A 230686-nucleotide genomic window follows, 5' to 3' on the forward strand; every position below is an offset into this window, starting at 1 on the left:
CAGTGGCGACCCGACCTTCAGTGCTGGTGTGAAGACCCTGGCCAGCATGACTGTGCCCGTCGCCGACCTGGTGCAGGGCTATCAGTTCCCCGTCGGCCATCTGCCGAACCATTGCCGGCGGTATTTGCGGCTGAACTATACGGTCGGCACGCCGGGCGCCTCGCCGGGCGGCGCGATTACGGCGGGTATCGTCTGGGGCGTTCAGACCAACCGTTGACGGTTTGGACGCTTCCGGGGCCGCCGGAGGGGGAAGCGATCCTCCGCCCCCTCCGGCACCCGAGCACCGCTTTCCATCCGTAAATCTCATCACCCTGGGAGGGCCTGATGGCCGTATCCGATATTGCGCTTTGCGGCGCCGCCCTTATCCGTTTGGGCGCGGAACCGATCACCGCTTTCGAGGAAGGCACCGCCGAAGCGGATATCGCCGGCGCGCTCTATCCCATCGTACGGGACGGGTTGCTCAGCGCCTATCCGTGGAGCTTCGCCACCGCGCAACGCGCTTTGGCCCAGTTGTCCGGCGTGCCGGTCGCCGACTTCGCCTTCGCCTATCCATTGCCGCCGGATTTCCTGCGCGCGCTTTCCCTGGGCCACGGGGCGCGGGGACAAACCGTGCCCGCCGGGCGCGGCGCGGAATACCGGATCCATGAGCGGCGCATTCACACGAATGTGGAAATGCCGGTGCTGACCTATGTTTTCCGCCCGGCCGAAAGCGGGTTCCCGCCTTATTTCGACAAGGCGCTGACCGACAAGCTGTCGGCTGAATTCTGCCTGCCGATCACCGAGAACACCGCCCGCGCCGACCTGCTGCAGAAACTGGCCGGGCAAAGCTTCCAACAAGCCAAGACCGCCGACGCCCAGGGACAATCGCCGGGGCGGATCGAGGACTTCGCCCTGATCGACGCGCGGGGTTGATCATGGTGGCGCGCACACATGTCACACAGTTCAGCTTCGACAAGGGCATCATCGACGAGGACCTGCTGGGCCGCCGCGACATCAAGGCCTATCCGGGCGGTCTGCGGCAGGCGAAGAATATGATCGGCGTCATCGGTGGACCGATATCGCGCCGGGGCGGGCTGGCCTTTGTCGCTGAGCTACCCTCGTCGGCGGGGGACGGCGCGCGGCTGGCGGCCTTTCACTTCCGGCTGGAGCAAATCTATCTGCTGGCCTTCCTGGACGAAACAGCGCGGATCTATAAGGACGACGCGCTGCAGGCGGAACTGGCCATGCCCTATGGCGGGGCGCAGCTGGCGGCACTGGATTTCGACCAGTCGCTCGACACCATGCTGCTGACACATGAGGAGGTCGAGCCCAAGCAGTTGCAGCGCCAGGGATCCCACAGCGACTGGGCGCTCAACCCCATCGCCTTCCGGAACCTGCCGACGCATCCGTTTAGCGGCCCGACCGCGGGCCAGGCCACGCCGAGCGGTACGACCGGCGCGGTGACGGTGACGAGCACGGCCGAGGATTTCACCGTCGCGGCGGTGGGCGATGTGGTGCGCCTCAATGGCGGGCGCATCACGATCACAAGCATTACAGGCGATACCGAGGTTGCTGGGACAACGCAGGAGGATTTGGACGATACGAAGGTCGCGGAGGCCGGGGCCTGGAGTGTCGAGCAACAGGCCTGGTCCGACGCAAAGGGTTATCCCCGGTCTGTCCATCTGGACGGCAACCGGTCCTTCTGGGGCGGGTCCAAGGACTTGCTGCAAAGGGTCTGGGGGTCGGCCTCCGGCGGGGTGGACCTGTTCGACTTTTTCGAAACCAAGGACCGCCTGGACGATGAATTCGTCGAGGACGATCTGGTAGGCAGTCAGGTGAACGCGGTGTCCCATATCCATGCGCTGGGCGATCAGTTCTTTTTCACCTCCGGCGGGGTCTTCGTGAACCGGGTGACAGATGACAGTCCGGTGACGGTCGAAAACTTTCACCCGCGCAAGCATTTCCCGACCCCCATCGCGCCCGTCAAACCGGTGGCCAGCGATGGCGCTGTGGTCTGCGTCACCGCCGACGGGGCGGGCCGCGCCGTGGGTTGCGCGGAAGTCGTCTTCGACGTCGGCAGCGATGGCTATATCGCGAGCGACCTGAATATCCTGTCGGCCAGCGTGATGCGGGAACCGGTGGATATGGCGGCCCGTGCGTCTGACGGTGTGCGGGGCGCGCATCACCGCTTCGTGGTGAACACGGATGGCACGGTCGCGGTGCATCATTCCCTGCGTCGGCAGGAGGTCAGCGGCTGGACCCTATGGGAAAGCGCCGGTCTATCGGCGGATGACGCGGTGCTGAAAGTCGCCGTCGTCGGGAATACGCCGTATTTCCTGGTCCGCCGGACGATCGACGGGGCGACGCGTTACTTCATCGAAAAACACGCGCTGGACCGCATGTTCGACAGTTCGGTGAAGGCACGTTTCCAGGAACCGAGCGATACGCTGGACGGATTGGACCATCTGGAAGGGTTGCAGGTGCAGGTCTTCGCCGATGGCGCTTTGCGCGACCCGGCCGTCGTCACCGATGGCACGGTCGCGGTGACCGATGGCGGCGCGGCCTTCCCGGCCATGGAGGTCGAGGCCGGCATGCCTTTCGATTGGGTCGTCGAACCATTGCCGGTGGAAGCCCAGATCGCGGAGGGCACCCTGGTCGGTCAGAAACACCGCCTGATCGCGGTCACCCTGGAACTGAAAGACGCCTATCCCTTCGAGGTGAACGGGCGACCGGTCAATTTCCGCCGCTTCGGGGAATTCCGGCTGGACGAGGCGCCGAAGCCGTTCAGCGGGCGTAAGCGTCGGCGTTTCCTGGGGTGGAACCGCGGGCAAGGGGCGAGTTTCACCGCGTCGGGAACCTTGCCTGCGACCTTCCTGTCGGCGGTCGCGGAAGTCGGCCAATAAGTTTGGGAAAAAGGAGAGTGTGATGGGATCGGGTGCTGGAAAGGTGATTTTGCCCTTGATGTCGCTGGCCGCCGCGCCGATGACCGGCGGCGCAAGTTTGGCGGGGCTGGGCGGTATAAGCGGTGTGGGGACGGCGGCGGGGCTCGCAAATGCGGGGATCGGCCTGCTGAGGGACCGCAGCCGGGCCCGGTCCGAGGAGGCTGCGACGGCGGCCGAGATTCAATCGACCCGCACCGACAAATTGCTGGGCGAATTAGGCTTGGCCGAACAACGGATTGAGGCGGAAAAGCGCCGCGCCCGGGACTTGGCCGCGATCGCCAATAGCGGCCGGTCGGGGGCAAGCGCCAAGGCCGGGCTGGCCGGCGCCGCGGACCGGGACAATCAGGCGGTCTTCGCTTCGCTCGCCGGGCGTCAGGTGGCGTTGGACAGCCGCGCCCGCAGCCGCATCGCGGCTTTGCGCCGACGGTCCCGTAGCGGCGCGACGGATCGGGCCTTCGGCCTGCTCGACGATGTCCGGGACATCGGCGGAATACTGAACGGCGCGTCTTCCTAATACACACTCCCTTTACAAAACGAACGGGAAATCTCATGGCCAGCGAGCATATCAAAATCGGCGATGTCACGCCCAGGGTGCAATATGCCGGCGACGGCGTTCAGACCCAGTTCGGGTTTTCATTCCCGATTTTCGAAAATGATGATCTGGAAGTTTATCTGGGGGTATCCGAGACGCCGGAAATGACCGGGTATTCGACAGAAGGGGCAGGGGACAGCGCTGGCGGACTGGTGACCTTCGACACCCCGCCCGGCACCGGCGTCACGGTGACGCTGTTACGCAATGTCGCGATCAAGCGCACCACTGACTTCTCGGAATCCGGCGATTTCCGGGCCTCGGTCATCAACAACGAGCTGGACCGACTGACCGCCGTGGCGCAGCAATTGTCGACCTTGATCGGCCGTTCGGTCCGCCTCGCTGAAACCGACGCGGCGGGCGCGGTTCAACTGCCGCCCGCCAATCTGCGGGCCTCGAAACTGGCGGCTTTCGATGCATCGGGCGATCTGGTCGCGGCGTCGCCGGTGGCGAATGTGTCGTTGATTTCCACCTTCATGGAAGGCGTCGTGCTCGCCGCCAATGCGGATGCCGGGCGTTCGCTGCTGAATGCCCAGGCGCAAAGCGATGTGTTGGACGATATCGCCGCGCTGACCCCGGCGGAAGGCGACGCGCTGACTTTCGACGGCACGCACTGGACCGCGGCCCGCACGGTGAAACGATCTGAAATCCGCCGCCTGGCCCTCGACGTTGCCGCGCTGAAAGGCGACCGGGAAAACATGGTGGACGGCATCGCCGATCCCTTCGCCGACGAAACCGACCTGGACAACGCGGCCTCCACCAACGAGGCCCACGACGTGGCCGGCGCCTTCTTTGCAGGGTCGCTGACCTATTCGGCGGACGAGACTGGATCAGGCACGATCTTGGCCAGTGAGGAGACGGCAAAGGCAAACCTGTTTGACGACGACACCGGGACCCTATGGACATCGCTGACCTATGCGCAAGGCACGGACTTCGTTGGGTATGACTTCGGTGACGGCAACGATATCGAAATCCGCCGTGTGCGGCTGTTTCAGAAGACCGCCAACTACCTTGAAGCCGTTAAAGTTCAGTACTCCGACAATGGGGCCGATTGGACCGATGCGCTGACCGCGACGGGACTAGGCGCCAACTCCTTCGACGATATTGACGTGCCCGCGACCGAGCCGCACCGCTACTGGCGGCTTCTGTCCAACGCGGCGGTGACGGGCGGGGCCAACTGGGCGGTGCATGACGTGGAAATGCTCAGCGCCATATCGGGCGACATGACCCTGGTGTCGGTTGCCTTTACCGCCGATGCCCAACCCGACACCGCGTTGCTTCACATCCAGGCGGTCGGGAACGACGCCTTCACCCTCAACACCGACCTGATCGGCAAGGTCAGCCGCGACAATGGCGCGACCTGGACCACGGCGGTCTTGGCCGCGGCGGGTGTGCTGGGGGACGGGACGACGATTTACGAGGCAACCGGCATCGACATTTCCGGCCAGCCGTCCGGCACGGATATGCGCTACCGCATCGAAACCGACCACGCCAAGGATATCGAGATCCACGGCGTGGTTCTGAAATGGGGCTGAGAAGATGAGCGCGACACGGATAAGGGAAAACCGCCCGAAAACCGACTTGGAAAAGGTCTATGAGAAACGCCGCCGTGCCTATAAGGGCGCAGTTCAGGCGGTCAAGGGCGTTGCCATGGATGAAACCGCCAATATCGGCTTCGTGTTGGATGCCGTCGTCGGTCAACTGGCCGCCGCGATCGCGGCCGGCGACATAACAGCGACCCCCGAAATGACCGATCTGATAACCCGGTTCCTGGCGGTCAAGACCGCTTTCCCGAAACCGTGAGTTCCTCACCGATTAAAGAAGGATTGGACGATGCCTGAAGACTTGAAATTCAACGGCTGGCTGGCCGAGCGGGATAACGCCCATATGCTTTCCGCCCCGCCGGTGCGGCACCAAGCCGTCACGCTAGGCGGCGGCGATGTAAGCTTTGATGCGGCCGACCCGCCGCGCGTTCTGTTCATCGGCGGGACCGGCGATGTGACGGTGGAAGACATGAACGGCGATGCGGAAACCTATACGGTCGCCGCGGCGCCGTACGAGTTGGCCGGCTTCTTCACCAAGATCGTCGCCGCCACGACCGACGCAACCAAAATCATCGCGCGGTGGTAGTGAGATGACGATATATGGTCCGAGTATGAGCTTGATGCGTCGGCGTCCCTTTGTGGGCGCCGGTGGTGGCGGGGGCAACCTTACTGAAAACATCACAGTGTTGGCGGCAGCGGACAGCACCTTCGCCGGTGTCGGTGCGGGGGATGGGACGGGTATCAACCCGGAAATGACAGGCGCTCGCCCATTCAGCCCTCCCGTTCAGATGGGAAATCGCCTGCTGGCGCGTGGCATTGCGGCCCAAGCTGAAACGGTGTGCCAAGAGAATGGTAACGGCGCTGTGACTACGTGGAACGAATACCGCAGCGATATCGTATCGACCGGTGGATTCGCTTCATCCAGCCGCAACCCGACCATCGGCGGTTTTGTCCCGCGCATGACATCCAGTTCGCAGAGCATCACTTTTACGCCAGGGACAAACGTCGATACTTTGAGGTTTGGCAATATCCGGGCATCGGCTTTCGGAAAGTTGGGCGTGAAGGTCGATGGCGGTGTGGCCATTGAGTATGACCAGAATGCGGGTTCTAACGGTTACGAGATTGAGGTTATCGACGGCCTTTCTCTCGGCGCTCACGACTTTGAGTTTACACAAATATCGGGGAGCGCTCACGGTCCTGGGTTTATCCATGCTTACAACAGTACGGTTCCAGCCTTCCAGATTTTTAATGCTGGAGTCAGAAACACGACTATTCAGTACTGGCTAGGAACGACATACCCGTCGTCAACCTTAGCGGCGCTAGACGTATTGACCCCGCACGTCGTCATCCTGAAGCACTTCATAAACAACACCCGAAGCGGTGGTGCTGGGACAAGCTATGAGGATATGAAAACCCACTACAAAACTATTTTCGAAAAGTGTGGGACCATCGGCGCTCGTGTTTTGTTAGTCATCCCACATGACATCTCGGGCTACGGAGCCGGATGGGACTCGGCAACCGCTGTAACATTCTTCGAAGACTTGTTGGCTAACGAAATCCCCACGTACACAGGCATCCCTGCTGCCGCGATTGTTAATGTTCCGCAACTGCTTTTTGAGGCGGGGCTTTCTGGAACTACTGAGCCTGCGACTTACACGGTGCTAGACACCAACGGATACATGCATGACGGCTTACACGCCAAAAGGGCCGTGCAAGCCGTAGAAGGTGCTGGCATGGGCGATGCGCTGATCACGATGTTTGGTCTCACTGCTGCAACTGCGGTTCCGACTTACTCCGTCACTGATCTTACATTCTCAGTCGCAGCCGCTACCGCAGCGGGCGCTACCCCCCAAGGTAATGGCGACCAAGACACAGGCACATTCTCCGCTGATGCTGACTTCGCGACGATTGACGGCGGAACAGATGCAGATCACTGGCAAATCGTTGACGGGTACAAGCTGTCTCCTTCGGCTGCGGGTGATGCGGCGAACCTTTCCGGCGGGTCCGGCGGGACCTACACACTGACAGTTACCTACGTGAAAGATTGCGTTCCGCAGCGAGTTACTGTCACGATCAACACATAAGAGTTGCGTGTATTGATGATAATGAATAATACTTTTCATACATATGGAAAACGACACAAACAAACTTACGATACACGTATTGCTAAAGTTGCTTGGCGGCTTGTTGGCAGTGTTTGTCGTTTTATCACCACTTCTTTTGTTGGACAGCTGAACTGGCCAAATGGCGAGGGCGGAATATGGCGTAACCCGCGCCATAGAAACTGCTTAACGTGCGCTCAATGCCGGCGCAGTGGCCTTTATGATCGCCGATACTCCGTAGTGGTCGCGGCGCTGGTATGGAGACTGTAACCCATGCCGCAACCATCCCAACACGTCTTGATCGATCTTGACGCCCGCGCCAGTGCGGCGGCGGCGCATTTGAAGATTGTGGAAACGGCGGGACAGATCGACACGTTGCGGGCCATGGCGGAAAAACATGACAAAGCCGATGAAGAACGCACCATCCGTCTGGAACGCGAAATCGAGCAAGTCGGCAAAAAGATCGACAGCCTTTCCGAAAATGTAAGCGGTGCGGTAGGCCGAGTGCACGCGCGGATCGATGCCTTGGTAAGGGCCGCGTTAACCGGGGCGATGGCGACCGCGATCGCCCTGGCCGGCGCCATCCTTTACGAATTGTGGACGCTGGCCCAAGCGGGCGGTTGAGACGGATATTACAAAATCTGTCCGTCACGGTTCGTCTGCTGATCGTAGCCGCCTCAGGAGCGAGGGGAGGCGGATGTTGGGGGATTGCCGGCTTGGCACCACGATAGGGAAAAGACGGTGGATCGTGGATTGCTCAAGATCGACTTGGCGCGCGACGAGGGCATGAAGCTTTCGCCCTATACCGATACGGTCGGCAAGGTGACGATCGGCGTTGGCCGGAACCTCGATGATGTGGGGATTTCGGAAACCGAAGCCCTGGTCATGCTGGACGCGGATATCGACCGCGCCATGGAAGACCTGCGCCGCAATGTGCCGTCGGTATTCGACCGCCCGGAACCGGTTCAGCGGGCCTTGGTGACTTTGTGTTTCAACATGGGGTGGCCGCGCCTGTCGGGATTCAGGCGGATGGGGGCGCATCTTGAATTGAACGAATACGGCCCTGCGGCCGATGAAGCCCTGAACAACAAATGGGCGCGGCAGGTGGGCAATCGTGCCCGACGCCTCGCCGGCTTGATACGGGAAGGTTGAGCAATGATTTTACCGGTTATCGCCGGATTGATTTCCGCGGCCCCGGCCTTGATCGGCCTTTTTGACAATGGGGATGACAGCACGGTTTCGAAGGTCGCCAAACTGGCGTCCGGCATTGCGCGGGGCGTGACCGGAACGGACGATGACGGCAACGCCCTGGCCGCGCTGCAGGCAGACCCGGAACTGTTGTTGGAATACCAGCGCCAGACGGCGCAGCGGGCGATATCGCTGTATCAGGAAGAAACCAAGCGCCTGCTGGCGGTGAACGAAACCATCCGCGCCGAAGCGGCCAGCGCGGACCCCTATGTCCGCCGCATGCGGCCCACCATGGGCTATGCACTGATTTTCAGTTGGACCATGACCATGGCGGCGGTGGTTTATGTGATCGTCACCGATCCGGCGGCGGCCTCGACCGTTATCATCGCCTTGGCCGACCTGTCGATCATGTGGTCGGTCGCGCTCTCGGTATTGGGCCTCTACGTCTATAAACGCAGCGAGGATAAGAAACCGACCACGGACGCTGAGAATGGCTTGAGCGTGCTGGGGCGCATGGCCGGGAAACTCATGGCCCGGTGACGCGGACGGGGCTGTCGTTGCCGCCGTCCGGATCACCAAGGTTGCCCGGATCACCAAGGTTGCCCGGATCGCCAAGGTTGCCCGGATCGCCTTGCTTGCCCGGATCGCCAGGGTTGCCCGTGTCTTCCCGTCACGCCGGAAGGGCGAGGACCGCTTCGACTTCGAACAACATGTCTTCCAATGCCAGGCGGTGAACCGGCACCAGGGTTTGGGCCGGCAGGTGATCGCCGAATGCGGCCATCAGAGTCCGCGTCATCGTGGCCAGTTTACTTTCGTCGTACCCGACCGGGTAGGTGGTCAGCTTGATGACGTCGCCCGGCGCGCCGCCCGCGGCCTCGATCACCGCGAGCAGGTTTCGATAGGCTTGTTTCACCTGGGCCTCGAAGCCTTCGGGCAGGCTTCCGTCCAACAATTCCCCGCCTTGGCCTGAGATAAAGACCAGCGTGGCCTGGCTGTCGACTTTCACGGCATGGCTATAGCCGTTTGGCGCGGGATCATAGAGGGCCGGCGGGTTGATAATGGCGGTATCCATGGATGTCGTCCTTTGTGTTTCAGGGGGTGGACCCGCGCGCGGACCGGTGCGCACAGCGCCCGGATACACGCGGTTTCCCATGAGTGACGTTTCGGCGGCGCTTCGTGTGACACGGTTCGGCGGGAAAAACGGTGCCGGGCCTGCAGGGGGAGAGGGGGCGAGTAGAGGCGGGCCGGAAGAAAAACGGCGCCGGCCCAAGCAATTGCGCCGCTGTTAAGGAGAAAGTAATACTCGTCGGCGATGTTGCATGGATCGGCGGCATGGGGGCATGGGGATGCTGGACCGGACAAAAAATACGGTGGGGTTTCCCGCATGCGGTTCCTTTGCGCGTTCTTTCTGTACTCATTGATTGCCTTTGCGACGATGACGGCGGCCTTTGGCGCTGAGTGCCGGACGCCGAAGGTATTGATGTCCTTGCCGGACAGAGCCGATGACCCGTTTTGGGGCCCCTATGCTCGGTTCGCGGAAGCGGTGGCGGAAAGCTTGAATGTGGAGCTTACCGTCGACTATTCGATCGCCAACGACCGATCCAATTATAGGGATCGTTTGCAGGCTGCTCTCTCCGGTCGGTCCAAGCCCGACTATGTCGCGGTCTTCCCCTATTTCGGGGCTGTCGAGACCTTGATGGAGGAATCCGCAGCGCATGGTGTTTCCATCATCACCTTGAATTCGGATCTTGGGGCCGGGGACCGGAAAGCGGTCGGCTATCCCCGGGAGCGATACAAGAACTGGATATTGCAAAGCCTGGCCGATGACGAAAACGCCGGGTTTAAATTGGCACAGGTGGTGGCAAGGGCCGGGCGTGAGCGTTTCAAACTGGCGGAAAGAGATACGGTGTCGATCACTGCCCTGGGCGGAAATCAGTTGGCCGGCGCCAGCTTGTACCGGCGCGACGGGCTTGAACGTTTTGTGCGCATGTCCGGCGGAGCGGCGGCGATAAACCAGTTCGTCTTCACGGATTGGAGCTATGAACGCGGCAAAGAAGTGGCGGTGGGACTGATCCGTCGCTACCCCAATACGCAAGGCGTATGGGCCGCAAACCTGCCCCTGGGGCTCGCGGTTGCCGATGCCTTAAATGCGCTGGCACCCAATCATCGGTTACCCGCCATCGGAATGGTCAGCGGGCCGTTTGACGACAGGGCCTTGGACGGTATCGACGAGGGGAAGTTCGCCGCTGTCGTCGGCGGGCATTTCCTGGAAGGCGGGATTGTCCTGGCCCTTTTGCTGGACCATTTCAACGGTTTGGATTTCGTCGACGATATGGGCACTGCGCTGCGTGTGCCGTTCAAGACCGCGGACCGAAAGAATGTAGCCGAACTGCGGGCCGTGATGGGCGACCGGAACTGGCTTGGCATGCCCTTCCGGCATTTATCGAAATGCTACAACGGCGGGCTCGATTATTACGACTTCAACCTGGACACCATTTTCCGTCACTAGGACGCGGCCTGGAAGCCCTTCGCAGCGGGTTTGCCGATGACAATCACCGCAAGCTTATGTATGAATTAGTTAATTAAAAAGTGCGCATGGATTCCGGACGGTTGGAATGCATGTCGTATGGCCGGTCCGCCAAGCTTGGAGAAGTAAATCGTTTTTGACATCCGCCGTATAGCGATCCGCCCTTCCGCGGCCGTTCTTGTAACGGCGCTGTGTGCCGTGGGGGTGGGCGCGTCCGCTGCGCAAGCCTGTAAATCTCCATCGGTCGTGATGTCTCTTCCCTCGACCCTGAAGTCACCTTTCTGGGGGCCGTATGCGGAAATAGCCGAACGCGCCGCGCGCGAGATGGACATCCGCCTTCGAATAACCAGGTCCACCGTCAGTGACCGGTCGGGTTACATGTCGCAAGTGCGGGAAGTCTTGACCGGAAACGCTCCCACAGCGGAAGAACCGCCGGACTATCTACTCGTCTTTCCCTATTTGGGTGCCGTTCCCGAGGTGATGGATCTGACCGAGCGTTTGGGCGTGCGCGTAGTGACCTTGAATTCGGCGCTGGGAAGGGATGACCAGGAAATCGTCGGCCGGCCCAGGGGGCGATACAAGCATTGGATTTTGCAGAGTTCGGCTGATGACGAAAAGGCGAGCTATGACTTAGCCGCGGCGCTTGACCGGGCGGCGCGCGCACGGTTCGCCTTGGACGACGGCGTCGTCGTCAGAATGAACGCGATCGGCGGGGATCAAATTGCAGGGTCAAGCCTGAGGCGGCGCGAGGGTCTGGAACGGTTCATCCGGGCCGCGGCCGGCCGTGTTGCGTTGAACCAGTTCGTATTTACGGATTGGGGGTACAATCGCGGTCGGGAAGTCAACGAAGGCATGATTCTCCGCCATGCGCGGACCCACGCGGTTTGGACGGCCAACCTACCTTTGGGGCGGGCGGCGGCGGATGGATGGGATGCGTGGGCCGATACGTCCGCTGAGGCATCCGCCGATACGTCCGCCAGTACGTCCGCTAATACATCCGCCAATACATCCGCCAATACATCCTCTGGGGCTGGATCGCGGCCGGTTGTCGGCTTATTTAGTGGCGCCTTTGACAGGGATGCCCAGGAAGGCTTGGAAAAGGGGCGGTTTTCCGCCGTCGCGGCCGGGCATTTTATCGAAGGCGGAATTTTGTTGGCGCTGCTGCTGGATCATTTCAACGGGTTCGACTTTGCCGACGAAATAGGAACCGAACTCAAGATTCCCTTCCTCGTGGCGGGGCCGGAGGATCTTGAGGAAATCCAAAGGTTCATGAATCAATGGTCGGGTTCTGACAGCAAGTACAGCGGGTTTTCCAAGTGTCTTACGCGCGACCGGGAAAAGGATCGTTTAGACATAGGGAAGACCCTGGGCCAATAGGGCGGTTCCGCATGCCGCCCGCGACCGGGATGGGGTTGGTGGGGCCTTTGACGACAGCGACTTGGATGGCGCCGAGGATGGCAGATTTGCTTCCGTCGTCGGTGGGCATGCCCTTCCGGTATTTACCGAAATGCTACAACGGCGCGCTCGATTACTACGACTTCAGCCGGGACAGCGTGTTTCCCCGTAAAAACGACCCCTTGGAACAATTTGTCACCCTGCCGATTTGGTGTTCGGGTTTCTCGGCATTGGGTGCTAGAGTACCGCTTTGGGGGGATGGTTTGTTCGTTGGCATAGATATGAGCCCGGCCCGTTTCCTGTGTTTCGGGGGCTGTCTGCGTGGCTTCAGTATGCAGGTCGCCCTTCTATCACGGATCTTCATTGCGTTTGGTGTGCTCGCCGCGTTCGGTGCAATCGACGCCGGGGCGTTCGCGGGTGGCTGTACCTCGCCGACGGTTGTGATGATCGTGCCGGACCATGAGGAGAATACCTTCTGGGGCCCCTATACGCGATTTACCCGGGCCGCCGCCGCCGACCTCGGTATCGATCTTCGGCTGGTTTTCGCTGAGCCGAATGACCGTTTCGATTATCTTGAACGCTTTATCGAGGTTCAGGCCGCATATCCGCCGGCCGACTATGTCGCCGTCTTCGCCTATTTCGCCGGCCTGCCACAGGTATTGGAACTGGCGCAACGGACAGGGAACAAGGTCGTCACCTTCAATTCCGGCATATCGGACACCGACCGGGTGATCGTCGGAACCCCTCGGACTCGCTTTTCGAACTGGATACTGCACAGCCAGGCGGCGGATCTGGAGGCCGGCCGTCTGCAGGCCAGCGCGATCGTCGGCCGGGCCCGGAAGATGTTCGGGTTGAGCAAGACCGAAACCGTCCGGGTTACGGCCTTGGGCGGCAATCTGACGACCGGCGCAAGCCTTGAGCGGCGCGACGGGTTAGCGGCTTTCTTCAGTGCCGGCGACCTTCCGGAGACGGTGAACCAATTCGTTTTCGCCAATTGGGATTATGAAAGAGGCTTCTATACCGCCAAGGGGCTGTTCCAGCGTTATCCGGAAACCCACGCGGTCTGGACGGCATCCTTCGATTTGGGACGCGCGGCGATCGATGCCTGGCGGGCGGTCCGGCCCGGAAAACCCCTGCCCATCGTCGGCACGATCAGTGGCGGCTGGGACGCCAGGGCCTTCGAAATGATGGAGCGGAAAGAACTGGATGTGGTTTTGGGCGGGCATTTCTCCGAAGGGGCCTGGCTGATGGCGCTGATCCAGGATTATGACAGCGGCCTGGATTTCATCGACGAGGTCGGCACCGAGCTGTATTTCCCGCTGGAACTGGCGGGGCCGGGCAATTTTGAGCGGATTCGGGAGACCTTCCGGGTCCGGGATTGGGACCGGATCGACTTCAAGCGGCTATCGAAATGTCACCGCCCGTTGCTGGAGCGCTACGATTTCAGCCTGCGAAACTTGCTGCGTTGAGAAGGCGTCGCGGAAAGACACCCGAAAGCCAGACGTATTGCGCTGTCCGCACGCAAGCCGTCCTGACGAGAGGCGCTCAGAGACAGTAGAGCCGCGCTCTATTCCCGGTTTGACCACCGTGTCGGGGCATAGCGCAGTCAGATCGCGCGCCTGTCTAGGGATCGGCAGGATGCCTTTCCGGCATTTGTCGGAATGCCACAACGCGGCGGTGGATCATCACGACTTCGGTCCGGACATCATTTCTCCGCACCAGGGCATGGCCTTTCAGATCTTTACGGCAAGGTGGACCATGGTTTGCCCATGACAATCCCGGGCAGTTTAATTATATACCCCTCGCTAATATAAAGTGCATGATTTCCCGGCAGTCGGCATTTGATCTTTGCGGCCGGTTGGCCACGTTTGGAGGAATGGATCTTTTTCGATATCCGCCCTATCGCTGCCGTTCTTGTGACGGCCTTGTGCGCCGTGGGTCCGGCACCCGCTGCCGCCGTGCCGGCGTGTGAATCCCCATCGGTCGTCATGTCCTTTCCCACGACCTTAAAATCACCTTTTTGGGGCCCCTATGCGGAAATCGCGGAAAGGGCCGCGCGCGACCTGAACATCCACCTTAAAATATCCGCTTCCACCGGCAATAATCGGTCGGATTTCATGGCGCGTTTGAGGGATGACCTTACCGGTAAAACTCTACCGGGGAATGAACCGCCGGACTATCTGCTCGTCTTCCCATATTTTGGTGTCGTTCCTGAGGTGATGGAGTTGTCAGAGCGTCTAGGCGTTCGCGTGGTGACCTTGAATTCGGCAGTGGGAAGCCATGACCGGGAAACCGTCGGCCAGCCCAGAGGGCGGTACAAGAACTGGATTTTGCAGAGTTTCGCGGATGACGAACAGGCGGGCTATGAATTGGCCGCGGCGCTTGAGCGGGCGGCGCGTCAGCGTTTCGGCCTGGGCGACAGCGGCGTCGTCAAAATGAACGCGGTTGGTGGGAATCACGTTGCAGGGTCCAGCCTTTTGCGGCGCGACGGTCTGGAACGTTTTATCCTGTCCACCGGCGACCATGTCGCGTTGAATCAATTCGTCTTCACGGATTGGACATACAAACGGGGCCGGGAAGTCAACAAAGGCATGCTTCGCCGTTACGCGCGCACACACGCCATTTGGACCGTCAGTCCGAATTTGGGGAGGGCTGCCGCGGATGAAATAGATGCGTCAGCCCGCACCGGGCCGCGCCCGGTTGTCGGCTTGTTTGATGGCGCCTTTAGCAAAAGCGCCCTGGAAGGGTTGGAAAACGGTCGGTATTCAGCCGTCGCAGGCGGACATTTCATCGAGGGCGGAATCCTGTTGACGCTGGTGTTGGATCATTTCAACGGGTTTGATTTCGCCGACGACATTGGAACCGAACTGAAAACTCCCTTCCTTGTTGCGGGACCGGAGAATCGTGAGGAAATCCAGAAGTTTATGAATCGTTGGGTGGGGGACGGAAACAAATACCGCCGATTTTCCAAGTGTTTTAATCGCGACCTGAAAAAATACCATTTCGACAGGCGGATGATGCTGGACCAATAGGGGCGTCCAGCATAGCGGCGGCTTGCAAAGCAGGGATAGCCAAAAACGCGGCAAACCGTTCTTGCCAAGCCCGGGATGAGTGAGTAGAACCGCGCTCTATTCGCGGTTCAACCGCCGTGTCGGGGCATAGCGCAGTCTGGTAGCGCGTCCGTCTGGGGGACGGGAGGTCGTAGGTTCAAATCCTGCTGCCCCGACCATAATTCCCCAAAAAGCAAAAGTTTACGGCGAAGCTCAATCCGCTCGCGCCTCGCGCGGGACGACCCTGTCCGCGGGGAGGATCACGGTCGCGGTCAGGCCGCCATGCGCGTTGTTGGTGATTTCGAACCGTGCGTCATGCGCGTTGGCCAGGGTCGTCACAATGGCAAGGCCGAGGCCCGAACCCTCGAAATTTCGTTCGCCGGCCTGATCGCCGCGCTGGAACGGTTCCATAAGGCGGGGCAGATCTTCTTCCGGAATGCCGGGTCCGCTATCAGTGACGGAAAGGCTGAGTTCGCCATCCCCGGTGTCCTTGATCAAGATGCCGACGCGTGACCCGGCGGGACTGAACCGAATGGCGTTGTTGGCCAGATTGACCAGGATCTGGGTCAGGCGGTGATCGTCGCCGCGGATCGCCTTTGCGGTCTGCATTTCGCGGGTAACCGTCACGCGCCTGTCGCGTGCGCCGCTTTCGATGATCAGAAGCACACGGTCGAGCAGCCGGGCAGGGTCGACCGTTTCGTCGTGCAATGACAGGCTTCCGTGTTCGATCCGGGAGATGTCCATCATATCGTCGATCAGACGCATCAAGTGCTGGGCGCTGCCGCGGATCGCATCTGCATAGGCGCCGTATCGGGCCGGTTGGACCGGGCCGTAAATGCCCTGCGCCATGGCGTCGCTATAGCCGATGATGGCGTTCATCGGCGTGCGCAATTCGTGGCTGGCGTTTGCCAGGAACAGGGATTTCGTTTGGTTCGCAAGGTCGGCCTCAACCAAGGCGTTGTGCAATTCGGCCTCGGCCCGTTCCTTTGTGTCGGCCATATCGTTGAACTGGGTTCCCAGATCTCGGAACTCGGCAGGGGTCAGAAGCGACGGATTGTTCCGAACACGGACGCCTTTTTCGCCAGCCGCCATCTTGCGCGCCGCCAGGGCTGTCTCCCGAACCGGCGCAATCATCGACAATGACAGCCACCAACCCGTTGCGACCGCCAGAAACAGACCGGCCGCCAGGACCAGGACGGCCGATTGGCTTGCCTCTTCCGCCGCCTCATGCAGTTCGGATATCGGCTGTGGGATCATCACACCCCAACCGGTACCGGCGACCGCGGTAAAGCCCGCGACCATATCGGCCTTCACGGCGGGTGAGTAGAACAGCGATATGCCGGTTTCCCCGCCCATCATTCGCCGGACCGGGTCGACCTTGGACAGGTTCTTCCGTTCCGCGATCCAGGCCGGGCGGGGATGGAACAGAACGGATCCCGTGTGGTCGACGATCGCGGCGTGGCCCTTTACCCCGAAATTGATGGCCGCGCCGAGGGAGCGGATATAGTCGGTCCGGACCTCGCTGATCGCCAATTTGTCGCCGATGCGGCAGGTCAGGTAGATGACCGGGGCGTTATCGATGCCCGTCGTAACGCCGCTGAACACGGTTTCCGTCCGCTCGGCAATTGGGGCAATTGCGTCCAAGTCCAAATCGGTTGCGATGTTGGGGCAGGGATGCGTCGCGGCATACAGGTTCAGCGGCGCCTTCCCACCGCTCAGATCGATGACGCAGATAAACGAAATGGCCAGATTGTCCATGATGGCGTCGGCGCCGGGGATAGGGTCGCCTTTAAGGCTGGAATGGACCAGCAGGACAAAATCGCTGGAAAGGTCCTGGTGATAGCGCTGAAGGGCGGCGCTGACATTGTTGGCCAGAAGAAGATGCCTGTCCTTGACGTCGTCGAGTTGCCGTTGGTACGCGGTTTGTTCAGACCAAACCCAGAACAGGACCAGCGGCACCACGGCCGCAAAGGTCAACACCCCGACAAGCAGTAGGCGCAAGGGGGCGCGCCGACCGGGCGAATTTGGTTTTCGTGTTGGCGTGCTCTTCTGCAGCGGGGCCTCGCCTTCCCTCATCAATACATTCGCTAGGACGTCCCCCCCATCCTGCGCGGAAGTGTAGCGGTGTTCGCCTAATGCGGGAAGGTGCTAAGCAATCAGCGTTCGGATCGCCTGGATTCTCCGGAACGAAGAGTAAGGCTCAGCTTTGTAGAGCCTCGAGCAGCCAATGGTGAAGCGCGCCGATGGAATGTTCAGACCTGACACCACCTTTCGGGTCGATGATGAGCGGTCCCGGGCGGTAACCGCGGCTGGCAAGCCCACGCTGTACGGATTCAACCAGATGAATGTCCTCTTCGACCGTCGTGGAACGGTCCTGAAGCGCCAACCGGCGGATTGTCTCCGAGTCCACGCCGCCTTCGGTGTACCAGCCGCGCCAGACTGTCACCGATCCGCAGCCATTGGTCCGCCAATGGTAGGTGTTCAGGATATTGCCGGGATAAACCTGGAATGAGAAAAGCGGCCACAGGAACCAGGACCGGTAATCCGTCGCATGCGGGTTGCTGTCCGGGTCGACCGGATAGGTCATGGTGTCCAAACCGGAGGATTCGGTTGTATGGCACAAAACGTAGCCGTCCTGTTTGGCGATGTCATAGGTCTCCGGCTTGATTACGCCGGTGGAAAAGGTCGGATGGTTCAGGCTGCAATGGTAACATTCGGAGTAGTTTTCGACCGACACTTTCCAATTGCAGGCTTCCGGCACCGCCACCCATTCCAATGGTTCCAGCATGTCGATGTTAGGCACGTAGTCGCGTAGAGCCGCCCGCACGCCTGGATACCAGTCATCCATCGGCAAGGCGTCGTCGTCCAGATTGACGAAAATGAAACCGTTGAAGTTCTCCGTCCGCACCTCGGTGAGGCAGATTGCCGAGGGATCCAGGCCGTCGACCGCCTCCATGTTGGGGGCCGATTTCAATTTGCCGGTCAGGTCATAGGACCAGGCGTGATAAGGGCAGACGAGGAGACGTTTCCGACCGGACCCGGACACCATTTGATGCGCCCGATGCTGGCAGACATTGTAGAAGGCCCGGATGACGCCGTCGCGGCCGTGAATCGCGAACAGGCTCTCGCCGGCGATCTCGAAAGTGAAATAGTCGCCTGGCCGCTTGACCTCCGCCGCATGACCGGCGAACTGCCAGGTGCGCGACAAAAGGGTGGTACGCTCCTGTTCGAAAATCGACGGGTCCGTGTAAAACGAAGCGGGCAGGGCGTGCGGCGTTGCGTTCATTCCCGGGGCTTCCCTGGCTAAGGCTGATAGATGCCAAGTCGGTGCCGACGCTCGTGAAAGCGGTCGATATTGTCAATGACCTCCGCCGGCGCATCGGCGATCACGAAGGCCATCAGCGTTTCCAAGAGCGCGATAAGCGCGACGGAAGACGGAAAGAATTGTGGTGTGTCGGAGCCGATGACGAAACCATGGTCGGCGCTTGTAATCACGGGTGAGGCAGGGCTGTCCGATATCCCGATCAGTGTTGCGCCTTGTTCTTTGGCCAAAACGGCGGCCTCGACCACTTCCGTTCGATAAGGCTTGCAGGTAATCGCGATCAGAACGTCCTGTTCGTTTGCCCGGCTTAGATCGTCCGAGGCGACTCCGCCCGACCGCGGGATCGCCCAGATGTTATAGGACGCCATATCCGCAAGATAGGCGAAGTTCCGGGCGTTGCTATTGTTCACGCCGACCCCCAGAACGAAGGTGTTGCGCGACGCCACGATGTCGTCGGCAGCAGCCTTCATCTTTTCGGCGTTGGTCCCGGCGAATGTCGCTTCGATGTTGCGGATCGCACTTTCCACCATATCGGCATAGAGCCCGCCCAACTGTCCGCTTTGGCCCAAGGATTGAAGCCATCGGGCGCGGTCGGGAAAGTTTAGGTTGCCGCGCCGGATTTCCTCACGGAACGGTTCGCGGAAGTCGTCATAGCCGTCAAAACCGATAGTGCGGGCCATCCGAACCAGCGTGTTCGGTTTGACCGCGGCGGCGCTCGCCATTTCCCGGATCGAACAGACACCCACATCGTTTGGGTTTTCCAAGACGTAGGTCGCCGCCTTGCGGGTCTCGGGCGTCAATTGCCCAAGCTCCGCGGCCAGGGCTTCCAAGACGCCATTCGAAGAGAGGTGTGAAACGTTCGTATCATTCATGATTGACGATGGTACAAATGTTTGATTACCGTGTCGACAGATTTCGACATCATCCGGAAATTCTGAAAAAGGGTTTCATCATGGCTGCAGCTCTACCCGGTCAGGCACGCGTGGTTATCGTCGGCGGCGGCATCATGGGCTGCGGCCTGGCTTACCATTTGGCCCACGAAGGCTGGACCGACACGGTGCTGCTTGAGAAAGCGGAATTGACAAGCGGGTCGACCTGGCACGCGGCGGGACAGATCACCCAATCGACCAGTTCCTTCGGGATAGGCAAATGCGTCGGCTACAATATCGATCTCTATTCCGGTGCGCTGGAAAAGGAGACGGGCCAGTCCGTCACTTGGCACGGCTGCGGGTCTTTCCGACTTGCTTACACCGAGGACGAGATGGACTGGCTGCGCCACACTTTGAGTGTGACGCGCACGCTGGGCTTCAATGCGGAACTGGTCGGGCCCGACCGGATCGCGGAACTGCATCCCTTTTACAATCTGGAAGGCGTGCTCGGGGCTCTGCATACACCCGATGACGGCCATGCGGACCCGACCGGGATCGCGCAGGCGCTGGCGACCGGGGCGCGGCAGTTGGGCGCCAAGATCGTCAGGCGCTGCCGGGCGACGGACATACGCCAGGAACCGAATGGCGAATGGGTGGTCGAAACCGAACTCGGCGTCATCCGCTGCGAGCATGTGGTGAATGCAGGCGGAACCTATGCAAGGCAGATCGGCGAATGGAACGGGTTGATCCTGCCCATGACCTCGATGACCCACCATTACTTCGTGACCGACACGGTGCCGGAGTTTCAGGCGCTGGAAACCGAACTGCCCGTGGTGCGCGACGATCGGCTGGTGTCAGGCTATATCCGGATGGAGCAGAAATCCGGTTTGATCGGGATCTACGAAAAGGAAAACCCCAACACGGTTTGGGAAGACCATTGCCCGTGGGAGGCGGAGAACGAACTGTTTGACGCCGACTACGATCGCGTCATGCCCTGGCTTGAAAACGCGTTCGACCGAATGCCGGTTCTGGCGGAGCTGGGCATCAAACGCGTCGTGCATGGCGCGATCAGCCATCCGCCCGATGGCAATCCGATGATCGGTCCGGCACCGGGGGTGCGAAACTATTGGTGTTGCTGCGGCACCCAGATCGGCATCGGCTGGGGCCCGGGACTGACCCGGGAATTGGCCCGATGGATGGTGCACGGCGCGGCCGATATCTCGATGCGGGAATTCGATCCACGCCGGTTCGGGCCTTATGCCAGCAAGGATTGGCAGGTCGAAAAGGCCAAGGAAGATTACTGTTTACGCCATGAGATTCCCTTTCCGCATTTCAACCGTTTGGCCGGTCGGCCGATCAAGCCGTCGCCCTTGTTCGAACGTTTGAAGGGAAAAGGGGCCGTTTATGAGGAAGTCTTTGGTCACGAGCGACCGCGCTGGTTTGCCAAGGGCGATGTGGAACAGCGCGACTATTATTCCTTCCGACGAACCGTTGTACATGATGTGGTCGGGGCAGAGGTGCGCGCGGTGCGGGAACGCGCCGGCATCATGGATATCTCCGCCTTTACGAAGGTCGAGGTTACGGGCCCCGATGCTGAGGCCTTCCTGGAACCGCTGGTCGCCAACCGCCTGCCGCGCAAATTAGGCGGCATTGCGCTGACCCATATGCTGAACCGGCGTGGACGGATCGAGCTGGAAGCGACCGTTGTGCGCTTGGGCGAAGATAGGTTCTATCTGGTTTGCGCGGCTTTCTTCGAACAACGATTGATGGACCATCTCCAAACCCATGCCGGGGACAGCGCCGTCACGATCAAATGTCTGTCGGAGGATTGGTCTGCGCTTACGATCAACGGGCCACGGTCCCGCGATATTTTGGCCGCCTGTACCCCCTCCCGCTTGGACAACGCGCATTTCCGCTGGATGTCCGCGCAGCAAATCGAAATCGCCGGCCAGCAGGTCTGGGCCATGCGCCTTTCCTATGCGGGTGAATTGGGCTGGGAACTGCATATGCCGCGCGGCTCGGCCCTTGCGGTTTACGACGCGCTTTGGGCGGCGGGCGAAGCTTGTGGACTGGCCGATTACGGCAGCTTCGCGATGAACGCGATGCGGATGGAAAAAGCGTTCAAGGGGGCGGGAGAACTGACCAACGAGGTCACGCTTCCGGAAGCCGACGTTATGCGCTTCGTGAAACTGGACAAGGAATTCCTGGGCAAGGCGGAAACGCAGGCCTCATCTGCCGGGGATCTGCCATGGATCTGCGCCTATCTTTCTTTCGACTCTGATGGCGAGGTTGACGGCCATGGCGGGGAGGCGGTTTTGCACGACGGCAAGGTTGTTGGTTCCACATCCTCCGTCGCTTATGGGCATTCTGTCGGCAAGGTCCTGTCCTTCGCCTATCTGAAGCCGGACGCGGCCGCGCCGGGCACGAAGCTGGAGGTCGTTGTCCATGGAGAAGCGCGCCCGGCCGTGGTGTTGGACGGGCCGGCCTACGATCCGGAAAGCTTGCGGCCACGGACTGACGCGGTCGAGGCCGCGGCGGAATGAGGGCGGCTGCCCTGCATCTCGGCGCGGAAACGGACACCCGCTTCGTGCTGAATGTCTGCGACCTGTCTGGTTCCGTCACGCCGAGGCTGGCTGAAGACGGACCGGTCAGGCAAGATGGTGTGATCGCGGTGCCGGACGGCGTCGGATTAGGAATAACCGTGGACCGGGCCCGCCTTGGCGAGCCCGCTCTTACGCTGAACTAGCGGCAAATTTGGCGTCGAGGAGAATGAAGATGAACAAGGTGCTGACTCAGGCCGAGTGGATCGAACGCGCGAAGGCGGTGTTGCCTGCAGGCGGGTTTGGCAATTTCGACGCCAGCTATTTCGTCCGGGAAGGCAAGGGCAGCCGCGTCTGGGACGAGGACGGCAAGGAATATGTCGATCTGTTGATCGGGTCCGGCCCGATGATGTTGGGGCACGGCCATCCGGAAGTGGTCGAGGCGGTGTTGGAACAAGTGCCCAAGGGCATGACCTTTTTCGCCAACAACCATTCCGGCGTGGAGCTGGCGGAGGAAATCTGCCGCGCCGTCGCCTGTGCGGAAAAGGTCCGCTACGTCTCCACCGGCAGCGAGGCGGATATGTACGCCATGCGGCTCGCCCGCGCCTTTACCGGCCGCGACAAGATTTTGAAATTCGAAGGCGGTTATCACGGCATGGGACCGGAAGCGCAGATGAGTCTTGCGCCCACGCGGCTCGTCAACTTCCCGCAGGCCGTGCCCGACAGTGCCGGTATCCCCGAAGGCGTGCGGGCAGACATGCTGATCGCGCCCTATAACGACCCGGATTATCTGGAAAGCCTCTGCGCCGAACATGGCAAGGACATCGCCGCCATCATCATCGAACCGCTGCAGCGCATCGTGCCGGCCCAGCCGGGCTTCCTGCAGGCGGTGCGGGACATCTGCGACAAGCATGGCATCGTCCTGATCTTCGACGAAGTCGTGACCGGCTTCCGCTTCGGCTATGGCGGGGCGCAGGAACGCTACGGCGTGACACCGGACCTGGCCACGCTCGGCAAAGTCATCGGCGGCGGTTTCGCGCTGGCGGCCATCGCGGGCAAGGCCGATATCATGGCCTGTTTTGAAAAGGGCAGCGATAAATGGCTGATGCAGGTCGGCACGCTGTCGGGTAATCCGGTCGCGGCCGTTGCAGGCCTGAAGACGATGGAAATCCTGCGTCGCGAAGGGGCCTACGAAAAGATCTCCGACAACGGCAAACGCCTGATGGCGATGGCGTCCAAAGCGCTTGATGCGCGCGGGGTGCCGCATGTGGTCGCCGGCGCGCCGGAGATGTTCGAGGTGATCTTCACCGACCGGGACATCACGAACTATCGCGACGTGGTCGCGGCGGACGCCAAGAAGCTCGCCGCCTATAACACCGTGCTGCGTGATAAGGGCCTCTTCAAGTCAGACGGGAAGACTTACATCTCCCTCGCGCTGACTGAAGAGGATATGGACATCGCCAAGGCGGCCTATGAAGCTGCGGCGGAAGCCGTCGCGAACTAGGCGGCGTGAGGGGATTATTTTGCATTTCAGATTGACTATTCTGAGCAATTGGTCCCCGATCTAATGCGGGGTGCAATCTTATGTAGGTTTCCGCACCGCGGCGCCAACACTCTATCGCGGCCAGTATTGCTTCTCACTGGCAATCCGTGAGTTGGCAAACTACTTCCCTACGGGCGCTTGCTGCGCCTTCGATAGTTCTTCGATCCGAGTTATAAGATCCGCGTAATCCAGGTTGCACGTATCGTTGGGCGAAGCCATCAATGCCAAGCATGTCATATTGCAGTACGTGCTCCAGCTCATGGGCCCAAAGGCCTACGTTTCGTTCGGCATCTTGTCTGTTCTTGAAGACGATCACATTGCCAAGGACAATTGCTTGACGTTTTGATTTGAAAGCAAGTTTTTGAACGTCAAGCATTCCAGATGCGCCAATCGCGTATTTAGCTATTCGCATGATTCCACGGGGAAAAAATGGAGCCAGCTTATCTTTAATGTACTTCGGGATATCATAAGTACCTGACCTTTGCGCGGATTTTAGGCTTTCTTCGATCGCCACTTGAAGAGGTTTTGCTTGGAGTTTCTCAGTCTCTCGTAGCGCCTCGCAACTTGCTTTCTTTGCGAGTCTCTTGATAGGGCAACTTGGATCAATTCCACCGCAACTTGGCTGATGGCAATCTCTGTGCTTTCCTACACCAGCACCGAATTCTGAGAACTTTACATGGAAACCCTGAATCCAACCTTTCCCTTTATAGCATGTAAAAATTTCCCTGCCGCGTTTGTCGAATGTGTTCCAAGATTTGCCTTCTCCTTTTGGAGTGGCACAGTTCCTTTTTTTTGCTAGGCAGTACCTCTTATTGTCAATATATGGGTAGCAATAGCCCTCCTCACAATCCGCGCCTACAGAGCACATCGAACCGTTTGCTAGCCTCCAGCCTTGGCCGTAGGCACAAGTCCAAGTAGTCCCTTCAACAGTAGCTCTGTCGCCCCACTTAGCGCCCGACGATCCAGGAAGTGCGCAGTTCAAATTTCTGTTCAAGCAGTAGTTTGAACCATCAGGATTTGGGTAACAGTAGTCACTGGAGCATTCGGATGAGTTTTGACATTTTGCTCCATCCGCCAGCCCAGTTTTGACCCAGCCCTGCCCGGTTCTGCACTCCCATTTCAATCCATTGACGTGTGTATTTGTACCCCATCTTACGCCACGCAACCCAGGCATCGCACAGTTCAAGTCTCTATTGAGGCAGAATCTTCGACCGTCCGGATAAGGGTAACAATAATTGCTGTTGCAATCTGAGCCTTCCGTACACTGCTCTCCATCTGCCGTTGCTGCGTTCGCCTGTGGTGTCAGATTGAGGAAGACAGTCTGAAAAAAGACAAACAAAAGCAAAATTGAACCAACGGAGCCAATGAGGCAGTAGGTGCGCATTTGAGCGTCCTCAGTGTAGTTATCGGAAACGAATTTTTCATTTATGTAATACTATAAAAAATAGAAAAAATAAATACTAATATAACGGTGGGGTGCGGCATCGTTCTAATAGGAATTGTTACAATGATATCGTGGAATGCTAAGGGCGGCAGTACTCCTCCACACATATTCCGGTGACAGTTTCCTAAACTCGCATCTACTAGCGACCCTCGACTTACCTTCTCAGTCGGCGGACGCGCGTTTCTTCGCTACCACGCCGATGACGAAGAGGACGTGGAAGTCCTGTTTGGCGCAGCCGGGGACGGGGGGCATGGCCGCGCCGGGGTCGACGCGGAAGGCGTTGGGCGGGGCTTTGGCCGGTGTGCAGCTTTCCGGGGTGGAACCCGGCAGGGGCGTGTAACGGGCGGACCGGCAGCCGAGATGGGTGACGTCGTGCAGCGTGCCGCCGCGGTTGAGGTCCCAGCGTGACGCGCCGTTTTCATCCTTGGGGTGGATGGTGAGCACCTTCGGTTTGAAGCGTCCGCCGGTGACGAGGTACCTGCCCGGCGCCAAGGGGAAGGACGGCGCCTCCATAATCAGGCCGTTCTCCTCAAGCCACCAATTCGTGGGGTCGAAGGTCCAGCCGCCGGGGCCGACCCCACCATGGTCCATCAGCGTTTCGTATTCGGAGAAACGCACGCCGCGCGGGCCAGGGTCCACGGTCCAGAGGCCCCAGGCCTCAGCACCTTTCCCCTCGGAAGCGCCAGGTTCCCTCGGGGCTGCGATGTATTGCATCGGCGTTGACGAATTCCGGTTCATCTCCGTCTGCCGCCAGAGCCGGGGCTGGGAGCGCCGCCGACAGCAGGAACAGGGCGCCCAGGCCCGCCTTCAGGAATGCACGCTTTTTCATGATATGCCGCTCCTCCGCCTTTCCAGGCATATACGCAGCATACCATTTTTTAATCCACTAGGCGGCAGTGCGGCGCCGTCGCGAGAGCAGACCAAGCGAAGCAAGCCCAACTGCCAGCAATGGAAGGGCGGGGGGTATGGGCACTGTGCTTACCGTTTCATTACCTTCGTCACCGGTGGGCGGCGGCAATGTCGCGAAGCTGGGTTCCTGGCCATCCGGGAAGTCCTGCAAGAAGGGCTGCGGGAAGAAGGAGAATCTTGCCGCGATGCCATCGAACGACCCGTTCTCTCCCGTGGCGGAAAAACCACCGTCAACTGGGTTGTAGGTGCCGGTCAAATACAACAGTAGAAGGTTCGAACTCGTTGGGGTTATCGCGCCGTCATTCGCGATTTTGAGGATTTCAGCTAAATTCGTGCTTGTGGTTATCGGTGGATTCGAACTGCCGCTAACATAGCTGCGTTCCATTTCCAAGATGAGGAGCGCTTCATCGACTCCATCGGTGTCGTTTATGAGGCTGAGGTTAGCGGAAAAGCCGTCCTTGAAGTCGACGTCGAAGAAGGAGCCCGGTGACGGTACCGTCTGGCCATCATTGATTGACACTGCGTTCGTACCGGCGGCAAAGTTGCCGAAGTCCTTGTCCCCCAAGGTGAATCCCGCGATCGCATCCGTGTAATTGCTTTTTGTGCTGGAAGAGGAAGCGGCGGGGACGTCCAGATTGATTTTAATCGAACCAAGCCCAATCGGATCGTCTGAGAAGTCCAAGCCGAAGGCCTCACCACGGGGATTGTTGCCGGCGTTTTCGTCGATTTCAAAAATGAAGTCGATTGTCAGGATGGAAGCGCTATTGGCGGTCCCAGCTGTTAGCCCAAGTGCAAGGACGGCACCGGAAATCAGCGCACTAAAGATCTTCATTACAAACTCTCCTTTGTTCAATTTGTGCAAGTTTTGGGAGCGCGGCCTATGCGCCTGAGCCAGGCGCATGAGACGGCGGCCCGCCAGGGTATTTACGCTCACAAACCCCTGGTGTTCCTCTTCGCATGGAGGCTGCCCGGGGCCGATCTCTTGGTCTTCGACTACTCCGCTGCATGCTCGAAAGCACAGGTATCAATGGATCGATTTGCTTCTCTCAGCTTCAGTCCCGTATCCGTCGCAAAGGCGGAATCCAGCGCGGATCGAATTTCAAGATTTTGGCGGTAAAGCTGTCGCACCCGGCCGGTTCCTATGCAGAAATATCTGCTGGGTGTTGTTGTCGTAATGGACGCCGTCGCGGGCGCCCCGGTCAGACAGGTCACCTCGCCGATCAAGGCGCCTTTTGGACAGACGCCAACGCGCTTTCCTTTGAAACTGGCTTCCGCTTCGCCTTTCGCCAGATAGACCAATTCCGTGACGGGTTGGTCTTCGATAATGAGCTTGTCGCCGGCGGGGGCGTCGACCCAGCATCCGCTGTCGAGGAACTTGCGCGCGGCCGATTTACTCAAGGCCGGAAATTTGTTTTGAAGGAAATCGGCCTCCTCCGTGGTCAGCTTCACTTTGGCGGCAATCCAACGCAGGCGGGAAATGCCGACCACGCTCAGGGCGATCCAAAAGGTCTGGATCAGGGCCGAGGACAAGTTGAAATCCGCCATCAGGCTGAACAGCACGCACGAGGCGGCCGCAAGATTGAGAGCTGAATACCGATAGGTCTGTCCGGCAACGAGGCCGAGTTGAAGCGCGGCATAGGCGGATACGTAGAGCACGACACCGAGAAGCCCGATGGCGGCGTAAAGGGTGTCGTCATAGAAATGAAGTTCCACGCGCGCCAGACCTTTTTCGGATATCGTTTTTCATCCGCCGCAAGTTTCGAGAATGCCGTGTTCGACCGACGGCAAGGTGATTGCACACTGGGCCTCTTCAAGTCTTTAGCGACGGGAAGTCCGAAGGCTTGAGGCGAGAGGCCTACCCAAAGGGGTCAACTTGTCTTTATCGCTTTGCGCTGCCTGATCCTGGTCATGAAGCCGAAGACACCAAGCGCCGTCGCCAGCAGGGGCAGGGCCGCCGGAAGGGGAACAGCGCTGATTTCAGTAACAGTCAGGGTCAGAGCATTGGGAGACCCTAGGCCGCCGCCTACAGATTCCGACGTATCTACAATTAGCTCGAGGAACGGAGTATTAAAGAAACTGAAGATGGCCGCGACAAAATCGTTCGTGCCTGGTCCTGAGCCGCGAACGCTTAACCCTAAACCGCCAAAAGCAAAAATGCCGCCATTTGGATCATCTAAAAATTCGAAACCAAGCCCGCCGGAAGGTGTGAAGTCTGCGCCTTCACTTGTCAGCAGGTTGATGTTTTCACTGGCGATTGCGGTCGCTGGAATGTCTGTGGAGAAATCCCCGCTGACATCGAAATCGAACTCCACGAGCCCGAGAAGGCCGCCGTCGAAACTACCGGCAATATTGTAAGTGGCAGCTTTGGCATTCACGGAAAGGGCAACAAGGATCACCAAGGCCCCAAATATCGGTTTCAACATTTTCTTTTCTCCGAATTGGACAGGATTGATTGGGTGGTTCGTTCGGCTTGGGACGCCGGCGGTCAGGTCCGGGTTGCGGCGCCCGCTCTCCGCCGCGAGAGCAATCCCAGCGCCGCGAGCCCGGCCAGGAGGAGCGGCAGGCCGGCGGGCAGGGGAACGGTGCTCACCGTGACGTCCGGCGTTTCAGGTCTTTCCTCGATCAGGCCGTCCGGCACGTCCTGGCCGTCTTCGAGCTCGAGCACGCCGTCATAGCGGATGATCAAGGAGGTCACGCCGAAAAATGCGAGTAGCTCCGTCGGCTGTACCCCCGATACCTGCGTGGCGGAAAGGGAGACCATGCTGCTGATCTCATCATGGAAATCGGTGCTCAGAAATTCCTCCAGCGGGCCGGTAACCACGCCGCCGTTGGAAGTGGGGACGTGGCCGATGAGGTCGCTCGTCGCATCGAAGGAAAAGGAATAGTTGAAGGAGATCGGGTGGATAGTGGCCGTGCCGCCCTGACCGGTGGCCACGCCCGAGGCGAGAACCGAGGGGCCGAGATCGGTCTCGAACCCGTCGGGAAAGGTGCTGCCGAACAGTGCGGGCGAGAAGTCCTGCGAGATCAGGTAAGAAAAGTTGTAGGCTGTCGGGATAGAGACCGGCGGCACTAAGGTGATGTTCTTCGGGGCATCGACCCGAAGGCCGACATACTGAATGACCTCGACGGAGACTCTCTCGAGCGAAAAGTCTTGGCCGCTGATCGTCGGCGGGATGGCGTTGTATGTGAAGGTGTTCACGCCGCTCGGGGCAATGTCGAAGACCACGGTATCGAAACGCGTGACGTCCACGTTGGCCGCCTCAGCCGCCGAATTGCCGAATATGGCGGCCGCGCCGGCCAGCGCGGCTATACCAAGTCCATGTAATTTTCGAGATCCGTTTGGCCGTCCCGTCGGTCCGACCTGTCCATTGTTGTCGCCAGTCACACAACCCCCTTTGCCGGCACGGTTTTTCGTGCGCGTGAAGAAGGCATTCATGAACAACAAATGTTGTAGAAATGTTTGAAATACCGCGTGTTAATTCAACCGCTGTTGACATGTCCCGGTGGAGACACGGCCGGAGGAAGACGGTATCTCCACGCATGCCTAGACAGGGTCTTTCTACTTATTTAGCTTTTTTGCATTGGTCCCTTGCGGGGCCTGGTGGCCGCGTCGGTCTCGGAAGAGCCGCCTACGGCAAGTCCGCGCCGTGAGGGGGGAGTAGGGACACGATGAAGACGATCAGGCATGTTCGGTTTTCCCCGGATTTCCGCTGGGCACGCTCGACCGACGGCGAGGAGATCGCCTTCACGCGGTCGGAAGCCAAGGCCCTGACCTGCATCTCCGCTCAGCCCGGGGCCGTCGTTACCCGCAGCCAGATCCTGGATGCCCTCTCGGAACCGGGATCGGAGAAGAACGACCGTACCGTCGATTTCCTGATCAACCGCATCCGGCGGAAGTTGGGGGACGATGCCAGGAACCCGCAGTATATCGGCAGCCGCTACGGCGAAGGATATGTCTGGCTTTCGGATTTGCGGCACCTGGCCACGGACGAGACGCCGACATTCTACGTGGTCGGGCCCATACGGGGATTTTTCCCGACCGAAGAGGTCAGAACAACCATCCTTGAACTTGCGGACCATTTGACGGCGGCGCTGCAGGATCACTGCCGTGGGGATCAACACGTCGTTTTGGATCCCGACTACTACGATGCGGGCTATGCCGGGGCCGCGCGGCCTCGTTACCTGTTCGAAATCACGACCGTGTCGAACAGAAGCAATATGGGATGCGTCCTGACCGTGAAGTCCACTGCTGCCGGTACCTTGATTGCGGCCGAAAGGATCGACCTGACGCATGGCGCTCGACTGGAAGAGCGGCATTTCAAAGAAATCGACCGTCTCGCACCGATCCTTCTGGCGAAGGTATGGAAGTCCGAGGCGACGCGAGGCGAAGACGTCCCGCTGCCGGTTGCGATGAACGATGTTTTCAACACCGAAGACGAAAAGGACAAGACTTGGCGCGATGCGGACAATCGGTTGCGGGAGCTTTTGAAAGACAATCCGCAAGATGACGAAACCAAGCTGATGTACGCGAACCATCTGCACAGCAAATACGTCGTGCTGGGGCCTGAGCTTTTTGCCAAGGGGGAGCAGAATTGCGAGGAGGATGAGCGAGAGATCGAACGTCTTGTCCTGGAAACGCTGCCTTTCGCGCAGACGCGGCCCGATTATTCGATCATGGCGGCGAAACTGCTGTATTTCCTAAATTCCGGCTATGGAAGCATGGCAACGGAACTGGCCGAATCTGCGCATGACGGCAGCACGAAGGTTGCCGCGTCACTCGCGGTGGTGGGGCAATTGCGCAGTTTCAACGGCCGGTTCGATGAAGCGCAGGAGTGTCTGGAGCAGGCGCGGAATCTGGCGAAAAAGGGGTCCGACTTCCACATCTATGTTCTGGTACTGCAATGTCAGATGTTGTTGGCGGCCAACAACAGGAACGCCCTGAAGAAAACCCAACGAGAGCTCTACCGTTCACGCCCAGCGACGATCGTTTTCTTCGAACCGATTCTGACCGATCCGGCGAAACCGTCAATTCGGGCGCAGGCTGTAATCATGATGTTGTCCACCAAACGCGCGCGAGGACTTCTGCAGTACCTTTTCTATATAAGCGGCCGGTTGTTCGAGAAGGTCGAACACCGCGAAAACATGATGCGTGCGCCGCTCATCCTGTTGCGGAGACGGTTTGGTGACGCTGTGCTGACAGAGGAGATGCGCGCCGCTCTGCCGGGACTGACCGGTTGACAATTCGTTCGCCCATCGGGCGAAGGCGACCGCCGGCAAATGGCTGATGCAGGTGGGCACGCTGTCGGGCACCTCCGTCGCCGCCGTCGCGCCAGAGATGTTCGAGGTGATCTTCACCGACCGGGACATCACGAACTATCGCGACGTGGTGGCGGCGGATGCAAAGAAACTCGCCGCCTAAAACGAGGTGTTGCGCGACAGGGGCCTCTTCAAGTCCGACGGCAAGACCTACATCGCCCTCGCGCTGACTGAAGAGCCATGAAGATAGCGAATGCAGGCTGTGAAGAGTTAAAAGCGCGCTTTTCGTTGCCTGCAAGTCGAACGCATGGTTTTAGTGCAGGCGCTTCTTTTGGAAACACTTGGTGAGTTTGTGATGAGTTACATGCGACACGATAGCGAAAGGCCCTTTGGTCTTCCGATCAGGAAACTGACAGCCACTGTCTGTTTTATGATTGTTGCGGTCGCATTGTTCGGCTGCAAACAAGGCCAGGACGTGAGAATACACTCGGAAAAGAAGTTCTCACTTCCGCAAAACGCACCGGATTTGGCCGGAACGTATCTGAGACTCGATACACAGGGCGAGTATGTTCTGAAGCACCAAGGATTCAATGTTTTCGAGTTTATCGGCCCGACACAAAAACTGGATGCAAACGACTTGGCAGAGCTTCGCGAGACGCTAGGCGTTGAAGGCTATAAGTCGTTTGAGGAGGGGGTCAAGAAAGCTCAGAAGAGTGGACCGAGCGAAGAGTTGGAGCTGAGCGCCCAGGAAGTCGACAAAATCGTGGAATGGATCAACGGCGGAACGATCTCCAGCAGAGATAGATTGCTTTTTTCGGCCGCGAAACTCGATCAAGATTTCATTGTGTTTCACGCGCTCAAGGAATTGGAACAAAGAATACAGTTCATCGATCTATTCTCTACAAACGTGAAGGTCAGTGATGTACTGCTCGGTCACTATGCCGGGGGAAATGAACTGGTGCTCTTTGATATTGTTCCTTGTTTGAAAGAAGACTTTCGAAACGAATATGGCAAGCGCCTCAAATTCAATTCTTCCAAAGCTATTACCAAAGGAACATGGCAGGATTTGAAGCAGTTCTTGTTGAGTTGCGCCTCAAAAATCAAGCTTGATCCTGCCGTCCAGGTTTTGAAAATCCAATAGCCGCGGCATACCGTGGCCGGCGCAGGGGCCGTTAGCCGAACAGCCCCCAAAGCCGCCTCCAAACCGCCCCGGAACCACCCTCGGGCCACCCCCGAGTCCTAAGGTTTGAAATCCGTTTCGTAGAGGGCGGCGGCGCCGTTATTGCCCCCTAAATCCTGACCCAGGGCGACGGCCGCGCCGATGCGGCCCAGTTCATCGGAACATTTCGCGCTGGAACCGTTGCCGCCGATCAGCGTCGTGATGCGGTCTGTCTGCCGGGTGATGATCGGCCGGTCGGTTTCCGTATAGGTCGTGACGCAGCTTCCGCAGGTCACGCCCGCATCCCTCAGGCCGGGCATGATGCCGCGCAAGCCATCGGCCAGGCCGGCGGCGACATCGGGGTTTCCACCGGACCGGAACCACTCTTTGATGTCGTCGATGCTGTCCAGCACCACATCTTCCGGCTCTCCACCGATTTTCAGATAGGTTTTGCCGTCGGGATAGGCGACCGGCGGCAGGATATAGGAGTCCAACGATCTGTCGGGCGCGTCGTAGATCAGGGTCGGCATGTTTTTCAACCGTTCCGACTCCGCCGCGTCGACTTCCAGCAAGGCGATGGTCCGTGCGTAAACCTTCAGCGGGATCGGCTGGGCAAGCAATCCTTCCGCCTTGGAAAAACCACCGCAGGCGACGATGACATTCGCTGCTTCCACCTTAGACCCATCCGCGCAATGGACGCGCGCGGTATCGCCTAATTCCTCGACCCGGGCGGCTTCAACGGGGAAAAGCGTCGCGCCCAGGCTTTCCGCTGCCGCGATCTGCGCGCGGACATGGGCGCGCGGGTTCACGTAGCCGGCGTTCTTTGCCTCAAAGACAGCATGGACACCTTCGGGAAAGGCGAAAATGGGAAAGCGCTGCTGTAGGGCTGCTTCATCCAGGTAATCGTACGCGATGCCGTGGGCGTCGCAGACCGCGCTGGAGTCCAGCATGAAGGTGCTGACCGGATTGTTCGGGTCGGCGGGACCCGCGATCAAGGACCCAACTTCATGGAAGAAGCGCGTCTTGCCCTGTTCCTCGATTTCCGCATAGCGGGCGACGGATTCCATGGAAAGGCGCGACCAGTCCCGCTGGCCGTCGGCCCGGCGGGTGATCCGCGCCTGATCGTAATGGCTGGCGAAAACACCGGTATGGCTGGCGGTATCCTTCGGCTCCGGCGGGCCGATCAGCGCGACCGAAGCGCCGGATAATGCCAAATGCCGGGCAGCGGCACTGCCCATCATACCCGCGCCGATAACGGCGACGTCGAATTGTGATGTCATGGTGGGGATCTCTCGAAAAAAAAACTGAGGGTCGGGTCGGGGTTGAGTTTGCCGTACCGCCGACCGGTCCCACAAGCATCGGGCGTGAATAGCGGCCATTCCGATTTGAAACCCCGGAATGGCCGCTTGTTATCAGCCCGCTTTTTTCTTCGCTTTTGCCGGTTTCGCCTTCACATACGGCCGCAGGTATTGGCCGGTATGGCTGCGGTCGACGGCGGCCACGTCTTCGGGCGTGCCCTGGGCCACGACTTCGCCACCCTTGTCGCCGCCTTCCGGGCCGATATCGATCACCCAGTCGGCGCATTTGATGACTTCAAGATTGTGTTCGATGACCAGCACCGTGTTGCCGGTATCGACCAGTGCCTGAAGCACTTCCAGCAAGTTGCGCACATCCTCGAAATGCAGACCCGTGGTCGGCTCGTCCAGGATATACAGTGTCTTGCCCGTCGCCTTGCGGCTGAGTTCCTTGGCCAGTTTCACGCGCTGGGCCTCACCGCCCGAAAGCGTCGTCGCCTGCTGACCCACCTTGATATAACCAAGGCCGACCCGTTGCAGTGTCACCATCTTGTCTCGGATGATCGGCACCGCCTTGAAGAACTCCGCCCCCTCATCGACCGTCATGTCCAGAACATCGGAAATCGACTTGTCCCGGAACTGGATTTCCAGGGTTTCGCGGTTATAGCGCTTGCCCTTGCATTGGTCGCAGGTGACGTAGACGTCGGGCAGGAAGTGCATCTCGATCTTGATGACGCCGTCGCCCTGGCAGGCCTCGCACCTTCCGCCCTTGACGTTGAAGCTGAACCGGCCCGGCTGATAGCCGCGCGCCTTCGCTTCGGGCAGACCCGCGAACCACTCCCGGATCGGTGTAAAGGCGCCGGTATAGGTCGCCGGGTTGGACCGTGGCGTGCGGCCGATCGGCGATTGGTCGATATCGATGACCTTGTCGATATAGCGGGTTCCGTCGATCCGCCGATACGGCTGCGGCGAGGTGCGGGCCTTCATCAGGTCGCGCGCCAGGGCCGCATAGAGGGTTTCGATCACGAAGGTGGATTTGCCGGACCCTGAAACACCGGTCACGCAGGTCAGCGTGCCCAGCGGGACTTCCGCGGAAATGTTTTTCAGGTTGTTGCCGGTCGCGCCCGTCACTTCCAGGATCTGCCGCGGATGGCCGGGCCGGCGCGTCTTGGGTACCGAAATCTCCCGCCGTCCGGTGAGATAGGCGGCTGTGATGCTCTCCTCGCACTGCATCACTTCCTCGGGCAGGCCGGCGGCGACCAGATGGCCGCCATGGATGCCGGCGCGCGGCCCCATATCGACCAGATAGTCGGCGGCGCGGATAGCTTCCTCGTCATGTTCGACGACGATCACCGTGTTGCCCAGGTCGCGCAGGCGCTTCAGCGTCGCCAGCAGGCGGTCGTTGTCGCGCTGATGCAGGCCGATGGAGGGTTCGTCCAGAACATAGAGAACCCCGGTCAAGCCGGACCCGATTTGCGAGGCGAGGCGGATACGCTGGCTTTCCCCGCCCGACAAGGTGCCGGAATTACGGCTGAGCGACAGGTATTGCAAGCCGACATTGTTCAGGAAGCCCAGCCGCTCGTTGATTTCTTTCAGGATGCGATAGGCGATTTCCTTTTGCACCGGCGTCAGATGTTCTTCCAACCCGGTGAACCATTCGGCCGCATGCAGAATGGAAAGCCTGGATGCTTCCCCGATATGCTTGTCCCCGACCTTCACGGCCAGGGCTTCCTTCTTCAGGCGATAGCCGCCGCATTCGGCGCAGTCCGAGAAGGATTGGTATTTGGACAGTTCCTCACGGACCCAGGAACTGTCGGTTTCCTTCAACCGGCGTTCCATGTTGGGGATGACCCCTTCGAAACCCTTGGTCGTCGAATAGGACCGCATGCCGTCGTCATAGCGGAATTTGATCTTCTCTTCCGTGCCGTGAAGGATCGCATCCTGCACGTCCTCCGGCAGTTTTTCGAAGGCATCGGTCATGCTGACGCCAAAATGCTCGCAGATCGAGGTCAGCGTCTGGGTGTAATAGGGCGAGGAGGAATTCGACCAGGGTGCGATCGCCCCCTTGGCGAGCGACAGGGACCGGTCGGGCACCGTCATCTCCGCGTCGAAGGTCATTTCCGTGCCGATCCCGTCGCAGGCCGGGCAGGCCCCGAAGGGATTGTTGAAGGAAAACAGGCGTGGTTCGATTTCCTCAATCGTGAATCCGGAAACCGGACAAGCGAACTTGGCGGAAAAGATCGTCTGTTCGCCATTTTCCGCGTTTTCCGCGAAAAGCAGGCCATCGGCCAGTTCCAGGGCGGTTTCAATGGAATCCGCCAGCCGTGATTCCAGGCCCTCGCGAACGACGACGCGGTCGACCACCACTTCGATATTGTGCTTCAGCTTCTTGTCGAGGGCTGGGACTTCCTCGATCTCGTACATTTTCCCGTCGACCTTCACGCGCTGGAAACCGCGTTTCTGAAGGTCGGCAAATTCCTTGCGGTATTCGCCCTTGCGCCCGCGCACCATGGGGGCCAGCAGGAACAGGCGCGTGCCTTCCGGCATGGCAACGATCCGGTCGACCATCTGGCTGACGGTCTGACTTTCGATCGGAAGCCCCGTCGCGGGCGAATAGGGCACGCCGATCCGCGCCCAAAGCAGACGCATATAATCATAGATTTCCGTCACCGTGCCGACGGTGGAACGCGGGTTCTTGGACGTGGTCTTCTGTTCGATGGAGATCGCGGGCGACAGACCTTCGATCAGGTCGACATCCGGTTTCTGCATCATTTCAAGGAACTGGCGCGCATAGGCGGAGAGCGACTCCACATAGCGGCGCTGGCCGTCCGCATAAATCGTGTCGAAGGCAAGGGACGATTTACCCGACCCGCTGAGACCGGTGATTACCACCAGTTGGTCGCGGGGAAGGTCAACGTCTACGTTCTTCAGGTTATGTTCGCGCGCGCCGCGCACACGGATTGTCGGCGTCATTCGGCTCCACCCAAGGGGTTTAGAGGGAAATTACATATGGCGTGTGGGTACGCCGGGGGTGCGTACTATATAGTCCTACGCCCGTGCATACGAGGGTGGATTTAAGATTTTTTGGTCAGGGCCCCTTTCAAAGGGCTAATGTGGCGCGCTTAAGGGGCGTGTGATGCTTGCAAAGCCCTAATATTCAACGATAACGATGGGGTGCGGATATTCCGTCCCTGGACCGATCCGCCCTGTATGAGATGATGAGCTGTTACTTTTATTCAAGGGCCCATTCCAATAATGGCTAAGGCGAACCGCGCACCGCGAGAAGACCATTGGGTGTTCCCAACCTCGGATGCCTTGACGCTGTTTGAAAGGTCGGTTTTGCCGATCTGGATATTCGACGTCGATCGTCATGCGATGTGGTGGGCGAATGATGCAGCCTTGAAATTTTGGAACGCGGAGTCGCTGGACGCCTTGCTGGCGCGCGACTATTCCGCCGACAGCGCAACCGTCCGAAAGCGTTTGCGTGCAGTCGTCGATACGGCGCAAGCCGGCGATAGCGTGGAAGATACCTGGACCCTCTATCCCAAAGGGGTGCCGACCCCGGTCCGCGGACGGATGACGCCGGTCCGTATCGATACCGACAATCGCAAGGGGATCATGTTCGAGGTTCACAAGATCGATAATCAGGTCTTGGAAGTGTCGGACCGCCGACTTGTCGAGGCAACTCGCTATACCACGGTGATGATCAGCTATTTCGGTTTGGACGGAGAGCTTCTCTCGATGAATCCGGCGGCCATATATGCTTATGGTAATCAGCAAAGCCAAATCGCGGGTGGTAAGGTCGAGGAGAAAAATCATTTTCTGACCCGGTTCAAGGACCGTGATCTTGGCCGCGCCCTGTTCGACCGGGCGAAAATGGGCGGCGAACCATCAGGCGAATACGAAGTCCGACTGACGCCCGACGGAATTTGGCACCGGATCGATCTGCATTTGGGCCGTGACCCGATAAACGGGGATGCTTGTATCATCGTTGTGGAAGAGGACGTCTCTTCCTTGAAAAAAGCGATGCTGGATCTGGAGAAACTCAACCGCACGCTTGAAGACAGGGTTGCCGAGCGGACGCGGGAATTGCAACAGGCGCAGCGCAAGGCAGAGGACGCCAACCGGGCGAAGTCCGACTTCCTGGCGCGGATGAGCCACGATTTGCGGACGCCGCTGAACGCCATCCTCGGTTTCTCACAAGTGCTATCCTCGAATGAGACGCAGGAACTGGCGGCGCTGAAGTTCCGGTCCTATGGCGGGGATATCAACACCTCGGCTCAACGTTTGCTGGAACTGGTGGACGACCTACTCGATCTGTCACGGATCGAGGCCGGGCAGTTCCCGGTCAATCCAGAGCCTTTGAACCTGGTCACCATGCTGGATGAGACGCTGCATATGTTTCGTCCGAGTTTTCCGGCGATATCGATTTCCATGGATCACAAGGATGTATCGGACCCGACTGTCGTATCCGACCGGCACGGTATCTCCCTCATCACGACCAACCTGATCTCCAATGCCTTCAAGTACACATCGGGCAAGGGTACGGTATCGATCACGATATCGGATGACCCGGATTCGGATGCCCGCATCGTTACCGTCGCGGATACGGGTGAAGGTATCGGCGCGGATGACTTGGAAAATATCTTCGAGCCTTACCAGCGCGGCAGCGCGACAACCTCGCAGAAAACAAAGGGAACGGGCCTCGGCCTCAGCATCTGCAGCCGCTTGGCGGATTTGCTGAAAATCGACCTGAAGATCGACTCCGATCTGGGCAAGGGAACGACCGCGACGCTGATCATCCCGAAAAAGCTGGAGCAGCCTGAAGAGGCATAGCGCGTCGGGCGCGATAGTCACCCGTACCGTTCTTCCTTCCATGGGTCGCCGCGATGGTGGTAGCCGCGGTTTTCCCAATAGCCACCGGGATCACCCTCGGTGAACCAGATCTGCTTCACCCATTTGGCGCTTTTCCAGAAATACAGATGCGGCACGACAAGGCGTACCGGACCGCCATGCTCCCGGGTGAGGGGCCGGCCTTCCCAATCGGTGGCGAGAAGCACGTCGGGCTGTTTCAGGTCGGTGAGGGTCAGCGCCGTTCCGAACCCGTCATGCCCCTTGAAGATTGCGTGGGTCGCTTGCGGTGCCGGTCGGGCGCGGTCCAGAAGCGCGGTCATCAGGATGCCGCGCCAGCGATTGTCGAACCGGGACCAGCCTGTGACGCAATGGATGTCACAAAGTTTGTCCACAGGACCGATGTTGTTGAATTCCTGCCAGTCCAGTTTCCCGGGGGCGGCGCATAGCCCACCCCAGGTGATCGACCAGCTATTACGATCGATCAGCGGGCGGCTGCCCAGGTCGAGCACCGGGAAGGAGGTTACGCGTTCCTGTCCCGGCGGCAGGCGTTTGCGCCGGGCCGGGTCGGCCTGCCCGGTCAAGCGTTTCCCCTCAGCCACCGCCTGTTGTTTCACCGCGACAAGGCGCGGTTTGACGGGTATCGGGTCGAAACCGGGGGACCGTTCGACGGGGTGGCGGAACCGGTCATAGAGGTTCATGTTCTAGCCTAGTCTTCCATGAAAACGGGGCGGATTTCCGGGAACGGTACTCCAGTCCGGTGCAGCCCGCCAAACAAGCCCGCGTGAGCGGTTTGGCGACGGGCGCCGGGGCCATGAAAGGGGCTTTCGCGGCCCGGCGCATGGGGCTATAAGCGATTCAAAGATAGAGTGGCGGGTGCATCCAAACCGGCCGCAACAACAGGGGGCTTGAACGGTCGATTATCCGGAAAACCGGAAGGGAGCGTTCGGCAAGTCTAGGAGCCGGGAGTAACTCGTTTCTTGATTACTATTGAGAACGTATCGAAGTCGTTCGGTGGCGTGCAGGCCGTTTCCGGATGCAGTTTCACCATTGAAGAAGGTTCGATCACCGGTTTGATCGGCCCGAACGGGGCCGGCAAGACGACTCTGTTCAACATGATCGCCGGGGCCTTGGCGCCGACATCCGGAAAGATCCTGTTCCAGGGCGAGGACATCACCGGGCTGTCGTCGGACAAGCTGTTCCATAAGGGTATCGTGCGGACGTTCCAGATTCCGCATGAATTCGACAAGATGACCTCGCTGGAAAACCTGATGGTCGTTCCGCCGGGACAGATGGGGGAGAGCATCTTCAACACCTGGTTTCGCCCCGGTGCGGTCCGGGCGGAAGAGGCCGAGGTCCTGCGCAAGGCGGAAGAAGTTCTGGAATTCCTGCAACTGACCCATATCCGGGACGAGTTGGCCGGCAATCTCAGCGGTGGCCAGAAAAAACTACTGGAACTGGGCCGGACCATGATGACGGATGCCAAGGTCGTGCTGCTGGACGAACCCGGCGCCGGTGTGAACCGCACCCTGTTGAAGAAGCTGGCGGATTCGATCCGTCAGTTGAATGTGGAGAAGGGTTACACCTTCGCGGTCATCGAACACGACATGGACCTGATTTCCTCGCTTTGCCACCCGGTGGTCTGCATGGCGCAGGGCAGCGTCCTGACCCAAGGAAAATTCGAGGATGTTCGCTCCGACGAACGTGTGCTGGAGGCCTATTTGGGAAGTTCCGCGCATGAAGCGGCGGAGTAGGCAGGCGTGATTTCGGTTCCGGCGAAACGGCATTCGGCATGCCGATGCCGGAAGGTGGCCGAAAAGGGGTTTGTGATGAAGGGTGTTGCATGAGCGAGGTTTTGCTGCATCTCCAAGGCGTTACCGGCGGCTATGGGGAAGCGGATATTCTGCACGATGTGTCGATGGAGGTCGCGCCCGGCGAAGTGGTTGTGATCGTCGGCCCGAATGGGGCGGGCAAGTCGACGGCGATGAAATCCGTCTTCGGTCTGCTGAACGTGCGCGGCGGAAAGATCATTTTCGATGGCCAGGATCTGACCGGCCTGCGTCCCGACGAAGTGGTGCAGCGCGGCGTTTCCTATGTGCCGCAGACGGAAAACGTCTTTCCCAGTCTTTCCGTTCACGAAAACCTGGAAATGGGCGCTTATCTGCGCAACGACGATATTTCCGATGCGCTGGAACGGGTCTATGGCCTGTTCCCGCCGCTTCGTGAAAAGCGCCGACAGGCGGCGGGCACGCTTTCGGGCGGGCAGCGTCAGATGGTGGCCATGGGCCGCGCGCTGATGCTGGACCCTAAACTGCTGTTGCTCGATGAACCGACCGCGGGGCTCAGCCCTCTCTATATGGATCAGATCTTTTCCATCGTCCGGGAAATCAACGCCCTGGGCGTTGCCATTCTTATGGTCGAACAGAATGCGAAACAGGCGCTTGGCATCGCGCACCGGGCCTATGTGCTGGTCGACGGCACCAACCGGCATGACGGGACGGGCCAGGAATTGCTCGACGATCCGGAAGTGGCGGAAATGTTCCTGGGCGGCGGCAAGCCGGCCGCGGGTGACGGATCGGGGGCCGCGGAATAATGCTGGAATTCGTCAATTTCTATTTCATCCCCGGTCTGGTCCTGGGCTGTATCTATGCCCTGGGCGCGATCGGCGTCACCTTGACCTTCGGCATCCTGCGCTTTGCGAACTTCGCTCATGGCGAGGTGATGATGGTGGGTGCCTTCCTGACCTGGACTTTCATGGATTTCATGACCGGTGCCGGTCTTGCGCTGCACCCGCTGGTCGCGGCCATTCCGGCTGTCGTGATCGCGATCGGGGTTTCGGTCTTCGTTGATCGTTATTTCTATCGACCGTTCCGGAAAAGCTCGCCGATCATCGTCGTGATCGCAAGTTTTGGGATGATGCTGGTACTGCGCAGTCTGGTGCAGGTCATCTGGGGCCCGAACCAGATCACCTTTGTGAAGGGTATCGCGAAACCGAACGGGGCGATCCGCGAGGCGACCTCGGATATGGGCATGATGATCCTGGTGCCGGACAAGCACCTGCTGATCATGGTCGGCACGATCGTCATCATGCTGGCCTTCAATTACATCCTGACCAGCACGCGGATGGGCAAGGCGATGCGGGCAGTTTCGGACAATCCGGACCTGGCGCGCACGTCCGGCATCAATGTGGAATCGGTAATCCGCAATATTTGGGTGATCGGCGGTTTCTGCGCGGTCGCCGCAGGCGTCTTCCTGGCCATGGATACGCAGTTCATCGAATCCACCATGGGCTTCCGGATTTTGCTGCCGATTTTCGCGGCGGCGATCCTGGGCGGCATCGGTCGACCTTTTGGCGCGGTCGCGGGCGGATTGATCATCGGACTGGCGGAAGAGCTGGTGGCCTATCCCTGGATCGGGGACGCGCCGCTGATCAGCCCCGGCTACAAGAGCGGCATCGCTTTCATGATCATGGTCGTGATGCTCATCGTCCGGCCCAGCGGTCTGTTCCGCGGCAAAGTGTTTTAGGGGGAGGGTCGAGATATGGATCAAATGCTCGGATATTTCCTCTACGCGATGTCGTTGCTCACCATGGGCGGCATCTATGCCATCCTGGCGTTGGGGCTGAACGCGCAATGGGGGTTCGCGGGCCTGTTCAACGCGGGTATCGCGGGTTTCGCGGCCCTGGGCGCCTATACCTATGCGTTGCTGACCACGGCTGACAGCCCGTTTCACTATGGCGGTCTGGGCCTGCCGCTGGTGATCGGCGAAATGGTTGCCATGGTGGTCTCGGGCATGGTCGCCGCGGTGATCGGGGCGATCTGTATCCGACTACGCGCGGACTATCTGGCTATCGCGACCATCGGCATCGCCGAAATCATCAAGCTGGTGATCAAGAATGAGACCGATATCACCAATGGGCCGCGCGGCATAAACAAGATCCCGCGTACGTGGGAACACTTGACGGAGGAGCGGTTTTATTCCTCCTGGCCGATGTCGATGTTCAATACGCCCGAGGGCTGGGTCAGCTTCTTCGACAGTTTACCGGCCTGGTGGTGGCAGCCGTTCTTCGCGGCCACGGTCCTGGTGATCATGTTCATCTTCTACTTCCTGTTGGAACGCGCGCGCCTGTCGCCCTGGGGCCGGATGATGGCCGCCATTCGCGATAATGAGGTTTCCGCACGCGCGGCGGGCAAGGACGTGACCGGCCGCCGGATCGAGGCGTTCATTCTGGGCGCGGTCATCATGGGCATGGGCGGCGCCTTGCTGGCGCAGCATCTGCGGTTGATCGAGCCGACGAACACCTTCGACCCGGCCAAGATGACTTTTCTGGTCTGGGTCATGTTGATCGCCGGCGGTTCTGGCAACAACCGGGGGGCGATCCTGGGTGGTTTCCTGGTTTGGGTGCTGTGGTCCGGATCGGAACTGATGATCAAGGGCAGCATCGACGTCATCGCGAGTATTTTCTCTGATTGGGATCCGGCTATTCTGCAAACCAGGGCCGGTTTCCTTCGGATGCTTTTAATTGGGCTGCTCTTGCAACTAGTATTGCAGAAGTACCCAGGTGGGATCCTGCCGGAAAAACGACCCGCCGTTTCGGGCAGGAACGCAAAGCGAGCGGGGAATAGGGAATGAGAGTCATGAAACGTATACTGTTTGGAAGCCTTGCCGCCGCCATGTTGGTGGCCGGTAGCGCCCAGGCGCAGGTGAAGGTCGGTAACGCAATGGCCGTTACCGGTCCGATCCCCGATCTGGTGGCGCCGATGGTTGCGGCCGTCGATCTCGCCGCGAAGCATATCAACGAACAGGGCGGTGTCCTGGGCGAGAGCTATGAAGTTGTCCGCGCGGATAGCGCCTGCGACCCGTCTGCGGCCGTTGACGCCGTGACCAAGCTGATCAACGTCGATCAGGTTCTGGGCATCCTTGGCCCGGTCTGCTCCGGTGCCACGATCGCCCAAGCCGAATCGGTCTCGATCCCGGCCGGTGTCGTCACCTTGTCGGTCTCGGCTTCCTCACCGGCCATCACCTCGATGGAATCCGGCACGGATCTGGTCTTCCGGGCGGCGGCTTCCGATGCCTATCAGGGTGTCGCGCTCGCCGATTTGACGCTGGCCAGCGGCATCAAGGAAATTGCCGTTTCCTATGCGAACGACGATTACAACGCCGCGATCGCTCAGGTCTTCGCCAAGGTCTATGAGGAAAAGGGCGGCAAGGTCGTCGCCATGGAAGCGCATGAGCCGAACAAGGCCTCCTACCGGTCCGAAGTACAGACCTTGTCCAAAGGAACCAACGCATTGGCGCTGTTCGCCTATTATGGTTCCAGCGGCATCACCATCATGCGGAACGCGCTTGAAACCGGTGCTTTCGACACCTTCATCGGTGCCGATGGCATGCTGGCCCAGGAAGTCATCGACCAGATCGGTGCGGAAAACCTGGGTAATGCAACCTTCACCACCTCCGCTTCCGACGATACGACGGATGCATACAAGGCTTGGCAGGCCCTGGCCGAAGCAGCCGGTGTGCCGGCAGCCGATCCGTTCGTGCCGAACTCGTATGATGCGACCTTCATGATGGCCATGGCGATCGAAAAGGCCGGCTCCGCGGACCGCAGCAAGATTGCCGCGGCATTGCGCGAAGTCGCCAACGCGCCGGGTGAGGTCATCCTGCCGGGCGAATGGGCAAAGGCGAAGAAGCTCATCGGTGAAGGCAAGGATGTGAACTATGTCGGTGGCGCGGGTCCGCAGGATTTCGACGCTAACGGCGATGTCCAGGGGTCCTTCTCCAAGAACACGGTCGTTGGCGGTAAGTGGTCCGCGACCCTGATCAAGTAAGCTTTTCCGGAATTTCCGGTTGGTTTGGGAAACGCAGGGCTTCGGCCCTGCGTTTTTCTTTATCTTATCCACAGCTTTTCGAATTCTGGGGGCGACTCCGCCTTTGTTCGCGCCCGCCGGGTCCCTTATAGTCGCGAGGCGGCGCCAAGCGCGTCGAACCAGTTGAAACGAAGCAACGGTGCTGCCTTTTCGTGCAGTGCCGGGAATTAGGTTGGAGAGGGTCATGGCCGGCAGCGTCAATAAAGTCATCTTGGTCGGAAATCTCGGGCGCGACCCGGAAGTGCGCACCATGCAGAACGGCGGCAAGGTCGTGAATCTGTCGCTCGCCACCTCGGAAACCTGGAAGGACCGGGACGGCAATCGTCAGGAAAGAACCGAATGGCACCGTGTCGTTATCTTCAACGAACGGCTGGGTGAAGTGGCTGAGCGTTACCTGAAGAAGGGTTCGACGATCTATATCGAAGGTAGCCTGCAGACCCGCAAATGGACGGACCAATCGGGCCAGGAAAAATATTCGACTGAAGTTGTGCTGCAGCGCTTCCGCGGTGAACTCACCATGCTCGGCGGCCGCAATGACGGTGGCGGCGGTGGCGGCGGATATGGCGGCAGCCAAGGCGGCGGGTACGACGACGGCGGTTATGGCGGCGGTTCCGGCGGCGGTCAAGGTGGCGGCCAGGGCGGCGGTTCCGGTCCCGATTATTCCCAGGACCTGGATGACGAAATTCCGTTCTAGGGGTTACTGAAACGATCACGTTTTAAACGAGGGGCTGATGCTCCTCGTTTTTTTTGCACCTTACCCTAACGCAATGAAACCAAGCGGGGCAGTCGGGGTACCTTCGTTCGTATTGTACCGGGCTGTGATGTTGTCGGCATGACCAAAAAACTAAACATTAGAATACAATAAAATGAGGTTTACTTATTTACGAAAGGCGTGCTTTCCTCACCCTTGACGTTGGTGGTCACGCGGTACGTTCACGATTCAGGATGCCCGTCATTGCACCGTACCCACGATTGAGAAGGGTCAGAACATCCAATCGATAAAATGACTTCGGAAATTTTGAGTGGGGAATCATGTCCATAGAGAAATCCAATTCCTTGACTGGCCATGAGCGGAAGATGCGGCCGGACCAGATCATCGTCACCAAGACCGATTTGTCGGGCAAGATACGATACGGCAATCGGACGTTTTTCGAATTTTCCGACTATTCCGGTGATGAGTGCATCGGCAAACAACACAACTTAATCCGGCATCCCGATATGCCTCGGACCGTGTTCGACTTGCTGTGGAAGACCATCGCCGCAGGCAACGAGATCTTCGCCTATGTGAACAATAGGTCCAAGAATGGCGATAATTATTGGGTTCTCGCCCATGTCACGCCCAGCCGTGACAGCGCAGGCAGTATCATTGGTTATCACAGCAACCGGCGTGCCCCGAACCGCGACGCACTCAACGAGCATATAATTCCGCTGTATCAGCGCTTGCTGAAGGCCGAGCAGGCGGCTTCGTCGCCCAAGGCCGCCTTGGCGGATGGCGCGGCGATTGTTGATTCCATCCTTCGCGAACGGTCGATGAGTTTCAACCAGTTCATGTTTTTCTTGGGAGTCTGAGCAATGATCGGGTTCAACATCGCCTCCAATCAAGACATATCCAAAGCATTGCCGATTATGCGTGAAATCGCCGGTGGGAACTTCGACCTGCGTCTTATGGACATTACGGGGACGGGGGAAACCGCTGAATTGCTGCACCTGGTCAACGACCTGATCGACCGTTGCGACGCCTATGTTCGGGAATCTTCCGCGTGCATGGAACATGTCAATGACAGCAAGTACTGGCGCAAGATCATAGAAACCAGCATGCAGGGCGATTTTTTGACGGCGTCCAAGAAGGTCAATACTGCATTGTCGTCTATGGAAGGCCGGGTCGAACAGTTTTCAGGTGTTATTCGTGATTTTCGCGGAAGCATTGCGTCGGTGGTCGATACAGTGGCTTCCGCTTCGACTGAATTATCTGCTTCCTCCGAGTCGATGCAGCAGATTTCGGCCACAACAAACGAAAAGGCTGAGATGGTCTCCACAACCGCGGAGAAATCTTCGACCAATGTTGAAACCGTTGCCGCTGCGTCCGAGGAATTGTCCTCTTCCATTCGGGAAATCAGCGATCAGGTTTCTACAGCCACCCAAGCGGCCGGCCAGGCTGCCAGCCTAGCGGTCGAGGCGGCTTCAACCGTGGAAACCTTGGAGCGCGCGACACAGGATATCGCCTCGGCCTTGGAATTGATCACGGATATTGCCAATCAAACCAATCTTTTGGCGTTGAATGCAACGATTGAAGCGGCGCGGGCGGGGGAGGCCGGAAAAGGCTTCGCGGTGGTTGCCAACGAGGTGAAAGCCTTGGCGACGCAAACCGCGTCGGCGACAAACCAGATTTCGGAATACATCGCCGGTATTCAGAATGCCACAGGGGAGACCGTGACCCGTATTCGGGATATCGGCAGCCAGGTCGAGCGTGTGACCGAAGGCAATGCCGGTGTATCCGCCGCGGTTGAGGAGCAGGCCGCCGCAACCCGGGAGATTGCACGGAATATTGACCAAGTTTCCCAAGGCACAGCGGAAATGTCCTCGAGTATCGCCACGGTAAGCGATGCGGCCAAACAGACAGGTGAGTCAGCTACGGAAGTTCATGCGGCGGCATCCGAATTATCGGAACAATCGGAAAAACTGCGTCGGGTTGTCGACGAATTCCTTCAGCGTGTCGAGGCCATCGTATAGGGCGTCGGTGCAGCGCCACCCTTCAAATCGGCTTTAGGGAAAATCGCCGGCGCGTTACTGTTTTTCCTATAATCCAATATATTGAGTTGTCGGCCCTTGGGTTTCGTTTTTCCCAAGTGGTGACGCCTTTAAATTTGTTGAACGATCAACAAAGATTATGGTAGAGGTGAGAAAAGCAGAACGATAGACCTATTCGGAAATTCGGAGGCGACGCTGACATGACCACCAATACCCAAACCCCGGAAGCCTTGACGCCGGACCAGGTGATCAATCTGGACGCCTATCCCTTGCATCAGCCGGAAAGCGAATCCTTCGCGCGTATCGCCGCGCAGGCAAAGGCGGAACTGGACACGAAGCAATATGTCGTTCTGCCGAACTTCATCCGTCCCGAAGCGCGGCGGCAGGCGGTGGCACAGATCGGAACGGTGCTGCCGGCGGCCAATCACAACGCGTCGACCCGGAACTGTTACCTTCAGCGTCGGAAAGACCCGACCCTGCCGGACGACCATCCCCGAAACATCCTGTTTCCGGCCAGCACCTGGATGCTGGCTGCCGACCGGCTGCCCGCCGACAACCCGCTGAAGACTATGTATTACTGGGACAATATGATCGACTTCGTCGGGCGCATCGTGGGGACGGAGCAGCTCTATGCCAATGATGATCCGATGCAGCCGGTCAATGCGGTCTGCTACAAGGATGGGGATCAATCGGCCTGGCATTTCGACTCGGTCAATGCCTTCACCATGACCCTGATGCTCCAGGCGCCGGAATCCGGCGGGCGTTTTGAAATCATTCCCAATACGCGCCGCGATGACGATGAATGCATCGACCGGGTGCGCCAGGCGGTACAGGGTGACAGTGCCGACTGTGTGGAAGTGGCGCGGGAAGAGGGGGCTCTGTGCATTTTCCGGGGCTGCAATTCCCTGCACCGCGTATCGCCCGTGGCGGGCGACCGGATGCGTATCATGGGTGTCTTCGTCTATGAAAAGGAACCCGGTGTGATCGGTGATCCGGAAGTCAACGAAACGGTCTATGGCCGGGCGACCGCGGCGGCGGAGTAATCAGACCGTCGATGTCCGGACTTTCTATCGAAACAGCTTATCGCGGCAGGAAATCGTCGATGAAACGCTGGCAAAGTTCGGTCGCCTGTTTCTGCGACAGGACCTTGTCGTGAATCGACAGGCCCAGCCATAAACCGTCCATCAAGGCGATCAAACCCAGGGCAGCGTTGCGGGCGTCTATGGTGGCGCCGGCTTCCTCGGCCGCGGCCGCGAAATAGCTTTCCACCCGTTTGGCATAGTCGGTGTAAAGCTCCCGGTTGGCTTTCTTCACAAGCGGATTAAAGCGGACCTCGTGCCAGAAGCTGAGGAAGGCGCCCCGGTTCCGCTTGGTGAAGACTTTGTCGGAAAATAGAACCGCCGGTATCGCCCGCAACTGCGCGCTTTTCGACCGCGGGTCGATCTTAGCGGTTTCCTTGGCGACCTGGTCGGTCAGGCTGTCGAAAAGGTGCTTGAAGGCTTCCGCGACAAGCGCTTCCTTGCTGGCGAAGTAATGGCCGGTCAGGCCGCGTGACGCGCCGGCGGCATCGCAGATCGTTTTAAGCGTCGTGCCCGCGACGCCGAACTCCGCCATCGACGTAATGGTTCCTTCCATCAAGCCGATACGGCGGAATTCATTGATCTCCGCGTGGGTCTTCGGCCGCTGGACAACGGTGCGTTGCGATTTTTCTGCCATCGGCTGCGCGGTGGCCCCTAAGGAAAGGGCCCATCCGCCTTTCGGTTGTTTCTAAAGGCGGATGGGCGGATTCTACATATCCCGTCAATAGAACCGGCAGTTGCCGGCCCTTCTTACGCGTCCTTGAACCACCAACGTTCGAAGAACATGCGCCCGTCGACATCGTAGTTCGCGGACAGAGTGCCATGGCCGATTTTGTCGGAAATGCCGAAAACGTCATTGGCGAAGAAGGGAAGCAGCACGCCGCCGTCGTCGCGGACGATCCGCTGCATTTCCGCATACAGTTCGGTCCGTTTTGCATTGTCCAATTCCGACCGGGCTTCCACCAGCAGCTTGTTGAAGCGCTCATGGTCCCAATAGGTGTCGTTCCAGGACGCACCCTTGGCATAGGCCTGCGTCAGGATGCTGTCCGGTGTGGGATAGCCCGGCCAATAGCAGGCGGTGAACGGCTTCTGCATCCAGACATTCGACCAATAGCCGTCTTTCGGCTCCTGTTTCACCGTGACCGTGATGCCGGCTTTTTTCGCCTGCTCGCTAATCAAGACCGCGGTGTCGACGGCGCCCGCGAAGGCCGCGTCGGACGCGCTGAGGGTGATGTCGAGGGAGGAAAGGCCGGCTTTTTTCAGATAATGCTTCGCCATGTCCGGGTCATATTCCCGTTGCTCCAACTCCGCGTTGAAGAATGGATAGGCGGCGCTGATCGGCTGGTCGTTCCCGATGGAGCCATGGCCGTGCAGGATGGTGCGTAGCAAATGGTCGCGGTCCACCGCGTGTTTGATTGCCATGCGCACATTGTTGTCGTCGAACGGCGCGGTATCGGTGCGCATCGGGAAGGTATACTGGGTCTTGCCCGCTACTTCCTCCACCACAATACCCTTCATGCCGGCCATGCGTCCGGCCGTTTTGAAGTCCAACCGGTCGACACCGTCGACTTCGCCGCTGATCAGCGCGTTTTGGCGGGCTGCGGAATCCGGGATGGTTATCAATTCGGCGCTGGCGAAATGGCCGCGATCGTCCTGCCAATGGTTTGGGTGTTTTTCGTAACTCGCCCGGACCCCTGGTTCGAAGTTTTTCAGGATGTAAGCTCCGGCGCCGATGCCGCTTTGCCAATCCAGGCTGCCGTCACTGTTGGCCTGATAGATCGGGAAGTTGAAGCTGCTGAGTTTATAGGGGAAGTCCGCATCCCCTCCCGACAGGGTAACGATTACATCCATGCCGTCGGCCCGGATCTCTGTGATCGGATCAACCATGGTTTTTGCCGAAGACTCGGATTTTTCGCCGCGATGATGATTGATCGAGGCGATGACGTCGTCGGTGGTCAAGGATTTACCGTTGTGAAATTCGACGCCCTTGCGGATCTTGAAAATCCATTTTTTTGCGTCGGCGGAGGCTTCCCAGCCTTCGGCCAGTTTCGGGATCAGTTTCCCGTTGCCGTCCATTTCCGTCAGCGTGTTGGTGATCGCGTAATGGGTGGCGGATAGAAAACCGGTCAGGACCTTGCCCGGGTCCAACGTGTCGGACGTGCTGCCGTGGCCGATGCCGAAACGCATATGGCCGCCTTTCGGAACGGCGGCTTTTGTCGCACGGGGCAGGGATGTGGCGGCCATGCCTGCGATCCCCGCGGCGCTTATCGCGGTCGCCTGTTTCAGAAAGCCGCGCCGACCGAGTCCCCGGTCCAGCGATGGCCCCGCGTTGAATTTTGTATCCTTCATCGTTTCGTCTCCCTGGGGTTTCCCGTCCCCGTATTGTCCAAAAGCCAAGCTCCGTAATGTTGAACGAATAACAAAACTTTGTTGAACAGCCAACAATTTTTATGAAAAGCATATGGGCCGGTCTTTTTGGAACGCGGGGATTTCTTCATTGGTGCAAAGGTGGGAATTGAACTAGCCTTATCCCATCATGTTGGAAATACGCCCCATAACGACCGCCATCGGCGCGGAGATCTTCAACGCTGACCTGTCGCGCGATGATCATATCGAGGCCATACGGCAGGCTTTCATCGACCATTCCGTGATCGCCATCCGCGACCTGAACCTAACACCTGATGATCAAATCGCCTTTGCGCGGCGGTGGGGCGCCATCAATGTGAACCGTTTTTTCAAACCGGTGGACGGTTATCCGGAAATCGCGACGGTGTTGAAAGAGCCGGATCAGAAAGCCGCGATCGGCGAGGGGTGGCATACGGATCATTCCTATGATGTGGAACCGGCTGCCTGTTCCATGCTCTACGCCATCGAAACGCCCGCTGTCGGCGGGGACACGGCCTTCGCATCCATGAATGCGGCCTATCTGGGTTTGTCGGAAGAGTTTCGCCGGATGCTCGGCCAATTGAAGGCCTGGCATTCTTCCCGCCATGTCTTTGGCAAGAACGCGGACCGTTCGTACCGGGCCGACACGGACCGGGTCGGGAACGCGGAAGCGGCGACACAGGACGCTTGTCATCCCTTCGTGATCACGCATCCCTGGTCAGGCAAGCCGTGCCTGTATGTGAACAGTGTCTTCACGACCCATATCGACGGTTGGACGGCTGAGGAATCGGAACCTCTGCTGCAACAGATCTATACGCATTGCGTGAAACCGGAATACACCTGCCGGATCCGTTGGCGTCCCGGCACGCTGGGCATGTGGGACAACCGCGCCACCTGGCACAAGGCGATAAACGACTATCACGGCTATCGTCGCCTGATGCACCGGATCACGGTTGAAGGTACGGCGCTTTGCTAATCCCGGGCAGCAGCCACCTGCGCCCGACCGGCCTCCCGTTTGGCGTGGTCCGTGTTTTGATCCTTGCGGTGGTCGATTAATGGGCCGTCATAGGTGAAGGGGCAGGTGTGGATGACCGTCAGGTCGTCGGACAATAACGCGATATTATAGCTGGGCGCTTCATGGGTCATCGGCGCATCGTCCGCGGGGCCCAGGTCGAGCGCCACCTGGTGGTTGGTGCCGTAGAGGGTCGAAAAGGGAATGCCCCGCCAGCAGCCGGAAATCGGCCGGTGCACATGGCCGAAAAAATAGTGGCGGATATCGGCGCGGGTTTCCGCCAGCAGGGCGGCGACCTCCCGCCACTGCACCAGGCGAATCATATCCATCATGCGGATATGGATCTCGAAGGGCGGGTGATGGGCGAACAGATAGACCGGCTGGTCCTCAGCCGCCGCCGCGTCCAGTTCCGCCTTCAGCCACGACTGCCGGTCCGCGTCGTACCAACCCGCATGGGTTCCTTCCTGAACCGTATCCAGCATCAGGAACCGGCCTGCCTCGGTCTCAACCCGATATTGCACGAAACCGTTCGAATCCGTGCTGGCGCCGGGGAAGGCCGCCAGGAAGGCGGGACGCTCATCATGGTTGCCGATCAGCGGATACGCGGGAAAAGGCAGCCGGGCCAGTTCGCGTTTCAGGATCGTGTAGGCCGCGGCATCGCCCCAATGGGTCAGGTCGCCGGTCAGAACAAGGCAATCCGCGTCGCTGTGATGGGCGGCGATATGGGAAATCGCGGCCGTCAGCCGGGCTTCCGGATCCAGTCCGTATAGCGTCTTTCCGGGCGGCATCAGATGGGGATCGGTCAGGTGAATCAGCTTGGTCATGCGGGTATTCTCGAAAGGGGGGCGAAAACCTAGTCTAGTACCGCCCCGATGGAAGGAAAAACACCGTATTTCGTTGTTACACCGGGGAGCATCATGCTAGATATAGGGTTCTCGGGTGTCAGAATTATGACCGTGCCGGATTTCTTCCGGTTCCGTCCTGCCCCCCGGTTACGACCCTTCCGGACGAGGCCCTCCCAGGCGCCGACCCGGCAGGATTCTTTCATGGTCTAGACTGCAGGTTCCGCTTTGTCCGATCCAGTTTCTCCGCCGCCGCCCGGTAGCCCGGGTTTCGAGGTCAATCCCATCTCCATCGAAGAGGAGATGAAGACCTCCTATCTCGCTTATGCGATGAGCGTGATCGTCAGCCGTGCGCTTCCCGATGTGCGCGACGGCCTGAAACCGGTGCATCGCCGTATTCTCTACGCGATGAAGGAAAACGGCTACGATTCGTCCAAGCCGTACCGTAAATCGGCGCGTATCGTCGGGGACGTCATGGGTAAGTATCACCCGCATGGCGATTCCGCGATCTACGACGCGATGGTCCGCATGGCGCAGGACTTCTCCATGCGCCTGCCCCTGATCGACGGTCAGGGCAATTTCGGGTCCATGGACGGCGACCCGGCGGCCGCGATGCGGTATACCGAAGCGCGGCTGTCCAAAGCGGCCGAAACGCTGCTGGACGATATCGACAAGGAAACCGTCGATTTCCAGAACAACTATGACGATTCCTCCAGCGAGCCAGTGGTTCTGCCGGCGCGCTATCCGAATCTGCTGGTCAATGGCGGCGGCGGTATCGCCGTGGGCATGGCGACCAACATTCCGCCCCACAACCTGAATGAAGTCGTCAATGCCTGCATTGCCTTCATCGATGATCCGGGCGTCAGTATTGAACAATTGATGGAAATCGTGCCGGGGCCCGATTTCCCGACAGGCGGCATCATCCTGGGCCGGTCCGGCATCCGCTCCGCCCATCAGACGGGCCGCGGCTCGGTGATCATGCGGGCGCGGACCCATATGGAGGAAATCCGCGGGCGCGAGGCTATCGTCGCGACCGAAATTCCCTATCAGGTCAACAAGTCGCGCATGCTGGAACGCATCGCCGAAGTGGTGCGCGAAAAGCAGGTCGAAGGGATCGCCGATCTGCGCGACGAATCCGACCGCGACGGCGTGCGCGTGGTGATCGAGCTGAAGCGCGACGCGGTCTATGACGTCGTCCTGGCGCAGCTTTACAGATACACCCCGATGCAGACCAGTTTCGGCGTCAACATGCTGGCCCTGAACGGCGGCCGGCCGGAGATGTTGAACCTGAAGGACATCGTCGCGGCCTTCGTCGACTTCCGAGAGGAAGTGGTGACGCGCCGAACGGCCTTCGAATTGCGCAAGGCGCGGGAACGCGCCCATGTCTTGGCCGGCTTGCTGGTGGCGATCAGCAATTTGGACCCGGTGATCGAATTGATCCGGGCCGCGCCGGACCCCGCGACCGCGCGGCAGGAATTGATGTCCCGCGACTGGGAAGCCGGCGACGTCGCCCCCTTCATCGCCTTGATCGACGATCCTGGGCATGAGGTGATCGACGGCAAATACCGCCTTTCCGAAGCCCAGGCGCGCGCCATCCTGGAATTGCGCCTGCAGCGCCTGACCGGCATGGAACGGGACAAGCTGGCGAACGAGACGGCGGAACTGGCCGATAAGATCCGTGATTTCCTGGAAATCCTGCAATCCCGGCCGCGCCGCCTTCAGGTCATGCGCGACGAGTTGATCGAAGTGCGCGATCAGTTCGGCACGCCGCGCCGCACCTCGCTGGAAGAGAACGAGTTCGAGCACGATATCGAAGACCTGATCCAGCGCGAGGACATGGTCGTCACTGTCACGCAGGGTGGGTATATCAAACGCGTGCCGCTCTCGACCTATCGGGCACAGCGCCGGGGCGGCAAGGGCCGGTCGGGTATGTCGATGAAGGATGACGATGCGGTCGTGAACGTCTTCGTCACCTCGACGCATACGCCGGTGCTCTTCTTCTCCTCCTTCGGCATGGTGTACCAGATGAAGGTCTATCGTCTGCCGCTGGGAAGTCCCACGGCGCGGGGCAAGGCGCTGGTCAATCTGCTGCCGCTTTCCGAAGGGGAGTATATCAGCACGATCATGCCGCTGCCGGAGGATGAGGAAAGCTGGGGCGAATTGTTCGCCGTCTTCGCGACAGCGACCGGCAATGTCCGCCGTAACCGGCTCAGCGATTTCACCAATATCAAGGCGAACGGCAAGATTGCCATGAAGCTGGACGAGGGCGACCGCTTGATCGGCGTGCGCACCTGTTCGGAAGACGAGGATGTCTTCCTCTCCACCGCGCAGGGCGTTTGCATTCGTTTCCCGGTGCCGGACGTCCGCGTCTTCTCGGGCCGGACGTCCACGGGCGTGCGCGGCATCCGCTTGGCAGAGGGCGATGACGTGGTCTCGCTATCGCTGATGAACCACAGCAAGGCGACTTCGGACGAGCGCGAAGACTATCTTCGCGCCGCCGCCGCCAAGCGCCGCTTGGAAACCGCGGATTACGCGGATGACCAGGAACGCCGCGCGAAAGACGAGGAAACGGCCAGCCTGTTGGAACAGGAACCCTATGCCGAGATGCATGAGGCTGAGGAATTGATCATCACCGTGTCCGACGCGGGCTATGGCCAGCTTTCCTCCTGCTTTGACTACCGCATCACCGGGCGTGGCGGGAAAGGTATCGGCAATATGAATCTGGGCCGCGGGGACGACAGCCGAATTGTCGCCTCCTTCCGCCTTGTGCCGGAATTGGACGAGTTGGTCCTGGTCAGCTCCGCCGGTCAGATCATCCGTGCCCATGCCAACGAAATCACCCCGAAACGCCGCGGCAGTATGGGCGTACGCATTTTCGATGTCGGCGCCGAGCAAAAGGTCGTCTCCGTCGCCCGACTGCGTGATGCCGAGGGGAGTGACGAGGAAGAAGGTGAGGAAGGCGAAGACGGCGAGAACGGGGTCGTTGTGAACGATGCCGATGCGCCGGCTTCACCCGAGACACCGGATGCCGGCGATGAAGGCGCGGAAGAAAGCGGCGAGGCCAACGAAGACTAAATCGCCCGCTCATGAAGGGTTGAAATGAAAGAAGCCGCTCTTGGGAGCGGCTTCTTTCGTTTCGGCAGGCCGTGGCCGTCGGTCACTCAATCGCCAAAACATGCTTTCAGCAAATCTGGTGAAAACCGGGTCGCACCCTCACTGTTGAGGTGATCCACGTCGCGAAAGAATCCACGGTTACGAACGGCGGCTCTGGCATCCCAATAATGTGCGCCGACCCGTGCTGCTTGGTTTTTGAAAAAGGCGATTTCCTCTTCATGTCCCGCGGACGAAGTAGCGGATGCCATGGCGGCGGCATAGTCTTCGGAAACGGGATAGCTTACGAGACATAGACGGGCGCCTTTTTCGACGAGCCAGTCGATCAGGGCCGCGTATTCCCTTCGTGCCGTTTCCACGTGTTCCGTCTCTCTGATTGTATGCCATGTCCGCCTGATTTGCGCATCGAGCAAGCGCTTCCGGGGCGGCACGGCTGAAAGATCGCCTGACGACAATAGCGACCCGAAATCCGTGACGGTGACTTTCGATTCCAAGTGACCGCCGTTTCGCAAAAATGTCTCCCAATATGCAAATGCACGGGAGCGGTGACGGACTGAGCGGATGTGAAGATTGGGAACGTCGTTGTCGATCTTGTGTCGACTATTGACGCGGTATGGAGCGAACAAATGCGGATCGGCTTGGAGAATGATCCGGCCCGGGGCGTGGTCAGAGAAGTAAGACATCGCCTTCACAGCCATGTCGTGAATATTTTCGGAAGGATAGGCGAGATTGATAAAACCATCCGACGCATTGAATCCCCGCGCGGCGTGACTATCGCCGAACGCTGCGTCCGATACCTGCGACGTATTCAATAACCTCGAATGTGCGCCCAGCGTGTCTTGTGGCAGGACTTGGTCGCGGATGAGCCATTCGGTCGCCCCCACAAACCCGAAAAAGACAACTATGCAACTGGCGAAAAATGCCAATACAGCGGCGTTCATTCTCGGCCCGTGCCGGGGGTTAAAATTGGAAATAGATGAATGCATTGCTGCCACTCACATAGACTTTGAAAAGACACACGGCGGAAAGCGATCCCAAAACCCCGGCGAATGCCATGGATGAGCGCGTGCTGACCGTTGCTGTCTTCAGTCGTTCAGTGATTTGGAGTGCATTAGGCATGAACCATACCAAGGCCACCGAAACGGCCAGGAGTGCGATCCCCAAATCGGCTGTTTCATAAATTGCCAACTCCCAAATTCCGGGAGCCGTCTGTGCTGTCATCGCGCGTACGATCGCCCCGGCTTGGGCGAAGTTTTCCGCTCGGAAAAACACCCAGGCGAAGACGACGCCTATAAAGGTCAGGATGGTGCTGATCAGGACGGGGACGCGCAGGCGGCTGTGACGGAACCAGAGGTGGGCGACGGTCAGGTAAAAGCCGTGCAATGCTCCCCAGAACACGAACTGCCACCCGGCGCCGTGCCACAATCCGCCCAGCAACATCACTATCCAAAGGTTCGCATAGCGCCTTACCGGTCCGGAACGATTTCCCCCGAGCGGAAAGTACAAATAATCCCTCAGGAAAGTGGAGAGCGTCATGTTCCAGCGCTTCCAGAAATCGATGATGTTCGTAGCCTTGTACGGGGACCAGAAGTTGACCGGCAGAGTAAGGCCGAAGACGAGCCCTAGGCCCAGCGCCATGTCGGAATAGCCTGAAAAATCAAAGTAAATTTGGAAGGTGTAACAGAGCATGCCGAGCCACGCTTCGATCATGCTTGTCTCGACAGCCATGGACTGCGCCAGAAAAAGTCTGTCGGCGTAGACCGCCAAATTGTCTGCCAGCAGAACCTTTTTCGCCAACCCGATCGAAAACAAGATGACACCGGCAGCGATATCTTCCGGCCGGAACCGAGCGAACCTGTTTCCGCCCAGCTGCGGTATGAGTTCGCTGTGGTGAACAATCGGCCCGGCGATCAATTGGGGAAAGAAGCTTATCAGGAAGACGTAGTTCAGCAGGGATCCGCTTCTCGTTTTCCCTTGGTATATGTCAACCAGATAGGCGATCTGCTGGAATGTGAAGAAAGAAATACCCAGCGGCAGTAGAATTGCGGGAAGGCCGGCATGGACGCCCGAAACCGCGAAAATCATATCGGCCAGAAATCCGGCGTATTTGAACCAGCCCAGCAAAGCCAAATTGAGGGCGATTGCAAACGCAGTGACGATTTTGCTGCGCGTCTGCGAAATCATACGCCCAAAGGCAAATGTGACGCCGATCGTGGCGCCCAGCAAAACGACGTATGGCGGATAGGTCCATCCGTAGAAAACGAATGACGCGATCACGAGATATGCAACAACGGATCGAGGCCCAAAGATCCGGGCGATCAGAGCCGCCCCGAATACGACAATGGGCAAAAACCCGACAAGGAACGAAAGTGAGGAAAAAAGCACTACGGTTGGCCCGTGTCCCTTTGCAGCTTCTCGTCTGCAGGGAAGCCGGCAAAGTGGCGCCAAATCTTCACAACCGGCGTGACGTATAGACCGAATAGCGAACGGTATTCCGGCAGTTCATCGTCTCCAATACCGAACTGCACGCGTTCGGTGTCCTTCGGGCAATACAATGTCCCAAAAAGACTGTCCCAAACGGAAAAGATGTGACCGAAGTTTTTATCGTAGTGCTGCTGAGACTTGCTGTGATGAACTTGATGCTGTGCCGGAGAAATGAACACACGATTCCAGAAGTCGCCGTAGGAAAGCCACAAATGGCTATGGCGTAAGTTGTAGCCGGCGATACGCCAAACCCAGATACCGATTAGCGAGCCGAAGACATAGATCGGCATCACGTCTTGCCCCAAAAACAGCACCCAAACGCCAATGCCGGCCCCCATGATGATGGACGTGCACACGGTCCCGAACAGCGCATCCAACGGATGGCGTCGAAGCGCTGTAATCGGTGTCAGCACTTCGGCTGAGTGATGCACCTTGTGCACTTCCCAAAGGACCGGAACCTTGTGCTTCAGGTAATGGGCATAGGTCGCGCTGAAATCCCAAAGTAAAACGATATAAACCGTATAGAGGATGCGCAAAGCCAGGGAGGAGTCGGTACCGGCTGTCTGCAGGCCAAGCACGGCGGCGAATTCCAGAATAGTATTCGAAATGATCGCCGGACTTAGAAACGTTGAGACGGCAATCGCGAAAAGCACTATCTGGTTGATGGCAAAAACAGCGTAGTCCAGTTTTGCGGAGTCATGCATAAAGATCCGCCGCGGGAAAAGAAGCTGCATGGTTCTACGCAAGTCGACTTCTGATGAACCGGTTTTCTGCCGGCGCCGGTGACAAACAACGAAAAACGCGATGCAAAACGCGATGAATAGCGGGAAAATACTCAAGAAGTGGCCCGGGTCGACAAAAACACGAAGCGTGACCGCCCAAATTGTTGCCAGTTGATCTGTTAACGAAAAATTGGACAGCATGACGGTACCAACGCTCAGTTTCGACGCTAGCAAAGGTACCGCGCCTGAATGCCGATAGCTTGTGCGAATGCCGCGCAATTTATTAGAACTCACGCTAACGTCGACCTGGCGCCCCTCAGTACGGTCTGAAACTTGGGGGGGCCGGTTTCCGAACGGGCCAAGACGCACAGGCCTATGGCCTGAGGTCGCCGGATAACGAGCCATCGCGGGTTAAGACTTCGCCCCCTGAGAGATATCGCCGTCTTGGATATTCCTTAGGCCCACGGCGCTTCCGCAAAGGGGCTGGCGGGGCCCTTGCCGATAAACGAGACAAATCCGCCCGAAATGGGCTTCTGTGACAAGTCAATCGTTTGATTTTTGGGGCCTCAAACGATCAGCAGTCGTGACCGGTCATTCAAAAGCGCGGTCTACCAATTTCGGGCCGTAGGGTGTAGATAGGCGCGGTTGTCGGCGGAATGGGCCGGTAACCGGGTGTTCGGTCTTAGGCCGGGGCCGTGTTTCCGTTGGTCGGTCGGCCCCGCAAGAATGGCCGCTACCGGCCTTGGCCAAGAACCTCAGAATGGTTTGAGGGGAGGACTATATGAGCACCGAACGGGTCGCCATCTATCCGGGGACATTCGACCCCATCACCAATGGTCATATGGACATCATCACGCGCGCCGCTCGGCATATGTGCGACCGACTGATCGTTTCCGTCGCGGTCAATGCGGGGAAGGGGCCGTTGTTCTCCCTCGAAGAGCGCACCCAGATGGTGCAGGCGGAGATCGACTCGCTGGCCAATGGCGGGGTCGCCACCAAAATCGAAGTGCGGAACTTCGATAGCTTGCTGATCCATTATGCGCAGGAAGTCGGCGCCACGATGATCGTGCGCGGTCTGCGCGCCATATCCGATTTCGAGTACGAGTTTCAGATGGTCGGCATGAATGCACGCCTGAACAAGAACATCGAAACCGTGTTCCTGATGTCCTCCGAACGGAACCAGTTCATCTCGAGCCGTTTGGTGAAGGAAATCGCCTCGCTTGGCGGCGATGTCAGCGAATTCGTTTCGCCCCGCATCGTGGAGCGTTTGAAAGAACGCCTCGTTTGAACAACGCCCCGTCTGATCAACGGTTTGATCAACGCCCTGGCCGTGCGGGTCGTTTTCTCGTGATGTATGTCACCGTTCGGTGATTATCTTTCTCCGATTTTTCGGAGGGGCGCGGCGTATTGATGACTTGCCAGTATAAATTAGCTAAAATTGTCACCATTCAGTGAAAAAAATCGCGTTGTTAATAAATGATTCAGAACATCGCGGTAGTGTCATCGAAACGACGGCGATTTGCCGAATTTGATACAGACGTTTTTCTTTTGGAGTGATTTTTAGCTGTGCGTCGAATTTTGGCGCGAAGGTTTTAAAATGTGGTGAGCACCGCATTGCGCAGTTTCGAGTGGTATTGGTAGCAGTTATTTGTACCGATGTTAGGGCGGGGCGTTCGGGAGACCGAATGCCCCGTCAATTTTTTCAACTCGCATTTTGCGGGGCGCCGGGCGCGTTTCAGATAAGTTCGTGATCGCGGTCGTCGGTTTCCCCAAAGCGGGAGAGGGCGGGTTTCTTCAGCCCTTCATACAATTTGTCGAGCCCCGCATTGATTTCCTTGTTGTTGCGTTCGAACAGGCTGTTGCCCTGCGCGTCGCCGTCGACCAGAAGGGGCCCGAATTTCTCGACCTCGATCACCCACATGGCTTGGGCTATGCCCAATTCGTCGAGCCAATGGACATCGTGGACGCGTTTGATGCCGCGGCCCAACAGGGCGCCGGTGCCGTATCCCACGGTCGTCAGATAGACCGCCCCGGCGGGGACGAACAGGCGCTTATAATCCGCTTCCGACATGCCGCCCTTGCCGATAATGACTTTGGCGCCGGACAGCGCGAACCAACGTTCCATCCATTTCGCGAAGCGGAAGCTGGCCGTTGCGGTTACCGCGCCGATAGAATAGCCGCCATCCGGCTTCACCGATGCGGCGGGTGAGCAGTGAAAGTTCACATTGCCGACCTGGGCGGGATCGATCGGCAGGGCGTGTCCTTCGTCGATCACCCGGCGATAGACGCCTTCGCGCCCGGTATAGATCAGCCCGTCGATATAGACGACGTCGCCCAGTTGCAGTTTGTCCAAGTCTTCCTGCCGGACGGGGGATTTCAGCCTGACTTCGCGTAAGGTGCTCATGGTTTGTTTTCCTTATTCAGCGGCGGCTTGCGCGGTTGTGCCCCAATCAACCGTGTCACGCCGGATATAGGGCGTGAACCACTGCGGGTCGGTCCGGTATTCGACCTGTCCGTCCGCATGGATCCGCGCGGTTGCCCGGCGGGAGGACAGGCAGAAACAATGCACACTGACCGGCATGCCGCCGGTATGGGTGTAACCGACCTCCACATGGCAATCGACCACCATGCTTTTGCCGACGAAGCCCATCGCGCCCATGCCGATGGAGTTGCCCAATTCCTGCAGTTCCAATTCCAGCTTTGCGATTTCCGGGTCCGGGTTGCGGTCGCCGACGGTGCGCAGACAGGCGGCCTGCTTGCCCAGCACCATGCAGGTATCTTTAGATCCGCCGACGCCGATACCGACAATCGCCGGCTGACAGGCAAGGCCGCGCTTGCCGAAAGAGATCAGCGTATCCAGGACGAAACGCTTGATGCCGTCGATCCCGTCGCCCGGGAATAGCATGCGATAGTCAGTGCCGAACAACCCGCCCTTGTGCACGGTTGTGATGTCGACCCAGTCGGCGTCGGGCTCGAAGCTCCAATCGATTTCAGGCGCGTTGATGCCGACATTGTTGTTATTGTCCGTCCGCCACAGTGGGTGAACCCGGTTGGGGCGCAAAGGCACGCTGGTCGTGGCCCGCGCCGTCGCTTGCCGCAGCGCTCGTTCCAGGGCGATGAAGCCGCCGTCGATCTTGGCCTCGTTCCCGATCTTCACGTAATAGCGCGGCAGGCCAGTATCCGCGCACATCGGACGGCGGTCTTCCTTCGCGGCTTCCCAGTTCTCCAGCATAGCCTTCAAAACGAAGGAGGATAGGTCGCCTTCCTCCGCCTGCGCCATCGCTTTAATGCCGTTCAAATAGTCGTCGGGAATTTCGATCCCCGCCTTTGTCATCAAGGTATGGGCGGTTTCCTCCAGCAGGTCGTTTTCGATCATGTCTTTTTTTAATCCTTCCCGAACGCCTCATGGGATGGTTGATCCATCGCCGGTTTTTTCATCCGTCAGCTACGCAGGGTGAGGCCTTTCCCGTCAAGGGATGTATTCCGGGCACATGTTCCGACGACGGGCCATCCCTTACTATATCCGCAACAGTTTCGGTTGGATCGGTGCATGCGGCAATCCCCACCGACGCAACCGGGCCCAGCCTTGGGGCGTTTTTGTTATATATATTGATTTTAAACCATTATGCCGTCGAGGTACTGACATGTCCGATGCCCAAGGTGTTGAAAATGACCGAAAGCCGCTTGAAAATGTCGAATCCCATGCAGTCGGCTTGGCGGCGCTGACCATCTGCGAAGCGCTGATGATGTCGCTGGTCGAGAAGGGCGTGTTCTCCGACGATGAGCGCTTGGCTTTGCTGGAAGACTGTTCGGAAGCGCTACGACATACCGCTCAGGATGCGGAGTCCATCGGCTTGCACAAATCGGCGGCGAAGATTGTCGAATTCGTGGCAGCGAATTCCAATTCGACGAAAGCGGCGCAAAAAATTGGATAGCCGCTGCCATACGTGTTCGGTACGGTTTGTCACTTGGGGTTTTTGTTTCTTGTAAAAACGAATGGGGAGGCGGTGGGATTGCACCGTGCTTGTGCTTCAGATGCAGGACGGCGAGATTCAAGACGAAATATTAGAAATGACACATGCCCTTAAGCGAAAACTGTCCGTATTTCTGTCAATGAGCGATAGCGAAGAGCGCTTTATCGACCGCCTTGATGCGCGGACCGAAAGTTTCGGCAAGAATGACCAGATCGTTTCCGAGGGCGACGCATACTCAAAGATCTATGTGATCAAGAAAGGGTGGACCTACCACTCGCGGACGCTGGACGACGGGCGCCGGCAGATCACCCGCATCGATTTGCCCGGCGATATCTGTTGTTTCTTTGCGCCGATCCTAAAATATTCCGCCAACAATATCGTTGCCCTGACCGACTGCGAGATGACCGTCCTCGAATTGGAACAACTGGCAGAGATCTATACGGAACAACCGGGCTTAGGGGCGGCGTTGTCTTGGTGCTGTGCCCAGGACGAGTCGGTGTTGTCTGAACGGCTCGTCAGCGTCGGCCGGCGTTCTGCCGTGGAACGGCTTGCACATTTCTTCGTGGAGATCCGCAGGCGCATGGAACTGGTCGATCTGGCCGAGGGAAACCGTTTCCTGTTGCCCGTCACAAGGGAACAATTGGCCGATGCGATGGGTATCACAACGGTCCATTTATTCAGGTCGATGCGGCGCCTGGAGAAAGACCAGATCATAGCCTGGGGGACAGATGGCGTGGCCATCAACGACATGATGGAGCTTCACAGAATTGCAAAATTCACGGAACCCTATCTGCATTACACAGAAATTCCCTCAAGGACCGACCGGTTCCTCAAGAAGCTTTCGCAGATCCCCCAATATGCTTCGGGGCAGCAATAGGCCGGGCGGAGGATCAAGAGCCGAAAGATCAATGATTTTTGGGAATGGGCAGTCCCTTGTTGCGTATGCCGACTGGCATTTAATGTAGAAAATAGGTGCAGTGCGGCCGAAAATAATCAATTACAGGCTAAAACTTTACCTTACATGCGTATTATAGCCACTTCATGCTGTGTCGGCCTCTGCTTGGTGATGACAAAATTTTCCGTCCGAGCCGCCCGATCCATACATAGGTAATAGAGGCGGGTACTTTCCCTGTGCGACGTTGCGGTTTTATGAACCCAACGGATGCCACCACGAATGTCAGACAAAGAAACGGACGAGGCCGGGGCGGAAACGCTCTCGGAGGGCGCCGACATACGCCATGTCGTCCTTGTCTTCACCGATACCGACTGGACCAGCGTCAGGCGCGCAGCGTCGCAGCACCTAAGAAGTCTTGCCGAAAACTGGCTGGTCTGTTTCGTCGCGGAGGGCGCTGCCGGTGAGCCCGACCAGCAGAGCGCCCGGCTGCATGACACAGCCATGCTTGCACAACGCGTCGGTGCCAAGGCCATGGTCGGGTCGCTTGACGCGCTGGCGGCTTTTATCACGAACCTTCGTACGCCGCCGGAGAGCTTTCTGGTCGTTCACAAGAACGGCCCTATCGGGGAATGTCGGCGTTGGTGGTTCGAGCGGCGTCTGCGAAAGCATATAGGTAAATCAAGAATTCAGGCGGTCGGCGTCATGGCTGCGTCGGCGGAAACCTATCGGCCGCCGGTCAAAGTCGTTGGTCGGATCGGTTCCGAAGCGGGCAAGGCTGGGTGCGCAGCGGCATTCATGGCCGTGACCTCGGCCCTTGCCGGCTGGTTGCTGGCCGGCATGCCGGCGGAACTGACCGCGGTCGTGCTCCTATATGGCGCTGTCATTGCCGCGTTGGTGCTGGGCCGTTCAGCGGGGTTCACAGCCCTGGGCGTCGGTGCACTCGGTCTCGCTGCGGTTCTCTACGTTCCTTTCTTACCGCCGGTTGCCGATTTAACGTCATCACCGATCCTTGCCTTTTTCTATGTATTTGCCGGCGCCCCGGCAGTACTGATCGCCAGCCGTTCACTCCGCCGGAACAGGCTTGCACGGGAACGCCAAGCCTTGGGTGAAACGATTATCCGGATCGCTCGGCATATCAATGGCACAGTAAGCCTTGAGGGGCTGTCGCGCCACTTGGCCGATGAACTCGGCGGACCGTTGGGCGCTACGGTCCACCTTTTGCCTTGTGAACCCGATGCGGAGGATCTGGACGTGCTGCTCGCGGCGACGATCGGCCGTGATGTGATCCCCGAAGATGTCTTGGCATTGCGAATTGCGATGAACGTGAACCAGCCGACCGGGCTTGGAACCAGCGTTGCGAACGAAACTATCTTCCACTTTCATCCGGTCTCCGCCGCCGGCAAGGTGCGGGCGGTCATTGTGCTTTCGGACACAAATGAAGACCGGCTCGATGACCCTAAATTGCAGGTGCTGTTGGAAACCGTGGCTGACCTGTGCGGAATTGCCCTGGAACGTATTGTTTCGGTTGAGGCGGCAGAGTCGGCGGACGTGGCAGCAAGGCGCGATGCGGAACATCCATCTGGCCAGGTTCCGGAATCTGCATTGCTGTTCCTGGCCGGGGATATCAAAAACAAACTGACCGATGCCGGCGCAGACATCGCGCGCCTTCGCCTGATATTGGCGAATACGGGATCACAGGGGGCCGTTGAATTGGCGTCCAAGGTTCAAGGGTTGATATCGCATTTGGAAACGGCGGCGGCCAATGTCATTCATTTGTCCCGCCTGGAAAACACCGATCCGGTTATTGAGAAAGACAGCGTCGACCTTGTCGCCGTGATCAACAGCACCGTGGCTTCGATGACGGATGTGTTGTCCGGGTTCACGCTGGTTCGGCGCTATGTGGATCAGGAACCAGCCGTGGCGGGTGACGCATCGATGATTGAACTCGTCCTGCGCAATCTGCTGGGGAATGCGGCCCGGTATTCGATGGATGGGTCTTCGATCACGATTTCCATTGAGGAAGTTGGGCATGACTTGTTCCTCGGCATTCACGACGAGGGCGTGGGCATCCTTGAAAAGGACTTGGAACGCATCTTCGAGTGTTTTTACAAAAGCGTTGGGGCGCGGTCGGATGGGTATAGCGCGGGGCTTGGGCTTGCCATCTGCAAAAAAATCGCAGGCCTTCATGCAGGCAGGATTTGGGCGGAAAGCCCCGGCCCCGGAAAGGGCACCAAATTCTTTTTGTCGTTGCCCAAAGCCGAAATCCCAGCGTCATCAATCCAACCGCCGCAGCTTCTCGTGTTGGCCGCCTCCGAGACTTGAGGCCGTTGGCTGATCGAAACGACAGATTGGTTCTGTAAACGGGGGCTTCGCTGCCCCCTTTTTTCATTGGTTCACAAAAATCGTTAAAACCAATAATGGTATAGCTATGGCTGAATTTCTTATTAAGAAAACAGTTTAAGTTTGCATTCTAAATAACTGAAAATAAATATGAATTAGCTAAATTTTAACTCTTTATCGGCATTTACTGACCGCGTTGTGGCTAACAACGCAAAAATGTAATCGTCTGGTGCTGTTCAGCTTATTCTATAATTCTGAAGTGCCTTTTTCGGTTCGTTTGCCAGGACGTTGTTGGCCCATTTTGGAAAAACAGGCGGCGTGTTCCGAACAAGGAGTCAGAAGTGCATATTTTTCGTAATGTTAGAGTTTTCTACAAAGTTCTCAGCGGCTTTACTCTAATACTGGTGTTATTAATCTCTGTAGGTTTGGTCGGTGGCCTGAACCTTGACAGTGTAAAAGGAAATTTCCTGCGTTACCGGGGGTTAGCGCTGCAAACAAACGAGGCCGGTCGTGTTCAAGCTAACCTTCTGGAAGCGCGGCTAGCGGTTAAAAACTTTGTTATTTCTTCAAAGGAAAATGCCATTACGGCTGTGCAGCGACGTCTTGGAAGAACTGCGGAGCACGCAAGGACCCTTGAAACGCTGGCAAAGACGGATAGGTCCAAGAAGGCGGTAGAGGAAATTCTTTCGGACATCGCCCTGTACAGAGATACGTTTCAAAAGGTGACGGATCTACAGGCGCAACGGAACGAGCTTGTGCTGAACACGCTTGAGGTCGTGGGACCGGAACTTGTACGCGACGTTACGTCTATCATGGCAGCCGCGAGCGCAGAAAAGAATGCACTGGTCGGTTACACGGCTGGGAAGGCCATGCGCAATCTTCTCTTGATGCGTCTCTATGCCTCTAAATTTCTCATGTACAGTCAAAAAGCCGCATACGACCGGGCCGTTAGTGAAAAAAATGAATTCATGGAAAGTTTGCGAAAGATGCGGTCGGCGTCGGCGCAGCGGAAGTGGAGCGAGGTGGCGGACCGTGCGGATAAGAAGTTGGACCTGTACGTTGCCACCTTCGAGCAAGTTTTCGGCGTCACAAATGCACGCAATGATTTGGTCCGGAATACACTCGATGTCGTCGGACCCCGAATTGCCAAAAAAGCTGAAGAGCTCAAGCTGCACTTGAAGACGGAACAGGACACTCTTGGGACGGTTGCGACGGAAGCAGCCGAGGCCGCCGTTGCGGTTACCGTGGTTGTTTGCATCGTGTCTATTTTCCTGGGCCTTGGGTTTGCTTGGCTTATCGGCAACGGAATTGGAAAACCTATTCGCCTGATCACAACCGCAATGACGTCCTTGGCGAAAGGGGACAAGAGCGTGGAAATCCCTGGGCAGAATAACGGCGATGAAATCGGCGACATGGCTGCGGCCGTTCAGGTATTCAAAGAGAATATGATAAAAGCGGAGCAGCTATCCATTCGTGAAGCTGAACAGCTCAAACAGCGTGAAGAACGTGCGATTCTTCTGGATAAACTGACGACCGAATTCGACAGCGACGTTTCGGAATTGCTAACCGCGATGGCCAATGCGGCGACCGAGCTTGAGGCGACCGCGCAGTCCATGACGGGGATAGCAACCAATACCAGCGAACGGGCGACGAGTGTTTCGGCCGCGGCGGAAGAGGCGTCGGCCAACGTGCAGACGGTTGCAACCGCGTCCGAAGAACTATCCACCTCAATCCAGGAAATCAGCCGTCAGGTGTCGCAATCTTCTGAAGTGGCCTCTCGTGCGGTGGCGGAAGCCGACCGGACGAACACACAAGTACAAGGGCTCGCCAATTCGGCGAACCGGATCGGTGAGGTTGTCAGCTTGATTACCGATATTGCCGCCCAGACGAATTTGCTGGCGCTGAATGCCACAATTGAAGCTGCCCGTGCGGGAGACGCTGGCAAAGGCTTTGCCGTCGTTGCGAACGAGGTCAAGTCGCTAGCAACACAGACGGGGAAGGCTACCGAGGAAATCGGTCAGCAGATCACAGAGATTCAACAGGAAACGAATAACGCGGTTCGGGCTATCCAGTCGATCAGTTCAACGATCAACGAGATCAGCTCGATCTCAACGGCTATCGCGTCGGCGGTGGAAGAGCAGGGAGCCGCGACAAGTGAAATCGCCCGCAACGTTGAGCAGGCCTCCTCCGGTACGCAGGAAGTGACCACGAATATCAGCGATGTGGCTGACTCTTCCGTCGAAACCGGGGCCGCCGCTCGTCAAGTTACAAGTGTCTCAAAGGATTTGAGTCACAAGGCGGGTTCCCTGAGTTCCCAAGTCGAACGCTTTTTGTCTAACGTTCGCGCGGCATAGCTGTGCCAAGGAGTTTATGAGAACGGGCGGGCCGGTTCGGGCCCGCCCATTTTCTGTGGTGCATGGTGAGCGATAAAATCTATTCAACCCTGATCGTTTGCCGGTTTCGGACCGGGATGAAGTATTGGGCTCGTCATTCGATCAAAGCCGTTTGCCAGCACTCTGGCTGACAATCAGTATGCGGCCGGCAGTGGCATGCGGTCGGCAAAACGCCCCTCGACGTCGCTTTGCAAATAGTCCATACCGCGCCGAGCCCAATTTCTATGTTGCAGTGCATATAGATTTCGGATCGATTTAACGCCCCCCAACTTCTTCTAGGGAAAGACCTCGGCATGACGCATTTTGTTTTGAACGTTACCTGCACCACGTCCCGCGGCATCGTTGCGGCGATATCCGGGTATCTGGCGGGTATCGGCTGCAACATCATCGATAGTGCACAGTTCGACGACCTGGACACCGGCAAGTTCTTTATGCGGGTCAGCTTCATCTCGGAGAAGGGCAAGGACCTGGAATCGATCACTGAGGGGTTCAAGCCGGTCGCTGAGGAATTCGCGATGGATGCGATCATTCGCGACGCGGCGGACCGGATGAAGGTTCTACTGATGGTGTCGCGCTTTGGGCATTGCCTGAACGATCTGCTCTATCGCTGGAAAATCGGGGCTTTGCCGATCGATATCGTCGGCGTGGTCTCTAACCATTTCGAATATCAGAAGGTCGTGGTCAATCACGACATTCCGTTCCATTGCATCAAGGTGACGAAGGACAACAAGCCCAAGGCGGAAGCGCAACTGATGGAAATCGTTGAGCAGACCGAGACGGAGCTGATCGTCCTGGCGCGCTACATGCAGGTCTTGTCAGACGAGTTGTGCCGCAAGATGTCGGGCCGGATCATCAACATCCACCATTCTTTCCTGCCCAGCTTCAAGGGGGCGAATCCCTATAAGCAAGCTTATGAGCGCGGTGTGAAGTTGATCGGCGCAACCGCTCATTATGTGACGGCGGATCTGGACGAAGGCCCGATCATCGAACAGGACACGGTGCGCGTCACCCATGCCCAATCACCGAATGACTATGTTTCGCTGGGTCGGGATGTCGAAAGCCAGGTTTTGGCGCGTGCGATCCATGGGCATATTCATCACCGCACCTTCATCAACGGCAACCGCACGGTTGTTTTCCCGCCAAGCCCGGGGTCCTATGCGTCGGAACGCATGGGCTAAGTTAGCCATTCCAAAAAGAAAACCGCCCCGTCGTCGAAAAAGGGGCGGTTTCTTTGTGAACCGGTCAGTTCAACCGACCGGTTTCATTCGCTTTTAGTCAGCGGCGTCCTGGATGCCTTCACCGGCATTTTCGATATCTTCGCCGGCGCCTTCGACAGTTTCGCAGGCGGCCAGGCCGATAACGCTCAACAGGACGAACGGGATGGCAAGAGTCCGAAGAATACTCATTTTTGCTTCTCCTCAAATTATCAATTCGGCCGAGCCCTCTGCGCGGCTTTCATGACAACAACGCGTCCGGGATGGGCGGGGTTGCATCGGCTTCAAAAAAAATCACGTGACCAAGGCCGACCGGCTAGACGCCAGTTCCAGCCAGGCAACCAATGGGGCGGTTGGGGCATTAATAGGTCGGAACTAGAAATTCACGTTTAGAAATTCGCAAACTAGGAGATCATTAAAATGGACCTCATCCGTATCATCCTGTCTGTCCTCATCCCGCCCATCGGCGTTCTGCTGCAGGTCGGTCTGACCGGGCACTTCTTTTTGAATATTCTGTTGACCCTGCTGGGCTACATCCCCGGCCTGATCCACGCGATCTGGATCATTGCCCGTCGCTAGGCGTCAGCGACCTATGCCAGTGACTTTTCCATGATCCAGTTGTCGAGTGACTGGCGCCCATCGGGGGTGTCGATTTCCTGCACGCCGGGGCGGACGGCCTGCCAGCCCATCTTTTCGTAGAAGCGCTGGGCGCGGTCGTTGCCCTGCGTGCATTGCAGTTCGGCGGTCGTCACGCCGGCGGCCGCCAGTTGCTCTTCGCCAGCGCGCAACAGGCGGGCCGCGACGCCCGTGCCCCGATGTGTTGCCGCGACGAACAGATCCTCCAGCGAATTGTCTTCGGTCGTGACAAAACCACAGATGATGTCGTTCCCCTCAGCGCCCGCCGCCTCGTCCACCGCGACGATCATATGGGGGATCAGCGCGGGTGCGCGCATCCTGAAGTTTTCCCTATTACGCAGTTTCCGCCAAGCGGCCGGGACCAAGTTGCCGTGCCCGTCATGCCATGCATCGTGCCAAACCGCCGCGACTTCATCAGTATCTTCCACGGTTGCGGCTCGCAGGAAAATCGCCATCGTCCTATTCCGCTGCGGTTGGGGGCGCGCCGGCCTCGCCGTCGATCAATGACTCGCCCGGGCGCACGATTGTGAAATCGACGGGGACCATGTCGACCGACAAATCCCCTTCCTTGGCGAGGATACGCGTGAAGGCCGTCGTTTCCAAATCCCCTGTTTCGGGAAAATCTTCACGAAAATGCGCGCCGCGGGAATCATTCCGGGCCAAAGCTGCTTCAGCGATGGTACGGGATATCGTCAAAAGCGAGTCCATGTTCAACCAGTCATGCCAGGTCAGGTTAAAGGCCCGGTCCGTGTCGGGCAGGCCGATATGCTCAAGTTCCGCGGCAAGGGTGGCAACCGTATCCCGCCCGCGCTCCAGGCCGGCTTGGGTGCGGATGATGCCGACCTCGTCCCACATCGTCTTCCACAGTTTCTCGCGCAGCCCATTCAAGTCGCCGACCGACTTCCCGAAGGGACGTTCGGCCCGGGCCAATGCGCGTTCGATCGCTTCCCCGTCAGGTGTACACAAATAGCCTTCCTTGGCGGCGAAGGCGGCCATGCTGTCACCTGCGATGCCGCCATAAACAGTTGAGTTGGCAACGCCGTTGCCGCCCAAACGGTTCGCGCCATGGACCCCGCCGCAATCCTCGCCCGCGGCGAAAAGGGCGGGTAGGGCGGTCGATCCATCGATCTCGAACTCTATCCCGCCCATCATGTAGTGCGCCGTCGGAACCACTTCGACCCGTCCGCCGGCAAGATCGAAGCCGCAATCGGCGCAGCGCGTCACCATGCCGGGGAAACGTTTGGCGACGTTCTCCGGGCCCAGATGTTTCATCTCTATATAGACGCCCCCATAAGGGGTGGTGCGCCCGGAACGCATTTCCTCGTAAATCGAACGGCTGACGATATCGCGGGTCGCCCGTTCGCCGCTTGGGTCATAGCGGTTCATGAAGCGCTCACCTTCGCCGTTCAGCAAGTATCCGCCGGCGCCCCGCAGGCCTTCTTCCAGCACCGTGCCCGTCATCCGCGTTTCATGGCCTGCAAGCAGACCGGTCGGGTGGAATTGCACCATTTCCATATCGCGCAGCGGCAGGCCCAGATCGAGGCCCATGGCCATGCCGTCGCAGCTCTTGTCGCCGGATGGCGTGTGATAGAGATACATGGTCGGCCCGCCGCCGGCGGCCAGCAGAACCGCCTTGGCTTGAACGAACCGATAGCCGCCGGTCCGCATGTCGATGAACAGCGCGCCCGACAGCCGCGCCCCATCCTTTGCCGGGATCAAGGCGATGGCGCGGTGTTCCTCAAGCCGGTTGATGCCGCGCGACCAGACCTGCTCCATTAGGCGATTGATGATTTCGATACCCGTCAGATCGCCCTTATGCACCGTGCGGTCGAAGCTTTGGCCCGCAAAGGCTTTCTGGTGCAGGCTGCCGTCCGGGTTGCGGTCGAAGAAACAGCCGATTTCGTTTTCCAACTCGTGAATGCGCTCCACCGCGCCTTCGACCAGCCGCCAGGCCAAGTCCTGTCGCGGCAGCCATTTGCCGCCGACGATGGTGTCCATGAAATGACGTTCGAGAGAATCCGCAGCCGCCATCGCCGCGTTGTAGCCGCCCTGAACCATGCGCGTGCAGCCGGACTTTCCGAGTAGTCCCTTGACCGCGATGGTGACATCCAGGTCCGGATCGGCCTTCAGGGCGTGCAGCGCGGCGAACAGACCGGCCCCGCCCGAACCGATGATGAGGATATCCGTTTTGCTGCGTTCAATTTGCATGGCGCGCCTATAAAACCAGAATCTGTGCGGCGAAGACGGCGCCGACCGCAACCGCGCCGAGGGACCCGGCAAGGATCAAACCCTTCCGGCTGTCGCGCCAGGGCAGGAATTCAAGGACAAGCACGCGCAAGCCGAAGGACAGATGCAGGGCCAGCAGCATGACCAACCCCCATTCCGCGATTTTCACCAAGGGCATGTCGGTGAGGCGCAGGAAACCGTCCAGCGCTTCAGCATCCTCCAGGGCAAGACCCAGAACGAGGAAATGGAAGGGCAGAAACAGAATCAGCGCCAGCCCCGAAAGCCGGTGTCCCAGGGCGGCCCAGGCACCCGGATGCGTGTTGCTCGTCCGTCTGTTCATGGCCATCTCTGTCCCCCTAAATCACAGCCAGAACGGCCCGCAGGCCCAGGCCGGCCAACAGCGCGGCGAACAGAACAAGGACGCAATCGACCATGCGACCCCGCAACCCTAGCCATTCGCGCAGGATGTTGCGCAGGCCAAGAGGGGCATGCACCGCGGCGGACAGGACGAAAAGACCATAGAAGGCGGCCCAAGCCATATTGCCCCGTGTGCGGGACAGGATTTCATCGGCCGTCAAACCGTCAGAGACGGCATACAGGATCAGTCCCAGATGGATCAGCACCAAAGGGGCCAGGATCATCGCCGTGACCCGTTGCGCGGCGTAAAGCGCGGCTTCGGTCATGGCAGCCTCCCGAAATGTCGTTCGACCTGGACCGCCGCAGAAGCGATCAAGGCGACGAGTATCGCTGCCAATTCCATCGTCACCAGCGTATGGCTCAGGAAATGATCGCCGATCGCCATCTTATAGGCGGCCATTGCGCCACCCACCGTTAGAGCGATGACGACGGCGACCCGGCGCGCGGCGCGGCCCTTGAACATAAAGACTAGGGCGAACAGGGCAAAGCCACCGCTGGCATGGCCGGCAGGGAAGCAGCGCTGACGGTCCGCTGGGCGCGCATCGTCGGGATAACGCTCGAACAGGCTTATGGTTGGCACGTTTCCTCCATATCGGTCCGACCTGGCCGGGCATGCGACATTCGTTGCCGTCTTCAAGGCACCCGCGGCGGCCGGCACGATGATCAACGATATCAGCAGCACCGCCAAGCCCTGTCGTCGTTTCCGCGCAAAATCCCAATGCCCCGACGCCAATAGGGTGAGCAAGCAGGCCGCGGCAAGAGCGACCAGGGCCAGTTTCGGCCCGGTATAGAACAGCATCCGGGCGACGGGTTCATGCTTGTCCCAAATCCAGCTTCCTGTCGCCGCGTCAAACAGACGGTCTTGTACCGCCAAATCCACTTCCGTGAACCCGAAGATGCCGAGCGTCAGCAAAAGGGCGGCGGTGGCAAGGACGATGATCGTGCGGCTATTCGCGGGCATTAGTTTCGGTCATCGGCATCACGCCTGTTACCGGTTCGGGCCGGACATCGCCGATCTCAATTTCGAAAAGCTGCAATAGAATACGGCTTAGATCATCGTGAGTGGCAGGCTTGTCCTTGATTTTGAAAAGCTTGTCGCGATCGATGTCCGAGTTCATGCCCGCCCAGACGAGGAAAGGAACATGCGTCTGCACGTCGGGTGCCATGAAATAGGGCATACCATGCAGGAAAATGCCCATTTCGCCCAGTGACTCGCCGTGGTCGCTTACATAGAGCATCGTCGGCTCATATCGGGTCTGATGGCGGGCCAGCAGGCCGATCACCTTGTCCAAAAAAGCATCGGTGTAGAGGATCGTATTGTCATAAGCGTTTACGATTTCTTCCGGGCTGCATTTGCCCAGGTCGCTGTCGCGGCAATCGGGAGTGAATTGGCGATAAGCGTCCGGGTAGCGTTTGTAGTAGGCGGGGCCGTGGCTGCCCTTCTGGTGCAGGACAACCAGGATATCGCTGTTCTGTTTGTCCAGGTAATCGTCCAGCCCGGACAGCATGCCTTCGTCCCTGCATTCGACATCGCAATCGGGATTGACCTCAGGCCCCGTGAACATTTGATAGCCGACCCGGTCGGCAACCCCCTGCGGACCCGAATTATTGTCGCGCCACAAAATGGTGACGCCGGCGCGCGCCAGCACGTCGACCGTATTCTCTGTCCAACGCGCGCTGTCGATATCGAAGGACTCGCGCGGGTCGAGGGAAAACAGGCAGGGAACAGAGATGGCAGTGGATGTGCCGCAGGAGCGCATATCGCTGAAGGAAACGATATCGTTCCGTGCTGCCAGTTTCGGCGTCGTCTGGCGAGCATAGCCGTTCAGGCCGAAATGGTCGGCCCGCGCAGTTTCGCCGACGACCAGAATGACCAGGTCATGCGCCTCATCCTCGGTCGGAATGGCCGCATCGGTCAGGCGCGTTTCCACAAGATGGTTCGCGGTGTTTTCTCGGCCCTGTGTTAAGGCGAATTTGCCTGCCGAATAGATCGGATATGTCGGGTTGCTGTAATAGCGCAGCGGTTTGTGTTCCCGAAAGTAGCTGGCATAGGTGTCGGAAAAGGGCGCCATCACCGCGATGGCAAACACCAGTGACCCTGCCGCCGACGCCAAAAGTTTGATTTGCCTGCGCGGAAGACTGACCGGGCGCAGGGGGATGAGCCAAAGGAGCGCCGACGGCAAAATTCCGAGCAATAAAAACCGTATCCCAAAAGTGGCGGTGATGAGGTCACCCGCCTCATCCATATCGGTACCCAGCGCATTGCGGATCATTTCCGTGTCGATGGCGATTCCCATCGTGTCGGAGAAATGGCCCGCGGCTGCGGCCAACAGGATTAAAACCGTTCCAACCACGCGTATCGGCAGGAAGAATGAAAAGATTGAGATGACCAGGGCCATGACGCAAGTGAGCACCACGGCTGCCGAGGTCAGAAAAGCGGCTTGTTCAGCAAGGGGATAGACGGCCTCCGTCTCTTGGAAAAACCGGATGTTCCCGGTTGCTGTCAAGAACAAGGCGATGATGCAGACCAGCGTGACGTGGCCCGCCTTTGGGAAACGAGACAAAGGGGTACTTTCTATTCGAACCGTAAAGGGGATACGGGCACCGCTGATGGCCATGCCAAAGCGATCCTGTAGACTTGTTCTTGGTAACTAAGCCGGAATTCTTACCGGAACCTGACAAGTCTGTGCGGACGGGATGTTATTTTTCGCCGCTCAACCGAAATGTCTGCAGGACGGAGCGCCGCTTCAGCCCCGCAATGCCGGCAGTGGGGTTCAATCCGATCGGACAGTGTTCCACGCAGCTTCCGTGACTGTGACAGGAATGGCAGCCGCCGGCGGCGGAAACCTTTTTCATCGTTTCCCGCTTTTCCGCGTGACGCTCGTCGTTGACCAGGGTCCAGGCCCGGTTCAAGGCCGCCGGGCCAAGATAATCCTCGTCCCAAGTCACGACATCGCAGGCGGAATAACAAACCGCGCAATTGATGCATTCAATCCCGGCATCCACGGCTTTCCGTCCGGGGCTTTCCGGATCGATACGGGCCAAAGGCCCAGTGCGGTCCGTTTTACCGGCAAACCGGCCGCCCGCTTGCTGCCACTTTTCGAAGAATGCGGACATGTCGGCCGCAAGATCCTTGATCCGCGGCAGGTTGCGCAGCGGTTCGATCGTCAGTGACCGTTCTTTCCCGATCACTTTGGAAACATGGGTGCGGCAGGTCCAACGCGGCTTGCCGTTGACGGTCATGGCGCAGGACCCGCAGACACCGACGCGGCAGGCGAAGCGATAGGACAGGGCCGGGTCCGCGTTGCGTTGGATCCAGGTGACGATGTCCAGAACCGTTTGGTTTTCCCGTCTTGGGACTTGGAATTCCTCGTATCTGTTTTCTGGTCCCTTTCCGCGAGAGACACGCACGGTCAGGTAATCGCCCAAGGGGACGTCAGGCTTGGTGCGATCAGGCTCTGTGCTATCAGGCTGGGGAGCTGTGCCGGTTTCCATATGTATTGCTTCTCGTGACCGATGAAAGCGCGTTTACGCGGCGCCGGGCCGAATGCCGGGCAGCGCCGCCTTCGGGTTCAACGGTCAGTCGATCGTGTCCACCGTAATGGTATGTTTAGCGGCTTTCTGGGTTTGCTCATCGGGCAGGGGGACTGTCTTGCCGTTTTTCAGGCTGGCCTGCACGGCCGTGACATCGCTGGTCGCGACCAGATCGCCGGTTTCGACATCGAACATCCGGTGCAGAAAGCGGAAATGCTTCTTGCCGACGGCGATGAAGCCGCTTTCGATGCGGACAAGTTCACCGCCGCGAAGCTCCCGCACGTATTGGAAAACCTGACGGACCACGGCGATGCGGCGGCCGTCGGACTTGATTGTGCGGGGCGTGATCCCGATGGCATGCATCAGAAACCACGTCGCCTGATCGAAACGCTCGATATACAGGCGTGAATTCATGCTCGATTCCGGGTCGTATTCAGCGGCCAGCACCGCACCCTTGAAGGTCTCTACCCAGCTTCCGCCGTTTTCCTTCTCACTCATTTTCTTTCCTCACCGGCTGATTTGGTGTCGGTTTCTCGTTCCCGTCAGTTTAACGCCAGGGACTAGCGTACCGCCATTTAAATCCGGGACCATTGCGCCCGAAAACAATTTCATCTATAAATATTTTATATATAAAGTAAATGGTGCGCTATGTGGAAACCTCCTCAGAAAATCCAATTCCAGGCCGATCCCGGCCCGTCGCCGACCGAAGCCGAAGCGGCTGGCTCCCTGCTGTTTTCGCCGATCAGGCATGGCTGTTTTGCCTTGGAAACACGAACCTGGATCCCGGCCATGGTGCCATGGCGCGCAACCAATGAAGGTGAGGTCACGCGCGACGTTTTGGACTGGTACGAGGCGATGGCGAAGGGCAGGCCCGGCGGTCTTGTCCTCGAAGCGACGGGCATCCGTGACGTTCCGTCCGGTCCGCTGCTGCGCATCGGTCATGATCGGTTCATCCCCGGACTGAAGGAGTTGTCGAGCCGGGTCCGCGAGGCGAGCAACGGGGAAACGAAGTTGTTCATCCAGTTGATCGATTTCCTGGCCATCAAGCGGAGGCCCGATAAGGAGAAATTCATCCGGCGCTTCCTGGCCGTGACCGACGACCTGCGGTCGCGCATCGGCGGTTCGGAATGGCCTGATGACAAGGTTCGGGATCACCTGCTGGAAATGCCGGACGAAGACCTGGATGCGGTTTTGGACGAACGGACGCGGGAATCCCTGCGCATGGGCTATCGCGAGCGGGTGACCGACATGGACCTGCCGCATATCGCGGATCTGCCTACTGTTTTGCCGGACCTGTTCGCGCTGGCCGCGCAACGCGCCAAGGCGGCCGATATCGACGGTGTCGAACTGCACTATGCCCATGCCTATACGATGGCTTCGTTCCTGTCCGCGAAGAACACGCGGGAAGACGGTTACGGGGGATCGCGGGAAAACCGAGTGCGCCTGCCGTTGGAGGTGTTCCGTGCCGTGCGGGACGCCGTCGGGGAAGACTATCCCGTCGGTTGCCGGTTTCTGGCGGACGAATGCATCGATGGTGGTGGCACTGTCGAAGATGCGGCTTACTTCGGGACCGAGTTTGCGCGGGCCGGGATGGATTTCTTGTCGACCTCGCGCGGCGGTAAGTTCGACGATGCGAAGCAGCCCGGCGTGGGGCAGGCGGCCTATCCGTATACCGGGCGCAGCGGCTATGAGTGCATGCCGCAATATATCTCAGACGCATTCGGACCGTTCGGTCGGAATATCGAGCCGACCGCCGCGGTTCGCGACGCGGTCCGGGCGGCGGGTTTCGAAACGCCGGTCATCGTGACCGGCGGTATTCATGGTTTCCGGCAGGCGGAAGACATTCTGCAAGCCGGCAAGGCAGATGTGATCGGGTCCGCGCGCCAGGCGCTGGCCGATCCGGTCTGGTTTCGGAAGGTCCGTCTGGGGCGGGGCAACGAAGTCCGGGTCTGCGAATACACGAATTACTGCGAAGGCCTGGACCAGAAACACAAGATGGTCACCTGTAAGCTTTGGGATCGGATAGATCTAGAACCGGATACGCCGCGTACACCGGATGGAAAGCGCCGGACCATCGCCCCCGCCTGGGAGGAGTAACCCGCCGGCGCGGAACGGGACGGAGGTGGCCGATATGAGCGGCCTGTTGCCGAGTTTCGGCGTTGGAATCAGGGCCGCCGTCATCGGGGCAAACGGCGGCATCGGCGCCGCTGTGGTGGAACTGCTTGCGGCCGACCCTGACGTTGAGGTGGTGTATGCCTATTCCCGGTCCAGCGGGGGGTTGGACGGTGCCAAAATCCGAACAGGCCACATCGATATCCAGTCCGAAACAAGCATAGAACAAGCTGCGGCGGGGACTGCTGAACAGCCGCTGCATCTCGTCTTCATGGCGACCGGTTTGCTGCATGACGACGCGCGCGACCTTTCTCCTGAGAAATCCTGGAGGGCGCTGAATCCATCCGCGATGGCGGCCTCTTACGCGATAAACACCATCGGCCCGGCGCTGGTCGCGAAACACTTTCTGCCGCGCTTGGACAAGAAAAGGCGGGCCGCCTTTTCCGCGATTTCCGCCAGGGTTGGCAGCATATCGGATAACCAGCTAGGCGGTTGGTACAGCTATCGCGCCTCCAAGGCGGCTCTGAATCAAGTGATCAAGACCTGCGCGATCGAACTGGCTCGTAAAAATCCATCTGCGCTCTGCGTCGGGCTGCATCCGGGCACCGTGGATACCGGGCTGTCGAAACCGTTTCAGCGTGGGGTCCCGTCAGAAAAGCTTTTCACGCCCGACTATTCGGCGCGCGCCATGCTTGGTGTGCTCGACGGCATCGACGCGCGGCAAAGCGGCAGCCTGTTCGCCTGGGACGGGCAGAAAATCCCCTTTTAAGGCGGTACCCGTTCCGCGTTACCTGGAGTGTGACGCTGCGGATTTCGATTTCGGCGTTTGCCTGACGGAGACGATCCCCGCGAGGACGATCAACGCGATGCCTGCCAGGGAGAGCGTTCCTGGCACCTCGCCGAACCAAAGCAGGCCCCAGATGGTGGAAAAGGCCACATAGGCAAAGTCGAAAGTGCCGATGACGGAAGGCGGCGCGTTCTGATAGGCGACGGCGGCGCCGATACTCCCGATCAGAATAGACCCGGCCAGCAGTCCCATGGTCAGCCAATCCAGCCCGTTCATCGCGGCCCAGGGGGCCAGCAGGCCGCTCGGTTCCGGATCCCCTTCCGGGGACGCTCCCCACGTTACGGTCAGTGCGGTTGCCGCCAGTCCGACGATAATGAAAGCGAGGTTCAGGTGGAGGGACAAGACGAGTGGGTTTTCCGCGCGGCATTTCGTTCGGGTCAACAGCATGGCGCCCCCATAGAGCATGGCCGCGACCAGGGGCAACAGGGCGTGGATGCCGAACCCGTCAGCATCGGGACGTAAAATCAACAGGACGCCGACAAACCCGGCGCTTACCGCGACCCATCCCAAGGTGGTTATCCTATCGCCGGTGAACAGCGCCGCGAACAAGGTGATGAACAAGGGCAGCGTATAGTAGGCAGCCGCGGCGACGGAAAGCTGAAGATGGGGCAGGGAAGCGTAGTAGCACACCCACATTGCGACCAGCATCAGGCTGCGCAATGCCACCCAACCAGGATTGCCGGGCAGCAGTCCATGCGAATGATTGGTCGTGCGCAGGATTGCCAGCAGAACCGGCACCGCGATGATTGATCGCAAGACGAAAACCTGCCAAAGCGCGAAATGGCCGCTTGTCAGCTTGATCGCCGCGTCGCCGAGGGAAAGGGCGAAGACCGTGAAGACAATGGTGCCTACCGCAAGCGGCAGATTGTCTTCGGCGGATCGGAAGACGCCGGTTCGTCCCGTCATGTGTCCCATCCTTATTGTGCCAGGAATGGGAACATAATGGGAACAAAATTGAAAGGCAAGCGCTGGGAAGGAAGACCCTGCGGCTATCGCTGTTTCTTGGCCGACGCCTTATTCCTGAGGAGGGTCTTCCGGTTTATCCAAAACCTTCGCGACGACCGGCCAATAGTTTTCGCCATAGCCTTGTTCCGCGGCTTTTTCGAAGAGCTGGCGGACGTTTTCCGCCCCCGGCATCGTCACGCCGGCGCTTTTCGCCAAGTCCAGGGCGTATTCCAGATCCTTGGTCGCATACAGGGTTGAGAAGGCCTTTTCCGGAAACTCGCCGGGCAGCAGGGCTTTCATGCCGTGATTGCGGAGTGCGAAACTGTCCGCGGACCCGTTCGCCAGCGCCTTGAACAGGATTTCGCCGTCCATCCCCGATTTGCGGGCGACGCTCAGTGCCTCGGCCAGGGCGGCAACCGTTTCGAACAGGATCATATTGTTCAGGATTTTCACCATCTGGCCGGAACCCGAACCGCCGCAATAGGTGATATCCGTCGCGAAGCAGTTCAGGATCGGCTCAACCTTCGCGAACACATCCTCAGCGCCGCCGACACTGATGGCCAAGGTGCCCTGTTCAGCCGCTTGCCTAGTGCGGGCGACCGGCGCGTCCATGTATCCCACGTTTTTCGAGGCGAACTTTTCCGCAAGTGACCGCGTCAGGTCTACCGGCGTGGTGCCGAGGTCGATGATGGTGGCCCCGGACTTTACATGCGCAAATACCCCGTTGGCTGCATTGCAGGTCTCTTCGACCTGTTTCCCGCCGGGAAGCGACATCAGGATCAAATCCGACTGGTTGGCCAATTCGGCCAGCGATAACGCGGCCTCGACCCCTTGCGCGGTCACCCGTTTCAACCGGTCGTTGTCCAAGTCGTAGGCGATCATGCGCGGGGCACCGATATCGTTACGGCGGACGGCCAGATTACGGCACATCGGCTCCCCCATGACTCCTAACCCGATGAAGCCGATTGTCTTTGGAGCCTTGTTGTCGGTCGTCATGAACAAATCCTAGAACGGGAGTAATCGGTAAACGTGTATAGGTTTTATTACAGTGATCTCCGCATATTGGCCAGGCGATTTGCCGTCATAGGGCGCGTGGCTCCGCTAAGGCCACTCTAATGCACGAAAGTTATTGAAGGCACAATGTATGTGCCTGTGTCCAACTGTGTTATGAATATGACGCCGGAGTGGGGAATGCCAGTCGATTTCAGCTATAAATGGCAACCGTTTTTTCCGCACCCTGCGTCATGATTTTCGCGTGTTCGGCCATTACCTCGTCGTATAGGGCCAGTGACGCCGGTGAAAAGGCGCTTTCCGGATCCGGAATATACTCGAAATGCCGGTATGGATCGTCGCCGCAAATCGGCATTGCATAATCGCGGCCGGCATTCTGTTGCTTCATCTCCGGCGTGATATAGCGGATGACGAGGCCCATGCGGCGGTCGTCCGAGACATTCGGGCCGGATGCATGGAACATCCGCCCGTGGTGCAGGGACATCTGGCCCGGCATCAGCACGACGGGGACTGCGTCCGCTTCGTCCACCTTGACGGCCATTTCCTGTCCCCGTGACAGCAGATTGTTTTCATCGAACGTGTCCACATGCGGCAGGATCTCGTTCGTATGGGACCCCGGAACGAATTTCATGCAGCCGGACGCTTCCGTGGCGGGGGAAAGCGCGATCCACGCCGTGACTTCCTGGTCGCCGTGACCGATCCCCCAGTAGGTCAGGTCCTGGTGCCAGGTTACGACCTTGTTCGTATGGGCTTCCTTGGTGAAAAACTCCGCCCCCCAGCACAGCAGATCCGGGCCCAGGGTCTGTTTTACGATGTCGACGATCTTCGGGTGCCGCGCAAGTTTTGCAACGGTGGGCAGGACGATATGCACATTGGTGCGCAAGTATTTCGCCAGAGGGCGGGTAAGGTCCGCAGGCGGCGATGCCTCTATTGCTTCAAGCTCAGCCCTGATGCTTTGCGCCTCTTCCGCGGTCAGAACGTCGATCGGAAAGGCAAAACCGTCCCGCCAATAGTCGCTGCTTTTATACTCGGATGTTTGCATGTTTTTTCCTCCCAATCAGTTGTCTGACAATGCCAGATCTCACCAACATTTACAGGGGGAATCGAACACGGCCTCGGGAGCAGCGAGGCGTGACGGCAGGAAAAATAGGCACTGCCTCCCCACGCTTCTACGCGGTGATTTGGCGGGATATCGGGGTTGGTAAGATCTGCTGATTGTATTGGGATTAGCGATAATCGTACGACTGTCATAAGAGGGCGGTAATATGATATGTTGAGCGGCAGGCCGGCGATGGACGCATCGTGAAAAAGGTCGGTCGATGGAATTCCGAGGAGGGTTTGAACATGGCTGAAAAGAGAAGCGGCAAGAAGGCCGGGGCGAAAAAGGCGAAGGCCAAAAAGGTCGGCGCCGTGAAACCCAAAGCGGCGGACGAACAGGCCCTGCGGGCCTTCGTCAGGGCAAGAGCGGAGGATTTCCTGAACGACCCCAATATCACCTCCGTCGGGATCGGTTTGAAGAACGGGGATGGGGAAATCTGCCTACAATTCACGGTCGGACAAAAAGGTGAGTCCGCGATTGAATCACTGGGCAGCAATCGCATTCCCGAGACGATAGAAGTCGATGGAAAGACATTTTCGACTGACGTGTTGGAGCGCTCCTACAAACCGTCCTACAAGTTGGTCGATGCCGAGCAGTTGAACCAAAGGCGCCAGCGTGTCGACCCGCTGGTACCGGGCGTCAGCGTCGCGCATCGTTCGGGCAGCGCCGGCACGTTGGGGCTCGTGGTTTTCGACCGCAGCACCGGTGCGCCTTGTATCCTCTCAAATTGGCACGTCTTGAACGGCAATGGTGGCCGGATCGGGGATGTCGTCGTTCAACCCGGCCCTTATGACGACAACAGCATCAATCAAAACGCCGCGGGGATATTGCTGCGCAGCCATCTGGGGGCGGCAGGCGATTGCGCCTTGGCCCGCATTCTACATCGTGATTTCGAGCGCGCCGTGCTGGATGTGGGAACCACGCCGAAGCGGATGGCGCGCGTATCGCTGGGGGACAAGGTCATCAAGTCGGGCCGGACAACCGCGGTGACGCGGGGTAGGGTCCGTCGGATCGACGTGATGGTTCGTATCGACTATGGTCCGCCGACTGGCGCGCAGCCCATCGGTTGTTTCGAGATCGGCCCCGATCCGGATCACATTCCCGGCAATGGGGAAATCAGCATGGGCGGCGATTCAGGCTCTGCCTGGCTGATCCATGGGGACAATGGCCCGACCGATATTTTCGCGGGTTTGCATTTCGCGGGCGAGGTCGGTGATGCGGACGAACATGCCCTGGCATGCTACCCGCTATCGGTTCAGAAAAAGCTCGATTTTGTACTCGAACCGCCTGTTTCCACGGCGACGGTTCACCCTGACATGGAATCGGTGGTGGCGCGCACCGGATACGACCCGCAGTTCCTGGGCGTGCCTGTGCCGGAACCGGAGCTCTCCCGCGCCCAGCGCCGAGATGCCCTGGAATTCGACGGAAGACGAACCATTCCCTACACCCATTTTTCGGTTTGCTTGAGCAAGAGCAGAAGAATGGCCCGGTATGCCGCTTGGAACATAGACGGTTCCCGACGCGTCATCGTCGGCAGCAAGTCCTTCAAACTCGATCCGCGCATCGACGACCGTTACCAGATCGGCGAAGACCTTTATTCCCGCAATCCGGTAGATCGCGGTCATGTGGCGCGCCGGGCAGAATTGTGTTGGGGGCCGGTCCCCGAAGCGAGGCAGGCCAATGCGGATTCGTTCTATTTCACGAACATCGCGCCGCAGCACGAGCGTTTCAACCGCTCCTCCTATGGCGGGTTATGGGGGAAACTTGAGAACCTTGTCTTCGAACAAGCGGATGTTCAGGACCTCAGAATATCCGTCATTGGCGGTCCCGTTCTGCGTGAGGACGACATCGAGTATCGCGGCGTGCAAATCCCGGATGCGTTCTGGAAGGTCATTGCCTATGTCGGAACGGACGGGGTGCTTCGGTGTTCGGCCTTCGTCCTGTCGCAAACCGATTTGCTGAACCGGTTGGAAGCCTTGGACCTTAGTGAATTCCATTTATACCAGCTTTCGCTCAATGAACTGGCGGGAATGACGGGCTTGGGCTTTGCCGAGTTGTATGGCGCGGACACGAAAGCGAACCCGGAACTGGCGACACCGCTGCGCGATATCGAGGCGGTTGGGCAGGCCGAGCCGACCATGCTCGAAATCCGGTCCGCAAGCGACATACTGATCTGACGGAGTCAGGCACAGTCGGGTCAAAGTGATCCGGCGGCCACTTTCGAACGAATACCGTTCGAGAGGAGGCTGTTATGATCCGTCTTGCGTTCAAAGCCTTGATTGCGGCGAAGGTGTTCATAATCGCCTCGGTGGTGACGCCGGGGGTGGCTTGGGCCGACCTCGAGCTTATGAAGGCACCGGGGCATGTACTGATGCTACGCCATGCCTATGCGCCGGGTACCGGCGACCCGGCGAATTTCGATGTCGACCGATGCGAAACCCAGCGCAATCTGAACGACCGGGGCAGGGATCAGTCCAGGGATTGGGGTGACCGCTTTCGGGAAGCGGGGATAGAGCCCAGCCGTCTTCTTTCCAGTCAATGGTGCCGCTGCCTGGAAACCGCCCGGTTGATGGCAATGGGCGATGTGGAACCCTTCTGGCCGCTGAACTCCTTCTTCACGCTGCGGGAAGACCGAGAGAAGAATCTGGAGGCGCTGCGCGACGCGTTCTCGGCCATGCCGACGGACGGCAACGTCATCGTCATGGTGACGCATCAGGTGACGATCACGGCAATCACGGGGCGGGGCGTCTCATCCGGGGAAGGTTGGGTGCTGAAGTTGAACGGCACGCGGGAACCGGAAGTGGTCGGCTCAATCCCCGCGCCGTAGCCCGAACCCCAACAGGACGCTTAAACTCCCAGATAGCGTTCCGTCAGCGCTTCGTCGGCCATCAGGGTTTTGGAGTCGCCGCTCCAGACCACGGCGCCTTTTTCCACGATGTAGTGGCGGTCGGCGATGCGGGCGAGGTCGACGATGTTCTTGTCGATCACCAGGATCGATTGCCCCGCATGTTTCAACCGTTCCAGCACGTTCCAGATATCCTGCCGAATGAGAGGCGCGAGGCCCTCGGTCGCTTCGTCCAGGATCAGAAGCTTGGGGTTGGTCATCAGTGCCCGGCCGATCGCCAGCATCTGTTGTTCCCCGCCCGAAAGCAGGTTCGCCATGCTGCTGCGGCGTTCCTTCAGCGAGGGAAAGAAGGTGAATATGCTGTCCAGCGTCCAGGGATCTTTGCGTCCGGTCCGATTGGCCGAGGTCGCAACCAGGTTTTCCGTCACGGTCAGGTTGGGGAAGACTTGCCGACCTTCTGGCACCAGGCCCAGTCCGGCCTGCGCCATGGCGTAAGACGGCTGACCGGTCATGTCTTTGCCATCGAACTCGATGGTTCCGCTGGCCGGTTGGGTGATGCCCATGACCGAGTGGACGGTCGTCGTCTTGCCCATTCCATTACGGCCGATCAGGGTGACGACCTCGCCCGCATTGACTTCAAGCGCCATGCCGAACAAGGCCTGGCTGGCGCCATAATAGGTTTCCAGTGCTTCGACACGCAGCATGTCAGGCGGCCTCCTCACCAAGATAGGCGCGTTTGACTTCTTCGTTGGAACGGATCGCGTCGGGTGTGTCGGTCGCGATGATCGCGCCGTAAACCAGAACGGAAATGCGATCCGCCAAGGCGAAGACAGCGTCCATGTCATGTTCGATCAGCAGCATCGTCTTGGACCCTTTGAACTTGTTCAGGATCTCCACCATGCGGCTGGATTCTTCCTGGCCCATGCCTGCCATCGGTTCGTCCAGAAGCAACAGCTTGGGATCGGTGGCGAGCGCCATGGCGATTTCCAATTGCCGGTGTTCCCCATGGCTGACGGCGTTGGCGAGACTGTTCGCCTTATCTTTCAGACCGACCTGCGCCAGATATTCCATCGCCGGTTCGAACAGGGAGCTGTCCTTCGCCGTCGGTTTCCAGAAGCGGAAGGAATGGCCCTGGTGCGCCTGGATCGCCAAGGCTACGTTTTCCAGCATCGTCATGTCCTGGAACACGCTGGTGATCTGAAACGACCGGGCCAGGCCCATATGCGACCGTGCATGCATGGGGTGGTTCGTGATGTTCCGTCCGGCGAACAGAATTTCACCGGAATCGGGAAGCATCTCTCCCGAAAGCTGTGAGATCAGCGTCGTCTTGCCGGCACCGTTCGGACCGATGATGGCGTGCAACTCGCCTTCGGCGACATCCAGACTGACATGGGAGGTGGCGTGAACCCCACCAAAGCTCTTGTTCAGGTCGCGGACTTCCATCAAGGCCATTACACCGCCTCCTTCTTCTTGGAGAACCACCTGCGCAGAAGGCCCGCGATACCGCCTTGGACGAACAGGACCACCAATACCAACAGCAAGCCGAATATCAGGTGCCAATAGGTCGTGATGGCGGACAAAATTTCCTCGATCACCAGGAAGGCGAGGACGCCGTAGACCGGGCCGAAGATGGTGGCCGTACCACCGAGGACGACCATGAAGATCAACTCGCCTGACCGGGTCCAGTCCATCATTTCCGGGCTGATGAATTCGGTGAAGTTGCCCAGCAACGCGCCGGCATAGCCGCAGATTGCGCCGGAAATGACATAGGCGGTCAACCGGTAGCGATAGGTCGGGAAGCCCAGCGCGCCCATTCTGCGTTCGTTGGACTTCGACCCTTTGACCACCATGCCGAAGCGCGAATTGACCAACCGATGCACGATGAATAGCACGACGGCCAGCGAGACGAGGCAGACATAATAGAATGTCGTGTCGTCATACATATCGATCAGGTCGCCGAAATTACTGCGCTCATAAATGATCAGGCCGTCATCGCCGCCGTATTCTTCCAAGGAAACGAAGCCGTAGAACATCATTTGGCCGAAGGCCATGGTGATCATGATGAAGTGCACGCCCTTGGTCCGCAGACTGATCGCGCCGGTGATCAGGGCGTAAAGGGCCGCACAGGCGACGGCCAACAGAATATGCAGGAAGCCGCTGTATTCGTCGTAATAGGCGGGAATGCCGACCGCATAGGCGCCGATCCCCAGGAAAGCCGCATGCCCGAAACTGACCATGCCGCCGAAACCCAGGATCAGGTTAAGGCTGGCCGCCGCGATCGACAGGATCAACATGCGGGTGAAAACGTCCAGCCAGAATGCTTGGTCCAGCGCTTCGATAATTGGTGGGGCGAAGGCCAACAGCACCATGACGACAACGCCGATGATGAGCCAGCGCGGTGCGGAGAAAATGGAATTAGGACGAGATGACATGATGGACGGACCGTTTATCGAACTTTGGGCGGGAAAAGGCCTTGCGGACGCACGGCCAGGACGATCGCCATCAGGATATAGACAAGCATGGCGGAGATGGCTGGCGCCGCCGTCTCCGCATTTTCAGCACCCATGAACAACTTCAGGAACTGGTCCAGATAAGACCGTCCCAGCGTGTCGATCAGGCCGACGATCAGCGCACCGACGAAGGCGCCTTTGATTGAGCCGATGCCGCCGATGATGATAACGACGAAGGCGACGATGATGATTTCGTTCCCCATGCCGATGCTGGCCTCGGTGATCGGGGAAATCATCATCCCCGCGACGCCCGCGATGGCGGCGCCGGCCGCGAAGACCAAGGTGAACAGCTTTTTGATGTCCACGCCGAGCGCTTCGACCATCGTGCGGTTTGAGGCGCCCGCACGGATCAGCATGCCGACACGCGTTTTCGTAACGACATAGTAGAGGCCGCCGGCCACGGCCAGGCCGACCACAATGATCGCAACCCGGTAGGTTGGAATGACGATGTCTTCGGCCGGGCGGATCTGGCTGTCCAGCCATTGCGGCAGCGGGATTGCCATGCCGCCGGCACCCCAGATCAGGTGGACGCCGGTATCGAAAATCAGGATCAGGCCGAATGTCGCCAACACATGGTCGAGATGGTCGCGTTGATACAATCGCCGCACCACCGTCAATTCCGTCAGATACCCGACCGCAAGCGTCAAGGGTATGCCAAGAAGGACGCCGATCAGGAAGCTGTCGGTGATCATCGTGACCGTGCCGCACATATAGGCGCCGATCATATAGAACGAGCCATGGGCAAGGTTGATGAAATCCATGATACCGAACACGAGCGTAAGGCCCGCGCAGACCAAGAACAGCAGCACGCCGAGCTGCATGCCGTTCAGCAATTGGGTTATGACTAGGGATGCATCCATTTCGGGCTCAAATACCGGCTCGTTCTTTGGGAAGGGGCGGGGTCGGCGGAATACTCATCCGCGGCGACCGTCAAGGAAAGCGGCGGGGCTGTAAGGCCGCCGCCGCCTTCTATCACGATCGCGAAGCGACTACATTTTGCATTCGGACGCATAGACGTCCTGGTGCATGTCATAGACGGTGGAGACGATCTTAGTCGTCCAATTGCCGTCCGCATCAGCGACGGTTTCGCGCAGATACAGGTTCGAAATCGGGAAGTGGTTGTTGCCGATCTTGATGTTGCCACGTGTGGGCAGATAGGTGGTTTCTTTCATCGCCTTGCGCAGCGCGTCCTTATCGGTGAGATTCCCGCCGACTTTTTCGACCGCTTGTTTGATGAAGAACATCGCGTCATAGGCCTGCGCGCCGTAGAAGGACGGGTAGGTGCCGTATTTCGCTTTGAAGTCGCTGACGAACTTCTTGTTCTCCGGCGTGTCCAGGTCCGGCGACCAGGTCTGCGTGGCGAAGGAGCCCAAAACCCCGGTCAGTCCACCTTCCTGCAGTCGCGGCAGTGACAGCGCGTCGACGGTGAAGACGGTGTAGAGCTTCATGCTGTCGGCCAGTCCGGCTTGTTCGAACTGTTTGATGAAAGCGCCGCCGGCTTTTCCCGGATAGAAGACCCAGATCGCTTCCGCGCCGGATGCCTTTGCCTTTGCCAATTCGGCGGAGAAGTCGAGCTGCGCGTCCTTACCCCATTTGGTCAGGTCCTTGCCCTTGATTTCGCCCTTGAAGGTGCGTTCCACGCCCGCGGCCATGTCCTTACCCGCGGCATAGTTCGGGGCCATGATATAGACTGATTTCACACCGTTCTGGTTCAGCACTTCACCCAGCGCCATCGGCGTCTGGTCGTTTTGCCACGAGACGGAGAAGAAGTTCTTGTCGCAGCGGTTGCCGGCCAATTGGGACGGGCCCGCATTGGCGGAGATCAGGAACGTGTCGGCGCCGAGCGCCGCGCGGGACGAGGCCAGCAGCACGTGGCTCCAGATGAAGCCGGTCACGAAGTCGACTTCGTCCTGCTTCACCAGTTTTTCGGTTTTCTGCTTGCCGATTTCCGGTTTGAAACCATCGTCTTCGAAGATGACTTCAAGGTCGAGGTTACCCATCTTGCCGCCCATATGCTCAACAGCGAGCTCCGCGGCATTTTTCATGTCGTTGCCGATGACCGCAGCCGGCGTCGTCAACGTGGTCACGAATCCGACCTTTACGCTGTCCGCAAGGACCGGCGTTGCCATCATCGTGGCGGCCAAGGCCGCGCTAATAAAACTCTTCTTCATATGCTTTCTCCCAGATGCCAGAGCGCAATCTGTTTAGTTAATGACCCTGTTCCCGCAGCCTTTGCGGCCATCTTATTCTCGGTTCTTAGGAACGCTTCTTCACGGGCCAGAATGGCGCATTAACGCCGGTACTTCCAGCCCGCGATTCATGGAAACTTTATATATAAAATATTCCCATGTGAAGCATTCGCTTTGCCGAGCATTACATTAGGAAACGGCAGTTTTCCTTATGCCTTGCGTCTTCCTAATCTGTGTAGCGGACCGAGATTTCCCCCAATCCATCGACGCCGCCTTTCAGGGTGTCGCCGGATACCACAGGGCCGACACCGGCCGGCGTTCCCGTGTAGATCAGGTCGCCCGGATAGAGGCGGTGAAACTTGGAAAGATCGGCGATCGTTTCTTCGACATTCCAGATCATTTCGGCCAAGTCGGCATCCTGTTTCATCTCGTCATTGACCGAGACCCAGATGCGGCCCTTGTTCATCGCAGCACCGCCGTCGGCCTTGGTGATGGCGCCGATCGGCGCGCCGTATTGGAAGTTCTTGCCGTTGTCCCAGGGGCGGCCCTTTTCACGCATCTTGATCTGCAAGTCGCGCCGGGTCATGTCCAAGCCGACTGCATAACCGTAGATATAGCTGGCGGTTTCTTCCTGTGGGATTTCGAAGCCTTCCTTGCCGATGGCCACGACCAGTTCGATTTCGTGATGGAAATTGCTGGTCTGCGGCGGGTAGGGCAGGGGAACGGTTTCGCCATCCGGGCAATTGACGATGGAATAGCGTCCCTTCTTGAAGAAGAACGGCGGGTCGCGGTCTTCGCCAAAACCCATTTCCTTGCGGTGTTCCCAGTAATTGCGCCCCACGCAATAGATTTCCCCGACGGGGAAGAATTCATCGGTGCCGCGGATCGGAACGGCGGTGGTGGCGGGCGGGTCGAAGCAGAATTGCATTATCGATTTCCTCGGTTTTGGCGTGTTGTTGATTGGCTGACATATACCAGGCCGGCCAAAGGTAAGATCAGTCTCAGGCGCTGTCCCGTTGTTCGTTCCAGATGCCAAGTTTTTCCTGCATGCCTTTGTCCGAATAGACAAACAAGACAAGGTCGTCCTGGGCTTCGAATGCATGGCGATGCCAGCTTGGAATGACGAAGATGTCACGCGGTTTCAAGTCATAGGTGACATCGCCGATGGCGACCTTGCCGGTTCCTTCCACGACGGTGACGACCATCGAGTCCGTCGCCTTGTAGCCCGCGGTCTTGAAGCCCTTCGGCAGCATTTGCACGAAGGCGGCGATGGTCGGCATGACCGGGCCGCCGTCGGCCGGATTGATGAACTGAAGCTTCAAGCCCAGATTCGGGTCCCATTCAGTGCCGCCCCGCATCTGTTCCAAGGCCTCGCGGTATTCCGCATAGGGGTAATGGAAGACGGGGGAGGATTTCGACGGCGCCTCGAACCCGACCGGCAGCATGTTGGAACCGAAGCGCTTCCGGCTGTCGCCCGGCGGGCGGCGGTCCAATTGGTATTCGTCATTGCCTTGTTGGGCGAAACTGGCGTCGAAGAAGCGGATCGTCGGAATGTCCAATCCGTCCAGCCAGACCATCGGGCCGTCGCTTTCGTTGCCGTGGTCGTGCCACTGCCAACTTGGCGTCAGGATCAGGTCCCATTCCTTCATGATCGCGCGTTCGCCGTCCACGGCGGTATAGGCGCCATCGCCTTCCATCACGAAGCGCAGGGCGCATTGCGTATGACGGTGGCAGGGCGCGATCTCCCCCGGCATGATCAATTGCAGGCCGGCATAGAGCGATTGCGTGACCGCCGATTGCCCCGGCAGGCCCGGGTTTTCCAGTATCAAGACCCGGCGTTCCGCTTCCTTCGCGGTGATCAGGTCAGCCGATGCCATGACGTATGAGCGCACGTCGTCATACCGCCACCGGACGGTCTGGACCGGGCTGACCGGTTCCTTGGCGACAAGGGCGTGCAAGACTTCCCATAGCGGCGCCATGTTGTGCGGGCGGATCTCGTCATAGAAGGCCTTGCGGTCGTCGGGTATCGCTTTTTCGGTGCTCATCCCTGCTTCCCTATTTCTCGATGGATTGGGTTGAATAGTCTTCGACCGGCAGTTTCCCGACGGTGCCGCGCTGCTTCACGAAATCGACGAAACTTTGCGCGTAGTCCAGATAGGTGTTCAAAGACCGCCCGTCTTCCGTCACGGTCTTGAAGGTGGCGTAGCCGTCGCGGCCGGCGCCGATATAGTCGTTGGTGATCACCTTGTAGGATCGTGACGGGTCGAGGGGCGCCCAGGTCCGGTCCGATGGACCCTTGAATTCCACATCCGTGAAGCGGCTGCCTTTCCCGGCGGACAAGTCGACATTCCAGCGCAACCCCGCGGCATACGGATAGGCCCCGGTAGAGCCGTCCGGCAGCAGCGCGTAGTCCAAGGCGTCTTCCAGAACCGCATGGATTTCCGCACCGGTCATGGTCAATTCGACAAGGGTGTTTGAGAAGGGCAGCAGTTCATAGGCGGTGCCGATGCTGATCGGTCCGGCGGGAATGTCTATACGCACACCGCCGCCGTTCTGAATGGCGATATCGCCGGTCTTGGACATTTCGCGGAAGGCATAAGCCACCAGCATGGTTATGTCTGACCCATGCCCGGCGGTATCCGATTTCGAACAGACCTTCGACCGGCCCTGACCGGGGATGCGTTCCAGGCACAAATCATCGCTGGTCTCGCCTATGATTTCACCCTTCCGCGCGTCGACCGTTTTCGCAAATCTCTCGAAGACAGCCTTGGTTGCCGCGTCTTCCTTGCCCAGCGTCAAATAAGGATGGTCCGCGACGGCGGCGAGGACGGCATCGCGGTCCGATCCGTTCAATTCAACCCGCTCGCCGTCCGCATTTTTCCGTTTGAAACTGTCGGCCAGCTGCAAATGAGGCTTGCCCGAACAGGCGGCGACCGTGCCGTCCGCGTTGAAGTCGACTGCAAGCTCGCCGAGGATGCGGGCATACTCCCAGGCATGGGCCACGCAGACCATGTTGCCGCCGTCACCGGAAATAACGGTCGGGTAGGGGCCCCTGGCGTTCAAGCCAATATCGTCGAAGTCCTCGCCAAGCAGCGTGTGGCTGTCGCCGCCGACGATCACGTCGACGCCCCTCAGCTTCTGCGCCAGCGCGATATCGTTGCCATAGCCGAAATGGGTCAGCAGCACGATGCGCTCCACGCCCGCGGCAGTCAGTTCGTCGATGTATTTTTGGGCGGTTTCGGCCTCGTCCAGGAATTGCGTCGTCGGATCGGGGCTGGAGGAATTCTTGGTCTTGGACGCGATGTCGATACCAATGATGCCGACCTTCGCACCCCCGACCTGTTTGATCACGTAGGGCAGGATATAGTCGTCGGGGTTATTCGGCGCCAAGGGGGATCCCCCAACTTCCGGCACGACATTCGCACCCAGGACCGGTGTTCCGCAGTCGCCTTTGCGGAGGAAGTCGATGAAGTTCTTTAACCCCGCATCGCCCAGGTCGAATTCATGATTACCCAGCGCGAAGGCGTCGAAACATATGGAATTCATCAAGGCCGCATCGGCCTCACCCTTGAACAAGGTGAAGAACAGGTCGCCCATCATCGCGTCCCCGGCATGCAGCTTCAGGACATTTTCCCTGCTTTCGGAAAGTGTCTTGAATTGGTTTGCCAGCATGGGAAACCCGCCGCCCGAAACCCGGGTCCGCTCACCGGCCAGGATCAAGTCTATCGAACCGTCCGCCGCCAGATGGGAATGGTGGTCGTTGATATGCAGGATCGTCAGATCGGCCGCCTTTACCGACAAGGGGGCGGTCATGGCGGCGCATATGGCCAAGCCCGCCAGGGCATTTGTCAGAAAACGGGACGGCCGTGTGTAGGTCACTGCTGAAGGGTCTCCTCAAGTGCCCGCTTGCAAGCTTGCCGGTCGATCTTGTCGGTGCCTGTCTTCGGCAGGGTGTTCATATAGATCACCTGGCGGGCGTATTTGTAGGGCAGCAGCTTGTCCTGGGTGTAGGCTTTCAGTTCCTTGCCCAGGGCGTCGCCGCCCTCAATGCCCGGCATCGGGGCGATAGCGGCGGCCAGTGTCATGCGACCATCCGCCAACGGCAAGCCCATCACCGCGCATTCCATCACCTTTGGATGTTCGTTGAGGCAAAGTTCCACTTCCAGCGGATAGACCCATTGGCCGCTGACCTTGATCAGATCATCCGCGCGGCCTTTGAAGAAGAAGAAGCCGTCCTCGTCCATGACGAACCGGTCGCCGGTCCAGATCCACCCGTCGCGCATGGTCTCGGCGGTCTTGTCCGGGCGGTTCCAATAGCAGGGCGCGTTTGAATCGCCGCGGACCCAAAGGATACCTTCCTCGCCGGTCGCGACCGGATTGCCGTCCCGATCGGTCAACTTCGTTTCATAACCCGGTACGCGCTGGCCCGCCGATCCCGGTTTTTGCTGCTCAATGGTGTTGGACAGATAGATGTGCAGCACTTCGGTGGAGCCCAGCCCCTCGATGATGCGGTGACCGAACCGGTTCTCCCAGGCACCGAAAACGTCCTGCGACAGGATTTCCGCGGCGGAAATGCAGCGGCGGACCGAGGCCAGATCCGCGCCTTCCGACTCGGGCGCCTTGATCATGGCGGTATAAACCGTCGGCAGGGCGAAGAAGAGTGTGGGGCGGTGGCGCGCGATCTGTTCAAAGATCTTGTCCGGCGTCGGCCGGCCCGCGAACAGCATGGTGCTGGCGCCGGCATGGAAGGGGAAGGTGATGCTGTTGCCGAAGCCATAGGCGAAATAGATCTTCGGAACCGAAAAGCAGATGTCGTCCGGCTCGATGCCGAGGACCCGGTCGGCGTAGGAAATCGCCGTATAGAGCATGTCGTGATGCAGGTGAACGACAGCCTTCGGGCGCCCTGTGGAGCCGGAGGAATACATCCAGAACGCCATGTCGTCGCGGCCGGTATCGGCGGCGTCCAGTTGGTCGGATGCGCCGGTCACTGCATCCGGCCCCAGGATCGAGATGTTCGCCGAAGCCAAGCCCGGAACGGTCTCTGTACCCGTGCCTTCGGTCAGGATCACGGCCTCCAGACTCGTCGTCGACCAGTCTTCCGACCCGAAAGCGTCTAGGAACTCGGGTTGGGTGACACAGGCGCGCGCACCGGAATTTTCCGCGTAATAGTGCAACAGGTCGGGCGGGGACTGCGTGTTCAGAAAGACCGGTGCCAGCCCCGCGCGGATTGCGCCGAAGGCGGCAGCGGGATAGGCAGGACCGTCGTTCAGAACGATAAGGACGCGATCCCCTCGCATAAGACCGAGAGAGAGCATCGCGTTGCCGTAGCGGCAGGCATCCCGGCACAGCGCGCCATAGGTTATGTTCCCCGCGTCGGAATAGACGGCAACCTTGTCCGCCAGTCCCTTGTCCATATTGTCGAACAGAATGGCGGACGCATTATAGACCTCAGGAACTGTGAAGCCGATTTCCCGTGCCGCTTCGCCATCGCGCGGGACGAGGTCCTTGATCTGAACGGATTCTTGCAACGTCATCTCGTTCATCCCGCAACCCTTTTCTTGGCCGCGTCGTATTGCGCCATGAATTTCGGTGCATTGGCACGCAGTTTGTCGTCATCCATCCGTCCGGCACGTTTGATGTAGCCATGAGCGAAGTCCAGTGGCGGCATCTCCATATGGGCGACGAACTGCTCGTACCAATTGGCACTCTCCTCAGCGGCGCGGACCAGTTTCGCGACAATCGGTTTGCGGTCGTCCTGATAGGCCTGCAACGCCGCCTGCATATCGCTTGGGTTCTCGCGGATCGATTTGGCGAGGGAAATTGCATCTTCCATCGCCAGGCGTGTGCCCGAACCGATGGAAAAATGCGCAGTATGCAGGGCATCGCCGATCAGCACCTTGTTTCCACTATACCATGTCTCGTTCCAGACCTTGGGGAAGACGCGCCAGATCGATTTATTGGAAATCAGCGGGTGGCCGTCCAGGACGTCGGCGAAGACGGCTTCGCATATCTCGCGGCTTTCGTCATCGCCGGCTTGGTCCAAGCCGGCATTCCTCCAAACTTCTTCTGTCGTCTCCACGATGAAGGTGCTCATATTCGGCGCATAGCGGTAGTGGTGCGCGTTGAACGGGCCCCATTCCGATCGTCTGAAGGTCTGAGTCAGGGTCGGGAAGGTTTTGGTCGTGCCGTACCAGGCAAACCGGTTGGTCAGGTTGTCGACGCTGGCGCCGAAACCTTCCGGGTCGCCGTTGCGGATGACGGAATTGACTCCATCCGCGGCGATGACCAGGTCTGCGCTTTCCGCATCGACCGTATAGGCATCCGGTGCGCTGCCGAATTTCAATTCTACGCCAACGTCTTCGGCGCGTTGGGTGAGAATTTGGATTAGTTTCAGGCGGGCAACCGCGGCAAAGCCGACACCGTCTATGGCTGTCTTGTCGCCCATCAAGTCGATGGTGATGTCTTGCCAGGTTTCCAATTGTCCGGCGAAGGCGCGGTAGGTATCGGGATCATCCGCTTCCAGGAAGGACAGGGCGCGGTCGGAAAATACCACGCCGAAACCCCAGGTTACGTCCCGTGGATTTTGTTCGTAAACGGTGACTGTTGCCGCAGGGTTGTCACGTTTCAGCAGGGTGGCTGAATACAGGCCGGCCGGCCCGCCGCCTAGGACGGTGATCCGCATGGGTCGCTCCCTCTCCAAATCCGGTTGGCATTCCGTACCCGGTTTACCCAGGTTTTTATTTTTCCGTTATATACAATAAATTCACGGATATGCAATTCACCAAAACAACCAAGGCAATTCGTACGAGAAACCGTCTGGATGCTTGAGCCATCAGGGATACGCACATAACGATATGCGCAAGAAGGCAGGGAACACATTGCGGGGCGAACGGAATGGAAATGGAAAAAGGCGGGCCGGAACGGAACGGCACGCGGCGTGGCATTCAGTCTTTTGACATCGGCCTGTCGGTGTTGGAGGCCTTCGTCGCGGCGCAGGGCCCCCTGACCCTGACGCAATTGGGTGATAACCTGGGCATGCCGGCCAGCAAGCTTCACCGATATGTTTCCAGCCTGGTCTCGGCGGGGTTTCTGGACCAACCGCGTCGGTCTGGCGCTTATGATCTTGGACCGCGGGCCCTTGCGGTAGGGCTGGCCGCGCTCAACCGAAACGATTTCGTCAACCGGGCGGTGTCGGCGACGGAAGAACTCGTCGCGCGCACAGGGGTAACCGGCACGATTGCGGTTTGGGGCAATTACGGGCCAACGCTGGTCCGGTGGGAACGCGGCACCGACGCATTGACGACCGCACTTGGTCTGGGCTCGGTGATGGACCTGTTCAGATCCGCGACAGGCCGGATCTTCGCGTCTTATCTTCCCGAAGGGTCGGTAAAGGCCTTCCTGTCTTCCGGGATCGGTGCAGCCAGCGGCGCAGTGACCGGTGACGGTGAATACGGCCGGCTTGACGCAATGCGCGGGGAGATCAGACGAATTGGTTATGCCTGTGCGGATGGCGAATACATTCCGGGCCTTTATGCTGCTTCCGCGCCGGTTCTGAACTGGCAAGGGGATGTGGAAGTGGCGGTGACCCTGGTCGGGCGTACGACGGCGGTCACGGACCCGGAAGGCGAGATATTGCCGATGCTGGTAGAGACGGCCAGGAACCTCTCGGTCCTCGATCCGGCGTCCGGGAATTAAGCGGTGGGTTCGGGGGAAAGTTTGATGGCCAGTGCGCAAAAGGGAAATGGATCGCCCGGAAACAGATCGCGCGGAGACGGATCGCGCGGCAATGGATTGCATGACGACACGCCAAGCGCGGGCGCGGAGGGGGCGGAAGCGAGCGAGTCGGGTCGCGACCACCAAGGTCCGGCGGCAGGGAAGTCTGACCGACTTTTGGCCGGTATCGCAGTCGGCGGCGGCATGGTGGATAGCGACGGCATCGTCCGCATCAGTCTGGGCAATATGCCGGACCTGATCGGATATAATCTGCGCCTTGCGCAGTTGCGGGTTTTCGATCATTTCCGGGAAACGCTGAAGGTCAGCGGCGACCCCGTGCTTGCGACGATTACGCCGGGGCTTTTCCGCATCCTGGTTCTTGTGCGTGACAATCCCGGCCTGAACCAAAGTCGGTTGGCAGCCGCGGTCGGTATCGATCGGTCGACATTGGTGCCGATCCTCAACAGGCTCAGCAAACTCGGTTTGATCGAACGGCGGCAGTCCCGAAACGATGGGCGCGCCCATTCGGTTCATCTGACCTTCGATGGCGCCAGTACGGTCGGCCGAATGGAGGACTTGGTCGATCAGCATGAGCAGGAAATCGCCAAATCGCTGACGAAGCGGGAGAAGACGCAACTGATCGGCTTGCTCCGCAAGCTCGGTAACAGTTGATCTGCTTCCATCCGCATCGTCTTGTTCCTCGGTTCCAGGCCTGTTCCTGTTCCCTAGAAGTGCAATTCCTGCACCGCCTCATCTTCGATTCCGATGGTTCTGGCGTGACGCTTCTGCCCGTAAAGCACGGTGCCGTCGGACTGCGTTTCGATTGTCATTTCACCGCTTCGAACAAGATGCTCCAAATGGGCGACGGTCTCGCCGATGGCGAAGACGAAGTTCCCCGCTTCTTCAATCCTGGGAAACAGGATCTTTTTCGCCTGCAAGGTGGTCAAAGCCCCGGTTTCGCGCAGGCCGTCCCGCAACTCCTGCAATCGGTCGCGGTGATGGTCCAGTAATTCGTCGATGCGCCGGTGCAGGCTTCTGAAGGGCTGCCTGTGCGACGGCAGAACAAGGGCGTCAGCGGGCAGGGAGCGGCATTTGCTGATGCTGGCCAGGAAATCGGGCAACGGCGACACGCCGCTGCGGTACCACCAGACGGAAACGATCGGGCTGATCTGCGGCAGAATTTGGTCGCCGGAGATGAGGACATTGGTTTGCGCGCAATACAGGATGGCCTGTGCCGGCGTGTGACCGCCGACCGTGATGACACGCCAGTCACGCCCGCCAATCGGCAGGATATCGCCGTCATCGATCGGCAGGAACATTTCCGGTGGGCGGCCGACGCCCATGTTGTAAGCGTTCCCGCGCTTGAGGTGAAAATCCCGGATTTCCCGGGGCACGCTGTGCCGGGCAAGGAATCTGTCCTGACTAGTGGCGAATTCCTCCCCGGTGACGCGCCATAACAGCGTCGCGGTCGTCCATTCGCGGTCCGTCATCCGGAATGTCAGGCCAAAGGTATCCACCAACCAGCCGGCAAGGCCGAAGTGATCCGGGTGATAATGGGTGCAGATCAATTGCGCCGGCCGGCGACCGGCGGCGGGGCCTTCGAAAATCTTGTTCCAAAGATCCTTGGTCAGGTTGCTCGCCATGCCTGTATCGATGATCGTCCAGGTCGGCGTGCCGTCTTCCGGATCGAAATCCTCAAGAAGCCAAAGGTTGATATGATCGAGCGCCATCGGCAGCGGCATGCGGATCCAATGAACGCCGGGCGCGACCTCCACGATCTCTCCGTGTTCGGGTGGCGGAATGTCCAGATAGTCCATCCCGTCCTGTCGCATATGCGTCATTGTTTTCCCCTCACAGCCGTCCGACGAATTCGCCGATGGCGTCTAGTACCTGGTCTCGCTGGTCACGGTGCGGCGAATGCCCGCAATTCGGAAGCATCAATGTCGTGCATGGACCTGACACGCCTTGTTCGACGGCTACGATCTGCTCGGCGCTGCCGTATTCGTCGTCTTCACCCTGAATGACCAGGACAGGGCAGTCTATCACCGGCAGGCAGTTTTCAATATTCCAGTCCCGAAAGGCGGGGTGCAGCCATATGTCGTTCCAGCCGCGGAAAGTACGGCGGGAGTCGCGATGATAGCGGCCCAATTTTTCAGCCATGTCGGATTCGTCGAACAACGCCGCGATCTTTGCGATGGAATTCACCGAAATCTGTTCCACGAAGACATGTGGCGCCATCAGAACCAGACCGGCAATTTTCCGGCCGGAAAGACCGGCATGGAGCAGGGCGATGGAAGCGCCGTCGCTATGCCCGATCAGGATGGGATTTTCCATGCTCAGCGCGTCGAGCAAGCCGGGCAGGGCAACGGTGCCCTCGTCATGCATATAGGCGGTGTCGAACGGTTCCTGCAGAATATCGGATTGGCCGTATCCATAGCGGGAATAGACCAGAGCCCGACGATCGGTGGCGGCAGATACGGCGGCCGGAAAGTCACGCCACATTGCCACTGAGCCCAAACCTTCATGCAGGAAGACGAGCGGCGGTGCGTTCGATGCCGCCTCGTCGTTGAGCATCGCGCATTCCAGCATGCGCCCGGCGGCGGGCTGCATGAAGTTGCGCGCGTTCGCCATGATTGCCGCGATGCTTCTCGCTTGGTTGCGGGGATTGTTCGACGACATCGTTCAGTCCTAAAGGCGCAGTTTGTAGCGCTGGATTTTGCCGGTCGCGGTTTTTGGCAGTTCTTCCACGAACTCGATCCAACGCGGGCGCTTGAACGCGGCCAGTTCGGCCTTGGCGTGGTCGATCAGCGCCTGGGCCAGATCGTCGCTCGCCGAATGGCCCTGGTTCAGAACCACATAGGCCTTTGGCTTGACCAGGTCGTCCTGGTCAGGTTGCCCGACGACGGCGACTTCCAGTACGCATTCGTGCGTCAGAACCGCCGTTTCGACTTCGAAAGGCGATACATAGATGCCGCCGACCTTCATCATATCGTCGGTCCGGCCGGCATAGGTGTAATAGCCGTCGGCGTCGACGGTGTATTTGTCGCCGGTCCGGGTCCAGGGCCCGCGGAAGGTATCGCGGCTCTTTTCCCGCTGGTTCCAATACATGATCGCGCTTGTCGGGCCCGACACTTCAAGCGTGCCCATTTCCCCGGCAGGGACGGGATTGCCGTCCTCATCCACAAGGCGCAGGTCATAGCCCGGAATCGGTTTCCCCGTGGTGCCCGGTTTGATGTCGTCGGCGCTGTTCGAGAGGAAGATGTGCAGCATCTCCGTCGTGCCGATGCCGTCCAGGATGTCCGTACCGGTCGCTTCCTTCCAACGGCGCATCAATTCGGCCGGCAGCGCTTCGCCGGCGGAAGTGCAAAGCCGCAGGGCGTGTTCGCCCTGTTTTGGCAATTGTCCGCTTGCCAGCAGCATCCCGTACAGCGTCGGGACGCCGTAAAAGATCGTGGGATTCTTGTCGCGCAGGATTGAAACCACCGCCGCCGCGTCGGGTGGGCCGGCGTGAAGAATCGCCGTGGCGCCGGCCGCCATCGGAAATGTCAGGCCGTTGCCAAGACCATACGCGAAGAACAGTTTCGCGGCGGAATAAACGACATCGTCCTCTTTGATCCCCAGGATTGGTTTGGCGTAGAGGTTCGCCGTTTCGATAAGGTGGCTGTGCAGATGTACCGCGCCCTTGGGCATGCCCGTGGTGCCGGAGGTGTAGAGCCAGAAGCACATGTCGTCGAGCCGGGTCCGTTCCGGTTCAAAACTGTCCGACGCCCCGGCGATCAGGTCCGACAGGCTCTTGTGGCCCAGACTGTCCGCGCCTGAGACGATGACCTTCTCCAGATCCGGATGGGCGTCGATATCCTTCTCGAAAAGTGGATAAAGCGGTTCGGAGACGACGAGCGCCGCCGCGCGGCTGTCGTCCAGCATGAAGCTGTAATCCTTGGCCGTCAGGCGCGTATTCACAGGCACGGGAACGATGCCGGCCTTGATGCAGCCCAGGAAGACGGCGACGAAATCCACCGTATCCAGCATGCACATCAGGACGCGTTGTTCGCGTCGCACGCCCAAACCGGTCATCGCGTTGGCGACCTTGTTGGACAGCCGCTCCACGTCACCATAAGTGTGCGTGCCGTTGATATCGATGAAGGCGGGCTTGTCGGCCCGGCCGGCGGCCAGATTGCGGGCGATCAGGTCCACCGCCGCGTTGTATTCGTCGTCAAACCGGGTGCCGGTTTCCGCCATAACGTCCTCCCTATACATCTTTGTCGCGGGTCCGGTTCGGCTGACTGTGGCGCCGTCCGGCTTCTCTTATTCTTTGTGCGTCCCAAATAGGCGTTCCAGATGGGGTCCGCCCCCGGTATCCCATATGGTTGTTCCATACGGGGTGTTTGCCCCGCCGGGTCTTTGGTCTGCTATCTGCTAGGCGACCAGTTCATCGAACCAATCAGCCGCCCAGTCCGCGGCCTCATCCTCCGGCAGGGAGCCGGCGGATGCGTCGTGAAGGCGGACATCGCCCACCCGTTTCGCGCCCAATTCCTGAAGCGTGTCGTCGAATTGCTTGCCGCCGAAACAGAAGGTTTGCGCATAGGTCATGTCGCCCAGGGCGAAGACCCCGTAGCGCAGTGCGGATAAATCCGGTTTTGCTTCCTTCAGCGATTCCAGCAATGCCTGGGCATTGTCGGGCACGTCGCCCTGGCCATAGGTGGAGGTGCAGATGATGATGGTGTCCGCTGAGGAAACCGCATCCGCGCGCAGATCGTCCATCAAGGAGATTTCCGCATCCGCGCCCTTGTCCACCAATGTGTCGAGGATTTCGTCGGCGACAAGCTCCGCCGTGCCGGTCATCGTGCCGACCAGAATATGTATGTTTTCGCCCATGCGTTTACCCTGATGCCAAGCGCCTCGTTATCACGGACCCTGTTTACGGGCCTTGTTTCAGGGGCAACTTTAGAATGGATGCTCCCGGTGACCGGCAATATAATGCCGACACTTCCGGCTGAAAAGCATTATACTGCATCTTATCCGCAACATTTATCATAGTATGTCTGTTGGGAATTGTCCGTAGCTTGCTGTAGATGAAGCGGCAGTTGGCATAAAGACGGGCCGGAACGGGAAGAAACGATAACTTTTTAGGTTGGTGACGGTGAAGAACGAAGAAGATACGGCGCTTGTCGAATATCTCACCCGTCTTGGTGAACGCGTTCGGGCCGAACGCGCCAAGCGGGGAATGACACGCCGGATTCTCGCCCGGGATTCGGGCGTGTCCGAACGCTATCTGGCGCAATTGGAAGGCGGGACTGGAAATCCGTCGATTGCTTTGCTGCGGCAGGTATCCATGGCGATGGATGTTCCCTTGGCCGCCCTGGTGGCGGGGGAGGCGGAAGCGACCGAGCCGGTCGCCTCCCTCATCCCATTGCTGGAACGGGCCAGTGCGGAGGAGTTGGACGCGATCCGCCGCGCGGCACTGAAAATCATGCGCCCGGCCGGGGAAGACATGAAGGCCCGGCGAATCTCGCTGATCGGTTTGCGGGGCGGCGGCAAATCCACTTTGGGCCGGATGCTGGCTGAGGAAATGGGCGTTCCCTTCGTGGAACTGAACCGCGTGATCGAACAGGAATACGGCGGCAGCATCGGCGAGATCCTGGCGCTGAACGGGCAACCGGCTTTCCGCCGCTATGAACGGCGCTGCCTTGAAGCGGTGATCCGTGATCACGAAGGGGTCGTTCTTTCCACCGCCGGTGGGATCGTGTCGGAACCGTCGACCTTTGCCTATCTGCTGGACCATTCGCATGCGGTTTGGGTGCAGGCGACGCCGGAAGAACATATGTCGCGTGTCGTCGCCCAGGGGGATCTGCGGCCGATGGCCCAGAACCGGGAGGCGATGGACGACTTAAAGGCGATCCTCGCGGCGCGTGAGGCGGATTATCGCCGCGCCGATGCCGTGTTGGACACCAGCGGGAAGGCGGTGGAGGAGAGCCGAAAGGATCTCTCCTCACTGGTCCGCGAGATACTCGGTTCGGAAAAGGCTTTGGCCTAGGCAGCAGCGGCTGCCGACCCCAGTGCGATCGGTGTAAGGTTCCTTTCCTTGCAAAATGCCAGATATTGATCGCGAAGTTTCGGCGTATCGGTGTAGTCGATTTCGTTCCCTTGTTGATCCACATAGGTCAGGCGTCCAGACATGACGATGTGGATGATGCAGGGCTCGTCGCCGACGCATGCCCAACTGTCCTCGTTCCCGACCGGTTCAAATATGTAGTCCCCCGGTCCGGCGATTTCGCCGCTTCCCAATTGTCGTTTGCCCGAAATGTTCAGGGCATGCACGAAGCCTTCATGCTTGTGCCTTCCTACGACAGTGCCTGGAAGAACTTTCAGTCGCAGCGTTCTTTCCGTGCCATCGAAACGAAGTGGCATCGCCCAAACGCCCTCTCCAAGGGGTATCCAGTATCGGTCGTCGGCGGGAATGGGGGTGGAAGTATGGTTCAAGGTTGTGGTCACGAGATCGGCCTCCTAATTATCTCGGCATCGAGATATCATCATAATATCTCGACGTCGAGATAAAAATATGAAAATATGAAGACCGGTTTTCTAAATGTCATCTATGAGGTTTCGAAATGGCGGATCATGTCGCGCGGATTGAGGCGCAATGGGGCAGGGAAAGGCCGGATGTGCCACTCGATGGTCTGCCAATCATCGCGCGTGCCAGGCGAATAACCCTGTTGACCCGCGGCCCGATTGAAAGCCTGTTCGAGGAGCATGGACTGAACGCGGGAGAGTTCGACGTCCTTGCCACCCTGCGCCGCAGTGGAAAGCCCTATACAGTGCGGCCGACGGAACTGTTCACACAATTAATGATCAATTCCAGTTCATTGACGGATCGGCTCAACCGGCTGGAGAAGGCCGGGTTGATCGATAGGCCGGTGAACCGGGAAGACGGGCGCAGTCGATTGGTACAATTGAGCCGCCACGGCGTTCAGGTGATCGATACGGTTTTCGCAAAAGACATGGCGTTGGAAAACGAGATCGTCGGATGCCTGACCATGGACGAGCGTAAGGCCTTGGCGGGATTGCTCCGGAAACTTGCTGTCGGGGTTGAGGCTAAATACGCGGGTACCGACTGAAAGCCCTAGTTTGGTTGGAGCCGGGTTGAGCCGGCCGGGCGGACATGCAGGTTGATGCCGGCTTTTATTCCCCGGCGGCCCAGGTCCGGGCCTGCTCAATGTTCATAAGGATTCTCCGTTTCCGTTTGTCCTTGTGCAACCCGGCTTCCTGCCACAATTGCAGTAGAATTTGCTCCTGTCGCCCGGCTGCGACGACCGCGATACGGGCTTCTTCCGGCAATGTAACGGCTGGCCAATTGTCGAGGGTTCCCTGGATGATCTTGAGATTGAGTTGGCTCAGATCCGCCGTTCTCAGATCCCAAACGACATTCTCAACACCGTGCTGTCGACAGGCACTTTCAATTTGCCGAACGCCCCAGGACAATTCGGGCTCGCCGATCACGCCGCTCAATCGGATTTCGATTTGGGCTCGTTCGCTGTTTATGCCAGCGTCGGCGTTCATTCCGCAGGGGCTTCCTTCGTGCCGGTCGCTTCACGCAGGTTGTGGCCGGCTGCGTGACGCAATTGGTTCTGCAATTCCTGTCCTTCCTGGCTGCGCGGTTTCGAGTAGCCGGCAATCCGGGAATAGACGACCGGTGCCAAAAATAGCGTCACGAAACCCGCGATGCCAAGGCCGCCGAAGATCACCCAGCCAATGGTAGTGCGGGATTCGGCGCCGGCGCCGGACCCGAAAATTAACGGCAGGCCCGCGAAGACCGTAGATACCATCGTCATCATGATCGGCCGCAACCGGACGAGGGAGGCATGGCGTGCGGCCTGGACCGGGGACATACCGTCTTCCCGGCATTGATCGGCGAATTCGACCATCAAAATCGCGTTCTTTGCCATGATGCCTATCAGCAGCAACACACCAATCTGGGAATAAATATTGATCGACGTGCCGGAAAGGTACAGCGCAAAGATCGCCGCGCAAATACCGAACGGAACCGTGATGATGACGACAAGCGCGCTGGTCAAGCTCTCGAACTGGGCAACCAGTACCAGGAAGACGACCACGAAAGCGATGACATAGGTGATCATCAGATCGGCGGAGGTTTCATTCAACGCCTTGGCTTCGCCAAGGAATATAAGCCCGGTATCCGGCGGCAGCATTTCGGTGGCCAAGGCGCGGATCGAATCCGCCGCTTCCCGCAATGTTCTCTCTGGCGCGATATCGGCGCTGACCTCAATGGCGCGGCGCTGGGCGTGACGGTCCAATTCAGCGGCGACGGAACTTTCGGAAAAGACCACCAATTGGCCGAGTGGAACCAATCGCCCGTTTGCCGCGGGAACATACAGGTTCGCGATGTCCTCGGGCTGTTTGATGGCGCCTTCCGTGGCCTGAAGCATGATCGGCAGGGTGATGTCGTCGACCGTCAGTTCCGCCACTTCAAATTCATCTATAAGCACTTGGATGATAGTGCCGAGGTCGGCGATATCGACGCCCAAATCGGTGGCGCGCTGCCGGTCGATATTGATGGATAGTTCAGGCTGCGTGGCGCGGAATTCGACGCGCGTGTTGGTGAGCCAAGGCAGCCGCTCTTCCATCGCCAATACAAATCTGTTCGTTTGGGTGAAAATTTCCCGATAGTTCGTGCCGATCAGGGCAAAATCCAATCCCCCGTCGGCATTGCGAAGGTTCAGGCTGTTGCCGCGGCTGACGCGCGCTTGAGCCCCGGGGATACCGCTCAATTGCCGATTCACGGCATTGGCGATTTCGCTTTCGGTGATCGATCTTTCCGACCAGTCGACAAGCTGGGCGTCGACCTGTCCGCGGTTCAGGTCGTATCGTCCTGTGACGGTGTAGAGGCTCTTTGCCACCCCCTGGTCGAGATAAGGCTGAAGGATATTCTCGACCGCTTCCACCTGACGGTCCGTATAGGTAAGTCCGACGCCGTCGGGCCCGGTCAGGCGAACCCTGATCGTGCCGCGATCCTCTTCGGGTACGAGTTCTTCCCGCAACCCGCCATAGACTTGCCAGGCAGACCCGATAATCACGACACAGGTTGCAAAGACCAGGACCGGATGCCGCAGGGCGAGGTCGAGAGGCACGGTATAACCGCGCACCAACCAGCCGCCGAATTTGCAGCAAAGTCCGTACAAACCGCTCGGCGCCGTGTGTTTGCGGTTCGGCAGTTTGGACACCATCATCGGCACCAGCGACAAGGCGACGAAGGAAGAGATCGCGACCGTCACCGCCAGAACGAAGCCGAATTCCTGAAACAGCCGCCCTGCCTGGGAGGGCAGAAAACTGATCGGGACGAAGACGGAAATAAGGGTCGCGGTCGTCGCCAATACGGCGAAGAATACTTGTCGTGTACCCAGCACGGCCGCTGCCTTGGTTTTCAACCCTTCGCCGCGCAGCCGTTGAATGTTCTCCAACACGACGATGGCGTCATCGACGACGATGCCGGTCGCCAACACCATGGCCAAAAGGGTCACAAGGTTGATGGAAAAGCCAAGCAGCCAGATTGCGGCGAGCGACCCGATCAATGCCACTGGAATGGCGATGGTCGGGATGATCGATGCGCGCCATTGGCCGGTGAAAAGCGCGATCACCAGCACGACGATCAAAATGGTATAACCAAGTGTGACGAGCAGTTCCCGTATCGAGCTTTTGATGAAGAGACTGTCGTCCGAAATCGTCTCGATATGCACATGGGGCAGGCGGTCGCTCAGTTCCCCAATCGCCCTTTGCACGCCTTCCGCGATGGCGATGGTGTTCGAGCTGGATTGCCGAATGACGCCCATTCCGATGACCTGTCGGCCATTTAACCGGACCCAGCTTTCCGCTTCCGCGGGGCCGAAAAAGACATTCGCGACATCGCCGATCCGCACCGGTTCGCGGATGAACAGATCCATGATCTTCTCCGGATCGATCACCGAAGCATTGGCGCGGACAAGGACTTCCTGTTCTTCGGATTTGAAACTGCCGGCTGGAATGTCGAACCGTGTATTCCGCATGACATCGGCCACATCTGCGACCGAAAGGCCGTAGCTGGCCAGTTTCAACGGGTCCAACTTCACGCGCAGAACCGTCTCCCGCTCACCGAAGATATTGACGTCGGCGACGCCTTCCACGGCGGTCAACTCGGGCAGGATTTGATCTTCGACGACCTTCGTCAGTGCGTCGATCTCCAGCGTCTCGCTCCAGACAGCCAGCGACACGATGGAACCGGCATCGGCATCGGCCTTGATGACAGCCAGGTTCTCGACCCGGTCGGGCAATTGGCGTTCGATCCGGCTGACCGCTTCACGGACATCGGTTGCGGCATCGGCCAAATCGATCGTAGGGCCGAAGGTTGCGTGGATGCGGAAATTGTTCTCCTCGCTGGACGACCGGACCTCGACAATTCCGTTCACCCGCGCGACGGCGGCTTCGACAATGCTGGTCACTTCCGCATCAAGGGTTTCGGGGGAGGCGCCTGGATAGTTGCCGCGGACGGAGACAACCGGCCTGTCGACATCCGGCAGTTCGCGAACCTCCACGCCCAGCAGGGCACCGAACCCCGCAATCATGATCAGCAAATTGAGCACGACGGCCAGATAAGGCCGCCGGACGCTGATTGCCGGCAGGTCGTTCACCGATTTGCCGTTGGCTAGGTCTTCCTCGTCGGTTCGAACCTCGGTCATATCAGCTGCCTTCGTTGACCGAGATTTCGACATGACGGCCGTCGCGTAGGCGCTGAACGCCTTCGACCACGACAAGATCGCCCGGGGCGATGTCCCCTTCGACAAGGACCGTGTCGTTCAACCGGCGGCGGGCAATCACATCCACCCGTTTGGTCGTGCCCTCGTCAATCTTCCAAACGAAGCTTGTGCCATCCCGCCATTGAAGGGCCAGTTCGGGAACGGTCGGCATGACCGGACCGGGAAGGATAAGGGTCACGAAAAACGACATGCCCGGGCGCAGGATATCTTCGGCATTCGGAAAGGCTGCGCGGATCAACACGGTGCGGGATACAGGATCGACGCGGCTGTCGATTTCGTCGACCGTACCGTCGATTCGACGGTCCGGGAAAGTTGGGGTGCGCGCGTCCAACGACATGCCCAGCGTCAAGCGTGACAGATAGCGTTCCGCGACTTCGAATTCGACCAGCAAAGTCGACCGGTCGTCGAGGGTCACGATTTCCATGGTTGAGTTCACCCGGTCGCCGATTTCGATCTTTGGAATGCCGACAATGCCGTCGAAGGGCGCGCGCAGTGTTCGGTCGTCGAGGGCTTCCCGTGCCTGTTCCAACTCCAGTGTTGCGCGTTCCAGTATAACTTCCGCATCCTCAACATTGGCGGGTGAGCGGACATTCGTCTTCCGCAGCTTGTCCGCGCGGGCAAGGGCGCTTTTCGCTTCCCGGACCCGCGTTTCGGCAACACGGACGGATAGCGTTGCCGAGCGGTCCCCCAATTTCATCATCACCTGGTTCGCCTTGACGCGCTGACCGGATTGGATCGGCAAGGCGACGACCTCGCCCTCGACTTCCGGATACAGCGTGACCGACCGGACGGCGCGTGCCGTGCCGATCGCTTCGATGGTGACTTGATCGGGAGCCTCACCGGCGGCTTCCACCAAAACAGGGACGGTCTGGATATTTCTTGGCTGTGCCGTTGCGGCGGCGGGTTTGCTGTTCCCGGTTTTGCCGGAGACGATTTCGTCTTCGGGCCCGATGGCAAGTCCCATCGTGTCGAGATAGGGCTGCCAGCGGTCCTGCGTTCCCCAGGCGACGATCCCGACCAGGATCAGGATTGCGATAATCCGCGCAAAGCCGCCAATTGACCTTTTCGAACTCAGTGTTTTCGCTCCAATAGTAAAAAGTCGTTTTGATTTCGCGCGACGCTAGATTTTCGGTATGGCTCTTAATTTTGTCGAAACATAGAGCATCCGCTGCCAAATAGTTAACACTATTGTTTGGCTAGGCAATGGCCGGTGCGGCAACACTATTTGTGCCTACTCGTCCGCAACTCAGCTGCAGGCGCCTTGGGTCAGTATCGCCTGACCGTCGGTGTCGAAATAACCGGTCGCACGGTAGGTCTGGCCATGCTTGTCGGTGAAGACGCCCATAACAGCCCCGCCGGCAATTTCGGTGCCGCTGACAATGGTTTGGCCGTGATCGGAATCCTGAAGCTGGTCGTCCAAGTCTATTTCGAAGGCGAAGCTGTCGCCGCGCGCGAAACGGTCGAAGACGAGGCTCAATTGCTGATATCCGTCCAGGCCGGAAGATGCGGCGCGGAGGACGGCGGTAGAGGCGAGGGGCTGGAAGGGCTGATAGGCGCTCCATCCCGCGCCGCCGTAATCGGTATCGAAAATCACGCCGCCCGCACTGGAGGAAAGGTCGATCGCCATTTGCTGGAGGCTCAGGCCGATGACGCTGTTGTTTTCGATTAGGAAAGTGTCGTCCGACCCTTCGGTGAACTGAACCCTGGTATCCGGTCCGCAGGCCTGTGCTTGGCAGGCGAAGAAACCCAAAGCGAAACCGGCCGCCAACGACGCCTTGGCGGTCGTGCCTTTTCGTCTCTTTGCAGTTTGGCTTATTGCTTCACGTCCTCCGGTATGGCGGCGCCAATGACCTTGTCCACCGTAACACCGTCGCCGGCCAGTGGATAGAATGCGCGGTATACCGAGACCAGGAATTCCTGCTTGTGAGGTAACCCAGCCTTTGTAAACACCGGCTTTCCCGTCAGAACCACGTCATCGAACGACTTTCTTATGATCGCTACGTCCGCGGCGTCCAGGTTATCGCTCAAGCGCGCGCCGGTCCGGTCAATGCCCAGCAGAGTGACGTTCGCGGTTCCGATAAGCCGGTATCTGTAATCCACGTCGTTGCCCGACCGCAGAACATCCAGAATCACGATCCAGGGAAGCACCCGTGCGCCGAGCTCCACGGGATCGATATGAGCGCGTGAGGGGATACGACCGTCGGACGCGTATTTCATCCAACAGTCATTCAGTCGATTGAGCGGTGAATGGGCGGGAATATCCTCAAACCCTACGGGCTTAACCCAAAGGAAGGCCCCATGTGTGTCTGTCGATGCTTCCAAAATGAAAAATGCCTAAAGAGTTCTTTATCAGAAAACTCTTGTTAACACCTGACGTATGAAAGCAAAGCAAAAAAAACTCGCCCTTTATGTCGCTGGAACCAGCCGTCCGTTGCGCCAGGCGACCAGCAGTGCAGGCGCGCTGACTGCCGCGCCGATCAGGCTGAACGCCCAATGGGACAAGCCCCAACTGTCGACGCCCGGGAAGGCGAACAGAATGCCGCCCGTGAACAAAAGGATCCGGTAAAGGAAACCCGAAACCCCGTCACCCAAACCGCCCAGGAAACTGAGATGGCCTTGCAAGGCGCAGCTTAGGAACCAAACGCCGATAAGGGCGGTGGCCAGCACGCCTATGACTTCCAAGGTCGGGGCTTCGCCGACCAAGGCCGGATTGAGCACGAAGAAGAAGGGCGCGATATAGATCACACCGCCCAAACGCATCGCTTCAAGACCGGTCTTGAACGGGTTGGAACCTGCAAGTGTCGAGGCCGCGAAGGCACCCAGCGCGACCGGTGGGGTGATGTAGCTGACCATGCCCCAATACAGAATGAAAAGATGTACGGCGAGGACGTTGAGCCCCGCCTGTTCCAAAGCTGGGGCAAGTACGACGGCCAGGAAGATGTAACAAGCAGTAACCGTCATCCCCATGCCGAAGATGAAGGCGGTGACCGCGCCCATGATCAGCAGCATGATCGTCGATCCGCCGGCCAGGAAGATCAGGTCGTTCACCAAAGTTCCGGCAAGTCCAGTGGCGGAAAAGGCGCCGACGATCAGGCCCACCCCAAGCAGGATGGCGACCAGTTCGGACAATGCCCGGCCGATCCCGACAATCAGGTTGATGCCGGTCCGCAGGGTGAAGCGGTGACTGCGCACGAATTGGTTTATGACCAGCAGCAAAGCGGTCGCATAGAAGGGGGCCAGCGTATCCTGGCGCAGAGCGACCATCATAAAGATCAACAGCGCGAAGACGAAAAGGTACATCCACCCCTCGCGCGCCGCCGTGGCGAGGGAAGGGACTTCCGACGCCTTCAGGCCCTTCAGGCCGCGCTTCGCCGCATAGGCGTCGATCTGTGCGAACAGGCCGAAATAGTAAAGGATTGAGGGAATGGCCGCAGCGACGGCGATTTCCACATAGGGTCGGGACAGGAAGGATGCCATGACGAAGGCGGTCGCCCCCATGATCGGCGGCATCAGCACCCCGCCGGTCGAGGCGCAGGCTTCCGTCGCGGCGGCGTAGCGCGCGGTGAAGCCGGTTTTTTTCATCGCAGGAATGGAAACCGCACCGGTCGTCAGCACGTTCGAGATGACTGATCCCGACATTGAGCCCATGAAGCCGCTGGCGAAGATAGCGACCTTGGCGGCGCCGCCGCGGTAACGCCCGACCAGGGCGAGGGCAAGGTCGTTGAAGAATTTGCCGCCGCCGGTGTGCTGCAGCACGGCACCGAATAGGATGAACCCGATCACCAGGTTGCCGAAGGCTTTCATCGGAATGCCGAACGAGCTTTCGGCGGAAATAATATGATAGGGAATGACGTCCATGAAAGGCTGGGCGAAGCCCGAAATAGGCCCAGGCATCGAATCCGCGAAGGTTGGATAAAGCGAAAAGGCGAAGACGAAACAGAACAGCACCCATCCGCCGGCGCGGCGGGTCGCTTCCAAGGTCAGTGCCCACATTAAGATTGAGAACCACCGGGCCGTATCCGGCGGGGCGTATTCCCAACCCAGATCCAGGCTGACTTCCGCAGTCCATGCGAAATAGGCTGCGCCGCCGATGGCAGCCAAGGCCAAAAGAGCATCCCACCATTTTACCCCCGGTTCCCGTTGTGGAACGGCGGAGAATACCAGGAAGGCCATGGCCAGGAATATTCCCGCCAGCACATAGAGGTACCGACCTTCGAGCACGACGATGCCGAAGAGCTGTAAGTTGAACAGCTGGTGGATGGAAAGCATAACGGCGAGCAGCGTGCCGATGACGACGACGTAACGGGAAATTGGTCCCAGTTCCCGGCGTAGTCCGGTTTCGTCGACGTCAGGCGACGTCGTTGCGCCATTGCTGTTGGCGGCCTCAGTCATGATGGTGGGTATCCGAAGCGCAAAACAGGCCCGGGCAAAAAAGGCACGGACCCTGAAATTCCACCGGGCCGGCAACAAATGCCGGCCGGCCCGGTGGAAGGGTTAGGAACTTAGAAGACGACGTCGAAGCCGCCGTCGGCCAAGGCCTTGCGGCGCGTTTCCGCCCAGGTTTCATCCCAGGCATCATCCGCAACGCCCGACGCTTCCAGCTTCGCCCAAGCGTCCTGCAGGGCCGTTTGACGCGCGATCAGCTTGTCGTTGTGGGCCTGATCGGCGTCGGTCCACTTGCCGATTTCCTTGTAGTATTTGATGGCCCCGTCGTGATAGGGCGCAACCCATTGGAAGTTCTGCTTGTCCAGGGCCCATCCGCCGATGCCCGGCGCTTTGCCGTCATATTCGGGGAACAGTTCAACCATCGCCTTGGTCATGTTGTAGACGAGGTCAGCGTCCTGATCCGCCATGGCGACCAGGACCGGATAGGAATAGCCGGCGCCTTCATAGGCGGGACCACCGTCGATGTTCGCGCCGACCTTTGCCATGTTGGGCTGGAAGAACGGAGCGACCGCCTGCATGCGGGCGATGCCTTCCTTGTCGTCATGATGGATTTTCGGCCAGATCAGACCGCGGGGCGAAGCGGCGGCTTCATAGGCCTTGCCGGAATTGGTCGACGCGAAGACGGCATCCACCTGATCATTGATCAAGCCTTTCCAGGAATCACCGAAGCCACCGAATTCGACTTTCGTGACATCGTCCCAGGTCAAGCCGGCATAAGCCAGATATGCCGTGACGTTGACGTTCAGCGCCGGTGCGCCTTTAACCCAAGCGACGCGCTTGCCTTTCAAATCGGCATATTCCTTTACGCCGATATCGCCTGCCACGCCGACCGCCAGATTGATGGCGCCGCCGTTATTGGCCAACAGCACGCGGACCGGTTGCGGTCCCCAGTTCTTTTTGCCGAAGGCGAAGGCGCCTTCCTGGGCCATGAAGGATCCACCGACCCCGGTCGCCGAAAATTGTACCTTACCCTGGCGGAGCGGTTCCGTCCGCGCGATGTCGTTCTTGCCGGGAAGGACCCGCAGGTCGATGCCGGCGGCATTCTTTAAGGCGGCGCCTACGGCAACCGATTGGTTATACCCGGCTGACCCCGTGCCATAAGCGGTCCAGGCGATTTGCCCGGGCAGGTTCACGTCCGCGGCGAAGGCCTGTCCAGCCATCGACGCAGCGGCGATTCCCGCCACTGCGAGCGTTTTCAAAGTCCAATTCATATGTTTCCTCCCAAGCCGGCGTATCTGCCGGTCTGATCCTGTTTGGTGACTCACCTGCATGGGATGAGCCTTGTCGTTTGTCGATCGAGGGGAGGGTAGGGCAAATTGGACCGGACCTACAAGCAAGCAAAAGCTGATGTTCTAGTATTCTTACAGGAATTCGATTTCCAGCTGGTACTGGACCGGCGTGGACGCTAGGAATTTAGCCCGCGCCGTGCCGTTGAAATAAAATGGCACGGGCCGCGTCAGCTGCGCCAAGTGTGTTTCCAAGGGAGTGAAAGCGGTGGGTATGAAAAAGATCGATGCCACGGACTATACGGTCGGGGTCGTTGGGGCCGGGGCCATGGGACAAGGAATCGCGCAGGTTTCCGCGCAGGGCGGCATGCGCACGATCATTCTCGACGCGAAGCCGGGCGCAGCCGAATCCGCCAAGGCGACGATCGCCGGACGCTTGGACCGGATGGTCGAAAAGGGCCGCATGTCCGATACCGCCGCCGCCGCCGCGAAGGACTGCATAGAGTTCGTGGAAGAAGTTTCCGGCTTGGCCGATTGTGACACGGTTGTCGAAGCGGTGTTCGAAGACCTGGACGTTAAGCAATCCCTGTTCAAGCAGATCGAGGACGTGGTTTCCGACGATTGCATCATTGCATCGAACACCTCATCCATCCCAATCGCGTCGATCGCGCGGGCCTGCCGGGTGAAGGGTCGGGTCGCCGGCTTACATTTCTTCAATCCGGTACCGATCATGAAATTGGTTGAAGTGATTCGCGGGCCGGAAACGGAAGACGCAGTGGCCGCGAACTTGTCCGAGCTTGGCAAACGGATGACACGGATTCCGGTAACCGTGAAGGACGCCCCCGGTTTTCTGGTGAACCTGGGCGGACGAGCCTTCACAACCGAAGGCTTGCGGGTCGTTCACGATGCCGTGGCGACCCCGGCACAGGTCGACGCGATCATGCGCGACTGCCGGCATTTCCGCATGGGACCGTTCGAATTGATGGATCTGACGGGGATCGACGTGAATTATCCGGTCAGCCTGATCGTCTATGAAGGCTATATGCAGGACCCGCGTTTGAAGACCTCGCCGATCCACAAGGCGCTGCACGACGCCGGCCGGTTGGGCCGAAAGACGGGCGGCGGCTGGTTCCAATACGGGGAAGGCGGCAAGCCGGTCCCGGGCGAGTCGCCGGATCATGAAACGAATGCTGCGCCGGCGAAACAGGTGGCCTTGGCGGAGGACGATCCGGTCCTTGCGGCCTTTTGCGCCGACATTGGCCTGGCGGTCGGAACCGATGATGGCACCTGCCCGATTTTGGCCGCCCCGGTCGGGGAGGACGCAACGACGGTCGCCGTGCGCACCGGTGCGGATTTTCGACGGCTCGTGGCGGTCGACCTGCTTTGTGACACCGCGACCCGTGTGACGGTGATGACGGCGCCTGGGGCCGATTTGTCCGCACGCGACGCCGTCGCGGCAACGATTGTCGCGTCAGGCCGAAAAGTCACGGCGATCAAGGATTCCCCCGGCTTCGTCTCCCAACGGATCAGCGCGATGGTCGCCAATTTGGGTACTTTCATGGCGGAAATCGGCTTGGCCAGCCCGGACGATATTGACCTGGCGATGAAACTTGGCCTGAACTATCCGATGGGGCCGCTGGAATTGAGTTCGGACCTTGGTTTGAAGAATCATGTTGAGATTCTGGAGGCGCTGCAGGCAATGACGGGCGAGGATCGGTATCGGCCTACCTCATGGCTGCGACGCCGCGCTGCGCTTGATTTGCCAATAGATACGCCTTCCTGACCCCTGTAATCACAAAACTTTGCGTGGTTTTGGTGAATTAGCGACTATTGCTGCGATGCAACTTCGCTCTATACTTGCATCAATGCCGTGGGGTACTGAAAGGCATAGGTGAATGAAGATCGGATCTCCTGCCCGCGATACCGAAGTCGTTCGGCGCGCACGGGCGGTATTGGCTGAGGCCAGGGAAGATCCGGCTTTGCTGCTTTCCGTCTTGACCGATTTGACCGAGGCGCATGAGCGGACCCTTGCGCGCGCCGGAATCACCGGACCGGCGCATGGTCAGCCGGTCGACCCGTTGCAGGCCGCGAAGGAAATGATCGCGCAGCAGCAACTGGAAATCCAGGAGTTGAAGCGGGAATTGGCGGCCCAGACGCGGCGCCTGAACCAATCCGCCGATGCCCAGCACAAGGAACTGGTTTTTGAACGCGCCAAGCTGGAGCGGTTGGTTCGCCTTGGTATCGCGATGGCGTCGGAACGGGATGAAACGCGCCTGTTGAGTTTGATACTTGAAGGCGCGATGGAACTGACCAATGCGGATGGCGCGACTTTCTACCTGATGACCGAGGAAGAAGACGCGCTGGAATTCCAGATCATCCGCAACCGGTCGCTCAATATCTCCATGGCGAGCACACCGGACGAGTCGCTGCCCTTCCCAAACGTGCACCTTTTTGACCTGCAAACCGGCGTCCCGAACGAGAAGAACGTCGTTTCAAAGGCCGTGCTGCTGCGGCAAACCTTCAATATTCCTGATGCTTATAACGCCGGGGATTTCGATTTTGCGGGTACGAAGAAATTCGACGAGGCGAATGGATACCGGTCCGTCTCCTTCCTGACCGTGCCGCTGATCCCGCGTGGCGGATCGGTTATCGGGGCGCTGCAGCTGATCAATGCGACCAATTCCGAAACGGGCGAAGTGATCCCCTTTGACGGTGAGTTGCAGGGTTTCGTCGAGGCCTTGGCCGCGCAAGGCGCGGTGACGATCGAAAACCAGAAACTACTGCATTCCCAACGCGAGTTGATCGACGCGATCATCGAACTGACGGCATCCGCCATTGATGCGAAAAGCCCCTATACCGGCGGGCACTGCAACCGCGTGCCGGAAATAGCCATGATGCTGGGCCAGGCCGCGCATGACGCGAAGCGCGGTCCATTCGCCGATTTCGGGTTCGCGGATGATGAGGAATGGCGCGAATTCCGCATCGCTGCCTGGCTGCACGATTGCGGCAAGGTCACGACGCCGGAATACGTCGTCGATAAGGCAACCAAGCTGGAAACGATCTATAATCGGATCCATGAAATCCGCACGCGGTTCGAAGTCATCCATCGTGAGCTGACCGTCGACTATCTGTCGCGGAAGGTGAAGGAATTGGGCGGCGACCCGGCGCCGGATGCGGAGCTGATGGCTGAATACGATCGGCTTCAGGCGGATTTCGACGTTGTGGCCGACTGTAACGTCGGGGGCGAATTCCTGGATCAGGAAAAGATTGATCGCATCAGGGAAATAGCCAAGCGCACCTGGACCCGCAATTTCGATAACCGCAAGGGCTTGTCACAGGACGAGCATTTGCGCCTGAAAGGCATTCAAGGGCGCCCGCCGCCCGCCGTCGAGAACCTGCTGGCTGACAAGCCGACCCATGTGGTCACCCGCGACCCGGGGGATATCGAGCGCTTCAAGACAAGCGGCTTCAAGATGGATATTCCCAAGAACCTCACCAATTTGGGCGAGATTTATAATCTTACCATCCAACGCGGCACGTTGACCGAGGAAGAACGGTTCAAGATCAACGAGCATATCATCCAGACGATCATCATGCTTGAGACGATGCCCTTCCCGAAAAACATGCAGCGCGTGCCCGAATATGCCGGCGGCCATCATGAGACGATGGACGGTAAGGGCTATCCCCGTCGCCTGACGCGGGAGGAAATGTCCGTTCCGTCGCGGATCATGGCGATCGCGGATATTTTCGAGGCACTGACCGCATCGGACCGGCCTTACAAGAAGCCGAAACCGTTGAGCGAGTCCCTGAAGATCCTTGGCTTCATGTGCCGGGATCACCATATCGATCCGGACGTTTTCCAACTGTTTTTGGAAAAGCAGATCTACCTGCGCTACGCGGAGGAATATCTCGACCCGTCCCAGATCGACGAAGTCGATATCGAGCCGCTGCTGGAGATTGCCCGCGAAGCGTCCGCCACGTATTGAGGTGGGCGGGCATTCGGCGCGTCAATCAATCACACGGATGGAGTTTTCCCATGGATGAGGATCTGGCCATGCGCTTGGCCGACATGGAAGCCCGCCTTGCCCATTTCGAGCGCCTGAGCGAGGACCTCTCGGACATCGTCGCCCGGCAGGCCAAGGACATCGACCGCCTGAAACAACAAGTCAGCGCCTTGTCATCGCGCGTGTTGGACATGCAGCAGGACTGGCGTCCCGGCGCGTCGGACGACAAACCGCCGCCGCACTACTGACTATTGGGGAAAAACCGGATTCTTGGCGGCCGGCTCCGTTTGGAGATTTGTGAAATTTTCGCCCCTTGGGCTTGTCATCGCCGTGCCGGATTTCCTAGACCTGAATTGTCACTTCAACCAGACGAGCGAAAAGGGGTTCATTGATGGCGAAACCGAACCTGTTGATTGTCGGCGCCGGCGGTGTGGGCGCGGTCGCGGCCCATAAGGCGGCACAGTTCGCGGAAGACTTCGGGTCGATCGCACTGGCCAGCCGGACGGAAGCGAAACTTCAACAGGTCGCCCAGGATGTCGTGGACCGAAACCCGGATATCACCTTGGGCGAGGATATCGTTACCGAAACAGTGGACGCCCGGAACAAGGAAGAGGTTGCCAGCCTGATCCGCAAGGTGGACGCGGGCATCGTCCTCAACCTCGCCACGCCTTATTGCAACACGGCGATCATGGATGCCTGCATTGAAACGGGTGCGGATTACCTCGACACGGCCGTGGCGGAAGAAGAGCATGTCGAAAATGTGCCCGCCCCTTGGTACGCCAATTTCGAATGGCCGCGAAAGCCCGACTTCGACAAGGCCGACACCAATGCGGTGCTGGGCATCGGTTTCGATCCCGGGGTCGTCAACGTCTTCTGCGCCTATGCGAAGCGCCATTTGTTGGATGCGATCGACAGCATCGACATCATCGATGTGAATGGCGGCGATCACGGCCGCTATTTCGCCACCAACTTCGACCCGGATACGAACCTGCGGGAAATCCGTGAGGACGTGATTTATTGGGAAGACGGCGAATTCAAGACCATCCCGCATCATTCCCGCAAGATGACGGTCGACCTGCCGGTAGTGGGCGAACACGACGTCTATTCCATGGGGCATGACGAACTGCACTCGCTGCCCAGGGCATTTCCCGAAGCGAAGCGTATTGAATTCTGGATGGGCTTCGGGGAACGGTATTTGCGGGTCTTCGACGTGCTCGAAAACCTTGGTCTGATCTCCTCTATCCCGGTTGAAGTGGAGGGTGTGGAAATGGCGCCGCTGAAAATGGTGAAAGCCGTCCTGCCCGATCCGGCCACATTGGCCGAAGGCTATACGGGCGAGGTTTGCATCGGTTGTGATATCCGCGGCACCAAGAACGGAAAGCCGCGCCGGGTGTTCATCTATTCCACTTGCGATCACACGGAATGCTTCCGGGAGGTCGGCTCTCAGGCGATTTCCTACACGACGGGCGTGCCGGCGATTGCCGCGGCGCTGATGCTGGCGCGCGGGGAATGGGACCCTAAAACCATGGTGAATGTGGAAGAACTCAACCCGGACCCCTTTCTGGACGTGATGCCGAAAGTCGGCATCGACTGGAAGGTGATGGATCTGCCGGTGGACGGCAGTTGGCCGGAAACCTCCGGTCATAACAGTGCCGGGTCCGATGCATCCGCAGGGCAGGGCAGGGCGTGACCGTTTCCATGGCGCGGGACGAAGTTGCCGGCAACTTCGCCAATTTCGATCCTTTCCGGGTGCCGTCGCCGTGCTACGTCATCGATATTGCCAAACTTGAGGATAACCTGCGCATCCTGTCGGATGTATCGGCCAAAGCGGACGCTAGGGTTCTGTTGGCGTTGAAGGCGTTTTCCTGTTTCGCATTGGCGGAGATGATCGGCGGTTTCTTGCACGGAACGGCGGCCAGCGGTTTATGGGAAGCCCGCCTGGGACGGACACGGTTCCAGGGCGCGGTGCATACTTTCGCGCCGGGCTTGAAGCAGGATCACCTGGCCGAGCTTCAGACCCTGTCTGACCACCTTATTTTCAATACGATCGGGCAGTGGAAACGGTTCAAGCCCTCGCTGCGGATGAATGACGATTGCGCCTTCGGGCTGCGGATCAACCCGCGCCATAGTGAGGCCGAAAATCCGCTATACGATCCCTGCGCCGCCTGGTCGCGGCTCGGCTCCCCGATCCCGCAATTGGAAGGGGAAGACCTGGAAGGACTGACCGGGTTCCATATCCACGCGCTGTGCGACCAGGGCTTCGAGCCCTTCGACCGCCTGCTGGGCGCAACGGAGGAAAAGGCGTCGGGTCTTTTGGAACGGATCAATTGGCTGAACCTGGGCGGCGGACAAATGATCACGGCGCAGGGGTTCGACCGCGCCGCGCTGATCGGGCGGCTGCGCGACCTGCGCCGGCGTACCGAGCTGGATCTCTATCTGGAACCGGGCACCGCTGTCGCCCTGAATGCCGGTGCCTTGGTGACGGAGGTGCTCGACACGTTCTGGAACGACGGCCATGTCGCAGTGATGGACTGTTCCGCCACCTGTCACATGCCCGACGTGATCGAGGCGCCCTATACCCCGGCGCTGCTGGGGACGGAGACGCTGGACCGGGCCGAGGACATGGATCCCAGGGACGAGCACGTCGTCCGCGTCGGCGGGCCGACCTGCCTGGCGGGTGACGTCATCGGCACCTATCGCTTCGACAAAGCGCCCAAGACCGGCGACCGGCGACTGTTCCTGGACCAGGCCTATTACACGATGGTGAAGACGACGACCTTCAACGGCACGCCGCTGCCCTCCATCGCGCTCTGGGACCCACGCACCGACGACGTCCGCGTCATCAAACAATTCGGCTACGAGGATTTCGAGGGTCGATTGAGCTGATTATTGGTCAACCGCCCGCAATCCGATCCTTCAGAAAATCGATCATCACGCGTGTTTTGCGGGGCAGGAAGGATCGGCTTGGATAGATCAGCCAGGCGGCGGTATCGAATGTGGTCGCCGTGACGGCGTGGTCCGGGAACAGATCGACCAACCGGCCGGATTTGATGTCCTTGTCGACGAGCCAATCGGCCAGCAGAGCCGGGCCCAGACCCGCGAGCGCCGCGTCGCGCAGCGCGAGCGCGCTGGAAACTTTCATGCGCGGCCGGACGGGAACCTCCTGAACCCCATCCTTGCGGAACAACCAGGTTCTATCGAAGCCGGGCAGGTCGAAACACAAACATGGCTGGGCCGACAGGTCTTCGGGCGCGGCGAGGGGCGGGGCTGTCTTAAGATAGTCTGGTGTCGCGCATATCCGATAATGCGTATCCATCAGTTTGGTGGTGATGACATCGCCGGTGACTTGGGGCCCCAGGCGAAGAGCGAGGTCGATCCGCTCGGCCACCAGATCGACGTTGCGGTCGGTGAAACGCAGCGTCAGGTCGATATCGGGATACTGGGCCAGGAAGTCGGGAATATGCGGCATCACACACGCCTGCCCGAAAGCGACGGAGGCGCTGACGGTCAGGGCACCGCTGGGGAAGGCTTCGGCATCGCGCAGGTCTTCCCGTGCTTCTTCCAATTCGGCCAGGATCGGTTCGACCTTGGCCAGAAAGCGCGCACCTGCATCGGTTAGGGCGACCCGGCGCGTGGTGCGTTGGAAAAGCCGTGCGCCCAGGTCTTCCTCCAATGTCGCGACCGCGCGCGAAACGGCCGACGGGTCTAGGTTCAGCACCCGCGCCGCCGCGGCGAAACCGCCAGCTCGTGCAGCTTCTGCATAAATACTTAAGAGTTTTGTATTCATTAATGTGATATATGCATCATATCGGTGCGCAATGGGAGGTTTAATACCGCCTGAATGCTCAATAGGGTGCCTGGCAGAACAATCGAACCCAGGAGAACCCCATGACGACCGAGCTTTCGAACAAGACAATCCTGGTCACGGGCGCCAGCCGCGGCATCGGCGAGGCGACGGCGCGCCATTTTGCAGCCGAGGGTGCGAATGTGGTGATGATGGCGCGCAGTGCCGCCCGTCTTGAGGAAATAGAGGTGGAAATCCGTGCGGGTGGTGGCGCGGTCACGGTCTGCACCGGCGATGTCAGCGCCTATGGCGATGTCGCCGCGGCGGTGGATGGAGCCGTGAAGGAATATGGCGGGTTGGACGTGCTGGTGAACAATGCGGGTGTCATTGACCCGATTGCCCGGTTGGCGGACAGCGACCCGACGGAATGGGACAAGGTCGTCGATATCAACGTGAAGGGCGTCTATCACGGGCTGCGCGCGGCCATCCCCGCAATGCTGGAAAGCGGCGGCGGCACCGTCATCAACATCAGTTCGGGCGCGGCGACCAATGCGCTTGAAGGGTGGAGCCATTATTGCTGCACCAAGGCGGCCGTCCTCTCGCTTACCGCATGCGCCGACAAGGAATACGGGTCGCAGGGCATTCGCGTGGTGGGGCTTAGCCCGGGCACGGTGGCGACGGAAATGCAGGTCTCGATCAAGGCGTCGGGCATCAATCCGGTCAGCCAGTTGGACCCCTCCGTCCATATCCCGACAGAATGGGTCGCCAAGGCCGCGGCCTATCTGGTGGGTGATGGCGGGGCTGCCTATGCCGGGCGTGACTTTTCGATCAAGACCGATGAGGGCCGCAAGGCTGTGGGCTTGCCGGCGGTTTCCTAGTCAGGCCCGGTCCGACTATGGTTCACTGCATCGGGTTCAACTCAAGTGGGAGACGACGATGCCGCTGATCGATATTCAGGTCATGGAAGGGGTGTTCACCGATGAGGAAAAGGGCGCGATGATCGCCAAGGTCAGCGACGCGTTCGGCGAGGTCGTCGGGGCCACATTGCGGGATGCGACATCGATCCGCGTGCACGAGGTGAAGAGCGGGTCCTGGGGCTATGGCGGGAAGCCGCTTACCACGGAGGATGCGAAGGCGATGCGCGCGAGGGGATAAGCTAAGCTTTCGACGCCTGCCAATCGGCAAGGATATCCCGCGCGCCGTTCAGGGCGGGGTTCATGCCGGCGTCGTGGCTCGTGGCCTTGGCAGCCAGTTCGATGACATAGCCGTTCGGGTCGCGAAAATAGATCGACTCAAAATGCTTGTGGTCGGAGATGCCGCGGGTCTCGATGCCCAGAGCCTCGGCCTTCTTCATCATCGGTTCGAACACGCCGCGGTCGACCTCCAACGCGATATGCAGGTCGAAGTCGTGTTGCTCCTTGAAGTCGAAAGGCCGGTCGGGGGCTTCGAAAAAGGCGAGGAAACTGCCGTCGTCCAGACGGTAGAAACTGTGCAGCACTTTTGTATCGCGCCCGGTTAGGGTCGTCTTGATTTCGAATGCATTCGCCAGCGGCAGGCCCAGGAAATCCTCATAGAACTTCCGGGTCTCCTCGGAGTCTCGGCAGCGATAGGCGTTGTGGTGCAGTCCCTTTATCATATCGACCTCCCGTCTGGTCTCTTCTTGGTTCCGTTGGCCAGACTAACATAGGCGGCGGACAAGCAGGTTCCAGACACCTTTCAGACACGGGGTCGTGAGGCCTATCGCTTCGCCACGTCGCCCACCGTGCCGTCGGTCAGCATGGGCAGGTCCTGGGGTTTCAGTTCGAAGACGGCGTTCGGGGTGCCGGCGCTGGCCCAGACCGTGTCGAACTGCATCAGCTCCTCGTCAATGAAAGCCACGGGTTTTACGACATGGCCGACGGGCGAGACGCCGCCAATCACATAGCCGCTTTTTTCCAGGACATAGTCCGGCTGGGCGCTTTTCACCTTCTGGCCCAACAGGTCGCGGACCTTCTTGTCATCCACCCGGTTTGGGCCTGAGGCGACGACCAGCACCGGGTCGCCCTCCTTGGTTTTGAACAGGACCGACTTGGCGATCTGCGCCACGGTACAGCCGATGGCGGCGGCGGCTTGTTCCGAGGTGGCGGTGGTTTCCTCGAATTCCAGAACTGTGTAGCCAGGGCCGAGCACGTCCTGAACGTGAAGCGCTTTTTCCTCGGTTGCTTTTCTCATGGGGCGACTCCGTCAATCCAGCTTCGGTCTGGTATCCGCGGCGCGCGGTCGGCTGATCGGACGGCTGCGGCGCACTTCACGATAGACGATGAACAATCCGGCGCCGACGATCAACGCCATGCCGGTCCAGGTGGTTGCATCGGGCACCTCGTCGAAGATCATGAAACCCCAGAACACCGCCAGCGGAACGGCGATGTATTCAAAGGGGGCGATCAGGCCGGCTTCGCCCATGCGATAGGCCTGCGCCAGCATATAGCCGATCATGCCCGAGAGAACGCCGATCCCGCCAAGTGCCGGCCAGTCCGAGACCGGCGGGATCTTCCAGGGCAGGAACAGGAAGTTGAGCGCCGGATGAACCTTGTCCACGAAACGCCCGTCACCGCAGATCAAAAACATCAAGGTGCAGACAATGATGAAGGTAACATAGATCGAAATCGCCAGGACTGAAGCGCTTTCGGTCACGCCCAACCGGCGGGTCAACATCTGCATCATGGCATAGGTGAAGGCCGCCAAGACGGGCAGCAGGGCGGTGATCTTGATGATGCCGTCGCCAGGTCGAAGCATGACGACAATGCCAGTGAAGCCGACGAAGACCGCGCCCCAGCGCCACGGGCCGACCTGTTCGCCCAGCATCGGGATGGACAGCACGGTGATGAAAAGCGGGGCGACGAAAAAGATTGCGTTGGCTTCCGCAAGCGGCATCCCGGCAAGGGCCGCGAAATAGGCGGAATTGGAAACGACGATGAACAGCGCGCGGACAAGCAGCAGGGGCATGCGCTTGCTCAACAGGCGCCTCCATCCCCCTTCAAACTGCAGGATGACGAACATAAAGGGCAGGGCGACCAGGGACCGGATGAGGACGAGTTCATGCAGCGGATACGAACCGCTGAACCCCTTGATCAAGGCATCCTGAATTGAAATCGCAAACATTCCTACAAGAATGCAGAGAATGCCGATTCCTTGCTTGTCGGGCAGTCGTGCCGACGCGGTCACCGTGGTACCCCCCGTTCGTCTAGTTGAGCGTTCTGGGCGAACGCGCTGTTTTGCGCCCGGATGCGGTTTGAATTTTGCGGCGTGACACCGCGGTGGGACAATGCTTCGAACCTGATCTCAACCGCCACGTGGATCAAGCTTGTTTTTCCAACCCGTCGAACGCCCGCCAGGTAAACTGTTCCGGATCAATCCCGATAACTGGTATCGATCTTGTCGAGCTTGCGCATCAATGCCGCGAATTCGACCGCGCCGACGCCTTCATTGGTTTCACGTTCGGAGAAGGCGTCCATGTCCCGGCCGCTGCGCGCGGAAACTTCGGGCGGGATGACGGCCATCGTTCCCGCGGACCCTGCATCGACCTGGATTTGGCAGGCGCGTTCCAGACGATAGAGGCGCAGGAAGGTCTCCGGGATCGATTGTCCCACGGTCAGGATGCCGTGGTTGCGCAGGATCATCGCGCGCTTGTCCCCCAGATTGGCCAGCAGGCGTTCCCGTTCGTCCAGATACAGGCTGACGCCCTCATAGTCGTGATAGGCGATCCGGTCGTGGAAGGCGGTCGACATCATGCTGATCTGTTGCAGGCCTTCCTGTGTGCCCGCGACGGCCATACCCGCCCTGGTATGGGTGTGCATCACGCATTTATTCACCGACTTGGCCATATGGATCGCGGAATGGATGACGAAGCCGGCATAGTTCACCGGATGATCGCTGTGCCCGATGATGTTGCCGTCCAGGTCAATCTTCACAAGATTGGATGCGGTCACCTCGTCATAATTCAGGCCATAGGGATTGATCAGGAAATGGCTTTCGTCCCCCGGCAGCTTGTAGGTCAGGTGCCCGTAGATCAGTTCCGTCCAACCGAAATAGTCCACCAAGCGGTAGGCGGCGGCGAGTTGAATGCGCGCGACCCGTTCATGCTCCTCGGGTGAGGTGTGGGCAAAAGTCGTGACCGTATCGATCCGTTGAGGCGACGATTGGGACATTTTTCCGTTTCCATCCGCTATGACGACCAGCCCCTTTTTGGGCCGTTCTTTTCACGAATGGTACAGCAAAGCCGATTACCGGTGAACCACGCGCGGTGACGAATGCCGGAAAGTCACTTGGTCCGAGGGGGAAGAAGCACATCCATCGCCGTCTATCCGACCCAAAATCGGCCCATCATTCGGCCGGAATGGAGTCGGGTGCCGATGCTTTTTGTTTCTTGAACGGATGGATGACCTGCTGAATGAAGCTCGGCGGCATGTATTCCTTGATGCCGATATCCGCTGGCGGCCGGTATTTGCCGCGGAAATAGGTGCCGAACAACTGGTCGAAGATCATCAGGTTCTCACCGTAGTTCTTGTTGCCTTCGTCCAGGTTCTTGGAGTGGTGCCAGCGATGCAGTTCGGGTGTGTTGAAAATCAGGCTCAGGAAACCGAACCGCATTTCCACATTGCAATGGGTCAGGATGCCGATGAAGGCGGTGATCGCGCTGACCCATTTGAAGATATCGACCGGCGCGCCGACAAGGAACAGCAGCGGCTGACTCAGGATGATGCTGGCGCCTGTGTCGAAGAAGTGGAAGCGGCCGGTATTGATAATGGTCAGGCGCGGCGCGCTGTGGTGAATGGCGTGGAATTTCCAAAGCCATCCCCATTCGTGACCCAGCCTGTGCGCGCAATACAGGCCCGCTTCGGCGATCACGAGTCCCAGAACCACTTGCGCGGCCATTGGCCAGTCGGACGGCCAGATCGGGCTCGATTCCGACACGAAAGCTTCCGCAGCGCCGAAAACGGTGCCGACGATTACCAATACCTGAACGATCCCCTTATTGAAGAAGGTGTGCAGCAAATCGGCCGGAATCTGTCCGTCATTCGGCAGCCAGGTTTTTTCGAACGGGCGGGCGCGTTCCAGGAAAAACAGGGAAACGGCCAATGTCAGGTAGAGCAGGTTGAACCAGATGAACGGGCTTTCCTGCTGCATCGCCCAATAGTTCGCGGCGATGCAGGCCGACAGGATGACTGGCCACAGCAAATAGGATACGGCGGTGGAGGTAGCCGTTCGGACGCTCATTCGGGGGGTCCCCACAGTTCTTCAGGTTCTGATCAAGTAATGCTTATGGCCTGTATAGGTGATTTTCCGCAAGGGGGTAAGGGTGCGTCCAATTCTTCTTGCGCCGCCGACTGTTCGACCGGCAATTGGCGGCGAATTGATATGAAATACTGGCGCTATCCTTGCGAAACCGTGTAGTCCTTCCATTAGCGTTTGGTTCGCGTCATTTCGCGGGTTACCGCAAGCCTGGGAGGGTTCAGTGCTTATATCGGGACAGGTACGGTTCTTGGCCGTTGCCATTTTGGCGGTCATGCTGGTCACGGCTGGTTCGGTTGCACGTGCGAATGATCGCGCTGGCGCCACGGAAGTGGTCGAGCATTTCCAGAACGGTTTGCTGTATACGCTGCTTCATCAGCGCGAAATGGACTATGACACCCGCATCCAGGCCCTTGAAGCGCTGATAGCGGAGACTTTCGATGTCGAGCGCGTGGCGCGCAAGGTCATCGGTGGTGAGCGGTTCCACGAATTATCCGTTTCCGAACAGCGGCGCTATCAGACCCTTTTCACGCGCTATGTGGTCGCGACCCAGTCCCGTAGGCTTGGATCGTTGGAGGGCAAGGACTTCGTCCCGCTCGGCCGGCGATACGGACCCAACGGCACCGTCGTCGTCGATGTATCCTTTCGCGAACAGGGGCGGGAGATTACCACCGTCGCTTATATCCTGCTGCCGACCGGCAAGGGCTGGCGGATTGTGGATGTCATCATTGATGGTGGCGTCAGCGAATTGACTTTGCGGCGGTCGGAATTCTCCTCCGTCGTGCGCGCGAAGGGTGTCGATGGGTTGATGGCTGCCCTGGATGAGAAAATTGGCGAATTGGCGCGCGCGGGGGGCCGTCGGACCTATTGACCGACCCCTTGATCCACCTTTGTTTCAGCCTGGGGCCATCATTCGGGGCCGAACAAGGCGCCGACATCCGTCAGTGCCAGTATACCCATCACGGCGAATATGACCGCCGCGATCGCATGGGCGGCTTTCATGGGAATCTTGGTGGCTGCGGCTTTTCCGATTAGGACGACGGGGACGTTCGCCAGCATCATGCCCATGGTTGTGCCTGCGGTGACGGCGATGAGGGCATCGAACCGGGCCGCGAGCGCAATTGTAGCGATTTGCGTCTTGTCGCCCATCTCTGCCAGAAAGAACACGACCAGGGTCGCCAGGAACGGCCCATAACGGCGCGGTGTTTTCGTCTCGTCGTCATCGACCTTGTCAGGGATCATCACCCAGACCGCCATGGCCAGGAAGGACAGTCCGAGCGCCCTGCGTAAAATGTCGGGCCCCAGAACGTCTGCCACCAGCACTCCCAGCGAGGCGGCTAGCGCATGGTTCGCGATGGTCGCGATCAGGATGCCCAGAATGATGGGCAACGGCGCGCGGTACCGCGCCGCGAGCACCAGTGCTAGCAATTGCGTCTTGTCGCCGATTTCGGCCACTGCGACGACACCGGTCGATATAAGGAAAGATTCCATGAAAAACCCTGGGAAACAGACACTCGAGGCAGGCGGACAAACCAATGGCCGGACCGCCCGCCCAGCCCCTTTGAGACAGCAGCCGCAGCCAAAGGTCTCGCCAAGCGCTCTATCGGTAAACCGACGGGCTGAATACGCCACGGGTTCGGGACCATGGTCCAATACCCGAGTCTGTTGACGCATCCCCTTCTCAAAACGGAAGGCGGCTACTCCCCAATGACACGGGGAATTTAGGCAGCGGCGGTGTGACAAGCAACCGTCATTCGCGTTCCGTAAATTACGCTCAGTACAATCCTTTACCGTCACAACTTCCTTGACCACCGTGCCGCTTGGCGCGCGGTTTTGCGCGGGGTATAGCGCGACGGTAGAACAATAGTCGGTTGCATGACGCGAAAACCGCCATGGTTGGAAACCGACGGGCTGGGGAAACGACGATGTCAGTGAAGAACGGTGCTTCAACCGATAGTTCGGCGGGCGGCAGCACGGGTAGCCTGCGTGCCGTCCTGGCCTTTTCGCTGGGATGTACTTTCTTCGCCTATGCTTTCGTCCAACGCGTCGCCCCCAGTGTCATGGTGGACGAGTTGATGCGGGACTTCGCCGTCGGTGGCGCGCTGCTGGGCAACCTGTCGGCTTTTTACTTCTATGCCTATGCGGGCATTCAAATTCCCGTCGGGATCATGATGGACCGCTTCGGGCCGCGTAGGTTGCTGACTTTCACCCTGCTTCTTTGCGTCGTCGGCAGCACGCTCTTTGCTTTCAGTGACACACTCGCCTCCGCCTCGATCGCCCGTGCGATTATCGGGGGCAGCGTCGCCTTCGGATTTGTCGGCACGATGACCATTGCCGCGCAACAGTTCTCCCCGAAACGCTTCGCCCTTTGCGTCGGGATATTGCAGGGCATCGGCATGGTCGGCGCGGTTTTGGGACAGGCACCCTATCGCGTGTTGCTCGACGTCACCGGTTGGCGTGAGGCTCTGCTTTGGACCGGTGGCGCGGCGGCGGTTCTCGCTCTTGCGATCTGGATCACGGTTCGGGACGGTGAACGCCATACCGGCGGCGGGGCGCGGCTGCTGGACGGAATCCGCTTTGCACTTCGAAATCGGGAGACTTGGCTGAACGCGGTGGTGGGGTTGTCCTTGACGGCGCCGATGCTCGCTTTCGCCGGTTTGTGGGCGGTGCCGTATCTGACCACGATCTACCAAATCCCCACGCGGGAGGCCGGTGCCCTAGCCTCCATGCTGTTCATCGGTTGGGGAGTCGCGTCGCCGTTCGTCGGCGGCTTATCGGACAAGATTGGGCGGCGAAAGCCGCTGGTCATCGCAGGGGTTTTGATGTCCATGTCCGGATTGGCACTTGTCGGCCTGGTTCCCGGACTGCCCGTCCCCTTGCTTTACGTGATCTTTTTCCTGACCGGTGTGGGGGGCTGCACGATGATCCTGGCCTTCGCGCTGTGTCGGGAGACGACCCCCCTTTGGGCGCGCGGCGCGGCGCTGGGCGTGGTCAACGGTGCCGTCACGGGAAGTGGCGCTTTGTTTCAACCGATGCTGGGCTGGATCCTCGACAGCCATTGGCAAGGCGTGGAAGTGGCCGGCGCGCGGATCTATACGGCGGATGGGTACCAAGCTGCGATCCTGGCCCTTGTCGCGACCAACGCGGTCGGCCTCGTGGCGGCGCTCTGCCTCCGGGAAACACGCGGTCAGCAATTGGCCTGACGGATTGGCCTGACGGTTTGGCCTGGTGAATAAAGGCGGCAGGGCTGGAATCCTGCGGCGCAGTGTGCCAAAACCCCGCAGCGTTTACCGCCGATAGATTATACCCAACAAGACCGGAACAGCCGCGTGGCCACATCGTCAACAGAACCGTCCTCACAATCCGCGCCGGGCGCCGCGGGACAATCAAATGAACCGATTGTCCTGGCCGTGCCGAAAGGGCGGATTTTGAAGGAGTTGCGTCCCTTGCTGAGCAAGGCCGGGATCGAGCCGGAACCGGCCTTCGACGACCCGTCCGCGCGTCAGCTCACCTTCGGGACGAACATCCCGCATTTCAGCATCATCCGCGTGCGCAGTTTCGACGTAGCGACCTTCGTCGCTTTCGGCGCCGCCCATCTGGGCGTTGCCGGTAACGACGTATTGATGGAATTCGACTATTCCGAACTGTATGCCCCGGTGGACCTGAATATCGGCCATTGCCGTCTTTCTGTCGCGGAGCCGGAAGAGATGATCGGCAGTGACGATCCCAGCCGGTGGAGTCATATCCGTATCGCGACCAAATACCCGGGCGTGACGCGAAAGCATTTTTCGGCCCGTGGCGTGCAGGCGGAATGCATCAAGCTGAATGGGGCTATGGAATTGGCGCCGGGCATGGGATTGTGCCGCCGCATCGTCGATTTGGTATCGACCGGCAAGACGTTGAAGGACAACGGTCTGGTGGAAATTGAGAAGATCGCCGATGTGACCAGCCGCCTAATCGTGAATCGCGCCGCGTTGAAGACCCGCCCGACGGAAATGACGCCCTGGATCGACCGCTTCCGGGAGGTCGCCAATGCCGCGTAAATTGGACGCCGGCGCGCCGGGGTTCGAAAAGGACTTCGACACTTTCCTTAATTCCAAGCGCGAGATGGAAGAAGACGTCGATCAGGCGGTCGCCGCCATCTTGAAAGATGTGCGGGAACGAGGCGACGAGGCTGTCGTCGAATATACCAACCGGTTCGACCGCGTATCCTTCACGACCGACGATATTCTGCTGCCGAAGGCGCGGATCGCCGAGGAAGCCGCGAAATGCGACCCGGCGACCGTGGCGGCGCTGCAAGTGGCCGCAAAGCGGATCGCGTCCTATCACGAACGGATGCTGCCGGAGTCTTTCGAATATACCGATGAGATTGGGGTTCGCCTCGGGTCGCGCTGGTCGGCGGTCGGTGCGGCGGGCCTCTACGTGCCCGGCGGTACGGCGGCCTATCCTAGTTCCGTTTTGATGAACGCGCTGCCGGCCAAGGTTGCTGGCGTGAAGCGGTTGGTCATGGTCGTGCCGACGCCGGATGGGGTGATCAATCCGCTGGTCATGGCGGCGGCGCAATTGGTCGGGGTAGACGAAGTTTACCGGATCGGTGGGGCGCAGGCCGTGGGCGCATTGGCCTATGGCACGCAAAGCATCACGCAGGTGGACAAGATCGTCGGCCCCGGCAACGCCTTTGTCGCGGCCGCGAAACGCCGGGTTTTCGGCACGGTCGGGATCGATATGATCGCCGGCCCCTCGGAAATTCTGGTCGTGGCGGATGCTGAAAACGACCCGGACTGGATCGCGGTGGACCTGTTGTCCCAGGCCGAACACGATACCAGCGCGCAGTCGATCCTGATCACCGATGACGCGGGTTTCGCCGACGCGGTGGAAGCCGCGGTTATCCGTCGGCTCGAGACATTGCCGCGCAAGGATATCGCCGCGGCCAGTTGGGCGCAGCACGGCGCTGTCATCCTGGTGCCAAGTCTGGACCACGCGGTGCCCCTGGTCGACAGGGTGGCGCCGGAACATTTGGAACTGGCGGTCGCGGACCCGGATACCCTGGCGGGCAAGATTTCCAATGCCGGGGCGATCTTCTTGGGCCGGTATACGCCGGAAGCGATCGGCGATTACATCGCCGGCCCCAACCACGTCCTGCCGACATCGCGGAGCGCTCGATTCTCCAGCGGCCTGGGCGTGTTGGATTTCATGAAACGGACCTCTCTGGTCGCCTGCGACGCCGCCAGCCTCGCGGAAATCGGCGGTTCGGCGGTCGCTTTGGCGGAAGCCGAGGGGCTGCAGGCGCATGCGCGGTCTATCGACATTCGTTTGAATCGCGCTTCCTGATAATCCTGTATAGGTTAGATGGGACAGAAGCCGGGCCGCGGCGGGGCGGGCCGGACGTTGGACTTGCGAGTTTCAGGCGGCGCCGGACGGGCGCATGCGTGCCGGGCTTGCGACTGAACAGGGCTTGCGACTGAACAGGGGAACGCCATGACGGAGTTCGCGGAAACCGACCGTATTCTTGATCTGAAGCTGGACGAAAAGAACGTCATTCGCCGAAGCCGGGATATCGAGCATGAGCGTTCTGTCGCGATGTACGATCTTTTGGATCGAAACCGCTTCAAGCTGGTGGAGGGTCGAACTGGCCCCTATGTCGTCCATTTAGGTCTGGATGAAGACGGAAAACGCCTCGTCTTCACCATCAATGACGAAAAGGATGAGGAATTGCTGGAGCAGGGCAACCTGCACCTGACTCCCTTTCGGCGTATTATTCGCGACTATTTCCAAATCTGCGAAAGCTATTACGACGCGATCAAGAAGCTGTCGCCCAGTCAGATCGAAACGATCGATATGGCGCGCCGTGGGCTGCATAACGAGGGATCAGATGTCCTTCGGGAGAGGTTGGAGCCCAAAATGGTAATGGACAAGGCGACGGCGCGGCGGTTGTTCACGCTGGTCTGCGTCCTGCACATTCGCGGCTGAGTCCACGGAAGGGCCGACGCGGATGATGGTGGGGGATGAGATTCCGGATGCGGTATTGTTCTGCTGTACGCAGAACGCCGTCCGCTCACCCATGGCCGAAGGTATTCTGAAATCCTTGATGGGGACGAAAATCTATGTCGACTCCGTCGGCGCGCGTGAAGGCGAACCCGACGGGTTCATCACCGAAGTAATGGCGGAAATCGGCATCGACGTTTCCAAGCATCGGCCGAAAAGCTTCGACATGCTGGAAGACAATTATTTCGATTTGATCATCGCCTTGTCGCCGGAAGCGCAGCACCATGCGGTGGAACTGACGCGTACGATGGCGTGCGACGTCGAATTCTGGAATACCTTCGATCCGACGATCGTGGAAGGCAATCGGGAAGTCCGGCTGGATGCGTACAGGCAGGTACGCGATCAATTAATGATGCGCATCAAGAAGCGCTTCGGGGTGGAGTAACGCGGTGCAAGGCGAAAAAGTGACTGAAATTAAACCGCGTTTTGTTCTCGGCTCGGCCAGTCCGCGCCGATTGGACTTGCTGGCGCGATTGGGCCTGACGCCCGATGCGGTCGACCCGGCGGAAATCGACGAGACCCCGGAAAAGGATGAACTGCCCGCGGCCTATGCGGCGCGCATGGCGGCGGAAAAGGCGCGTACGGTGGCGGCCCGTCATCCCGATGCCGTTGTGCTGGCGGCGGATACGGTCGTGGCCGTCGGGCGGCGCATTCTGCCCAAGGCGGAAGACCCGGTCACCGCGCGGGCCTGTCTGAAACTGCTGTCGGGTCGCCGTCACCGCGTCTTTGGCGGGGTGATGATCATCCGGCCCGTGGGCGCAATGGGCGCGATGGGCACGGGCGAACCCGCAGAACACGACCGTTTGGTGCAGACCACGGTCAGTTTCAAAAGGTTGGAGGCGCAGGAGGTCGACAGCTATATCGAGTCGGACGAATGGCGCGGCAAGGCGGGCGGTTATGCCATCCAGGGTCGGGCCGAGGGGCTGGTCCGGTTCGTCAGCGGATCCTACAGCAATATCGTGGGTCTGCCCTTGTTCGAAGTCCGGCAGATTCTGCGTCCTCTCGGTCTAATCGAATGACCCGCGGGCTAATTGATTGACCTGCGGGGCTGGGGTTGTATGTCTCCGTCCCCGAACCTCGAACCGACCGGAAACCGAATGAAACTCGACACCTTGATAGAAGTCTCGCCCGCCGAAACGCGGGTCGCCCTTGTCGACGAGGAGGGTGTTCTGCATCGCCTGGACGTCCACCGTGCCGGGCGGCCGCCGCTGCAGGGGGCTATCCTGCGGGGCAGGGTGTCGCGTGTCGAGAAAAGCATGAAGGCGGCCTTCCTGGACCTGGGCGCGTTGGGCGAGGCGCTATTGCCTCGAGCGCATGACGGTCGCGGGCGTCCGCTGACCGAAGGTCAATGGATGGTGGTGCAGGTATCCCGCGACGCGCAAGGCGGGAAGGGCCCCGCCGTTACCGCTCGGCCCGTTCTGCAGGACCGCTATCTCTCCTTCATGCCCTTCGGCCTTCCCAACGATATGCGGGTCGATTTCGACCGGGGGTTGGGCAAGGGCCGTGATCTTGCGCGGGTCAAACGCATGGCCGAAGCCTTCGATCCGGGCGAAAGCGGGGGCTGGCTTTTCCGTCCCGCCGCCGCCGCGTTGACGCAGGATAGGGACATGTCGGTCCTGACGCGTTGCCGGGATGCGCTGCTGGCGCGCTGGCAGGCAGCCCAATCGGCGAATGACGGGACCGCGCCGAAACTGCTTGAAGAAGCGCCGTCTTATTGGGAGGCGTTGGTCCGCGACGCCCCGCCGACCGGGCGGATCGCAACCGACGACCGCCTTCTGCATGCCAAGATCAAAGCGCTGGCGGAAGAACGTTATCCCGATCTGTTGGACGGGTTGGTTTTCCACAATGACCGGGAAACCCTGTTCGACGCCACCGCAGTGGAAGACCAGATAGAGGAAGCGACGACCCGGAGGGTACCCTTGACCGGCGGCGGGGAACTGGTGATCGACGAGACGGAAGCAATGGTCGTCATCGACGTCAATCTGGCCGATGGGGCGTTGGCTCTTCAAGGCGGGGATGCGGCGGTACGCCTGAATGTGCGCGCGGCGGAAGCGGCCGGACGCCAGATCGTTCTGCGGAACCTGGCCGGCCTGATCGTCATCGATTTCGTGAAGATGAAACAGCGCAGCGACGGCAAGCGCGTGATAGAGGCCCTGCGGCGGGGCTTGAAGGGATCCGGCGGTCCCGGCGGCGGGATGGCCGACGTTCTGGGCATGACGGCAGCTGGGCTGGTCGAAGTGACGCGCCAGCGGTCCGGCCCTAGTCTGACCGAGCAATTGCTCGGCCCCGTTCCGGGCGACAGACCGTTGAGCATCGATAGTCAGGCCTGTGCCTTGCTGCGCCGGGCGATCCGTCAGACCGGCGGCGGGCGGCCTACGGTTTATGGGCCGAAACCCTTGCTGGACGCGATTAGAACCCGGTTCAAGGAGGCGCTGGCCGAAACGGAAACGCGCCTGGGACAACCGCTCGATCTGGTCGAACGGGAAGGGCGCGCGGCGGAAATAGTGATGGAGAAGCGCTGATGGCGGGAAAGGACACCGGGAAAGGCAAGAACCGGCCGATGAATGAAGCGGATTTGGTTGATGAACGGCCGTGCGCGGTCTGCAATCGCCCCGCGAAACCGGAATACCGGCCTTTCTGTTCCAAGCGTTGCGCGGATGTGGACCTTAACCGGTGGCTCAGTGAACAATACCGCATTCCGACCGAGGAACCGCCGGATGGAGAAGAACCGCCGCCTGATGCGTGAGGCCGCGCGGGCGGTTCGCCACGGCTGACCCGGGTTCCGGATGAGATGCGCCGCCGCAGGAAAAAAATCTTTCACATTTATGCATTAGGGCTCTGGACACTCCCCCCCGATTTCATTATTCAACCATCTCCTTCGGGCCGCTGGTTCCCAGCGGCGCAATGGGCCCAGATAGCTCAGTTGGTAGAGCATGCGACTGAAAATCGCAGTGTCGGTGGTTCGAATCCTCCTCTGGGCACCATTCTCCCTCTCTTCTAAATCCAGGTTGAACCGCTGCACCTGTCGCGGCCGGTCGTTTTTGTGCTTGTGCCCGTCTCTTAGCCGGTCAATAGAGATAGCCGACGGCGCAACTGCCGATGCCCGCTGTCGGTATTGCATAGGTTGCCTTGTGGGAGCTGCCGGGCTTGACCTTCAAGGTGACTTTTGCGCCTTCGGAATGGGCATGGAGCACGGCGATGCCGTCATCCCGCAGCCGGTCGTGTTGTACAAACTGCATGGTCATGCCGTCTGACATACGGACTAGTTGCGCATGCCAGGTTTCGCTGACCAACTGCAGGGTCATTCGGTAGCCGACGGTGGCCCCGCAATCATGCCGATACAGGTTTCCCCAGCCAGTGGCATCGGTCCCCGCCAGGACCGCGGTGTAACGGTTGCTGTTCGCCGCCGATGTGCCGCTGGTCGAGGCATCCCGCGGTCTTGGTTTCTTCGCCTGTATTGCCGCCAGTTGCTGGCCCAGAGTCGGCGTCGTCGATGGTTTGGCGGGTTCTTGGGCGGACGGGGTCGCTGCGGCGCGCCCCGGCGCGGCCTTCAGTTCGTTAAGCCGTGCCTGCGCATCATCGGCGTAGTCGCTGTCTGGAAAGCGGTCCAGGTATTCCGCAATGACGGTTTCGTCCGTGGATGCCCTGATCGCGTTCCATACAATGCCTTCCAGGCTGGTGTCCGCCGCGGTGGCGTCGTTTTGGTTTGCTTGAGGCTGGCTGGGAGAAAACGTTCCTTGGGCAATGGCGGGTCCCGGACCGCCACGGTCCGTCCGCTCGAAGACTTGGCGCAAGGTGAGGCCCGGCGATGTGATGGCTTGGACGAATTCGGAAGACATTGTGGCCTCTTGTGCCGCATCTCGCGACCGGCAATCGGCGATCAATACATTCGGCGACTCCGGAATTGGAGCCGTGAACTTGGTTTCAACGCCGTCTTCCCCCTCGTTTTTGCATAGATCCAGAACGAGCCCGATATTGCTGCTATTCAAACCGGAGAGCGCGCTTAGCAAATCACGGATTGCGTATCCATCGGCAGCGATATTACCGTCTTCCTCCAAGACTGCTTTGGAGGGGAGAAGATAACTCTCTCCATCGGAAGAAGCGCCGGGAAGTCTGGCGTAAACGATGCCGACGGTGTCCGGTCCGGATCTGCCTAATTTGCGGGCGAACACGTCCACAGACCAGGCTATGCCATCGCGATTGGCGACACCGGGATCGATGACCGAATAACCCGCCCCTCGGAGCGCTGTCCGGAGGGGGGCGCTGTCTTCATCTGGTTCGCTTTCCAGCACCAGGGCCAGCCGTCCCTGCGCATGAGCCGATTGGACAGTGCACAGAAGTGCTGCCGCGAAAGCCAATTGAAAAAACAGACGCAAAAATCGATAGATCATTTGAGGCCCTGACCCTTTTCCCCATGTGGCGACCAAGAAAGTATTTTGCCGACTATTCCAACTGGCCTAAAGCGCAGACCCCAATGTTCGGGATGTTTAGTGAGACACGACCGTTCCTCTTTGGCGACACTTGCAGAACGAATTTGTTTCGTGTGCCGCCTTCAAGTCCGTATCTGCCATACATGACGGCCTGGCCGGCTCCCATCCCGGTTTCCGGTTGTTTGAACGTTACCGTATCGTTGGTGTTCAGGTTTAGGAGTTCGGCTGACCAGGAGCCGTTCCGTTCCTCGATCGTCTTGTATCCGGCCGCCTCCAAGGCGTTCTTGATTAGCGCTGTCCCCTCGACGAAGGCGGCGTCGGGCACCCTGCTGTACTTTCCGTCACCAAGGATCAGGGCGATCTTGCCGTTTGCCTGTGCGATGGCCGGCGTCATAAGCAGGAGCGCTGACACAAGGGTGAACCATGCAAATCGTCTTTGCAGAATGTAATACATGCCGGCTCGACCCCTTCCAGACGCTTGAATCGGATAACGGCCAAGCGTTGCCCAGGGCAAATATCTAGCAATCCGTGTGCGTTCGGGAAAGGCCGTCGTGACGCTATCTGTTGGGCGTTAGCAGACTTGATGCGGTCCTAGCAGCCGTGTTCTGCGCTGGAGAAAGAGGATTGTTCCCGGGTTCAACTCGCATAGCCGAAGGCACAGTTTCCGATACCGGAGATCGGAATGGATAGGGTGATTTTTCCCTTTTTGACGGGATTGACGCGCAAAAACATTTTTCTCGCTGCGAATGAATCGTAGGTCAGAAAACCGTGCAGCATCACCGTGCCATCCGCGTTCGATTCTTCGCGTTGCTTGAAATCGAATACGATTTTTCCATCGGAATGAAACAGCTGTGCCACCCACTGGCCCTCCTGGCCTTTCAGGTTCATTCGGTAGGTGATGTCGGCACCACATATCGGAAGGTAGTAACCGGCAAAGCCCGGTGCATCCGTGCCGGTCAAAATTGCAGTGAGCTTGCTGGCTGTTTGCCGGTCATCTCTACTCTTCCCCGCGAGAGGACTCGCGCTCGATTGACGGTGTTCAAACTTTCCCGCACGTAACCGCGCTTCTTCGACATGTTTCCCGTCGGGGAATTGGGCCATGTATTCCCTGAAGACGCCGGGGTTCTCGCTATTCATAATTCCGCGCCAAAGTATGTCGTCAAGGGTCTCAGAACCGGCATTGGCGGTATTGTTGGCAGAAGGGGGGCTGGGCGCGACTTCCGCCTCGGCCAAAATCCCGGCCAGCATCGGGTCTCGGGCCGCTGTTCCCGGCAGAGCGAAGGGTTTGTCCTTTCCAAGGGCTGACTTTGTCCACGGCAGATCGCCATCCGGCGCGTTTTTCATGACCGACCAACGCGTCACGGCGAACAGTTCCGCGAGTGTCACGCCGGACATGGCCATCGCGTCGGCAAGGCCTCTGGAATAGGCCGCCGCATCCGCTGCTGGGGCTGCGGTGGTTCCAGGCGGCGCGCAGAATGACACAAGGGTGCCGGCGGGCGGGGACATGTCCGCGAAACTGTTTACAGCGCCGTCACCGTAGAATGGGTTTCCGCTGCAGGCATCCAGCGCGACGGCGTTTGCACCGTTTGTAGCGCTGGACAACGTTTTGAGAATGCGTGACAGGGGGTACCCCTGTGCGACCACGTCTTCCACGCTATCTATCCGAACGTTGGCGGGGATGAGGTAGTTCTCGCCAAAAGCCACAATGCTGTATCCGGCGAAGTAGACGAAACCGACGCTTTCCGTGCCGCCTTTCTTCAGTTGGCGAACCAACAGGTCCAACGCCCATTGTATCCCGTCTTTATTGATAATGCTGGCTTCGATCGTCTTGTAGCCGGCCGCCGCCAGGGCGTCCTTGACCAGCGCGGTCCCTTCGACTGAAGCATCGTTGAGTGCTGTTCTGGTTTGTCCGTCACCAACGACCAGAGCGACCCGGGAGCCGGCCTGCACGCTGACAGGTATGACGAGCAAAAGAACCGATACGACGCTAAACCAAATCAATTGTCGTTGGAGACTGTATTGCATACCGATTGCCCCTATCCCGAACGCTTGAAACGGACGTGTGGTCAAGCGTTACCCCATTTCAATTTCTAGCAATCGAAATGCAGGGGGAAAAGGGTGCCGTGCGGGAAAGGCCCGGAGACCGGATATGAGGGTGAGGGGATGTTCATTTGGCCAGGACCCAATCCGCAGCCCCGAAAATGATGGTGGGATTCCCGTTCTTGTCCGCCAGGGGCATCAAAACGCCGACCGCTTCGCGGAGAATCTTCTTCTTGCTCATGTACCGGATTTCGAAAGATACGGGCTGGCGACGTTCCAGAACGCTCTGCATCGCGTCCATCAATCCTTCAGCGGCCGGATGATCCGCGATGAGTTCGGAAAGTGAGACATTGGTAAGATCCGCGCCGAATTCCTGGACGTGCCGGCCACCAAAAAGACGCCATCTGAAATCTTGTCCGTCATCGAGTGCATCCAGCATGACGAGATAGCCGACCAGGGCACCCCCGAACGCGAAAGGGTCGAGTTGTTGGCGCGACGGTGGTTTCTCAGCGGAATTCCGCCACCAGTCCAAGACAGGCCGGATCTTCGTGAAGCGGGGATCGTTTTCGGCCGCACCATCCTCCAAAATCAGACAGCGCTCCGAAAAGTCGGGCATCTTCCGCAGCTCTAGGATGGATAATCGCACGCCTGTCTTCCTAACGTATTCTTCTCGGTCCGTTTCGATCAGCGCTTGGCCGTTCGCGACAGTCACTAGCATTGTAGTTTAGTGAGAAAAAATAATGTCGGGTTGAGGTCAATCAATTTGGTCAAACTGGGTGCGCTCGACTGAGTCACTCGGCTCCCTGCGGACTAGCGGCGCGGGGTCATACCGACCGTGCGATCTCTTCCAGGAAGGTGTCGGCGAATTCGTCCAGCTTGGCTTGGCCGACACCGAAGACCTTAGAAAACTCGGCTTTGGTGCGCGGGCGGGTATGGGCCATATCGATCAGGCTTTTATCCGAGAAAATGACATAGGCCGGCGCGTTGCGTTCCTTGGCCAGTGTCAGGCGCAGGTCCTTCAACCGGGCGAGTAGGGCGCGCCCATCGGTATCCAGAATGCCGTCCAGGGTCTCCGCGCGTTTAGCGCGTGCCTTTGCGGTTTTGGTCGTGTGGGCGACACGGTCGGGGCGGTAGCGGAAACCGACCTCTCCCTGCATCAAGGCGTTTGCCTTCGGCCCGGCGCGTAATCCGCCATAGCCCTGGATATCGATCTCCAGCAATCCGTTCGCCACCATCTGGCGGATCAAGCCTTGCCATTCAGCGGTCGACCGGGCCGCGCCGGCGCCGAATTGCGGCAAGCGGTCATGCCCCATGCTTTCGATCTTTTCCGACGTCGTGCCGCGTAGGATCGCAACGATATGAACGGCTCCGTAGCGATTGCCGGTGCCTTGCACCGCGCCCAGGACCTGCTGTGCTGGTTCGATGCCATCCATGGTGTCGACCGGGTTCAGGCAGGTATCGCAATTGCCGCAGGGTTCCGATGGCTCGCCGAAATACCGCAACAGAACCTGGCGACGGCAATCGGGCGCTTCGCAATAAACCAGAAGGGAATCCATGCGTTTGTGTTCGCGCCGCTTGCGCTCGGGGCCGGCGTCTTCCTGTTCGATGAAGGTTCGGCGCAGGCGGATATCCTCAAGCCCGTACAGCATCATCGCCTCAGCCGGGGCGCCGTCACGGCCTGCGCGGCCGATTTCCTGATAGTAGGCCTCGAAACTGGCGGGCAGATCCGTATGCAGGACATAGCGGATATCCGGTTTGTCGATTCCCATGCCGAAGGCGACGGTCGCGGCCATGACGACGCCTTCCTCGGTCATGAAGCGGTTTTGAAGGTCTTCCTTTTCGCTCGCTTCCATCCCGGCATGAAAGGCATAGGCGTTGTGACCTTCGCCGCGTAACAGGGCGGCAACTTCCTCCGTCTTGCGGCGGGACAGGCAATAGACGATGCCGCATTTGCCCCGGCGCGCGTCCACATAGTCGACAACCTGCTTCTTCCAGGTGGACTTGAGTGAAACCGACAGCGACAGATTCGGGCGGTCGAACCCCGTCATCACCTGGGTCACGTCGTTGGAGAAAAGCTTGTCGCAGATGTCCTGACTGGTGGAGGGATCGGCGGTCGCGGTAAGGGCTGCGATCGGCACGCCGGGGAAGTGGCGCGGCAGATCGCAGAGCATATTGTATTCCGGCCGAAAGGCGGGGCCCCATTGGGAAATGCAATGGGCTTCGTCGATGGCGATGAGGGAGATCGGCAACCGGGCGAGGGCGGCCAGCATGCGGTCCGTCATCAACCGTTCCGGGGACATATACAGCAGCTTCAACTCGCCGCGCTGTGCTTTGCGCCATATGGCGACATTATCGTCACGCGTGCGGTCTGAATGGATCGCGTCAGCGGCGACACCGTTTAGCTTCAGCGCGTCCACCTGGTTCCGCATCAACGCGACGAGAGGGGAGACGACGATGGTAAGCCCATCCATAACCAGGGCGGGAATCTGGAAACACAGTGACTTGCCCGCGCCGGTCGGCATGACCGCCAGGACATTGTCGCCGGCCAACAAGGCTTCGATCGCCCGTTCCTGTCCCGGACGCAGGCCGGAAAAGCCGAAGACGCCATGCAGAACAGCATCCACGCCGGATGCCGCGTCGATGCTGGGTGTTTGGGCTTCGGGGGAAAATGCGCTGCCGTCCATGCCCTTCTGGGTCTGTGATTCAGGGGGCTAAGGCAACGCCCATTCCAACTTGTTTTTGCCTTGAACGAATCCAAACATGCATTATAATGCAGGAAGACCGAGAGGCGTGGTCCACTAAAAAATGCATTATGATGCACATCCAGGTTTCCGCCTCATTGCAGAAGCCGGGATAAAAAGGGCGGCGAAGCCCCAACAAAATTGGAAGAGGCGACATGAACGTAGCGGAACGCACGGCCGCGGCTGCTGGCCAGGCTACCCAGACCCCGGCAACCCAAAACCCGGCGACCCAGGCCACGACGTACGACAATATCGTCACCTACGATCGGGACCCCGATACTTACCGTCATTGGTCGATGGACATCGACGGCGATGTGGCGACCCTTACCCTCAAGGTCGACGAGGACGGTGGGCTGCGTCCGGGTTACAAGCTGAAACTCAATTCCTACGACCTCGGTGTCGATATGGAACTGCACGACGCGGTGCAGCGGATCCGGTTCGAGCATCCGACGGTGAAGGTCGTGGTATTGACCAGCGGCCTGGACCGGATGTTCTGCGCCGGTGCCAATATTTACATGCTGGGCACATCCAGCCACGGCTGGAAGGTGAACTTCTGCAAATTCACCAACGAGACCCGGAATGGGTTGGAGGATTCCAGCCAGAGCGAAGGGCTGAAATTCCTAGCTGCTTGTAACGGCGTGACCGCCGGCGGTGGCTACGAAGTGGCGCTGGCCTGTGACGAAATCCTGCTGGTCGATGACCGCTCCAGTGCCGTTAGCTTGCCGGAAGTGCCGTTGCTGGGTGTTCTGCCGGGAACGGGTGGACTGACCCGGATCACCGATAAGCGCAAGGTGCGCCGCGATCTGGCGGATGTGTTCTGCACATCCGAAGAAGGCGTGCGCGGCAAAAAAGCCAAGGATTGGGGCTTGGTCGACGATATTGCCACCAGCCGGAACTGGGACGAGAAAGTCGCCGAACGTGTCGCGGGCTTGCGGGCTCAAAGCACCCGCCCGGACGACGCTCAGGGCGTTTCCCTGCCGCCGGTCGCCCGTGAAATGAGCGACACGGGTTACCGCTACACCCATGTCGAGGTCGAAATCGACGAACAGACCCGCGTCGCGACCATCACCGTGAAGGCGCCGGAGGGGGAAATCGCGTCCAGCCCGGAAGCGATCATGGCGGAAGGCGCGGCTTGGTACCCCCTGGCCATGGCGCGGGAATTGGACGACGCCATCCTGATGCTGCGGACGAATAACGAGGAAGCGGGTGTCTGGTTGCTGAAGACCAGCGGCGAGGCGGCCAATGTCCTGGCGATGGACGCGGTCCTGGCGGAATGCGAAGACAACTGGTTCGTCAAGGAAACCACCGCAATGCTGCGGCGGACGCTGTCGCGGCTGGACGTTTCCTCCCGTTCGATGTTCGCAGTGGTCGACGAAGGGTCCTGCTTCGTGGGGACCTTCATGGAATTGGCCCTCGCGGCGGACCGGATCTACATGCTGGACCTGCCCGACGATCCGGACGCGGCGCCCACCATCGCGTTGTCGCCGATGAATTTCGGGGCCTACTACACCATCGTCGGCAACAGCCGGCTCTCCGGCCGGTTTTATGATGACGAAGCGGTGCTTGAGGACCTGAAGACGATTGTCGGCGAAGCGCTTGCCGCCCAGGAAGCCGAGGAACGCGGCCTGGTGACCTTCATCCCCGACGATATCGATTGGGAAGACGAAATCCGCATCGCGGTCGAGGAACGGGCCAGCCTGTCCCCCGATGCGTTGACGGGCATGGAAGCCAATCTGCGCTTCGGCGGTAAGGAAACCATGCTGACACGGATCTTCGGCCGGCTTTCCGCCTGGCAGAACTGGATCTTCATCCGGCCGAACGCAGTGGGCGAGAAGGGCGCGCTCAAGCTGTTCGGCACGGGCACCAAGGCCGATTTCGACCGGCGGCGGGTCTGATACGGACCCGGCCGGTACGACTCACAACAACAAAGCAATCGAGGAAGTCTACGCCATGAACATCAATTATCAGGAAAAGATCCCGAACAACGTGGACCTGGCGCATGACCGCCGGCTCCAGCGTGCCTTGGAACATTGGCAGCCGCACTTCATCGATTGGTGGAAGGATCTTGGGCCCGAAGGGTTCATGAATTCCGACGTCTATCTGCGCACCGCGGTCAGCGTGGACGCGAAGGGCTGGGCCCAGTTCGGCAAGGTGAAGATGCCCGACTATCGTTGGGGCATTTTCCTGGCCGACCGTGATCCGAACCGGAAGATCGGTTTCGGCGATAAAATGGGCGAAGCCGCTTGGCAGGAAGTCCCGGGCGAATTCCGCGCGCCGCTGCGGAACCTGATCGTCACCCAGGGCGATACGGAACCGGCCTCGGTCGAACAGCAGCGCATGCTGGGCCAGACCTGCCCGTCGCTCTACGATCTGCGCAACCTGTTCCAGGTCAATGTGGAAGAGGGTCGTCACCTTTGGGCCATGGTCTATCTGCTTCACGCTTATTTCGGCCGCGACGGCCGCGAGGAAGCGGAAGAACTGCTGCACCGTCATTCCGGCGATCCGGACAATCCTCGTATCCTGGGCACCTTCAACGAGCCTATCGACGATTGGCTGAGCTTCTTTATGTTCACCTATTTCACCGACCGTGACGGCAAGTTCCAGCTTAAGAGCTTGGCGGAAAGTGCCTTCGATCCGCTGGCGCGGACGTGTCAGTTCATGCTGACCGAAGAAGCGCATCACATGTTCGTCGGAGAAACCGGCATCGGCCGTATCGTGAAGCGGACGCTGGACCTGATGAAGCAGACCGGCACCGACGATCCGGAAACCATCCGCAAGGCGGGCGGAATCGATCTGCCGCTGCTGCAGCGCTACATCAATTTCTGGTTCTCAAGCTGCCTCGACCTGTTCGGCTCGGAAAGCTCGTCCAATGCCGCGACCTATTTTGCGAACGGCCTGAAGGGACGCGCTGACGAAATGAAATACGAGGACCATGTCTGCATCGACACGGCCTACGATTTGGAAGTGCCGGACGGCATGGGCACACGGATCGACGAGATTCCGACACGCAACGCCATGAACGAGATCGTTCGGTCCGCCTATGTCGAGGATTGCAAAATCGGTTTGATCCGCTGGAACCGCCTGATCAAGAAGGCCGGCTACGATGTGGAACTGACCCTGCCGTCGACGCATTTCCGCCGGAATATCGGTCCCTGGTCCACCGTGAAGACAACGCCGGAAGGCAAGATCATCTCGGAAGAGGAATTCAACGCGAAGGTGGCGTCCTGGCTGCCGACCGAAGGCGACCGTGCCTATGTGAAGTCGCTGATGGTGCAGGTGACCGAACCGGGCAAGATGGCCGGTTGGATCGCGCCGCCGGACCGCGGCATCAACAGCCAAGCGGTCGATTACGAATACGTCAGCATCCACTGATCCTCCAATCAGGCTGATGCATTTACGCCGCCGCGTTCCTCAATCGGGACGCGGCGGTTTGGTTTTTCGGTCCCGGTAAACACGTTAACTAACCGTGTGCACGTCTTTCAGGGACATGAAGGTAAAACCGGTCTTTCCAGGGGCCCGATAGGCGCCTTTAGCCTTTATCAGCTTCACGGCGACGGCTGACATCTCCCAGCCATCCACCTCGTCGGCCGGCCACATGGGAACCGTCAGTTTGGCGAAACGGTGCGCCTCTCCAAAATCCCTTACCGCGAACAGGTCCTCGAACGTTCCGGGGATCAAGCTGGTATTCGCCCATGACCAAAGCCATGTGTCAGATGTGGTTGAAATGGATCCTATGAATTGGGCCGCCGCCCGCACCACGACCGTCCCCGCATTGGAAAACAGTATCGTGCCGTGTCTCTGGTCGTAATCCCAGCGATCGCTATGACCGATCTTGTATTCTGTCTCCAGGCGTTGCTGCTTGTCTTCAAGCTCGGAAAACGCGTCTGACAGAAAGGGTTCCCATGCCGCTTGCCTCAATTCCATCAGATAGGCAGCGCTTTTCCCGTGACCGTCCTCGTAGCAGAGATGGCATATCTTCTTGGCGTTCAAGTTTCCCCCTGCTTTTTCGTTCGACGCACCTTGTTCGGTAAAGCCGGTGTGGCAACTTGCGCACTTGGCGTCCGGCCATGGATTTTCCGCAGAGGGATAGTCGCAGAACCATTCCTGGTTCGGGTCGTCCGCAAGATGGGGGCAGATAAAGGCTGTATAGGCCTCACCATGAATAGGGCAGTCCAGGGTCTCATTCGGTTTCGACATCGCCTATCTCATAGTTGTGTTGTTATTATTTGATGCTTCCAAAGATAGATAAAAGCACAGAGTCGCACCGTCCTGGGCCTAACTACTTGGACCTAAGTAATTGCCAATCCGGGAAGCGCTTCCTACATGTAATTCCATCGGGTGGGGTGTATCTCACCATACCGTGATCCTGTATGGCACCCGCTGCGTAATACTATGCAAGTATAGCGAAGACTGACTTTCGCGGGTATCTTGACCAATCAAGCCCTTAACACGCCGTTGAAGAGGGTAAAACTGTCGTCAACGGGGTTTGCCAGCCCTAGGTAAATGCGATAAGCAGCGGTCCTTCGCGGTATGGGGGCTGCCGCTAGGATATTGTTTTCGAAAACGAATGGTGCGCCCAGACCCAATGACACAGCCTCCGAAACTCATCAACGGGGACCGAACCGCCGCCGCAGTAGACCGGGCGCGCAGCGAACTGCGCCATGGACGCGCCGTCTTACTTCGCGATGGCGACCGGGCTTTGCTCATCGGTGGGTTGGAAGCCCTGGAAGAGACGGTCTGCAGTGCTATCAAAGCACAGGCCTGTGGCCGTTTCGTGCTGCTGCTGAACTGGCGTCGGGCGGAAGTCCTGGGGGCGACCGCAAAGGACGGCGCGCTGGTATCGCTGACACTCCAGGCACCCGATGACAGTCTGGCGAACGCCCAGGAACTGGCTTATGGCGCCAGAGCCAAGGAATTGACCCTTCCGGCATTGGAAATCATCGACGGCGACGGACTGACGGATGCCGCCATGGTTCTGGCGCGTCTTGCGCAATTGGCGCCCGCCTTGATGATCGCGGAAGTCAGCGGCACGACGACTGCCGATCTTGAAGCCAGCCTGTCGACAGGCGACGTGTTGACCGTCGACGCGGGCGATGTACTGCGTGCCGACGGACAGGCCCCGCGCATCAAACGCGTCAGTGCGGCGCGCGTGCCCCTGGTCGAGGGGACAGAAACACAATTCATCGCCTTCCGTGGCCCGATGCCGTCCGACGAACAGGTCGCGGTCGTCATTGGCAATCCGGATATGTCCAAACCAGTCCCCATGCGGGTTCATTCCTCCTGTCTGACAGGCGATGTCTTCGGCAGCCTGCGCTGTGACTGCGGCGAACAGTTGGAAGCCACCATCCGGAAACTCACGGCCATGGGCGGCGGGATCGTTCTGTATCTGGCGCAGGAAGGCCGGGGCATCGGCCTCACCAACAAGCTGCGCGCTTATGGACTGCAGGATTCCGGTGTCGATACTTACGACGCCAACGCCCATTTGGGGTTTGAACCCGATGAACGCCGGTTCGATATCGCTGGCGCGATGCTGGCCGATTTGGGGGTTAAATCCGTCCGCTTGTTGACCAACAATCCGCGCAAGGTCGATTCCCTGCGCGCCGAAGGGATCGACGTCGTCGACCGCGTCCCGCTGACCGGTGGTTTGACGCGATTCAACGCCCAGTATCTCCGCACGAAAGTGGAGAAGGGCGGTCACTTCGGCGAAGCCGCCTATTCACGCGGTTTGGATGAGCAGGGCGAGACGAATGATGACGCTAAGATCGCGCCTTTTCCCGTGGGCAAGGTCGGTTTCTAGCGAACGGTCACGACCCCGACGTCCCCTCCACAACAACCCAGGAGAGTGTGATGCGTAAGTTTCTTGCGACGATGGCGGTTCTCGCGATCCCGGCCATGGGTGTATCAAGCGCCGCCCATGCGGAACCCCATGAATACGAGCTGGACCCGGCCCATACCTCAATTGGATTCCTGGTCGGCCATGTGGGCTATGACAAGGTGCTGGGCATGTTCCTGGAATCCAGCGGCTCCTTCACCTACGATGAGGAGACGCAGACGCTTTCCGACGTGAAGATCACCATCGAGTCCGAGAGCGTCTTCACCAATCATGAAAAGCGCGACCAACACCTGCGTAGCCCCGATTTCCTGAATGCGCGCGAATTTCCGGAAATGACCTTCACCGTGACCAAGGCGGAGAAGATTTCCGACACGGCGGGCAAGGTCTATGGCGAGTTGGAACTGATCGGCCTGAAAAAGCCGATTGTTTTGGACGTCACGCTCAACAAAGCCGCCGAATATCCGTTCAACGATAGCTACGCCATCGGCATCTCTGCGCGCGGCAGTTTCAAGCGCAGTGAATACGGCATGATGTATGGCGTCGATAACGGCTGGGTTGGGGATGACGTCGAACTGATCATCGAGTTCGAGGCGGTCCGCCAGTAAAGAGGTTGAACGCTTCTAGGACGACAGGCCAACGGTAGGGCCTGTGGCCGTCATCGTCTAGCCTCGACCGATGTATCCAAGGCGCTTGGATATCCCCGTCACCGCCTCCTTTAGCGGGGGCGTGTAACGTCGGGCGTCTTCCAGACGAAACAACGGGACTGAAACGCTGACGCTGGCCACCGGATTGTCGGTACTGTCGCAGATCGCGGCCCCGAAACAGACAATCCCGATTTCGTTTTCCTGGTCGTCCCGCACAAAACCCTGATCCGCGGCGTGCCGTACGATCGCGCGAAGGTCCTCGCGGTCCGTCGTGGTGAACTCGGTCAGCGCGGGCATCTCTATTCGATCGATCAATGCGTCCGCTTGCTGCGCCGGCATTGCGCTTAGAAACGCTTTGCCGACAGAGGTGGAGTGGAAGTTGATCCGTGTCCCGATCGTCGATGTCATCCGCACCGCCTCCCGGCTTTCCATTTTGTCGATATAAACCAGTTCGTCGCCACTGCGGATCGCCAGATGTACGGTTTCGCCGGTCTCATTCCTTAAGCGCGTCAAATAGGGTTCGGCTTCCCTGCGAACGTCGTTCTGCGCCAGGGCCGTACGTGCCAAGCTGATGACGCGTCCCCCAATGCGATAGCGGTTTTCAGCAGTGGCTTCGATCAGTCCCTCCGCTTCCAGGGACGCGATGATTCTGTACAGGGTAGGGCGGGTCAGGCCGCATTGTTTCACCAGGGTGGCCCGGCTCACGGCCTCTGCCGCGTCCGCGATTGTTTGCAGCACGCCAATGCTGCGCGCAAAGCTCTGGGCTCCCTGAACCGATGTCGACATCGACCCGTTACTCCCTCAGTGGCGGCAATTGACAGGTTGTGCATGGCTGTATAGCGTTCATAAAATGGACATTAGTCCATATTATGGACAAATTCAAGAAGAGAAAGTGCCCTGATGGTTTCCACATCTTCTCCAACCGTTTTGGTCACAGGGGCGACAAGCGGTATTGGCCAGGCAATAGCCCGCGGTTTTGCAGCGGCCGGACACAGGGTTTTCGCCGTTGGCGTCGGCACGATACCGGAAGCCGAGGAAAACCTGACCTATGGGATGCTGGACGTGCAGGACAGCGACGCGGTGAACGCGCTGGTGGCGCCGCTTGGCGCGCTTACGGTCGTCATCAACGGAGCAGGAATCATCCGGCGCGAAGCCGAACACGATCCGGCGGTTTTCCAGCAGGTCATCGACATCAATTTGAACGGTACGATGCGGGTTTGCGCCGCCGCCCGCCCGGCCCTGGCCGCAAACAAAGGGTCGATCATCAATATCGCTTCGATGCTCAGCTATTTCGGCGGCGGGCTCGTGCCCGGATACGCGGCGTCGAAGGGCGGCATCGCCCAGTTGACGAAATCACTGGCCATTGCCTATGCGCCGGATGGAATTCGGGTCAATGCCTTGGCGCCGGGGTGGATTGCGACGCCCTTGACCGAAGGTTTGCGCAACGATCCCGCACGCTCGAACGCCATCCTCGGACGCACGCCCATGGCCCGTTGGGGAACGCCAGAGGATTTGGTCGGCCCGGCGCGTTTCCTTGCCAGTCCTGAAGCCGGATTCGTTACCGGAAGCATTCTGAATGTCGATGGCGGTTACGCCGCAATGTGAAGGAAAAGGATAGTCTGATGCCAGTTGTCGAAGTCGACGAAAATCCCCGTATTCCCTATCAACTGCCAATGCCACCCGATGCATTGCCTGAAATCGTGGTGCCGGATGCCGTGTCCGCCAACGATGATCGCATGTGGGTACGGCAGGCGGAGCATGTGTTCTTTCGCCCGCTCTGCTTGAACGTCTCGCAGGGATATTGGATGAATCTGCTGAAGGTCACCAAATCCGGCGTGCTGTCGCGGCACCGGCACCCGAACGCGGTGCATGGTTTCGTGTTGAAGGGACATTGGCACTATCTGGAACACGATTGGGTCGCTGAAGAAGGGGGCTATGTCTATGAGCCGCCCGGCGAGACGCATACGCTTGTGGTGCCCGACGATGTGGATGAGATGATCACCTATTTTCAGGTCAACGGCGTGATGTACTATGTGGATCCCCACGGTAAACATCTGGGCTACGAGGACGTCTTCACCAAGATCGACATGTGTCGCGCGCATTTCGAGAAAGTCGGCCTAGGCGCCGACTATGTGAACCAGTTCATTCGTTAACCCGGTCTGACCAGTGGTTTGATAGAGACAACCGGAGGGGTCCCTAGCGGGGCAGTCCAATCGACTAACCTCCAGCATCCAACAACGTAAGGAGTTCTAAATGAACGTATCCGGGAAGAAAGCCGTCGTCTTCGGCGGCACATCGGGCATTGGCCTGGCAACGACGAAGATGCTCGCCGAAGGCGGCGCAACGGTCGTGGCAATCAGCCGCAACCCCGACAAAGCGGGACCCATGCCCGACAATGTCACGACCCTATCCTGCGATGTTATGGATCAAGCGGCTGTCGAAGCGCTGCTGAACGATCTTGCCCCGTTCGATATTCTTGTCAGTGCGGCGACCGGTGGCAGCCGCGCCATAGGGCCGTTTCTTGAGATGAGCATGGACGGCTACAAGGCATCCTTCGACAAGTTATGGGGATATGCCAACGTTGTCAGATATGGTGCCAAGCATGTCACGGATGGCGGGTCCATCACCCTTGTTTCCGGTGCGCCTGCGCGTAATTGCCGACCGGGACAGATCGCTCTTTCGTCCGTCGGTGGCGCGGTCGAAGCCATGGTGCGCGCAATGGCCCGCGAATTGGCGCCGCGGATCCGCATCAACGTCGTTTCTCCGGGCACGATCGATACGCCGATGGTTGCCGCGCAGGGCGCCGAACGCGAAGAGCTCTATAAGAACCTTACCAAAAACAATCTGATCCCCCGCGCCGGGACCGCCGATGAGGTGGCCGAGGGAATCATGTTCGCGATCACAAATGATTTCGTGACCGGCACTACGGTGGATGTCGACGGCGGATGGCTTCTTGGCTGATTGAAGTCTTTCGTTCAAGGGGCAAGGCGCGGACGTCGTCCGGTCCCTTGAGCGAAGACTACGAGGAATGACAGCGGGGCCGAATACGAGCCGGTTGGGTCTATACTGGTCTATGTTGGGCCGGTGCCGGGCAACTGGCGGTCCGCCCATTCCCGGCGCGTAATTCGGAAACCGGGAAGGGTGGTCTGGAAGGCTCTTGTCGGGCCGGCAGAGCCCAAGCCGCATTTCTGAAGCACACGGGCCGAAGCGGTGTTCTCCGGGTCGACGACAGCAACGATTTCGTCCAGGGGCGATTGTTCGAACGCAAAACGGATCAACCGGCTTGCCGCTTCAGTTGCGTAGCCTTGGCCCCAGGCGGACTTCTTGAGGTGGTAACCGATCTCGATTTCCCTATCGGGTAGACCGGACCCGTCTATCAGATGCCACTCGGTATCTGGTTCTTCGACGGCCATTGGCAACAAGAAAACAGTACCGAATTTCTCTCCCGTCTCACGGCCGACCAGGGCCCAGATGCCAATGCAGCCCTCGGCACACCGGCGCGTCAGATCATGCATCAGCGCGGGAATCCGCTCGGGCTTTTCAACCGGCCCGACAAACTGCATCACGTCGGGATCGGTGCCGATTTCCACACAAAGGTCGCGATCGTCGTGGGTTAAAGGGCGCAACAACAGCCGCTCTGTGTCCAACTCCAGGATCACCGATCCGCCTTTGTCTTCGCTGCCGTTCAATACGGTGACCCGCCGCCCATCGCGAAACTGATCGCCGCAGCCGCGATGGCGGGCGGGAAGGCGAGGATGGCGACTTTGACGCTATAGACGACGCTGCCCGCCAAGGTATCGTCGGCATGCCATCCCAAGTGATTGGCCAGGTGAACCGATACGTAGCACAGCGGCAGGGGCAGCAGGGCCCAAGGCGAAACATCCGTCAGGAACAGTGCCTGGGCGGCAAGCGGCCCCAGGACGACGATGGCCGCCGCGGCAAGCGCCGGGCCGAGCCTGATGCGCATGGCGATCGGTTCGGCCAGGATCGTCGCGCCGATGGCGACCGCGAGAGCGATGGCGAAAAATCCGCTTGTCGCCGTTCCACCGAATATCAGGACAAGGCCGAGGCCCATTGCCGCCGCACCGTGCGCGACGCGGGAAAGCGCGGTTGTCGTGGACTGTGCCAGGGTTGTCAGGGCGGCGAACAGCAATCCGACCGAAAACAGCGCGGCGAGCGCCCATTCGAGGCCGTCGAAGCGGGGAATCAGGCGCTCCAGAACCCATGCCGTGCCGCCGAAAGCGCCGATGATGGGCAGCAGCCATCCCTCCGTGCCGAGATGTTCACCCCGCCCGTAATAGACCAGGATCAGCACCGCCCCGGCGAGGATTGGCGCATAAAACAGTTTCTGTACCGATGAGGTCGGCGGGAAGGCCGGGACATCGCTGATTGCCGCATAACATCCGGCGAACCCAGCGATAACGCCCAGGATAAGAAGCAGACGGCACATCCGCACCGAGGAACTCTTGCCGGCAACCAGGGCAAGCACGCCCGCAGCGATGGCCGGTATGGCTACCAAATTCGTCAGCATTTCCAACATGGTCCGGTCCCTTCGACGGTTGTCCGACCACTATGCCGCGATTCCACTAGGCGTGTTGACGTTTCATTAGAGAAATCACATCGACAGCGAAGGAGTAGAACAAAAGCGCCAGCGACAAGGCCGCGATCCATAGGCTCAAGCCGGGTGGAATGATGGGGGCCAGGCAGACGACAAGCGACACGACCTGAATGACGCAAACCGTCTTGCGGCGGATGCTGGGGCCAAGCGGCGCGCGCAGGCGGTCCACAAACAGTCCCGTAAAGACGAACAGGTACCGTAACAGGCCGGACAGGACGATCCAGGGGCCTGCCTTGCCTTGGTCTACCACCAGAATGGCCAGGATCAGGATGAAGGCCGCGTCCGTCTCCTGGTCGAATAAGGCGCCGAATGGGCTGTCGTCCCCATTTCGGCGGGCATACCAGCCGTCGAACCCGTCCATGATCAGTGCGAAGGAACTCACTGCAACGAAGGTCCAGGCGGCGGAGGCACTCCAGGCCTGCCCGATCGCCCCGGCGACCAGGCAGATCAAGACCCCGCGGCCCATTGTAATCGCATTGGCCGCGCCGAATCCGCCGGATTTCAGCGCGGAACGGTCCCGGAACCGGTAAAGGCCAAAGCCGATCGCCGCCACGAGGACGATGAAGGCGGATAGGGAATAGGTGATGTACAGATCCGTGAAGGCGAACAGGCGCGGCATCAGCAGCAGCCCGCCGGTCAACAGCATGGCTGCCCATAAGAAATGCAGCGCAGGCCACGCTTTTCCGCCCAGGGCCGGCAGATGGGCCATGTCGAGCGTGTTGCCGGATTGTCTATCGTCTTTACGGATCATCGGAAACTCGGTAGCCAGAACCATTCTTTACTTGAGTTGCAAAGAAATATGGATGCTTCGCCCAATAAACCAACGCTTTTATCTAGATCTTTTTGGATAGAGGAACCCGGAATCGGGGCCATTCGCTCGTCCGAACTGGATTGTTCGAACGTGAAGGTTGCAGAAGAGGTTCTGATCCAGGCCCGGTTCGGCGCGCTGAGCCGTGGAACGGAATCCTGCGTGTTTCAGGGTAGGGTGCCCGAAACGGAATGGACCCGTATGCGCTGCCCCTTTCAGGAGGGCGATTTTCCGGGGCCGGTGAAGTACGGCTATATCTCCGTTGGGCGTGTGCTGGACGGACCGGCGGATCTGACGGAGCGGGACGTTTTCTGCCTGTATCCGCATCAAACACTCTATACGGTTCCGGCCAGCGCGGTCACGCCCTTGCCCGACGGTGTGCCGGCGGAACGGGCGGTACTGGCCGCCAATATGGAAACCGCGGTGAATGTCATCTGGGATGCCGCGCCGGTAGCGGGGGACACGGTGACAGTTGTTGGCGGCGGTGTCCTCGGCTGCCTGATTGCTTATCTGGCGAAGCGGGTCCCGGATGTCGCGGTGTCGGTTGTCGATCCGGATGCGCTTAAAGAGACGATATATCAATCTATTGGAGTTGATTTCTGCCATCCTGATAAAGCGCAAGGTGGGCGGGATATCGTCATCCATACCAGCGCGACGGAGGCAGGGTTGCGCCTGTGCCTGACCCTGGCACGCGACGAAGGACGGATTGTCGAGGCCAGTTGGTATGGCGACCGGGAGGTCACGCTGCCCCTTGGACAGGACTTCCATTCACGACGCCTTCAATTGATCGGATCGCAGGTCGGCATGGTATCTCCCGCCAAGCGCTCTACCTACAGCTATGCGGACAGGATGGCCCTGGCGCTCGGCTATTTGACCGATCCTGTCCTGGACACGCTTTTCACGCATGAGATCGCGTTCGACGACCTGCCGGAGCGGTTGCCGGAATTCGCGGTGAACGGAAGCGGGGTGGCCTGCGTCCGAATCCGCTATCCAGACGACACTTGAACCACTTCAGCCTTGGAAGGACTCTCCCCATGTTTGCCCTGACCGTCCGCGATCACTTGATGATCGCTCATAGCTTTACCGGAGAAGTCTTTGGTCCGGCACAAAAACTCCACGGCGCCACATATATTGTCGATGTCGAGTTTCAGTGCGCTGAGCTGGACGCGGACGGCCTCGTCGTGGATATCGGTCTGGCGTCCCAGGCCCTGTCGAAGGTGATGGAAACCTATAACTACAAGAACCTGGACGAGGTGCCGAGCTTGTCGGGCATGAACACGACCACCGAACAAATGGCGAAGGTGGTCTTCGACGACATGGCCGCGCGGATCGCCGCCGGCGATTTGGGGCCGGGCGGCCCGCGCCTGTCGGGCATGAAGGTCAGCCTGCACGAATCCCACATTGCTTGGGCTAGCTATGAAGGCGCGCTGGGAAACGGGGCCTGATGCCCTTCTGACTGTTGGCTGACCGTTAGAAAGGCCCGCTCGTGGCGCAGAACCAAACCATCCATTTCATCTTTCCCGGTGACCCGGATACCCGAACGGGCGGATACGCCTATGGGCGCGAGATCGTCGCTGCGATGCGGCGGGCGGGGGCCAAGGTCCAGGTCGTGGCCTTGCCGGATGGCTTTCCGGTACCGACGGATGATATCCGACGGCGGGCCGCGGGCATGCTCGCCGAAATACCCGATGGCGCCGCTGTGATCTTCGACGGACTGGCCTGCGGGGTGTTGCCGGAAGAAACAGCGGCCCTGAGTGCCCGCACGCGTCTCACCGCACTGGTTCATCACCCGCTCGCAGATGAGTCGGGACTTGAGGAAAGTGAATCAAGGCGCTTGTTTGAAAGTGAAAAACAAAGTCTGACATATGCTCGTCATGTGATTGTGACCAGCGGCTATACCGCTTTGCGGCTGCGCGATTTTGGGGTTGAGGATGACCGTGTCACGGTGATTGAACCGGGCACGGAAGCTGCTCCCTTGGCGCGGGGGACGTATCCCGATGGACCTGTTTCCCTGCTGGCTGTCGCCAGCGTGACGCCGCGCAAAGGATATCCCGACCTGTTGCAAGCCTTGAAGCCGCTGGGAGATCTGGACTGGCGCTTGGACTGTGTCGGCGGTCTTGAGATGAGCCCGGCGCATGCCCGGGGCGTTCTGGCGAAGGCGGCGGATTTCGGCGACCGGGTTCGGTTTCATGGGGCGCTGCCGCCTGATGCCTTGCCCCCCTTGTATGACAGTGCGGATCTGTTCGTATCGCCGTCGCATTACGAAGGGTATGGCATGGCAATCGCCGAAGCGGCGGCCTGCGGCTTGCCGATCCTGGCCGCGTCCGGCGGCGCCGTGCCCTTTACCACCGCCGGGCGCGCGGCCCGCTTGATTAAACCCGGCGACATTTCCGGCCTTTCCGCTGCGTTGAAGGGGCTGATTGGCGATCCGAAGGCCCGCCAGGGCTTGCGGGAGGCTTCCCTGGCGGCACGGAAAGAGCTGCCCACATGGGATGATTCCGGAATGCGCTGCTTTTTATTAATGCGTGGCTTGGCGAAGGACGACCAAACATGACCGGACCGTTGGAAAGTTTCGACGCGGATTGGCTGACATTGCGGGAACCAGCGGATGCCGCGGCGAGGTCTCCCGTCCTGGCTGGAATTTTGTCCGCATGGCTGCTGGATACGCTGTCCGGACGCCGTATCGCCTCCGTTGTCGATTTTGGGGCCGGAACCGGGTCGGCCATGCGCTGGCTCGCGCCGCGTCTGCCGGTGCCGCAGTCTTGGCGCCTGGTCGATGGGGATGCGGGGTTGCTGGAACGCGCCAAGGATACTGTACCGCTTCCCGTTGCCGGCATCGAAACGACGCTGGCGGACCTGCGGGACGCCGATATGGTGGGTTTGATCGGCGGGGCGGATGTGCTTTCGGCCTCGGCGCTGCTGGATCTTGTTTCCGCCGCTTGGATCGACCGGCTCGTGGCCGCATGCGCGGAGACCGGGACCGCGGCCTGGCTGACGCTTTCCGTTGACGGGGCGGATGCCTGGTTTCCGGCGTTGCGCGGGGATTGGGCCGCGGGCAGGGCCTTTGCGCGTGATCAGGCCCGGGACAAGGGGTTTGGACCATCATTGGGTCCAGCGGCTGTTTCGTACGCCGCCCTGCGGTTCCGGGATGCGGGGTTCAAGGTTGGAAAGGCGAAAAGCGACTGGCGCCTTGGGCCCGGCGCGGCGGCGTTGCAGCAGGAATTGCTGCGCGGGCACGCCCTGGCGGCCATGGGCGCGGATCCGGCCCGGGGCAGAATTCATGAGGCCTGGGCGCATCGCCGTCTTTACGAAATCGCTGCCGGTCGCGGCGGTGTCCGGATCGGGCACACCGATTTGCTGGCGCTGCCCGCATGACAGGGCTCCACCCCCGCCTGTCATTCGTTCTGAAGCTTCTTGTTTGCCTGCTGTTGCTCGGCTTTGTCTGGCAGGTGGCCGGCGGGCCGGAAATACTGATCGCGCTGGGCGGCGCGGACCCGGTCTGGTTGGCGGCGGGCTTCGGTTTGATCCTGCCGCAGACCGTCCTGTCCGCAGTCCGCTGGCGATTGGTGGCCGCTCGATTGGGCGTGACGATCGGCACAAAAGCCGCCATCTCGGAATACTATATCGCCATCTTCCTGAACCAGGTTCTGCCGGGCGGTGTCGCAGGCGATATCACCCGTGTGACACGGCATGGTTCCGCCCTTCGAAAAAGCGCCTTGGCACATGAGGGGACCGGTGGGCGGGGATACGGCGTCGCGGCCAAGGCGGTCGTCTATGAACGCACGGTGGGCCAGATTGCTATGGTGGCCCTGTCTATTCCCGGACTGGCCCTATGGCGGGCGGAAGCCGCCTGGATCGCGGGGGGGATACTGGCCGTCCTGCTGGCTTTGGCTATCTTGGCGCCGGTCAAGGGCTGGATCGGGCGGCAGATAGGGGATTTCCGGAAAGCCGTCCTCAAACAAGACGTGATCGTCAGGCAAGCGATGCTCTCGGGATTGATTGCGGGAAGCTATGTACTGGTTTTCTGGTGCTGCGTGCGCGCGCTCGGCATTTCCTTTTCCGCGGGAACGGCGCTCACCGTTCTGCCGCCCGCCTTATTGGCGATGGCGATCCCGATCACGCCGGCCGGTTGGGGGCTGCGCGAGGCCGCCGCCGTCGGCATGTGGATTGCCGCCGGGATGCAGGCAGGTGACGCGGCGGCGGCGTCAATTCTCTACGGTCTGGTAAACTTGGCCGGCGCGTTGCCGGGGGCTGCTTTCCTGGCAGTGGGACCCAGGACCGGGAACACCTGAATTGCTCGGGTGAGGGACCGTCAGGACGCCGCGCCGAAGGGGCGCGCACATCCCTCGGCAGGGCCGCGGTCCCCGAAATGGGCGACCATGCGCTGAAGGATCCAATCCATTCCGTACAGAACCTCGCCTCGTTTCGGGGCAAGGCCCGGTCGGTATCCGTCGGCCAGGAAGCAGGCGATCAGGTCCTTGCGGCCGCTGATCACATGGATTGGCGCTGCCCGTCCGCCCAGATTGCCGCTGACCACGCTCCAGGGCTGATGATCGCCCAGGATAATCACCAAATCATCCGGCTTTGTGTGACGTTCCGCGAAATCGAGCGCGGCGCGCAGGCTGTATGCAGCCCCGGCAATGTATCCATCCGCCGGGTCCGCCCAGTCCGCTCGTGTGAAACTGCCTGCGGCCTCCGCCGCTGGGGCCCAGACGCTGCCATCCAGAATCTTGGTACGATCTTCGATGAACGGGGGTATCGGCCGGAAGGGATAGTGGCTGGAAATCAAAGCCAATTGGACAAAGTTGGGGCGGTCCTTGGAGATCAGCTCGGGGATCCGTTCCAAAGTGAACTGGTCTGGAATGCCGAAATAGCCAAACCGCACGCCGCCATAATCCAGGTCGCCCGCCGTATACACATGGTCGAACCGCAACAATCGGCTTTCAGGCCAATAGCGCTGAATGCCCGGCATGACCAGAGATGTTTCATAACCGCTGCGCCGCAGGATTTGGGTCATCGTGTCCAGGTCCGACCGCAGATAGGCGCGATATTCAAGGTTCGTGTCGATCCATGCGCCGGCGGTCGATGTCAGATGGGCCAGCCAACTCAATCCCCCGTAAGTCGGGGATTCCAGCAATGTGCTTACCGCTTCCCGTCCGTTGCCGTTCAGCGTGTCGTCGTAGCGATCATAAAGGCCTTCGATGACGGCACGGTGTTCGTCGCGTTCCAAAAGGCTGGCGCCATAGGATTCGACGAATATCAGATAGACATTCGTTCCGGCGAGCCGGGGCAGCGTGGTTTCACCATCCCGCACTTCACCACGTTGTTGGCGGTATTCATCCACGACAGCGCGTCCGTCATCGAACCAGAGGCTGATGATCTTGGCATGGTATGAGGCGGCCTGGATCGCCGGCGCGGAACTGGCCATCGCCGTGCTGGTGACGATGCCGGTGAGGTCTACCGCCTGCGCGGCGACCAGCAGGGTCAATCCGGCGACCGCCTTTTTCATGCCGGCAGGCGGTGCAAGAGATTCCATTTGCGCGCCAAGGTAACGCGCGGCGAGGGCGAACAGGCCGACCGTGCCCGCCAAAATGGCGAGGACCGCAAGGGTGAGGGGCGCGACGATGAACCACCCCATGGAGACGGCCATCAGTTCCAGAACGTGCGGGATCTGCGCAGCATCGAAGATCAGGTCGATGGTCCGTCCGTAAATTGCGCTGCTGGCGACATCGATCAGGTGAAGCAACGCACCGACCGACAAGAAAATCGCGGCAAACGGCAATCCAACACGTTTGAACGATGGCCATGTGGCATTCGCTGCAAGGCACAGAAGTACGATCGCTACTTCAATGGGCAATTTGGGTCTTACAAGCCAGTTTTGACCGTAGATATTAAACTCTATGTTGAAAAAAAGGATGAGCAGACCCGTCACCGCGAGGAGCTTGATGGTGCAGTGTAATTTGGTGGGGTTTGCTGAACGTCTGCGATCCATTTTTGGACTTCTCGCCGGGAAATGATGCTGATCGAAAATTGCCGGTGACCGGCGCGAAATGGGTAACTTCAATTCATCGTTTGGGTTCACGACCTAGACGCAAGTCCTAATACAGGCAATTGGTCCAGTACAAAATCCTGATATTGCCCGTATGGGAATAAATGCCAGGACCATCTCGCAAAAAACCATAAATTAGAGGGTGCTAAACTCGTCGTTAACGAATTGCGTGGCATCAAGACGGTAAGACAGGGGGCCGTTGTCGTCCGACGCGGCTTTCATATTGAAAGTGACGTACCGAGCAGAGGCGAAGACCTTGGCTAGCGACCCGAATAGTCCGGAATAGGTCAATGGATTTCACAGTATTTTTGGATCGCTTCTTTGTGCCTGTTGGCAGCGATGTGTTGCTGGCCTCCGAATTGTACAAGGGCGAGTACAATGCATTCCTAGTCATCCTCTCCGCCCTTATTGCAATTTCCTGCGCCTATATTGCCCTATCGGCGGTGGGCCGATCCCGGAAAGCCAGCAGCTTGCTCGTTCACGCAGGATGGATGGGCGTTGCCTCGATAACCATGGGGATCGGTGTCTGGTCGATGCATTTTGTCGGCATGCTGTCGTTCGAACTTCCCTGCGCGGTTGAATACGATTCCGTACTCACATTCGTGTCGATGCTGCCGAGCATTATTGCCAGTATGATCGCGCTTTCGATCATCCGCCTTCGCCGCGTGACAACCCTTCCCCTGCGTCTTTTTGGGGGCGTATTGATGGCCAGCGGGATTGCGGCCATGCATTACACCGGCATGGCGGCCATGCGTATGGATGCCATGCTGTACTACGACGGCGCCCGCGTCACCCTGTCCGTCTTACTCGCGGTCAGCTTGGCTTGCTTGTCGCTCAGCCTACCGAGTTTTTTCCTAGGCAGGACCGGAACCAAGGTCCTTGCTGTTTTGAATAGGCGCGGCATTGTGCCTGTACGGGCTGTGGCCGGCATGTCGGCGGTCGGTCTGGGGTTGGCGGTAACCGGTATGCACTACACCGCAATGTGGGCCGCGTATTTCGTGCCCTGGCCAGGGGGAGTGGCCGCCCACCACTCTTGGGAACCGGGCATTCTAGCCTTGTGGATCGTGCTGGCGGTTGTGTTGTTGTCCACCGCGGTCATCGCCATCGTGTTTGCGTCCAAGCAGAGGATGCTCGCTGACGAGTTGAAGGCCCAGGTGGCCTTGCGGTCAAGGGTGGAAGCGGCGGTTGAAGAGCAGCGGGGCCGGTTGCAGGCGATCATCGACAACGTTGTCGATGGCATCATCACGATTAACGCGTCGGGAACGATCCAGCATTGGAGCCCGGCGGCCCAGGCCCTGTTCGGCTACACCGACGAAGAAGTGACCGGACAAAACGTCAACATGCTAATGGCCGAGCCGTTCCTAGACGAGGACGATGACAGTTCGAACGGACTTCACCTAAGAGAGCGCCGTCAGGTCGTGGGCGTTGGCCGCGAAGCTGTCGGGTTGCGCAAGGATGGTTCAACTTTTCCCTTGGACCTTTCAATCGGATATGGGGAAGTCAACGGCAGGCCGTTCTACACAGGTGTGGTGCGGGACCTGACACAGCGAAAAAAGGAACTCGCCATCCTTGAGGAAGCCCGGGACCGTGCCCAACAGGCTGTGAAGGCGAAGTCAGAGTTTCTGGCGAATATGAGCCATGAAATACGGACCCCGATGAATGGCGTTCTTGGATTTCTAGGGCTTGCCCTGAATGAGAAGAGTTTGAGTCCGGAAGTTCGCTCCTACCTCAACACAGCGGAGAAGTCGGCGAACAATCTGCTGGTGATCATCGACGACATCCTGGACTTCAGCAGGTTGGAGAGCGGTCGGATCCGTTTGGAGAGCGTATCCTTCGATCTTAGAAACCTGGTGTCCGAGACCGTGCATGGCCTGTCGACATTGGCGGATGACCGGTCTTTGACCGTGACGGTACGGGTCGCTGAGGATGCGCCTGTTCTGGTCAAGGGCGACCCCATGCGTATTCGGCAAATCCTGATCAACCTGATCAGCAACGCGATCAAGTTCACCCATGAAGGCGGTGTCTCCGTCGATGTATCGCGGTTTTCTGCAGAGTCGGATCAAATTCTGTTCACGGTTGCGGATACCGGGATCGGTATGTCGCCTGAGACCCTGGAACGCGTGCTGCAACCGTTCGAGCAGGCGGATTCGGCAACGCACCGGCTATACGGCGGAACCGGTTTGGGAACGACGATTTCACTGCAACTGGCCCATTTGCAGGGCGGTGACCTTTGGGCCGAGTCGGAGGAGGGCAAGGGCAGCACCTTCTTCTTCACAGCGCTTCTGCCGGAGAGCAGTGAACTAGACGTTGCTTCGACCCCCGCACTGAATGCCGAGTTGTCCGAGGTGGATGGGCTGCGGGAGCCTGACCCCGGTATGGACGACCTGTTTGGGGGTGGGCCCATCGAGCCGCGGCCTGAAAAAGCGTTGGGTGCTGATCGCGAGACGCTGCGGAAAATGTTCGAGGATCTTTACAAGGCGCTTGATGAGGACAATCCGGAACCGGTCGAACACGTTCTCGATGAAATGTCCGACGTTCTGGACCGGCGTTTTGTAACCCAGATGCGAAAATCGGTTTCGCAATTCGATTTCGGCCTCGCCAGAGAGAAGGCGGATCTGATGATGGCGGATTTGCATTTACGGTGAGATGATGACTGATATTCCCCTTCCCAGAATCCCAAAAATTGCCGCTATCGACGATGAGCCGGCGAACCTGCAATTGCTGCACGATGTCTTGAAGAGTGATTACCAGCTTGTTTTCGCCCGTTCCGGCGAAGATGGGATCGCGGTCGTCCAAAAGCATATGCCGGATCTGATCCTGTTGGACGTCATGATGCCGAAAATGGACGGTTTCGAGGTGATCTGCCGATTGCGCGCCAATCCGGAGACGGCGCAAATCCCGGTAATTTTCGTAACCGCGCGCGGGGACCAGGAAGGCGAGGAAGAGGGGCTTGTCGCCGGCGCCGTCGACTATGTCACCAAGCCGATCAGGCCACGTATTCTGACGGCGCGCGTGAGAACTCATCTTGCCCTGGCGGACCAAAAAAACAGCTATCGCCAGGAAGTCCATGAGGCGACCAGCAAGTTGCAGAAGAGCTATTACGAAGCGATCCACATGCTGGGTTCCGCAGGGCACTACAACGATTCCGATACCGGCACCCATATTTGGCGCATGGCGGCCTATTCGGGTGCTTTAGCTCGGGCTGCGCTATGGAATGTTGAGGATGCAGTGACATTGGAACTGGCTGCCACGATGCATGACATGGGCAAGGTCGGCATCCCGGATTCCATCTTGCGCAAGCCTGGTAAGCTTGACCCCGACGAATGGGTGATCATGAAACGCCACGCCGAGATCGGATATGACATCCTCAGCAAAGGCAGTTCCCCGGTATTCGTCGTGGCCGCGGATGTCGCCCGACATCATCATGAACGGTGGGACGGCAGCGGCTACCCCGATGGTCTCGCCGGCAAGGACATTCCGGAAGCTGCCCGCATTGTTGCGATCGCCGATGTATTCGACGCCTGGACGATGGCCCGGCCATACAAACAGGCTTGGTCGGTGGATCGGGCTTTCGAGGAATTGCGAGACGTCGCCGGCACCCATTTGGATCCGGGGTTGGTTGAATTGTTCATCGGCATTCGTGAAGAAATCGTCTTCCTAAAAGAATGCTGGGATGAGCAGGACGCCGCCTGATTCACTGAGGGGAGACAGACCGTTTCCTTCCGTCTAACCGCGAAGGGCAGCGCCGGGCCGGAACACGACCGGACCGTTCGAACCTGAATCGTTGGCATTCGCCGGTCCGTTTCGTCGAATGATCGATTGAACCCAGCGGTCTTCCGCAACGTATTGGGGGAAGTCCTCCCAATAGCCTTCGAAATCGCCGACTTGCGCGTCGATGAAACGATGGTCTGAGATACGCAAAAGCACCTTTCGAACGGTGAAGGTTTCACCGCGCCGGAAAGCGAAATACCAAACGCCGACCCCATTAAAGGAAAGGGTCAGTGGTGGCCGTGCGGCGCTTTCGTCCCGCCGGTCGACACAATAGAAATCTATCGGGTCGCCATCCGGTGTCACCGGGTCATAGAGGGCGAATACACAGACATCGGCCAGTTCGCTCAGCCGTGCCAGTTCAGCCTCAATCTTTTGTTCCATAACCAGCTTTAGCCGGTTCGTATCGGTTGTCATGCTAGTCTCCCTCTCTCGGGAAAAACTATGTGCAGCCTATATTTCGACCGCAAGTAAATTTATCCTCTGTTTTACTTGCCGTCTTTTTGACTGTATTTCAGATTGCTTGAAAACCACGGAAAATATAGCAGTTCCGCAAATAATTCTGTGTTCTGGAGGGTGGAATTCGAATGTCGACCGAAGTCGTTTTCTTCATCCTCAGCGTGGCGATTCTGTTCGTAACCAGCATTTCGATTCTCGTGACCACCTTGGCCACGGGGTCGCCGCCGACACCGTCCGGCCCTTCCTTGCGGCGTGAGATTGTCGCCATGATCGCATTCGCTGATCCCAGTGAAGGGGTTATTTATGACTTGGGAAGCGGCTGGGGTGGTCTGGCAAAGGCTGTGGCGCGGGCCAATCCGGAACGATCCGTTATCGGCATCGAACGAAGTTTCATCCCTTGGGCCTTGGCGGCCGTGTCCAATCGTCTGTTCGGCCCTGGGAACCTGCTTTTCCGGCGGGCCGATTTTTCCCAGCAAGATCTGACGGATGCCGCCGTGGCGATCTGTTATCTTTCCGGTGATACCTTGCGCGATCTGGCCCCTGGTTTGGAGCAGCGTCTGCCGCCTGGCTGCGCCTTGATTTCCGCGACTTTCGCCTGGCCGGGGCGGAAGCCGGTTGCCAAAGCGACGGCAAAGGATCTGTTCAACAGCCCGGTTTATCTTTACCGAATTGCCCTGGACGAAAGCCAGTGACGGGCTTTCGCGAACCCGCCGGAAAACGGGATAGGGAGCATGGCGGGAAACTTGGCGGCGATCCGGGCCGTGGACTTGGACAAGGCCGGGCGAACGTGCACATACTCATCCCGCAAGGCACCTGCCGGCTAAATAAGGGCTGAGGATGAGCGTTCGGTACAAGTCGTTCGAAGATCGCGGCGTGTATGTCGGGTTTCAGACGCGCGCGGTCGAACTGTGCCGCTGCCGAATGCCCCGGGTGGAACTCGACGATTACGAGGCCTTGATTCCGAATTGGAGCGGGCACGACCATTCATCCAGCAATGATCTGGTCATGCAGTTCATGGATGTCCCGCGCTGGTGCACATTAAACCGGCGGGACGAAATGCTGCATACGTCTGTCGAGCAGCGCCGCACGCATATGGGCGGGCATCTGGACCCGATCATGATGCGCGACGTGCGGTTGGGGATCGACAGGGAGTTCGGCGACGAGGTCGGGCGCAAGCTTGCCGAGAACGAGTTGGAGATTTCCCGTGTCGATGTCCAGAATGCTTTTCTGGAAATCCTCGCCATGTTCGGCCGGAATTACTCGGAACAGATCGGAATCGACGAATTCCGCCGCGTCGACCATCGCGTCCTGAAGACCTTGGCGGAGGAGTCGCGCGATTCCCTGACCCGTTTGGTTCGTGTGCTGGCCCGGACCGTTTCCCGCGAAGTAGGAATGACGCGGGAGTTGCTACAGGAACGCTTGGATGTACTAAGCACTTTTGCCGCGCCGATCTGTTCTATCGTCACCCATGACGAAAGCAGGGATGTCGGTTACCTGAGCCGGCAACTGGGCTTGCTCGAGATCTTTCATATTGAACTATTGGATTATGCGGAAACCGCGGTCCATGAAGCCCGTGATGCGATAAATGTAATCGACATCAATATTCGGACCTTCTCGGAATATGCGAAGGCGCGCGCCATGCATATTCAAAACGCGCTGCTGTCGGTGGATTTCTATGTCTCCGACAAGCGGTACAAGGACCTGTTGGATATTATTGCGCGGGAGCGGATCAAGATCTCATATGCGCTGGACGGCTGGGCCAGCCATGCGACCCGTTGGATGGCGCTCGGCCCCGACGATCTTGAAGAACGCGAGAAGCTGATCGGCTTCGTCCTGCGGGAAATGCCGAGCCCCACCGTCGAGGTCGAGGAGGAAGTCAGTCACCTCGTGCAGGGCGGGGGCAGCCTGATGTCTCTGCGCGGCAGGCTGGTGAAGGAAATGCATTCCTGGATGGACGACAGCCTGGACGAAGCGCTCTACAAACGGGTCATGGATTCCCGGGGGATGGATACGGCCAAGGGACATGATGAACTGAAAAAGAAGAAGAAGCCGGAAAAACCGGTTGAAGGCATCAACGAAATCGTCAAGAGCGCCATAGCCTACAAGGGTGAATCCCCTTTTTAAGGAAAATCTGCCCTTCGGTATCCTCCAAGCTTTCGGGTTAGGTGCCTATGGCGAAGCGTATGGCATAAGCCAGCGCGCCGACCGCCGCGACACCGGCGCACCACAGCCCAATGAACCACAAGATGCGGCGCCCTGCGCTTTGCTCTCCGGCCGGGCGGTCGTCCGGCATCAATGATATCCTTCCGAAGGGTCGACCTTGCCGCGGAATACCCAATAGGCATAACCGGTATAGGCCAGGATAATCGGCAGCAAAATTGCCGCGCCGACCAGCATGAATGCCAAGCTTTCATCCGGGCCCGCAGCTTCCCAGATCGTGATGCCCGGCGGCACGATGGTCGGATAGAAACTGATCCCGATGCCGCAGAAACACAGGACAAAGATTCCCAAGGTCGACAGAAAAGGCCAATGGTCCCGGTGTTCGTTCAGGCCTCGGTACAGAAACCAGGCACAGGCGGCAACAAGGGCCGGCACCGTGAAGCTGAACAGAACGCCCGGCCAATCGAACCACCGGGCCAGATAGACTGGGTCCTGGAACGGCGTCCAGAGGCTGACGGCGCCAATCAACGACAAGGTTCCGAAAGCCAACGGCCAACTGGCGCGCCGCGCGGTATGAGCGATGCCACCTTCCGTCTTCATCACCAGCCAGGTCGAGCCAAGCAATCCGTAGCCGACGCAAAGCGCGACACCCGTGATCAGGCTGAACGGCGTCAGCCAATCCCACCAGCCGCCGGCATAGGCGCGGTCGTCGACCGCGATGCCTTGAACCAGGGCGCCGAGTGCAATGCCCTGTGAGAAGGCAGCGAGCAGGGACCCGCCGCTGAAGCCGATATCCCAAAGAATACGGCTGCGTTCGGCCCGATGGCGGAATTCAAATGAGACCCCTCGAAAAACCAAGCCAAGCAGCATCACTGTCAGCGGCGCGTATAGGGCCGGCAGGATTGTCGCATAGGCCAGGGGAAAGACCGCGAACAAACCGCCGCCACCCAGGACCAGCCATGTCTCGTTCCCATCCCAGACGGGCGCGACCGAATTCATGGCGATGTCCCGGTCATGTGTGTTCTTCAGGAAGGGAAAAAGAATACCGACGCCCAGGTCGAAACCGTCCAGGACGATATAGGCGAGGACCGCGAAGGCGATCAGTCCGGCCCAGATGAAAGGAAGGTCGAGTTCCATATCGTGTTCCTCCGTCAGGCCGAATGCGGTTTGTTTGGGTGTGCGTGCGATGATGGCCGGTGCGGTCGTTGCTCCAGGATCGAAGCACCGGAACCGACACCTGCCGCCCGGATTACGGCTTTCGGTTCGTCATCCCCGTTCCCGTCGTCACCGCCCGGCCGTTTCGCCATCAGGCGCAGGACATAGAAGGTGCCCGCCCCGAAGACCGCGAAATAAACCAGGATGAAAGCAATAAGGGATGCCCCGACCGCCGCCGCTTCGATCGGCGACGCGCTGTCGACCGTGCGCAGCAGGCCATAGACCGTCCAGGGTTGGCGGCCGACTTCCGTCGTGATCCAACCCGCCAGCACGGCGGCGAAGCCCGACGGCCCCATGAGGACCGCAAGGCGGTGCAGCAGAGGCGCGTCATAGAGCTTGCCGCGAAGTCGCGCCAGAGCGCTCCACAGGCCAAGACCGACCATGGCGAAGCCGAGCGCCACCATGATTCGGAAACTCCAGAATATGATCTCCGCCGGGGGGCGGTCCTCTTTTGGAAAGGCCTTCAGGCCCTTCACTTCGCCGTCCCATTCATGGGTCAGGATAAGGGAGCCCAGATTGGGAACCTCTATCGCGTAGCGGGTTTCCTCCGATTCGTCGTCCGGTACCCCGAACAGGATCAACGGTGCGCCTTTGTGGGAATCGTAGTGACCCTCCATTGCGGCGACTTTGGCCGGTTGATGTTCCAACGTGTTAAGGCCGTGAAAATCCCCCGCCACGATCTGCAGCGGCGCAACGATAAGCGCCATCCACATGGCCATGGAAAACATCGTCCGCGCCGCCGCATCGGTTCTGTCCTTTAACAAATGCCAGGCGCCGACCGCGCCGACCACGAAGGCCGTGGTCAGATAGGCGGCCAATACCATATGCACCAGCCGGTACGGGAAGGACGGGTTGAAAATCGCCTTAAACCAATCGGCGGGAACGAACTGGGCGGCCTCGTTGATCGAATAACCCGCTGGCGTTTGCATCCACGAATTCACGGATAGAATCCAGAAGGCGGAAAACAGCGTCCCCACCGCGACCATTAACGTCGCCAGGAAATGCAAACGCGGACCGACGCGCTTCATGCCGAACAGCATGACCCCTAGGAACCCGGCCTCAAGGAAAAAGGCGGATAGAACCTCGTATCCCATCAGCGGGCCCAGGATCGGCCCGGTCATATCCGAGAATACGGACCAGTTGGTGCCGAATTGATAACTCATCACGATGCCGGAAACGACGCCCATCCCGAAGACGACCGCGAAGATCGTCTTCCAATAGTGAAAGACCCGGATGAATCGTTCCTGGCCGGTCCAAAGCCATAGGCCCTCCAAAACGGCCAGATAGCTTGCCAAGCCGATTGTGAAGGCCGGAAAGATGATATGGGCTGAGACGGTGAACGCGAATTGCATCCGCGCAAGCTCTACTGCGGTGAACGGGTCGGTCATACCGAACAAGTCTTTCTCCCGCCGATAGTCGAATGACGGGTATTTGGTGGCACGCCGCCAGGGGCGGCCGTGAAAAAGTCGTTCTACAGATTAGAATAGACCTAATTCTCTCTTTCAGCAGGGAAAAGCGATGTGACAAAGTCACTCTTGCCGCTGCGGCGGGCTGACGCACCAGCCGAATTCTATTCCGGATCTCTTCTATGGCAGCAGGATGAGGCTACCCGAGGTTTCCCCATCCTCCAGCTTTAGATGTGCTTTCGAGGCTTCCGCAAGTCGGAATTCACCGCCTATGGCGGGAATTCCGTCGGCGCTCAGAGTGGCCAGAACCGCCGACGCCGCGGCAGAATAACGGCGCGGATCGGCCGCATAGGCGACCACGCTGTGCCGAGACAGGGAAAGGTTCCTGGCGGGCCCGATTTCGTCGATGTCCAAGGCAGGGATTGGGCCGGCCACCTGACCGATGCTCGCGACCATTCCGTAAGGTCGGACACATCGCATGGTTTTTTGCAGCATGTCACCACCGATGCCGTCGATCGCATAATGCACCCCCAGGCCATCCGTCAGGTTTGACACCTCGCCCGGAAGGTCCGCGTCCCGACCGACAATGAGGTGATCTGCGCCGTTTTGTGATGCGATCCGGGCCTTTTCCGGCGAACTGACGGTGCCGATGACGACGGCGCCCAGCCGCTTTGCCCATCGTGTGAGGGTCATTCCCAAGCCGCCCGCGGCCGAATGCACCAATAGGATGGTGTTTGCGTCCACCGGATACGTGGTCGTCATAAGCATATGAGCGGTGAGGCCGCGAAGCATGGTGACCGCAGCCGGTTTCAGGTCGATATCGGCAGGCAGGGGAATGGCGCGCCATGCCGGAAGTAGACGTGTTGCCGCATAGGCGCCCGGCAAACCCGCATAGGACACCGTGTCACCGACAGACAAGGTGTCCACCCCATCGCCGATTGCTTCGACAATGCCCGATCCCTCGACGCCAGGGACAGCGGGCAAGGGCAGGGGATACAATCCCGTGCGGTGATAGATATCGACGAAATTGACCCCGATTGCCGCATGCCGCAGACGGATTTCCCCAGGGCCCGGGGGTTGGGGTTCATGTGGGGCAACCGTCAAACAATCGGGGCCGCCCGGCTTCGTAAATTGAATTTGGATGTCCATGGCCATCTCCTTGGTTTTGATGGGGGGTGATGGCGGGACTATGGGTGACGGATCGATGTGAGAAAATTATCGATTTTTAAGCATTATATGTGAATAAATACCCAATGGATTGGGACGACTTGAGATATTTTTCTGTGCTTGCGAAGCGCGGCAGCTTGTCGGGCGCGGCGCGCACGCTCGGTGTTGAGCATGCCACCGTCGCGCGGCGTATCGCAGGGCTGGAAGCCGACTTGCATGTGAAACTCGTCGACCGGCGCGGAAGGCGGATCCTTTTGACACCGGAAGGGGAAAGGATCGCCGCCGCGGCAGGCCGGATCGAAGACGAGGCGGCCTCGATTGAACGGCTCGCCGCCGGCGCACAAGCGCAGATCGCCGGAACGGTTTCCATCAGTGCCCCGCCATTGTTGGCCGCGGCACGTTTGGTGCGCCCATTGGCCGACATACGCAAAGCGCATCCCAAATTGACGATAAGGTTGGTCGGTGAGAACCGAAGTGCGCGTCTGGAAAAGAGGGAAGCCGATATCGCCATACGGCTGAGCCGCCCCGAATCCGGCGCACAGACGATCAGCAAGCTGGGCGAAATGCCGTTCAACCTCTATGCAAGCCTCCCCTATTTACAGGCAACACGGCCGGAAGACTGGAGCTTCATCGGGTATGAGAGTCCGTTGGACCAGTCGCCGCCGCAGAAACGTCTTCGGCTTTTGGCCGGGCAACGCCCTATTGGGCTGACGGCGAGCACGATCGAGATACAACTCAGCGCCGCCAAAGAGGGTTTCGGCGTGGCTTTCCTGCCTGATTTCGTCGCTGCCGGGGACGCGGAGCTCGCACGGGTCTTCCCCGAGGAGCCGCCGGTTATACGGGAAATTTGGCTGGTTGTGCACAACGACCTGAAAGATGCGCCGGCGGTGCGTACTGTGCTGAATGCCTTGAAGGCGGCATTCGCGTCCACGCCTCGTATTTGACGTAAGGGGTTTTACCCTAGGAAAGGATGGATGTTCGCGGTCTTGCGGGCGCATCGTCAAACCGCTGTTGGGTCAACGTGATCCAGTTCGGTACAGTTGCTGTGTTCGCTCAACGCTTCGATGACGCGGCAATCCGAGATTTGACCGCCTGAGCATTGTTCGATCATCCGTTCCAATTCGCTCTTCAACGAGGTGAGGCGGCTTATCCGGTGCTCCACATTTTCAAGCTGTGCCCGGGCGATGGTGTCCGCCGCAATGCAGGAATGATCCGGCATGTTTGACAGGCTCAATAAATCGCGTACCGCGTCGATTGGAAACCCCAATCCGCGCGCATGCCGTATGAACAGCAGGCGATCCACATCGCTTTGACTGTATCGGCGTTGATTGCCGGCGGTGCGCGGCGGCGTGGGTAAAAGCCCGATCTGTTCGTAGTAGCGGATCGTCTGCACCTTGCAGTCTGCGGCGTCCGCAACGCGGCCAATCGTCAGGTCCCGTATCGGTCGTTCCTTCGCGGCAGGTTCTTCGAGAACTTTTTCGCCTGACATGCGTTTTACCCCTTGAAGCTACAGTTACTGTAGACATTAGGTTTAGGGTGTCGGTAATTTCAAGACGCTGAGGAGAATTCGATCATGGGTGCCTGTTGCGGCGGCGACGCAAAATTCGACGGTCTTTCAAAGGGATACCGTCGGGCCTTGTGGGCCGTGATTGCGATCAATGGGGGCATGTTCTTCGTTGAAATGGCCGCGGGCGCCCTGGCCGGGTCCCAGGCCTTGCAGGCCGATGCCTTAGATTTCCTGGGTGACAGCCTGACCTACGGTATCAGCCTCGCCGTTATCGGGATGTCCTTGCGTGTCCGCGCGACGGCCGCGCTGTTCAAGGGCGTCAGCCTGGCCTTGATGGGGCTGTGGGTCTTCGGGTCGACCCTATACCACACCCTGATCCTGGGGGTGCCGAACGCGCCCGTGATGGGGGCGATTGGCTTCCTCGCCCTGGCAGCGAACCTCACCAGCGTGCTGATCCTGATGAAATATCGCGATGGAGATGCGAATGTGCGTTCCGTCTGGCTGTGCAGCCGGAATGACGCCATTGGCAATGTCGCGGTGATGGCCGCGGCCGGCGGTGTCGCGCTGACCGGGACTGCCTGGCCCGACATCGCCGTTGCCGGTTTGATGGCTGGTCTGTTTCTTTGGTCCGCCTTCCATATCCTGGTGCAAGCCGTTCGGGAACGGCGACACGAAGAAGTGGCGGCCGCGGAATAGGATAGGGCCGCTTTTCCATCTCCCTCAGCCCGGGTGACTCTGCTAAGCCCTAACCATGGAATGGCGGGACGACGGCATCATCCTGAATGTCAGGAAACATGGCGAGAGCGGGGCGATTGTCTCGCTGCTCACCCGTGCGCATGGCCGTTATGCCGGCTTGGTTCGGGGCGGGCGGTCGTCGCGTCTTCGCGGTATTCTGCAGCCCGGCAATCTGATCCGCGCTGATTGGCGGGCGCGATTGGTCGAGCATTTGGGCAATATGACCGTGGAACCTCTGGAAAGCCGGGTGGCGCCCTTGTTGATTCATCCCGGCCGACTGGCAGCGCTTACCTCGGCCTGCGCCATCCTGGAAGCCGCCTTGCCGGAGCGCCAAGCCGCGCCGGAGATGTTCGACCTGATGGATCTGCTGACCCGACATCTGGGCGATGACGACTGGGCCGCGACCTATGTGCGCTGGGAAGCGGCGATGCTGACCGCGCTGGGCTTCGGCCTGGACCTGACCGCCTGTGCCGCGACCGGGGTGACGGATAACCTAACCTATGTATCGCCTAAAACGGCACGCGCCGTTTCCGAAGAGGCGGCGGGCCCGTACAAGGAACGCCTGTTGCCGCTGCCTCCCTTCCTACTGGAGGACGCGGATGACGGAAGGGTGCCCGACGCCGACGAGATCCGCGATGGACTGCGCCTGACAGGCTTTTTCCTGGACCAGATGGTGATGGGCCCCGCCGGCAAGCATTTGCCGGATGAACGCGGACGGATTTTCTAAAACAAATAACGAACGATGTTTTCCGACCTGATGTCTTAACGCCCGATGATCAAGCCAGTTCAAATGGCGCGATGATTGGCGGTGTGGAACTGAAGGGCCTCATCAATCTAATAGGGGTTCCATTGATGTTTGTGATCTCACCTTTCCAAACACCTTCATACAAGGTTCTCAGATCGGCCTTGTCCTCTGCAGTCAGGACGCTGTCGGAACCGTAGTTCATAATTGAGAACCGCTTGTGAGTTCCGAAAATTTCACTAGGCCATGCAGTCTCACTGACATTTGCAAAAAAATGGCGAAGTCCGAACACATGGCCAAGTTCATGGATCATCGTCTCCACCTGCTCTTGTCGGCTTTGCTGGAACATTTGCGGGTAAAGAACCAGCTCATGACGTCCACCGTCTGGAAAGAATGCGCTGGCAAGCACGCATCCATTGATGTCGCAATCGTCGGCAGTCCGCATAACGACTTCAAAATCGGATCGATCGGACCGTTCCGAAAAGCGCACCGGAACGGCATCACCCCATAGGGTCAGCGCTTCGGCCATCAATGTCCGGATGTAGTTTTTTGCCCCATCAGGATCAATGAAGGCGCTCATTGAACGGTCCTGAAAACGCCAACGCAGTGTCGTATTTCGAGCCCACAGGGGAACGAATCCTTCAGACGCGTCAACTACGATCTCCAGTGGCGAACGTCCCTCGGGGCTTGCCTGGCCGAGTTTGTCTGTTGCACAGACATGGTTCTTGGATCGACCATAGAGATGAATATGCGGTGCGCGGGCCTTCCCGGCTTCTTGAGAGTCCATCAACAAGATTGCTTTGTCCGGCAACTGACCTTTTCGTGACATCGTTTTCTCCTTTTCACGGTTGGTTCAAGTTCATGGCTGCATACCCAACGGCACGGCATCGATTTCCAAAATCACGTTCTCAACCGTGACCCCTGGCGTTGAAAAATCTTCTCAACTGACAAGGCGTTTTGAAGCAACCTCAAATTACATTTCGAAACAAATAATAACATTTAGCTGTTTAGATTACCAGGATACCGTTCTTGGATATCCCACTTCCTGAAGGTCTGGTGGCCGCCAAATGCAAGGATCGATGAAATAGTATGGAGATTGGATTCGAGACGTCGGTTCGGAGTTGCTCAGCCCCGCCGCGCTAAATACAATATCTGGTAGGGAGTTTGTATCATGAGCACATCATCTGAACCTGCAGCTGAAGTTAAGATCACCCCGCTCGCGGATGCCTTGTCCGAGCGGTATCTGGCTTACGCGCTGTCCACCATCACGTCCCGGTCGCTGCCCGATGTGCGCGACGGGCTGAAGCCCGTGCATCGGCGCCTGCTGCATGCGATGCGGGAATTGAAGCTCAATCCGGATACCGGGTACAAGAAATGCGCCCGCATCGTTGGGGACGTCATGGGTAAATATCACCCCCATGGCGACCAGGCGATCTATGACGCGATGGTGCGTCTAGCCCAGGAATTCGCGGTCCGGTATCCGCTGGTCGACGGGCAGGGTAATTTCGGCAATATCGACGGCGATAACGCGGCGGCCATGCGCTACACCGAAGCGCGCATGACCGAGGTCGCGCGGCTGCTGCTGGAAGGGATCGACGAGAACGCGGTCGACTTCCGTTCGACCTATGACGGTGAGGGTGAGGAACCGGTGGTTCTTCCCTCCGCCTTCCCGAATCTGCTGGCGAATGGCTCGTCGGGCATCGCGGTCGGCATGGCGACCAGCATCCCGCCGCATAACGTGGCTGAGTTGTGTGACGCGCTGCAGCACCTGATCAAATCGCCGAACGCGACCTTCGAAAAACTTGTTGAACTGGTCCCGGGCCCTGATTTCCCGACCGGTGGTATTTTGTGCGAAGACCGCGCGACGGTCTTGGAGGCCTATCGCACCGGTAAGGGCAGCTTCCGCATGCGCGCCCGGTGGGAGGTCGAAAAGCTGAAGGGCGGGCTGTGGCAGGTTGTGGTCACGGAAGTCCCCTATCAAGTTCAAAAGGCGAAACTGATTGAACGCATTGCCGATCTGATCCAATTGCGGAAAATTCCGGCGTTGGGGGATATCCGCGACGAGTCGGCGGAAGACGTCCGAATCGTCCTGGAACCGAAATCGCGCAATGTGGAACCGGATGTGCTGATGGAAGCGCTGTTCCGGGCGAGTGATCTGGAAGCGCGCTTCTCCCTGAACCTCAATGTTCTGACCGAAAAGGGGAAGGTGCCTCAGGTGCTCGACCTGCGGGCGACGCTTTGGGAATACCTGAACCATCGGCGTGACGTACTGCTGCGGCGGAGCAACTACCGCCTGGACCAGATCGCCCGGCGGCTGGAAATCCTGGAAGGCTATCTGGTCTGCTATCTCAATCTGGATGAGGTCATCCGCATCATCCGGGAGGAGGACGAGCCGAAGCAGAGCTTGATCAAGACCTTCAACCTGACCGACCTGCAGGCGGAATCGATCCTGAACATGCGGTTGCGGTCGCTGCGCAAGCTGGAAGAACTGGAAATTCGCAGCGAGCATGACAAGCTGACGGCGGAACAGACGGAATTGCGGACCCTTGTCGGAGACGAGGAGCTGCAGTGGAAGTCCATCTCCACGGAACTCGGCAAGCTGAAGAAGACCTTCGCGAAGGACACCCCGCTTGGCCGCCGCCGCACGGATATCGGTGAGGCGCCGACCGCCGTCGTCGTGCCCTTGGAAGCGATGATCGAACGCGAACCGGTGACCGTGGTCCTGTCGGCCAAGGGCTGGGTCCGGGGTATGAAGGGGCATCTGGGCGAGGATGCCGACATCAAGTTCAAGGAAGGCGATGGCCCGCGCTTCCAGATGCATGCGCAAACCACGGACAAACTGCTGATTTTTGCGACCAACGGCCGGTTCTACACCATCGGCGTGGACAAACTGCCGGGCGGGCGCGGCCATGGTGAACCGCTGCGTCTTCAGCTCGACCTGAAGAATGATCAGGACATCGTCAACATCATGATCTATGCACCGGACCGGCGCCTTCTTGTCGCCAGTTCCGATGGCCGCGGCTTCCTGGTCGAGGAGAACGAGGTCGTTGCCCAAACCCGGAGCGGCAAGCAGGTTCTAAACGTCGCCGGGGATGCGGAGGCAGCGGTCTGCACGCCGGCCGAAGGCAATATGGTGGCGGTGATCGGCGACAACAGGAAACTGCTGGTCTTCGGCATAGAGGATATGCCGGTGATGACCCGGGGACGCGGTGTTATTCTGCAAAAATACCGCGACGGCGGCATGAGCGACGTAAAAGTCTTCAAGCGCGAAGAAGGCCTGACTTGGAAATCCGGTGACCGGACGCGGACCCAGACCGACTTGGTCGGTTGGGAAGGGAAACGCGCCCAGGCGGGGCGGATGCCGCCCGCCGGCTTCCCGCGGTCGAATAAATTCTCCTGACGACCGGTACGTCGAAAGGAAATTTGATGGATATTTTTTGTTTTCCAGGCCTGTTTTGATCGTATAAACGACTCTCGTAGCGATTTTTCATTGTGGGGGTAAGCATGCGGTCATTCATCGTTCTTGTATCTACGGCACTATTGTTGACGGGGTGTGCGACTTGGTCATCGACCAGTGTCGACAAGCCGGATGCACCTGCGAAGCAGCAGGTGTCCACGACCCAGCAGGCATCCACGACAGCCGGGGCCGAGACGACCGCGACGAAAGCGCCCGAAGATATCATCGTCACCGATGAGGACATCACGGATCGCGCTTATGAATCGCTGGGCGACATCACTGCGACGGTGAACAAGACGACAATATTCAACGCTGACCCGACGCCTGAAATGGTTGAGGTGGAATTGCGTGAAAAGGCGGCAGAGCTCGGGGCGGACGCGGTTGTTCTGGTGCGCTATGGCAATGCCGGGGTCAGCCTGTTCAGTTGGGGCTCGCTTGAAGGGAAGGGCCGAGCCGTCCGCTTCGTGGAGTGAACGTGACACGGGCTGTGGCTTTTGCCGTCGCAGCAACGATGCTTGTGGCTTGCGCCCGAAACGCGCCTGCGTTGCCGAAGGATTCTTCCTCGATCAACGCTGAGGGCTCCCTCTCGACCGAAGATTTTTCCGACGCCGACATCGCCATGAGTTGCGAGCAAATTGACGTGGAACAAGACCGTATCCGCACTGATGCAGCCGCATATGGTCAGGAAATTGCGAAAAACCGGGGCCAGAACCAGGCGGCGGGATATGTGGCGGGGGTATTGTTTCCCCCGGCGCTTCTGGCCACGGTTCACAATGACGCCGAGAAAGCCGAACTGGATGCTTTGCAGGCGCGGTTTGATGTGATCCAAGCGTTGAAACGCGTGAAGAACTGCCCCTCCAAACTGACCTGACCTGCTAATTCTTAGGACGCTCCGGCCGGCTTGATAACAAGGGGGCGGAAAGGCGATCTATCGAATCCCGAAGTATGATTTCGGGTTTCTATTGGCGCGTCAGTCGAATCCGATTTTAAAACGACTGGTGCGTTTTCGTTGGACGTACTTGTAGGTCTTGGGACGCGGATCCGTAGGAACTGTCTTATGGTGGCCGTCGGGTTTTACCGGACTTCGGTTCGGGCGCTATACTGTCATGCAAGTTACATCCAATGACGTCAAAATAGTGCTGTCGGCGTAGGAACAGAATGTTCCGCCGAGCGGGACGCCGTCAGTTACCTACGAATGAGGGGTTCGTATGAATTTGATATCCGGAGACGAGGAAAATGTCTTCCGCCGTCTTATTGAGGCGTATTTCGGCTGTTTCATGCGGCACGACCTTGTCGGGCTTCGTGCCTTGCATGTGACGGATGGCGATTTCATCCATTTCGATCATGAATATGACCGTGACTCATTGGGGCTTGCGGATTTCTTGAAGAACGCAAAGCGCGGTTTCGAGCAACGCGCGACGGCTGGCAGCGATTATGCGCCGATCGAGATCCTGGATTTCCGGGCCTATGCGGATCACTCCGCGGCATTGTTGGTTGCCGCGTTACGGAAACAGCATTTATCCAACGGCTATCTTCGCGCGACCTTCGTCTTGTCTAAGGAACGCGGCGCCTGGCGCTTTCGGCATGTCCATTTCTCCCAAGATCCGAACACTCTTGCTGAACTGGCTGTTGCGTCCTGACGTAATCCGGCCCTAGCCTGTTAAATCGATAAAGGCGGCCGGGTGTCTACCGGCCCGAAAACAGGCAGGAGGATGCGCCATGGACGGCGGCATGAACAAGGCAGCTTGGAAATTCAACGTGCAGCAACAAGAGGACGCCGAGTTCAAGGGCGACGGGCTGCGTCCCTATTTCGAATATCGCGACCTGGGCATCAAGGATGCCACGAACGGCGATTTCCACGCCCATATCATCCGCGCTACCGGCAAGGAATGCACCAGCACGGGGAAGCATTCCCACGATCTCAACTTCCAGATGGTCTACGTCCTGAAAGGATGGGCGAAATTCTATTTCGAGGGGGAGGGCGAAGTCGTCCTGAAGGCCGGCGCCTGCATGAACCAGCGCCCCGGAATCGTTCATGACCTGATCGAGTTCTCGGACGATATTGAAATGCTGGAGATCACCTCTCCCGCAGAATTCGGCACCGATCCGGCGTAAGCGGCAACGAAATCACAAGAAAAGGCCCGGAGCACAATGCCGGGCCTTTTTTGTTTTGCCGTGCCTACCGTCGGCGCGGCCGGCGCTCAAGCCGTTAGGATATCGGTTGCCTTGTGATCGGAGCCGACACCGTCGATCAGAAAGACGTCGCCACTGGAATGCCGCCGGCGGAGGGGAAGGATTTGTCTGTATTCCGGTGACTCGTACCAAGCTTGTGCCTGATCCCGATCTGGGAAGGCGATGACGATCATGTCTCCTTGGAACAAGCCTTCAAGGTGATGTTTCTCCCCGCCATGGATGATGAATTCTCCCTGGTAGGGCGTGAGTGTTGCATCGATCCGGTCGAGATAGGCGATGATCTCTTCGCCCATCTCGACATCGCGTAAATGACCAATGGCGTAACAGGTCATGATCTTCCTCCAATTGATCTTGTGTCAGGCTGGGGTCCAGATATGTCGCGATGCGGCGCTCTCCAGCCAGGCCAGTATCGCGACGACAACGGCCTGGGCGGTCAGGAACAACCAGCCCAACGGGTTGGGGGTGATAATCCCCAGGACCGGCAGGACCAGACTTGCCAGGACCCAGGCAACGTTGCCCAGGACAACCAAGGACGCCGCCCAGGCTGGAACGGGCATGAGCCGTGCGCAGACGGCCATGAAACCCGCGACGGGTAGCAAGACTGCCCCGGCCCAGAAAAGCAGCGGCGCCGTAATGTCCGTCAGGCGCCCCAACGGGACCGATGCTGCGATCAACAACACACCCATGGCGGCGCAGGTTACGGCGTCAATCGCCAAGAGCGTCCGAAGAGGCAGGCGTGCGGCGGGGTTTGTCATGGTTATCTCCTCTAATCGAATTGCAGGCGCCGTCAGGGCGACCCGAGGACCGGAAGATGAGAAGAATGTGTTCTGGTGTCGATTACCTCACAGGTAATAGGCTAGCGGCGGAATACGGATTAAGACGAGGCTATGAAGACAGGATCGATAACTGCGGGCGAATTGCTGCGCGACTGGCGGCAGAGGCGGCGGCTGAGCCAGTTGGCTTTGGCGGCGGACGCCGACATCTCGCAACGGCATCTGAGTTTCATGGAATCCGGGCGCTCGAAGCCGAGCCGCGACATGGTCTTGCGCCTGACCGGGCATTTGGACGTGCCCTTGCGGGACCGTAACGCCATCCTCACCGCGGCCGGGTACGCGCCGCATTATCCACAGCATCCCTTGGACGCGCCCGAACTCTCAATGGCGCGTGAAACGGTCGAGCGCATTCTGCACGGCCATATGCCGCATCCGGCGCTGGCGGTGGACCGGCATTGGACATTGCTGGCCGGAAACGACGCCGTGACGGCAATGCTGGCCGGTGTCGCGCCGCATCTGTTGGAGGGCGAGGTGAACGCGCTGCGGGTGAGCCTCCACCCGGATGGTCTGGCTCCCCGCATTTTGAACATCCACGAATGGCGAGGCCATATCCTGCACCGTCTGTCCCATGACATCGAGAAATGCGCCGATCCGGTGCTGGTCGCGCTGTATGACGAGTTGAAATCCTACCCTGTGCCGGGACAGGCCGGGCCGATGCGCACCGACCCGGCGCAGGAAGGGCGGATCGCCGTGCCGCTGCGTCTGAAAGGGGAGAGCAGTCCGCTTTCCTTCCTCAGCACGACGACCGTTTTTGGAACGGCGGTGGATGTCACTCTGTCGGAAGTAACGATCGAAGCCTTTTTCCCTGCGGATGAAGATACGGCGCATGCAATGGCCGCGTTGGCCGGCCGCCCCTAGAAAAAGACCCGGGTGCTTTCCCGGGCCATTTTTCAATCATACGCGGAACTATCGGCGCCGTCGCCGTCTCAGCACCAACAAGCCGGCGATCCCCATGCCGAGCAAGGGCAGGGCGGCGGGCAGGGGCACGGCGGTGACGTTGGCCAGTATGAATTGCGTTTCGCCCAGACCAAGCTCCACGTCGAAAATACCGAGATCGCCGAAGGCCGCGCTGAAGGTGGTTCCGTCTTCCGGGATCAGCGTCGCGAAGACGGATAGCCCGGCCATATCCAACGGCAAGGCCGTCAGGAAGCCGGTACCGCCGGACAGCGGATCGACGCCCAGTCCTGCGCCGGACACGATCTCTTCCGTCAGGTTGCTGAACAAAAGTACGTCGAAGCCGACGAAATCGCCGCCGCCGAAGCCGTTATCCAACCGCGTGATCGCGCCCAATGCACCGGTCGGGAAGTCCGGCACCAAGCCTTGCGACCGCAGGCCGTTCGCGCTCACTCCATCCAGGAAACCGGCAAGGCCGACATCCGGCAACGTTCCTTGAACCGGCCCCAACAGCATGAATGGTGTTTCGGTGCTTCCAAGTACGAACGGATTGATCCCGCGCGGACCGGTGAAGGTTTCGGTCCTGGTGCCGGTTTGCAGGATATTGTTCAGGTCGACGACGGTGTTCGATGCAACAAGAAAGCGTCCTTGGCCGCCGCTGAAGCCACCAAGACCTCCGGCGCTGCCGCCGACTGTGGAAACTTGCGTCGGGGTGAAGGTGCCTGGATTGATCTCCAACACCGAGGCGGAAAGCTTCACCGTGCCCCCGCCGCCGCCGGCGCCGTGTCCGCCATCGCCACCTAGGCCGCCATCACCGCCGTTGCCGCCTGCGCCGCCCGCTTCCCCATCGTCGTCGGTAACCTGGAGCCTTAGACCCGGATCTCCACGATCCACAGTGTTCGATGCCGTCCCGCCCGCTTGGGCGTCGCCGCCATTCGCCGAGATAACGGAATCGAAGACGCGCATCAGGCCGAGGGCTTCGAACGCAACGGCTCCGCCGCCTGCGCCGCCATCGCCGCCATCGCCGCCCCTGCCGCCATTCCCGCCATCGCCGCCCGGCCCGCCGTCGACGCCGTCGGGCTGCGCGGGACTAAGTATCGACCCCGGACTTTCCGAACCGCCGCCGCCGCCGCCGCCGCCACCGCCGCCGCCGCCGCCGGAACCGGCCGCGCCGCCACCGCCACCGCTGCCTGCCCTCAAGACGTTGCCTGCCAGGTTGTTGCTGCCACCTCTTGCATTTCCACCATCCCGGCCGTCCGCGCCGTCCTCGCCATCGGTGCCATCAGTGCCCGCGGACCTGCTGCCGCCGGCGCCGAAGGAGCCTTCGTCGCCCCCTGAACCGCCGTTTCCGCCGGAAAAGCCGCCGATCCCGCCTTGCGTGCCGCCAAATCCGTCTCCCCCGGTGGAGACCCCGGTTGACGTGGCAAGTCGGCCATTGGAGCCTTCATTGCCGTCTTCGCCGCGTTTCCCATTGTCAATTTCCAAGCCTGGCACGCGGCCACCGCCTTCACCGCCTGCACCCCCGTCACCGCCTGCGCCGCCCGCGCCGCCCAAACCGCCGGAACCGCCCGACCCCCCGCCCGCTTGGCCGGCCTGGACGTTCACATCAGTGTTGATGACCAACATGTTGGTGCGGGACCGAATTATGAGCGGCGCATTTCCGACGACATCGATCGTGTCGGAGTTCATGACGACCTCATCGAAGGTGAAGACGCGGACGCCGTTCTCCGTTGTTACGGTCGGATTGCCGAAGAAGCTGGAATTGCCGTCCCCGATGTCGAAGGTGCCGGTTGTCGTGTCGAAGGTGACCGTCCCCGCCCAGGAGGTCTGCGCCATGGCGCAGACGGTGGTCAAAGACACGCTTGCGGCCAACAGGCATTTGCGGAGAGACATGGATCTATTCCTTAAAAAGGTTACGAGCGGAAGCCCGTCGATGGGTTCCTTCTTCTGTTCGCAATTATCCACAATTCGGCAACGATGTATCTGCCATTCACCCAGCAGAATCCTGCCACTTGTCGATGTATGTTGATAATTAGGAGTATTATTAAAAACAGCTATTTAGAGAGAATTCCATGCTTCGCGCAGGGAGTTACGCATCGGATTTTAGAGGTAATCCGATGACGGCAAGAAATATCAAAAAAAAGTCCGGTTACGGGCTTGTTTCCGACAACGGGCAGCTGGTGGCGAAGGGCGGCGGTTAGCCGCCTTGTCACCCGATGATGATTGCGCCGACGATGCCGCATCCGCACCAACTCTCTGCTGATCCGGACCTGCGATCCGTCCAACTCTGCCTGAGCCGGAGGAATTCGCTGCTATCAGCGCGTATGACGTAATCGTCACTCGATAACATTAGAAAGGTACGTTGACTTCGTCAGGCAAGAGTCCGTAGCTATGTGAGAAAATTTCTCAAAAAGAGGGGGCGCTTGTCAGATGGAGGTCACTTCGACGGATGCGAAGATTCTCAACGCGCTTCAAGAGGATGCCCGGATAGGTCTCGAGACGCTTGCCGAGATGACCGGACTTTCCACGGCCACGGTCCAACGGCATTTGAAGAGGATGCGGGAGGACGGCACCATCGTGCAAGAGGTTGTCCTGGTCGATCCCGCGAAGGTCGGTCAAGGGATGACCATGGTCGTGATGGTCGAGCTTGAGCGAGAACGACTGGACCAGATCGACCAATTCACCCGGCGTGTCACGGCCGACCCGAATGTGCAGCAATGCTACTACATCACCGGAGAGGCGGATTTCTGCCTGGTTTGCACCGCGCGCGATATCGAGGATTTCGAGAGGCTGACACACCGCCTTTTCTTCCATGATGCGAATGTACGCCGCTTCCGCACGTCGGTCGTGATGAGCAGGAAGAAGGCCGGCCTGAACGTCCCTGTGGTCGTCGAATAAAAAAGGCCCCCGAAACCGGGGGCCTTTCCTAATAGATGCTATTGCGATCGATCAGACGAAGGTGGAGCCGAAGATCACCTGCGGCAGCCAGTTCGCCAGACCTGGGAAATAGGCCAGGATGCACAGCGCGAGGATCTGGATCAGCACGAAGGGGAGAACCCCGCGATAGATATCCATCGTCGTCACTGAAGGCGGTGCGACGCCCCGCAGATAGAACAGCGCGAAGCCGAAGGGCGGCGTCAGGAACGACGTCTGCAGGTTCATCGCCATCATCACACCCAGCCAGACCGGACTGATGAAATCGTTGGCCAGCAGAACCGGCGCGACGATCGGCACGACGACGAAGGTGATTTCGATGAAGTCCAGGAAAAAGCCCAGAACGAACATCACGATCATCACGACGAGGATGGCGCCCCATTCTCCGCCCGGTATGCCGGTCAGGAATTCATGCACCATGTCGTCGCCGCCCAGGCCGCGGAAGACAAGGCTGAACAAAGCGGCGCCTATCAGGATGGTGAAAACCATGGCGCTGATTTCCATCGTGCCGCGGTTCACCATGCGCAGAATGCCTGCCGCCCAGACCCGCCACATTGAAACCAGAATGCCCCATGCCAGTATGACGGCGCCTGCGGCACAGGCCAGAATGGCAAGCATGTCGGTTGTCGGGATATCATCGCGACGGATACGTAGATCGACGGAATTGGCCAGGAACAGCATCATCACCAGCGACAGGGCCGCGATGTAGATCGGTGAATTGCCTTTCGCGTCCAATGCCGAGAGAATGCCGCGCATGCCACCCACGCGGGTTAGGAACGCGAAGCCGATTGCCGTGACGACACCGGCGATCCAACGCGGGGTTTCCCCTTCAAGCAATTCGTTGCCCAGGATAGCGCCCAACAGGAAGCCGATCAGCATCGCGCCTGCGGTACGGCTGAATGTGCCGAACCGCGCCGGTTTGGCCGTCAACATGACGTAATCCATGTTGAGTTCCTTGACCCGCAACCCGGCTAACAGGGTCGCGCCCACGGCGCCGACGGCCGCTGCTTCGGTCGGCGTCGCGACACCGGCCAGAATCGAACCCAGAACCGCGACGATCAGGACGACCGGCGGCACCAGCGCGTGCAGGATCTTGGACCCCATATTCTCTTCGGCCAGTTCTTCCGCCGGAATGGCGGGCGAGGATTCAGGCTTCAGCCAAGCCATCAGGATTTGATAACACAGATAGAAACCGACCAGCATCAGGCCTGGAAGCAGTGCGCCGGCGAACAGATCGCCGACCGAAACCGGTTCCGGCGACCAATTCCCTGCCTCACGCTGGGCGTCCACATAGGCGTTGGAAATCTGGTCGCCCAGAATGACGAGCACGATGGAGGGCGGAATGATCTGACCCAATGTCCCAGCCGCGCAAATCGAACCGCAGGCAAGGGAAGGGGAGTAGTTCCGGCGCAGCATGGTCGGCAGGGACAGAAGCCCCATGGTAACGACAGTGGCGCCCACGATACCGGTGGAAGCCGCCAGCAGCATGCCGACGACGGTCACGGAATAACCGACGCCGCCGCGCAGCGACCCGAACAGCTTGCCCATGGTGTCCAGCAGCTCTTCGGCCACCTTTGAACGCTCGAGCATGACGCCCATGAAGACGAAGAGCGGCACGGCGAGCAGCACTTCGTTCCAGATGGCGCTGCCGAAAACGCGGTTCGGCAGGGCGCTGACATAAGACATGTCGAACACGCCCAAGGACCAGCCGATCAAGGCAAAGAGAAGTCCCGTGCCGGCCAAGGTGAAAGCCACCGGAAAGCCCAGCATCAAGAAGACGCAGGCGACGGCGAACATCAGAAGATCGAGAATTTCCGCCAACATATCAGATACCCTCGTGCTCTTCGTCGGATTTGGGCGTTTCACGGCCCGCCAGGACGTTCAGAGAATGAATAATGATGGACACACCTTGCAGAGACATCAGGACACAGAAAACGGGGATCGCCGTTTTCAGGATAAAGCGGGCGGGGATGCCGCTTGTCTCGTTCGACCCTTCCAATTGCGCCCAGGAGTTTTGGACATAGGGAAGGACGTAGATGAACAACGCGGTGCAAACCGGGATCAAGAAGAACAGAACGCCGAAGATGTCGATCTTGGCTTTCGTCTCAGGACTGGCTTCGCGATAGAAGATGTCGACCCGCACATGGCCGTCATGCAGCAAGGCGTACGAAGCGCCCAGCATGAACACGAAGCCGTGCAGATACAGGATCGATTCCTGCATGAAGATGGAGCCATAACCGAATATGTAGCGCAGTACGACGACCGCAAATTGGACCAGGACCATAAGCATGGCCATCCAGGCAACCGACATACCGAGTGCCTGGTTGAAGTTGTCGATTAACCGCGCAATGCGCGTCAGTGCGTTCACCGCAATCCCCCTGGGCGCGTCCGCCCGGCTGTTCACGTCAAATTTGTCGTCTTTCTAGGGCGCGAAATCCCGTACTTGCAAGCCGCCGGCGATCAAACGTCGTCAATGCGGACCTGGCGCGACGGAGGGGCGTGTCATTCCGGCCCTTGAAGAAAAGGGGTCCGCGCCATTCCAGCACGGACCCCGATCCATAGCGCACGAAGGCCGTACTTAGCCTTGTTCGTATTTGAACGGCAGCAGACGCGCGTTCATGTAGGCCTGATCCGCAATCTTGGCCCAGGAAATCGACTGCTTGCGGAACGAAATGAAGCTTTCGTAGATCCGCTTGCTGATGTCGTCGACTTCCGCGACTTCCGCCACAACCTTGCCGGAGGCTTCGCCAATGGCGTTCAGGACGTCTTCCGGCATCTGGCGCAGCTGCACGCCGTGCTTGTTGATCAGCGTGTTCAGGGCGTCGTTGTTGCGCGCGTTGAATTCCGCGAAGGAGCGGTTGTTCTCGCCCGCGGCGCAAGCCTGGATCAGCGCCTTGTCGGCGGCGGAGAAGCTGTCCCAAACGCCGGTGTTGATACCAACGGCCAGCGACGAACCCGGCTCATGGAAGCCCGGCCAGTAGTAGTATTTCGTGACCTTGTAGAAGCCGAAGGCCAGATCGTTCCACGGGCCGACCCACTCGGTGGCGTCGATGGCGCCTGACTGCAGCGAGGGGAAGATTTCCCCGCCCGGCAGCGCGATTGCCGAGGCGCCGATGCGGCGCAGCACTTCGCCGCCCAGACCCGGCATGCGGATCTTCAAGCCCTTGAAGTCTTCCAGGCTCTTGATTTCCTTGTTGAACCAGCCGCCCATCTGAACGCCGGTATTGCCGCAGGGCAGGCCCTTGATGTTGAACTGGGCGCCGAGCTCGTCCCACAATTCCTGACCACCGCCATAGTAGATCCAGGAGTCGATTTCGTTGGCCGTGAAGCCATAAGGCACGGCGGTGAAGAAGTTGTAGGCCTTGTGCTTGCCCTGCCAGTAATAATCGGCCCCGTGATACATATCGGCGGCGCCGGTGGAAACGGCATCGAAGCTTTCGAACGGCGGAACCAGCTCGCCGGCGGCGAACAATTTGACCGTCAAGCGCCCGTCTGTCGCGGCGGTGACGCTGTCAGCGAAGCGCTGCGCGCCGGTGCCGAGGCCCGGGAAATTCTTCGGCCAGGTGGTGACCAGCTTCAATTCGCGCTTGCCTTGCGCGATGGCCGGTGAGGCGAGGGTGGAAACCGCAGCGGCTGCACCGGCGACGGCGGTCGCGCCCTTCAAAAATTGGCGACGTTTCATGGACATGATTCTCCCAGTTATCGTTTCAGGTTGTTGAGCCGGTTAATCCGTTCCCCCTCAACAGCGTTCGGGCACGTAACATCCCCTATCCTGCTGTGGGTGTTTCTCAACACTCCCCTGACTGAAGGGTTATACGGATTTTGCGTGATTGGGCAACAGAAGAGGCGTCTTATAAACACCGCATATTCTGGTGGTTTTCTTGCGTTTCAAGCAGGATATGAACAATTTCAATCTGTCGCGTTTCGCAGCGGCGAAAGATCACGGAAATGTCAGGAGCGGGGCGGTTCTTCGGGCGTTTCCGCGGCATGCCATCCGGCGGGACCGAAGACTTCCAATGGACTGAAGCGCCGTTTGTACGCCATTTTCTGACTGTCATCGATCCAGAAGCCCAGATAGACGTGGCGCAGGCCCTGTCGGCGGGCCTCTTGCACCAGCCAAAGGATCATATGGCTGCCGAGGCTTCGGCTGTTCATGTCCGGTTCGAAGAAGCTGTACACGGCGGAAAATCCGTCGCGCAGTTTGTCGGTCAGACAGGCAGCGACCAGTTTACCGTCCGGTGTCCTGAATTCCACCAAACCGGTATCGACGGGACTGGCGGTGACCAAGTTGACGTAATCGCGGGCGGTCATGTTCGCCATGTCGCCGTCGCCATGGCGGCTTTCGACATAGCGCCGGAAAAGGTCGAATTGCTCTTCGCTGACCCGCGCCCCGATATCCTGCGCCGTCAGGTCGTCATTGGTCTTCAAGACCCGACGCCAGGACCGGGTGAAGTCGAACTCGCTGGCAACAATGCGCACGGGAATACAACTGTTACAGCCGGTGCAGACGGGCCGATACATGATGTGATGCGAACGGCGGAAACCAGCCTCGCCCAGTCGTTCAAATACGTTCTGCGCGCTTGGGCCGGACAGTTCCGTGAACAATTGCTGTTCCATGCGGCCGGGCAAATAGGGGCAAGTCATCGGCGCGGACCGATGAAACAGGATCGGGTCGAGGTTTCTTTGGATCGACACGAGTTTCTTTGCCTAAACCCTTATTATCATGCGAACTAAATGCGCAAACGACGTTCCCTCTACCGAACGGTAGCAGGTCCGGCGATCAAAGACCATGACGGTTTTCGCATGTTTGGTCGCGCATTCGATCGTATCATCGGCCGTGCAGGTTTCATGCCGAATGGATCAGCCGCGAATGATCTTGGTGCCGCTCAGTATATCGTGCAGGCAGCGGCTGCGATCGTCGAACAGGCACCACAGCAGCAGCAATCCCGATGTCGCCAAGGTCAGATAGAACAAGGCGGTCAAAATGAAGGCCTGCAGCGGATCCGGTCTCGTTCCGTCGGTTTCCCTGACGACCTTAAGACCCAGGGCCCGCATACCCAGGGTGCCCTGCGCGGAGGAAGCGATCATGCCGGTGTGATACAGCAGCGGCAGAACCGGAATTACGGCGAAAAGGGCCGGGGCCAAGGTGAACAGCGACATGGCGCTGAACACTAGGGCGAGGGGCCAGATCATCAGCAGAAGCGTAAAGTCGATCGCATAGGCGATGACGCGCCGTCCGATGATGCCTTCCGACTCGGCAATTTCCTGCTGGTAATCGGCCTCATTGACCGTTTTTCCTAGGTTGAACCGTGTGTTTCTCGATCCGCCGAGCCGTTCGGGCCCGTCACCGTTCGAATTGGGAAGGCTGCGCTCGCTCAGGGTTTCCTCCGCATGTCTCGGGTTGTTCGATACGCGCTTTAACAGGGATAGAAATGGGGTTGGCCGGGCAATCCCGCAACCCGCAAGGATTTCTAGCCCCCAAATGCACCCCTTGTTTCAGACAGGCAGGCGACCCGCTGACCCGGCCTATTCCAGGGCGGGTGGGCCGACGCCGGTCTCGAACAGGGACGGCGGTGAGGTGGCGCTCGCGCCGAGCGCGGAATCGTTTGCCATGCGTAGAAGAATGACGGAAAGCCTGCGGTTTTCAGGCGCGTCTGGGGCTTCGGGATTGGCCAGGTCGCTGGTGCCCTTTCCGACCACGGTGTCGAACTTCTGACCCGGGACGCCATAGGCGACCAAGGCCCGGCGGGCCGCATTGGCGCGATGCAGCGATAGCTCCCAGTTTTCCAGCGGCTCGCTCTCCTCGCCCGTATGGCCCTGGACCGTGATCATGTTCGGCAGGCGGGTGATGAATTGCGACATCAGTTTCAAAGCGTTCCGGGCATGCTCCGTCAGTTGGTCGGTGCCTTCCTCGAAGCTGGATTCGGAATCGTGATCGATGACCTGGATGCTCAATCCCTCTTCGGTGATCGCCACTTTCAGGGATCGCTTCAGGTCCTGAAGCTCATTCGGCAACTCATCGATGGATTTTTCCAGGATCTCCTTAATCTTGGAGAATGTCTGTTCTTCCGCTTGGGCGTCGACGCGGCCGACATCGCCTGAACTGATTTCCTGTTTACGGCCCGATGCCTCATTGCCGGTGTCCAGGTTGGTCTGGGAGGCTGAATCGGAATCGAGAAACGCCTGGGTCGAGGTCACTTCCATCGGGCCCGGGTCGTTCGCGGTGGCGCCGCCGAAAATACCGCCGGAACCGCTTGTGCTCGGCGTTGTGCGCAGGGTCGGCTGGAAATAGTTGGCCAAGCCGTCCCGGACTTCCTCGGAGGTCGCATTGAGCAGCCAGAGCAGCAGGAAGAACGCCATCATCGCAGTCACGAAATCCGCATAGGCGATTTTCCAGGCCCCGCCATGCGCGCCCGCTTCCTGGATTTTCACCTTCTTGAAGATGATGTTGTCGTTATTCTCAGCCATTTCTCAATCGGTCCATGGTCAACCGCTATCACCCTTCGGTTTTTGCCGCATCAGCAAGATCGATATCCGGCGGTTCCGCGGTGCGTCCGGTTCCTGTATGTCCAACAGTTCGGTGTCGGCACGGCCGACGATCCTGCGGAACCGGTCCAACGGCAGGCCAGCCTCGACAAGCCAGCGCTGCGCCGCCGCTGCCTGATCCGCGGTCAATTCCCATTTGGTGTAGGCCGGAGAAATGGACCGATAGTTCGATCCATCCGTGTGGCCGGTAATGGCGATTTCGTTGGGCAATTCCGCAATGATCGACCCGACCAGGGCCAAAAGGCGCTTGGCGTAGCCGGTCAGCCGGGTGCTCTTGCCCTCGAACATGGACCTTTCGCGTTGATCCAGGATCTGAATGTCCAGTCCGTCCGGCGTCGGCGTCATCAGTAGGCTTTCTTGAAGTGCTGCCAGTTCAGGCGCTTCCTGCAGGGACTGCTGGATCTGCGCCATGGCGATCTCAATCGCTTCGTCGGCCTTTTCCGGTGTTTTCGTCTGGCCGGATTCCGGATTGGATTCGATCGGGCTTTTGCGTTCCTCGCCGGATTCCTCTCCCGCGGCTTCGTCGCCGAATGTCGGGATCTGTGTGGTGATCTTCGGGCGCGCGGAGGCGGATCGCAGGGCGCCTTCCGCCAATACTTCCAGCCCTTTCAGGGCTTCGCCGATCCCGGTCTTTTCCTCCGACACGTTGACCGGGGCGAAGAAGTCGGAAATGCCCTCCATCTGCTCTTCCGTCGTCGCGTTAAGCAACCAGAGCAACAGGAAGAAGGCCATCATCGCGGTGACAAAATCCGCATAGGCAATTTTCCACGCCCCGCCGTGTCCCTCGGCGGGGATTTTCTTTTTCTTCTTCAGTATTAGCGGTTTGTCTTCGAGCGTGTCTGCCATGAGACCTTAGTTTTACTGTTCCGCTAAGCCATTCCGCCGAACCGTTCCGTTAAGCCGGAGCGAGGGACGTTTGCCGCTGGTCCGCCTATTGCGGCGCCGGCAGGTTACCGCACGCTTCTTCCAGCTCCGCGAAGGTCGGTCGATTGTGATGCGCGACGGCCTTCCGTGCGAATTCCACCGAAACCTGCGGCGCATAGCCTTGAAGATGGGCGATGAGACCGGCCTTCATGCAGGTGAAATAGGACGCTTCGTCTTCCATCAACTGCTTGGCGGCGCTCGCCAAAGGCGCGAACCAACCATAACACAAAAGAATCCCCAAGAAGGTACCCACAAGTGCGCCCGCGATCAGCCCGCCCAGCACTTCCGGCGGCTCACTGATCGAGCCCATCGTCTTGATCACCCCCAGCACCGCGGCCACGATCCCCAGCGCCGGGAAACTTTCCGCCATATTCGTCAGGGCGTGGGAGATGGCATGGTCATCCTGGTGATGCAGGTCCAGTTCCTGATCCATCAGATCCGAGATTTCATGCGGGTTGTCCGACCCCAGCGTTAGCAGGCGGACATAATCGCAAAAGAACTCGGTCGCGTGGTGATCGTGATGAAACTTCGGAAATTCCGCGAAAAGCGTGCTGTCATGCGGGTTTTCCACATGCGCTTCCAACGCCAGCGCGCCTTTCTGTTTCATCAATTTGAAGACCTGGTACTGCATTGTCAGCAGTTCAAGGTAATCGTCCTTCTTGTATTTGGGGCCCTTGAAGACAGCCGCCAGCTTGCCGAACGCCGCTTTAACGACTCGGATCGGATTTGAAATGATGAAGGCGGAAATCCCCGAACCGAAGATAATAACCACTTCGAACGGTTGGTTCAGGACGGCAAGTTTGCCGCCCATCGCGACATAACTGCCGATAACGCACCCTACAACGGCCACCATGCCGATAATCGCGAACATGGGTTCTCCCTAGTCGGACCTGCCCAATAACTTGCAAGAATTAAATGAAGCGGTTTGATTCGTCTATCTTTTTACACGGCTTTATTGCCTTCTACATTAAAAACGCCAAATACGCAGTTGAGTTTCTCGTGAGTCGCCAACCAGAACTACTTCATCCGAAGTATCGCCGGAATCGGTAAAGGTATTACTAATAAGGATCGAGCCGGGGCGCATTTCCGCATTCGCCTTGGCGATTAGCCGGGGCATCGGTTCGCTCGACAGGAAGCAATAGACGGCGTCATACCGATGCAAATCCTCCGCCCATAAATTTCGGTAAACGATCCTGACATTGTCCAAACCGATCAGTTTTCCGCGCAGCCAGGCGATGGCGAAGACCAGCGGCGCCGTCTCCACACCGACGACTTCCGCATCGGAAAAGCGTCGCGCCAATGTGAAGGTGGTCTGTCCGAACCCGCAACCAAGGTCGATGATATGGCCATCCCGCGCGCCGGGCTGGTCATCTATGACGTCCGCCAAGGCTTTTTGCGCCGTGCCATTGGTGAGGTAGAGCGGAACGCGTTCCGAGCGGACATTCCAAAACAATCCGGCCAAGACAAGGATAAGCAGGGGGAATACCCAAGCGGGCACCGCTGCCAGCAGGGCAAGGGCAGCGGCCGGCGGGGCCAGGGCCGCCCCTACAGGCCACAACCCGCGCAGACCCATCAGAATGGCGCAGAGGGCGGCAATAACGGCCGCGGCGGCGGTGGCCAGCCAGCCGGGTGGAACGGCCTGGTCGCCGGGGACCTGGCCGGTCTTCAACAGTAGGATGCCGGCAGCAATCCCGACCAAGGCGGCCAGCAACACCCTGACGGTCCGCCCATGCAGAAATGGGCGGGGACGATCCGCTTGATCGGTTTGCTGATCGGAGGGAGAGGTTTCCATCGGTTTTCCGTCTCGGCAATGGACAGCGCTTTACGCCGCACATATATCAGCACCGGGCTTGGTTATTCGCCAGGATCGGGTTTGGGTAATCAGCGGTCGGCTGGTTCGACTGTCCGGAATCAGTGTTTAAGGTTCGGCGCGGTGCCGCAAGGCCCTTGATACCGCGCCGTTCGGCTTGTGGGATCCCATCGGGGGCTAACGTGGTTTCGATTGGGGCGTCGGTTTTGTTTAATCGTTCGGAGTTGGGATGACATTCGATCCGCGAACATTCCGCGATGCATGCGGCCATTTCGCGACCGGCGTGGTCGTCGCGACCTGTCTGGACGAGCAGGGCGCGCCGGCGGGCGTGACCGTGAATTCGTTCACATCGGTCTCGCTCGACCCGCCGTTGATCCTGTTTTGTTTGGATAACGGCGCCTATAGCCGGAAGGTCTTCACGAATGTGAAGCGCTTCGCGATCAACATGCTCTCCGGCAGCCAACAGGGACTTTCCACCACCTTCGCCCAATCCTTGGTCGACCGGTTCGACGGCGTCGCCTATTCCGCCGGCAAGGCGGGGGTTCCCTTGCTTGACGGCGCGCTGTGTCAGTTGGAATGCGTGGTGGAACATCGCTATCCCGGCGGGGATCATGAGATCATCGTCGGCCGGGTTACGGACCTGTCGGTCGACCACCCGGAAGAACGTCCGTTGATTTACTACAAGGGCCGGTATGACGCGCTGGCGAAGCGCAACAACTAAACGATCGGCCCTAGGGCGCGGCTTCGGCCTTGGGCGACCATCGACGTCGCGTTCATTTGTCCGATCTGTCCAGCGTGCTGCCGAAATTGAATCCCCGGTCTATTCGGGCTAGTTCCTTGGCGGCAGATTGCGCCAATATTTCAACATCTTTCGTGCTGAAAAACACGTCCCGCATTAAGGTTTCGGCCGAGGTTTGCTGATCCTTGTACTGGGCGTATAGAGCGAAGGAGAGCGCGGCGAGCCCGGTGATCGTCGTTTGCAGAACGGGTGAGCGGATCCATTGCAGGGACCCTTCCTCCTCGATCCTTTTTTTCAAGACAACACTCGCCGACGGCCATAGCACGACCAGGCCGGCCGCGGTTATGGAGAACCAGAAGAAGATCTTGTTGATCAGGGAGTAGCTCCACGCTTTGACGTAGATATCCGTGACCAGCAGGTGTTTTTTGGACGCTTCACCGTCGGCGTTTTCGGCAAGGCATCTGGAATATTTGAAAATCAGCTCGGCGCTGGTTTGCCGGACATCGTGGCTGTTGCATTCGGCCGGGGGCGCGCCATGCGCCGAAGCCGCTGTCAGAAACAGGAAAGAGATGATGAACAGGGCCGCCCGCATGTTTGCTCTCCTTGCTTTCGCTTATGCAAGAATAGCTGAAAAACAATGCGGTATCCAAATACGACGTCTGCGGCTCTGCTTGAAGCAATTGTTCGGAAGGGCCTATTCGGCGTAGTCCGACAACAGTTTGGTCTTGAACCCGGCGGCATTCAGACGTGTCAGGATTTCCTGAACATGATCGGAATCCCGGGTTTCCACCATGATGTCCAATTCCGCGTTCTTGACCGGTACGTCGAAGAACATGCGCTGATGCAGAACCTCGACGATATTCCCACCGGTGCGCCCGATATGATCCGTAACCTGGGCCAGGACGCCGGGCGCATCCTTGATCAGGACCCGGATGCGCACGAGGCGTTGGGCGCGTACCATCCCACGCATCAAAACCCCGGCCAGGATGCGGGAGTCGACATTGCTGCCGCAGACGACTAGGCCGACTTTCTTTCCGGCGAAGCGCCGGCTTTGGTTCAGAACCGCCGCCAGGGGCGCTGCGCCGGCGCCTTCGGTCAGGATCTTGCCGGTTTCCAGCATGGTTTGAACGGCGGCTTCCAGGGACGGTTCGTCAACCAGCAGGAAGTCGTCGACCAGGCGCTTGGCGATTTCGATATTGATTTCGCCTGGCGTCTTTACCGCGATCCCCTCGGCGATCGTGTCGCCGCCCATCTTCGGTTCCATCCCGTGGACGATCTGGTACATCGACGGATACAGCGCAGCCTCGACACCGATGATCTTGATCGAGGGTTTGATGGCCTTGGCGGCCGTCGCGATACCGCCGATCACCCCGCCGCCGCCGATCGGCACGACGATCATGTCCAGGTCGGGAAGGTCGGCCAGCAATTCCAGGCCGATCGTGCCTTGCCCGGCGACGATATAGGGGTCGGCATAGGGATGAACGAATGTCAGGTTTTCCTTCGCGGCAAGGTCCTTCGCGAAGGGTTCGGCGGCGTTGATGTTATCGCCGTGCAGCATGACGCGGGCGCCATGGGCCTGGGTCCGGGCGACTTTGGTGAACGGGGTTCCCTCCGGCATGACGATGGTGGCCGGGATGCCCAAGCGCTTGGCATGATACGCGACGCCTTGCGCATGGTTCCCGGCGGACATGGCGATGACGCCGTTTGCCTTCTGCTCGTCGCTGAGGGAGGTGAGCTTCACCAAGGCGCCACGGTCCTTGAAGGAACCGGTATGCTGCAAGGTCTCCAGTTTCAGGAAGATTTCCGCGCCGGTCAGTTCGGATAGCGGGCCGGACATATGGACAGGTGTGCGGACGACCTGTCCTTCGATGACCTTCGCCGCTTCCCGAATGTCGTCGATCGTAACGACATGATTTGCGTCCATAACCTGTATCTCCCGCTCTTTAAAACCCGCCCCGACTTGGTTGGAGGCAGCCTATCATGACCCCCTAACGGGGATTGAGGACGAGTATTCGCTCCGCCGCCGGATCGATATCCCCAACGCGTCCGCCGCTGCGGAAATAGCGACCGTCGCGCCAATCGTCCAGCAAGTCGTCGTAATGCGGGGAAACCGGATTGCCAGATTGCCCGCCGGCCAGCGAAAAGCGGCTGTTCGCCAAGTCAGCCAGGTCATAGACGGCCCGGTAACCCGCACCGTGCCCATGGCGGAACAAGGGGTCGCTGGATGGCGTGCTCTGTCCGCGGTTCAGCGTATGATCGCCGCCAGATGTTTCGATGCGCAGATTGGCAAACCCGTTCAAGCCGGGCAGGCGGCCGAGGAACCTGTTCTCGAAGATTGCCACATGGGCCGCGCCCCAACGCCAATCGGCGATGTCGTCGCCGAAACGCTCCTGCAACTGGGTTACGGTTTCATCCAGCGATGCCGACAGTACCTGGGCGCAATCTTCGGTCTCCGCGGTCTGCACGTCGTCGCACCATGCAGCTTCTTCGCCCTTCAGGACGTTGATCAGGAACAGTTCCTGTTCCTGCCAATAAGGCGGGTAGGCGCCTTTCACCTCGTCCTTGGCAATGGCCAGCGTCAGGACGTTCAGCCAGGTCGCATAGATCAGCGGCGCGGCCTTGTCGCGGTCCATCGATCCGTCCCATTCGGACAGCAGCGCCAAAGCCTCTGTTGATTCCTCACCATCCGGTTCGGCCACCAACAACAGCGGCAATATTTCCGTGGCTGCGCCGGATACGATGTCCAACTGCCAATCGATGTTTTGCGCCACGTCAGTCTTGCTCATGCGTTCCAGCAGCATATCCAGCCGTTTGGCGCGGAAAGCGGGCGGCCATTCCGCGGAGATCAAGTGCGGAAAGGTTTGGTCCACCAGGCGGTTATTGGCGTTGCGGATGATGCCGGACGGCGGGTCGACCACTTTCGGCAATTCCGCGAAGGGGATCATGCCGATCCAATCGTAGGAACCGGAGCCCCCATCGACCGGCAGCAGACCGTTGCCGTTTGCGCGCATCGGTATTCTGCCGGGCGCGATCAAGCCGATACTGCCCTGACTGTCCGCGAAATGAATGTTTTGGACCGGCGCGCCGTAGAACCGTGTCGCCTCCAGAACCGCCTGGGCGTTACCGGCCCGGTTTAACCGGTAGAGTGCTTCTGGCGTGCGGTCCGCCACATCCAAACCGGGAAAGGCAAGGGCCGCGGTGACGGTGGGGTCGTTTCCGTCTTTCTCCCAAAGGTCGCTGACGATGGGGCCATGGCGGCTGGACCGGACGGAAAGGCTGATCGGGTCGCCGAAGCGGACCGTGATTTCTTCTTCCCGATACTCAAAATCATGCCAACCCGCCGGGGTCTTGTACTGCCTGCCATCGGGCGAGAGAGTTTCGATGAACAGATCCTGCGTATCCGCATAGGTCGTGGTTAAGCCCCAGGCGACCTGGGCATTGTGGCCCAGCAGATGGAAGGGAACGCCCGGAACCGTCACGCCGGTCACTTGCAGATTGGGCGCATCGATGCGGGCGAAATACCAAAGGTTCGGGGCGGTAAAACCAAGATGTGGGTCGTTGGCCAGGATCGGCGCACCGGTCACCGTGTGTTGGCCGGATATTACCCAGGCGTTCGAGGCCGTGTCAGATTGTAGTTCCGCCGGGGCGGGGACATATCGGTCCAGCAAGGCCTTGGCCGCGGGCGGAAGGGTGACCGGTCCGTTCGGTTCCGCGCCCGGCAGCAAGGCACGAACCTTCTCCTCCCCAAGTTCCCGCAACAGTCTTTCCCGCGCCTGTTCGGACCGCATATTCGTGGCGAGTTGGAAGGCCATCATCCGGGCCCAGACAATTGAATCGGCAGGCACCCAAGGTTCCGGTTCATGGAACAGAAGTTGGAATTCAGGCGGCAGAGGGCGGTCGCGTGTTTCGATCCAGGCGTTCACGCCTTCCGCATAGGCGTCAAGGCTGGCCAGAACGTTGGGCGACAGATGCTGCAACTGCGCTTCCGCCAGCCGGTAAAAGCCGAGTGTGCGGATATAACGGTCCAGGCCGATCATGCTGGATCCCAGCAGTTCCGACATCCGGCCGGCGCCGATCCGGCGTGTCATCTCCATCTGCCACAGGCGATCCTGTGCATGGGCGTAACCCAACGCGTAATAAGCATCGTGGTCGTTCGCGGCGTGGATGGTCACCAAGCCGTGTGCATCGCGATCTATCGCGGCTTGGGCGTGAAGTCCGGGCAGGGATAGCTCGCCGGCGAGGTCGGGCAGAGACATCGGGAAGCGGATGGCAAAGAAACCCACCGCCGCGACGACGGTCACCATGATGAAGGCCAGTATGCCAATTACCCAACGCATTTTCTTACCCGCTCCCCTTTCGGAATCTTGTCTGTTGCCAGTCTTGTTTGGCGCGATCCAATCTCTACCTTTGCGATGGGACCGTGCTGCGTTCTTGCGGTAAGTCAGGGCGAATACCTAGCGCGCGGCGGGACGGAAGACCACCACCGGAAGGTTACAAAACGAGGATGAGGCAAAACGTGAACGCAGGGGCTGACAGTGCCGGCGTTGCGACGCCGCCTAACGGAAGGGGCCGGTGGCCGGGTTTGCATGACGACCCTTTCCAGCCCCGCGCCCCTTGGCTGAACGGTGACCTCCAGACCATCCGGAATTTCCTGGTTGTCGAAGGCTTGGGGCGGGGTTTGACGCCACCTCCTTCCCGCCGGATGGAACTGCCGTTGAACGACGGCACCGGGGACACACTATTGGCAGACCTTTCCGAAAGCACGGGCGGCCGAGGATTGGTGGTTCTGGTCCATGGGCTCAGCGGCTGCGCCGCTTCCGCTTATATGAAATCCTCCGCCGCGGCTTTCGACGCGGCGGGTTATTCCACGCTACGCCTGAACCTGCGGGGGGCGGGGCCGTCGGCGGGGCTTTGCGGCGATTGCTATCACAGCGGTCGGACCGAAGACTTGGCAAACGGCCTTCGGGCGCTGGACGCAAGGGGGGAGGGGATTTTCCGGCGCGGTCTGTACTTCATCGGCTTTTCCCTCGGCGGGAACATGCTGCTGAAATTCCTGGCTGAGTATCGCGATGCGTTTCCCATCACCGCCGCGGCAACGGTTTGCGCCCCGATTGATTTGGCGGCGGCTTCGCGCTGGTTCGACCGACGCCGGAACCGGATCTATCAACGGCGTTTGCTCGATTGGATGCGGCGCGACACGGTGCGGCTGCCGCTGACCGCCGGGATGCACGACGCGGTGCTCGCGGCCAGAACAGTTTATGAGTTTGACGAGGTTTTCACCGCGCCACGGTTCGGGTTCGAGGACGCGGCGGATTACTACGACAATTGCAGCGCTCGACGCTTTCTGGATCGGATCGAAACGCCTAGTTTGCTGGTCGAGGCGAAGGACGATCCTTGGGTACCAAGCGCCAGCTACGACGCGGTCGATTGGCACGCTCTGCCGCATCTTCACCGTTTGTCCGCCGAGGGCGGAGGGCATGTCGGCTTCCACGGTCAAAGATCTAAAATTCCTTGGCATGATAGGAAGATTATTGAGTTTTTTAAATGGGTTAATGGATGAGGCTGAAGAACAAAATTAAATCAAGAGACTGGTCAAATACGACGCGCCGGCGGTTCCTTTTGCTGTCCGGGGCGGCGTGCCTGGCGCTGCCGTCGCACCTGCGCGCGGAAATCCTGACCAAGGGCAGTTTCGGCGGCCGAGAGGCATACCTGAAACGTGTCCAAGGCCTGTCCGGCGCGCTTGGCGCGGTCCCCAGGACTGATCCGTCGAAGCGGGCCGAGTTGCGCGCGATTGCGACAACCTTGTCGGCAGCCGTCCAGGACCTGTTGTTCAACGAAGCCCAGGCCCGTGGCGGCAAGGTCGCCCCGCCGGCTTCCGCCTTGCGCGCGCCGGACAGTACCGGGTCGGTCGCGGTGGGGAATGGCGATGCCGTGCCGCTGAGTGAGGTGCCGAACGATTGGCTGTTGCTGCAAGGGGGGGCGGTTCAGGACGATGTGGCCGACCTCGTCGCCTTGCTGGAGGATGAGGGTGAAGCTTTGTCGTCCCCCGCAATCCAGGCGCTTGTCGGGTCCATCACCTCGGCTGTGGCCGCTATCGACCGGCCGGGGAGCTGACGGAAAAGAAAACGCCGGGGCCTTTCGGCGCCCGGCATCTGCTTCAGTGAAGTGGAGCCGCTATTTCTGTGACGCTTCCAAAGCCTGTTTGAGGTCGGCGATGATGTCGTCGATATGCTCGATACCGATGGATAGGCGGACATAGGAATCCGTCACCCCGGTCGACTGCTGCTCTTCCGCGCTCAATTGCGAATGGGTGGTTGTGGCCGGATGAATGGCAAGCGACCTTGCATCCCCGATATTGGCGACGTGATAGAATAGCTTCAGCGCATCGATAAACTTCGCGCCGGCTTCCTTGCCGCCCTTGATGTTGAACCCGACCAAAGCGCCCAGGCCCTTTTTCAGATAGGTTTCCGCTCGGCGCTTGTCCTCGCCCGTCTGGACGCTGGGATGAATGACGCCATCGACGGCGGCATGGGATTTCAAAAAATCGACCACGCCCAATGCGTTGGCGTTGTGTTCCCGCATCCGCAGCGGCAGCGTTTCGAGCCCCTGGATGAACTGGAAGGCGTTGAAGGGACTCATCGCGCTGCCCAGGTCGCGCAGCAAGGTTACGCGGGCCTTGATGATATAGGCGACCGGGCCGATCGGCTTGACCGCTTCGGTCCAGACCGCGCCGTGATAGCTGGGATCTGGTTCGTTCAGATAAGGCTGACGCTCCTTGAAATCTTCCCAGGGGAAGGCGCCGCTGTCGACGATCAACCCGCCGATCGAGGTGCCGTGCCCGCCGATATATTTGGTCGATGAATAGACGATGATGGCCGCGCCATGGTCGAAGGGTCGGCAGCTGACCGGCGCGGCGGTGTTGTCGACGATCAGCGGGATGCCTAATTCACGGCCGATGGCGGCGACTTCCGCGATCGGGAAGACCCGCAGCTTCGGGTTTGGAAGGGTTTCCGCATAATATGCACGGGTTTTGCTGTCCGTGGCGCGGCGGAAGGCTTCCGGGTCGGACGGGTCGACGAAGCGGACTTCGATGCCCTGGTCCTTCAGCGTATTGGCGAACAGGTTCCAGGTGCCGCCATACAGGTCGGTGGAACTGACGATATTGTCCCCGGCACGGGCAATATTCTGGATGGAAAAAGCGCTTGCTGATTGCCCGGACGCCACGGCGAGTGAGGCGACGCCGCCTTCAAGTGCCGCGATGCGCTGTTCCAGCACGTCGACGGTCGGGTTCATGATCCGGGAATAGATGTTCCCGAGCTCTTCCAGCGAAAACAGCTTGCGGGCGTGTTCCGCGCTTTCGAATTGATACGATGTGGTCTGATAAATCGGAACCGCGACTGCGTTTGTGGTTGGGTCGGCGCGATAGCCCGCATGCAGGGCGATGGTTTCGGGGTTTTGGCTGTTGGTGGTCATTGCGACACCCTCCGTTTGTAACCGTTTTTGATACGCTTTTTCACTACGAGGGCACGTTTCCGTGTCGCTTTAGCTGTTGTTCACGCGGAGCAAGCTGTCCCTCAAATCACCGCGGACCCGGCCTCGATTTTCGAGGATGGATCGTTGCGCTGGTTTTCGTCTGTTGCGATGCGGGGAGGGCAATAAAAAACCGGCCCAAAAAACGGCCGGTGAGAGGGGGAGTGATCCCCGAAACCCTCTTTAGCCGTTTTTATAAAGCGCCCGCAAGCTAGGACTCAAATCAGCGCTGAGGCGAAAATTAGTCGAAACGGCCGGTGGGTCAAGGGCCTATAATCAGACATGAGATTTTTCATATCCGATTGAAGCGCAGGCAACAGATTGATCAAGCCGGCGGGGACTACTATTCACAAAACAGCGATAACGGGCCGCGCGTTTGCCGCGGGAAAGCCGAAGAGCAGAGTGAAGGGGTGGAAATGGATTTTTCCTGGTCTGAGGAACAAACGGCGTTCCGGGACATGGCGCGCAATTTCGCACAGAACGAAATGCTGCCCCATGCCGCTGAATGGGACGAGAAGTCGATCTTTCCGGAAGAAACCTTGCGGCAGGCGGCCGCGCTCGGTTTCGGGGGGATCTATTGCGCGGAAGAGCATGGCGGATCGGCGCTGACCCGGCTGGACGCGGCGATCATTTTTGAGGAATTGGCCGCGGCCTGTCCCTCGACGGCAGCCTATATATCCATCCACAACATGGCGGCCTGGATGATCGACCGTTTCGGCGGGGACGAACAGCGTGCCCGCTTTCTGCCCAAGTTGATGACCATGGCGCATTTCGCCTCCTACTGCCTGACGGAACCGGGGGCGGGGTCCGATGCGGCCAGCCTGCGCACCCGTGCTGTGCGCGACGGCGATGACTATGTCATTAACGGCAGTAAGGCATTCATTTCAGGCGGCGGGCGCAGCGACCTTTATGTCACGATGGTCCGGACCGGCGAGGACGGCCCGGGCGGCATCACCTGCATCGCGATTCCCTCAGATACGCCGGGCATCAGTTTCGGCGCGCAGGAAAAGAAGCTCGGCTGGCATTCGCAGCCGACCTCTATGGTGATGTTCGAGGATGCGCGCGTTCCGGTTTCCTGTCGGATCGGGGAGGAGGGCGAGGGGTTCAAGATCGCCATGCAGGGGCTGGACGGCGGGCGGATCAATATCGGCGCCTGTTCGCTGGGCGGTGCGCGGGCGGCGCTGGAAGCGACCAGGACCTATATGTCGGAACGCAAGCAGTTCGGCAAAGCGCTCGCCCAGTTCCAGGCATTGCAATTCCGCATCGCCGACATGGCGACCGAATTGGAAGCGGCCCGCCTGATGCTGCACCGGGCGGCGGCGCTGGTCGACAAGAAGGACCCGGACGCGACGATGCATGCGGCGATGGCGAAACGCTTCGCGACCGATGCCGGGTTTGAGATCTGCAACCAGGCGCTTCAGCTGCACGGGGGATACGGTTATCTGCGTGACTACCCGATCGAACGGTATCTGCGCGACCTGCGTGTCCATCAAATCCTGGAAGGCACAAACGAAGTGATGCGTTTGATCATCGCCCGACGCCAGTTGGCGGGTTAATCTGCCGCCAAATCCAAACCTGTGCGGCGGTTCGTTCCCGCCGCTTGTCTTATCAATCGAGTGAGTAAGGAAATCCGATGACAGAAGAGGCGGAAGCCCTTTTTGAAACACGCGGGCCATTGGGCCTCGTCACCCTCAACCGTCCCAAGGCGTTGAATTCGCTGACCCTGAACATGATCAGGCTGATCGACACGCAATTGCGTGCTTGGGCCGATGACGACGCGGTCAAGGCGATCGTCCTTCTGGGCGCGGGTGAGAAGGCTTTTTGCGCCGGTGGCGATGTCGTCAGCCTGGCCAAGGAATGGGACGGGGTCGAACAGCTGCGGAAGGATTTCTTCCGGGAGGAATATATCCTCAACACGCTCATCCATACCTATCCGAAGCCGTATATCCCGCTGGTCGATGGCATATCCATGGGCGGCGGCGTCGGCATGTCGGTACACGGATCCCACCGTGTGGTGAGTGAGAAAGTGCTGTTCGCCATGCCGGAAACGACCATCGGCCTGTTCCCGGATGTCGGCGGCACCTGGTTCCTACCCAAGTTGCGGGGGGAAGTCGGGGCCTATCTGGCGCTGACCAATGCACGGTTGAAGGCCCCGGATGTGGTCTATGCGGGCGTATACGATTCCTTCGTGCCCAGCGCGGACCTGCCGGCGTTGCTGGACGCGCTGGCGGCCGCGGATTGGCAGTCAGATGACGGCCATGCGACGGCAGGTCAGGTGATCGACGGGTTCCACAAACATGCGGGCGAACCGACCCTGGCTGCCCATCAGGCAGTCATCGACCGGTGCTTCGGCTATGACAGTCTGCCGGAGATCCTCGCCGCCTTGGACGCGGACGGATCGGATTTCGCGGCCCAAGCGGCGCTGGCGATTAGGGAAAAGTCGCCTTTGATGTCGTCGGTCACCTTGCGGCAGCTTCGCAAGGGCGCGCCGCTCAGCTTCGAGGATTGCATGATCCTGGAATACCGGATGACCCAGGCCTGTATGGCGGGGACGGAATTCTTCGAAGGCGTCCGGGCATTGTTGATCGACAAGGATAAGAACCCGAAATGGTCGCCTGCCGATTTGCAGGACGTGACGGAGGAAATGATAGAGCGTCACTTTGCCCCCTTGGGTGCGCAGGATTTGACGCTCTAATTTAGTGAAACGAATGGAAATGAGGCCGGTCGAACCGGCCTTCCTGGGAGGAAAATGATGTCTGTGGTCGGATTTATCGGTGTCGGAAACATGGGCGGGCCGATGGCCGCCAATTTGATAAAGGCCGGTATGACGGTTAAGGCCTTCGATCTGTCGCAAGAGGCAGTCGACAAAGCCGTCGAGGATGGGGCGACCGCTGTCGGCAGCGCGGCGGAAGCGGTTCTCGACGCGGATGTGGTCATCACGATGCTGCCGGCCGGCAAGCATGTCCGCGCCGTTTACGAGGGCGAGGTGATTGGCCATGCCAAGGAAGGGGCGCTGTTCATTGACTGTTCCACGATCGACGTGGAAACGACGCGCGATGTGAACAAGGCGGCCGCGGAAAAAGGCTTCGACATGGTGGATGCCCCGGTTTCCGGCGGGATCATGGGGGCGGCTGCAGGAACGCTGACCTTCATGTGCGGGGGAACCGACGCGGCCTTCGCGCGGGCCAAACCGTTTCTTGAAGTCATGGGCAAGACCATCGTTCATGCAGGTGGGGCCGGGAACGGCCAGGCGGCCAAGATCTGCAACAACATGATGCTCGGCATCCAGATGGTTTCGGTGTGTGAGGCCTTTAACCTTGCCGAGAAGCTCGGCCTGGATGCGCAGAAACTGTTCGACGTGTCATCGACCGCCAGCGGGCAGTGCTGGTCCATGACCACTTATTGCCCCGTGCCCGGTCCGGTTCCGACATCGCCGGCCAACCGGGATTATGCCCCTGGTTTCACGGCGGCGATGATGCTGAAGGATATGAACCTGTCGCAGGATGCAGCGACTGCTTTCGGCGCGGAGACACCTTTGGGCGCGCGGGCCGCTGCCTTGTACGATCAGTTTTGCGCGGAGGGGTCAGCGGATGTCGACTTCTCAGGCATTATCAAAATGCTGAAAGGGTAAAGCCCGGCGAGGCGGCCTTGATGTGTGCTTCACGTGCGCCAAAGGCAGGCCCTCATCCAGTTTTGAGGTCTCCGATTCGGATTGGCTAGCGGTTCAAGCCCACGAAACTACTGATTCTTGGCACTAAATGTGTATGTTTGACGCGGTATCGTAAGAGATTTCCGCACGGCGCTTGTGTAATTGTGTAAGTAACGGCAAATTTGGATTTGGGTTACAGATAAGCACCTGTAATCCTGTTGTGGTAGGGGGAGAGCGGTTCGCTCGTAAGCGTCCTGCACTTTGGTCAACATAAGAATGTAAGAGGGCTTCCCGTGAAGGAGCGTTATCTAGATGTCATCCGATTGATTGAGCGATTGCATCGGCAATTTCTTGAAGTGATCAAAGGCGAGCTCGACAGGGCGGGCATCCGGGACATCAACAACATCCAAGCCCTGATCCTTTACAATATTGGGACCGATGAGTTGACCGTGGGTGAACTGACCCACCGGGGCTACTATTTGGGCTCCAACGTTTCCTACAACGTCCGGAAGATGGTCGAGAACGGTTATCTGGTGCAGGAACGGTCCTCGCACGACCGTCGCTCCGTTCGTGTCCGTTTGTCGGATAAGGGGTTGGAGGTTCATAAGGCGGTGAACAACATCATCGACTCGCAGGCCGAGCGCCTCGGCGAAACGGGGATCACCGACAGCCACTTGGATGGCACGGGACAAGTGCTTACGCGGCTTGAGCGGTTCCTGCTGCACACATTCGGCTACGCGTCGCCACGCTGAGGCGGTGGCGTCGGATCGGACCAACGCACAACCACATGTTTCGACTTGCGTGGACGGCCCCTTAGCCTGACGTTTTGGGAAGGTTATCCAGCTTTTCCTGTAGCAATGACATCAGGCCTTCCAGGCCCGACCGCCGGACGACGGAATCGAATTCCGAACGCTGGGTTTGCAGCATGCTGACCCCCTCGACGATGACATCCACGATCTTCAGTTTCTCGTTGGCCGCAGTCTTGACGCGCCAGCCGGCTTTAATGGGCGGCGAACCGTCGTTGGAGGTGATGGCGGTGATCACCAGGGCGTCTGTCTTGCCGGCCTGTGAAGTGCCCGTGACTTCGAATTGTTGTCCGCCATAACCGCCCAACCGGCGGGAATAGGTGCGGACCACGAATTCCGAGAAAAGGTCCACATAGGCTTTCCGCTGATCATCCGAGGCTTTCCGCCATTCCGGGCCCAACACGAAGCGGCCCATTGTCTCTAGCTCCAGATGTTCCCGGAGCAATCCCTCGACTGTTTCTTCCCGTTCATGCAGGGGCTTTTCCTTGTCGGCGAGGACCGCAATTGCTTCCTCACCCAATTCCTGCAGGAAGGCGGCGGCTTCCTTTTGGTCCGTTTTTTCCGCGGCTTCTACGATGCCGGGCGCTGCAAATGCCAGAATGGCGGTAAAAAAGCAGAGCGCCATGCCGTCGCGGAGAGGGTGGAGAAGTGCGGGAATGTTCAGTGAAACGTTCATTTATAAAGCCAGTCCAGGGTTTTGTTGCTTGGGGGAATAAGCGCGATCGGTTGTGTTCCGATCATCTATATCGTCGTCCTGTACGGGGACTTCTATAGGGAGGCCTCCGGTTCCGCCAGTTACAATCCTGAAATCGTGATCGTCAAACACGGACCAGGGGGCTGGCGGGTTGCTGTCAGGCGGCGCGCCGACGACGGATCGTCGTCCCGATTGCGGCGGTGATCAGAACCAACCCGATGATGTCCGTCGCGGTCAGCGTCTCGCCGAGCAATACGGCGCTGAGGCTGATCGCCGCGAATGGCACGACAAGCGAACCGAGTGCCGCAAAGGTCATCGTCGTCTTGGAGAGGATCGTATACCAGGAGACCACTCCAACGCAGATGCTGAAAACGGCAACGGAGAAAGAGGCCAGAACGGCTTCCAGGCTAACGGTCCCCATCCATTCCGTACCATCGATGATGGGCGCGGCGATCAGAATTGGAATGCCGCCCAACACCATCTGCCATGGGATCAGCGTGTAGACGGGGGATTCGAACCCGGCGCGCTGCTGCAGGATCGATCCGAACGTCTGACAGAAGGAGGCGGCCAGGATCGCGGCGATCCCGATGAAAGAAGGCTCGACGGCAAAAAGATCCTCAAAGGTCAGGAAACCGATCGCAGCCAATGCCAGGACGATCCCGAAGGCACGCCGGACCGTGACCGGCGCCTTGTAGAGCAGCATTTCGATGATCATCGCCCAAAGCGGGGTGGTGAAGGCCAGCAATGCCGCGCGCCCGGCGGGCAGGGTCGTCACCGCCAGGGCCGAAAGGGAATACCACAAGGCGACGTTCAGCAAGCCGATCCGGATGATCGCAGACCATTCCCAGCGCTTGGGCAGGATATTTCGGTTCTTGATCCAGCCGACCATGAACAGCGTCATCGAGCCGGCGACCACCGAAATGAACCGGAAACTCAGGACCGGGATTTCCGCGACCGCCAGTTTCATCATCGGCCATGTCGATCCCCAGGCCAGCGCCAAGACAAGCAGCAACAGCCAAGCCGAGGCCGGAATGCCTTGGTCCTGCGAAGCCTGCATTGTCTGGGCGCCTGAGACGGGCCTGCCGGGCGGCGGGGGCCCGGCGGACACGCCGTCTTGGGGTTTCATGACTGGTTGGCCTGTTCTTGCGGGCGTTGCGCCCGCAGCGGGTCTTTAACTCATATCCTTACATGAAGGCTTGAAGACCGGTCTGCGCCCGGCCGAGGATCAGCGCGTGTACATCGTGCGTGCCCTCGTAGGTGTTGACCGCTTCCAAGTTCATGACATGGCGGATGACGTGATATTCATCGGAAACGCCGTTGCCGCCATGCATGTCGCGCGCGGTGCGGGCGATATCGAGGGACTTGCCGCAGGAATTGCGCTTCAGCAGCGAAATCAGTTCCGGCGGGCATCGGCCCTCGTCCTTCATCTGCGCGGCACGCAAGCATCCCTGCAGACCCAGTGAGATTTCCGTCTGCATGTCGGCCAGTTTCTTCTGAATCAACTGCGTGGCTGCCAGCGGACGGCCGAACTGTTTGCGGTCCATCGTATAGTCGCGCGCGGCGAACCAGCAGAATTCAGCAGCGCCAAGGGCGCCGAAGGCAATGCCGAAGCGCGCATTGTTCAGGCAGCCGAAGGGGCCCTTCAGGCCTTCCACGTTGGGCAGTAGATTTTCTTCGGGAACGAAGACATCGTCCATCATGATCATGCCGGTGACCGATGCCCGCAGCGAGAATTTGCCCTCGATCTTTGGGGTTTCGAACCCGTCCATGCCGCGTTCCAGAACGAAGCCACGGATCACGCCGTCTTCGGTCTTGGCCCAAACGACGGCCACGTCGGCGATCGGGGAATTGGTGATCCAGTTCTTGGCGCCGCTGATGCGGTAGCCGCCGTCCACCTTCTTGGCGCGGGTCACCATGGAACCGGGATCCGACCCATGGTCGGGCTCGGTCAGGCCAAAACAGCCTACCCATTCGCCGGACGCCAGTTTGGGCAAGTATTTCTTGCGTTGTTCTTCACTGCCATAGGCATAGATCGGATGCATGACCAACGAGGATTGAACGGAAAAGGCCGAACGATAGCCGCTATCGACACGTTCGACTTCCCGCGCGGCCAAGCCGTAGGCGGTATAGGATACGCCGGAGCAGCCATATTCTTCGGGCAAGGTCATGCCCAGGAAGCCCATATCGCCCATTTCCTTGAAGATCGACCGGTCGAATGTCTCATTCCGGTTCGCTTCCAGCACACGCGGCATCAGTTTTTCCTGACAGTACTGGGCGGCACTGTCGCGGATCATGCGATCCTCTTCGCTCAGTTGCTCATCAATCTGGAAGGGGTCTTCCCACTGAAAGCGCGCGCGCATCTCGGTCATGTTTTAAATCTCCTGACGGGTACTGGATGTCTTACCGTTTCAGCTGCGTTTTAAGGCCTGTCGTCCCTGGCGCGTGCCGAAACGGTTTCGTGTCTGTATGATTGCGGATGTCTTATGACTCAGGGCCCAATAAGTCGAGCCTGTATTAAGAAAGAGTGCTTCCACGATATGGCTGACTTCAGGCCAAGGGCGCTGCGCCGATGACCGAAAAATTCCAATCGAAACTGCTGCCGCAAGGCGCCTTGATCGAATATATCCCTCGCGGGGCCTATGTGAAGGTCTGCGCCGTGGATCCGGTCACGCGGGAGGAGGTTTCCATCGTCGGCGATGCCCGGTCGGGGTCGAAACGCCTGTCGCAGGAAGCGGTCAAAAAACTGGAATACGTTTTGCGTCGGAAACTGGAACAGAAAGCAGCCGGGCAGTCTGGCGCTTCCGGCCCTGCTAACCGCAGCAAACGGTCCGAAACGCCAAGTGGCTGGGACCTCTGACGTCCCGAACCGTTCCGTCCGTTATCTCGAGAAGGGAAAGGCATTTTCTGACCTAAAGGGCATCCCTCAAATGGAAGGGGCCGTCCTTCTGGACAGCCCCTTTCCCGGCACGTGCTCCTCTCGCGCCTGGCCGTGATCTCTTCTGGACCCGGCCTTATTCGTTAATGCGCTACATCATTGCGCGGCCGTCACCCTTGCGGGGAGATGGGCCTTTGCCCAGACCAATCTTCTTCGCGAAGGCCGAACGCTGAGCTGCGTAATTCGGCGCCACCATCGGATAGTCGGGCGGCAGCCCCCATTTCGCGCGGTATTCTTCGGGCGTCATGTCGTAGTTGGTACGCAAATGCCGCTTCAACATCTTCAACTTCTTGCCGTCTTCCAGGCAGACCAGATAATCCGGCGTTACCGACCGTTTCACCGGCACCGCGGCCTTCGTCGCCTGCTGCTTGGGCTGGCGCGCTTCCGCCGGGCCCAACTCGCACAAAGCCTTGTGAATCGTATTGATCACGGAGGGGACCTCCTTCGCGGAAACGCTATGGTTTCCAAGATAGGCCGCCGCAATATTCGACGTCATCCGCAGTATGTCCCCTCGGCCGTCGGCCGCAGACCGCTTCTGATCACTCATGCAAGAAGTCCTTTCAATCGCAAAAACTTGCTTCAGAAAACCGCCGGCTAGACAGTCAGGAACCGATGGAGACGATCCTGTATGCCGCGCTGCGAATCGGCTGAGAGCAAATACATCCTTCCCCTAAACCAGTCAGGCGAACCCAATCGGTTTTTTATGTCCTGAAGCCTAACGAAGACTTAACACTGCGATCAGCTCGGTGCGAATACCTGCCCCAATGAGATGATTCTTAAGATCGTCAATACTAAAGCACCGGGGGAAGTGGAATTCAATATTGAAATTGCTTGGATACTAATAGAATTCGTCTTTTTACTTCCAAATAGTCAATTCGAACTAGTCTTTTGTTGTCCGGACCGAAGGGCTGGCTTCGCTACGCTTCCTGTGATATCGACCGCCGCAGGTAAACCCGACAAATGGCGGTGACGCGTGGTTGGCCGGTTTCCCCTCGGAAAACGGCGGCTGTTTGTATCCTGTCATCCGGTGCCCTTGCGCGGCGCCTTTTGGGTTAAAGAAGGGGGCCGGCCTGCAAGGGGTCGGGATATCGATGACGGACGAGACTATCGCGATTGCCGGCGACCATGCGGGCCTGGAATTGAAGAACGCGCTTGCTGAACAGCTGCGAGGGATGGGCTTTTCGGTCCTCGACCTTGGCACCAATACCGGGGACTCGGTCGACTATCCTGACTTCGCGGACAAGTTGGCCGATGCTTTGAAGACCGGACCGGCGCGGCGCGGCGTTCTTGTCTGCGGCACCGGGATCGGGATTTCGATCGCGGCGAACCGGCATCGCCATCTTCGTGCCGCCCTGTGCCACAACGCGACCGATGCGCGGCTGTCGCGGCAGCACAACGACGCGAATGTCCTCGTTCTCGGCGCCCGGACATTGGGCGCGGAAGTGGCGGCGGACTGCCTGAAGACTTTCTTAGCGACCGAATTTGAAGGCGGCCGGCATCAGCCGCGCGTCTCCAAGATGTCGTAAATCGCCGCTGCGCCGATATTTCCCGCCCCAGGCGGGGCGTATCAGCATGGCTTCGCTTAATCGATGCTTTTCAACGGGCATAGGACGACCAGGACCCGCCATGCGGGCGCCAAGAGGGGATAGAAGATGAGCAGTGCAGGACCCACCATGGATCTCGACCAGTTTTTCGGCCGTGACTTGAGCGAAGCCGACCCGGCTGTCTTCAAGTCCATCAAGAACGAATTGGGCCGGCAGCAGGAAGGGCTGGAGCTTATCGCTTCCGAAAACATCGTCAGCCGGGCGGTGATGCAGGCCATGGGCTCGGTCATGACCAACAAATACGCCGAAGGCTATCCCGGGCGGCGCTATTACGGTGGCTGCGTCTATGTCGATGACGCGGAACAGCTCGCCATCGAACGTGCCTGCCAACTCTTCGATTGCTCCTTCGCCAACGTTCAGCCGCATTCCGGCGCCCAGGCCAACCAGGCGGTCTTCATGGCCCTACTGCAGCCGGGCGATACCTTCATGGGGCTTTCCCTGGCCAGCGGCGGGCATTTGACCCACGGCGCGGGGCCGAACCAATCGGGTAAATGGTTCAATGCGGTTCAATACGATGTGCGTAAGGAAGACGCGCTGATCGACTTCGATCAGGTTGAGCGCCTGGCGCAGGAACACAAGCCCAAGCTGATCGTCGCGGGCGGCTCGGCCTATCCGAGGATCATCGATTTCAAGCGCTTCCGCGAAATCGCGGATTCTGTCGGTGCTTATTTCATGGTCGATATGGCCCATTTCGCGGGGCTGGTCGCCGCCGGCGTCCACCCGAACCCGCTGGACTATGCCCATGTCGCGACGACGACGACGCACAAGACCCTGCGCGGCCCGCGCGGCGGCATGGTGCTCAGCCGCGACGAAGCGCTGGGCAAGAAAATCAACTCAGCTGTCTTCCCCGGCTTGCAGGGCGGCCCGCTGATGCATGTGATTGCCGCCAAGGCCGTCGCCTTCGGTGAGGCGCTGACACCGGAATTCAAGGCCTATAGCCAACAAGTCGTCGACAATGCCAAGGCGCTTGCCCAGACGCTGGTCGATGGCGGCCTGGATATCGTCTCCGGCGGCACGGATACCCATGTCATGCTGGTCGATCTGCGTCCCAAGGGCGTGACGGGCAACATCGCGGAAAAGAGCCTGGAGCGGGCAGGGATCACCTGTAACAAGAACGGCATTCCCTTCGATCCGGAAAAGCCGGCTATCACGTCCGGCGTGCGCTTGGGAAGCCCGGCGGCGACGACGCGCGGCCTGGGAACGACTGAATTCGTGGAGCTGGGCAAAATGATCGTCGAAGTTCTGGACGGCCTTGCCGCCAATCCGGAAGACAACACGGCGGTCGAGAACAGCGTGCGTCAGCGCGTTGAAGCGATCTGCGACAAGTTCCCGATCTACAAAGAACTGTACTAAGTCCATATCCAGCTCATTTGCGGGGCCGGCGGAGAATTTTGCGCCGGCCCCATTTTTTTTCTGCCGAGTAAGGCACTTTTCATGGGCTAGATGTTGTAAGAACAGGGGTGCCTGTCGCAATATAGGCCGGTCATCGGAAAACGCCGGTTCGGGACAGTTACGGGGACTTCAAGCCGTCCCGCGACCCTGAAAATCGGTCGAACATTTGGATAAGGTATCGTTTTGGGGTACCGGGGAGTGAAAGCATGCGCTGTCCGTTTTGCGGCAATGACGACTCGCAGGTGAAGGATTCTCGTCCGACCGAGGACCATGCGGCGATCCGCCGTCGGCGCTTGTGCACGAATTGCGGCGCGCGTTTCACCACCTTCGAACGGGTCCAACTCCGTGAACTGACGGTGATGAAGAAGAACGGGCAGCGCGAAGCCTTCGATCGGGAAAAGCTGCTCGGCTCCATGCGGACATCCCTGCGCAAGCGGAATGTAGATCCCGAACGGATCGAACGGGTGGTGAATTCCATCGTCCGCCGCCTCGAAAGCAGCGGGGAGAGCGAAATTCGCGCCGAGACCATCGGTGAGATGGTCATGGAGGCGCTGCATCAATTGGATCAAGTCGCCTATGTCCGGTTCGCGTCTGTCTACCGGAACTTCCGCGAAGTAAGTGACTTCGGTGCCTTCATCGATAATGAAGTGCGGCCGGATGGCGACGACTGAACAGGCTGCACCCGCCAAAGACGGCGGGTCGCGTTTTTCCGAAATTGATAAACGGCATATGCGGACCGCGTTGGGCTTGTCCCGACGGGGGCTGGGCAATGTCTGGCCCAATCCTGCCGTCGGCAGCGTGGTGGTGAGTGCTGACGGCATGGTCGTCGGGCGCGGCTGGACCCAGCCGGGCGGACGGCCCCATTCCGAAGCAATCGCCCTGGAACGCGCCGGCGCGGCGGCCATGGGCGGCACGCTCTATGTCACGCTGGAGCCATGCAATCATTACGGAAAAACACCCCCGTGTACGGAGGCGATCATCGCGGCCGGCGTCGCCCGGGTCGTCGGCACGTTGCAGGACCCGGACCCGCGCGTGTCGGGCAGCGGGTATGACCGTTTGCGGCAAGCGGGCGTGCAGGTCGACCTGGGCCTGATGGCCGATGCGGCGCGCCACGCCAATGCAGGTTTCTTCAGCCGCCTTGCCAAGGGGCGACCCTGGGTGACCTTGAAAATGGCGATTTCCATGGATGGGCGCATCGCGCTCGCCAGTGGGGAAAGTCAGTGGATCACCTGTCCCGAAGCACGCCAGATTGCCCATAAGTTGAGGGCCGAGAACGATGCGATCCTGGTCGGGATCGGCACCGTCATGGCCGATGACCCGCAACTGACTTGTCGCCTGCCGGGCTATGCGGGGCGGCAGCCTGTCCGCGTCGTTCTGGACGGCAAGGACCGTATTCCGCCCGGCGCTGCGATATTGAGCAACGATGCGCCGACATGGACGGACCGTGATTTGGGGAACGGCGCGGGTGAGCGTCCGGACCCGGCATCCATGCTGGCGGCGATGGGTGATCGGGGCATTACCCGCCTGTTGATCGAAGGCGGGGGAAATGTCGCCGCGGCCTTCATTGCCGCCGATCTGGTGGACGAGATCATTTGCGTCTCCGCCCCGATGGTGATCGGGGGTAACGGCATTCCGGTCGTCGGGCCGACAGCGGCAACCGAACTTGCCGGTCTGCACCGGTTCCACCGGGTATCCGTCGAACCGGTCGGCAGCGACACGATGGTGCGCTATATCCGCAATTGAGCGGGCGCGCGATCCGCCGATTTCGTCATTTCACCTTTTATGGGACGCGGCGGTTGGGCCATCTACCGCCTTCCGGGGTGTCATGGTAGAGCAATGGCATGACGGAACAGCATATACCCAAAGCCAGCGCCATCCTCGCCGACATGCGGATCATCGATTTGTCGCGGGTTGTGGCTGGCAACATCACGACGCAGGTCTTCAGCGATCTGGGCGCGGATGTCATCAAGGTCGAAAACCCGACGACCGGCGACAACCTGCGCAACTGGACCTGTCAGGGGCTTGAGACCTGGTGGAAAGTCTATGGGCGGGGCAAGCGGTCCCTCGGCCTGGACCTGCGCGCGCCGGAAGCGAATGACATTCTGAGAGGTTTGCTGGCGAGCGCCGATGTGCTGGTCGAGAATTTCCGGCCCGGCACCTTGGAAAAGATGGGCCTGGCGCCGGAAGAGATTTGGAAGATCAACCCGCGCGTCGTCATTCTGCGGATTTCCGGCTGGGGACAGAGCGGCCCGTTTTCCCATAAGGGCGGGTTCGGATCGTTGATCGAGGCCTATTCCGGCTTTGCCGCCATGAACGGTTTCGCGGATCGCGAACCGGTCCTGCCGCCGTTTGCCATGGCGGATGCCTATGCGGGCGTTTTCGGCGCGGTGGCGATCCTGGCCGCGCATCGCCAGGCCCAGGCGACGGGGCAGGGCGATGTCGTCGACATGTCGCTGCTGGAGCCTTTGTTTTCCGTACTCGGTCCCTTGACGCTGGAAGCCAAGCTGACGGGCAGATCAACACCGCGCCAGGGATCCAGTTCGCCAACCCATGCGCCGCGCAATGTCTATGAATGCGGGGACGGAAAATTCGTCGCGCTTTCCGCCGCGACCGAGGCGATGGTGCGGCGTCTGTTCGAAGCCATGGGCAAGCCTGAACTGGGCGAGGATCCGCGTTTCGCGAACCATGCCGCGCGCATCACCCATCGCCACGAATTGGATGATGAAATCGAGGCTTTCCTGAAGACCCGCGACCGGGCGGCCAGCCTCGACCTGTTCGACAAGGCGGGCGTCACGGTCGGCCCGGTGATGGATGCCGGCGATTTGCTGGAAGACGATTTCATGCGGGTGCGCGGCGCGCTGGTCGATCAGCCGGACACGGAATTGGGGACCATTCCCGCGCCGGGCGCGCCGATCCGTTTCGGCAACGCGCCCACCCGTGACATGCGCTCCGCACCCAGGATCGGCGAACATACACAAGAAATTTTAAAAGAGCTGGGGTTCGAAGCGCCGGCGCAAGGGGAGGCTGAATGAGCCAAGACGGAAATAGTTATGGCGCAAAGACGTTCCTGGCCGATGCGCGGTCGATCATGTTCCTGTCGCCCTTGTCGGAGAAGCATCTGAACAAGGCGCCTGAGACGGGGGCTGATGCCGTGATCCTGGACCTGGAAGACGCCATTGCGCCGGACCAGAAACCGGCCGCACGCGCCGCCCTGAAAGGCGCGGTCGCGACCCTGCGCGGGCTTGGCCTGAAAAAGATCCTGGTGCGGGTCAACGCGCCCTGGCTGCTTGCCATAGAGGACATTGCCGCCGCGGTGGAAGCGGGAGTCGATTGCCTCACCGTGCCGAAGGTGGAGGGCGCGGACAGGGTTTCCGTGATTGCCCAATATCTCGAAGAACTTGAGGAACAGCGCGGGGGCGGGAACCGCACGCTGATGTTCCTGCAAATTGAAACCGCGTTGGGGGTGGAGAACCTGTCCACCATCCTGCGCGCCTCCGACCGTGTTTGCGGCACCATGCTGGGGCCGGAGGATTTCGCGAAGGACATGGGCCACAGCCCGACTATTGCCGCGAACGACTGGGCCAATATCGCCGTACTGAACGCCGCGCGCGCGGCGGGCGTGACGCCCATCGGCTTCCCGGGGTCGATCACCATCATCCGCGACATGGACCTGTTTCGCGCCCAAGTGGAACGCGCCAACGAATTGGGGTTCCGGGGCGCGGCCGTCGTGCATCCGGCGCAGGCCGCCATGGCGAACGAGGTGTTCTCCCCCAGCGAGGCGGAAATCGAGGAAGCCAAGAAGATCGTCGCCGCCGCCGACGCCACGACGGCGGGCGCCTATATGGTCGACGGCAAGATGATCGACGCCCCCATCGTAGATCGCGCGCGGGCAACGCTGGCGCGGGTGCGCTGAGATAGCCCGGATATGAGCTAATGACAGCTGAGTTCAAAGGACAGGTTTACACCTACCTTGTCGGTAGCGATGTTAGCCGCGATGGCATGTACCTCGAGCTCGGTTCCGGATCTGACGGTGCCAATACAATCGCCGAGATTTTCTACTCGGATATCACTCACGAGATGACCGTTACACTCTACAAGCCGGATCTACCGCTCGAGGTCCTCGAATGGGCAATATCGGAGGCGAGAGATCGTCTTTCGGTATCTAAAGAGCTGAACAAATAGCCTCTGATAGCCAGGAGACTCGCATGAACCTTTTCCCCAAACTCCAGAAGCGTGCAGAGGAAGGCAATCCGATCCGGGTCGGGCTGATCGGGGCGGGCAAGTTCGGCTCCATGTTCCTGGCCCAGGCGTCGCGCCTGCCGGGCATTCATGTGGTCGGGGTCGCCGATCTGTCGCCGGACAACGCGAAATCCAACCTTGATTTCGTGGGTTGGCCCACCGAGCGCTATGCGGCGGCCAATCTGGACGATGCCTTCGCCAAGGGCACGACGCATGTGGGCGAGGATGCCGCCGCGCTGATCGCCCATCCGGGAATTGAGATCGTGATCGAAGCGACCGGCCATCCACCCGCCGCTGTCGAGCATTGCCTCTACGCTTTCGGGCATGGCAAGCATGTCATCAATGTGACGGTGGAAGCGGATGCCTTTTGCGGTTTCGGTTTGGCCCAGGCGGCGGAAAAAGCGGGCGTGATCTATAGCATGGCCTATGGCGACCAACCGGCGCTGACCTGCGATCTGGTCGATTGGGCGCGGACCTGCGGCTTCATCGTCACGGCGGCGGGGCGCGGGCATAAATGGTTGCCGAAATACCGTGCCTCCACGCCGGAAACGGTCTGGGACCATTGGGGTCTGACCAAGGAACAGGCGGAACGCGGACGGCTGAACCCGAAGATGTTCAACGCCTTTCTGGACGGGTCGAAGCCGGCCATCGAATCCGCGGCCATCGCCAATGCGACCGGCCTTGCGGTGCCCGCCGAAGGCTTGCTGTTTCCGCCGGGCTCCGTCGACGACATCCCGACCCTGATGCGCCCGGAATCCGAAGGGGGCGTCCTGGCGCATGAAGGCATTGTGGAAGTCGTCTCCTGCCTGACGCGGGACGGCGAGCAGATTCAGAACGATATCCGCAAGGGCGTCTGGGTCTGTTTCCGGGGCGATACGGATTACATCAAAAACTGTTTTGAGGAATACAAGGTCACCACCGATCCCAGTGGACGTTACATGTCGCTGTTCAAGAAATGGCACATGATCGGTCTGGAGCTGGGCGTTTCCATCGCCGCCGTGGGCTTGCGCAAGGAAGCGACCGGTTTCGCCACCTGCCACAATGCGGATGCGGTGGCCGTCGCCAAGCGTGACCTGGCCGCCGGCGAAATGCTCGACGGGGAAGGGGGCTATACCGTCAGCGGCGGCTTGCGCCCGTCCTCCATTTCCGTCCCGCAAGGGCATTTGCCGCTCGGCCTTGCTCATAACGTGAAGCTGCTGACCCCCATCAAGGAAGGCGCAGTCGTCACCTGGGCGGACGTAGAGGCTGACACGACATCGGCCGCCTATGAGCTGCGCAAGGAAATGGAAGTGGCGACGCTCGCGAAGCAGAAGGCGGCTTAGCCCAATTCAAACCTTATTGTGAACGCAGCTCCGTCACCCTTCTGAGGTTCGTAGATAATGCGACATGTCGAATGTTCTGCCTCTTGGCGCATAACGCGGCAACAGTTCGGCATTTGGTGAGTCCTACCAGGATAACCCCCAATAATTCGATGCAGTTCTCCAGCATTAATCTCGACATGGGGTCGCTTCTGACGCTTTGCTCGCGCAATCTGAGCGCGGATCTCATTTCTAAAATCTTCCGAATTTACCATTACTTGTCACCTCAAACGTAAGTCAACATATGAGGGTATTTACACCGCTGGCTTGGGATGATCGAATCTTCCTCCCTCTACTGGTTTAGGTCGCGAGGATGCTGCGTTTCCGTATTGCCGTCGATGGCGATGATCTGGCCGGAGATGCGCTTGCCGCGGTCTGAGCAGAGATAGACGATCATATCGGCGACTTCCTCAGCATCCACGAAACACGCCATCGATGTGCCAAGCGTGTACATGGCGCGGACATGATCTTCCGTCACGCCTTCGGCCTTGGCATGGGCGGCGACGACGCGGTCCATCCGGTCGCCGTTGACCGATCCGGGCGCGATGGCGTTGACGCGAATATTGTCGCGACCCAGTTCCATGGCCCAGGTCTTGGTCAGACCGACGACCGCGTATTTCACCGCGGTATAGGGGCTGCGGTTTGGAAAACCCATGATGCCGGCGGTGGAGGTCAGGTTCACGATGGCGCCGGAATGCTGCTTCTTCATCACGGGCACCACGCGGCGCACGCAATAGAATTGGGAATCCAGACCGACGGCGAGGCAGGAACGCCAGCCCTCGTCATCGATCTCTTCCACTGCGGCGGTGGGCCCGGCGGTTCCGGCATTATTGATCAGGAAATCGACACCGTCGCCCAAGATGGGGGAGAGCCAGGCATCCACCTCGGCTGATTTCGACACATCGACCTTCGCGCCGGTCAGGCCTTCCGGCAGGGCGGCCAGCGCCGCTTCGTCAACGTCGCAGACGAAGACCTTAGCCCCTTCGCCCTGTAACGCCTTTGCCGTCGCCAGTCCGATGCCCGACGCGCCCGCCGTGATAACCGCCCGTTTGCCTGTAAGATCCGTGTCCATTCCAGTAAGCCCCCACACAAAAAATCTATTTGGCGCGCAAGCTACACCATGCGGAGCCCATTCTTCGATCCAAATTCTTTCGTCCTAGGCCGTGATGCTTTTGGGGCTGTTGCGCATGAATGGCGAAAAAGTGCGTTTCCACTGCCCGGGCGTCATTGATTTTCGGGATTTTAGCTGCCACTTCTCTTTTCGTTCTCAGGGCGGGGCGAAATTCCCCACCGGCGGTAAGCGGCCCAGTTGCCATGATTGGCCCGTAAGCCCGCGAGCGCCTTCTTCATTGTCAGGGGGAAGGGTCAGCAGACCAGGTGAGATTCCTGGGCCGACGGTCATAGTCCGGATGGAAGAGAACATGCGACCGGCCCGCATCCGCGGGACGTGCCGTGTGTGATCGCCTTGGGTGACGTGTCACTAGGAAAGGGGATCACCGTGGGGCAAACCCGATACGCCTTCGTTAAAGCCGCCTGGCATGCGGATATCGTCGACCAGGCGCTTGCCGGTTTTCAACAGATCATTCCCGCTGATCAGGTGGATGTTTTCACCGTGCCGGGGGCGTTCGAACTTCCCCTGTTTTCCCGCGACCTTGCGCGTACCGGAAAATACGCGGCGGTGGCCGCGGCCGCTTTCGTCGTCGATGGCGGTATCTATCGTCATGACTTCGTGGCGCAGGCCGTGGTCCATGGGTTGATGCAGGCCGGGCTGGATACCGGCGTGCCCATCCTTTCCGTGTCGCTGACGCCGCATCACTATCAGGAAACGGATCACCATACCGGCATCTTCAAGGACCATTTCGTCCAAAAGGGTTGGGAAGCCGCGCAGGCCGCGTTGTCGATTGTCGAGGCACGGGCCGGCATTGCCGCTTAAACGACGTTTGGATTGGGACGGATAAACCATGTTTACAGGCATCATCACCGATATCGGCAGCGTCAAGTCCATCGAGCAACGGGGCGATACGCGCTTCGTGATCCGAACACGATACGATATGGATGGGGTCGATATCGGCGCGTCGATCTGTTGTTCCGGCGCCTGCCTGACGGTGATCGAAAAGGGTAAGGACGGAACTGCGGATTGGTTTGCCGTGGATGTCAGCGCCGAGACGCTGTCCAAGACGACGCTGGGCGATTGGCGGGCGGAAACGCCGATCAACCTGGAACGCGCGTTGAAGGTCGGCGACGAATTGGGCGGCCATATCGTCAGCGGCCATGTTGACGGCGTCGGCACGGTCGTGGACAGCACGCCGGAAGGCGACAGCGTGCGGTGGGTGTTCGACGTGCCCGATGAAATCGCGCCGTTCGTCGCGCCGAAAGGCTCGGTGGCCATCAATGGCGTGTCGCTGACGGTGAATGAGGTTGAAGGCAATCGCTTCGGGGTCAATATCATCCCGCATACGGCGGAACACACGACATTCGGCACGCTCGCGGTCGGCGACAAGGTTAACCTTGAGGTGGACCCGCTCGCCCGATATGTTGCGCGCCTTCTTGAGATGAAAGGTTAAGGCTTTGGCCGATACGCGCCCTCTCGCAACGGTGTCTAAGCAGGATGTCCGCCGTGCGGCGGAAGACCTGCATTTTATGTCGTCGATTGACGAGATCATCGATGACGCCCGCAACGGCCGGATGTTCATCCTGGTCGATGACGAGGACCGGGAAAATGAAGGCGACCTGATCATCCCGGCGCAAATGGCGACACCGGAGGCGATCAACTTCATGGCCAAGTTCGGCCGTGGCCTGATCTGTCTGGCGCTGACGCCGCAGCGCGTCGAACAACTGGGCCTGGAACTGATGTCGCGGTCCAATGCCAGCCGGTTCGAAACCGCCTTTACTGTATCCATTGAGGCGAAGGAAGGTATAACCACCGGCATTTCAGCGCCCGACCGGGCCCGAACGGTCGCTGTCGCGATCGATCCCATGAAAGACGCGGCGGATATCGTGACGCCGGGCCATATCTTCCCGCTCAGTGCGCGGGAAGGGGGCGTGCTGGTCCGCACCGGGCATACCGAAGCGGCTGTCGACATTTCCCGTCTGGCGGGGCTGAACCCGTCGGGCGTGATCTGTGAGATCATGAACGATGACGGCACCATGGCGCGGCTGCCGGAACTGATCGCTTTTGCCCAGTTGCACGGTTTGAAGATCGGCGCGATCAACGACCTGATCGCCTATCGCCGCCGCAACGACACGCTGGTCGAACGCGTCGGGTCGCACAGCTTCCCGTCGGCTTTCGGCGGCGAATTCACATCCCACGTCTATCGCAACATCATCACGGGCGGTGAGCATGTCGCCCTGGTAAAGGGAACCATAACCGGCAAAGAGCCGGTCTTGGTTCGCATGCATGCGGTGAATGTTTTCGAAGATATGCTGGGCGATACCGAACAAGGGCGGAACGGCCAATTGCAGCGCGCCATGGCGCAGATCGGCGAAGCGGGCAGCGGTGTCGTCGTTTTGATCCGAGAACCCGCGGCGACGGCTGTTTCCGACCTGGTCAAACGCCTTTCGGGCGATGAAAGCCATACGGGCGAAAGCGGCGCCACAAACGAATTGCGCGACTACGGGGTCGGCGCACAGATATTGCTCGACCTTGGCATCCGCGAAATGCGATTGCTGTCGAATACTGAACGAACCGTTATTGGGCTGGACGGATACGGCCTGAGCATCGTCGAACGGGTCCCCATATCCGAGGAAAATTAAGTATGAACAAGTCAGACGATGTTAAGCCCCCGCATATTATGATCGTGGAGGCCCGTTTCTATGATGAGATCGCGGATGCGGCGATGGACGGCGTGACCAGCGCCTTGGACGCGGTCGGCGCGACCTATGAGCGCTTCCAGGTGGCGGGCGCCTTCGAAATACCGGCGGCGATTTCCCATGCCCTGATTCAGCAGGACCTGTACGATACGCACCGTTTCGACGGCTATATCGCCTTGGGCTGCGTGATCCGTGGTGAGACGACGCATTACGACATCATTTCGGAAGAAAGCGCGCGCGGTTTGATGGATCTTTCCCTGGAATACGGTCTGGCGCTGGGCAATGGCATTTTGACTGTCGAGAACCAGGAACAAGCCATGGACCGCGCGATGAAGAGCCGGAAGGACAAGGGCGGTGAAGCCGCGCGGGCGTGCCTGGGCATGATTGAACACAAGCGCGCGTTCAACCTGTATCCCCGGGAAGAGATCGACGGCGGGGCGGGGCGTTCCTGATGACTGACGAAACCGAGCAATCGGAAAGCCGGGAAACAACGGGCCGCGTGCCGGCGGGGCGTCGTAAACGCAGCGCTGCGCGCCTGGCCGCCGTGCAGGCGCTTTACGAGATGGAATTGTCGGGCCGTTCGGCGGAAGTCGTCATCGCGGCGATGAAGGAACGCGGTGTGACGGACCTTCAGGACGAAGAGGACATCCCGGTCGACGTGAAGTATTTCGAGGGCGTCGTCGAAGGTGTCAGCCTGAATACCGACAAACTGGACCGCATGGTGGACGAATGCCTGGGCACCGGGCGAAATGTGGCGCGCATGGAAGCGGTCCTGCGCGCAATCGTCCGGGCCGGCGCGCTGGAATTGATCTCCCGCGGGGATCTCGACCCGCCGATCCTGATTTCCGAATACGTGCATATCGGACACGCCTTCTTCGGCGGCGGGGAACCGGGCATCGTCAACGGCTGCTTGGATAAGCTTTCCAAGACCTATCGGGAAGGCGAACTTGCGGAAGCGGCTGAAGAAGCGCGCGTCGCCTTGCTGCGGGAAACAGGCGCCGATGCACTGATGGCGGATACCGAAGCCGACGTGGTCGACGATGTAGATGACGATGACGGTGAGCGGTGAGTTCGAACGCATAGCCCGGTTTTTCGCGCCGCTGGCTAAGGGCTTCGACGGCGCGGACGGCCTCAATGACGACGCCGCCGCCTTGCCGGTGCCCAATGATCAGGATTTGATCGTCAGCACCGATACAATCGTCGAGAAGATCCATTATCTCGGCCCGGAAAAACCGGCTTCCATTGCATCCAAACTGTTGCGCGTGACCTTGTCCGACTTGGCGTCGAAAGGGGCAGTGCCGGTCTGGTACACAATGAATTTGGCTTTGCCTGCAAAGATCGACGACGCATGGCTCGAAGGTTTCTGCGATGGATTGGCCCGGGATCAGGAGCGCTATGGCGTTACGCTCGCTGGCGGGGATACGGTGAAGACCGAGGGACCAGTCGTCCTGACCCTGACCGGTTACGGTTTGGCGCCCGCTGGGAAAATACTTCGGCGCGGCGGGGCGAGGCCGGGCGATCTGATCTATGTGACTGGGACGATCGGCGACGGTGCGCTTGGCCTGGAATGCGCACGCGGTGCTTTTCCCGAACTGAACTGGAATGCGCGGTACTATCTGGTCCAGCGGTACGAATTGCCGGACCCGCCGGTTGCCCTTGGCGCGGCGCTGATCGGGATCGCCCATGCGGCGATGGATATTTCCGACGGTTTGGTCGCGGATTTGGCGCATATGGCGGATGCGTCCGACCTTCGGGCCATGATCCACGCGATATCGGTTCCTGTCTCAGACGCCGCCGCTGAAATTCTGTCCGACTGCCCAGACCGTCTGCCGTCGGTGTTGAGCGGCGGGGACGATTACCAAATTCTAGCTGCCGTCCCGGTCGCGGCGGAGGATGCATTCCTGTCCGCCGCGCGGAAACACAGTGTCGCCGCAACGCGGATCGGGGAATTCAAGAAAGGGTCGGGCGTGTCCGTTCTGGATGCGGATGGTGCAGAGCTCGCACTCGCTCAAACCGGATACAGCCACAGCTAGGTTGGCGCGTCCAAGGCTGGCGCCAACACGGCCCAGTGTCAGTGAATTCGAACGATATCGGCCGATGGTGGCAGGTTCGCCTTTTCCATTGTATCGAACGCCATGACACTATTGCGCATGAGCATATCGAGCAGGCGCTTATCCATATCACGCAATTCGCCCACCCCTTCGATACATATCAGGTAGTTGCGATTTTCCGAAGCCTGCATACGAACCACAAGCCTGCCTTCGCTGTGATAGAGCCTGTCTTGCGCCAAACTTACCTGGATGTCTTCAGACAAGTCGTCCGGTAGATCGTCAATCGTTGTGTCGGATTCAAGCGAACCGAAACTGCCGGATGCGGCGAGGATGCTGATCCGTTGATCTTCCCCGACGATCGCCATAAAGGCGTTTTCGGTGCTTTTTTCTTGCTGTTCACCTTGCCGCGACGCGGGGTCGAGCAGGGTACAGGCCTGCGCAATCGCATAGGCTGCAAGCTCTCCAGGGGTCCGTTTTGTAAACAGATTGGCCGTCGTATCGACGAGCTTTTCGAGCTTTTCCTTGTCTTTCTCGGTCGCCAGGATATCCCGATAAGACCTTAGCGCGGTGTACATCACCGTGTTCAGTTTTTGCGTCGTCAGTTCCGACTTTTCCCGGTAATCGTTGATGTCGTATTCCGCGATGACACGACGTTCCGGTGCGTGGCCGGGATTACCGGTGCGCAAGACGATCCGCATTGTCGTGTTGCCGATAACGTTTCGGATATAGTGCACGAGGTCCAGTCCGGCCCCATCCGATTCCATCACGACATCCAGCAGCAGCATGGCGATATCGGGGTTTTCCTCCAGAATACTCCGCGCTTCCTTGGCGGAATATGCGTGGAGTTGGGAGATCCTTCGGTCGTCCAATTCGAAATCCGAGAGGGCGATCTTCGTGATGGCGTGGATATCCGGTTCATCGTCGACGACCAGGATTTTCCACGGGTCCGATGCCGGTTTCTCGGGGCCGGTCCGCATTATGGGGGAGGCGAAAATCAGCGTATCTGTCATAACGACGACTATATCCTGAACGGTTTGGCTGAACGCAGCAAAGGCAGTGCCAATTTTCTACGACCTAAACCGTTAATAAAACCACAATGTTCTTATATAGGATGGTGTCAAATTCACAAAACGGCACCGTTTCCGTCAAATACCGTTGCACTATGCGACTTGTTCTGCGTTGCCGCTTTTAGAACTGGGGTTCCCAGCGATCGCTCAGTCATCACACGCCGGAAGTGCCGGAAGGCGGCCCGATCGGTCCGATGGATGAAGGCTTATGCTGCGCAGCCGCCATTTTCTGGCCTGAACGCGCGTGGCCGTCGGTATTAATTCCGGGCGTGCGTCGGACGGGGGGACAGCGGAGCAAGCGGTAAGACGCAGGATGTTCGAAACCGAACCGGGGCGAAACATGGCGCCCCGGTTCACGTGTTTCGGCCGACTTCAGCTGGCGTGAGGGCGGTTGACGGGAAGATCGGTGACCGTGACCCGGTTTCCTTCACGCGCGATGACATAGAGGCTGCCTCGTTTGGCGGGGAGGCCGAATTGAGCCTTTTCGCCGTCGGCCAGTTCCATGACGAAGCGGCTGGGAACGTCTTGGCTCGTCTTGCCCAAATAGGTTCCAACAACAATGTACTTGCCGTTTTCGCTTTCCGTGAAATAGACGGACATATCGACTTCGTTGCCATGCAATGTTGCGCCGGCTTCCGGCTTGTCGAGTTGGACTTCGTCTGCCAATGCCGACGAAAAGGGAATCGCGGCGAGCAATGCCGCGGCGACTGTGGTTCTCAAAAATAAGTTCATTTCATGCTCCAAATAGCTTTTTAGACCCGTAATTGCGGGAATTGTTTCCGCTATTCGGTGTTTTAGAACATGAAAATGGTGCGGTGCAACAAAATTGCGCCAAAACTTGTGCGCCGCAGCATCTCGGTATGTTGCAGAAGACCTGTCTCGGCTGGAATGCGTTCCGCCGGCTTATTCCGTATCCCAAACCGGGGCGAAGGCGGGATTTACGAGACGCTTGTTTTTCGGAAGGGCGCCAATGGCGGCGCGGTCTTCGTCGTCCAGCCGGACATTGAGCGCGCTGAAATTGGCTTGCTGGTTCTTGGGGCTCGCCGCCTTCGGAATGGCGACCACACCTTTCTGGTCCAGCAGCCAGGCCAAGGCGATCTGCGCACCGCCGACACCATGTTTCTGGCCGATAGCGACAAGCGTGGCATCTTCCGATGACGTCCCCTTGGCCACCGGGCAATAGGCGGTCATCGCCATGCCCTTTTTCTGCACGTAATCCAACAACGTCGCCTGGGACAGGAAGGGGTGGTATTCCACCTGAAGCGCAGCCAGCGGGGCGCCGATCTCGTCCATCGCCTTGCGCATCAGGGCGAGGGGAAAGTTGCAGACACCCATGGCGCGGATCAACCCGCGCTCTTTCAACCTGATTATCGCTTCCAGAGTTGCGGCGAGGTCCATATCCGGCGTCGGCCAATGGACCATGTACAAATCGACATAGTCGGTGCCCAGTTTTTCCAAGCTCTGTTCGAAGACGCCTTGCATCAGGTTCGGGGCAAGATGGGTATGCCAGACCTTCGTGGTGATGAAGACGTCCTCACGCGGCAAGCCCGTCGCGGCGATGCCCGCGCCGACAGCGTCCTCATTCTCATACATGGTCGCGGTGTCGAAATGGCGGTAGCCGAGAGACGCCGCGTTCTCCACCGCAGCCTGCGCTTCGGCGCCCGTCATCCCAAAAGTGCCGAGGCCCAGGCGTGGGATGTCGATGCCCTGTGTGGCGATTGTTTCCATGGTCTTCCTCCTGGCCGACGATTTTTTTGGGATGTCACGGTGTGTAGATCTGTCCAGGCAGTGTGCCACAGGGACCAAGGCTGTGGAAACCACCCGGTAAGCTTCATTTGGCCGCCGCCGATCCGGATACCGGTTGATGGCGTAAGAAAGACACGCGATACGCGTCGCACAAGTGTTTAAGTGTTCGCGTAAACGGTGTTAGGGTATTGGCATGTATTATGGATATGGATGTTAGTCGCCATGGCGGACCTGAAACTTGGCAGCAAGGGGGACGCAGTTGCTCGGTTGCAGGCCTTGCTCTGCCTTGCCGGGCTTGATGCCAAACCGGTTGACGGCGATTTTGGACGCGGAACAAAGGCGGCCGTGGTTGCCTGCCAGGCGGCGAACGGCCTGACGCCCACGGGTATCGCGGATGAAATCACCCAAGCCACTATCGGCATGGATGGGGAAGACAAGACCCTCACGCCCGATCCGGTCATCGCCAATGTCGATGAAGTTGTTGTGCGGAACATATTCCCGAACGCGACCTCGGCCTGGAATATCCACACCCATCTTCCGCATGTTCTTGCGGCGCTGAAAGGTGCCGATATGGACGACCGCGACCTGGTGCTGATGGCATTGGGCACGATCCGAGCCGAATCCGAAGGCTTCGAACCGATCGATGAAGGGAAGTCCAAGTACAACACCTCACCCGACGGTCCGCCGTTCGGTCTGTACGATCCGGGGACAAATATTGGAAAGAATCTGGGCAATCTCTACCCCGGCGACGGGGAGAAATTCAAAGGGCGCGGCTTCATCCAATTGACCGGACGTTCGAACTATCGGCGCATCGGAGAAGCGCTTGGGATCGGAAACACCCTGGAAGAAGACCCCGACCGCGCCAACGAACCGGAACTGGCGGCCAAGATCCTGGCAGCTTTTCTGGACAATAAGCGCCGCATGATCAAATACGCGATCCTTGGGCGCGACCTTGCCCAGGCGCGAAAACTGGTCAACGGCGGCAGCCACGGTTTGGACCGGTTCGAGGAAACCTTCCGCAAAGGCGAGGTTTTGCTGGCGAAGAAAGACGATGACGATTGGCTGACAGGATGAACGCTGTCGCGTTGCCTGCGCGACGTTCAGTTCGACAATTGGCTTTCGTAACCCCATAGGGCGGGCGTGCCGCCGGTATGGATGAAACAGACCGACTGGCCTTTCTTGTACACACCCTTGCGGATCGCGTGGATGAGGCCCGCCAGGGTCTTGCCGCTATAGACCGGATCGACCAGCAGGCCTTCCAGACGCGCGGCCATATGGATCGCTTCCTTAACGTCTTTCCCGAATTTGCCGTAACCGGGCGCCAGGACCGCGTCGGTCACGTTGACATCCGATTTCGCGACCCTTTGACGGCAATACAACATGTCGAAGACTTCCTGGGTACGCGTCGCGACTCGTTCGGCCTGTTGCTTTGCGTCCCGGCGGACACAGACGCCCAACACCGGCATCGAACTGCCGATCAGGCGTAGTCCCGCCAGTAGGCCCGCATGGGTTGCGGCGCTGCCGGACGGCACGACGATGGCGTCGAGTTGAACCTTCGCATCGCGTGCGTTGTCGAGTATTTCCTGCGCGCAATCGATATAGCCCAGCGCGCCGAGCGGCGGGTGATCCGGCCCCAGATGAATGACATACGGGGTCTTTCCTTCCTTGCGCAGCTTGGCGGCGCGTTTCTCCAGCGCCGCATCGGCGCCGGCTTCGTCCTCGCCCTTCGGATAGGTGTGAATCTTCGCGCCAAGGATCTTGTCCAACAGAACATTACCAGATTTCTGGTAATGCTCGTCCATGCCTTTGACGCGGTCTTCGTGCTGTATTTCGCAAGCCATGCCCAGCTTCGCGGCGGCAGCGGCGGTCATGCGCAGGAAGTTTGACTGGACCGCGCCGGTGATCAGAACCGTGTCGCAATCCTTCTGGCGCGCTTCTCCGAAATAGTACTCCAACTGCCGCGCCTTGTTGCCGCCCATCGCCAATCCCGTGCAGTCGTCCCGCTTCACATAAACCTTCGGCCCATCAAGGTGGCGGGTCAGGTTCGGCAGGTATTCGAAGGGGGTCGGACCGTGCATGAGCTTTACGCACGGAAAGTCTGTCACGAAGGACGAACGGTTCGGCATTTTAATACTCCGGTCCTGCCGCGTTGGTCGGCGGCGGGGATGGTCAATCATCTCGATTAATCAGCGGGGAGGGGGCCTGTCAGTGCGGCGCGTCACAATAGAACGCCGGGTGGCCGGTCGCGATCCCCTTATGGGGCGCTCGTTTAGGACATATCCCGCAATGGGGCAACTGGGTAAGTGATGGAAACCGTCACGGCAGGCTTGCATCGTGGACATGCCCTTGGCGAGGCCGAAAGCCCTGAACCGTGATCGGGGTCATCGTGAGCTGCGTTTGAACGCTGCAATGACGGCGCTGGTTTGTGCCTTGGATAACGGCATGCCTGACCGGATCATCAAGGTGAAAGCCGCAGACCCCGGCAAGGGCAAGGCGAACTCCTCGGTCACGTCGCGGCTGTCATCCGGTCGGTTCTGTTCGCCCAGGCAGGTCACGCCGAGGCCCGCAGTCACCGCCGCGCGCAGGGTGCCGATCCCGCCGCCGGTGAACGCATCGCGCCAAGTTATTCCCGCTTTGTCCAAGGCGTTCAGGCTGGCGGCGCGGATCAGGCAGCGGGGGGAATGCGTGGCGACGGGGAGGGCGGTGGCATTTGGCCAAACGAAATCCTTTTGGGCGAACCACCGCAGGCGCTCAGCCTCCAACCTGTGCACGATCCCCGCAGCTTTTCCTTTTGGCGGGCTTTCTCCAACGAGTTCGCGCAGGATGACGGCGTCGTATGCGCCGTCCTCAAAAGCCGAAAACAGAGACGCGGTTTCCGCGATTTCGACGTCAAGACGCAGATCCGGCACGGCCCGGTTTAGATGCGCAAGTATGCTGGGCAGGCTGTTTCCGGCGAAGTGATCGCTGATGCCCAGTTTCAGTTCCGTCGGCGCGTTGGAGGAGCCGGTGCGTCGGAGGAGGGCATCGTGCTGATCCAGCAGACGTCGCGCCTCTGAAAGGAAGTCCGCGCCGTCCGGTGTCAAGGCGACACCGCGGGGCGTGCGGGCGAGCAGCCTTCGGTCGACCTGCTTTTCCAGGCGTTGAATACGAAGGCTGACCGCAGACTGGGTCGCGCCCAATGTGTCGCCGGTCCGCGTGAAACTCAGCGTGTCGGCAACCGACGAGAAGGTCCTTAGATCCAGGATGCGCAATTCATCATTCATGATTGCTAAATATAATGTTAGATATATTAACTATCAATTTCTATTATCATGCGTCCACCCATACCTTCTCGATAAAGGAACGCCAGTTGGCTGTCCGTCGATCATCTTGAGAAGGAGTTCAGAAATGCCGTTCGTCAGAATCTCAATGCGCGCCGGTAAGGATGCCGCCTACAAACATGCGATCATGGATGCGATCTATCACGCCTTGCGCGAGACCTTCGATGTGCCGGAGGACGACCGTTTCATCGTGATCGACGAGCATGGCGCGGATGCGTTTTCCTACGGTAAAAGCTATATGGATATCCAACGCAGCGACGACCTTGTGTTGATCCAGATCACCGCCAGTAACACACGGCCCCTGGAAACCAAGAAAGCCCTATTCCAGCGCATCTGTGACCTCCTGGTGGAGGGCCCGGGTCTGCGGGCGGAGGACGTCTTTATCAACCTTGTCGAGACCGACCGGGTCAACTGGTCCTTCGGCCTAGGCGGCGCGCAATACGCTGCGGCGGCTCAAAACGACGACGATAGCGGCCCTCTTCCAAAACACTTTCGACTTGCGCGGTGATTTCACGGGGGATCGCATAGAGAGGTCCCATTGGGATGGGACGGTGGTGCTTTCAATATGCCTGAAAGACTACGAAGCGAGGAGCCATTC

Annotated in this window: 221 protein-coding genes, 2 tRNA genes and 3 riboswitches (2 of these 226 cut by a window edge); of the genes, 116 read left to right on the plus strand and 107 right to left on the minus strand. The window is 59.3% G+C overall.

The genetic code is table 11. From position 1 onward, the window contains the following. From EOI86_RS07105 to EOI86_RS07155, 11 genes are all read left to right on the plus strand, one after another. A protein-coding gene (locus EOI86_RS07105) for a Bbp16 family capsid cement protein (RefSeq protein WP_127764391.1) crosses the window boundary here: on the plus strand, nt 1-217 show its 3' portion. It extends 182 nt beyond the left edge of the window; 217 of the gene's 399 nt are visible here — the last part of the coding sequence; its start codon lies off the left edge, out of view; it ends in the stop codon at nt 215-217. A gap of 107 nt (nt 218-324) precedes the next feature. Beyond that, nucleotides 325-912, plus strand: a complete 588-nt coding sequence (locus tag EOI86_RS07110; RefSeq protein ID WP_127764392.1) for a phage connector family protein — start codon at nt 325-327, stop codon at nt 910-912. Nucleotides 913-914: 2 nt separating this feature from the next. After that, nucleotides 915-2882, plus strand: coding sequence for a phage tail protein (locus EOI86_RS07115; RefSeq protein WP_127764393.1), 1968 nt, complete (start codon nt 915-917; stop codon nt 2880-2882). 22 nt (nt 2883-2904) lie between these two features. After that, a complete protein-coding gene (locus EOI86_RS07120) occupies nt 2905-3435 on the plus strand; it encodes a hypothetical protein (RefSeq protein ID WP_127764394.1) in 531 nt (176 codons plus the stop codon). 35 nt (nt 3436-3470) lie between these two features. Continuing rightward, the gene (locus tag EOI86_RS07125) at nt 3471-5045 is read left to right on the plus strand and encodes a galactose-binding domain-containing protein (protein ID WP_127764395.1); all 1575 of its coding nucleotides are present in this window, start codon (nt 3471-3473) and stop codon (nt 5043-5045) included. A gap of 4 nt (nt 5046-5049) precedes the next feature. Further along, nucleotides 5050-5313 (plus strand): hypothetical protein, encoded by a 264-nt coding sequence (locus tag EOI86_RS07130; RefSeq protein WP_127764396.1) that lies wholly within the window; start codon nt 5050-5052, stop codon nt 5311-5313. Nucleotides 5314-5343: 30 nt separating this feature from the next. Then, a complete protein-coding gene (locus tag EOI86_RS07135; protein ID WP_127764397.1) occupies nt 5344-5640 on the plus strand; it encodes a spike base protein, RCAP_Rcc01079 family in 297 nt (98 codons plus the stop codon). A gap of 25 nt (nt 5641-5665) precedes the next feature. After that, nucleotides 5666-7138, plus strand: a complete 1473-nt coding sequence (locus tag EOI86_RS07140) for a hypothetical protein (RefSeq protein WP_127764398.1) — start codon at nt 5666-5668, stop codon at nt 7136-7138. A 291-nt stretch (nt 7139-7429) separates the two neighbouring features. Then, nucleotides 7430-7780, plus strand: coding sequence for a hypothetical protein (locus tag EOI86_RS07145; RefSeq protein ID WP_127764399.1), 351 nt, complete (start codon nt 7430-7432; stop codon nt 7778-7780). A gap of 117 nt (nt 7781-7897) precedes the next feature. Beyond that, a complete protein-coding gene (locus EOI86_RS07150; RefSeq protein WP_240035582.1) occupies nt 7898-8308 on the plus strand; it encodes a glycoside hydrolase family protein in 411 nt (136 codons plus the stop codon). A gap of 3 nt (nt 8309-8311) precedes the next feature. Further along, nucleotides 8312-8884 carry a 3TM-type holin gene (locus tag EOI86_RS07155; RefSeq protein ID WP_127764400.1) on the plus strand — a complete coding sequence of 191 codons (573 nt, stop codon included), beginning with the start codon at nt 8312-8314 and terminating at the stop codon, nt 8882-8884. Between the two features lie 130 nt (nt 8885-9014). Here the strand turns inward: EOI86_RS07155 and EOI86_RS07160 are convergent, their stop codons facing one another. Further along, nucleotides 9015-9416, minus strand: a complete 402-nt coding sequence (locus EOI86_RS07160; protein WP_127764401.1) for a RidA family protein — start codon at nt 9414-9416, stop codon at nt 9015-9017. 312 nt (nt 9417-9728) lie between these two features. Between EOI86_RS07160 and EOI86_RS07165 the strand changes: the two genes are divergently transcribed. From EOI86_RS07165 to EOI86_RS07185, 5 genes are all read left to right on the plus strand, one after another. Next, nucleotides 9729-10853, plus strand: a complete 1125-nt coding sequence (locus tag EOI86_RS07165; protein WP_161973734.1) for an ABC transporter substrate-binding protein — start codon at nt 9729-9731, stop codon at nt 10851-10853. A 264-nt stretch (nt 10854-11117) separates the two neighbouring features. Further along, nucleotides 11118-12248: a type 1 periplasmic-binding domain-containing protein gene (locus EOI86_RS07170; RefSeq protein WP_127764403.1), complete on the plus strand. Its 1131-nt coding sequence runs from the start codon at nt 11118-11120 to the stop codon at nt 12246-12248. Nucleotides 12249-12325: 77 nt separating this feature from the next. Then, nucleotides 12326-13735, plus strand: coding sequence for an ABC transporter substrate-binding protein (locus EOI86_RS07175; protein WP_161973735.1), 1410 nt, complete (start codon nt 12326-12328; stop codon nt 13733-13735). A gap of 519 nt (nt 13736-14254) precedes the next feature. After that, entirely contained in the window at nt 14255-15298 is a 1044-nt protein-coding gene (locus EOI86_RS07180) for a type 1 periplasmic-binding domain-containing protein (RefSeq protein ID WP_127764405.1), read from the plus strand. Nucleotides 15299-15418: 120 nt separating this feature from the next. Then, nucleotides 15419-15495: transfer RNA gene (locus EOI86_RS07185), tRNA-Pro, on the plus strand. A gap of 34 nt (nt 15496-15529) precedes the next feature. Here the strand turns inward: EOI86_RS07185 and EOI86_RS07190 are convergent. The 3 genes from EOI86_RS07190 to EOI86_RS07200 form a co-directional block, all read right to left on the minus strand. After that, nucleotides 15530-17392: a sensor histidine kinase gene (locus EOI86_RS07190; RefSeq protein WP_127764406.1), complete on the minus strand. Its 1863-nt coding sequence runs from the start codon at nt 17390-17392 to the stop codon at nt 15530-15532. 124 nt (nt 17393-17516) lie between these two features. Then, nucleotides 17517-18602 (minus strand): aromatic ring-hydroxylating oxygenase subunit alpha, encoded by a 1086-nt coding sequence (locus tag EOI86_RS07195; RefSeq protein WP_127764407.1) that lies wholly within the window; start codon nt 18600-18602, stop codon nt 17517-17519. Between the two features lie 17 nt (nt 18603-18619). After that, entirely contained in the window at nt 18620-19510 is an 891-nt protein-coding gene (locus EOI86_RS07200) for a MurR/RpiR family transcriptional regulator (RefSeq protein WP_127764408.1), read from the minus strand. Nucleotides 19511-19590: 80 nt separating this feature from the next. Here EOI86_RS07200 and EOI86_RS07205 point away from each other — a divergent pair, with 80 nt between their 5' ends. Genes EOI86_RS07205 through EOI86_RS07215 form a run of 3 tightly spaced genes read left to right on the plus strand, consistent with a single transcriptional unit; the run spans nt 19591 to nt 23551 of the window. Then, complete coding sequence (locus tag EOI86_RS07205; RefSeq protein WP_127764409.1) at nt 19591-22050, plus strand: GcvT family protein; 2460 nt, start codon at nt 19591-19593, stop codon at nt 22048-22050. Beyond that, a complete protein-coding gene (locus EOI86_RS07210) occupies nt 22047-22253 on the plus strand; it encodes an enolase C-terminal domain-like protein (protein WP_127764410.1) in 207 nt (68 codons plus the stop codon). Before EOI86_RS07205 ends, EOI86_RS07210 begins: the two co-directional genes overlap by 4 nt. Nucleotides 22254-22282: 29 nt before the next feature. Beyond that, nucleotides 22283-23551 carry an aspartate aminotransferase family protein gene (locus EOI86_RS07215; protein WP_127764411.1) on the plus strand — a complete coding sequence of 423 codons (1269 nt, stop codon included), beginning with the start codon at nt 22283-22285 and terminating at the stop codon, nt 23549-23551. Between the two features lie 133 nt (nt 23552-23684). On the opposite strand, the gene EOI86_RS07220 is transcribed toward EOI86_RS07215, so the two are convergent. The 7 genes from EOI86_RS07220 to EOI86_RS07245 all read right to left on the minus strand — a co-directional run bounded on the left by EOI86_RS07220 (nt 23685) and on the right by EOI86_RS07245 (nt 29379). Beyond that, the gene (locus tag EOI86_RS07220) at nt 23685-24974 is read right to left on the minus strand and encodes an eCIS core domain-containing protein (protein ID WP_127764412.1); all 1290 of its coding nucleotides are present in this window, start codon (nt 24972-24974) and stop codon (nt 23685-23687) included. A gap of 222 nt (nt 24975-25196) precedes the next feature. Continuing rightward, on the minus strand, nt 25197-25673 hold the full coding sequence (locus EOI86_RS07225; protein WP_127764413.1) for a hypothetical protein: 477 nt from the start codon (nt 25671-25673) through the stop codon (nt 25197-25199). A gap of 19 nt (nt 25674-25692) precedes the next feature. Next, nucleotides 25693-25863, minus strand: coding sequence for a hypothetical protein (locus EOI86_RS24475; RefSeq protein ID WP_153811692.1), 171 nt, complete (start codon nt 25861-25863; stop codon nt 25693-25695). 57 nt (nt 25864-25920) lie between these two features. Then, nucleotides 25921-26877: a VPLPA-CTERM sorting domain-containing protein gene (locus tag EOI86_RS07230; RefSeq protein ID WP_127764414.1), complete on the minus strand. Its 957-nt coding sequence runs from the start codon at nt 26875-26877 to the stop codon at nt 25921-25923. 59 nt (nt 26878-26936) lie between these two features. Then, nucleotides 26937-27656: a cyclic nucleotide-binding domain-containing protein gene (locus tag EOI86_RS07235; RefSeq protein WP_127764415.1), complete on the minus strand. Its 720-nt coding sequence runs from the start codon at nt 27654-27656 to the stop codon at nt 26937-26939. A gap of 155 nt (nt 27657-27811) precedes the next feature. Beyond that, entirely contained in the window at nt 27812-28366 is a 555-nt protein-coding gene (locus EOI86_RS07240; RefSeq protein ID WP_127764416.1) for a VPLPA-CTERM sorting domain-containing protein, read from the minus strand. 62 nt (nt 28367-28428) lie between these two features. Beyond that, nucleotides 28429-29379, minus strand: a complete 951-nt coding sequence (locus EOI86_RS07245; RefSeq protein WP_127764417.1) for a VPLPA-CTERM sorting domain-containing protein — start codon at nt 29377-29379, stop codon at nt 28429-28431. A gap of 233 nt (nt 29380-29612) precedes the next feature. Here EOI86_RS07245 and EOI86_RS07250 point away from each other — a divergent pair, with 233 nt between their 5' ends. The 3 genes from EOI86_RS07250 to EOI86_RS07255 all read left to right on the plus strand — a co-directional run bounded on the left by EOI86_RS07250 (nt 29613) and on the right by EOI86_RS07255 (nt 32340). Beyond that, nucleotides 29613-31181, plus strand: a complete 1569-nt coding sequence (locus EOI86_RS07250) for a winged helix-turn-helix domain-containing protein (protein ID WP_127764418.1) — start codon at nt 29613-29615, stop codon at nt 31179-31181. 46 nt (nt 31182-31227) lie between these two features. Then, entirely contained in the window at nt 31228-31362 is a 135-nt protein-coding gene (locus tag EOI86_RS24880) for a hypothetical protein (protein ID WP_275668581.1), read from the plus strand. Between the two features lie 144 nt (nt 31363-31506). Then, on the plus strand, nt 31507-32340 hold the full coding sequence (locus tag EOI86_RS07255; protein ID WP_127764419.1) for a hypothetical protein: 834 nt from the start codon (nt 31507-31509) through the stop codon (nt 32338-32340). 98 nt (nt 32341-32438) lie between these two features. Here the strand turns inward: EOI86_RS07255 and EOI86_RS07260 are convergent, their stop codons facing one another. Continuing rightward, nucleotides 32439-33638: an NAD(P)/FAD-dependent oxidoreductase gene (locus EOI86_RS07260; RefSeq protein ID WP_127764420.1), complete on the minus strand. Its 1200-nt coding sequence runs from the start codon at nt 33636-33638 to the stop codon at nt 32439-32441. Between the two features lie 132 nt (nt 33639-33770). Beyond that, on the minus strand, nt 33771-36626 hold the full coding sequence (uvrA, locus tag EOI86_RS07265; protein WP_127764421.1) for an excinuclease ABC subunit UvrA: 2856 nt from the start codon (nt 36624-36626) through the stop codon (nt 33771-33773). A gap of 282 nt (nt 36627-36908) precedes the next feature. Between uvrA and EOI86_RS07270 the strand changes: the two genes are divergently transcribed. Continuing rightward, nucleotides 36909-38489: a sensor histidine kinase gene (locus tag EOI86_RS07270; RefSeq protein ID WP_127764422.1), complete on the plus strand. Its 1581-nt coding sequence runs from the start codon at nt 36909-36911 to the stop codon at nt 38487-38489. Between the two features lie 17 nt (nt 38490-38506). On the opposite strand, the gene EOI86_RS07275 is transcribed toward EOI86_RS07270, so the two are convergent. Beyond that, complete coding sequence (locus EOI86_RS07275) at nt 38507-39205, minus strand: molybdopterin-dependent oxidoreductase (RefSeq protein WP_127764423.1); 699 nt, start codon at nt 39203-39205, stop codon at nt 38507-38509. A 279-nt stretch (nt 39206-39484) separates the two neighbouring features. On the opposite strand from EOI86_RS07275, the gene EOI86_RS07280 reads away from it, so the two are divergent. From EOI86_RS07280 to EOI86_RS07320, 9 genes are all read left to right on the plus strand, one after another. Further along, a complete protein-coding gene (locus EOI86_RS07280; protein ID WP_127764424.1) occupies nt 39485-40258 on the plus strand; it encodes an ABC transporter ATP-binding protein in 774 nt (257 codons plus the stop codon). An 89-nt stretch (nt 40259-40347) separates the two neighbouring features. Beyond that, a complete protein-coding gene (locus EOI86_RS07285; RefSeq protein WP_127764425.1) occupies nt 40348-41097 on the plus strand; it encodes an ABC transporter ATP-binding protein in 750 nt (249 codons plus the stop codon). Further along, the gene (locus tag EOI86_RS07290) at nt 41097-42029 is read left to right on the plus strand and encodes a branched-chain amino acid ABC transporter permease (RefSeq protein WP_127764426.1); all 933 of its coding nucleotides are present in this window, start codon (nt 41097-41099) and stop codon (nt 42027-42029) included. Before EOI86_RS07285 ends, EOI86_RS07290 begins: the two co-directional genes overlap by 1 nt. A gap of 15 nt (nt 42030-42044) precedes the next feature. Then, nucleotides 42045-43136 (plus strand): branched-chain amino acid ABC transporter permease, encoded by a 1092-nt coding sequence (locus EOI86_RS07295; protein WP_127764427.1) that lies wholly within the window; start codon nt 42045-42047, stop codon nt 43134-43136. A 5-nt stretch (nt 43137-43141) separates the two neighbouring features. After that, the gene (locus EOI86_RS07300) at nt 43142-44332 is read left to right on the plus strand and encodes an ABC transporter substrate-binding protein (RefSeq protein ID WP_127764428.1); all 1191 of its coding nucleotides are present in this window, start codon (nt 43142-43144) and stop codon (nt 44330-44332) included. A 223-nt stretch (nt 44333-44555) separates the two neighbouring features. After that, nucleotides 44556-45065, plus strand: coding sequence for a single-stranded DNA-binding protein (gene ssb / locus EOI86_RS07305; RefSeq protein WP_127764429.1), 510 nt, complete (start codon nt 44556-44558; stop codon nt 45063-45065). Between the two features lie 338 nt (nt 45066-45403). Further along, on the plus strand, nt 45404-45940 hold the full coding sequence (locus EOI86_RS07310; protein ID WP_127764430.1) for a PAS domain-containing protein: 537 nt from the start codon (nt 45404-45406) through the stop codon (nt 45938-45940). 3 nt (nt 45941-45943) lie between these two features. Further along, nucleotides 45944-47101 (plus strand): methyl-accepting chemotaxis protein, encoded by a 1158-nt coding sequence (locus EOI86_RS07315; protein WP_127764431.1) that lies wholly within the window; start codon nt 45944-45946, stop codon nt 47099-47101. A gap of 218 nt (nt 47102-47319) precedes the next feature. Beyond that, a complete protein-coding gene (locus tag EOI86_RS07320; protein WP_127764432.1) occupies nt 47320-48162 on the plus strand; it encodes a HalD/BesD family halogenase in 843 nt (280 codons plus the stop codon). Between the two features lie 37 nt (nt 48163-48199). On the opposite strand, the gene EOI86_RS07325 is transcribed toward EOI86_RS07320, so the two are convergent. Then, nucleotides 48200-48835, minus strand: a complete 636-nt coding sequence (locus EOI86_RS07325; protein ID WP_127764433.1) for a TetR family transcriptional regulator C-terminal domain-containing protein — start codon at nt 48833-48835, stop codon at nt 48200-48202. Between the two features lie 113 nt (nt 48836-48948). Next, on the minus strand, nt 48949-50547 hold the full coding sequence (locus EOI86_RS07330) for an ABC transporter substrate-binding protein (protein ID WP_127764434.1): 1599 nt from the start codon (nt 50545-50547) through the stop codon (nt 48949-48951). A 187-nt stretch (nt 50548-50734) separates the two neighbouring features. Between EOI86_RS07330 and EOI86_RS07335 the strand changes: the two genes are divergently transcribed. Beyond that, entirely contained in the window at nt 50735-51559 is an 825-nt protein-coding gene (locus EOI86_RS07335) for a TauD/TfdA dioxygenase family protein (protein WP_205032094.1), read from the plus strand. On the opposite strand, the gene EOI86_RS07340 is transcribed toward EOI86_RS07335, so the two are convergent. Further along, nucleotides 51556-52419, minus strand: coding sequence for a phosphodiesterase (locus EOI86_RS07340; RefSeq protein WP_127764435.1), 864 nt, complete (start codon nt 52417-52419; stop codon nt 51556-51558). The genes EOI86_RS07335 and EOI86_RS07340 overlap by 4 nt on opposite strands. A gap of 246 nt (nt 52420-52665) precedes the next feature. On the opposite strand from EOI86_RS07340, the gene gyrA reads away from it, so the two are divergent. Next, entirely contained in the window at nt 52666-55512 is a 2847-nt protein-coding gene (gene gyrA, locus EOI86_RS07345) for a DNA gyrase subunit A (RefSeq protein WP_127764436.1), read from the plus strand. 86 nt (nt 55513-55598) lie between these two features. On the opposite strand, the gene EOI86_RS07350 is transcribed toward gyrA, so the two are convergent. The 3 genes from EOI86_RS07350 to EOI86_RS07360 all read right to left on the minus strand — a co-directional run bounded on the left by EOI86_RS07350 (nt 55599) and on the right by EOI86_RS07360 (nt 58955). After that, nucleotides 55599-56489 (minus strand): hypothetical protein, encoded by an 891-nt coding sequence (locus tag EOI86_RS07350; RefSeq protein WP_127764437.1) that lies wholly within the window; start codon nt 56487-56489, stop codon nt 55599-55601. 19 nt (nt 56490-56508) lie between these two features. Further along, a complete protein-coding gene (locus tag EOI86_RS07355) occupies nt 56509-57633 on the minus strand; it encodes an MBOAT family O-acyltransferase (RefSeq protein ID WP_161973736.1) in 1125 nt (374 codons plus the stop codon). 299 nt (nt 57634-57932) lie between these two features. Beyond that, on the minus strand, nt 57933-58955 hold the full coding sequence (locus EOI86_RS07360; RefSeq protein WP_161973737.1) for a sterol desaturase family protein: 1023 nt from the start codon (nt 58953-58955) through the stop codon (nt 57933-57935). A 580-nt stretch (nt 58956-59535) separates the two neighbouring features. On the opposite strand from EOI86_RS07360, the gene coaD reads away from it, so the two are divergent. Then, complete coding sequence (gene coaD / locus EOI86_RS07365; RefSeq protein WP_127764440.1) at nt 59536-60042, plus strand: pantetheine-phosphate adenylyltransferase; 507 nt, start codon at nt 59536-59538, stop codon at nt 60040-60042. 447 nt (nt 60043-60489) lie between these two features. Here the strand turns inward: coaD and EOI86_RS07370 are convergent, their stop codons facing one another. Then, on the minus strand, nt 60490-61158 hold the full coding sequence (locus tag EOI86_RS07370) for a fumarate hydratase C-terminal domain-containing protein (RefSeq protein WP_127764441.1): 669 nt from the start codon (nt 61156-61158) through the stop codon (nt 60490-60492). Between the two features lie 12 nt (nt 61159-61170). Beyond that, nucleotides 61171-62130 (minus strand): fumarate hydratase, encoded by a 960-nt coding sequence (locus EOI86_RS07375; RefSeq protein WP_127764442.1) that lies wholly within the window; start codon nt 62128-62130, stop codon nt 61171-61173. 268 nt (nt 62131-62398) lie between these two features. Here EOI86_RS07375 and EOI86_RS07380 point away from each other — a divergent pair, with 268 nt between their 5' ends. From EOI86_RS07380 to purU, 5 genes are all read left to right on the plus strand, one after another. Further along, nucleotides 62399-62689 (plus strand): hypothetical protein, encoded by a 291-nt coding sequence (locus EOI86_RS07380; protein ID WP_127764443.1) that lies wholly within the window; start codon nt 62399-62401, stop codon nt 62687-62689. A 178-nt stretch (nt 62690-62867) separates the two neighbouring features. Beyond that, nucleotides 62868-63605: a Crp/Fnr family transcriptional regulator gene (locus tag EOI86_RS07385; RefSeq protein ID WP_161973738.1), complete on the plus strand. Its 738-nt coding sequence runs from the start codon at nt 62868-62870 to the stop codon at nt 63603-63605. A 297-nt stretch (nt 63606-63902) separates the two neighbouring features. Next, nucleotides 63903-65945, plus strand: a complete 2043-nt coding sequence (locus EOI86_RS07390; protein ID WP_161973739.1) for an ATP-binding protein — start codon at nt 63903-63905, stop codon at nt 65943-65945. Between the two features lie 359 nt (nt 65946-66304). Next, nucleotides 66305-68317, plus strand: a complete 2013-nt coding sequence (locus EOI86_RS07395; RefSeq protein ID WP_240035584.1) for a HAMP domain-containing methyl-accepting chemotaxis protein — start codon at nt 66305-66307, stop codon at nt 68315-68317. A 332-nt stretch (nt 68318-68649) separates the two neighbouring features. Beyond that, on the plus strand, nt 68650-69534 hold the full coding sequence (gene purU / locus EOI86_RS07400; protein WP_127764446.1) for a formyltetrahydrofolate deformylase: 885 nt from the start codon (nt 68650-68652) through the stop codon (nt 69532-69534). 93 nt (nt 69535-69627) lie between these two features. Here purU and EOI86_RS07405 read toward each other — a convergent pair whose 3' ends face one another. Continuing rightward, on the minus strand, nt 69628-69762 hold the full coding sequence (locus EOI86_RS07405; RefSeq protein WP_127764447.1) for an entericidin A/B family lipoprotein: 135 nt from the start codon (nt 69760-69762) through the stop codon (nt 69628-69630). Nucleotides 69763-69990: 228 nt separating this feature from the next. Here EOI86_RS07405 and EOI86_RS07410 point away from each other — a divergent pair, with 228 nt between their 5' ends. Then, on the plus strand, nt 69991-70149 hold the full coding sequence (locus tag EOI86_RS07410) for a YqaE/Pmp3 family membrane protein (RefSeq protein ID WP_127764448.1): 159 nt from the start codon (nt 69991-69993) through the stop codon (nt 70147-70149). Nucleotides 70150-70160: 11 nt separating this feature from the next. Here EOI86_RS07410 and EOI86_RS07415 read toward each other — a convergent pair whose 3' ends face one another. The 8 genes from EOI86_RS07415 to EOI86_RS07450 form a co-directional block, all read right to left on the minus strand. Beyond that, nucleotides 70161-70661 carry a GNAT family N-acetyltransferase gene (locus EOI86_RS07415; protein WP_127764449.1) on the minus strand — a complete coding sequence of 167 codons (501 nt, stop codon included), beginning with the start codon at nt 70659-70661 and terminating at the stop codon, nt 70161-70163. A gap of 4 nt (nt 70662-70665) precedes the next feature. Continuing rightward, complete coding sequence (locus EOI86_RS07420; RefSeq protein ID WP_127764450.1) at nt 70666-72414, minus strand: L-aspartate oxidase; 1749 nt, start codon at nt 72412-72414, stop codon at nt 70666-70668. 7 nt (nt 72415-72421) lie between these two features. After that, a complete protein-coding gene (sdhC, locus tag EOI86_RS07425) occupies nt 72422-72778 on the minus strand; it encodes a succinate dehydrogenase, cytochrome b556 subunit (protein ID WP_127764451.1) in 357 nt (118 codons plus the stop codon). A 10-nt stretch (nt 72779-72788) separates the two neighbouring features. Then, nucleotides 72789-73115: a succinate dehydrogenase gene (locus EOI86_RS07430; RefSeq protein WP_127764452.1), complete on the minus strand. Its 327-nt coding sequence runs from the start codon at nt 73113-73115 to the stop codon at nt 72789-72791. Next, the gene (locus tag EOI86_RS07435; RefSeq protein ID WP_127764453.1) at nt 73112-73810 is read right to left on the minus strand and encodes a phosphatase PAP2 family protein; all 699 of its coding nucleotides are present in this window, start codon (nt 73808-73810) and stop codon (nt 73112-73114) included. The genes EOI86_RS07430 and EOI86_RS07435 overlap by 4 nt, the downstream gene beginning before the upstream one ends. Next, a complete protein-coding gene (locus tag EOI86_RS07440; protein WP_127764454.1) occupies nt 73797-75467 on the minus strand; it encodes a phosphoethanolamine transferase in 1671 nt (556 codons plus the stop codon). Before EOI86_RS07440 ends, EOI86_RS07435 begins: the two co-directional genes overlap by 14 nt. An 82-nt stretch (nt 75468-75549) precedes the next feature. Then, the gene (locus EOI86_RS07445; protein WP_127764455.1) at nt 75550-76344 is read right to left on the minus strand and encodes a succinate dehydrogenase/fumarate reductase iron-sulfur subunit; all 795 of its coding nucleotides are present in this window, start codon (nt 76342-76344) and stop codon (nt 75550-75552) included. 84 nt (nt 76345-76428) lie between these two features. Then, nucleotides 76429-76881 carry an acyl-CoA thioesterase gene (locus EOI86_RS07450; RefSeq protein WP_127764456.1) on the minus strand — a complete coding sequence of 151 codons (453 nt, stop codon included), beginning with the start codon at nt 76879-76881 and terminating at the stop codon, nt 76429-76431. 150 nt (nt 76882-77031) lie between these two features. Between EOI86_RS07450 and EOI86_RS07455 the strand changes: the two genes are divergently transcribed. Continuing rightward, nucleotides 77032-78480, plus strand: coding sequence for an oxidoreductase (locus EOI86_RS07455; RefSeq protein ID WP_127764457.1), 1449 nt, complete (start codon nt 77032-77034; stop codon nt 78478-78480). Nucleotides 78481-78514: 34 nt separating this feature from the next. Continuing rightward, complete coding sequence (locus EOI86_RS07460) at nt 78515-79264, plus strand: SDR family NAD(P)-dependent oxidoreductase (RefSeq protein ID WP_127764458.1); 750 nt, start codon at nt 78515-78517, stop codon at nt 79262-79264. A gap of 18 nt (nt 79265-79282) precedes the next feature. Here EOI86_RS07460 and EOI86_RS07465 read toward each other — a convergent pair whose 3' ends face one another. From EOI86_RS07465 to EOI86_RS07475, 3 genes are all read right to left on the minus strand, one after another. Further along, on the minus strand, nt 79283-80248 hold the full coding sequence (locus tag EOI86_RS07465) for a DMT family transporter (RefSeq protein WP_127764459.1): 966 nt from the start codon (nt 80246-80248) through the stop codon (nt 79283-79285). 108 nt (nt 80249-80356) lie between these two features. Continuing rightward, nucleotides 80357-81283 (minus strand): NAD(P)-dependent oxidoreductase, encoded by a 927-nt coding sequence (locus EOI86_RS07470; protein ID WP_127764460.1) that lies wholly within the window; start codon nt 81281-81283, stop codon nt 80357-80359. Between the two features lie 208 nt (nt 81284-81491). Further along, complete coding sequence (locus tag EOI86_RS07475) at nt 81492-82340, minus strand: phytanoyl-CoA dioxygenase family protein (protein ID WP_127764461.1); 849 nt, start codon at nt 82338-82340, stop codon at nt 81492-81494. 302 nt (nt 82341-82642) lie between these two features. On the opposite strand from EOI86_RS07475, the gene EOI86_RS07480 reads away from it, so the two are divergent. Together EOI86_RS07480 and EOI86_RS07485 are read left to right on the plus strand one after the other, a co-directional pair. Further along, nucleotides 82643-84574 carry a DNA/RNA non-specific endonuclease gene (locus EOI86_RS07480; protein WP_127764462.1) on the plus strand — a complete coding sequence of 644 codons (1932 nt, stop codon included), beginning with the start codon at nt 82643-82645 and terminating at the stop codon, nt 84572-84574. A 74-nt stretch (nt 84575-84648) separates the two neighbouring features. Continuing rightward, complete coding sequence (locus EOI86_RS07485; RefSeq protein WP_127764463.1) at nt 84649-85224, plus strand: histidine phosphatase family protein; 576 nt, start codon at nt 84649-84651, stop codon at nt 85222-85224. Nucleotides 85225-85244: 20 nt separating this feature from the next. On the opposite strand, the gene EOI86_RS07490 is transcribed toward EOI86_RS07485, so the two are convergent. The 10 genes from EOI86_RS07490 to EOI86_RS07535 all read right to left on the minus strand — a co-directional run bounded on the left by EOI86_RS07490 (nt 85245) and on the right by EOI86_RS07535 (nt 96623). Next, on the minus strand, nt 85245-85946 hold the full coding sequence (locus tag EOI86_RS07490; protein WP_127764464.1) for an ABC transporter ATP-binding protein: 702 nt from the start codon (nt 85944-85946) through the stop codon (nt 85245-85247). 1 nt (nt 85947) lies between these two features. Then, on the minus strand, nt 85948-86694 hold the full coding sequence (locus tag EOI86_RS07495; protein ID WP_127764465.1) for an ABC transporter ATP-binding protein: 747 nt from the start codon (nt 86692-86694) through the stop codon (nt 85948-85950). Next, on the minus strand, nt 86694-87674 hold the full coding sequence (locus EOI86_RS07500) for a branched-chain amino acid ABC transporter permease (RefSeq protein ID WP_205032095.1): 981 nt from the start codon (nt 87672-87674) through the stop codon (nt 86694-86696). Before EOI86_RS07500 ends, EOI86_RS07495 begins: the two co-directional genes overlap by 1 nt. A 14-nt stretch (nt 87675-87688) precedes the next feature. Continuing rightward, nucleotides 87689-88612 (minus strand): branched-chain amino acid ABC transporter permease, encoded by a 924-nt coding sequence (locus tag EOI86_RS07505; RefSeq protein WP_127764466.1) that lies wholly within the window; start codon nt 88610-88612, stop codon nt 87689-87691. 129 nt (nt 88613-88741) lie between these two features. Then, the gene (locus EOI86_RS07510) at nt 88742-89923 is read right to left on the minus strand and encodes an ABC transporter substrate-binding protein (protein WP_127764467.1); all 1182 of its coding nucleotides are present in this window, start codon (nt 89921-89923) and stop codon (nt 88742-88744) included. Between the two features lie 244 nt (nt 89924-90167). Next, entirely contained in the window at nt 90168-90869 is a 702-nt protein-coding gene (locus tag EOI86_RS07515) for a fumarylacetoacetate hydrolase family protein (protein ID WP_127764468.1), read from the minus strand. Nucleotides 90870-90942: 73 nt separating this feature from the next. Continuing rightward, on the minus strand, nt 90943-91986 hold the full coding sequence (gtdA, locus tag EOI86_RS07520; protein ID WP_127764469.1) for a gentisate 1,2-dioxygenase: 1044 nt from the start codon (nt 91984-91986) through the stop codon (nt 90943-90945). A 10-nt stretch (nt 91987-91996) separates the two neighbouring features. Further along, entirely contained in the window at nt 91997-93820 is a 1824-nt protein-coding gene (gene nadN, locus EOI86_RS07525) for an NAD nucleotidase (RefSeq protein WP_205032096.1), read from the minus strand. Further along, on the minus strand, nt 93817-95475 hold the full coding sequence (locus EOI86_RS07530) for a benzoate-CoA ligase family protein (protein WP_127764470.1): 1659 nt from the start codon (nt 95473-95475) through the stop codon (nt 93817-93819). The genes nadN and EOI86_RS07530 overlap by 4 nt, the downstream gene beginning before the upstream one ends. 5 nt (nt 95476-95480) lie before the next feature. Then, nucleotides 95481-96623 carry an FAD-dependent monooxygenase gene (locus EOI86_RS07535; protein ID WP_127764471.1) on the minus strand — a complete coding sequence of 381 codons (1143 nt, stop codon included), beginning with the start codon at nt 96621-96623 and terminating at the stop codon, nt 95481-95483. Between the two features lie 212 nt (nt 96624-96835). On the opposite strand from EOI86_RS07535, the gene EOI86_RS07540 reads away from it, so the two are divergent. Continuing rightward, on the plus strand, nt 96836-97636 hold the full coding sequence (locus EOI86_RS07540; protein ID WP_127764472.1) for an IclR family transcriptional regulator: 801 nt from the start codon (nt 96836-96838) through the stop codon (nt 97634-97636). Nucleotides 97637-97660: 24 nt separating this feature from the next. Continuing rightward, entirely contained in the window at nt 97661-98326 is a 666-nt protein-coding gene (locus EOI86_RS07545) for a MarR family winged helix-turn-helix transcriptional regulator (RefSeq protein WP_127764473.1), read from the plus strand. A gap of 53 nt (nt 98327-98379) precedes the next feature. Here EOI86_RS07545 and EOI86_RS07550 read toward each other — a convergent pair whose 3' ends face one another. The 4 genes from EOI86_RS07550 to EOI86_RS07565 all read right to left on the minus strand — a co-directional run bounded on the left by EOI86_RS07550 (nt 98380) and on the right by EOI86_RS07565 (nt 102529). Continuing rightward, the gene (locus EOI86_RS07550) at nt 98380-99495 is read right to left on the minus strand and encodes an MBL fold metallo-hydrolase (protein ID WP_127764474.1); all 1116 of its coding nucleotides are present in this window, start codon (nt 99493-99495) and stop codon (nt 98380-98382) included. Nucleotides 99496-99505: 10 nt separating this feature from the next. Next, complete coding sequence (locus EOI86_RS07555; protein WP_127764475.1) at nt 99506-100333, minus strand: alpha/beta fold hydrolase; 828 nt, start codon at nt 100331-100333, stop codon at nt 99506-99508. A 9-nt stretch (nt 100334-100342) separates the two neighbouring features. Further along, nucleotides 100343-101893, minus strand: a complete 1551-nt coding sequence (locus EOI86_RS07560) for a benzoate-CoA ligase family protein (protein ID WP_240035585.1) — start codon at nt 101891-101893, stop codon at nt 100343-100345. A 177-nt stretch (nt 101894-102070) separates the two neighbouring features. Continuing rightward, nucleotides 102071-102529: a flavodoxin domain-containing protein gene (locus EOI86_RS07565; protein ID WP_127764477.1), complete on the minus strand. Its 459-nt coding sequence runs from the start codon at nt 102527-102529 to the stop codon at nt 102071-102073. Nucleotides 102530-102794: 265 nt separating this feature from the next. Between EOI86_RS07565 and EOI86_RS07570 the strand changes: the two genes are divergently transcribed. Beyond that, nucleotides 102795-103688, plus strand: coding sequence for a helix-turn-helix transcriptional regulator (locus tag EOI86_RS07570; protein ID WP_127764478.1), 894 nt, complete (start codon nt 102795-102797; stop codon nt 103686-103688). On the opposite strand, the gene EOI86_RS07575 is transcribed toward EOI86_RS07570, so the two are convergent. Next, on the minus strand, nt 103685-104146 hold the full coding sequence (locus EOI86_RS07575) for a cupin domain-containing protein (protein ID WP_127764479.1): 462 nt from the start codon (nt 104144-104146) through the stop codon (nt 103685-103687). The two genes, EOI86_RS07570 and EOI86_RS07575, sit on opposite strands and share 4 nt — an antisense overlap. A gap of 116 nt (nt 104147-104262) precedes the next feature. On the opposite strand from EOI86_RS07575, the gene EOI86_RS07580 reads away from it, so the two are divergent. After that, the gene (locus EOI86_RS07580; protein ID WP_127764480.1) at nt 104263-104769 is read left to right on the plus strand and encodes a MarR family winged helix-turn-helix transcriptional regulator; all 507 of its coding nucleotides are present in this window, start codon (nt 104263-104265) and stop codon (nt 104767-104769) included. 64 nt (nt 104770-104833) lie between these two features. Here the strand turns inward: EOI86_RS07580 and EOI86_RS07585 are convergent, their stop codons facing one another. The 7 genes from EOI86_RS07585 to EOI86_RS07615 form a co-directional block, all read right to left on the minus strand. Next, nucleotides 104834-105211 carry a hypothetical protein gene (locus EOI86_RS07585; protein WP_127764481.1) on the minus strand — a complete coding sequence of 126 codons (378 nt, stop codon included), beginning with the start codon at nt 105209-105211 and terminating at the stop codon, nt 104834-104836. Then, nucleotides 105208-108381, minus strand: coding sequence for an efflux RND transporter permease subunit (locus EOI86_RS07590; RefSeq protein ID WP_127764482.1), 3174 nt, complete (start codon nt 108379-108381; stop codon nt 105208-105210). Before EOI86_RS07590 ends, EOI86_RS07585 begins: the two co-directional genes overlap by 4 nt. A gap of 1 nt (nt 108382) precedes the next feature. Further along, nucleotides 108383-109423, minus strand: a complete 1041-nt coding sequence (locus EOI86_RS07595; protein WP_127764483.1) for an efflux RND transporter periplasmic adaptor subunit — start codon at nt 109421-109423, stop codon at nt 108383-108385. Nucleotides 109424-109705: 282 nt separating this feature from the next. Beyond that, nucleotides 109706-110227: a hypothetical protein gene (locus EOI86_RS07600; RefSeq protein ID WP_127764484.1), complete on the minus strand. Its 522-nt coding sequence runs from the start codon at nt 110225-110227 to the stop codon at nt 109706-109708. A 44-nt stretch (nt 110228-110271) separates the two neighbouring features. After that, the gene (locus EOI86_RS07605; RefSeq protein ID WP_275668582.1) at nt 110272-110781 is read right to left on the minus strand and encodes a PAS domain-containing protein; all 510 of its coding nucleotides are present in this window, start codon (nt 110779-110781) and stop codon (nt 110272-110274) included. Nucleotides 110782-110865: 84 nt separating this feature from the next. After that, a complete protein-coding gene (locus EOI86_RS07610; protein WP_127764486.1) occupies nt 110866-112851 on the minus strand; it encodes a TRAP transporter permease in 1986 nt (661 codons plus the stop codon). A 110-nt stretch (nt 112852-112961) separates the two neighbouring features. Continuing rightward, on the minus strand, nt 112962-114116 hold the full coding sequence (locus tag EOI86_RS07615) for a TAXI family TRAP transporter solute-binding subunit (protein WP_127764487.1): 1155 nt from the start codon (nt 114114-114116) through the stop codon (nt 112962-112964). A gap of 289 nt (nt 114117-114405) precedes the next feature. Here EOI86_RS07615 and EOI86_RS07620 point away from each other — a divergent pair, with 289 nt between their 5' ends. The 5 genes from EOI86_RS07620 (at nt 114406) to EOI86_RS07640 (ending at nt 121021) form a co-directional block, all read left to right on the plus strand. Next, entirely contained in the window at nt 114406-115914 is a 1509-nt protein-coding gene (locus EOI86_RS07620) for a 3-hydroxyacyl-CoA dehydrogenase (RefSeq protein WP_127765169.1), read from the plus strand. A gap of 112 nt (nt 115915-116026) precedes the next feature. Further along, entirely contained in the window at nt 116027-118117 is a 2091-nt protein-coding gene (locus EOI86_RS07625; protein WP_127764488.1) for an HD family phosphohydrolase, read from the plus strand. Nucleotides 118118-118167: 50 nt separating this feature from the next. After that, nucleotides 118168-118383, plus strand: a complete 216-nt coding sequence (locus EOI86_RS07630; protein ID WP_127764489.1) for a SlyX family protein — start codon at nt 118168-118170, stop codon at nt 118381-118383. 143 nt (nt 118384-118526) lie between these two features. Further along, on the plus strand, nt 118527-119825 hold the full coding sequence (locus tag EOI86_RS07635) for a saccharopine dehydrogenase family protein (protein ID WP_127764490.1): 1299 nt from the start codon (nt 118527-118529) through the stop codon (nt 119823-119825). Beyond that, the gene (locus EOI86_RS07640) at nt 119822-121021 is read left to right on the plus strand and encodes a carboxynorspermidine decarboxylase (RefSeq protein ID WP_205032097.1); all 1200 of its coding nucleotides are present in this window, start codon (nt 119822-119824) and stop codon (nt 121019-121021) included. The genes EOI86_RS07635 and EOI86_RS07640 overlap by 4 nt, the downstream gene beginning before the upstream one ends. Nucleotides 121022-121028: 7 nt before the next feature. Here EOI86_RS07640 and EOI86_RS07645 read toward each other — a convergent pair whose 3' ends face one another. Then, on the minus strand, nt 121029-121922 hold the full coding sequence (locus tag EOI86_RS07645; RefSeq protein WP_127764491.1) for a LysR family transcriptional regulator: 894 nt from the start codon (nt 121920-121922) through the stop codon (nt 121029-121031). Nucleotides 121923-122023: 101 nt separating this feature from the next. On the opposite strand from EOI86_RS07645, the gene EOI86_RS07650 reads away from it, so the two are divergent. Both EOI86_RS07650 and EOI86_RS07655 read left to right on the plus strand, forming a co-directional pair. Beyond that, on the plus strand, nt 122024-122797 hold the full coding sequence (locus tag EOI86_RS07650) for an SDR family oxidoreductase (protein WP_127764492.1): 774 nt from the start codon (nt 122024-122026) through the stop codon (nt 122795-122797). 58 nt (nt 122798-122855) lie between these two features. Next, on the plus strand, nt 122856-123074 hold the full coding sequence (locus EOI86_RS07655) for a tautomerase family protein (protein WP_127764493.1): 219 nt from the start codon (nt 122856-122858) through the stop codon (nt 123072-123074). Between the two features lies 1 nt (nt 123075). Here the strand turns inward: EOI86_RS07655 and EOI86_RS07660 are convergent, their stop codons facing one another. The 5 genes from EOI86_RS07660 to EOI86_RS07680 all read right to left on the minus strand — a co-directional run bounded on the left by EOI86_RS07660 (nt 123076) and on the right by EOI86_RS07680 (nt 127175). Next, nucleotides 123076-123555 (minus strand): VOC family protein, encoded by a 480-nt coding sequence (locus tag EOI86_RS07660; RefSeq protein WP_127764494.1) that lies wholly within the window; start codon nt 123553-123555, stop codon nt 123076-123078. A gap of 101 nt (nt 123556-123656) precedes the next feature. Next, nucleotides 123657-124130: a YbaK/EbsC family protein gene (locus tag EOI86_RS07665; protein ID WP_127764495.1), complete on the minus strand. Its 474-nt coding sequence runs from the start codon at nt 124128-124130 to the stop codon at nt 123657-123659. Between the two features lie 12 nt (nt 124131-124142). Next, nucleotides 124143-125123: a DMT family transporter gene (locus tag EOI86_RS07670; RefSeq protein WP_205032098.1), complete on the minus strand. Its 981-nt coding sequence runs from the start codon at nt 125121-125123 to the stop codon at nt 124143-124145. Between the two features lie 185 nt (nt 125124-125308). Continuing rightward, complete coding sequence (locus EOI86_RS07675) at nt 125309-126106, minus strand: class II aldolase/adducin family protein (protein ID WP_127764496.1); 798 nt, start codon at nt 126104-126106, stop codon at nt 125309-125311. A 175-nt stretch (nt 126107-126281) separates the two neighbouring features. Continuing rightward, nucleotides 126282-127175: a sterol desaturase family protein gene (locus EOI86_RS07680; RefSeq protein ID WP_205032099.1), complete on the minus strand. Its 894-nt coding sequence runs from the start codon at nt 127173-127175 to the stop codon at nt 126282-126284. A gap of 238 nt (nt 127176-127413) precedes the next feature. Here EOI86_RS07680 and EOI86_RS07685 point away from each other — a divergent pair, with 238 nt between their 5' ends. Beyond that, nucleotides 127414-128061 (plus strand): ABC transporter substrate-binding protein, encoded by a 648-nt coding sequence (locus tag EOI86_RS07685; RefSeq protein WP_127764497.1) that lies wholly within the window; start codon nt 127414-127416, stop codon nt 128059-128061. 38 nt (nt 128062-128099) lie between these two features. Here EOI86_RS07685 and EOI86_RS07690 read toward each other — a convergent pair whose 3' ends face one another. After that, a complete protein-coding gene (locus tag EOI86_RS07690; RefSeq protein WP_127764498.1) occupies nt 128100-128681 on the minus strand; it encodes a TMEM165/GDT1 family protein in 582 nt (193 codons plus the stop codon). Nucleotides 128682-128706: 25 nt separating this feature from the next. Beyond that, nucleotides 128707-128908, minus strand: a riboswitch (yybP-ykoY riboswitch). A gap of 207 nt (nt 128909-129115) precedes the next feature. On the opposite strand from EOI86_RS07690, the gene EOI86_RS07695 reads away from it, so the two are divergent. The 9 genes from EOI86_RS07695 (at nt 129116) to EOI86_RS07735 (ending at nt 136219) form a co-directional block, all read left to right on the plus strand. After that, entirely contained in the window at nt 129116-130393 is a 1278-nt protein-coding gene (locus EOI86_RS07695; RefSeq protein WP_161973740.1) for an MFS transporter, read from the plus strand. 195 nt (nt 130394-130588) lie between these two features. Continuing rightward, nucleotides 130589-131233, plus strand: coding sequence for an ATP phosphoribosyltransferase (gene hisG / locus EOI86_RS07700; RefSeq protein WP_240035625.1), 645 nt, complete (start codon nt 130589-130591; stop codon nt 131231-131233). Next, nucleotides 131223-132521, plus strand: coding sequence for a histidinol dehydrogenase (gene hisD / locus EOI86_RS07705; protein ID WP_127764501.1), 1299 nt, complete (start codon nt 131223-131225; stop codon nt 132519-132521). The genes hisG and hisD overlap by 11 nt, the downstream gene beginning before the upstream one ends. A 147-nt stretch (nt 132522-132668) precedes the next feature. Next, the gene (locus EOI86_RS07710) at nt 132669-133160 is read left to right on the plus strand and encodes a UPF0262 family protein (RefSeq protein ID WP_127764502.1); all 492 of its coding nucleotides are present in this window, start codon (nt 132669-132671) and stop codon (nt 133158-133160) included. 28 nt (nt 133161-133188) lie between these two features. Then, entirely contained in the window at nt 133189-133620 is a 432-nt protein-coding gene (locus EOI86_RS07715) for an arsenate-mycothiol transferase ArsC (protein ID WP_127765173.1), read from the plus strand. 19 nt (nt 133621-133639) lie between these two features. Continuing rightward, nucleotides 133640-134254 carry a Maf family protein gene (locus tag EOI86_RS07720; RefSeq protein WP_193555771.1) on the plus strand — a complete coding sequence of 205 codons (615 nt, stop codon included), beginning with the start codon at nt 133640-133642 and terminating at the stop codon, nt 134252-134254. Nucleotides 134255-134332: 78 nt separating this feature from the next. Beyond that, nucleotides 134333-135757, plus strand: coding sequence for a ribonuclease E/G (locus EOI86_RS07725; RefSeq protein ID WP_161973741.1), 1425 nt, complete (start codon nt 134333-134335; stop codon nt 135755-135757). Further along, nucleotides 135757-135981 (plus strand): DNA gyrase inhibitor YacG, encoded by a 225-nt coding sequence (locus EOI86_RS07730; protein WP_338033039.1) that lies wholly within the window; start codon nt 135757-135759, stop codon nt 135979-135981. The genes EOI86_RS07725 and EOI86_RS07730 overlap by 1 nt, the downstream gene beginning before the upstream one ends. Nucleotides 135982-136143: 162 nt before the next feature. After that, a tRNA-Phe gene (locus EOI86_RS07735) sits at nt 136144-136219 on the plus strand. An 84-nt stretch (nt 136220-136303) separates the two neighbouring features. Here EOI86_RS07735 and EOI86_RS07740 read toward each other — a convergent pair. The 5 genes from EOI86_RS07740 to recQ form a co-directional block, all read right to left on the minus strand. Next, on the minus strand, nt 136304-137626 hold the full coding sequence (locus EOI86_RS07740; protein WP_127764504.1) for a hypothetical protein: 1323 nt from the start codon (nt 137624-137626) through the stop codon (nt 136304-136306). Between the two features lie 52 nt (nt 137627-137678). Further along, a complete protein-coding gene (locus tag EOI86_RS07745; protein WP_127764505.1) occupies nt 137679-138077 on the minus strand; it encodes a hypothetical protein in 399 nt (132 codons plus the stop codon). A 224-nt stretch (nt 138078-138301) separates the two neighbouring features. Further along, the gene (locus EOI86_RS07750; protein ID WP_127764506.1) at nt 138302-139690 is read right to left on the minus strand and encodes a caspase family protein; all 1389 of its coding nucleotides are present in this window, start codon (nt 139688-139690) and stop codon (nt 138302-138304) included. A 142-nt stretch (nt 139691-139832) separates the two neighbouring features. Further along, nucleotides 139833-140351 carry a PAS domain-containing protein gene (locus EOI86_RS07755; protein ID WP_161973742.1) on the minus strand — a complete coding sequence of 173 codons (519 nt, stop codon included), beginning with the start codon at nt 140349-140351 and terminating at the stop codon, nt 139833-139835. A gap of 178 nt (nt 140352-140529) precedes the next feature. Next, complete coding sequence (recQ, locus tag EOI86_RS07760; protein WP_127764508.1) at nt 140530-142389, minus strand: DNA helicase RecQ; 1860 nt, start codon at nt 142387-142389, stop codon at nt 140530-140532. A 212-nt stretch (nt 142390-142601) separates the two neighbouring features. Here recQ and boxC point away from each other — a divergent pair, with 212 nt between their 5' ends. Together boxC and boxB are read left to right on the plus strand one after the other, a co-directional pair. Further along, complete coding sequence (gene boxC / locus EOI86_RS07765) at nt 142602-144341, plus strand: 2,3-epoxybenzoyl-CoA dihydrolase (RefSeq protein ID WP_127764509.1); 1740 nt, start codon at nt 142602-142604, stop codon at nt 144339-144341. A gap of 55 nt (nt 144342-144396) precedes the next feature. Further along, complete coding sequence (gene boxB, locus EOI86_RS07770; protein WP_127764510.1) at nt 144397-145818, plus strand: benzoyl-CoA 2,3-epoxidase subunit BoxB; 1422 nt, start codon at nt 144397-144399, stop codon at nt 145816-145818. An 84-nt stretch (nt 145819-145902) separates the two neighbouring features. On the opposite strand, the gene EOI86_RS07775 is transcribed toward boxB, so the two are convergent. Beyond that, nucleotides 145903-146643: a DUF6882 domain-containing protein gene (locus EOI86_RS07775; protein WP_127764511.1), complete on the minus strand. Its 741-nt coding sequence runs from the start codon at nt 146641-146643 to the stop codon at nt 145903-145905. Between the two features lie 388 nt (nt 146644-147031). Between EOI86_RS07775 and ribA the strand changes: the two genes are divergently transcribed. Together ribA and EOI86_RS07785 are read left to right on the plus strand one after the other, a co-directional pair. Next, nucleotides 147032-148243 (plus strand): GTP cyclohydrolase II, encoded by a 1212-nt coding sequence (gene ribA, locus EOI86_RS07780; RefSeq protein ID WP_161973743.1) that lies wholly within the window; start codon nt 147032-147034, stop codon nt 148241-148243. 50 nt (nt 148244-148293) lie between these two features. Further along, nucleotides 148294-148884 carry a YceI family protein gene (locus EOI86_RS07785; RefSeq protein WP_127764513.1) on the plus strand — a complete coding sequence of 197 codons (591 nt, stop codon included), beginning with the start codon at nt 148294-148296 and terminating at the stop codon, nt 148882-148884. Nucleotides 148885-148941: 57 nt separating this feature from the next. Here the strand turns inward: EOI86_RS07785 and EOI86_RS07790 are convergent, their stop codons facing one another. Further along, nucleotides 148942-149709: an IclR family transcriptional regulator gene (locus EOI86_RS07790; protein WP_127764514.1), complete on the minus strand. Its 768-nt coding sequence runs from the start codon at nt 149707-149709 to the stop codon at nt 148942-148944. A 114-nt stretch (nt 149710-149823) separates the two neighbouring features. Here EOI86_RS07790 and EOI86_RS07795 point away from each other — a divergent pair, with 114 nt between their 5' ends. The 3 genes from EOI86_RS07795 (at nt 149824) to EOI86_RS07805 (ending at nt 151884) form a co-directional block, all read left to right on the plus strand. After that, the gene (locus EOI86_RS07795) at nt 149824-150528 is read left to right on the plus strand and encodes an SDR family NAD(P)-dependent oxidoreductase (RefSeq protein ID WP_127764515.1); all 705 of its coding nucleotides are present in this window, start codon (nt 149824-149826) and stop codon (nt 150526-150528) included. A gap of 17 nt (nt 150529-150545) precedes the next feature. Next, nucleotides 150546-151076: a 2,4'-dihydroxyacetophenone dioxygenase family protein gene (locus tag EOI86_RS07800; RefSeq protein WP_127764516.1), complete on the plus strand. Its 531-nt coding sequence runs from the start codon at nt 150546-150548 to the stop codon at nt 151074-151076. Nucleotides 151077-151176: 100 nt separating this feature from the next. Next, on the plus strand, nt 151177-151884 hold the full coding sequence (locus EOI86_RS07805; protein WP_127764517.1) for an SDR family oxidoreductase: 708 nt from the start codon (nt 151177-151179) through the stop codon (nt 151882-151884). Between the two features lie 110 nt (nt 151885-151994). Here EOI86_RS07805 and EOI86_RS07810 read toward each other — a convergent pair whose 3' ends face one another. The 3 genes from EOI86_RS07810 to EOI86_RS07820 are packed head-to-tail and all read right to left on the minus strand — an operon-like array spanning nt 151995 to nt 154292. Beyond that, nucleotides 151995-152612, minus strand: coding sequence for a GNAT family N-acetyltransferase (locus EOI86_RS07810; RefSeq protein ID WP_127764518.1), 618 nt, complete (start codon nt 152610-152612; stop codon nt 151995-151997). Beyond that, nucleotides 152609-153463, minus strand: coding sequence for a hypothetical protein (locus tag EOI86_RS07815; RefSeq protein ID WP_127764519.1), 855 nt, complete (start codon nt 153461-153463; stop codon nt 152609-152611). The genes EOI86_RS07810 and EOI86_RS07815 overlap by 4 nt, the downstream gene beginning before the upstream one ends. A gap of 46 nt (nt 153464-153509) precedes the next feature. After that, entirely contained in the window at nt 153510-154292 is a 783-nt protein-coding gene (locus EOI86_RS07820; protein WP_161973744.1) for a CDP-alcohol phosphatidyltransferase family protein, read from the minus strand. Between the two features lie 150 nt (nt 154293-154442). On the opposite strand from EOI86_RS07820, the gene EOI86_RS07825 reads away from it, so the two are divergent. The 5 genes from EOI86_RS07825 to EOI86_RS07845 are packed head-to-tail and all read left to right on the plus strand — an operon-like array spanning nt 154443 to nt 158641. After that, nucleotides 154443-155354, plus strand: coding sequence for a zinc-dependent alcohol dehydrogenase (locus tag EOI86_RS07825; protein WP_240035586.1), 912 nt, complete (start codon nt 154443-154445; stop codon nt 155352-155354). Nucleotides 155355-155383: 29 nt separating this feature from the next. After that, complete coding sequence (locus EOI86_RS07830) at nt 155384-155794, plus strand: 6-pyruvoyl trahydropterin synthase family protein (RefSeq protein WP_127764522.1); 411 nt, start codon at nt 155384-155386, stop codon at nt 155792-155794. A 41-nt stretch (nt 155795-155835) separates the two neighbouring features. Continuing rightward, nucleotides 155836-156903 (plus strand): glycosyltransferase family 4 protein, encoded by a 1068-nt coding sequence (locus EOI86_RS07835; protein ID WP_127764523.1) that lies wholly within the window; start codon nt 155836-155838, stop codon nt 156901-156903. Further along, nucleotides 156900-157724 (plus strand): class I SAM-dependent methyltransferase, encoded by an 825-nt coding sequence (locus EOI86_RS07840; protein WP_127764524.1) that lies wholly within the window; start codon nt 156900-156902, stop codon nt 157722-157724. The genes EOI86_RS07835 and EOI86_RS07840 overlap by 4 nt, the downstream gene beginning before the upstream one ends. Continuing rightward, nucleotides 157721-158641: a lysylphosphatidylglycerol synthase transmembrane domain-containing protein gene (locus tag EOI86_RS07845; protein ID WP_127764525.1), complete on the plus strand. Its 921-nt coding sequence runs from the start codon at nt 157721-157723 to the stop codon at nt 158639-158641. The genes EOI86_RS07840 and EOI86_RS07845 overlap by 4 nt, the downstream gene beginning before the upstream one ends. Before the next feature lie 20 nt (nt 158642-158661). Here EOI86_RS07845 and EOI86_RS07850 read toward each other — a convergent pair whose 3' ends face one another. Beyond that, a complete protein-coding gene (locus EOI86_RS07850) occupies nt 158662-160206 on the minus strand; it encodes a sulfatase-like hydrolase/transferase (protein WP_161973745.1) in 1545 nt (514 codons plus the stop codon). 482 nt (nt 160207-160688) lie between these two features. Between EOI86_RS07850 and EOI86_RS07855 the strand changes: the two genes are divergently transcribed. Next, nucleotides 160689-163043, plus strand: coding sequence for an MHYT domain-containing protein (locus EOI86_RS07855; protein WP_127764527.1), 2355 nt, complete (start codon nt 160689-160691; stop codon nt 163041-163043). Nucleotide 163044: 1 nt separating this feature from the next. Further along, complete coding sequence (locus EOI86_RS07860) at nt 163045-164091, plus strand: HD-GYP domain-containing protein (protein ID WP_205032100.1); 1047 nt, start codon at nt 163045-163047, stop codon at nt 164089-164091. A gap of 33 nt (nt 164092-164124) precedes the next feature. On the opposite strand, the gene EOI86_RS07865 is transcribed toward EOI86_RS07860, so the two are convergent. After that, nucleotides 164125-164583, minus strand: coding sequence for a hypothetical protein (locus EOI86_RS07865; RefSeq protein WP_127764529.1), 459 nt, complete (start codon nt 164581-164583; stop codon nt 164125-164127). A gap of 170 nt (nt 164584-164753) precedes the next feature. Here EOI86_RS07865 and EOI86_RS07870 point away from each other — a divergent pair, with 170 nt between their 5' ends. Beyond that, nucleotides 164754-165317 (plus strand): class I SAM-dependent methyltransferase, encoded by a 564-nt coding sequence (locus tag EOI86_RS07870; protein WP_127764530.1) that lies wholly within the window; start codon nt 164754-164756, stop codon nt 165315-165317. 145 nt (nt 165318-165462) lie between these two features. Further along, on the plus strand, nt 165463-166749 hold the full coding sequence (locus EOI86_RS07875) for a hypothetical protein (protein WP_127764531.1): 1287 nt from the start codon (nt 165463-165465) through the stop codon (nt 166747-166749). A 168-nt stretch (nt 166750-166917) separates the two neighbouring features. On the opposite strand, the gene cydB is transcribed toward EOI86_RS07875, so the two are convergent. The 3 genes from cydB to EOI86_RS07895 form a co-directional block, all read right to left on the minus strand. Then, nucleotides 166918-167922 (minus strand): cytochrome d ubiquinol oxidase subunit II, encoded by a 1005-nt coding sequence (gene cydB, locus EOI86_RS07885; RefSeq protein ID WP_127764533.1) that lies wholly within the window; start codon nt 167920-167922, stop codon nt 166918-166920. 14 nt (nt 167923-167936) lie between these two features. Continuing rightward, complete coding sequence (locus tag EOI86_RS07890; protein WP_127765176.1) at nt 167937-169388, minus strand: cytochrome ubiquinol oxidase subunit I; 1452 nt, start codon at nt 169386-169388, stop codon at nt 167937-167939. A gap of 198 nt (nt 169389-169586) precedes the next feature. Continuing rightward, entirely contained in the window at nt 169587-170555 is a 969-nt protein-coding gene (locus tag EOI86_RS07895) for a quinone oxidoreductase family protein (RefSeq protein WP_127764534.1), read from the minus strand. Between the two features lie 119 nt (nt 170556-170674). Between EOI86_RS07895 and EOI86_RS07900 the strand changes: the two genes are divergently transcribed. Next, entirely contained in the window at nt 170675-171517 is an 843-nt protein-coding gene (locus EOI86_RS07900; protein WP_205032102.1) for a LysR family transcriptional regulator, read from the plus strand. A gap of 56 nt (nt 171518-171573) precedes the next feature. On the opposite strand, the gene EOI86_RS07905 is transcribed toward EOI86_RS07900, so the two are convergent. After that, nucleotides 171574-172062 carry a MerR family transcriptional regulator gene (locus EOI86_RS07905; protein WP_127764536.1) on the minus strand — a complete coding sequence of 163 codons (489 nt, stop codon included), beginning with the start codon at nt 172060-172062 and terminating at the stop codon, nt 171574-171576. 84 nt (nt 172063-172146) lie between these two features. Here EOI86_RS07905 and EOI86_RS07910 point away from each other — a divergent pair, with 84 nt between their 5' ends. After that, a complete protein-coding gene (locus EOI86_RS07910) occupies nt 172147-172776 on the plus strand; it encodes a cation efflux transmembrane domain-containing protein (RefSeq protein WP_127764537.1) in 630 nt (209 codons plus the stop codon). A 55-nt stretch (nt 172777-172831) separates the two neighbouring features. Continuing rightward, nucleotides 172832-173542, plus strand: coding sequence for a DNA repair protein RecO (recO, locus tag EOI86_RS07915; RefSeq protein WP_127764538.1), 711 nt, complete (start codon nt 172832-172834; stop codon nt 173540-173542). Between the two features lie 49 nt (nt 173543-173591). On the opposite strand, the gene EOI86_RS07920 is transcribed toward recO, so the two are convergent. After that, the gene (locus EOI86_RS07920) at nt 173592-174386 is read right to left on the minus strand and encodes a matrixin family metalloprotease (protein ID WP_205032103.1); all 795 of its coding nucleotides are present in this window, start codon (nt 174384-174386) and stop codon (nt 173592-173594) included. 342 nt (nt 174387-174728) lie between these two features. Between EOI86_RS07920 and parC the strand changes: the two genes are divergently transcribed. From parC to EOI86_RS07945, 5 genes are all read left to right on the plus strand, one after another. Further along, on the plus strand, nt 174729-176957 hold the full coding sequence (parC, locus tag EOI86_RS07925; protein ID WP_127764539.1) for a DNA topoisomerase IV subunit A: 2229 nt from the start codon (nt 174729-174731) through the stop codon (nt 176955-176957). Nucleotides 176958-177061: 104 nt separating this feature from the next. Then, complete coding sequence (locus EOI86_RS07930; RefSeq protein ID WP_127764540.1) at nt 177062-177487, plus strand: hypothetical protein; 426 nt, start codon at nt 177062-177064, stop codon at nt 177485-177487. Nucleotides 177488-177489: 2 nt separating this feature from the next. After that, nucleotides 177490-177885, plus strand: a complete 396-nt coding sequence (locus tag EOI86_RS07935; RefSeq protein WP_127764541.1) for a hypothetical protein — start codon at nt 177490-177492, stop codon at nt 177883-177885. Nucleotides 177886-178222: 337 nt separating this feature from the next. Then, nucleotides 178223-178654 (plus strand): nuclear transport factor 2 family protein, encoded by a 432-nt coding sequence (locus EOI86_RS07940; RefSeq protein ID WP_127764542.1) that lies wholly within the window; start codon nt 178223-178225, stop codon nt 178652-178654. Between the two features lie 79 nt (nt 178655-178733). Beyond that, nucleotides 178734-179129, plus strand: a complete 396-nt coding sequence (locus EOI86_RS07945) for a cupin domain-containing protein (RefSeq protein ID WP_240035587.1) — start codon at nt 178734-178736, stop codon at nt 179127-179129. An 86-nt stretch (nt 179130-179215) separates the two neighbouring features. Here the strand turns inward: EOI86_RS07945 and EOI86_RS07950 are convergent, their stop codons facing one another. Both EOI86_RS07950 and EOI86_RS07955 read right to left on the minus strand, forming a co-directional pair. Next, entirely contained in the window at nt 179216-179539 is a 324-nt protein-coding gene (locus EOI86_RS07950) for a DUF1330 domain-containing protein (protein WP_127764543.1), read from the minus strand. Nucleotides 179540-179563: 24 nt separating this feature from the next. Further along, nucleotides 179564-179962 (minus strand): hypothetical protein, encoded by a 399-nt coding sequence (locus tag EOI86_RS07955; protein ID WP_127764544.1) that lies wholly within the window; start codon nt 179960-179962, stop codon nt 179564-179566. Nucleotides 179963-180094: 132 nt separating this feature from the next. On the opposite strand from EOI86_RS07955, the gene EOI86_RS07960 reads away from it, so the two are divergent. Continuing rightward, on the plus strand, nt 180095-180898 hold the full coding sequence (locus EOI86_RS07960) for a helix-turn-helix domain-containing protein (protein ID WP_127764545.1): 804 nt from the start codon (nt 180095-180097) through the stop codon (nt 180896-180898). Nucleotides 180899-180946: 48 nt separating this feature from the next. Here the strand turns inward: EOI86_RS07960 and EOI86_RS24885 are convergent, their stop codons facing one another. Continuing rightward, nucleotides 180947-182827 carry a hypothetical protein gene (locus EOI86_RS24885; protein WP_127764546.1) on the minus strand — a complete coding sequence of 627 codons (1881 nt, stop codon included), beginning with the start codon at nt 182825-182827 and terminating at the stop codon, nt 180947-180949. A 537-nt stretch (nt 182828-183364) separates the two neighbouring features. Between EOI86_RS24885 and EOI86_RS07970 the strand changes: the two genes are divergently transcribed. Further along, complete coding sequence (locus tag EOI86_RS07970) at nt 183365-183832, plus strand: Lrp/AsnC family transcriptional regulator (RefSeq protein ID WP_127764547.1); 468 nt, start codon at nt 183365-183367, stop codon at nt 183830-183832. 51 nt (nt 183833-183883) lie between these two features. On the opposite strand, the gene EOI86_RS07975 is transcribed toward EOI86_RS07970, so the two are convergent. The 9 genes from EOI86_RS07975 to EOI86_RS08015 all read right to left on the minus strand — a co-directional run bounded on the left by EOI86_RS07975 (nt 183884) and on the right by EOI86_RS08015 (nt 193130). Next, nucleotides 183884-185692: a TRAP transporter large permease gene (locus tag EOI86_RS07975; RefSeq protein ID WP_127764548.1), complete on the minus strand. Its 1809-nt coding sequence runs from the start codon at nt 185690-185692 to the stop codon at nt 183884-183886. 1 nt (nt 185693) lies between these two features. Further along, on the minus strand, nt 185694-186236 hold the full coding sequence (locus EOI86_RS07980) for a TRAP transporter small permease subunit (RefSeq protein ID WP_240035588.1): 543 nt from the start codon (nt 186234-186236) through the stop codon (nt 185694-185696). 210 nt (nt 186237-186446) lie between these two features. After that, nucleotides 186447-187550, minus strand: coding sequence for a TRAP transporter substrate-binding protein (locus EOI86_RS07985; RefSeq protein ID WP_127764549.1), 1104 nt, complete (start codon nt 187548-187550; stop codon nt 186447-186449). 269 nt (nt 187551-187819) lie between these two features. Next, nucleotides 187820-188563, minus strand: coding sequence for an arginyltransferase (locus EOI86_RS07990; RefSeq protein WP_275668583.1), 744 nt, complete (start codon nt 188561-188563; stop codon nt 187820-187822). A 165-nt stretch (nt 188564-188728) separates the two neighbouring features. Continuing rightward, nucleotides 188729-189352, minus strand: a complete 624-nt coding sequence (locus EOI86_RS24920; RefSeq protein WP_127764550.1) for an RDD family protein — start codon at nt 189350-189352, stop codon at nt 188729-188731. A gap of 42 nt (nt 189353-189394) precedes the next feature. Continuing rightward, nucleotides 189395-190336 (minus strand): flagellar motor protein MotB, encoded by a 942-nt coding sequence (locus EOI86_RS08000; RefSeq protein ID WP_127764551.1) that lies wholly within the window; start codon nt 190334-190336, stop codon nt 189395-189397. A gap of 18 nt (nt 190337-190354) precedes the next feature. Next, nucleotides 190355-191260 (minus strand): flagellar motor protein MotB, encoded by a 906-nt coding sequence (locus tag EOI86_RS08005; protein ID WP_127764552.1) that lies wholly within the window; start codon nt 191258-191260, stop codon nt 190355-190357. A gap of 85 nt (nt 191261-191345) precedes the next feature. Continuing rightward, nucleotides 191346-192209, minus strand: a complete 864-nt coding sequence (motA, locus tag EOI86_RS08010; protein WP_127764553.1) for a flagellar motor stator protein MotA — start codon at nt 192207-192209, stop codon at nt 191346-191348. A gap of 96 nt (nt 192210-192305) precedes the next feature. Beyond that, nucleotides 192306-193130, minus strand: a complete 825-nt coding sequence (locus EOI86_RS08015) for a class I SAM-dependent methyltransferase (RefSeq protein ID WP_127764554.1) — start codon at nt 193128-193130, stop codon at nt 192306-192308. Between the two features lie 247 nt (nt 193131-193377). On the opposite strand from EOI86_RS08015, the gene EOI86_RS08020 reads away from it, so the two are divergent. Then, on the plus strand, nt 193378-193869 hold the full coding sequence (locus tag EOI86_RS08020; protein WP_127764555.1) for a flavin reductase family protein: 492 nt from the start codon (nt 193378-193380) through the stop codon (nt 193867-193869). A 52-nt stretch (nt 193870-193921) separates the two neighbouring features. Here the strand turns inward: EOI86_RS08020 and EOI86_RS08025 are convergent, their stop codons facing one another. The 3 genes from EOI86_RS08025 to EOI86_RS08035 all read right to left on the minus strand — a co-directional run bounded on the left by EOI86_RS08025 (nt 193922) and on the right by EOI86_RS08035 (nt 198224). Beyond that, nucleotides 193922-194479: a hypothetical protein gene (locus tag EOI86_RS08025; RefSeq protein ID WP_127764556.1), complete on the minus strand. Its 558-nt coding sequence runs from the start codon at nt 194477-194479 to the stop codon at nt 193922-193924. Between the two features lie 102 nt (nt 194480-194581). Continuing rightward, complete coding sequence (locus tag EOI86_RS08030) at nt 194582-195811, minus strand: threonine ammonia-lyase (protein ID WP_127764557.1); 1230 nt, start codon at nt 195809-195811, stop codon at nt 194582-194584. A 64-nt stretch (nt 195812-195875) separates the two neighbouring features. Continuing rightward, nucleotides 195876-198224, minus strand: coding sequence for a penicillin acylase family protein (locus EOI86_RS08035; RefSeq protein WP_127764558.1), 2349 nt, complete (start codon nt 198222-198224; stop codon nt 195876-195878). A 245-nt stretch (nt 198225-198469) separates the two neighbouring features. Here EOI86_RS08035 and EOI86_RS08040 point away from each other — a divergent pair, with 245 nt between their 5' ends. Both EOI86_RS08040 and EOI86_RS08045 read left to right on the plus strand, forming a co-directional pair. Beyond that, a complete protein-coding gene (locus EOI86_RS08040) occupies nt 198470-199447 on the plus strand; it encodes a YheT family hydrolase (protein WP_161973746.1) in 978 nt (325 codons plus the stop codon). Continuing rightward, on the plus strand, nt 199444-200001 hold the full coding sequence (locus EOI86_RS08045) for a hypothetical protein (protein WP_127764560.1): 558 nt from the start codon (nt 199444-199446) through the stop codon (nt 199999-200001). Before EOI86_RS08040 ends, EOI86_RS08045 begins: the two co-directional genes overlap by 4 nt. Before the next feature lie 60 nt (nt 200002-200061). On the opposite strand, the gene EOI86_RS08050 is transcribed toward EOI86_RS08045, so the two are convergent. Further along, nucleotides 200062-201360, minus strand: coding sequence for an O-acetylhomoserine aminocarboxypropyltransferase/cysteine synthase family protein (locus tag EOI86_RS08050; RefSeq protein WP_127764561.1), 1299 nt, complete (start codon nt 201358-201360; stop codon nt 200062-200064). A gap of 219 nt (nt 201361-201579) precedes the next feature. Then, nucleotides 201580-201657, minus strand: a riboswitch (SAM riboswitch). 176 nt (nt 201658-201833) lie between these two features. Between EOI86_RS08050 and EOI86_RS08055 the strand changes: the two genes are divergently transcribed. The 4 genes from EOI86_RS08055 (at nt 201834) to EOI86_RS08070 (ending at nt 205818) form a co-directional block, all read left to right on the plus strand. Then, on the plus strand, nt 201834-202973 hold the full coding sequence (locus EOI86_RS08055) for an acyl-CoA dehydrogenase family protein (RefSeq protein ID WP_127764562.1): 1140 nt from the start codon (nt 201834-201836) through the stop codon (nt 202971-202973). A 77-nt stretch (nt 202974-203050) separates the two neighbouring features. Next, nucleotides 203051-204112, plus strand: a complete 1062-nt coding sequence (locus EOI86_RS08060) for an enoyl-CoA hydratase/isomerase family protein (RefSeq protein WP_127764563.1) — start codon at nt 203051-203053, stop codon at nt 204110-204112. Nucleotides 204113-204169: 57 nt separating this feature from the next. Beyond that, on the plus strand, nt 204170-205048 hold the full coding sequence (gene mmsB, locus EOI86_RS08065) for a 3-hydroxyisobutyrate dehydrogenase (protein WP_127765181.1): 879 nt from the start codon (nt 204170-204172) through the stop codon (nt 205046-205048). A gap of 311 nt (nt 205049-205359) precedes the next feature. After that, the gene (locus EOI86_RS08070) at nt 205360-205818 is read left to right on the plus strand and encodes a MarR family winged helix-turn-helix transcriptional regulator (protein WP_127764564.1); all 459 of its coding nucleotides are present in this window, start codon (nt 205360-205362) and stop codon (nt 205816-205818) included. Nucleotides 205819-205879: 61 nt separating this feature from the next. Here the strand turns inward: EOI86_RS08070 and EOI86_RS08075 are convergent, their stop codons facing one another. The 3 genes from EOI86_RS08075 to EOI86_RS08085 form a co-directional block, all read right to left on the minus strand. After that, nucleotides 205880-206548 carry an MlaC/ttg2D family ABC transporter substrate-binding protein gene (locus EOI86_RS08075; RefSeq protein ID WP_127764565.1) on the minus strand — a complete coding sequence of 223 codons (669 nt, stop codon included), beginning with the start codon at nt 206546-206548 and terminating at the stop codon, nt 205880-205882. Nucleotides 206549-206723: 175 nt separating this feature from the next. Beyond that, on the minus strand, nt 206724-207692 hold the full coding sequence (locus EOI86_RS08080; protein ID WP_127764566.1) for a DMT family transporter: 969 nt from the start codon (nt 207690-207692) through the stop codon (nt 206724-206726). Nucleotides 207693-207750: 58 nt separating this feature from the next. After that, nucleotides 207751-208935, minus strand: coding sequence for an acyl-CoA dehydrogenase (locus EOI86_RS08085; RefSeq protein WP_127764567.1), 1185 nt, complete (start codon nt 208933-208935; stop codon nt 207751-207753). A gap of 200 nt (nt 208936-209135) precedes the next feature. Here EOI86_RS08085 and EOI86_RS24595 point away from each other — a divergent pair, with 200 nt between their 5' ends. After that, on the plus strand, nt 209136-209423 hold the full coding sequence (locus EOI86_RS24595) for a DUF6898 family protein (protein WP_127764568.1): 288 nt from the start codon (nt 209136-209138) through the stop codon (nt 209421-209423). A 169-nt stretch (nt 209424-209592) separates the two neighbouring features. On the opposite strand, the gene EOI86_RS08095 is transcribed toward EOI86_RS24595, so the two are convergent. Then, complete coding sequence (locus EOI86_RS08095; RefSeq protein WP_127764569.1) at nt 209593-210048, minus strand: Ros/MucR family transcriptional regulator; 456 nt, start codon at nt 210046-210048, stop codon at nt 209593-209595. 544 nt (nt 210049-210592) lie between these two features. On the opposite strand from EOI86_RS08095, the gene rpiB reads away from it, so the two are divergent. The 8 genes from rpiB to EOI86_RS08135 all read left to right on the plus strand — a co-directional run bounded on the left by rpiB (nt 210593) and on the right by EOI86_RS08135 (nt 218058). Next, complete coding sequence (gene rpiB / locus EOI86_RS08100; RefSeq protein ID WP_127764570.1) at nt 210593-211027, plus strand: ribose 5-phosphate isomerase B; 435 nt, start codon at nt 210593-210595, stop codon at nt 211025-211027. Between the two features lie 126 nt (nt 211028-211153). Then, complete coding sequence (glyA, locus tag EOI86_RS08105; RefSeq protein WP_127764571.1) at nt 211154-212458, plus strand: serine hydroxymethyltransferase; 1305 nt, start codon at nt 211154-211156, stop codon at nt 212456-212458. A gap of 245 nt (nt 212459-212703) precedes the next feature. Continuing rightward, nucleotides 212704-213168 (plus strand): transcriptional regulator NrdR, encoded by a 465-nt coding sequence (nrdR, locus tag EOI86_RS08110; RefSeq protein ID WP_127764572.1) that lies wholly within the window; start codon nt 212704-212706, stop codon nt 213166-213168. Next, nucleotides 213155-214240, plus strand: coding sequence for a bifunctional diaminohydroxyphosphoribosylaminopyrimidine deaminase/5-amino-6-(5-phosphoribosylamino)uracil reductase RibD (ribD, locus tag EOI86_RS08115; RefSeq protein ID WP_240035590.1), 1086 nt, complete (start codon nt 213155-213157; stop codon nt 214238-214240). The genes nrdR and ribD overlap by 14 nt, the downstream gene beginning before the upstream one ends. 98 nt (nt 214241-214338) lie before the next feature. Next, complete coding sequence (locus EOI86_RS08120) at nt 214339-215529, plus strand: CaiB/BaiF CoA transferase family protein (protein ID WP_127764573.1); 1191 nt, start codon at nt 214339-214341, stop codon at nt 215527-215529. Further along, a complete protein-coding gene (locus EOI86_RS08125) occupies nt 215526-216410 on the plus strand; it encodes an HpcH/HpaI aldolase/citrate lyase family protein (protein WP_127764574.1) in 885 nt (294 codons plus the stop codon). The genes EOI86_RS08120 and EOI86_RS08125 overlap by 4 nt, the downstream gene beginning before the upstream one ends. A gap of 20 nt (nt 216411-216430) precedes the next feature. After that, nucleotides 216431-216679 carry a hypothetical protein gene (locus EOI86_RS08130; RefSeq protein ID WP_127764575.1) on the plus strand — a complete coding sequence of 83 codons (249 nt, stop codon included), beginning with the start codon at nt 216431-216433 and terminating at the stop codon, nt 216677-216679. Between the two features lie 23 nt (nt 216680-216702). After that, nucleotides 216703-218058 (plus strand): NAD(P)H-dependent oxidoreductase, encoded by a 1356-nt coding sequence (locus tag EOI86_RS08135; protein ID WP_127764576.1) that lies wholly within the window; start codon nt 216703-216705, stop codon nt 218056-218058. A gap of 328 nt (nt 218059-218386) precedes the next feature. Here EOI86_RS08135 and EOI86_RS08140 read toward each other — a convergent pair whose 3' ends face one another. After that, nucleotides 218387-219166 carry an SDR family oxidoreductase gene (locus EOI86_RS08140; RefSeq protein ID WP_127764577.1) on the minus strand — a complete coding sequence of 260 codons (780 nt, stop codon included), beginning with the start codon at nt 219164-219166 and terminating at the stop codon, nt 218387-218389. Between the two features lie 187 nt (nt 219167-219353). Beyond that, nucleotides 219354-219519: riboswitch (FMN riboswitch) on the plus strand. A gap of 73 nt (nt 219520-219592) precedes the next feature. Between EOI86_RS08140 and EOI86_RS08145 the strand changes: the two genes are divergently transcribed. The 6 genes from EOI86_RS08145 to thiL all read left to right on the plus strand — a co-directional run bounded on the left by EOI86_RS08145 (nt 219593) and on the right by thiL (nt 223937). After that, nucleotides 219593-220027, plus strand: a complete 435-nt coding sequence (locus EOI86_RS08145) for a 6,7-dimethyl-8-ribityllumazine synthase (protein ID WP_127764578.1) — start codon at nt 219593-219595, stop codon at nt 220025-220027. 28 nt (nt 220028-220055) lie between these two features. Beyond that, nucleotides 220056-220658, plus strand: coding sequence for a riboflavin synthase (locus EOI86_RS08150; RefSeq protein WP_127764579.1), 603 nt, complete (start codon nt 220056-220058; stop codon nt 220656-220658). 76 nt (nt 220659-220734) lie between these two features. After that, the gene (gene ribB, locus EOI86_RS08155) at nt 220735-221847 is read left to right on the plus strand and encodes a 3,4-dihydroxy-2-butanone-4-phosphate synthase (protein ID WP_127765183.1); all 1113 of its coding nucleotides are present in this window, start codon (nt 220735-220737) and stop codon (nt 221845-221847) included. A gap of 2 nt (nt 221848-221849) precedes the next feature. Further along, nucleotides 221850-222356, plus strand: coding sequence for a 6,7-dimethyl-8-ribityllumazine synthase (gene ribH, locus EOI86_RS08160; RefSeq protein ID WP_127764580.1), 507 nt, complete (start codon nt 221850-221852; stop codon nt 222354-222356). Then, nucleotides 222356-222973 (plus strand): transcription antitermination factor NusB, encoded by a 618-nt coding sequence (gene nusB / locus EOI86_RS08165; RefSeq protein WP_127764581.1) that lies wholly within the window; start codon nt 222356-222358, stop codon nt 222971-222973. The genes ribH and nusB overlap by 1 nt, the downstream gene beginning before the upstream one ends. After that, the gene (thiL, locus tag EOI86_RS08170; RefSeq protein WP_127764582.1) at nt 222951-223937 is read left to right on the plus strand and encodes a thiamine-phosphate kinase; all 987 of its coding nucleotides are present in this window, start codon (nt 222951-222953) and stop codon (nt 223935-223937) included. Before nusB ends, thiL begins: the two co-directional genes overlap by 23 nt. 38 nt (nt 223938-223975) lie before the next feature. Here the strand turns inward: thiL and EOI86_RS08175 are convergent, their stop codons facing one another. The 3 genes from EOI86_RS08175 to EOI86_RS08185 all read right to left on the minus strand — a co-directional run bounded on the left by EOI86_RS08175 (nt 223976) and on the right by EOI86_RS08185 (nt 226750). Further along, on the minus strand, nt 223976-224965 hold the full coding sequence (locus EOI86_RS08175; protein ID WP_127764583.1) for a DUF3369 domain-containing protein: 990 nt from the start codon (nt 224963-224965) through the stop codon (nt 223976-223978). Between the two features lie 429 nt (nt 224966-225394). Further along, nucleotides 225395-225754 (minus strand): hypothetical protein, encoded by a 360-nt coding sequence (locus EOI86_RS08180; protein ID WP_127764584.1) that lies wholly within the window; start codon nt 225752-225754, stop codon nt 225395-225397. Between the two features lie 171 nt (nt 225755-225925). After that, entirely contained in the window at nt 225926-226750 is an 825-nt protein-coding gene (locus EOI86_RS08185) for an aldo/keto reductase (RefSeq protein WP_127764585.1), read from the minus strand. Nucleotides 226751-226990: 240 nt separating this feature from the next. On the opposite strand from EOI86_RS08185, the gene EOI86_RS08190 reads away from it, so the two are divergent. Further along, complete coding sequence (locus EOI86_RS08190; RefSeq protein ID WP_127764586.1) at nt 226991-227842, plus strand: peptidoglycan-binding protein; 852 nt, start codon at nt 226991-226993, stop codon at nt 227840-227842. 26 nt (nt 227843-227868) lie between these two features. Here the strand turns inward: EOI86_RS08190 and EOI86_RS08195 are convergent, their stop codons facing one another. Together EOI86_RS08195 and EOI86_RS08200 are read right to left on the minus strand one after the other, a co-directional pair. Continuing rightward, complete coding sequence (locus tag EOI86_RS08195; RefSeq protein ID WP_127764587.1) at nt 227869-228894, minus strand: D-cysteine desulfhydrase family protein; 1026 nt, start codon at nt 228892-228894, stop codon at nt 227869-227871. Nucleotides 228895-229149: 255 nt separating this feature from the next. Further along, nucleotides 229150-230031 carry a LysR family transcriptional regulator gene (locus EOI86_RS08200; protein ID WP_127764588.1) on the minus strand — a complete coding sequence of 294 codons (882 nt, stop codon included), beginning with the start codon at nt 230029-230031 and terminating at the stop codon, nt 229150-229152. A 124-nt stretch (nt 230032-230155) separates the two neighbouring features. Here EOI86_RS08200 and EOI86_RS08205 point away from each other — a divergent pair, with 124 nt between their 5' ends. After that, nucleotides 230156-230596 (plus strand): tautomerase family protein, encoded by a 441-nt coding sequence (locus tag EOI86_RS08205; protein WP_240035591.1) that lies wholly within the window; start codon nt 230156-230158, stop codon nt 230594-230596. A 69-nt stretch (nt 230597-230665) separates the two neighbouring features. On the opposite strand, the gene EOI86_RS08210 is transcribed toward EOI86_RS08205, so the two are convergent. Then, nucleotides 230666-230686: the end of a hypothetical protein gene (locus EOI86_RS08210; RefSeq protein WP_205032104.1), read on the minus strand. The gene runs 798 nt beyond the window's last position; 21 of the gene's 819 nt are visible here — the last part of the coding sequence; its start codon lies beyond the right edge, outside the window; it ends in the stop codon at nt 230666-230668.

This window comes from Hwanghaeella grinnelliae, assembly GCF_004005845.1.
Lineage (GTDB): Bacteria > Pseudomonadota > Alphaproteobacteria > UBA8366 > Aestuariispiraceae > Hwanghaeella > Hwanghaeella grinnelliae.

Bases quoted from the DNA above. Each gene is read 5' to 3' on its own strand.
- EOI86_RS07790 (WP_127764514.1), bottom strand. From the start codon at position 149,709: ATGTCGACATCGGTTCAGGGAGCCCAGAGCTTTGCGCGCAGCATTGGC.
- EOI86_RS07940 (WP_127764542.1), top strand. From the start codon at position 178,223: ATGAATTTGATATCCGGAGACGAGGAAAATGTCTTCCGCCGTCTTATT.
- EOI86_RS07340 (WP_127764435.1), bottom strand. From the start codon at position 52,419: ATGACCAAGCTGATTCACCTGACCGATCCCCATCTGATGCCGCCCGGA.
- EOI86_RS07330 (WP_127764434.1), bottom strand. From the start codon at position 50,547: ATGAAGGATACAAAATTCAACGCGGGGCCATCGCTGGACCGGGGACTC.
- coaD (WP_127764440.1), top strand. From the start codon at position 59,536: ATGAGCACCGAACGGGTCGCCATCTATCCGGGGACATTCGACCCCATC.
- EOI86_RS07905 (WP_127764536.1), bottom strand. From the start codon at position 172,062: ATGTCAGGCGAAAAAGTTCTCGAAGAACCTGCCGCGAAGGAACGACCG.
- EOI86_RS07315 (WP_127764431.1), top strand. From the start codon at position 45,944: ATGATCGGGTTCAACATCGCCTCCAATCAAGACATATCCAAAGCATTG.
- EOI86_RS07460 (WP_127764458.1), top strand. From the start codon at position 78,515: ATGAGCGGCCTGTTGCCGAGTTTCGGCGTTGGAATCAGGGCCGCCGTC.
- EOI86_RS07550 (WP_127764474.1), bottom strand. From the start codon at position 99,495: ATGACGCATATGCGACAGGACGGGATGGACTATCTGGACATTCCGCCA.
- EOI86_RS07465 (WP_127764459.1), bottom strand. From the start codon at position 80,248: ATGACGGGACGAACCGGCGTCTTCCGATCCGCCGAAGACAATCTGCCG.
- EOI86_RS08020 (WP_127764555.1), top strand. From the start codon at position 193,378: ATGACATTCGATCCGCGAACATTCCGCGATGCATGCGGCCATTTCGCG.
- EOI86_RS08075 (WP_127764565.1), bottom strand. From the start codon at position 206,548: ATGAACGTTTCACTGAACATTCCCGCACTTCTCCACCCTCTCCGCGAC.
- EOI86_RS08005 (WP_127764552.1), bottom strand. From the start codon at position 191,260: ATGGCAGACACGCTCGAAGACAAACCGCTAATACTGAAGAAGAAAAAG.
- boxB (WP_127764510.1), top strand. From the start codon at position 144,397: ATGAACATCAATTATCAGGAAAAGATCCCGAACAACGTGGACCTGGCG.
- EOI86_RS07815 (WP_127764519.1), bottom strand. From the start codon at position 153,463: ATGTTGGAAATGCTGACGAATTTGGTAGCCATACCGGCCATCGCTGCG.
- motA (WP_127764553.1), bottom strand. From the start codon at position 192,209: ATGTTCGCGATTATCGGCATGGTGGCCGTTGTAGGGTGCGTTATCGGC.
- EOI86_RS07435 (WP_127764453.1), bottom strand. From the start codon at position 73,810: ATGCCCGCGAATAGCCGCACGATCATCGTCCTTGCCACCGCCGCCCTT.
- EOI86_RS08195 (WP_127764587.1), bottom strand. From the start codon at position 228,894: ATGCCGAACCGTTCGTCCTTCGTGACAGACTTTCCGTGCGTAAAGCTC.
- EOI86_RS07875 (WP_127764531.1), top strand. From the start codon at position 165,463: ATGAGCGTTCGGTACAAGTCGTTCGAAGATCGCGGCGTGTATGTCGGG.
- EOI86_RS07410 (WP_127764448.1), top strand. From the start codon at position 69,991: ATGGACCTCATCCGTATCATCCTGTCTGTCCTCATCCCGCCCATCGGC.
- EOI86_RS24885 (WP_127764546.1), bottom strand. From the start codon at position 182,827: ATGTCTCTCCGCAAATGCCTGTTGGCCGCAAGCGTGTCTTTGACCACC.
- gtdA (WP_127764469.1), bottom strand. From the start codon at position 91,986: ATGAGCACCGAAAAAGCGATACCCGACGACCGCAAGGCCTTCTATGAC.
- mmsB (WP_127765181.1), top strand. From the start codon at position 204,170: ATGTCTGTGGTCGGATTTATCGGTGTCGGAAACATGGGCGGGCCGATG.
- EOI86_RS07455 (WP_127764457.1), top strand. From the start codon at position 77,032: ATGTGGAAACCTCCTCAGAAAATCCAATTCCAGGCCGATCCCGGCCCG.
- EOI86_RS07320 (WP_127764432.1), top strand. From the start codon at position 47,320: ATGACCACCAATACCCAAACCCCGGAAGCCTTGACGCCGGACCAGGTG.
- EOI86_RS07130 (WP_127764396.1), top strand. From the start codon at position 5,050: ATGAGCGCGACACGGATAAGGGAAAACCGCCCGAAAACCGACTTGGAA.
- EOI86_RS07360 (WP_161973737.1), bottom strand. From the start codon at position 58,955: ATGCTGTCCAATTTTTCGTTAACAGATCAACTGGCAACAATTTGGGCG.
- EOI86_RS08125 (WP_127764574.1), top strand. From the start codon at position 215,526: ATGAGCCAAGACGGAAATAGTTATGGCGCAAAGACGTTCCTGGCCGAT.
- EOI86_RS07205 (WP_127764409.1), top strand. From the start codon at position 19,591: ATGGCTGCAGCTCTACCCGGTCAGGCACGCGTGGTTATCGTCGGCGGC.
- uvrA (WP_127764421.1), bottom strand. From the start codon at position 36,626: ATGACGCCGACAATCCGTGTGCGCGGCGCGCGCGAACATAACCTGAAG.
- EOI86_RS07510 (WP_127764467.1), bottom strand. From the start codon at position 89,923: ATGAAGAAGAGTTTTATTAGCGCGGCCTTGGCCGCCACGATGATGGCA.
- sdhC (WP_127764451.1), bottom strand. From the start codon at position 72,778: ATGGCCATGAACAGACGGACGAGCAACACGCATCCGGGTGCCTGGGCC.
- EOI86_RS07300 (WP_127764428.1), top strand. From the start codon at position 43,142: ATGAAACGTATACTGTTTGGAAGCCTTGCCGCCGCCATGTTGGTGGCC.
- EOI86_RS07615 (WP_127764487.1), bottom strand. From the start codon at position 114,116: ATGAATTGGACTTTGAAAACGCTCGCAGTGGCGGGAATCGCCGCTGCG.
- EOI86_RS07895 (WP_127764534.1), bottom strand. From the start codon at position 170,555: ATGGACATCCAAATTCAATTTACGAAGCCGGGCGGCCCCGATTGTTTG.
- boxC (WP_127764509.1), top strand. From the start codon at position 142,602: ATGAACGTAGCGGAACGCACGGCCGCGGCTGCTGGCCAGGCTACCCAG.
- EOI86_RS07215 (WP_127764411.1), top strand. From the start codon at position 22,283: ATGAACAAGGTGCTGACTCAGGCCGAGTGGATCGAACGCGCGAAGGCG.
- EOI86_RS07910 (WP_127764537.1), top strand. From the start codon at position 172,147: ATGGGTGCCTGTTGCGGCGGCGACGCAAAATTCGACGGTCTTTCAAAG.
- purU (WP_127764446.1), top strand. From the start codon at position 68,650: ATGACGCATTTTGTTTTGAACGTTACCTGCACCACGTCCCGCGGCATC.
- EOI86_RS08050 (WP_127764561.1), bottom strand. From the start codon at position 201,360: ATGACCACCAACAGCCAAAACCCCGAAACCATCGCCCTGCATGCGGGC.
- nusB (WP_127764581.1), top strand. From the start codon at position 222,356: ATGACTGACGAAACCGAGCAATCGGAAAGCCGGGAAACAACGGGCCGC.
- EOI86_RS07325 (WP_127764433.1), bottom strand. From the start codon at position 48,835: ATGGCAGAAAAATCGCAACGCACCGTTGTCCAGCGGCCGAAGACCCAC.
- EOI86_RS07565 (WP_127764477.1), bottom strand. From the start codon at position 102,529: ATGGGCGAAAACATACATATTCTGGTCGGCACGATGACCGGCACGGCG.
- EOI86_RS07595 (WP_127764483.1), bottom strand. From the start codon at position 109,423: ATGGGACTTGCCATCGGGCCCGAAGACGAAATCGTCTCCGGCAAAACC.
- thiL (WP_127764582.1), top strand. From the start codon at position 222,951: ATGACGATGACGGTGAGCGGTGAGTTCGAACGCATAGCCCGGTTTTTC.
- EOI86_RS07920 (WP_205032103.1), bottom strand. From the start codon at position 174,386: ATGTCACGAAAAGGTCAGTTGCCGGACAAAGCAATCTTGTTGATGGAC.
- EOI86_RS07440 (WP_127764454.1), bottom strand. From the start codon at position 75,467: ATGGCCATCAGCGGTGCCCGTATCCCCTTTACGGTTCGAATAGAAAGT.
- nrdR (WP_127764572.1), top strand. From the start codon at position 212,704: ATGCGCTGTCCGTTTTGCGGCAATGACGACTCGCAGGTGAAGGATTCT.
- EOI86_RS07890 (WP_127765176.1), bottom strand. From the start codon at position 169,388: ATGACCGACCCGTTCACCGCAGTAGAGCTTGCGCGGATGCAATTCGCG.
- EOI86_RS07840 (WP_127764524.1), top strand. From the start codon at position 156,900: ATGACCGGACCGTTGGAAAGTTTCGACGCGGATTGGCTGACATTGCGG.
- EOI86_RS07135 (WP_127764397.1), top strand. From the start codon at position 5,344: ATGCCTGAAGACTTGAAATTCAACGGCTGGCTGGCCGAGCGGGATAAC.
- ribA (WP_161973743.1), top strand. From the start codon at position 147,032: ATGACACAGCCTCCGAAACTCATCAACGGGGACCGAACCGCCGCCGCA.
- EOI86_RS08150 (WP_127764579.1), top strand. From the start codon at position 220,056: ATGTTTACAGGCATCATCACCGATATCGGCAGCGTCAAGTCCATCGAG.
- EOI86_RS07125 (WP_127764395.1), top strand. From the start codon at position 3,471: ATGGCCAGCGAGCATATCAAAATCGGCGATGTCACGCCCAGGGTGCAA.
- hisD (WP_127764501.1), top strand. From the start codon at position 131,223: ATGCCGCGTAAATTGGACGCCGGCGCGCCGGGGTTCGAAAAGGACTTC.
- EOI86_RS08055 (WP_127764562.1), top strand. From the start codon at position 201,834: ATGGATTTTTCCTGGTCTGAGGAACAAACGGCGTTCCGGGACATGGCG.
- EOI86_RS07530 (WP_127764470.1), bottom strand. From the start codon at position 95,475: ATGACGTTGCAAGAATCCGTTCAGATCAAGGACCTCGTCCCGCGCGAT.
- EOI86_RS07375 (WP_127764442.1), bottom strand. From the start codon at position 62,130: ATGATCGAAAACGACCTGCTGGAGGAAACCGCCCATACCTTGATGACA.
- EOI86_RS07660 (WP_127764494.1), bottom strand. From the start codon at position 123,555: ATGATAAAGGGACTGCACCACAACGCCTATCGCTGCCGAGACTCCGAG.
- EOI86_RS07960 (WP_127764545.1), top strand. From the start codon at position 180,095: ATGAAGACAGGATCGATAACTGCGGGCGAATTGCTGCGCGACTGGCGG.
- EOI86_RS07845 (WP_127764525.1), top strand. From the start codon at position 157,721: ATGACAGGGCTCCACCCCCGCCTGTCATTCGTTCTGAAGCTTCTTGTT.
- EOI86_RS07515 (WP_127764468.1), bottom strand. From the start codon at position 90,869: ATGCAATTCTGCTTCGACCCGCCCGCCACCACCGCCGTTCCGATCCGC.
- EOI86_RS24595 (WP_127764568.1), top strand. From the start codon at position 209,136: ATGACCGAAAAATTCCAATCGAAACTGCTGCCGCAAGGCGCCTTGATC.
- EOI86_RS07855 (WP_127764527.1), top strand. From the start codon at position 160,689: ATGGATTTCACAGTATTTTTGGATCGCTTCTTTGTGCCTGTTGGCAGC.
- EOI86_RS07750 (WP_127764506.1), bottom strand. From the start codon at position 139,690: ATGCAATACAGTCTCCAACGACAATTGATTTGGTTTAGCGTCGTATCG.
- EOI86_RS08140 (WP_127764577.1), bottom strand. From the start codon at position 219,166: ATGGACACGGATCTTACAGGCAAACGGGCGGTTATCACGGCGGGCGCG.
- EOI86_RS07650 (WP_127764492.1), top strand. From the start codon at position 122,024: ATGACGACCGAGCTTTCGAACAAGACAATCCTGGTCACGGGCGCCAGC.
- parC (WP_127764539.1), top strand. From the start codon at position 174,729: ATGAGCACATCATCTGAACCTGCAGCTGAAGTTAAGATCACCCCGCTC.
- EOI86_RS07805 (WP_127764517.1), top strand. From the start codon at position 151,177: ATGAACGTATCCGGGAAGAAAGCCGTCGTCTTCGGCGGCACATCGGGC.
- EOI86_RS07155 (WP_127764400.1), top strand. From the start codon at position 8,312: ATGATTTTACCGGTTATCGCCGGATTGATTTCCGCGGCCCCGGCCTTG.
- EOI86_RS07355 (WP_161973736.1), bottom strand. From the start codon at position 57,633: ATGATTTTCGCGGTTTCGGGCGTCCATGCCGGCCTTCCCGCAATTCTA.
- EOI86_RS24880 (WP_275668581.1), top strand. From the start codon at position 31,228: ATGCAGGTGGGCACGCTGTCGGGCACCTCCGTCGCCGCCGTCGCGCCA.
- EOI86_RS07470 (WP_127764460.1), bottom strand. From the start codon at position 81,283: ATGACGACCGACAACAAGGCTCCAAAGACAATCGGCTTCATCGGGTTA.
- EOI86_RS07785 (WP_127764513.1), top strand. From the start codon at position 148,294: ATGCGTAAGTTTCTTGCGACGATGGCGGTTCTCGCGATCCCGGCCATG.
- EOI86_RS07800 (WP_127764516.1), top strand. From the start codon at position 150,546: ATGCCAGTTGTCGAAGTCGACGAAAATCCCCGTATTCCCTATCAACTG.
- EOI86_RS08095 (WP_127764569.1), bottom strand. From the start codon at position 210,048: ATGAGTGATCAGAAGCGGTCTGCGGCCGACGGCCGAGGGGACATACTG.
- EOI86_RS07860 (WP_205032100.1), top strand. From the start codon at position 163,045: ATGATGACTGATATTCCCCTTCCCAGAATCCCAAAAATTGCCGCTATC.
- EOI86_RS07190 (WP_127764406.1), bottom strand. From the start codon at position 17,392: ATGAGGGAAGGCGAGGCCCCGCTGCAGAAGAGCACGCCAACACGAAAA.
- EOI86_RS08130 (WP_127764575.1), top strand. From the start codon at position 216,431: ATGACAGCTGAGTTCAAAGGACAGGTTTACACCTACCTTGTCGGTAGC.
- EOI86_RS08025 (WP_127764556.1), bottom strand. From the start codon at position 194,479: ATGCGGGCGGCCCTGTTCATCATCTCTTTCCTGTTTCTGACAGCGGCT.
- EOI86_RS07870 (WP_127764530.1), top strand. From the start codon at position 164,754: ATGTCGACCGAAGTCGTTTTCTTCATCCTCAGCGTGGCGATTCTGTTC.
- EOI86_RS07275 (WP_127764423.1), bottom strand. From the start codon at position 39,205: ATGAACCTCTATGACCGGTTCCGCCACCCCGTCGAACGGTCCCCCGGT.
- EOI86_RS07775 (WP_127764511.1), bottom strand. From the start codon at position 146,643: ATGTCGAAACCGAATGAGACCCTGGACTGCCCTATTCATGGTGAGGCC.
- EOI86_RS07955 (WP_127764544.1), bottom strand. From the start codon at position 179,962: ATGACAAACCCCGCCGCACGCCTGCCTCTTCGGACGCTCTTGGCGATT.
- EOI86_RS07115 (WP_127764393.1), top strand. From the start codon at position 915: ATGGTGGCGCGCACACATGTCACACAGTTCAGCTTCGACAAGGGCATC.
- EOI86_RS08190 (WP_127764586.1), top strand. From the start codon at position 226,991: ATGGCGGACCTGAAACTTGGCAGCAAGGGGGACGCAGTTGCTCGGTTG.
- EOI86_RS07390 (WP_161973739.1), top strand. From the start codon at position 63,903: ATGTCAGACAAAGAAACGGACGAGGCCGGGGCGGAAACGCTCTCGGAG.
- EOI86_RS07695 (WP_161973740.1), top strand. From the start codon at position 129,116: ATGTCAGTGAAGAACGGTGCTTCAACCGATAGTTCGGCGGGCGGCAGC.
- EOI86_RS07555 (WP_127764475.1), bottom strand. From the start codon at position 100,333: ATGTCGTCGAACAATCCCCGCAACCAAGCGAGAAGCATCGCGGCAATC.
- EOI86_RS07625 (WP_127764488.1), top strand. From the start codon at position 116,027: ATGAAGATCGGATCTCCTGCCCGCGATACCGAAGTCGTTCGGCGCGCA.
- EOI86_RS07445 (WP_127764455.1), bottom strand. From the start codon at position 76,344: ATGGAAACCGGCACAGCTCCCCAGCCTGATAGCACAGAGCCTGATCGC.
- EOI86_RS07740 (WP_127764504.1), bottom strand. From the start codon at position 137,626: ATGATCTATCGATTTTTGCGTCTGTTTTTTCAATTGGCTTTCGCGGCA.
- EOI86_RS07415 (WP_127764449.1), bottom strand. From the start codon at position 70,661: ATGGCGATTTTCCTGCGAGCCGCAACCGTGGAAGATACTGATGAAGTC.
- EOI86_RS07180 (WP_127764405.1), top strand. From the start codon at position 14,255: ATGTCCTTTCCCACGACCTTAAAATCACCTTTTTGGGGCCCCTATGCG.
- EOI86_RS07610 (WP_127764486.1), bottom strand. From the start codon at position 112,851: ATGACTGAGGCCGCCAACAGCAATGGCGCAACGACGTCGCCTGACGTC.
- EOI86_RS07620 (WP_127765169.1), top strand. From the start codon at position 114,406: ATGAAAAAGATCGATGCCACGGACTATACGGTCGGGGTCGTTGGGGCC.
- EOI86_RS07220 (WP_127764412.1), bottom strand. From the start codon at position 24,974: ATGCGCACCTACTGCCTCATTGGCTCCGTTGGTTCAATTTTGCTTTTG.
- EOI86_RS24475 (WP_153811692.1), bottom strand. From the start codon at position 25,863: ATGAAAAAGCGTGCATTCCTGAAGGCGGGCCTGGGCGCCCTGTTCCTG.
- EOI86_RS07535 (WP_127764471.1), bottom strand. From the start codon at position 96,623: ATGCGGATCACCGTCCTAGGCGGCGGGCCGGCCGGCCTGTATTCAGCC.
- EOI86_RS07475 (WP_127764461.1), bottom strand. From the start codon at position 82,340: ATGCAAACATCCGAGTATAAAAGCAGCGACTATTGGCGGGACGGTTTT.
- EOI86_RS07950 (WP_127764543.1), bottom strand. From the start codon at position 179,539: ATGACCTGTTACGCCATTGGTCATTTACGCGATGTCGAGATGGGCGAA.
- EOI86_RS07175 (WP_161973735.1), top strand. From the start codon at position 12,326: ATGGCAGATTTGCTTCCGTCGTCGGTGGGCATGCCCTTCCGGTATTTA.
- EOI86_RS08135 (WP_127764576.1), top strand. From the start codon at position 216,703: ATGAACCTTTTCCCCAAACTCCAGAAGCGTGCAGAGGAAGGCAATCCG.
- EOI86_RS07830 (WP_127764522.1), top strand. From the start codon at position 155,384: ATGTTTGCCCTGACCGTCCGCGATCACTTGATGATCGCTCATAGCTTT.
- EOI86_RS07635 (WP_127764490.1), top strand. From the start codon at position 118,527: ATGGCGAAACCGAACCTGTTGATTGTCGGCGCCGGCGGTGTGGGCGCG.
- EOI86_RS07970 (WP_127764547.1), top strand. From the start codon at position 183,365: ATGGAGGTCACTTCGACGGATGCGAAGATTCTCAACGCGCTTCAAGAG.
- EOI86_RS08185 (WP_127764585.1), bottom strand. From the start codon at position 226,750: ATGGAAACAATCGCCACACAGGGCATCGACATCCCACGCCTGGGCCTC.
- EOI86_RS07240 (WP_127764416.1), bottom strand. From the start codon at position 28,366: ATGTTGAAACCGATATTTGGGGCCTTGGTGATCCTTGTTGCCCTTTCC.
- ssb (WP_127764429.1), top strand. From the start codon at position 44,556: ATGGCCGGCAGCGTCAATAAAGTCATCTTGGTCGGAAATCTCGGGCGC.
- cydB (WP_127764533.1), bottom strand. From the start codon at position 167,922: ATGGAACTCGACCTTCCTTTCATCTGGGCCGGACTGATCGCCTTCGCG.
- EOI86_RS07195 (WP_127764407.1), bottom strand. From the start codon at position 18,602: ATGAACGCAACGCCGCACGCCCTGCCCGCTTCGTTTTACACGGACCCG.
- EOI86_RS08060 (WP_127764563.1), top strand. From the start codon at position 203,051: ATGACAGAAGAGGCGGAAGCCCTTTTTGAAACACGCGGGCCATTGGGC.
- ribH (WP_127764580.1), top strand. From the start codon at position 221,850: ATGAACAAGTCAGACGATGTTAAGCCCCCGCATATTATGATCGTGGAG.
- EOI86_RS08030 (WP_127764557.1), bottom strand. From the start codon at position 195,811: ATGGACGCAAATCATGTCGTTACGATCGACGACATTCGGGAAGCGGCG.
- EOI86_RS07730 (WP_338033039.1), top strand. From the start codon at position 135,757: ATGGCGGGAAAGGACACCGGGAAAGGCAAGAACCGGCCGATGAATGAA.
- EOI86_RS08045 (WP_127764560.1), top strand. From the start codon at position 199,444: ATGAGGCTGAAGAACAAAATTAAATCAAGAGACTGGTCAAATACGACG.
- EOI86_RS07165 (WP_161973734.1), top strand. From the start codon at position 9,729: ATGCGGTTCCTTTGCGCGTTCTTTCTGTACTCATTGATTGCCTTTGCG.
- EOI86_RS07420 (WP_127764450.1), bottom strand. From the start codon at position 72,414: ATGCAAATTGAACGCAGCAAAACGGATATCCTCATCATCGGTTCGGGC.
- EOI86_RS07690 (WP_127764498.1), bottom strand. From the start codon at position 128,681: ATGGAATCTTTCCTTATATCGACCGGTGTCGTCGCAGTGGCCGAAATC.
- EOI86_RS07585 (WP_127764481.1), bottom strand. From the start codon at position 105,211: ATGAACGCCGACGCTGGCATAAACAGCGAACGAGCCCAAATCGAAATC.
- glyA (WP_127764571.1), top strand. From the start codon at position 211,154: ATGAGCAGTGCAGGACCCACCATGGATCTCGACCAGTTTTTCGGCCGT.
- EOI86_RS07655 (WP_127764493.1), top strand. From the start codon at position 122,856: ATGCCGCTGATCGATATTCAGGTCATGGAAGGGGTGTTCACCGATGAG.
- EOI86_RS07505 (WP_127764466.1), bottom strand. From the start codon at position 88,612: ATGGATGCATCCCTAGTCATAACCCAATTGCTGAACGGCATGCAGCTC.
- EOI86_RS07295 (WP_127764427.1), top strand. From the start codon at position 42,045: ATGGATCAAATGCTCGGATATTTCCTCTACGCGATGTCGTTGCTCACC.
- EOI86_RS07290 (WP_127764426.1), top strand. From the start codon at position 41,097: ATGCTGGAATTCGTCAATTTCTATTTCATCCCCGGTCTGGTCCTGGGC.
- EOI86_RS07540 (WP_127764472.1), top strand. From the start codon at position 96,836: ATGGAAATGGAAAAAGGCGGGCCGGAACGGAACGGCACGCGGCGTGGC.
- EOI86_RS08200 (WP_127764588.1), bottom strand. From the start codon at position 230,031: ATGAATGATGAATTGCGCATCCTGGATCTAAGGACCTTCTCGTCGGTT.
- EOI86_RS07865 (WP_127764529.1), bottom strand. From the start codon at position 164,583: ATGACAACCGATACGAACCGGCTAAAGCTGGTTATGGAACAAAAGATT.
- EOI86_RS08080 (WP_127764566.1), bottom strand. From the start codon at position 207,692: ATGAAACCCCAAGACGGCGTGTCCGCCGGGCCCCCGCCGCCCGGCAGG.
- EOI86_RS07160 (WP_127764401.1), bottom strand. From the start codon at position 9,416: ATGGATACCGCCATTATCAACCCGCCGGCCCTCTATGATCCCGCGCCA.
- EOI86_RS07145 (WP_127764399.1), top strand. From the start codon at position 7,430: ATGCCGCAACCATCCCAACACGTCTTGATCGATCTTGACGCCCGCGCC.
- EOI86_RS07545 (WP_127764473.1), top strand. From the start codon at position 97,661: ATGGCCAGTGCGCAAAAGGGAAATGGATCGCCCGGAAACAGATCGCGC.
- EOI86_RS07665 (WP_127764495.1), bottom strand. From the start codon at position 124,130: ATGAGAAAAGCAACCGAGGAAAAAGCGCTTCACGTTCAGGACGTGCTC.
- EOI86_RS07930 (WP_127764540.1), top strand. From the start codon at position 177,062: ATGCGGTCATTCATCGTTCTTGTATCTACGGCACTATTGTTGACGGGG.
- EOI86_RS07675 (WP_127764496.1), bottom strand. From the start codon at position 126,106: ATGTCCCAATCGTCGCCTCAACGGATCGATACGGTCACGACTTTTGCC.
- EOI86_RS07945 (WP_240035587.1), top strand. From the start codon at position 178,734: ATGGACGGCGGCATGAACAAGGCAGCTTGGAAATTCAACGTGCAGCAA.
- EOI86_RS07405 (WP_127764447.1), bottom strand. From the start codon at position 69,762: ATGAGTATTCTTCGGACTCTTGCCATCCCGTTCGTCCTGTTGAGCGTT.
- EOI86_RS07590 (WP_127764482.1), bottom strand. From the start codon at position 108,381: ATGACCGAGGTTCGAACCGACGAGGAAGACCTAGCCAACGGCAAATCG.
- EOI86_RS07250 (WP_127764418.1), top strand. From the start codon at position 29,613: ATGAAGACGATCAGGCATGTTCGGTTTTCCCCGGATTTCCGCTGGGCA.
- recO (WP_127764538.1), top strand. From the start codon at position 172,832: ATGGAATGGCGGGACGACGGCATCATCCTGAATGTCAGGAAACATGGC.
- rpiB (WP_127764570.1), top strand. From the start codon at position 210,593: ATGACGGACGAGACTATCGCGATTGCCGGCGACCATGCGGGCCTGGAA.
- EOI86_RS07370 (WP_127764441.1), bottom strand. From the start codon at position 61,158: ATGAGCACCTTACGCGAAGTCAGGCTGAAATCCCCCGTCCGGCAGGAA.
- EOI86_RS08035 (WP_127764558.1), bottom strand. From the start codon at position 198,224: ATGCGTTGGGTAATTGGCATACTGGCCTTCATCATGGTGACCGTCGTC.
- EOI86_RS07500 (WP_205032095.1), bottom strand. From the start codon at position 87,674: ATGTCATCTCGTCCTAATTCCATTTTCTCCGCACCGCGCTGGCTCATC.
- EOI86_RS07630 (WP_127764489.1), top strand. From the start codon at position 118,168: ATGGATGAGGATCTGGCCATGCGCTTGGCCGACATGGAAGCCCGCCTT.
- EOI86_RS07725 (WP_161973741.1), top strand. From the start codon at position 134,333: ATGAAACTCGACACCTTGATAGAAGTCTCGCCCGCCGAAACGCGGGTC.
- EOI86_RS08180 (WP_127764584.1), bottom strand. From the start codon at position 225,754: ATGAACTTATTTTTGAGAACCACAGTCGCCGCGGCATTGCTCGCCGCG.
- EOI86_RS07285 (WP_127764425.1), top strand. From the start codon at position 40,348: ATGAGCGAGGTTTTGCTGCATCTCCAAGGCGTTACCGGCGGCTATGGG.
- EOI86_RS07120 (WP_127764394.1), top strand. From the start codon at position 2,905: ATGGGATCGGGTGCTGGAAAGGTGATTTTGCCCTTGATGTCGCTGGCC.
- EOI86_RS07485 (WP_127764463.1), top strand. From the start codon at position 84,649: ATGATCCGTCTTGCGTTCAAAGCCTTGATTGCGGCGAAGGTGTTCATA.
- EOI86_RS07430 (WP_127764452.1), bottom strand. From the start codon at position 73,115: ATGACCGAAGCCGCGCTTTACGCCGCGCAACGGGTCACGGCGATGATC.
- EOI86_RS07200 (WP_127764408.1), bottom strand. From the start codon at position 19,510: ATGAATGATACGAACGTTTCACACCTCTCTTCGAATGGCGTCTTGGAA.
- EOI86_RS07480 (WP_127764462.1), top strand. From the start codon at position 82,643: ATGGCTGAAAAGAGAAGCGGCAAGAAGGCCGGGGCGAAAAAGGCGAAG.
- EOI86_RS08205 (WP_240035591.1), top strand. From the start codon at position 230,156: ATGCCGTTCGTCAGAATCTCAATGCGCGCCGGTAAGGATGCCGCCTAC.
- EOI86_RS07210 (WP_127764410.1), top strand. From the start codon at position 22,047: ATGAGGGCGGCTGCCCTGCATCTCGGCGCGGAAACGGACACCCGCTTC.
- EOI86_RS07245 (WP_127764417.1), bottom strand. From the start codon at position 29,379: ATGAATGCCTTCTTCACGCGCACGAAAAACCGTGCCGGCAAAGGGGGT.
- EOI86_RS07495 (WP_127764465.1), bottom strand. From the start codon at position 86,694: ATGGCCTTGATGGAAGTCCGCGACCTGAACAAGAGCTTTGGTGGGGTT.
- EOI86_RS07140 (WP_127764398.1), top strand. From the start codon at position 5,666: ATGAGCTTGATGCGTCGGCGTCCCTTTGTGGGCGCCGGTGGTGGCGGG.
- EOI86_RS07255 (WP_127764419.1), top strand. From the start codon at position 31,507: ATGGTTTTAGTGCAGGCGCTTCTTTTGGAAACACTTGGTGAGTTTGTG.
- EOI86_RS07335 (WP_205032094.1), top strand. From the start codon at position 50,735: ATGTTGGAAATACGCCCCATAACGACCGCCATCGGCGCGGAGATCTTC.
- EOI86_RS07380 (WP_127764443.1), top strand. From the start codon at position 62,399: ATGTCCGATGCCCAAGGTGTTGAAAATGACCGAAAGCCGCTTGAAAAT.
- EOI86_RS07560 (WP_240035585.1), bottom strand. From the start codon at position 101,893: ATGGCGGAAACCGGCACCCGGTTTGACGACGAATACAACGCGGCGGTG.
- EOI86_RS08000 (WP_127764551.1), bottom strand. From the start codon at position 190,336: ATGGCTGAGAATAACGACAACATCATCTTCAAGAAGGTGAAAATCCAG.
- EOI86_RS07385 (WP_161973738.1), top strand. From the start codon at position 62,868: ATGAGCGATAGCGAAGAGCGCTTTATCGACCGCCTTGATGCGCGGACC.
- EOI86_RS07710 (WP_127764502.1), top strand. From the start codon at position 132,669: ATGACGGAGTTCGCGGAAACCGACCGTATTCTTGATCTGAAGCTGGAC.
- EOI86_RS07645 (WP_127764491.1), bottom strand. From the start codon at position 121,922: ATGAATACAAAACTCTTAAGTATTTATGCAGAAGCTGCACGAGCTGGC.
- EOI86_RS07795 (WP_127764515.1), top strand. From the start codon at position 149,824: ATGGTTTCCACATCTTCTCCAACCGTTTTGGTCACAGGGGCGACAAGC.
- EOI86_RS07350 (WP_127764437.1), bottom strand. From the start codon at position 56,489: ATGAACGCCGCTGTATTGGCATTTTTCGCCAGTTGCATAGTTGTCTTT.
- ribD (WP_240035590.1), top strand. From the start codon at position 213,155: ATGGCGACGACTGAACAGGCTGCACCCGCCAAAGACGGCGGGTCGCGT.
- EOI86_RS07310 (WP_127764430.1), top strand. From the start codon at position 45,404: ATGTCCATAGAGAAATCCAATTCCTTGACTGGCCATGAGCGGAAGATG.
- EOI86_RS08175 (WP_127764583.1), bottom strand. From the start codon at position 224,965: ATGACAGATACGCTGATTTTCGCCTCCCCCATAATGCGGACCGGCCCC.
- EOI86_RS07450 (WP_127764456.1), bottom strand. From the start codon at position 76,881: ATGAGTGAGAAGGAAAACGGCGGAAGCTGGGTAGAGACCTTCAAGGGT.
- EOI86_RS07260 (WP_127764420.1), bottom strand. From the start codon at position 33,638: ATGACATCACAATTCGACGTCGCCGTTATCGGCGCGGGTATGATGGGC.
- EOI86_RS07985 (WP_127764549.1), bottom strand. From the start codon at position 187,550: ATGAAACGTCGCCAATTTTTGAAGGGCGCGACCGCCGTCGCCGGTGCA.
- EOI86_RS07110 (WP_127764392.1), top strand. From the start codon at position 325: ATGGCCGTATCCGATATTGCGCTTTGCGGCGCCGCCCTTATCCGTTTG.
- EOI86_RS08015 (WP_127764554.1), bottom strand. From the start codon at position 193,130: ATGGAAACCTCTCCCTCCGATCAGCAAACCGATCAAGCGGATCGTCCC.
- EOI86_RS08085 (WP_127764567.1), bottom strand. From the start codon at position 208,935: ATGACCGAGATGCGCGCGCGCTTTCAGTGGGAAGACCCCTTCCAGATT.
- EOI86_RS07680 (WP_205032099.1), bottom strand. From the start codon at position 127,175: ATGAGCGTCCGAACGGCTACCTCCACCGCCGTATCCTATTTGCTGTGG.
- recQ (WP_127764508.1), bottom strand. From the start codon at position 142,389: ATGGACGGCAGCGCATTTTCCCCCGAAGCCCAAACACCCAGCATCGAC.
- EOI86_RS07820 (WP_161973744.1), bottom strand. From the start codon at position 154,292: ATGATCCGTAAAGACGATAGACAATCCGGCAACACGCTCGACATGGCC.
- EOI86_RS07270 (WP_127764422.1), top strand. From the start codon at position 36,909: ATGGCTAAGGCGAACCGCGCACCGCGAGAAGACCATTGGGTGTTCCCA.
- ribB (WP_127765183.1), top strand. From the start codon at position 220,735: ATGTCGTCGATTGACGAGATCATCGATGACGCCCGCAACGGCCGGATG.
- EOI86_RS08120 (WP_127764573.1), top strand. From the start codon at position 214,339: ATGACGGAACAGCATATACCCAAAGCCAGCGCCATCCTCGCCGACATG.
- EOI86_RS07975 (WP_127764548.1), bottom strand. From the start codon at position 185,692: ATGTTGGCGGAAATTCTCGATCTTCTGATGTTCGCCGTCGCCTGCGTC.
- EOI86_RS07490 (WP_127764464.1), bottom strand. From the start codon at position 85,946: ATGCTGCGTGTCGAAGCACTGGAAACCTATTATGGCGCCAGCCAGGCC.
- EOI86_RS07580 (WP_127764480.1), top strand. From the start codon at position 104,263: ATGGCGGATCATGTCGCGCGGATTGAGGCGCAATGGGGCAGGGAAAGG.